Origin of the sequence: Snodgrassella sp. ESL0324 (genome assembly GCF_013344955.1) — a bacterium.
Classification (GTDB): Bacteria; Pseudomonadota; Gammaproteobacteria; order Burkholderiales; family Neisseriaceae; genus Snodgrassella; species Snodgrassella alvi.
This window is the reverse complement of record NZ_JAAEDS010000016.1, coordinates 1-188,733: the sequence shown is the minus strand read 5'-3', so window position 1 is coordinate 188,733 and position 188,733 is coordinate 1. Positions and strand designations below refer to the sequence as shown.

The 188,733-nt window shown below is 41.1% G+C and carries 172 protein-coding genes and 2 pseudogenes; 99 read left to right on the top strand and 75 right to left on the bottom strand.

Annotated elements, in window-relative coordinates; translation table 11 throughout:
- Positions 1-134 precede the first annotated feature (134 nt).
- The 4 genes from GYY70_RS11325 to GYY70_RS11310 all read right to left on the bottom strand — a co-directional run bounded on the left by GYY70_RS11325 (position 135) and on the right by GYY70_RS11310 (position 5,981).
- Positions 135-2,018: a site-specific DNA-methyltransferase gene (locus tag GYY70_RS11325; RefSeq protein ID WP_174832411.1), complete on the bottom strand. Its 1,884-nt coding sequence runs from the start codon at positions 2,016-2,018 to the stop codon at positions 135-137.
- 481 nt (positions 2,019-2,499) lie between these two features.
- Entirely contained in the window at positions 2,500-2,637 is a 138-nt protein-coding gene (locus GYY70_RS11320; protein WP_174832410.1) for a hypothetical protein, read from the bottom strand.
- Positions 2,637-4,550, bottom strand: coding sequence for a site-specific DNA-methyltransferase (locus GYY70_RS11315; RefSeq protein WP_174832409.1), 1,914 nt, complete (start codon positions 4,548-4,550; stop codon positions 2,637-2,639). The genes GYY70_RS11320 and GYY70_RS11315 overlap by 1 nt, the downstream gene beginning before the upstream one ends.
- A 597-nt stretch (positions 4,551-5,147) precedes the next feature.
- Positions 5,148-5,981, bottom strand: a complete 834-nt coding sequence (locus GYY70_RS11310) for a DUF3579 domain-containing protein (RefSeq protein ID WP_174832408.1) — start codon at positions 5,979-5,981, stop codon at positions 5,148-5,150.
- A 536-nt stretch (positions 5,982-6,517) separates the two neighbouring features.
- Here GYY70_RS11310 and GYY70_RS11305 point away from each other — a divergent pair.
- Positions 6,518-6,856 carry a P-II family nitrogen regulator gene (locus tag GYY70_RS11305; RefSeq protein ID WP_025331713.1) on the top strand — a complete coding sequence of 113 codons (339 nt, stop codon included), beginning with the start codon at positions 6,518-6,520 and terminating at the stop codon, positions 6,854-6,856.
- A gap of 30 nt (positions 6,857-6,886) precedes the next feature.
- The gene (locus GYY70_RS11300) at positions 6,887-8,212 is read left to right on the top strand and encodes an ammonium transporter (RefSeq protein WP_174832407.1); all 1,326 of its coding nucleotides are present in this window, start codon (positions 6,887-6,889) and stop codon (positions 8,210-8,212) included.
- A gap of 105 nt (positions 8,213-8,317) precedes the next feature.
- On the opposite strand, the gene GYY70_RS11295 is transcribed toward GYY70_RS11300, so the two are convergent.
- Genes GYY70_RS11295 through orn form a run of 3 tightly spaced genes read right to left on the bottom strand, consistent with a single transcriptional unit; the run spans position 8,318 to position 11,027 of the window.
- Positions 8,318-8,791: a CinA family protein gene (locus tag GYY70_RS11295; protein WP_025331711.1), complete on the bottom strand. Its 474-nt coding sequence runs from the start codon at positions 8,789-8,791 to the stop codon at positions 8,318-8,320.
- Positions 8,772-10,433 (bottom strand): glucose-6-phosphate isomerase, encoded by a 1,662-nt coding sequence (gene pgi / locus GYY70_RS11290; RefSeq protein WP_100116894.1) that lies wholly within the window; start codon positions 10,431-10,433, stop codon positions 8,772-8,774. Before pgi ends, GYY70_RS11295 begins: the two co-directional genes overlap by 20 nt.
- 45 nt (positions 10,434-10,478) lie before the next feature.
- Positions 10,479-11,027 (bottom strand): oligoribonuclease, encoded by a 549-nt coding sequence (gene orn, locus GYY70_RS11285; protein WP_078475446.1) that lies wholly within the window; start codon positions 11,025-11,027, stop codon positions 10,479-10,481.
- 342 nt (positions 11,028-11,369) lie between these two features.
- Here orn and GYY70_RS11280 point away from each other — a divergent pair, with 342 nt between their 5' ends.
- The 43 genes from GYY70_RS11280 (at position 11,370) to GYY70_RS11070 (ending at position 40,267) form a co-directional block, all read left to right on the top strand.
- Positions 11,370-12,656: a M48 family metallopeptidase gene (locus GYY70_RS11280; RefSeq protein ID WP_174832406.1), complete on the top strand. Its 1,287-nt coding sequence runs from the start codon at positions 11,370-11,372 to the stop codon at positions 12,654-12,656.
- A gap of 2 nt (positions 12,657-12,658) precedes the next feature.
- A complete protein-coding gene (rsgA, locus tag GYY70_RS11275; protein ID WP_174832405.1) occupies positions 12,659-13,543 on the top strand; it encodes a ribosome small subunit-dependent GTPase A in 885 nt (294 codons plus the stop codon).
- A gap of 229 nt (positions 13,544-13,772) precedes the next feature.
- A complete protein-coding gene (gene rplC / locus GYY70_RS11270) occupies positions 13,773-14,417 on the top strand; it encodes a 50S ribosomal protein L3 (RefSeq protein ID WP_037394597.1) in 645 nt (214 codons plus the stop codon).
- Positions 14,417-15,037, top strand: coding sequence for a 50S ribosomal protein L4 (rplD, locus tag GYY70_RS11265; protein ID WP_025331819.1), 621 nt, complete (start codon positions 14,417-14,419; stop codon positions 15,035-15,037). The genes rplC and rplD overlap by 1 nt, the downstream gene beginning before the upstream one ends.
- Positions 15,034-15,348 (top strand): 50S ribosomal protein L23, encoded by a 315-nt coding sequence (gene rplW / locus GYY70_RS11260; protein WP_025331706.1) that lies wholly within the window; start codon positions 15,034-15,036, stop codon positions 15,346-15,348. The genes rplD and rplW overlap by 4 nt, the downstream gene beginning before the upstream one ends.
- 5 nt (positions 15,349-15,353) lie before the next feature.
- Positions 15,354-16,190 (top strand): 50S ribosomal protein L2, encoded by an 837-nt coding sequence (gene rplB, locus GYY70_RS11255; RefSeq protein WP_037394606.1) that lies wholly within the window; start codon positions 15,354-15,356, stop codon positions 16,188-16,190.
- 5 nt (positions 16,191-16,195) lie between these two features.
- A complete protein-coding gene (rpsS, locus tag GYY70_RS11250) occupies positions 16,196-16,471 on the top strand; it encodes a 30S ribosomal protein S19 (protein WP_025331704.1) in 276 nt (91 codons plus the stop codon).
- A gap of 10 nt (positions 16,472-16,481) precedes the next feature.
- Positions 16,482-16,811: a 50S ribosomal protein L22 gene (rplV, locus tag GYY70_RS11245; protein ID WP_037394611.1), complete on the top strand. Its 330-nt coding sequence runs from the start codon at positions 16,482-16,484 to the stop codon at positions 16,809-16,811.
- Positions 16,812-16,820: 9 nt separating this feature from the next.
- A complete protein-coding gene (gene rpsC / locus GYY70_RS11240; protein ID WP_037394614.1) occupies positions 16,821-17,525 on the top strand; it encodes a 30S ribosomal protein S3 in 705 nt (234 codons plus the stop codon).
- The gene (gene rplP, locus GYY70_RS11235; RefSeq protein ID WP_037394618.1) at positions 17,509-17,925 is read left to right on the top strand and encodes a 50S ribosomal protein L16; all 417 of its coding nucleotides are present in this window, start codon (positions 17,509-17,511) and stop codon (positions 17,923-17,925) included. Before rpsC ends, rplP begins: the two co-directional genes overlap by 17 nt.
- Positions 17,925-18,116, top strand: a complete 192-nt coding sequence (gene rpmC / locus GYY70_RS11230; protein ID WP_025331702.1) for a 50S ribosomal protein L29 — start codon at positions 17,925-17,927, stop codon at positions 18,114-18,116. Before rplP ends, rpmC begins: the two co-directional genes overlap by 1 nt.
- Positions 18,116-18,379, top strand: a complete 264-nt coding sequence (gene rpsQ, locus GYY70_RS11225) for a 30S ribosomal protein S17 (protein ID WP_025331701.1) — start codon at positions 18,116-18,118, stop codon at positions 18,377-18,379. Before rpmC ends, rpsQ begins: the two co-directional genes overlap by 1 nt.
- Before the next feature lie 232 nt (positions 18,380-18,611).
- Complete coding sequence (gene rplN, locus GYY70_RS11220; RefSeq protein ID WP_025331700.1) at positions 18,612-18,980, top strand: 50S ribosomal protein L14; 369 nt, start codon at positions 18,612-18,614, stop codon at positions 18,978-18,980.
- Between the two features lie 11 nt (positions 18,981-18,991).
- Positions 18,992-19,315: a 50S ribosomal protein L24 gene (rplX, locus tag GYY70_RS11215; protein WP_025331699.1), complete on the top strand. Its 324-nt coding sequence runs from the start codon at positions 18,992-18,994 to the stop codon at positions 19,313-19,315.
- A gap of 10 nt (positions 19,316-19,325) precedes the next feature.
- A complete protein-coding gene (gene rplE / locus GYY70_RS11210; RefSeq protein WP_025331698.1) occupies positions 19,326-19,865 on the top strand; it encodes a 50S ribosomal protein L5 in 540 nt (179 codons plus the stop codon).
- A gap of 2 nt (positions 19,866-19,867) precedes the next feature.
- Entirely contained in the window at positions 19,868-20,173 is a 306-nt protein-coding gene (rpsN, locus tag GYY70_RS11205) for a 30S ribosomal protein S14 (protein WP_025331697.1), read from the top strand.
- Positions 20,174-20,187: 14 nt separating this feature from the next.
- Positions 20,188-20,580, top strand: coding sequence for a 30S ribosomal protein S8 (gene rpsH / locus GYY70_RS11200; protein ID WP_025331696.1), 393 nt, complete (start codon positions 20,188-20,190; stop codon positions 20,578-20,580).
- Between the two features lie 9 nt (positions 20,581-20,589).
- Complete coding sequence (rplF, locus tag GYY70_RS11195) at positions 20,590-21,123, top strand: 50S ribosomal protein L6 (RefSeq protein WP_025331695.1); 534 nt, start codon at positions 20,590-20,592, stop codon at positions 21,121-21,123.
- Positions 21,124-21,136: 13 nt separating this feature from the next.
- Complete coding sequence (gene rplR / locus GYY70_RS11190) at positions 21,137-21,490, top strand: 50S ribosomal protein L18 (protein WP_025331694.1); 354 nt, start codon at positions 21,137-21,139, stop codon at positions 21,488-21,490.
- Positions 21,491-21,509: 19 nt separating this feature from the next.
- Positions 21,510-22,028 (top strand): 30S ribosomal protein S5, encoded by a 519-nt coding sequence (gene rpsE / locus GYY70_RS11185; protein ID WP_025331693.1) that lies wholly within the window; start codon positions 21,510-21,512, stop codon positions 22,026-22,028.
- Positions 22,021-22,206: a 50S ribosomal protein L30 gene (rpmD, locus tag GYY70_RS11180; RefSeq protein ID WP_025331692.1), complete on the top strand. Its 186-nt coding sequence runs from the start codon at positions 22,021-22,023 to the stop codon at positions 22,204-22,206. The genes rpsE and rpmD overlap by 8 nt, the downstream gene beginning before the upstream one ends.
- Position 22,207: 1 nt before the next feature.
- On the top strand, positions 22,208-22,642 hold the full coding sequence (gene rplO / locus GYY70_RS11175) for a 50S ribosomal protein L15 (RefSeq protein ID WP_025331691.1): 435 nt from the start codon (positions 22,208-22,210) through the stop codon (positions 22,640-22,642).
- Between the two features lie 13 nt (positions 22,643-22,655).
- Complete coding sequence (secY, locus tag GYY70_RS11170; protein WP_025331690.1) at positions 22,656-23,972, top strand: preprotein translocase subunit SecY; 1,317 nt, start codon at positions 22,656-22,658, stop codon at positions 23,970-23,972.
- 5 nt (positions 23,973-23,977) lie between these two features.
- On the top strand, positions 23,978-24,196 hold the full coding sequence (gene infA, locus GYY70_RS11165; RefSeq protein WP_003684714.1) for a translation initiation factor IF-1: 219 nt from the start codon (positions 23,978-23,980) through the stop codon (positions 24,194-24,196).
- Between the two features lie 18 nt (positions 24,197-24,214).
- Positions 24,215-24,328, top strand: coding sequence for a 50S ribosomal protein L36 (gene rpmJ, locus GYY70_RS11160; RefSeq protein WP_003697674.1), 114 nt, complete (start codon positions 24,215-24,217; stop codon positions 24,326-24,328).
- A 56-nt stretch (positions 24,329-24,384) separates the two neighbouring features.
- Complete coding sequence (gene rpsM, locus GYY70_RS11155; protein WP_025331689.1) at positions 24,385-24,747, top strand: 30S ribosomal protein S13; 363 nt, start codon at positions 24,385-24,387, stop codon at positions 24,745-24,747.
- A 16-nt stretch (positions 24,748-24,763) separates the two neighbouring features.
- Positions 24,764-25,156: a 30S ribosomal protein S11 gene (rpsK, locus tag GYY70_RS11150; protein ID WP_025331688.1), complete on the top strand. Its 393-nt coding sequence runs from the start codon at positions 24,764-24,766 to the stop codon at positions 25,154-25,156.
- Positions 25,157-25,171: 15 nt separating this feature from the next.
- A complete protein-coding gene (rpsD, locus tag GYY70_RS11145) occupies positions 25,172-25,792 on the top strand; it encodes a 30S ribosomal protein S4 (protein WP_025331687.1) in 621 nt (206 codons plus the stop codon).
- A 24-nt stretch (positions 25,793-25,816) separates the two neighbouring features.
- Positions 25,817-26,803, top strand: a complete 987-nt coding sequence (gene rpoA / locus GYY70_RS11140; RefSeq protein ID WP_025331686.1) for a DNA-directed RNA polymerase subunit alpha — start codon at positions 25,817-25,819, stop codon at positions 26,801-26,803.
- An 18-nt stretch (positions 26,804-26,821) separates the two neighbouring features.
- Complete coding sequence (gene rplQ / locus GYY70_RS11135; protein ID WP_025331685.1) at positions 26,822-27,205, top strand: 50S ribosomal protein L17; 384 nt, start codon at positions 26,822-26,824, stop codon at positions 27,203-27,205.
- Positions 27,206-27,652: 447 nt separating this feature from the next.
- Entirely contained in the window at positions 27,653-28,039 is a 387-nt protein-coding gene (locus tag GYY70_RS11130; RefSeq protein WP_174830746.1) for a hypothetical protein, read from the top strand.
- A gap of 14 nt (positions 28,040-28,053) precedes the next feature.
- Entirely contained in the window at positions 28,054-29,382 is a 1,329-nt protein-coding gene (gene miaB, locus GYY70_RS11125) for a tRNA (N6-isopentenyl adenosine(37)-C2)-methylthiotransferase MiaB (protein WP_174832404.1), read from the top strand.
- Positions 29,383-29,593: 211 nt separating this feature from the next.
- A complete protein-coding gene (locus tag GYY70_RS11120; RefSeq protein ID WP_174832403.1) occupies positions 29,594-30,907 on the top strand; it encodes an NCS2 family permease in 1,314 nt (437 codons plus the stop codon).
- A 125-nt stretch (positions 30,908-31,032) separates the two neighbouring features.
- Positions 31,033-31,596 carry a carbonic anhydrase gene (locus tag GYY70_RS11115; RefSeq protein WP_025331681.1) on the top strand — a complete coding sequence of 188 codons (564 nt, stop codon included), beginning with the start codon at positions 31,033-31,035 and terminating at the stop codon, positions 31,594-31,596.
- Positions 31,593-32,228: a nicotinate (nicotinamide) nucleotide adenylyltransferase gene (gene nadD / locus GYY70_RS11110; protein ID WP_174832402.1), complete on the top strand. Its 636-nt coding sequence runs from the start codon at positions 31,593-31,595 to the stop codon at positions 32,226-32,228. Before GYY70_RS11115 ends, nadD begins: the two co-directional genes overlap by 4 nt.
- Positions 32,229-32,290: 62 nt before the next feature.
- Positions 32,291-32,680 carry a ribosome silencing factor gene (gene rsfS, locus GYY70_RS11105; protein ID WP_025331679.1) on the top strand — a complete coding sequence of 130 codons (390 nt, stop codon included), beginning with the start codon at positions 32,291-32,293 and terminating at the stop codon, positions 32,678-32,680.
- 32 nt (positions 32,681-32,712) lie between these two features.
- Positions 32,713-33,183 carry a 23S rRNA (pseudouridine(1915)-N(3))-methyltransferase RlmH gene (gene rlmH, locus GYY70_RS11100; protein ID WP_174832401.1) on the top strand — a complete coding sequence of 157 codons (471 nt, stop codon included), beginning with the start codon at positions 32,713-32,715 and terminating at the stop codon, positions 33,181-33,183.
- A gap of 206 nt (positions 33,184-33,389) precedes the next feature.
- Positions 33,390-35,267 (top strand): 1-deoxy-D-xylulose-5-phosphate synthase, encoded by a 1,878-nt coding sequence (dxs, locus tag GYY70_RS11095; protein WP_174832400.1) that lies wholly within the window; start codon positions 33,390-33,392, stop codon positions 35,265-35,267.
- Positions 35,268-35,874: 607 nt separating this feature from the next.
- Positions 35,875-36,879, top strand: coding sequence for a tRNA dihydrouridine synthase DusB (gene dusB / locus GYY70_RS11090; protein WP_174832399.1), 1,005 nt, complete (start codon positions 35,875-35,877; stop codon positions 36,877-36,879).
- A 43-nt stretch (positions 36,880-36,922) separates the two neighbouring features.
- Positions 36,923-37,159, top strand: a complete 237-nt coding sequence (locus GYY70_RS11085; protein WP_037394816.1) for a Fis family transcriptional regulator — start codon at positions 36,923-36,925, stop codon at positions 37,157-37,159.
- A 32-nt stretch (positions 37,160-37,191) separates the two neighbouring features.
- Entirely contained in the window at positions 37,192-38,766 is a 1,575-nt protein-coding gene (gene purH, locus GYY70_RS11080; RefSeq protein ID WP_174832398.1) for a bifunctional phosphoribosylaminoimidazolecarboxamide formyltransferase/IMP cyclohydrolase, read from the top strand.
- 33 nt (positions 38,767-38,799) lie between these two features.
- Positions 38,800-39,606, top strand: coding sequence for a sulfite exporter TauE/SafE family protein (locus GYY70_RS11075; RefSeq protein WP_174832397.1), 807 nt, complete (start codon positions 38,800-38,802; stop codon positions 39,604-39,606).
- Between the two features lie 25 nt (positions 39,607-39,631).
- On the top strand, positions 39,632-40,267 hold the full coding sequence (locus tag GYY70_RS11070; protein WP_174832396.1) for an MBL fold metallo-hydrolase: 636 nt from the start codon (positions 39,632-39,634) through the stop codon (positions 40,265-40,267).
- A 193-nt stretch (positions 40,268-40,460) separates the two neighbouring features.
- Here GYY70_RS11070 and GYY70_RS11065 read toward each other — a convergent pair whose 3' ends face one another.
- Both GYY70_RS11065 and rmuC read right to left on the bottom strand, forming a co-directional pair.
- The gene (locus GYY70_RS11065; RefSeq protein ID WP_078475459.1) at positions 40,461-41,747 is read right to left on the bottom strand and encodes an AmpG family muropeptide MFS transporter; all 1,287 of its coding nucleotides are present in this window, start codon (positions 41,745-41,747) and stop codon (positions 40,461-40,463) included.
- A 198-nt stretch (positions 41,748-41,945) separates the two neighbouring features.
- Positions 41,946-43,535: a DNA recombination protein RmuC gene (gene rmuC, locus GYY70_RS11060; protein WP_174832395.1), complete on the bottom strand. Its 1,590-nt coding sequence runs from the start codon at positions 43,533-43,535 to the stop codon at positions 41,946-41,948.
- Positions 43,536-44,160: 625 nt separating this feature from the next.
- Between rmuC and GYY70_RS11055 the strand changes: the two genes are divergently transcribed.
- Positions 44,161-46,986: an HAD-IA family hydrolase gene (locus GYY70_RS11055; protein WP_174832394.1), complete on the top strand. Its 2,826-nt coding sequence runs from the start codon at positions 44,161-44,163 to the stop codon at positions 46,984-46,986.
- A 60-nt stretch (positions 46,987-47,046) separates the two neighbouring features.
- Here the strand turns inward: GYY70_RS11055 and rfbC are convergent, their stop codons facing one another.
- The 3 genes from rfbC to rfbB form a co-directional block, all read right to left on the bottom strand.
- On the bottom strand, positions 47,047-47,625 hold the full coding sequence (gene rfbC, locus GYY70_RS11050; RefSeq protein WP_174832393.1) for a dTDP-4-dehydrorhamnose 3,5-epimerase: 579 nt from the start codon (positions 47,623-47,625) through the stop codon (positions 47,047-47,049).
- 2 nt (positions 47,626-47,627) lie between these two features.
- Complete coding sequence (rfbA, locus tag GYY70_RS11045) at positions 47,628-48,518, bottom strand: glucose-1-phosphate thymidylyltransferase RfbA (RefSeq protein ID WP_174832392.1); 891 nt, start codon at positions 48,516-48,518, stop codon at positions 47,628-47,630.
- A gap of 66 nt (positions 48,519-48,584) precedes the next feature.
- Positions 48,585-49,658: a dTDP-glucose 4,6-dehydratase gene (gene rfbB, locus GYY70_RS11040; RefSeq protein WP_174832391.1), complete on the bottom strand. Its 1,074-nt coding sequence runs from the start codon at positions 49,656-49,658 to the stop codon at positions 48,585-48,587.
- 207 nt (positions 49,659-49,865) lie between these two features.
- Here rfbB and GYY70_RS11035 point away from each other — a divergent pair, with 207 nt between their 5' ends.
- Positions 49,866-50,912: a hypothetical protein gene (locus tag GYY70_RS11035; RefSeq protein WP_174832390.1), complete on the top strand. Its 1,047-nt coding sequence runs from the start codon at positions 49,866-49,868 to the stop codon at positions 50,910-50,912.
- Positions 50,913-50,965: 53 nt separating this feature from the next.
- On the opposite strand, the gene GYY70_RS11030 is transcribed toward GYY70_RS11035, so the two are convergent.
- From GYY70_RS11030 to GYY70_RS11020, 3 genes are all read right to left on the bottom strand, one after another.
- The gene (locus GYY70_RS11030; RefSeq protein WP_174832389.1) at positions 50,966-51,961 is read right to left on the bottom strand and encodes a glycosyltransferase family 2 protein; all 996 of its coding nucleotides are present in this window, start codon (positions 51,959-51,961) and stop codon (positions 50,966-50,968) included.
- Position 51,962: 1 nt separating this feature from the next.
- A complete protein-coding gene (locus tag GYY70_RS11025; RefSeq protein WP_174832388.1) occupies positions 51,963-54,092 on the bottom strand; it encodes an HAD-IA family hydrolase in 2,130 nt (709 codons plus the stop codon).
- 298 nt (positions 54,093-54,390) lie between these two features.
- Entirely contained in the window at positions 54,391-55,395 is a 1,005-nt protein-coding gene (locus GYY70_RS11020) for a hypothetical protein (protein WP_174832387.1), read from the bottom strand.
- Between the two features lie 492 nt (positions 55,396-55,887).
- Here GYY70_RS11020 and msbA point away from each other — a divergent pair, with 492 nt between their 5' ends.
- Complete coding sequence (msbA, locus tag GYY70_RS11015; RefSeq protein WP_174832386.1) at positions 55,888-57,675, top strand: lipid A export permease/ATP-binding protein MsbA; 1,788 nt, start codon at positions 55,888-55,890, stop codon at positions 57,673-57,675.
- A 397-nt stretch (positions 57,676-58,072) separates the two neighbouring features.
- Here the strand turns inward: msbA and GYY70_RS11010 are convergent, their stop codons facing one another.
- Positions 58,073-58,909: a hypothetical protein gene (locus GYY70_RS11010; RefSeq protein ID WP_202984477.1), complete on the bottom strand. Its 837-nt coding sequence runs from the start codon at positions 58,907-58,909 to the stop codon at positions 58,073-58,075.
- 436 nt (positions 58,910-59,345) lie between these two features.
- On the opposite strand from GYY70_RS11010, the gene GYY70_RS11005 reads away from it, so the two are divergent.
- Genes GYY70_RS11005 through GYY70_RS10990 form a run of 4 tightly spaced genes read left to right on the top strand, consistent with a single transcriptional unit; the run spans position 59,346 to position 62,876 of the window.
- Complete coding sequence (locus tag GYY70_RS11005) at positions 59,346-60,197, top strand: glycosyltransferase family 25 protein (RefSeq protein ID WP_174832384.1); 852 nt, start codon at positions 59,346-59,348, stop codon at positions 60,195-60,197.
- A 32-nt stretch (positions 60,198-60,229) separates the two neighbouring features.
- The gene (locus GYY70_RS11000) at positions 60,230-61,018 is read left to right on the top strand and encodes a putative nucleotide-diphospho-sugar transferase (protein ID WP_202984476.1); all 789 of its coding nucleotides are present in this window, start codon (positions 60,230-60,232) and stop codon (positions 61,016-61,018) included.
- Positions 61,019-61,045: 27 nt separating this feature from the next.
- The gene (locus GYY70_RS10995) at positions 61,046-61,849 is read left to right on the top strand and encodes a glycosyltransferase family 25 protein (RefSeq protein WP_174832383.1); all 804 of its coding nucleotides are present in this window, start codon (positions 61,046-61,048) and stop codon (positions 61,847-61,849) included.
- 4 nt (positions 61,850-61,853) lie between these two features.
- Positions 61,854-62,876, top strand: coding sequence for a glycosyltransferase family 2 protein (locus GYY70_RS10990; RefSeq protein WP_174832382.1), 1,023 nt, complete (start codon positions 61,854-61,856; stop codon positions 62,874-62,876).
- Between the two features lie 11 nt (positions 62,877-62,887).
- Here the strand turns inward: GYY70_RS10990 and GYY70_RS10985 are convergent, their stop codons facing one another.
- Together GYY70_RS10985 and GYY70_RS10980 are read right to left on the bottom strand one after the other, a co-directional pair.
- On the bottom strand, positions 62,888-63,460 hold the full coding sequence (locus GYY70_RS10985) for a hypothetical protein (protein ID WP_174832381.1): 573 nt from the start codon (positions 63,458-63,460) through the stop codon (positions 62,888-62,890).
- Positions 63,461-63,470: 10 nt separating this feature from the next.
- Positions 63,471-64,217 (bottom strand): glycosyltransferase, encoded by a 747-nt coding sequence (locus tag GYY70_RS10980; RefSeq protein ID WP_174832380.1) that lies wholly within the window; start codon positions 64,215-64,217, stop codon positions 63,471-63,473.
- A 343-nt stretch (positions 64,218-64,560) separates the two neighbouring features.
- On the opposite strand from GYY70_RS10980, the gene sstT reads away from it, so the two are divergent.
- The 3 genes from sstT (at position 64,561) to GYY70_RS10965 (ending at position 68,010) form a co-directional block, all read left to right on the top strand.
- Complete coding sequence (gene sstT, locus GYY70_RS10975; RefSeq protein ID WP_174832379.1) at positions 64,561-65,796, top strand: serine/threonine transporter SstT; 1,236 nt, start codon at positions 64,561-64,563, stop codon at positions 65,794-65,796.
- A gap of 131 nt (positions 65,797-65,927) precedes the next feature.
- Positions 65,928-66,923 (top strand): LLM class flavin-dependent oxidoreductase, encoded by a 996-nt coding sequence (locus tag GYY70_RS10970; protein WP_174832378.1) that lies wholly within the window; start codon positions 65,928-65,930, stop codon positions 66,921-66,923.
- Between the two features lie 190 nt (positions 66,924-67,113).
- Positions 67,114-68,010 (top strand): glycosyl transferase, encoded by an 897-nt coding sequence (locus GYY70_RS10965; protein ID WP_037394709.1) that lies wholly within the window; start codon positions 67,114-67,116, stop codon positions 68,008-68,010.
- A 115-nt stretch (positions 68,011-68,125) separates the two neighbouring features.
- Here the strand turns inward: GYY70_RS10965 and GYY70_RS10960 are convergent, their stop codons facing one another.
- Positions 68,126-70,306, bottom strand: coding sequence for a primosomal protein N' (locus GYY70_RS10960; protein ID WP_174832420.1), 2,181 nt, complete (start codon positions 70,304-70,306; stop codon positions 68,126-68,128).
- Between the two features lie 252 nt (positions 70,307-70,558).
- Here GYY70_RS10960 and pyrB point away from each other — a divergent pair, with 252 nt between their 5' ends.
- Positions 70,559-71,500 (top strand): aspartate carbamoyltransferase, encoded by a 942-nt coding sequence (pyrB, locus tag GYY70_RS10955; protein WP_025331649.1) that lies wholly within the window; start codon positions 70,559-70,561, stop codon positions 71,498-71,500.
- A 6-nt stretch (positions 71,501-71,506) separates the two neighbouring features.
- Positions 71,507-71,965, top strand: a complete 459-nt coding sequence (gene pyrI / locus GYY70_RS10950) for an aspartate carbamoyltransferase regulatory subunit (RefSeq protein WP_025331648.1) — start codon at positions 71,507-71,509, stop codon at positions 71,963-71,965.
- 24 nt (positions 71,966-71,989) lie between these two features.
- On the opposite strand, the gene fghA is transcribed toward pyrI, so the two are convergent.
- From fghA to GYY70_RS10920, 6 genes are all read right to left on the bottom strand, one after another.
- Positions 71,990-72,823, bottom strand: a complete 834-nt coding sequence (fghA, locus tag GYY70_RS10945) for an S-formylglutathione hydrolase (RefSeq protein WP_174832419.1) — start codon at positions 72,821-72,823, stop codon at positions 71,990-71,992.
- Positions 72,824-72,913: 90 nt separating this feature from the next.
- Complete coding sequence (locus tag GYY70_RS10940) at positions 72,914-74,023, bottom strand: S-(hydroxymethyl)glutathione dehydrogenase/class III alcohol dehydrogenase (RefSeq protein WP_078475477.1); 1,110 nt, start codon at positions 74,021-74,023, stop codon at positions 72,914-72,916.
- Positions 74,024-74,458: 435 nt separating this feature from the next.
- Positions 74,459-75,706, bottom strand: a complete 1,248-nt coding sequence (locus GYY70_RS10935) for a condensation domain-containing protein (RefSeq protein ID WP_174832377.1) — start codon at positions 75,704-75,706, stop codon at positions 74,459-74,461.
- A 662-nt stretch (positions 75,707-76,368) separates the two neighbouring features.
- A complete protein-coding gene (locus GYY70_RS10930) occupies positions 76,369-77,205 on the bottom strand; it encodes a PHP domain-containing protein (RefSeq protein WP_174832376.1) in 837 nt (278 codons plus the stop codon).
- Positions 77,202-77,375 carry an oxidoreductase-like domain-containing protein gene (locus tag GYY70_RS10925; protein ID WP_174832375.1) on the bottom strand — a complete coding sequence of 58 codons (174 nt, stop codon included), beginning with the start codon at positions 77,373-77,375 and terminating at the stop codon, positions 77,202-77,204. Before GYY70_RS10925 ends, GYY70_RS10930 begins: the two co-directional genes overlap by 4 nt.
- Positions 77,372-77,596, bottom strand: coding sequence for an RNA-binding S4 domain-containing protein (locus tag GYY70_RS10920; RefSeq protein ID WP_078475481.1), 225 nt, complete (start codon positions 77,594-77,596; stop codon positions 77,372-77,374). Before GYY70_RS10920 ends, GYY70_RS10925 begins: the two co-directional genes overlap by 4 nt.
- A 129-nt stretch (positions 77,597-77,725) precedes the next feature.
- Here GYY70_RS10920 and argE point away from each other — a divergent pair, with 129 nt between their 5' ends.
- Both argE and GYY70_RS10910 read left to right on the top strand, forming a co-directional pair.
- Positions 77,726-78,892 (top strand): acetylornithine deacetylase, encoded by a 1,167-nt coding sequence (gene argE / locus GYY70_RS10915; RefSeq protein ID WP_174832374.1) that lies wholly within the window; start codon positions 77,726-77,728, stop codon positions 78,890-78,892.
- Positions 78,893-78,964: 72 nt separating this feature from the next.
- Positions 78,965-79,363: a cytochrome b562 gene (locus tag GYY70_RS10910; RefSeq protein WP_174832373.1), complete on the top strand. Its 399-nt coding sequence runs from the start codon at positions 78,965-78,967 to the stop codon at positions 79,361-79,363.
- Positions 79,364-79,660: 297 nt separating this feature from the next.
- Here GYY70_RS10910 and GYY70_RS10905 read toward each other — a convergent pair whose 3' ends face one another.
- The 7 genes from GYY70_RS10905 to recQ form a co-directional block, all read right to left on the bottom strand.
- Positions 79,661-79,891: a hypothetical protein gene (locus tag GYY70_RS10905; RefSeq protein WP_041880840.1), complete on the bottom strand. Its 231-nt coding sequence runs from the start codon at positions 79,889-79,891 to the stop codon at positions 79,661-79,663.
- 89 nt (positions 79,892-79,980) lie between these two features.
- On the bottom strand, positions 79,981-80,181 hold the full coding sequence (locus GYY70_RS10900) for a hypothetical protein (protein WP_174832372.1): 201 nt from the start codon (positions 80,179-80,181) through the stop codon (positions 79,981-79,983).
- Between the two features lie 490 nt (positions 80,182-80,671).
- Positions 80,672-81,229: a hypoxanthine-guanine phosphoribosyltransferase gene (locus GYY70_RS10895; protein ID WP_025331639.1), complete on the bottom strand. Its 558-nt coding sequence runs from the start codon at positions 81,227-81,229 to the stop codon at positions 80,672-80,674.
- 381 nt (positions 81,230-81,610) lie between these two features.
- On the bottom strand, positions 81,611-82,081 hold the full coding sequence (gene nrdG, locus GYY70_RS10890; RefSeq protein ID WP_096765836.1) for an anaerobic ribonucleoside-triphosphate reductase-activating protein: 471 nt from the start codon (positions 82,079-82,081) through the stop codon (positions 81,611-81,613).
- A 2-nt stretch (positions 82,082-82,083) separates the two neighbouring features.
- A complete protein-coding gene (gene nrdD, locus GYY70_RS10885; protein ID WP_174832371.1) occupies positions 82,084-84,225 on the bottom strand; it encodes an anaerobic ribonucleoside-triphosphate reductase in 2,142 nt (713 codons plus the stop codon).
- Between the two features lie 608 nt (positions 84,226-84,833).
- Positions 84,834-85,502 carry a LexA family transcriptional regulator gene (locus GYY70_RS10880; RefSeq protein WP_174832370.1) on the bottom strand — a complete coding sequence of 223 codons (669 nt, stop codon included), beginning with the start codon at positions 85,500-85,502 and terminating at the stop codon, positions 84,834-84,836.
- 462 nt (positions 85,503-85,964) lie between these two features.
- The gene (gene recQ / locus GYY70_RS10875) at positions 85,965-87,755 is read right to left on the bottom strand and encodes a DNA helicase RecQ (protein ID WP_174832369.1); all 1,791 of its coding nucleotides are present in this window, start codon (positions 87,753-87,755) and stop codon (positions 85,965-85,967) included.
- Between the two features lie 93 nt (positions 87,756-87,848).
- Between recQ and GYY70_RS10870 the strand changes: the two genes are divergently transcribed.
- The 15 genes from GYY70_RS10870 to GYY70_RS10800 all read left to right on the top strand — a co-directional run bounded on the left by GYY70_RS10870 (position 87,849) and on the right by GYY70_RS10800 (position 100,105).
- Complete coding sequence (locus GYY70_RS10870; RefSeq protein ID WP_037394744.1) at positions 87,849-88,286, top strand: surface-adhesin E family protein; 438 nt, start codon at positions 87,849-87,851, stop codon at positions 88,284-88,286.
- Positions 88,287-88,326: 40 nt separating this feature from the next.
- Positions 88,327-88,650, top strand: a complete 324-nt coding sequence (locus GYY70_RS10865; protein ID WP_025331633.1) for a hypothetical protein — start codon at positions 88,327-88,329, stop codon at positions 88,648-88,650.
- 148 nt (positions 88,651-88,798) lie between these two features.
- On the top strand, positions 88,799-90,691 hold the full coding sequence (gene mnmG, locus GYY70_RS10860; RefSeq protein WP_174832368.1) for a tRNA uridine-5-carboxymethylaminomethyl(34) synthesis enzyme MnmG: 1,893 nt from the start codon (positions 88,799-88,801) through the stop codon (positions 90,689-90,691).
- Complete coding sequence (gene rsmG, locus GYY70_RS10855) at positions 90,684-91,319, top strand: 16S rRNA (guanine(527)-N(7))-methyltransferase RsmG (protein ID WP_025331631.1); 636 nt, start codon at positions 90,684-90,686, stop codon at positions 91,317-91,319. The genes mnmG and rsmG overlap by 8 nt, the downstream gene beginning before the upstream one ends.
- Positions 91,316-92,086, top strand: coding sequence for a ParA family protein (locus GYY70_RS10850; protein ID WP_174832367.1), 771 nt, complete (start codon positions 91,316-91,318; stop codon positions 92,084-92,086). Before rsmG ends, GYY70_RS10850 begins: the two co-directional genes overlap by 4 nt.
- An 87-nt stretch (positions 92,087-92,173) precedes the next feature.
- Complete coding sequence (locus tag GYY70_RS10845; RefSeq protein ID WP_084548191.1) at positions 92,174-93,028, top strand: ParB/RepB/Spo0J family partition protein; 855 nt, start codon at positions 92,174-92,176, stop codon at positions 93,026-93,028.
- Positions 93,029-93,221: 193 nt separating this feature from the next.
- A complete protein-coding gene (locus tag GYY70_RS10840; protein WP_174832366.1) occupies positions 93,222-93,566 on the top strand; it encodes an ATP synthase subunit I in 345 nt (114 codons plus the stop codon).
- Positions 93,563-94,423 carry a F0F1 ATP synthase subunit A gene (gene atpB, locus GYY70_RS10835; protein WP_025331628.1) on the top strand — a complete coding sequence of 287 codons (861 nt, stop codon included), beginning with the start codon at positions 93,563-93,565 and terminating at the stop codon, positions 94,421-94,423. Before GYY70_RS10840 ends, atpB begins: the two co-directional genes overlap by 4 nt.
- 56 nt (positions 94,424-94,479) lie before the next feature.
- A complete protein-coding gene (gene atpE / locus GYY70_RS10830; RefSeq protein ID WP_084562761.1) occupies positions 94,480-94,710 on the top strand; it encodes a F0F1 ATP synthase subunit C in 231 nt (76 codons plus the stop codon).
- 64 nt (positions 94,711-94,774) lie between these two features.
- Positions 94,775-95,245, top strand: a complete 471-nt coding sequence (locus GYY70_RS10825) for a F0F1 ATP synthase subunit B (RefSeq protein ID WP_084562763.1) — start codon at positions 94,775-94,777, stop codon at positions 95,243-95,245.
- A 4-nt stretch (positions 95,246-95,249) separates the two neighbouring features.
- Positions 95,250-95,786, top strand: coding sequence for a F0F1 ATP synthase subunit delta (locus tag GYY70_RS10820; protein WP_078475494.1), 537 nt, complete (start codon positions 95,250-95,252; stop codon positions 95,784-95,786).
- A gap of 10 nt (positions 95,787-95,796) precedes the next feature.
- The gene (gene atpA, locus GYY70_RS10815; protein ID WP_025331624.1) at positions 95,797-97,341 is read left to right on the top strand and encodes a F0F1 ATP synthase subunit alpha; all 1,545 of its coding nucleotides are present in this window, start codon (positions 95,797-95,799) and stop codon (positions 97,339-97,341) included.
- A 24-nt stretch (positions 97,342-97,365) separates the two neighbouring features.
- Positions 97,366-98,241, top strand: coding sequence for a F0F1 ATP synthase subunit gamma (atpG, locus tag GYY70_RS10810; protein ID WP_025331623.1), 876 nt, complete (start codon positions 97,366-97,368; stop codon positions 98,239-98,241).
- Between the two features lie 33 nt (positions 98,242-98,274).
- Complete coding sequence (gene atpD, locus GYY70_RS10805; protein WP_084548194.1) at positions 98,275-99,672, top strand: F0F1 ATP synthase subunit beta; 1,398 nt, start codon at positions 98,275-98,277, stop codon at positions 99,670-99,672.
- 10 nt (positions 99,673-99,682) lie between these two features.
- On the top strand, positions 99,683-100,105 hold the full coding sequence (locus GYY70_RS10800) for a F0F1 ATP synthase subunit epsilon (RefSeq protein ID WP_041881260.1): 423 nt from the start codon (positions 99,683-99,685) through the stop codon (positions 100,103-100,105).
- Positions 100,106-100,427: 322 nt separating this feature from the next.
- Here the strand turns inward: GYY70_RS10800 and GYY70_RS10795 are convergent, their stop codons facing one another.
- The 5 genes and pseudogenes from GYY70_RS10795 to GYY70_RS10775 form a co-directional block, all read right to left on the bottom strand.
- Positions 100,428-101,171 carry an SDR family oxidoreductase gene (locus GYY70_RS10795; RefSeq protein ID WP_174832365.1) on the bottom strand — a complete coding sequence of 248 codons (744 nt, stop codon included), beginning with the start codon at positions 101,169-101,171 and terminating at the stop codon, positions 100,428-100,430.
- A gap of 149 nt (positions 101,172-101,320) precedes the next feature.
- Positions 101,321-101,647 (bottom strand): carboxymuconolactone decarboxylase family protein, encoded by a 327-nt coding sequence (locus GYY70_RS10790; protein ID WP_174832364.1) that lies wholly within the window; start codon positions 101,645-101,647, stop codon positions 101,321-101,323.
- 30 nt (positions 101,648-101,677) lie between these two features.
- Positions 101,678-102,076 carry a cupin domain-containing protein gene (locus GYY70_RS10785; protein ID WP_174832363.1) on the bottom strand — a complete coding sequence of 133 codons (399 nt, stop codon included), beginning with the start codon at positions 102,074-102,076 and terminating at the stop codon, positions 101,678-101,680.
- Positions 102,077-102,443: 367 nt separating this feature from the next.
- Positions 102,444-102,572, bottom strand: a pseudogene (locus GYY70_RS12280) (DNA polymerase beta superfamily protein); the annotation flags it as partial.
- A 172-nt stretch (positions 102,573-102,744) separates the two neighbouring features.
- Entirely contained in the window at positions 102,745-104,313 is a 1,569-nt protein-coding gene (locus GYY70_RS10775; protein WP_174832362.1) for a hypothetical protein, read from the bottom strand.
- 362 nt (positions 104,314-104,675) lie between these two features.
- On the opposite strand from GYY70_RS10775, the gene GYY70_RS10770 reads away from it, so the two are divergent.
- The 3 genes from GYY70_RS10770 (at position 104,676) to GYY70_RS10760 (ending at position 106,273) form a co-directional block, all read left to right on the top strand.
- Complete coding sequence (locus GYY70_RS10770) at positions 104,676-105,104, top strand: MerR family transcriptional regulator (RefSeq protein ID WP_202984475.1); 429 nt, start codon at positions 104,676-104,678, stop codon at positions 105,102-105,104.
- A 124-nt stretch (positions 105,105-105,228) separates the two neighbouring features.
- Complete coding sequence (locus tag GYY70_RS10765) at positions 105,229-105,753, top strand: NAD(P)H-dependent oxidoreductase (protein WP_174832416.1); 525 nt, start codon at positions 105,229-105,231, stop codon at positions 105,751-105,753.
- A 112-nt stretch (positions 105,754-105,865) separates the two neighbouring features.
- Positions 105,866-106,273, top strand: a complete 408-nt coding sequence (locus GYY70_RS10760; RefSeq protein WP_084551381.1) for a GNAT family N-acetyltransferase — start codon at positions 105,866-105,868, stop codon at positions 106,271-106,273.
- 269 nt (positions 106,274-106,542) lie between these two features.
- On the opposite strand, the gene GYY70_RS10755 is transcribed toward GYY70_RS10760, so the two are convergent.
- The 3 genes from GYY70_RS10755 to gyrA all read right to left on the bottom strand — a co-directional run bounded on the left by GYY70_RS10755 (position 106,543) and on the right by gyrA (position 110,396).
- On the bottom strand, positions 106,543-107,184 hold the full coding sequence (locus GYY70_RS10755; protein ID WP_084548202.1) for a rhodanese-like domain-containing protein: 642 nt from the start codon (positions 107,182-107,184) through the stop codon (positions 106,543-106,545).
- Positions 107,185-107,426: 242 nt separating this feature from the next.
- Positions 107,427-107,624 carry a (2Fe-2S)-binding protein gene (locus GYY70_RS10750; protein ID WP_078475503.1) on the bottom strand — a complete coding sequence of 66 codons (198 nt, stop codon included), beginning with the start codon at positions 107,622-107,624 and terminating at the stop codon, positions 107,427-107,429.
- 168 nt (positions 107,625-107,792) lie between these two features.
- Positions 107,793-110,396, bottom strand: coding sequence for a DNA gyrase subunit A (gyrA, locus tag GYY70_RS10745; RefSeq protein WP_174832361.1), 2,604 nt, complete (start codon positions 110,394-110,396; stop codon positions 107,793-107,795).
- A 420-nt stretch (positions 110,397-110,816) separates the two neighbouring features.
- On the opposite strand from gyrA, the gene earP reads away from it, so the two are divergent.
- The 5 genes from earP to GYY70_RS10720 all read left to right on the top strand — a co-directional run bounded on the left by earP (position 110,817) and on the right by GYY70_RS10720 (position 115,892).
- Positions 110,817-112,013: an elongation factor P maturation arginine rhamnosyltransferase EarP gene (gene earP / locus GYY70_RS10740; protein ID WP_238791949.1), complete on the top strand. Its 1,197-nt coding sequence runs from the start codon at positions 110,817-110,819 to the stop codon at positions 112,011-112,013.
- 43 nt (positions 112,014-112,056) lie between these two features.
- Positions 112,057-112,617 (top strand): elongation factor P, encoded by a 561-nt coding sequence (efp, locus tag GYY70_RS10735; protein ID WP_025331610.1) that lies wholly within the window; start codon positions 112,057-112,059, stop codon positions 112,615-112,617.
- Between the two features lie 139 nt (positions 112,618-112,756).
- Positions 112,757-114,142 (top strand): MATE family efflux transporter, encoded by a 1,386-nt coding sequence (locus GYY70_RS10730; protein WP_037394777.1) that lies wholly within the window; start codon positions 112,757-112,759, stop codon positions 114,140-114,142.
- Entirely contained in the window at positions 114,139-115,188 is a 1,050-nt protein-coding gene (murB, locus tag GYY70_RS10725) for a UDP-N-acetylmuramate dehydrogenase (protein ID WP_174832360.1), read from the top strand. Before GYY70_RS10730 ends, murB begins: the two co-directional genes overlap by 4 nt.
- Before the next feature lie 50 nt (positions 115,189-115,238).
- Positions 115,239-115,892 (top strand): TetR/AcrR family transcriptional regulator, encoded by a 654-nt coding sequence (locus GYY70_RS10720; RefSeq protein ID WP_096765862.1) that lies wholly within the window; start codon positions 115,239-115,241, stop codon positions 115,890-115,892.
- A 274-nt stretch (positions 115,893-116,166) separates the two neighbouring features.
- Here GYY70_RS10720 and GYY70_RS10715 read toward each other — a convergent pair whose 3' ends face one another.
- On the bottom strand, positions 116,167-117,171 hold the full coding sequence (locus GYY70_RS10715; protein ID WP_078475508.1) for an MBL fold metallo-hydrolase: 1,005 nt from the start codon (positions 117,169-117,171) through the stop codon (positions 116,167-116,169).
- Positions 117,172-117,428: 257 nt separating this feature from the next.
- Between GYY70_RS10715 and GYY70_RS10710 the strand changes: the two genes are divergently transcribed.
- A complete protein-coding gene (locus tag GYY70_RS10710) occupies positions 117,429-118,844 on the top strand; it encodes a hypothetical protein (protein WP_174832359.1) in 1,416 nt (471 codons plus the stop codon).
- 199 nt (positions 118,845-119,043) lie between these two features.
- Here GYY70_RS10710 and GYY70_RS10705 read toward each other — a convergent pair whose 3' ends face one another.
- Complete coding sequence (locus GYY70_RS10705) at positions 119,044-119,904, bottom strand: serine/threonine protein kinase (RefSeq protein WP_143555298.1); 861 nt, start codon at positions 119,902-119,904, stop codon at positions 119,044-119,046.
- A 507-nt stretch (positions 119,905-120,411) separates the two neighbouring features.
- Here GYY70_RS10705 and pta point away from each other — a divergent pair.
- On the top strand, positions 120,412-122,109 hold the full coding sequence (gene pta / locus GYY70_RS10700) for a phosphate acetyltransferase (protein ID WP_174832358.1): 1,698 nt from the start codon (positions 120,412-120,414) through the stop codon (positions 122,107-122,109).
- 817 nt (positions 122,110-122,926) lie between these two features.
- On the opposite strand, the gene GYY70_RS10695 is transcribed toward pta, so the two are convergent.
- Positions 122,927-123,199, bottom strand: coding sequence for a DUF3079 domain-containing protein (locus tag GYY70_RS10695; protein ID WP_025331601.1), 273 nt, complete (start codon positions 123,197-123,199; stop codon positions 122,927-122,929).
- Between the two features lie 169 nt (positions 123,200-123,368).
- Here GYY70_RS10695 and GYY70_RS10690 point away from each other — a divergent pair, with 169 nt between their 5' ends.
- From GYY70_RS10690 to GYY70_RS10680, 3 genes are all read left to right on the top strand, one after another.
- The gene (locus GYY70_RS10690; protein WP_174832357.1) at positions 123,369-124,484 is read left to right on the top strand and encodes an FAD-dependent oxidoreductase; all 1,116 of its coding nucleotides are present in this window, start codon (positions 123,369-123,371) and stop codon (positions 124,482-124,484) included.
- The gene (gene thiS, locus GYY70_RS10685; protein ID WP_037394784.1) at positions 124,484-124,678 is read left to right on the top strand and encodes a sulfur carrier protein ThiS; all 195 of its coding nucleotides are present in this window, start codon (positions 124,484-124,486) and stop codon (positions 124,676-124,678) included. The genes GYY70_RS10690 and thiS overlap by 1 nt, the downstream gene beginning before the upstream one ends.
- Positions 124,679-125,044: 366 nt before the next feature.
- Positions 125,045-125,572 carry a DUF1440 domain-containing protein gene (locus tag GYY70_RS10680; protein WP_172397117.1) on the top strand — a complete coding sequence of 176 codons (528 nt, stop codon included), beginning with the start codon at positions 125,045-125,047 and terminating at the stop codon, positions 125,570-125,572.
- Between the two features lie 198 nt (positions 125,573-125,770).
- Here GYY70_RS10680 and GYY70_RS10675 read toward each other — a convergent pair whose 3' ends face one another.
- The 3 genes from GYY70_RS10675 to GYY70_RS10665 form a co-directional block, all read right to left on the bottom strand.
- Entirely contained in the window at positions 125,771-126,418 is a 648-nt protein-coding gene (locus GYY70_RS10675; protein WP_174832356.1) for a peroxiredoxin-like family protein, read from the bottom strand.
- Positions 126,405-126,911 carry a MarR family winged helix-turn-helix transcriptional regulator gene (locus tag GYY70_RS10670; protein ID WP_174832355.1) on the bottom strand — a complete coding sequence of 169 codons (507 nt, stop codon included), beginning with the start codon at positions 126,909-126,911 and terminating at the stop codon, positions 126,405-126,407. Before GYY70_RS10670 ends, GYY70_RS10675 begins: the two co-directional genes overlap by 14 nt.
- 94 nt (positions 126,912-127,005) lie before the next feature.
- A complete protein-coding gene (locus GYY70_RS10665) occupies positions 127,006-127,173 on the bottom strand; it encodes a hypothetical protein (protein ID WP_174832354.1) in 168 nt (55 codons plus the stop codon).
- A gap of 277 nt (positions 127,174-127,450) precedes the next feature.
- On the opposite strand from GYY70_RS10665, the gene GYY70_RS10660 reads away from it, so the two are divergent.
- Complete coding sequence (locus GYY70_RS10660) at positions 127,451-128,236, top strand: thiazole synthase (RefSeq protein WP_084548216.1); 786 nt, start codon at positions 127,451-127,453, stop codon at positions 128,234-128,236.
- A gap of 237 nt (positions 128,237-128,473) precedes the next feature.
- Here GYY70_RS10660 and GYY70_RS10655 read toward each other — a convergent pair whose 3' ends face one another.
- Complete coding sequence (locus GYY70_RS10655; protein ID WP_174832353.1) at positions 128,474-129,874, bottom strand: amino acid permease; 1,401 nt, start codon at positions 129,872-129,874, stop codon at positions 128,474-128,476.
- A gap of 341 nt (positions 129,875-130,215) precedes the next feature.
- Between GYY70_RS10655 and GYY70_RS10650 the strand changes: the two genes are divergently transcribed.
- Both GYY70_RS10650 and pepN read left to right on the top strand, forming a co-directional pair.
- Positions 130,216-131,508 (top strand): MFS transporter, encoded by a 1,293-nt coding sequence (locus tag GYY70_RS10650; RefSeq protein ID WP_174832352.1) that lies wholly within the window; start codon positions 130,216-130,218, stop codon positions 131,506-131,508.
- Positions 131,509-131,668: 160 nt separating this feature from the next.
- On the top strand, positions 131,669-134,314 hold the full coding sequence (gene pepN, locus GYY70_RS10645; protein WP_174832351.1) for an aminopeptidase N: 2,646 nt from the start codon (positions 131,669-131,671) through the stop codon (positions 134,312-134,314).
- Between the two features lie 415 nt (positions 134,315-134,729).
- Here the strand turns inward: pepN and GYY70_RS12180 are convergent, their stop codons facing one another.
- Positions 134,730-134,897 (bottom strand): transcriptional regulator, encoded by a 168-nt coding sequence (locus tag GYY70_RS12180; RefSeq protein ID WP_370521254.1) that lies wholly within the window; start codon positions 134,895-134,897, stop codon positions 134,730-134,732.
- Positions 134,898-135,177: 280 nt separating this feature from the next.
- Here GYY70_RS12180 and GYY70_RS10635 point away from each other — a divergent pair, with 280 nt between their 5' ends.
- Positions 135,178-135,909, top strand: a complete 732-nt coding sequence (locus tag GYY70_RS10635; protein ID WP_174832350.1) for a S24 family peptidase — start codon at positions 135,178-135,180, stop codon at positions 135,907-135,909.
- 329 nt (positions 135,910-136,238) lie between these two features.
- On the opposite strand, the gene efeB is transcribed toward GYY70_RS10635, so the two are convergent.
- The 9 genes from efeB to GYY70_RS10590 form a co-directional block, all read right to left on the bottom strand.
- Complete coding sequence (gene efeB, locus GYY70_RS10630; protein WP_174832349.1) at positions 136,239-137,528, bottom strand: iron uptake transporter deferrochelatase/peroxidase subunit; 1,290 nt, start codon at positions 137,526-137,528, stop codon at positions 136,239-136,241.
- A gap of 10 nt (positions 137,529-137,538) precedes the next feature.
- The gene (locus tag GYY70_RS10625) at positions 137,539-138,432 is read right to left on the bottom strand and encodes an EfeM/EfeO family lipoprotein (protein ID WP_174832348.1); all 894 of its coding nucleotides are present in this window, start codon (positions 138,430-138,432) and stop codon (positions 137,539-137,541) included.
- Entirely contained in the window at positions 138,419-139,237 is an 819-nt protein-coding gene (locus GYY70_RS10620; RefSeq protein ID WP_174832347.1) for an FTR1 family protein, read from the bottom strand. Before GYY70_RS10620 ends, GYY70_RS10625 begins: the two co-directional genes overlap by 14 nt.
- A gap of 378 nt (positions 139,238-139,615) precedes the next feature.
- On the bottom strand, positions 139,616-140,446 hold the full coding sequence (locus tag GYY70_RS10615) for an FTR1 family protein (RefSeq protein ID WP_174832346.1): 831 nt from the start codon (positions 140,444-140,446) through the stop codon (positions 139,616-139,618).
- Between the two features lie 14 nt (positions 140,447-140,460).
- Positions 140,461-140,796 (bottom strand): cupredoxin domain-containing protein, encoded by a 336-nt coding sequence (locus tag GYY70_RS10610; RefSeq protein ID WP_025331587.1) that lies wholly within the window; start codon positions 140,794-140,796, stop codon positions 140,461-140,463.
- Positions 140,797-140,903: 107 nt separating this feature from the next.
- Complete coding sequence (locus GYY70_RS10605; RefSeq protein WP_025331586.1) at positions 140,904-141,449, bottom strand: iron transporter; 546 nt, start codon at positions 141,447-141,449, stop codon at positions 140,904-140,906.
- 586 nt (positions 141,450-142,035) lie between these two features.
- Positions 142,036-142,392 (bottom strand): hypothetical protein, encoded by a 357-nt coding sequence (locus GYY70_RS10600; protein WP_174832345.1) that lies wholly within the window; start codon positions 142,390-142,392, stop codon positions 142,036-142,038.
- Between the two features lie 978 nt (positions 142,393-143,370).
- Positions 143,371-153,741, bottom strand: coding sequence for an ESPR-type extended signal peptide-containing protein (locus tag GYY70_RS10595; protein ID WP_174832344.1), 10,371 nt, complete (start codon positions 153,739-153,741; stop codon positions 143,371-143,373).
- A 1,522-nt stretch (positions 153,742-155,263) separates the two neighbouring features.
- Entirely contained in the window at positions 155,264-156,181 is a 918-nt protein-coding gene (locus GYY70_RS10590; protein ID WP_174832343.1) for a DMT family transporter, read from the bottom strand.
- A 603-nt stretch (positions 156,182-156,784) separates the two neighbouring features.
- On the opposite strand from GYY70_RS10590, the gene GYY70_RS10585 reads away from it, so the two are divergent.
- Entirely contained in the window at positions 156,785-157,378 is a 594-nt protein-coding gene (locus tag GYY70_RS10585) for a DUF2975 domain-containing protein (protein WP_157784911.1), read from the top strand.
- A 39-nt stretch (positions 157,379-157,417) separates the two neighbouring features.
- On the top strand, positions 157,418-157,618 hold the full coding sequence (locus GYY70_RS10580; RefSeq protein ID WP_180214759.1) for a helix-turn-helix transcriptional regulator: 201 nt from the start codon (positions 157,418-157,420) through the stop codon (positions 157,616-157,618).
- Between the two features lie 95 nt (positions 157,619-157,713).
- Here GYY70_RS10580 and GYY70_RS10575 read toward each other — a convergent pair whose 3' ends face one another.
- The 7 genes from GYY70_RS10575 to GYY70_RS10545 all read right to left on the bottom strand — a co-directional run bounded on the left by GYY70_RS10575 (position 157,714) and on the right by GYY70_RS10545 (position 166,447).
- A complete protein-coding gene (locus tag GYY70_RS10575; RefSeq protein WP_084548229.1) occupies positions 157,714-158,481 on the bottom strand; it encodes an SDR family oxidoreductase in 768 nt (255 codons plus the stop codon).
- 20 nt (positions 158,482-158,501) lie between these two features.
- Positions 158,502-159,665, bottom strand: a complete 1,164-nt coding sequence (locus GYY70_RS10570; RefSeq protein WP_174832342.1) for an isochorismate synthase MenF — start codon at positions 159,663-159,665, stop codon at positions 158,502-158,504.
- 163 nt (positions 159,666-159,828) lie between these two features.
- Complete coding sequence (locus GYY70_RS10565; RefSeq protein WP_174832341.1) at positions 159,829-160,617, bottom strand: 4'-phosphopantetheinyl transferase; 789 nt, start codon at positions 160,615-160,617, stop codon at positions 159,829-159,831.
- 63 nt (positions 160,618-160,680) lie between these two features.
- Positions 160,681-162,273, bottom strand: a complete 1,593-nt coding sequence (locus GYY70_RS10560) for an ABC transporter ATP-binding protein (RefSeq protein WP_174832340.1) — start codon at positions 162,271-162,273, stop codon at positions 160,681-160,683.
- Complete coding sequence (locus GYY70_RS10555) at positions 162,270-163,871, bottom strand: ABC transporter ATP-binding protein (protein WP_174832339.1); 1,602 nt, start codon at positions 163,869-163,871, stop codon at positions 162,270-162,272. Before GYY70_RS10555 ends, GYY70_RS10560 begins: the two co-directional genes overlap by 4 nt.
- A 54-nt stretch (positions 163,872-163,925) precedes the next feature.
- The gene (locus GYY70_RS10550; protein ID WP_100116382.1) at positions 163,926-164,801 is read right to left on the bottom strand and encodes an isochorismatase family protein; all 876 of its coding nucleotides are present in this window, start codon (positions 164,799-164,801) and stop codon (positions 163,926-163,928) included.
- Positions 164,802-164,833: 32 nt separating this feature from the next.
- The gene (locus GYY70_RS10545) at positions 164,834-166,447 is read right to left on the bottom strand and encodes a (2,3-dihydroxybenzoyl)adenylate synthase (RefSeq protein WP_174832338.1); all 1,614 of its coding nucleotides are present in this window, start codon (positions 166,445-166,447) and stop codon (positions 164,834-164,836) included.
- A 222-nt stretch (positions 166,448-166,669) separates the two neighbouring features.
- Here GYY70_RS10545 and GYY70_RS10540 point away from each other — a divergent pair, with 222 nt between their 5' ends.
- Both GYY70_RS10540 and basC read left to right on the top strand, forming a co-directional pair.
- A complete protein-coding gene (locus tag GYY70_RS10540) occupies positions 166,670-169,534 on the top strand; it encodes a condensation domain-containing protein (protein WP_174832337.1) in 2,865 nt (954 codons plus the stop codon).
- A gap of 53 nt (positions 169,535-169,587) precedes the next feature.
- On the top strand, positions 169,588-170,904 hold the full coding sequence (gene basC, locus GYY70_RS10535) for a putative histamine N-monooxygenase (RefSeq protein ID WP_174832336.1): 1,317 nt from the start codon (positions 169,588-169,590) through the stop codon (positions 170,902-170,904).
- 57 nt (positions 170,905-170,961) lie between these two features.
- Here basC and GYY70_RS10530 read toward each other — a convergent pair whose 3' ends face one another.
- The 5 genes from GYY70_RS10530 to GYY70_RS10510 all read right to left on the bottom strand — a co-directional run bounded on the left by GYY70_RS10530 (position 170,962) and on the right by GYY70_RS10510 (position 176,980).
- Positions 170,962-173,226 carry a TonB-dependent siderophore receptor gene (locus GYY70_RS10530; RefSeq protein ID WP_174832335.1) on the bottom strand — a complete coding sequence of 755 codons (2,265 nt, stop codon included), beginning with the start codon at positions 173,224-173,226 and terminating at the stop codon, positions 170,962-170,964.
- A 112-nt stretch (positions 173,227-173,338) separates the two neighbouring features.
- Complete coding sequence (locus GYY70_RS10525) at positions 173,339-174,325, bottom strand: siderophore ABC transporter substrate-binding protein (protein ID WP_174832334.1); 987 nt, start codon at positions 174,323-174,325, stop codon at positions 173,339-173,341.
- Positions 174,322-175,098, bottom strand: a complete 777-nt coding sequence (locus GYY70_RS10520) for an ABC transporter ATP-binding protein (protein ID WP_174832333.1) — start codon at positions 175,096-175,098, stop codon at positions 174,322-174,324. Before GYY70_RS10520 ends, GYY70_RS10525 begins: the two co-directional genes overlap by 4 nt.
- Entirely contained in the window at positions 175,095-176,042 is a 948-nt protein-coding gene (locus GYY70_RS10515; protein WP_202984474.1) for an iron chelate uptake ABC transporter family permease subunit, read from the bottom strand. The genes GYY70_RS10520 and GYY70_RS10515 overlap by 4 nt, the downstream gene beginning before the upstream one ends.
- The gene (locus tag GYY70_RS10510; RefSeq protein WP_174832332.1) at positions 176,039-176,980 is read right to left on the bottom strand and encodes an ABC transporter permease; all 942 of its coding nucleotides are present in this window, start codon (positions 176,978-176,980) and stop codon (positions 176,039-176,041) included. Before GYY70_RS10510 ends, GYY70_RS10515 begins: the two co-directional genes overlap by 4 nt.
- A gap of 430 nt (positions 176,981-177,410) precedes the next feature.
- On the opposite strand from GYY70_RS10510, the gene GYY70_RS10505 reads away from it, so the two are divergent.
- Positions 177,411-179,510, top strand: a complete 2,100-nt coding sequence (locus GYY70_RS10505) for a condensation domain-containing protein (RefSeq protein WP_202984473.1) — start codon at positions 177,411-177,413, stop codon at positions 179,508-179,510.
- Positions 179,511-179,573: 63 nt separating this feature from the next.
- Here GYY70_RS10505 and GYY70_RS10500 read toward each other — a convergent pair whose 3' ends face one another.
- On the bottom strand, positions 179,574-181,451 hold the full coding sequence (locus GYY70_RS10500; protein WP_174832331.1) for an AMP-binding protein: 1,878 nt from the start codon (positions 181,449-181,451) through the stop codon (positions 179,574-179,576).
- A gap of 532 nt (positions 181,452-181,983) precedes the next feature.
- On the opposite strand from GYY70_RS10500, the gene GYY70_RS10495 reads away from it, so the two are divergent.
- From GYY70_RS10495 to GYY70_RS10485, 3 genes are all read left to right on the top strand, one after another.
- Positions 181,984-182,811, top strand: coding sequence for a hypothetical protein (locus GYY70_RS10495; protein ID WP_174832330.1), 828 nt, complete (start codon positions 181,984-181,986; stop codon positions 182,809-182,811).
- Positions 182,812-183,159: 348 nt separating this feature from the next.
- Positions 183,160-183,786, top strand: a complete 627-nt coding sequence (locus GYY70_RS10490; protein ID WP_174832329.1) for a hypothetical protein — start codon at positions 183,160-183,162, stop codon at positions 183,784-183,786.
- A 3-nt stretch (positions 183,787-183,789) separates the two neighbouring features.
- Positions 183,790-184,758, top strand: a complete 969-nt coding sequence (locus tag GYY70_RS10485) for a hypothetical protein (protein WP_174832328.1) — start codon at positions 183,790-183,792, stop codon at positions 184,756-184,758.
- A 1,139-nt stretch (positions 184,759-185,897) separates the two neighbouring features.
- On the opposite strand, the gene GYY70_RS11950 is transcribed toward GYY70_RS10485, so the two are convergent.
- The 5 genes and pseudogenes from GYY70_RS11950 to GYY70_RS10460 form a co-directional block, all read right to left on the bottom strand.
- Positions 185,898-186,173 carry a hypothetical protein gene (locus tag GYY70_RS11950; protein ID WP_180214756.1) on the bottom strand — a complete coding sequence of 92 codons (276 nt, stop codon included), beginning with the start codon at positions 186,171-186,173 and terminating at the stop codon, positions 185,898-185,900.
- Between the two features lie 437 nt (positions 186,174-186,610).
- Positions 186,611-187,180 carry a hypothetical protein gene (locus tag GYY70_RS10475; protein ID WP_174832327.1) on the bottom strand — a complete coding sequence of 190 codons (570 nt, stop codon included), beginning with the start codon at positions 187,178-187,180 and terminating at the stop codon, positions 186,611-186,613.
- Positions 187,177-187,638 (bottom strand): annotated as a pseudogene (locus tag GYY70_RS12025) (RHS repeat-associated core domain-containing protein); the annotation flags it as partial. The gene GYY70_RS10475 and the pseudogene GYY70_RS12025, both read right to left, overlap by 4 nt.
- Before the next feature lie 181 nt (positions 187,639-187,819).
- The gene (locus GYY70_RS10465) at positions 187,820-188,389 is read right to left on the bottom strand and encodes a hypothetical protein (RefSeq protein WP_174832327.1); all 570 of its coding nucleotides are present in this window, start codon (positions 188,387-188,389) and stop codon (positions 187,820-187,822) included.
- A partial coding sequence (locus tag GYY70_RS10460; RefSeq protein ID WP_202984472.1) for a hypothetical protein occupies positions 188,386-188,733 on the bottom strand: 348 nt, incomplete at its 5' end. The genes GYY70_RS10460 and GYY70_RS10465, both read right to left, overlap by 4 nt.

Sequence of the window (188,733 nt, the reverse complement as noted above, 5' to 3'; positions counted from 1 at the left end):
TTTTGTCTGAATAGGTCCGTTACCTAAATCACGCATATAACTTAGCTTATTTTGATAACCTTGCCCATTAAATACCTGAATCACTGCATTTACAGCATCGGTTTGATATTGCTGAATTTTAAAATTTAATTTCATTACAACACCTTTCTCTTGGTTTCAGGGCTATAGGTATTGAAAATTTGTTGAAAATTTGTGGCAACACTGTCATTTGCCATAGAGCTGTCACGCATAACAAAATAATAAGGTTTTTGTTTAGCGATAACAGTGATGATTTCTTCATTAATGTCTGTATCGAAACAAGCCATTAAAAAGCTATCTGCAACATTAAATACGGTTTTGCCGGCAATAGTGGTTTGTTTGATATCACTGGAGAGTAAAACACCTAAATCCAGCATAACCTGAAACAGCAAATCCTCTGGCGTTCTGTCAGCTTTAATATTATCAATCAGTACGTCAAGAAGATCAGCATTGTACTCAGCAGGGTTGTAATAAACCTCTTTCATATTAGTGCTATCACATTTTAAAACGCGAAAGCCTTTATCGAATTTAGCCTGAGGGTTTTCTTTGGCAATTTTGTTACCCGCACGACGAATACGCTCTTTGCCAATTTCGCAGATATTTTTATAACCGGCTTTATAAGCTTCGCTTTTTTCATCGGTTGGTTCCGGGAGCTGCACCATGATAAATTTGCGGTTGCCGCCGTCTTCTGCGTTGAGTTGCATAACAGCATGGGCACTGGTTGCTGAGCCCGAGAAAAAATCTAAGACGATATCATCACACGTTATATTAGCTAATATACACAAATCATGAATAAGTTCCACAGGCTTTGAATAATCAAATATTGCTAGGTTTGTTTCAAATAGTTTTTTTAAGATTTCCGTTCCTCGAGAATTTACATATTTTTCAATAAATAAAGTTGTTAACTGTTTTATGCCATTTTCATTATTTCTTATTTTTTCATAAACAATATATGTGCTATCGTTCCGTTTTTCAAAAATTACATCCCCATTAGCAACCTTTTTCAGCATATTTGCTTTTCCTAAGCGCCAGCGTCCTTCTGAACCATCATTTCGAATAGGATAAACTAGTGAATCATCAGGCCCAGGTATCGGAAACCACATACCAGGAGCATCTTCTCTTCTAGAACCCGCTCCCCATTTATTTAATTCCCTACCTTTCGCATACTTACCTTTTTCATCTTCAAGATTTAATACAATTTTTTCTTTTTCAAATCCTGAAAAAGTTGCACTATTATAGTTTTTTGTGAAGCAAACTATATAATCATTTACATGCCGTATATCTGCAGACTGACTACCTCCACGAATCGCTTCTCTTGCTATTATTGCTACAAAATTACTTGAACCAAAAACTTCATCGCAAATTTTTTTTAAATTATCAACTTCATTATCATCAATACTAATAAAAATCACACCATCATCAGTTAATAGATCTCTGGCGAGTTTTAAACGTGGATAAATCATATTGAGCCAATCGGTATGAAAGCGACCATTGGTTTCCATATTTTTTATTAGTCGATTGCCTTCATCATCAAATTGCCCACTGTTTTCAAGGTATTCTGATGAGCTTTGCGCAAAATCATCTTCATAAACAAAATCATTACCGGTATTATAAGGCGGGTCGATATAGATCATTTTGACTTTGCCAAGGTAAGTTTCCTGCAATAGTTTTAATACCTCAAGATTATCACCTTCAATATATAAATTTTCGGTATCATCAAAATCAACACTTTCCTCACGGCAAGGCCGTAAGGTTTTAGCAATTGGGGCATTAGCCAGTAGAATCGATTCTTTTTTATCTGGCCAGGTAAACTGATAACGTTCTTCTCTACCTGCAACGATTACGGAAGAAAGCTCCTGTTTGAGCATATCAAAATCAATAGCGTACTCCACTTCACCTAGTTGGTTTAAGCGTTCAGTAATACAGTTCGGGAATTGAGTACCGATTTTTTTGATATTTTCATTAACCTTATTGAGTGAGTGCATTTTTAATTTATCCATTTATCAATTCTCTAGCTATTTTTAATACAACGATTTTTTACTAATGCAAATTTTTTTAAATGTTTAATATCGAACTGACTAATTAACAGGATAAAAATTTGCCATACACTGTCAAAATGACATCACTTTAGTTTAATAATTAAATGAAGGAACGAGCTGCTCACCCATTTGTATTAAAATATGTTAATTAAACGTTAATTTTATTTCAATAGCACATTTTTTATTAATTATATTGTTGGGTTGAAAATATCTATCTGATTCAAATGGTATTTTTAGTTGCACTAATACTACAAAGTCTTTGGTTATTTTCTCCATATAAGATTTATTATTACAAGCAAATGCCGTTAACTATCGATATTTGAGCTATATCACACATCGATTTCTTTATGGATTCATTTAGTTGAATTTTTATATAGATCAATTTTAAAACCGATATCAATTCCGTTGTTATCTGTCGTATTACCGGAATCAGTTTCATAAGTTATTTTGTCTGAATAGGTGCGTTACCTAAATCACGCATATAACTTAGCTTATTTTGATAACCTTGCCCATTAAATACCTGAATCACTGCATTTATAGCATCGGTTTGATATTGCTGAATTTTAAAATTAAATTTCATTACAACACCTTTTTCTTGGTTTCAGGGCTATAGGTATTGAAGATTTGTTGAAAATTTGTGGCAACACTGTCATTTGCCATAGAGCTGTCACGCATAACAAAATAATAAGGTTTTTGTTTAGCGATAACAGTGATGATTTCTTCATTAATGTCTGTATCGAAACAAGCCATTAAAAAGCTATCTGCAACATTAAATACGGTTTTGCCGGCAATAGTGGTTTGTTTGATATCACTGGAGAGTAAAACACCTAAATCCAGCATAACCTGGAACAGTAAATCTTCTGGCGTTCTGTCGGCTTTAATATTATCAATCAGTACGTCAAGAAGATCAGCATTGTACTCAGCAGGGTTGTAATAAACCTCTTTCATATTAGTGCTATCACATTTTAAAACGCGAAAGCCTTTATCGAATTTAGCCTGAGGGTTTTCCTTGGCAATTTTGTTACCCGCACGACGAATACGCTCTTTGCCAATTTCGCAGATATTTTTATAACCGGCTTTATAAGCTTCGCTTTTTTCATCGGTTGGTTCCGGGAGCTGCACCATGATAAATTTACGATTGCCTCCATCCTCTGCATTGAGTTGCATCATGGCGTGAGCTGTACTGGCAGAGCCTGAAAAAAAGTCTAAAATGATATCGTTATCTTCAAGAAAGCCAAGTATCATTAACTTTGTCAAAAAGCTTATCGGTTTAGGAGTGTCAAAAGGTATTTTTTTAAATAGCATCTGCAGCTCTTTTGTTGCCGTTGTAGATGTACCTATTTTTTCACCAGAAAACCAACTATTATCTATAGAACCGAAATCTTTTTTTTCATCATAAAATGATTTCATTTGAGGACGTCCAGTTCCAAGCTTTCCAAAAATTATTCTTCCATCAGCTAAAGCACTAGAAAATTTTTCTGGAGAAATTCTCCAATGTCTACCTGCCGGAGGTAGGTGTTGTTCGCCCGTATTTGGGTTAATTATTGGATAAGTAAGATTAGGACGTACATTTGGTGCATCAAAGGGATCAGCTTTCCATGGTCCTCGTGCGTCATTATCAGGATTATCAAATTTGCTTTTATCTAAGGGGAGAGGGCGGAAAACAAAAGAATTTTTTTGATACCAGATTGTTTCATTATTTTTTTTTAATCTTCTGTTTTCAAAACGACGATTTTTAGCATAAACTAGAACATATTCATGGTTTATACTAAAATCAGTATCATTTTGAATAGATAAACGAGATTGCCAAGGAATACAAGCTGCAAAATTTTGAGCTCCAAAAATTTCATCGCAAATTTTCTTTAAATTTTCATGTTCATTGTCATCAATACTTATGAAAATCACCCCATCATCAGTTAACAGGTCTCTGGCAAGTTTTAAACGCGGATAAATCATATTGAGCCAATCAGTATGAAATCGACCGTTGGTGTCCAGATTTTTTACCAGTCGATTGCCTTCATCATCAAATTGTCCGCTATTTTCAAGGTATTCTGAGGTGTTTTGTGCAAAGTCATCTTCATAGACAAAATCATGACCAGTATTATATGGAGGATCGATATAGATCATTTTGACTTTGCCAAGGTAAGTCTCTTGTAAAAGTTTTAGTACTTCTAAATTATCACCTTCAATATATAAATTTTGGGTATCATCAAAATCAACACTTTCTTCACGGCAAGGCCGTAAGGTTTTAGCAATTGGGGCATTAGCCAGTAGAATCGATTCTTTTTTATCTGGCCAGGTAAACTGATAACGTTCATCTCTACCTGTAACAATAACGGAAGAAAGCTCCTGTTTGAGGATATCAAAATCAATAGCGTATTCGACTTCACCCTGTTGGTTTAAGCGTTCAGTAATACAGTTCGGGAATTGTGTACCGATTTTTTTTATATTTTCATTAACCTTATTGAGTGAGTGCATTTTTAATTTATCCATTTATCAATTCTCTAACTCTTTTTAATACAACAATTCTTTACCAACCCAAGTTTTTTTGGTTTTTGATCTTTTGTGAGCTGTTTTTTTTAGATGTTCAATGGAACTAATCAACTAACAGGATAAAAATTTAATATATGCTGTCAAAATGTAATCCCCTTAATTTAATAATGAAAGAGTGATCAAACTATTCTTCATTATTATTAATTTATGTTAATAAAAGGAGCATTTTGCCTTATTAGCATATTCTATGGTATTAATTTTGATAATCTAATTATATTTAGTTTATTAAAATTACTTTTTAGTTGTACTAATGCTACATTAATACTTATCTTACATCTTTAAAAAATACTTAATTTTATTCTAGAATAAATGTAAACGATATTTAGTCATGTACACTTTTATTTTTATTTCTTAAGTGAAGATAAGACTTCATAATTTTGAGCTAGATAGTGTTTGCATAAAAGATAATTTTATCGAATAAGTTAATTTATTCTTTTTATAAATAGTTTTGATTAAAGCCGCTTTGTAAATTAAAAAAGACAAAACCAATTTAGGAGTTGTCTTTTTTAATTTAGAGTGTATTTGAGATTTTGATGTTCAAGTTAATTGATAAGTAAATTGGTGGCTATCTAATGTGAAACCGTGTTTTAGATATAAATGATGTTTATTGTTGTTGTCTGTTGTTACGCTGGAAACCGCATGAATACTAGTACAATGCTCTTGATGAGCAATTATTTTCAGTTCGTTTAATATCATATGAATATGATTGTCAGCGTTAAGTTGATGGTAACTGCTCAGGTCTTCAATATTCAAATGTTTTCCAGCTATCAGAGTTGTTTGTATGCGGAAGCCACAAATAGTAACGGCATTTTGTTTGCCTTCTTCAAATATACCTAATAGACGATAGCCTTCTGCTCGTTGTGTCTGTATCCGTTCTAAAAATTGTTCAATACCACGAATATAAGAATGAAGGTGGTGTAGTGCTGGGAATGCTACCGTATCTTCTTCTGGTGTAAGTTCTCGTAATGATGTAATGATATTTTTTGATGTGTTTGCTATTGTCTGGTTGGTATTAACTGTTTGCTGTGTAGAATTTTCCTGTTTTATTGCATTTTTTAATGGAATTTGGGAATGCTCCTGTTCTTCTAATAAGGCTTTGCAATCCAGAATACGTAAATCGTTGTCACGGGCAAAATCCATCAGGAAATTAAAAGCAGTAGCGCTGATCTGCTCTAATTTTCGATCTACTGCAACACAGCGGATATTGTCTACCAGAATCGGACGAACCCATTGATGATAAGACAGACGATGTCCCTGATCAAAAGAGGACAATATCCCGCATAAACGCTCAGCCCAGTCACTGGGACGAAAACGTTTATTATTATTAGTCATACCCTGGATAACGATTTCATACGGATTGCAAATTAGCATGTTGACCTCTTGATAGAAACATGAAGTTTCAATAATGCATATATTTATTTTTACTGTCGTGATTAATTATACCTGATACGGCATATTTAATGTATGTCACATGTGTGTGTTTTCTATTGAAATTATTTATGCAAAAAGAATAATAAATGTAATTTTATTTCATCTGCTACTTTTATTCTGTCAGATATAATTTCTGATAAAGATATCATCTGGAGTTGATATGTATTTATATCTATTGAACTGATTAGTTTATATGCAGAATTGAAATATAAATGGTTTATATAACTATTTTATTTGTTCTATAGGCGATATCAACCAGATTGATTATGTCATTTGTCTGAGGGATTCATTAGCAAAAAATAAGATAAATACCTCAGTAATTTTGATACATCTTTGCAGATTTAAAATAAAGATGTATGGTGTTATTAAAATTTTTGCTTGCTGCAAATTGCAGAATTAACAATTTGGATTTGATGAATGTCATTAAGACTGTCTTGATGAGTAACATTCAAAAATTCTGAAAAGAGGAGAGTTATATGAAAAAAATCACAGCGATGATTAAACCATTCAAGCTGGATGATGTACGTGAAGCACTGGCTGAAATAGGTGTGCAAGGAATGACTGTCAGTGAGGTAAAAGGTTTTGGCAGGCAAAAAGGACATACTGAAATCTATCGGGGTGCAGAATATGAAGTCGATTTCTTACCTAAAATTAAAATAGAAATTGTACTCGTGGATGATCTGGTAGAGCGGGCTGTTGAAGCGATAATGACATGTGCCAGTACAGGTAAAGTGGGTGACGGCAAAATTTTTGTTTCAGCGGTTGAGCAGGTGGTGCGAATACGTACAGGTGAGTCCGGATCGGATGCTGTATAAATAATCTGAATAATTATTAAGGGAAATACAATGAAGTTGATTGATAAATGTGTAGTAACGACAGCTCTGTTATTACCATTGCCGCTACTGGCTGCTGATTTGTCCGGATGGTGGCGACCGCTGTCAGAGATAAATGCAGGTAATACAGCATGGGTAATGACTTCTGCTGTACTGGTTTTGCTGATGACTGTTCCGGGTCTGGCATTGTTTTATGGCGGAATGGTACGAAAAAAAAATGTATTGGGTACCATGATGCACAGCTTTGCCGTTGCCGCTCTGGTGAGTGTGCTGTGGATGATAATAGGCTATTCGTTAGCTTTTACCCCGGGTAATTCATTTATTGGTGGTTTGGATCGATTTATGCTTGGTGGTATGGGGCTGGATAAAACCAGAGAAATGACTACTATTGTTAATGGAGATGGTACTGTTCCTGAATCAGTATTCATGTTTTTTCAAATGACCTTCGCCATTATATCTACGGCTATTGTGACAGGTGCTTTTGCCGAACGTCTGAAATTTTCAGCCTTATTGTTATTTTCCGGTTTTTGGGTTACTTGTGTTTATGCGCCGATATGTCACTGGGTCTGGGGCGGGGGCTTTATGAGTGATACACAAACTCCGGTTCTGGATTTTGCCGGCGGAACGGTTGTGCATATTAATGCCGGTGTTGCCGGACTGGTAGCTGCACTGGTGATTGGTAAACGTCTGGGATACGGTAAGGATGTAATGGCACCACATAATATGGTACTTACTCTAACCGGTGCTGCGATGCTATGGGTTGGCTGGTTTGGCTTTAATGCCGGTTCAGCTGGTGCTGCGGATGCTTCTGCCGGTATGGCTATGGCTGTGACTCAGATAGCAGCAGCTTCAGCAGCATTAACGTGGATGTTATGTGAAAAACTGGCAGGACATAAACCTTCTGCATTGGGTATGGCTTCTGGTGCGGTGTCCGGTCTGGTAGGCATTACACCTGCTGCCGGGTTTGTCGGTCCGCAGGCTGCATTGGTAATCGGAGTATTGACGGCTGTTGCTGCCTATTTTGCCGCAGTGTATTTAAAACGCAGATTTGGTTATGATGATTCGCTTGATGCTTTTGGTATTCATGGCTTTGGCGGTATCGTTGGTTCAATTTTAACTGGTTTGCTATTCAGTAACGCCATTTTTGGCGGTGAGGCGACTATAGGTAGTCAACTGCTGGCTCAGATTAAAGATGTGGCTATTACAATTGTATACAGCGTAATTATGACTTATCTGATTCTTAAAATTGTGGCAATTGTATGTCGCGGTTTACGTATTGATCATGATTCAGAACGCGAAGGAATGGATGTGAGTATCCATGGTGAACGTATTGAATAAGTATGGTTGATTCTCAATTCTGTTTGAAATGAAAAACTGACCGGCTGTGAAAAACCGGTCAGTTTTATTTTATCTGCTGGATTCTGATAACGTATACAGTCTGGTTTAACGGTATAAATATTGACGTAAAAAACGCAAAGCATATTCCACAGCCTGAGTGCGGATTGTATCTCTATTACCGTTAAACTGATAATTTTTAGCCCAGATACGCTGTTTGGTTGCCAGCCCGAACCATACTGTACCAACTGGTTTTTCGGCACTTCCTCCAGTTGGTCCGGCAATACCGGAAATCGAAATAGCATAATTTGCTTTCGAATTAATCAGAGCACCCAGTGCCATTTCGCGTACACATTCCTCACTAACAGCTCCATAATGGCGCAAAGTTGTTTCGTTAACATTAAGTAACTGTTTTTTTGCCTGATTGCTATAAGTGACATAGCCCATATTAAACCAATTTGAACTACCCGGCAGGCGAGTTAGTTCTGCTGCCAACAAGCCCCCAGTACATGATTCGGCACAGGTTACCGTATGTCCCAGTTCATCCAGTTTGGTGGTAATGTCAATTAAGGTTTGTGTCATGATGATGTTTTCTGAAATAGTCAATGAGGCCGTTAGTTGAAGCATCATGGTGTAGCGAATCATTAGTACTTAATTCCGGTTCAATATTTTTAGCCAGAACTTTTCCGTACTCTACACCCCACTGATCGAATGAATTAATTCCCCAGATTACACCCTGTACAAATACTTTATGTTCATACATGGCCAGCAGCATACCCAGATTAAACGGGTTAATTTCATCTATTAAGAGAGTATTAGATGGCTGATTACCCGGAAATACTTTTTGCGGAGCCATAATATCGCGTGATTTGTTATCCAGATCAATTAATTCGGCATAAGCTTCCGCCAGCGTTTTGCCACGCATCAGTGCTTCAGTTTGAGCAAAGGCATTAGCAACAAGAACTTTATGCTGGGTACTGACATGATAAAAACTGTTAACTGGAACAATAAAATCGGAAGAAATCAGTCGTGGTCCCTGATGCAGTAATTGAAAAAAAGCATGCTGGCAGTTAACACCTTCCTCACCCCAGATTATCGGACCAGTATCAAAGTCCAGCCGTTCTCCATAACGGCTTACCTGTTTTCCATTACTTTCCATGTCCAGCTGCTGCAAGTGCGCAGCCAGACGGCGCAGTCCGTGGTCATAAGGAATGATTGCATGGCTGGTTGTGGTATAAAAGGTGTGATACCACAATCCGATCAGTCCGAGTAAAACCGGAATATTATGTCTTAGCGGTGCATGAAAAAAATGTTCATCCATCGCTCTGCCGCCAGCAAGAAAATCCTGAAAGTTTTCTTTACCAATGGCGCAAATAACTGATAATCCAATAGTTGACCAAACAGAGTAGCGGCCGCCTACCCAGTCAAACATGGAGAATGTATGATCCGAAGTGATACCAAAAGCCTGTGCTTTATCAACAGCACTGGTTATAGCTATAAAATGGCGGCTGATATCAGCTTCACTCATTCCCTGTTGTAAAAACCAGTTACGTGCAGTTTGTGCATTCAGCAAAGTTTCAGGTGTAGTGAAAGATTTGCTGGCAATGATAAAAATGGTTGTGGCTGGATTAACTTTATTTAACACCTGAATCAGGTTGGCACCGTCAACATTGGCAACATAATGAATATTCAGACCAGTTTGCTGAAACGGACGTAAGGCCAGTGTCACCATTTCCGGACCAAGATGAGATCCGCCAATACCTATATTAATAATATCCGTAATACGCTCATTACCAGCTCCGGTATATTCACCATTGCGCACTGATTCGGCAAAGTGGTAGGCTCGTTCCAGTTCCCGATGGATATCCGGTACGATATTATGATCATCAACATACACTTCAGCATGCGGCGGTAGCCTGAGTGCTGTATGTAATACGGCACGATTTTCGCTAACATTAATTTTATCACCGCGGCGCATTTTGTCAGTCCAGCCACGTACATCTGCAATATTGGCCAGCTCAATCAGTAATGCAAGCGTATCTTCAGTAATACGGTTTTTGCTGTAATCCAGTAACAGACCATTTAATTGTTCATGCATTTGTGCAAAACGATCCGGCTGCTGACGGAATAAGTCGCGCATATGCAAGAAACGGGTGCTGCGCTGATGCTGATGCAATTGTGCCCAAATGGCTGTCTGATTAATGGGGCAGGACGGATTGATCATAACCGGAATTAATTTCAGCAAAGATAAATAGGGCAGTATACAAAATCAGCTAGGTATTGTTAAGAAGTGTTCGCGATAATAAGCCATTTCCTCAATGCTTTCCTTAATGTCATCCAGAGCCTGATGTGCACCTTTTTTACTTATACCTTTGACAATGGCAGGATTCCAGCGTCTGGCTAATTCTTTAAGAGTAGAAACATCCAGATTGCGGTAATGGAAGTAAGCTTCCAGTCGCGGCATGTAGCGCACCATAAAGCGGCGATCCTGATGAATGGAATTGCCACACATTGGTGAGGCTTTTTCCGGTATCCACTCACTGATAAAAGCCAGCAATTTTTCTTCAGCCTCAGCTTCTGTTAGCGTTGAAGCTTTTACTTTATCTACCAGACCAGTACGGGTATGCGTAGTGGTATTCCATTTATCCATATGATCGATAATGCTGTCTGGCTGATGAATTACCAGTACTTCAGACTGTGCGAGTATATTCAGGTCACTATCGGTAATGATCATGGCAACCTCTATAATACGGTCTGTATCCGGATTTAATCCGGTCATTTCCATATCCAGCCACGCAAGATTTTTAGCGTTTTGCATATCTTAATCTTGATTAATAATAAAATATGATTTTAGCTTCTTTCTGGTAAGGCTGATAGGTTAAGCTGATTTTTTTACCTATATATAGAGCTAAAATCAGGCAAAAGTAATTGTTTTAGGAGAACACAGAACAGACTGAATTTCAATTATTCTAATTGAATATAATTTGTGTAATGCTGTAAGTAGTTTCGGATATTATCACAAGACAACATACAGTAATAATATATTATTCAGTCAAATAATCATGTTAATTTTAAATAGAAGGATGTTTATTCAGTCACTTTTTAGCCAGTAACAGATAAACTCCGTTAAAATGATTATTTTCAGGTACAAAGTATTTTTATGGTGTTTTATCTTTCTGCCCAAACGATTTATATATTGTTTTTATTATTTTTCATCTGCAGCATATGTGGTCAGTTATATCTTTCTGTTCGCCAAAGTAAGGCTGTACTGGCACATCGTAGCCATGTTCCAGCGGCTTTTGTGCAAAGTGTGTCTCTGGCAGAGCATCAAAAAGCAGCGGATTATACTTTGGCCAAGCAGCGTCTGGCTCGTTATGAAATTCTGTTTCAGGCATTCTTATTGCTAATATTCACACTTGGTGGCGGTCTTGATCTATTAGCGCATTTAAGTCAGAAATGGGTGCAGCACGATATTGCACAGGGAATTGTGCTTATTGGTCTGTTTGCTTTGGTTAATATGATTCTTGGCTGGCCGATCGCCTGGTACCGCAGTTTTTGTCTGGAGGCAAAATTTGGCTTTAACAAAATGACCATGGCTACTTTTATTGCTGATCAGTTTAAAGGTAGTCTTTTAGCCATTATTGTTGGCTTGCCCTTAGTGTATATTATTCTGTGGCTTATGCGGATTCTGATTGCCGCACACTGGTTTGGTGGCGCATGGTGGCTGGCTGTATGGCTGGTATGGGTCAGTTTTTCCTTGTTGCTGATGTGGGCTTTTCCAAAGTGGATTGCGCCGTTTTTCAATAAATTTGAACTATTGAAAGATGATGCATTGCGAACCCGGATTGAAAACTTGTTGCAGCGTACTGGTTTTCAGAGTGATGGTATTTTTGTAATGGATGGCTCCAGACGCAGCGGGCACGGTAATGCTTATTTTACCGGTCTGGGGAAACATAAGCGCATTGTATTTTTTGATACCTTGTTGAAAGATATGCAGATAAGTGAGGTTGAGGCTGTGCTGGCTCATGAGTTAGGTCATTTTGCTCATAAACATGTATTCAAACAAATGATTGTTACTTTTATACTGGCTCTGATTATTTTTGCTATTTTGGGCTGGCTATTACCTCAGACTGGTTTTTATACTGGTCTGGGTGTGCATGAAGTCAGTCATGCTATGGCTTTATTATTATTTATGCTGGTGCTACCCGTATTTACTTTTCCGTTTTCACCATTGTCGAGTGTTTTGTCCCGTAAAAATGAATTTGAAGCAGACCGTTTTGCGGCAAAATATGCAAATGCCGATGATCTGATTCATGCTTTAACTAAACTTTATCGTACTAATGCCTCCAGTCTGGTTAGCGATATCTGGTATTCGCGGTTTTATGATTCGCATCCGGGAGCACGGGAACGTATTGCGGCATTACAAACAGCCGTAAAGGCAGACTGAGAATGGCACAGCCTGCGAATGAATTATTAACAGCACAGATTATTACCAGTTTCGGGCGCCGCTTCATGGTGCGCACACATGCGGGTAAAACTTATGAAGCCACTACGCGAAAGAAAAGAGTTGATTTTGCCTGTGGTGATGAAGTCCATATTAATCATGTCAATCAGCAGCAGGCTGTAATTGAGGATTATTTACCCCGGCGCAGCCTTCTTTACCGGCAGGATGCTACGCGCAGTAAACTCATTGCGGCCAATGTTACCCTTATGCTAATCGTACTGGCTGCTGTACCGACTCCCAGTGAATTATTATTGCAGCGTGCATTACTGGCTGCAGAGGCTGCGGATATACCGCCACTGATTGTATTAAATAAGGCAGATTTACCACAAAATAAGCTTTGGCTCGAAAAATTGACGTTTTATCAGAGTCTGGGTTATCAGGTAATCAATATTAGTGCCTTATATAATGCAGCTGAGTTGCGTCAGTATTTACAGGGAGAGCGGGCAATCCTGTTAGGTCAGTCAGGTATGGGTAAATCAACTTTAACCAATGCATTGCTGGGTAATGAACAGGCACGGGTAGGTGATATCTCAGCGGCACTGGATTCGGGTCGTCACACCACGACTCATGCGCAATTATATGATCTGGATGCACACAGTCAGCTTATTGATTCGCCCGGATTGCAGGCATTTGGCTTACATCATTTGTCAGTTAGTAATCTGCTGCATTATTTCCCTGATATGCGTCAGTATATCGGGGAGTGCCGTTTTCATAATTGTACTCATCGTCAGGAACCGGGCTGTGCACTGAAACAGGCTGCGGCTGACGGGAAACTGAAGCCTGAACGACTTCAGTTTCTGCAAAGTATTACTGATGAATTAACCAGATAATATTTATATTCAGGCAGAGTAAAAATACCCGAAATCCAGACTAATAGTCATGTATAAGGCATAAACGTTGTTTTTTTATCTAAAAATCCGTGCTTTACTTGCATAAAAAATTGATTCATGCAGAGTAAACATGATACTATCGCCATCTTGCCGATTTTACGTCGGCAAGATTCTTTATTTGTGCGAGGCCAATCAATCGTAATTGGTCCCTTTATAAAAGGAAATAACTATGACTTTAGGTCTGGTTGGGCGCAAAGTAGGCATGACGCGCGTGTTCGATGAGAACGGCGCATCAGTTCCGGTAACTGTACTGGATATGTCTGCTAATCGCGTCACTCAACTCAAATCCGAAGCTACTGACGGCTACACTGCCGTACAGGTAACTTTTGGTCAGAAAAAAGCCAATCGCGTAAGCAAGGCACAGGCAGGTCATTTTGCCAAGGCAGGTGTTGAAGCCGGTCGTGGCTTGGTTGAATTTGCTGTTTCTGAAGAAAAACTGGCTGAATTGTCTGCCGGTGCTGAAATCAATGTCGGCATTTTTGCAGCAGGTCAGTTAATTGATGTTACAGGTACCAGTAAAGGTAAAGGTTTTTCTGGCACCATCAAACGTCACAATTTTGGTTCTCAGCGTGCTTCTCACGGTAACTCACGCTCTCATCGTGTGCCTGGTTCAACCGGTATGGCACAGGATCCGGGTCGCGTATTCCGTGGTAAACGTATGGCCGGACAGTACGGTAACGTTAAGTCCACCATTCAGAATCTGGAAATCGTACGCGTAGACACCGAACGTCAGTTATTGCTGGTAAAAGGTGCGGTGCCCGGTGCGGTTAACAGCGACGTTGTCGTGCGTCCGAGCGTGAAGGTAGGTGCGTAATGGAACTGAAATTAATTGATGCTCAGGGTCAGGTTGCAGGTGCAGTTGCTGCGTCTGACGCATTGTTTGCACGTGAATACAATGAAGATCTGGTTCACCAGCTGGTTACAGCTTTTCTGGCTAATGCCCGTTCCGGTAACCGTTCACAGTTAACCCGTGCCGAAGTAAAACACTCCACTAAAAAACCATGGCGTCAGAAAGGAACCGGCCGTGCCCGTTCCGGTATGACATCTTCTCCGCTGTGGCGCAGTGGTGGTCGTGCGTTCCCGAATAAACCAGATGAAAACTTTACCCAGAAAGTAAATCGTAAGATGTACCGTGCGGGTATGGCAGCCATTCTGTCTCAGCTGGTACGCGATGAACGCCTGTTTGTAATTGATGAATTATCTGCTGCTACTCCTAAAACCAAAGCATTTGCTGAACAGGTTAAAAATCTGGGTATGGAGCAGGTATTGTTCATTACCAAACAGCTGGATGAAAACGTTTACTTGTCTAGCCGCAACCTGCCGAATGTACTGGTTCTGGAAGCACAGCAAACTGATCCGTACAATCTGTTACGCTTTAAGAAAGTGGTGCTTACCAAAGCAGCAGTTGCACAACTTGAGGAGCAATGGGTATGAATCAACAACGTTTAATGCAAGTGCTCTTGGCTCCTGTTGTTTCCGAAAAAAGCAACATGCTGGCTGAAAAACGCAACCAGATGACGTTTAGAGTATTGCCGAATGCCACTAAACCTGAAATTAAGGCAGCAGTGGAACTATTATTTAATGTGAAAGTGGATTCTGTAGCCACAACCATCATTAAAGGCAAAAACAAACGTTTTGGCCGTACCATCGGTAAGCGCAGCGATGTTAAGAAAGCTTATGTCAGCCTGGCGGCTGGACAGGAGCTGGATATTGAATCTGCTGCCGCTTCTGCAGATAAGGAATAAGCACTATGGCTATTGTTAAAATGAAGCCGACTTCTGCTGGCCGTCGCGGCATGGTACGCGTGGTTGCGGAAGGCTTGCATAAAGGTGCACCCTATGCACCATTATTAGAAAAACAGTCTTCAACTGCCGGTCGTAATCACGGCGGACGCATTACAACCCGTCATAAAGGTGGTGGTCACAAACACCATTACCGTATTGTTGACTTTAAACGTAATGATAAAGACGGTATCGCTGCTAAAGTAGAACGTATTGAGTACGATCCGAACCGTACCGCTCATATTGCGTTATTGTGTTTTGCAGATGGTGAACGCCGTTACATTATTGCGCCGCGTAATGTTCAGGTAGGTGCCGTATTGGTTTCCGGTTCTGAAGCTGCAATTAAAGCTGGTAATAATCTGCCAATCCGCAATATTCCGGTAGGTACAACTCTTCATTGTATCGAAATGAAACCGGGTAAAGGCGCACAGATTGCCCGTTCAGCCGGTGCATCTGCTGTATTGCTGGCAAAAGAAGGCGTATATGCACAGCTGCGTCTGCGTTCAGGTGAAGTACGTAAAATTCATGTTGACTGCCGTGCCACCATTGGTGAAGTAGGCAATGAAGAACAAAGCCTGCAAAAACTGGGTAAAGCCGGTGCTAAACGCTGGCGTGGCATTCGTCCGACCGTACGCGGTGTTGTGATGAACCCGGTTGACCACCCGCATGGTGGTGGTGAAGGTCGTACAGGTGAAGCTCGTGAACCGGTTAGCCCATGGGGTACACCGACTAAAGGCTATCGTACTCGTCGTAATAAACGCACGAACAATATGATTGTTCGCCGCCGTTACTCAAATAAAGGTTAACTGATATGGCTCGTTCATTAAAAAAAGGCCCATATGTCGACCTGCATTTACTGAAAAAGGTCGATGCGGCTCGTGCTAATAACGACAAACGCCCGATTAAAACCTGGTCACGTCGTTCCACTATTCTGCCTGATTTTATCGGTCTGACCATTGCTGTACACAACGGCCGTACCCACGTGCCTGTATTTATCAGCGATAATATGGTTGGTCATAAGTTGGGTGAGTTCTCATTGACCCGTACCTTCAAGGGCCATTTGGCTGATAAGAAGGCTAAAAAATAAGGGATAAAACATGAGAGTTAGTGCACAACACAAAAATGCCCGTATTTCAGCACAAAAAGCCCGTCTGGTAGCTGATTTGGTACGTGGTAAAGATATTGCCCAAGCGTTGAATATTTTGACATTCAGCCCGAAAAAAGGTGCTGAACTGATTAAAAAGGTACTGGAATCTGCAGTAGCCAATGCCGAACACAACGAAGGTGCTGATATCGATGAACTGAAAGTGGTTACTATTTATATCGATAAAGGTCCGAGTCTGAAACGTTTTCAGGCACGTGCTAAAGGTCGTGGTAACCGCATCGAAAAACAAACTTGTCACATCAACGTGATTGTAGGCAACTAAGGAAAAGCGATGGGACAAAAAATTAACCCTACAGGCTTTCGCCTGGCAGTGAATAAAGATTGGTCTTCCAAGTGGTTTGCCAAAAGCGGCGACTTTTCCAAAGTGCTGAAAGAAGATATCGACGTACGTCATTTTTTACGCAAACGTCTTGCAAATGCTTCTGTTGGTCGCGTGGTAATTGAACGTCCGGCAAAATCTGCACGTATTACCATTTACAGTGCCCGTCCTGGTATTGTAATCGGTAAAAAAGGTGAAGACATTGAAGTATTAAAACGTGATTTGCAGAAAATCATGGGCGTGCCGGTGCATGTAAACATCGAAGAAATCCGTAAACCGGAAATCGATGCGCAAATTATTGCGGACAATATTGCCGGACAACTGGAAAAACGCGTTATGTTCCGTCGTGCCATGAAACGTGCTATGCAGAATGCTATGCGCGTTGGCGCCAAAGGCATCAAAATTATGTCTTCAGGTCGTCTGAACGGTATCGAAATTGCGCGTACCGAATGGTATCGTGAAGGTCGTGTGCCTTTGCATACCCTGCGTGCCAATGTTGACTACGCTACCAGCGAAGCCAAAACTACATATGGCATTATCGGTATCAAAGTCTGGGTTTACAAAGGTGAACTGACACCGGGTGAAATTCAGGCTAAGCCGGAACAGGACAAGAAACACAGCAGAAAGGCAGGTGGTCGAAATGCTGCAGCCAACTAGAATGAAATACCGCAAACAGCAAAAAGGCCGCAACACCGGTATTGCTACTCGTGGCAATAAAGTTAGCTTTGGTGATTTTGGTCTGAAAGCTGTGGGTCGCGGTCGTTTGACTGCACGCCAGATTGAGGCAGCACGTCGTGCAATGACCCGTCATATTAAACGTGGCGGTCGTATCTGGATCCGCGTATTCCCGGATAAACCTATTACTGAAAAACCAATTCAGGTTCGTATGGGTGGCGGTAAAGGTAATGTGGAATATTACATTGCTGAAATCCAGCCGGGCAAAATGCTCTACGAAATGGACGGTGTTGATGAAACATTGGCTCGTCAGGCTTTTGAACTGGCTGCAGCCAAATTGCCGATTCAGACTGTATTTGTTAAACGCCAGGTAGGTCAATAATGAAAACCAGTGAATTGAAAGACAAATCTGTTGAGCAGTTAAACGAAGAACTGGTTGGTCTGTTGAAAGCGCAGTTTGGTTTGCGTATGCAGCACGCCACCGGCCAGCTGGGTAAAAACAGTGAGCTGAAAAAAGTGCGTCGTAATATTGCTCGTGTAAAAACCATTTTGCATCAGAAGGATGGTGAATAATGACTGAAGCTAAAAACGTACGTACTTTGCAGGGCAAAGTCGTGAGCGACAAAATGGATAAAACTGTAACAGTATTGGTGGAACGTAAAGTGAAACACCCGCTGTATGGTAAAGTAATCCGTCGTTCTACTAAAATCCATGCGCACGATGAGCAAAACCAATACGGTATTGGTGACGTTGTTGTCATTTCCGAGGGTCGCCCGTTGTCAAAAACCAAAAGCTGGGTTGTAACTGAGCTGATTGAGAAAGCACGTAATGTGTAATTAACACAACAATGTGCTGCAATTAGGGAACGAAGTCTTGCGACAATCAGATATTGTCTGTAAACTTCGTTCCTTAACTTTCAGTTTCTTGAAAGTCTCCGGCAGTCGCCGGAACTCTCCCTTCGGGACCCAAGACTGGTTTACTAGAACCGTTAATGGTTTCAGACAGCTATTAAGTGGTAACAGGCTGACTGAAAGCGGTAAATTAAGTTGGATTTTTAAAGGTAATAACATGATTCAAATGCAGACCATCTTAGATGTGGCTGACAACTCTGGTGCGCGTCGCGTAATGTGCATCAAAGTATTAGGTGGATCTAAGCGTCGCTACGCATCTGTAGGCGACATTATTAAAGTGGCCGTAAAAGACGCAGCTCCCCGTGGTCGCGTTAAAAAGGGCGATGTATATAACGCTGTGGTAGTGCGTACAGCTAAAGGTGTGCGTCGTAATGACGGAGCACTGATCAAATTTGATAACAATGCAGCCGTGCTGTTGAATACCAAACTGGAACCAATTGGTACCCGTATTTTTGGCCCGGTAACCCGTGAGCTACGTACTGAGCGATTCATGAAAATCGTTTCATTGGCTCCTGAAGTACTGTAAGTGAGGTTGCAATGAAAAAGATTAAAACTGGTGATCAGGTGATCATTATTGCCGGTAAAGATAAGGGCAAACAGGGTAAAGTAGTGCGTGTTTTGGGTGATAAAGTGATTGTTGACGGCGTAAATCGTGTTAAACGTCACCAGAAACCTAACCCCATGCGTGGGATTGAAGGTGGTGTAATCACCAAAGATGCGCCATTGGCTATTTCCAATGTAGCGATTTTCAATCCGGAAACCCAAAAAGCTGACCGCGTAGGTATCAAAGTAGAAACTGTAGACGGCAAAGTAGTGCGTACCCGTGTATATAAATCTACCGGTGCCGCCGTGGGAGCTTAAGGAGTAATCAATGGCTCGTTTAAAAGACTTTTATAACACTACTGTTGTTCCTGAGTTGACCAAACAGTTCGGTTACAAATCTATCATGGAAGTACCGCGTATTGAAAAAATTACCCTCAACATGGGTGTTGGTGAAGCGGTTGCCGATAAAAAAGTAATGGAACATGCAGTTGGTGATCTGGAAAAGATTGCTGGTCAGAAACCAGTAGTAACTGTAGCACGCAAGTCAATTGCAGGCTTTAAAATCCGTGATAATTACCCGATTGGCTGCAAAGTAACTTTGCGCCGTGATCGTATGTATGAATTTCTGGATCGTCTGATTGCAATCGCTTTGCCGCGTGTACGTGACTTCCGCGGTGTAAATGGTAAATCATTCGACGGTCGTGGTAATTACAACATGGGCGTGCGTGAACAAATTATTTTCCCGGAAATTGAATACGATAAAATTGATGCTTTGCGTGGTTTAAATATTACTATTACCACTACTGCCAAAACTGACGCAGAAGCCAAAGCACTGCTGTCTCTGTTCAAATTTCCGTTTAAGGGTTAATTATGGCTAAGAAAGCACTTATTAATCGTGAGCTGAAGCGTGAAGCTTTGGCAAAAAAATATGCTGCAAAGCGTGAAGCCATTTTCGCCATCATCAATGATGCTAACGCGACTGATGAAGAACATTTTCAGGCACGTCTGAAACTGCAGGCTATTCCGCGTAATGCTGCTCCGATTCGTCAACGTCGTCGCTGCGCTTTGACCGGTCGTCCGCGTGGTAATTTCCGTAAATTCGGCTTGGCCCGTACCAAAATCCGTGAAATCGCCATGCGTGGTGAAATTCCGGGTGTCATCAAAGCCAGCTGGTAATAGGAGTATAAAATATGAGTATGCATGATCCTATTTCCGATATGTTGACCCGTATTCGCAACGCTCAGCGTGCGAATAAAGTCTCTGTAAGTATGCCTTCTTCAAAACTGAAAGTAGCAATTGCCAAAGTTTTGAAAGAAGAAGGCTACGTAGAAGATTTCGCCGTATCTGCTGAAACCAAGGCGACATTGGAAATACAATTGAAATACTATGCTGGTCAGCCGGTAATTGAGCGCATTCAGCGCGTATCACGTCCTGGTCTGCGTGTGTATAAAGGTTCCAACGACATTCCTTCTGTAATGAATGGTTTGGGCGTTGTGATTGTGAGCACTTCTAAAGGCGTAATGACTGACCGTAAAGCCCGTGCCAATGGTATTGGCGGTGAGTTATTGTGCGTAGTTGCCTAAGGAGAAAACATGTCTCGAATTGCAAAACATCCGGTAGTGGTTCCGGCTGGCGTTGACGTTAAGTTTTCTCCAGAGGCTATCATTGTTAAAGGTAAAAACGGCGAATTGTCTCTGCATCAGCACGCTGAAGTGAATGTAGCATTGAATGATGGTCAGCTGGTTGTTACCGCCAATGATAACAGTACAAAAGCAAATGCTTTATCCGGTACAGTTCGTGCTTTATTGCACAATATGGTTGTGGGCGTGAGCAATGGTTTTGAGAAAAAGCTGCAACTGATTGGTGTGGGTTATCGCGCTCAGGCTCAGGGTAAAGTATTGAATCTTTCTTTAGGTTACTCTCATCCGATTAATTACGAATTGCCTGAAGGTATTACTGCTACTACTCCTTCTGCTACCGAGGTAATCATTGCCGGTGCAGATAAACAGGTAGTAGGGCAGGTGGCCGCTGAAATTCGTGGATTCCGTCCGCCGGAACCTTATAAAGGTAAAGGTGTACGTTATGCTGATGAGCGTGTCGTTATTAAAGAAACCAAGAAAAAATAATTGAGGCTCACTGATGGATAAAAATGTAGCAAGACTGCGTCGAGCACGTAAAACCCGTGCCAAAATTGCAGCCCTGAACAAAGTGAGATTGTGCGTTTTCCGTACCAATAATCACATTTATGCCCAGGTTATTAGCGCTGAAGGTGACCGAGTACTGGCTCAGGCCTCTACTCTTGAGGCTGATGTTCGTGCCAGCATTAAATATGGTAGCAATGTAGATGCTGCTGTTGTAGTTGGCAAACGCATTGCTGAAAAAGCCAAAGCGGCCGGCATTGATGCAGTGGCTTTTGACCGTTCTGGTTTTCAATACCATGGTCGCGTTAAAGCCTTGGCTGAGGCAGCCCGTGAAAACGGTTTGAGCTTCTAATAAACTGGAGACCAGAAATATGGCAAAACACGAAACTGAAGAACGCGGTGACGGCCTGATTGAAAAAATGGTTGCCGTAAACCGTGTGACCAAAGTGGTTAAGGGTGGCCGCATTATGGCCTTCTCGGCTTTAACCGTAGTAGGTGATGGCGATGGTCGCATTGGTATGGGCAAAGGTAAATCTAAAGAAGTACCTGTGGCTGTACAGAAAGCTATGGATCAAGCCCGCCGCAATATGATCAAAGTGCCTTTAAATGGACGTACCATTCATCACGAAGTAATTGGTCGCCATGGTGCAACACGTGTATTCATGCAACCGGCCAAAGAAGGTAATGGTGTGAAAGCTGGTGGTCCAATGCGTTTGGTATTTGATGCAATGGGTATTCATAATATCTCTGCTAAAGTACATGGTTCAACCAATCCATACAACATTGTTCGCGCAACTCTGGACGGATTGTCTAAGCTGTATACGCCGGCTGAGATTGCTGCTAAACGTGGCCTGACCGTAGAAGAAATTTTAGGAGCAGATCATGAGTGAGCAAAAAACCATACGCATTACACTGGTTAAAAGCCTGATTGGCACTATTGCTGCTCATCGTGCCTGTGCACGCGGTTTAGGCTTACGTCACCGCGAGCATACTGTTGAAGTGCTTGATACCCCCGAAAATCGTGGCATGATCAATAAAATCAGCTACCTTTTGAAAGTGGAGAAGTAACATGCTTTTGAATACCATTCAACCTGCTGAAGGTGCTAAACACGCGGCTCGCCGTGTAGGTCGTGGCATTGGCAGCGGTTTAGGCAAAACTTGTGGCCGAGGCCATAAGGGTCAGAAAAGCCGTAAAGGTGGTTATCATAAAGTCGGTTTCGAAGGCGGTCAGATGCCTTTGCAACGCCGGCTGCCGAAACGCGGTTTTAAATCTCTGACTGCTAATCTGAATGCAGAAGTGCGTTTAGATGAACTGGCTAAAATTGCAGTTGATGAAATTGATGTTTTAGTTCTGAAACAGGCAGGACTGGTGCCTGCTACTGCTCTGAATGTTAAAATTATTGCATCAGGCAGTATTGATAAGGCGGTAACTTTAAATGGTATTAAGGCCACCAAAGGTGCGCAACAGGCCATTGAAGCTGCCGGTGGTAAAGTAGCAGAATAAGGCAAGGACTCAAGTGGCTAATCCGCAATCCGCAACAGGACTTTCAAAGTTCGGTGATTTAAAAAATCGTCTGTTATTTTTACTTGGTGCGTTGGTTGTATTCCGCATCGGTTCACATATTCCAGTGCCCGGTGTGGATGGTGCTGCTTTGACCAAATTGTATGAAAGTGCCGGCGGGGGCATATTAAGTATGCTTAATATGTTTTCCGGCGGTTCTCTGCAACGGTTCAGTATTTTTGCAATAGGTGTGATGCCCTATATTTCAGCCTCAATTATTATTCAGCTTGCTTCTGAAATTATTCCTTCATTGAAGGCTCTAAAAAAAGAAGGTGAGGCGGGGCGCCGTACTTTGACCAAATATACCCGTTACGGTACTGTTTTGCTGGCCACTTTGCAAAGCTTTGGTGCTGCTGCATTTGTTTACCAGCAAAATGTAGTAGTTTCCGGTCAGATTGAGTTTTATTTCTCAACTATGGTTTGTCTGGTTACAGGAACCATGTTTCTGATGTGGCTGGGTGAACAAATTACTGAACGTGGTATAGGTAATGGTATTTCGCTGATTATTACCGCCGGTATTGCAGCCAGTCTGCCTGCCGGTATTGGTCGTTTGCTGACATTAACCAGTCAGGGATCAATTAGTTATCTGATGGCTGTTGCACTGATTGTTGGTGCGCTGGCATTGATATATGCTGTTGTATATATTGAAAGTGCACAACGTAAAGTACCCGTGCAATATGCCAAACGTCAGGTAGGTAATCGTATTATGCAGGCGCAAAACTCTCATCTGCCGTTCAAACTGAATATGGCCGGGGTTATTCCGCCAATTTTTGCATCCAGTATTATTTTGTTTCCTTCTACTCTGTTAAGCTGGTTTGGTTCGGCAAATCCGGATAGTTGGTTACAGAAACTGGCTACATTATTGCAGCATGGTCAGCCTGTTTATATTTTGTTATTTGCAGCTACTATTATCTTCTTTTGTTATTTCTATACGGCTTTGGTGTTCAGTCCAAGGGAAATGGCAGAAAATCTGAAGAAAAGTGGTGCTTTCGTTCCGGGTATCCGGCCTGGTGAGCAAACCAGTCGTTATCTGGAGAAAGTTGTATTGCGTTTGACCTTTTGGGGCGCAATTTATATTGCTATCGTGTGCCTGATTCCGGAAGTGCTGACTTCTGCGATGAATGTACCTTTCTACCTAGGTGGCACCTCACTACTTATTCTGGTGGTGGTGACCATGGATTTTAAAACGCAAATCGCTTCTTACGTAATGAGCAGTCAGTATGAACATCTGATGAAGCGTTCTGCGATGAAATCATTATCATCACGTCGTTAAGTATTATGGCTAAAGAAGATACCATACAAATGCAGGGTGAAATTCTTGAAACCCTGCCCAACGCAACTTTTAAAGTTAAACTTGAAAACGATCACGTCGTTTTAGGTCATATCTCCGGAAAAATGCGCATGCATTACATTCGTATTTCACCCGGTGATAAAGTGACTGTGGAATTGACTCCGTACGATTTGACTCGTGCCCGCATCGTTTTCCGCGCCCGCTAAGAGTAGAAAGGAAATAATATGCGCGTTCAGCCATCGGTAAAGAAAATTTGCCGTAATTGTAAAATCATTCGTCGTAATCGTGTCGTACGCGTGATTTGTACTGACCCTCGTCATAAACAACGCCAAGGCTAATGGATAACCATAAGTCTTTGTGTTATAGTGACAGACTTTTGCCCTAAGGAAAAAATATGGCTCGTATTGCAGGGGTAAATATCCCTAACAATGCCCATATCGTAATTGGCCTTCAGGCTATTTATGGTATTGGTTCGTCTCGCGCTAAACTGGTTTGCGAAGCTGCCGGCGTTGTGCCGAGCACTAAAGTAAAAGATTTAGACGAGACTCAGCTTGATGCTTTGCGTGAACAGATTGCCAAATACCATGTGGAAGGTGATCTGCGCCGTGAAGTAACCATGAACATCAAACGTCTGATGGACATGGGCTGTTATCGTGGTCTGCGTCATCGTCGTGGTTTACCGTGCCGTGGTCAGCGTACCCGTACCAATGCGCGTACGCGTAAAGGTCCGCGTAAAGCGATCGCAGGCAAGAAATAATTGATAAGGAATAATAATGGCTAAAGCAAACACAGCTCGTGTGCGCAAGAAAGTACGTAAATCCGTAAGTGAAGGTATTGTGCATGTACATGCATCTTTCAATAATACCATCATTACTATCACTGACCGTCAGGGCAATGCATTATCTTGGGCTACCTCTGGCGGTGCTGGTTTTAAAGGTTCACGTAAGAGCACACCATTTGCCGCTCAGGTTGCGGCAGAAGCAGCTGGTAAAGTTGCCCAAGAGTATGGCGTAAAAAATCTGGAAGTTCGCATTAAAGGGCCGGGTCCTGGTCGCGAATCTTCTGTGCGTGCGCTCAACGCTCTTGGTTTCAAGATTACCAGTATTACAGACGTTACTCCATTGCCACACAATGGTTGTCGGCCACCTAAAAAACGTCGTATCTAACAGGAGTATTTGAGTATGGCACGTTATACCGGCCCGAAATGTAAATTAGCCCGTCGTGAGGGCACAGATCTGTTTCTGAAGAGTGCACGTCGCTCTCTGGATTCAAAATGTAAACTAGACTCTGCTCCCGGCCAGCATGGCGCAAAAAAACCGCGTTTGTCCGGCTATGGTCTGCAATTACGTGAAAAACAGAAAATCCGCCGTATTTACGGTGTGTTAGAACGTCAGTTCCGCCGTTATTTTGCTGAAGCAGCCCGTCGTAAAGGTTCGACTGGTGAATTGCTGCTTCAGTTGTTGGAATCTCGTTTAGACAACGTGGTATACCGTATGGGGTTTGGCTCTACTCGTGCCGAAGCCCGTCAGTTGGTATCTCACAAAGCCATTACCGTGAACGGTCAGGTTGTAAACATCCCTTCTTTTCAGGTGAAAGCTGGTGATGTGGTTGCTGTTCGCGAAAAAGCCAAAAAACAGGTGCGAATTCAGGAAGCATTCAGTCTTGCCAGTCAGATTGGTTTACCAAGCTGGGTTTCTGTTGAAGAAGGCAAGCTGGAAGGTGTTTTCAAAAACATGCCAGATCGCACTGAATTGAGTGGCGATATTAATGAACAGCTGGTGGTAGAGTTTTACTCTAAATAAAGCTGGTTAAGTGAGGACAGTTAAATGCAAAACACATCCGAATTCTTGAAGCCACGTCAAATTGACGTTGACACCTTGTCTGCTACCCGTGCCAAAGTGTCTATGGAGCCTTTTGAACGTGGTTTCGGCCATACCTTGGGTAATGCTTTGCGTCGTATCTTACTGTCATCAATGAATGGTTATGCGTCGACAGAAGTAACGATTGAAGGCGTATTGCATGAATATTCTACACTTGACAGCGTTCAGGAGGATGTTGTTGATATTCTGCTGAACCTGAAAGGTGTAGTATTTAAAGTGCATGGCCGCACAGAAGTAACTTTAAGTTTGAAAAAATCAGGTGCCGGTGTTGTTACCGCAGCTGATATTGAGTTACCTCATGATGTCGAAATTGTTAACCCTGATCATGTTATCTGCCACCTGTCTGAAGGTGGTAGTATCAATATGGAAATTAAGGTTGAACAAGGCAGAGGCTATGAGTCTGTGTCAGGCCGTCGTAATAAAGACGACCACAAACGTATCGGCGCTATTCAACTAGATGCAAGCTTTTCGCCTATCAGTCGTGTCAGCTTTGAAGTAGAACCTGCTCGTGTTGAGCAGCGTACTGATTTAGATCGTCTGGTTCTGGATATTGAAACTAACGGTGCTATTGACCCTGAAGAAGCAGTTCGCAATGCGGCCTGTATTTTAATTGATCAAATGTCAATTTTTGCAGATTTACAGGGAACTCCAGTTACCGTGGTAGAAGAGAAAGAACCACCGATTGACCCGATTCTGCTTCGTCCAGTTGATGATCTGGAGTTGACCGTTCGTTCAGCAAACTGCTTGAAAGCTGAAGATATTTACTATATTGGCGATTTGATTCAACGCACAGAGACTGAATTGTTGAAAACCCCGAATCTGGGTAGAAAATCTCTGAACGAAATCAAGGAAGTCCTGGCTTCCAAAGGATTGACGTTGGGTTCAAAACTGGAAGCCTGGCCGCCGGCCAGTCTGGAAAAGCCACAAGTTTGATGATTAAAGGATAATGACATGCGTCATCGTAATGGTAACCGCAAATTAAATCGCACCAGCAGTCATCGCGCTGCTATGTTGCGTAATATGGCCAATTCTTTATTGACTCACGAAACAATTGTAACTACTTTGCCGAAAGCAAAAGAGTTGCGTCGTGTAGCTGAACCATTGATTACTTTAGGTAAAAAGCCTTCACTGGCTAATCATCGTTTAGCTTTTAATCGTACACGTGATCGTGATGTTGTTGTTAAATTATTTAATGAGTTAGGCCCGCGCTTTGCTAATCGGAATGGTGGCTATCTGCGCATATTGAAGTATGGCTTCCGTAAAGGCGATAATGCTCCGCTGGCTCTGGTTGAGTTGGTTGAGAAAGCACCTGAATCTGAAGCTGTAGCTGAGTAATCAGACTTCATGAACAAGCCAGCCATTAGGCTGGCTTGTTTCATTTTGATTTTTTGCTTTATGGTTTTGTGAATAGTTTGAAAATGTGTATTTATTTAGTAGTTGTGATGTATTAATTCAGTATATAACTATAAATTTTATTAGGTACGATTCACTACTTTTTTCATCATTGAATAAGTGTAGTTTTTTGTTATGATGCTGAAAATATAGTTATTCTAGGAATTAATCAATACACAAATAAAAAGCTGATTTTTGAACCGAATTTAAATTACTTGTTTAGTGTAAGTTTATTACCCTAATTCTATTTAAATATATTTGTTTGATTTAATAAGTTTGTATTTGTGGTTTTAGCTTTTCAGAATTCGTTTTCTTAAAAAGCTGTTGTTTATCTCTCTTCTGCGTATAATTATTGACTCTTAGCTGACTATTGTTATTTAAGGAGAAATCATGAAATATTTACGTTTAGTATTGTTGAGCCTGATTTTTTTATCCTCTTCATTAGTATGGGCAGGTCGTGTTTTACCTAATGATATTCATATAGTTGTATTGAAACAAGCAGAAGGACAGCAGGTTGTATTAGGGACGGCAAAAAAGGCATGGTTACGTACGTTAAGTCTGGGCTTAGTTAAAGGTAATAAAACATTTCAATTAAGCAGGGGAGTACGTATACATGATACAAATAATCGTTTTGTTACGTATAACAATTTATACAAATTTAAGAATGCAACGATAGCAGTGCGGGTTGACAGAGCAAGTCAGATTCAGGAAATCTGGGTACTGACTGATGAAGAGCAGGACGCATTAGTAAGACCTAATAATCCTCAGGTTGAATAATTATTGTAGGTGTTATGAAAAAAGTATTTATACGAACCTTTGGTTGTCAGATGAATGAATACGACAGTGAAAAAATGCTGTCTGTTCTGGCAGAAGGGCAACCATTAGAACGAACTGACAGGGCTGAAGATGCAGATATTATTCTTTTTAATACCTGCTCGGTTCGGGAAAAGGCTCAGGAAAAAGTATTTTCAGATTTGGGTCGTATCCGACCTTTGAAAGTTAAAAATCCGGATTTAATTATCGGTGTCGGTGGTTGTGTGGCTTCACAAGAAGGTGAGGCGATTATTCAGCGCGCACCTTATGTGGATGTGGTTTTCGGTCCTCAGACTTTGCATCGTTTACCACAAATGATTCTCGATAAAGAAACCAGTGGTCTGTCACAGGTAGATATTTCTTTTCCGGAAATAGAAAAATTTGATCATTTACCGCCTGCACGTGTTGAAGGTGGAGCAGCGTTCGTATCTATTATGGAAGGCTGTTCCAAATATTGCAGTTTTTGTGTTGTACCCTATACGCGCGGAGAGGAATTTTCACGTCCACTTGACGATGTGCTTACTGAAATTGCCGGTCTGGCACAACAGGGTGTCAAGGAAATTAATCTGCTGGGACAAAACGTAAACGCCTATCGCGGCGATATGGGTGATGGTGAAATCTGTGATTTCGCGACGTTGCTGCGCATAGTGCATGAGATACCCGGTATTGAACGCATGCGCTTTACGACCAGCCACCCGCGAGAATTTTCTGATGCAATCATTGAGTGTTATCGTGATTTACCTAAGCTGGTATCACATTTGCATCTTCCGGTACAGTCTGGTTCCGACCGTGTTTTAATGGCAATGAAACGTGGCTATACAGCCTTAGAGTATAAACATATTATCCGTAAGTTGCGGGCTATCCGGCCGGATTTATGTTTAAGTTCAGACTTTATTGTTGGCTTTCCGGGAGAAACTGAGCGTGAGTTTGAGCAAACTCTGAAGTTAGTACAAGACCTGGCTTTTGATTTAAGCTTTGTATTTATCTATAGTCCGCGTCCGGGAACACCGGCAGCAAATTTACCGGATGATACTCCTCATGCTGAAAAAGTACGTCGTCTGGAAGCATTAAATACAGTGATTGAAGCTGAGACAGCGCGTATTAATCAATCTATGCTTGGTAGTATACAGCGCTGTCTTGTAGAAGGTGTGTCTAAAAAAGATCCTGATCAGTTACAGGCGCGTACAGCAAATAACCGAGTAGTTAATTTTACGGGCCATCCTCGTCTGATTAATCAGATGGTAGAGCTGGAAATCACTGAAGCACATACTTTTTCTTTACGCGGAAAAATGGTTTTATCCGATTAAGTGATTAATCTTTCTAATCTTAATAAGGGGAAACGCTGCATTAATCCATTTATCTGGATACCGGAACATGTACATCAATACAGTATAAAGGCTGTGCTTGTTGTCGGAATGTGATGCTATATTTATTTGTTTTTTCGTCTGGTTATCAGTAAACATTTATTAATGATAACCGGTTTTGTCTGGCCTTTGTTCGGTATTAAAAGGAATTGGCATGAGCCCAGCGGGTACTTCTTTTCTGGATCGTTTTTTTAAAATTAAAGAAAGTGGCAGCAGTGTGCGCACTGAGGTGTTAGCCGGTCTGACTACTTTTCTGGCAATGAGCTATATTCTGGTAGTTAATCCTTCCATTCTTAAGGATGCCGGAATGGATTTTGGTGCGGTATTTGTGGCTACCTGTATTTCTTCAGCTTTTGCCTGCATGATGATGGGATTGGTAGCCAATTATCCGATCGCACTCGCGCCCGGTATGGGACTGAATGCTTATTTTACTTATGCTGTTGTAAAAGGTATGGGTATATCATGGCAGGTAGCACTGGGTGCAGTTTTTGTTTCCGGTATTGTTTTTATTATCTTAAGCCTGTTTAAGGTGCGCGAAGCGATTGTTAATTCACTACCGAATTCTCTCAAGTATTCTATTGGCGGCGGTATTGGTTTATTTCTGGCTCTGGTAGCGCTCAAAAGTGCCGGAGTGGTGGTATCTAATCCGGCCACTCTGGTCAGCCTGGGTGATATTCATTCTCCTCAGGTGTTGCTGACGATCGTGGGCTTTTGTTTTATTGTTACTTTGGAGCATTTCTGCATACGTGGCGGAATTATTATCGGTATTTTGGCAATTACGGCTATTGCTTCAGTAGCAGGTCTTAATGAATTTAAGGGAGTATTTGCGCCGGTACCCTCTCTGGCTCCTACCTTTTTACAGCTGGATTTTCATGATTTATTTACCATGAGTCTGGTTAGCGTTATTTTTGTGTTTTTCTTTGTGGATTTATTTGACAGTACCGGTGTTCTGATTGGTGTTGCCGGACGTGCCGGTTTGTTAGTGGATGGCAAATTACCACGGGTAAAAAAAGCGTTGCTGGCCGATTCAACGGCCATTGTAGTCGGTGCCGGGCTGGGTACTTCTTCTACTACTGCTTATGTAGAGTCGGCAGCCGGAGCAGCTGCAGGCGGCCGTACAGGTCTGACAGCAGTGGTGGTTGGTCTTCTGATGCTGGCCAGTTTGTGGTTTTCCAAGCTTGCGGCCAGTGTACCGGCATATGCAACTGCGCCTGCTTTGTTATATGTGGGTGTACTGATGATGCGCAGTATGACGGAAATTGACTGGAAAGATGTATCTGAAGCTGCACCTGCATTTTTTACACTGATTTTTATGCCTTTCGCTTATTCAATTGCAGATGGTATTGCAATGGGTTTTATTAGTTATGCACTAATTAAACTGTTCTGTGGCAGAGTTAAAGAAGTTTCTTATATGGTGTGGATTATTGCTGTACTATGGGCTTTTAAATTGCTCTGGTTAGGTGCATAGACAGTTCGGTTTGTTAACAGGCAGCCGTTGGGCTGCCTGAATATTTTATGGTTTTTGTTCTTCGGGCTGATGTATCAATGTAATAAGATTCATGTAACGATTAAATAAATGCAGAGGGAGAAATTATGTCTTTAATCGATGAAATTATGGACTTTAATCAAAGATTTGTTGATGCAGAAGAGTATGAGCAATTTTTTACAGATAAATATCCGGAAAAAAATCTGGCGATTGTTTCCTGTATGGACGCACGGATTCTGGATTTATTACCCCGTGCTCTGGGATTGAAGAATGGAGATGCTAAGGTAATTCGTAATGCCGGTGCTTTAGTCACCCATCCCTGGGGTTCCGTAATGCGTTCATTACTAGTGGCTGTATTTGAAATGAATGTAACTGAAATTATGGTGATCGGGCATTATGATTGTGGCATGCAGGAATTACATGTGCCTGATATGCTTGACCGGATGCGTGCCCGGGGGATCAGCGATGAGCGCCTTGAAATTCTGGAAAATGCCGGCGTAGATTTCCATAAATGGTTAACTGATTTTGATTGTGTGGAAGATGCTATTATGCATTCGGTGAATATGATACGTAAGCATCCTCTGATGCCCAGTGAGATTAGGGTACATGGTCTGGTTATTCATCCGATTACCGGTAAGCTGAATATTGTGGTTAACGGAAATAAAGTATGAAGCGTATCGGTTTGTTCGGAGGTACTTTTGATCCCCCGCATAATGGGCATATTCATATTGCACAGGGTTTTGCGGATGAGTTAATGCTGGATAATGTTATTTTTATTCCGGCTGGTGGTCCGTATCATAAACCGACGGTTGCCTGTACGCCGGCACTACAACGTCTTGCTATGGTGGAAAAGGCAATTAGTACAGACAAACGTTTTAGTGTATCTGATTGCGATGTACTACGTAATGGGCCTACATATACTATTGATACGGTATCTCTGTTTCATCAGGTATTTCCGCAGACTCAGTTATGGTGGTTGCTGGGAATGGATTCATTGTTGCAATTACCTCACTGGCATCGCTATCAGGCTCTGCTACAAAGTGTGAATCTGGCAATTGCTCAGCGCGGTCAACAGGGATTAACCGATTTGCCGGAATCATTGCAGCAATGGTTGCCAGATGCACTGGCTAAAAATATGACTGTACCGGATGGTAGTGATGGCGGACGTGCTGTTTTATTACAAACGTCATTTTTACCAGTCAGCTCAACTGATATTCGTGCAAAATGGTCATCAGGTCATCATGATGATGTTCCGGAGACTGTGGCTGAATATATCGACCATGAAGGTCTTTATCAGGCATAATTTATATTTATAGAGTATTTCTAAGCTGGAAATGCTTTTAACATAATAGGGTATTTTACTATATGGATGAAAATCTTATCGCTCAATGGGAAAATATGGTAGCCGTTAGCGTTAATGCACTTGAAGATATTAAAGGAAAAGATATTATTGTGCTGGATACTTCAGCACAAACTTCGCTGTTTTCACGCATGATTATTGCCAGTGGTGACAGTACACGTCAGGTAAAGGCTCTGGCCAATAATGTGGCTGTCGATTTGAAGGAGGCTGGTTATGAAATTATCAGCACTGAAGGTCTTGATAGCGGTGAATGGGCATTAGTTGATGCCGGTGATCTGGTTGTGCATGTTATGCAGCCGGCAGTACGCGATTATTATGATATTGAAGCTTTGTGGGGTGGTGAAAAACCTTCCTTTCATGCTGGGGCAGCTAAGCCATGGCAGGCTGCAGATTGATTTGTGCCGGATACTAATTTTACTGAAATTGAATGAATATTACTGTGCTGGCGGTAGGAACGAAAATGCCGCAATGGGTAGATTATGCTGTGACCGATTACAGTAAAAGATTTGGTCGTGAAATTCAGTTTCAGCTTAAAGAAATCAAGCCGGAAAAACGTGGTCCCGGAACTAGTACAGCGCAGGCAATGGCTGCAGAAGAGGCGCGTATTGTTGCAGCCATTCCTGCGCATAGTTACCTGATAGTTCTGGATGAGCGCGGAAAAGCACCGACTTCGATGGAACTCGCTGACTGGTTAAAAAAATGGCAGCATCAGGGTGATAATCTGTGTTTTGTTATTGGTGGTGCCGATGGTATGACTGATGGTTTAAAACAGCGGGCGAATTTGTTATTGCGGCTCTCCAGTCTTACTTTACCTCATGGTATGGTGCGGGTATTGCTGACAGAGCAGCTTTATCGTGCACAGTCGATTCTGAATAATCATCCATATCATCGTGAGTAATTCAATAGTGTGGATTGGTAATTTAAGATTGAATTGTTTTGATTGACTGAAATTATTTGGATGAATCCGGATAAAAATAATTTTTCGTCATATAATGAAATACCCCCGTGCAGGGGGTATGCTGGTATATAATTACTCTGCATTTATTTGACAGGTATTTGATCTGTCACCCGGATTAATAAATTAATAATAAGCAAAGTCTGATCATGAATCCTACACCACTGCTTGATACCATTGATTTACCGCAGGATGTTCGTCGTTTACAAAAAACACAGTTACCTGAGCTGGCCGATGAATTACGTGCCTATTTACTGGAATCAGTAAGTAAAACAGGTGGACACTTTGCCAGTAATCTCGGGGCAGTTGAGTTAACTGTTGCTTTGCATTATGTATATCAGACGCCATATGACCATCTGATTTGGGATGTAGGGCATCAGAGTTATCCGCATAAAATTCTGACCGGACGTAAGCAACGCATGAGTACAATGCGTCAATGCGGAGGTCTGGCCGGTTTTCCTAAACGAAGCGAGTCTGAATACGACGTGTTTGGCGTCGGTCATTCCTCTACTTCGATTGGTGCTGCTCTGGGTATGGCTGTTGCTGATAAATTACAGCATAAAACCAATCGTAGTGTGGCTATTATTGGTGACGGGGCAATGACGGCTGGGCAGGCATTTGAAGCGTTGAATAATGCCGGAGATATGGACATAGATTTGCTGGTTATTCTCAACGATAACGAAATGTCTATTTCACCCAATGTGGGAGCTTTACCCAAATATTTAGCGAAAAATCCTTTGCATGATGTAAAAGACTTAGTGAAATCTATCAAGCACAAATCAGAAAAAGTGCTGAGTCTGGTTCCGGGTGCTCTGGATGTGGCTCAGCGGGTAGAAAATAAAATTAAGGGGCTGATTGAAGAAAGCACCAGCTCTGAAACTTTATCATTATTTGATAATTTTGGATTTACCTACTCCGGTCCGGTTGACGGGCATGATGTGCTTCAGCTGGTAGATGTATTGCAGGAAATGCGCAGCCGTAAAGGGCCGCAATTGTTGCATATTATTACTAAAAAAGGGCATGGCTATAAACTGGCAGAAAATGATCCGGTTGCATTCCATGCTGTCAGTGCATTTGATCCTCAGCAGGGTTTGTATTCATCTGCCGGGGCTGCTAAACCCACTTATACACAGATTTTTAGTCAGTGGATAATCGATCAGGCCGCAGCAGACAATAAATTACTGGCCATTACTCCGGCAATGCGTGAAGGCAGTGGTCTGGTAGAGTTTGAGAAGCTTTACCCTGAACGTTATTTTGATGTAGGTATTGCAGAACAGCATGCGGTTACTTTTGCTGCCGGACTTGCCTGTGAGCAGATGAAGCCGGTTGTAGCAATTTATTCAACTTTTCTGCAACGTGCTTACGATCAGCTGATTCATGATGTGGCATTACAGAATTTGCCGGTTTTGTTTGCTATTGATCGCGGCGGAATTGTCGGTGCAGATGGTCCGACACATGCGGGTGTCTATGATTTAAGCTATTTGCGCTGTGTACCCAATCTGGTAATTGCTGTTCCTAGTGATGAACGCGAATGCCGTTTACTATTATCAAGCTGCTATCAGCTTAATCAGCCGGCGGCTGTGCGTTATCCGCGTGGTACGGGTACCGGTATCGAAGCGGGATCAGATTTGTCCACAGTAGCAATTGGTAAGGGAGTAGTACGCCGCAAAGGAAGTAAAATTGCTTTGGTAGCGTTTGGTAGTATGGTACAACCGGCACTGACTGTAGCTAATGCTATTGATGCTACAGTAGCAGATATGCGTTTTGTCAAACCACTGGATACAGAGTTATTAGTACAGCTGGCAGCAGAACATGATTATATAGTTACGCTTGAAGAAAACAGTAAAATTGGCGGTGCAGGAAGTGCTGTGCTTGAAGCGCTGGTACAGCATAATCTGACTAAACCTGTTTTGACACTCGGAATTCCTGATATTGTTACTGAACATGGTGATACAGCACGATTGTTAGCGCAAATGGGATTAAGTGCAGAAAAAATTCAGCAACAAATTCTTCAATGGATAGAATAATTGTTATCTGAATAGTATCCGGCAGCTTAATAGAGTTTTTTATCTTAATAAAACTTTATTAAGCTGCTCTTTTAGTATGATGGACTGTATTTGTAGCTTTCAATATCTTCCTGCCAGCTAACTGTACCTAAGATCATTTAACTTCACACAAAATAAAATAAATATTGCCAGCAAGCTTTAAAATCACTTTAAATATCACCTGTAATCTGCTTGTGGTTATTTGACCAACAAGTCGACAGGCTGTTTTATATCTTCTTATTTAAGTACTGACATTTTGAAATAGTCGCTTTATTGCAGCAGAGATAAATATAAGCAAATTGCATAAAATTTATTATATTCTGGCCTGTTAGCTAGTATTTTACTCGTAATTGATTAATCAGTATTTAACCGATACAGCAAATATCTATTTCGGACATCTGAAAGCAAATTGCAGAAAACAAACTGGGCTAAAGTATTAGCGGGCTAAAACTATTTTATATTTAATAAATAATTTTTTTAAATTAATCAATGAACTATTTTAATAATATTATTTATATTTGGAGTGAGTGCCTAAAAAATGTACAATATTTAGATATTTATTCTTCTTTCTCCGTTTGATTTAGCAATTATGCAAATTGGTTGTTATCAGCTTGCTACTCCGTTTGCCTTAGCTCCGATGGCAGGTATAACTGATAAACCTTTCCGTCAGTTATGCCGTGAATTTGGTGCAGGCTGGGCTGTAAGTGAAATGATTACCAGTGATCCTTATTTACAGAAAACTCGTAAGACTTTGCAGCGGGCAGACTACGACGGTGAAAGCGGGGTCAGGGTAGTACAGATTGCGGGTAGTGATCCGCAGCAGCTGGCCGAGGCTGCCTGCTATAATGTAGCCCGTGGTGCTGAAGTAATTGATATTAATATGGGCTGCCCGGCAAAAAAAGTATGTAATGTATTGGCTGGCAGTGCTCTATTACAAAATGAATCGCTGGTTAAGGCTATTTTGCAAACCGTTGTCGGCGCAGTTGATGTTCCGGTAACGCTGAAAACCCGTCTGGGATGGGATGACGATCATCGTAATATTTTAACCATTGCGCAAATAGCTGAACAGGCAGGAATTGCTGCTCTTGCTATCCACGGCCGAACACGAACGCAAATGTACCGGGGAACGGCAAGTTATGATCTGATTACACAAGTACGACAGAAGATAAACCTGCCATTATGGGTTAACGGTGATATTACCAGCCCGCAAAAAGCGATTGATATAAAACAACAAACCGCCGCCGATGGTGTGATGATCGGGCGCGCTGCACAGGGACAGCCATGGTTGTTCCGTGATTTGGTACATTACTATAAGCATGGTTGTTTACCGCAGGCACTGACCGTAGCGGAGCATGCACAGATTATAGTTAATCATGTTTCTGCTATACATGATTTTTACGGGATATTTACGGGGGTGCGCATTGCCCGTAAACATATTGGCTGGTATGTGTCTGGTTTACCGGAAGGTGAAATTTTTCGCAGACAGGTGAATACGACAGATGATGCGCAAATACAGTTGCAGCTGGTTAATGATTTTCTGGACAGGCAAGTAGCACAATTAACAGAGTGGCCATGTGATTACCGTGAGCAATAAGCAGTTTGCCCTGAGTTATATAAGGAAAATGTAAATGAGTGAAATGCCTAAAGTTAGTATCGCTCAATGTATAGAGGCAAATGTACGTCAATATTTTGCTGATCTTGATGGTGAAACACCTTGTGCAGTATATGATATGGTATTACAGCAGATGGAATTACCGCTATTACGTTGTGTAATGGACGTATGTGATAACAATCAGACACGTGCAGCACAAATTCTTGGTTTGAACCGCAATACTTTACGTAAAAAATTAATCCAGCATCATCTGCTGGATTAAATCAGTAATATTCGCATATTAAGGGAGAAATCATGGCTGTAATCAAACGGGCACTGCTGAGTGTATCAGACAAAACTGGTGTAATTGAATTTGCGCATCAGCTGGCACAATTAGGGGTCGAATTGCTATCAACCGGCGGCACAGCCAGTTTACTGGCTGATGCCGGTATTGCTGTCACTGAAGTGGCAGACTATACCGGTTTTCCGGAAATGCTGGACGGACGGGTTAAAACATTACATCCGAAAATTCATGGCGGTATTCTGGGACGGCGTGACTGTCCTGAGCATGTAGCACAAATGGCAGAGCATGATATTGGAACCATTGATCTGGTTTGTGTAAATTTGTATCCATTTGCGGCAACAGTAGCTAAACCTGACTGCACACTGGAAGATGCTATTGAAAACATTGATATTGGTGGTCCGACAATGGTGCGTTCTGCGGCCAAAAACTGGCGGGATGTTGCCATTGTTACAGATTATCATGATTATGAAGCCGTTATTGCCGAAATACAGCAGCTTGGCAGTTTATCTATGCAAACGCGTTTTAATCTGGCACGAAAAGCTTTTGCCCATACAGCTCAATATGACGGCATGATCACTAATTACCTGACTTGTATTGACGATCAAAATCTGTCCGGAAAGCCGCAATTACACATTTTTCCTCAGCAATATAACCAGAACTGGTTGAAAGTGCAGGATTTACGCTATGGAGAAAATCCTCATCAGCAGGCAGCATTTTATCGTGATGTGAAACCGGCTGCCGGTAGTCTGGCTAATTATCAGCAATTGCAAGGCAAAGAATTATCGTATAACAATATTGCTGATGCCGATGCAGCGTGGGAGGCTGTTAAATCTTTTACTCAGCCAGCCTGTGTTATCGTTAAGCATGCTAACCCTTGCGGAGTAGCAGTTGCAGCGGATACGTTAACCGCTTACCGTCTGGCATTTGCTACCGATACAACCAGTGCATTTGGCGGTATTATCGCGTTTAACCGTGAGGTAGATGCAGCAACAGTAGAAGCAGTTACCGGTCAGTTTCTTGAGGTATTGATGGCACCCGGATTCAGTGCAGAGGCAAAAGCCATTATTGCTGCTAAAAAAAATGTACGTGTGCTTGAAATTCCCTTGTCAGCCGGAGCCAATCAGTTTGAATTAAAGCGTGTTGGCGGTGGTCTGCTGGTACAGACACCGGATAATCATCAGATCGAAAAAGCACAATTGCAGGTAGTCACATTACGTTCACCGACTGAACAGGAAATGCATGATTTACTGTTTGTATGGAAAGTGGCGAAATACGTAAAATCGAATGCAATTGTTTTTGGTAAAGGCGGTCAAACCTATGGTATCGGGGCAGGTCAGATGAGCAGGGTCGATTCAACCAGAATCGCTGCCCGTAAGGCACAGGATGCAGGTTTTGAGCTGGCAGGTGCCTGTGCTGCCTCAGATGCATTTTTTCCTTTCAGAGATGGCGTAGATGTAATTGCTGCGCAGGGTATTAAAGCCATTATTCAGCCTGGCGGTTCTGTACGGGATGAAGAGGTGATTAATGCAGCCAATGAGCATGGTATAGCAATGGTCGTAACCGGAGTACGCCACTTTCGCCATTAATATACAGTATTAGTGCAGCAAAAAAAATAATCTATGGAACTGCTTGCTTATTTAATAATCGGTGCGGTAGCCGGCTTTGCTGCCGGTCTGTTCGGAGTAGGTGGCGGTTTAATCGTTGTTCCTATACTCTATATAGTCTTTATGCATGCGGGCTATGGTGAGGCTGTCACCATGCATCTTGCGCTTGGCACATCCCTGGCCACTATTATGGTTACGTCAGTCAGTTCCATGCTGGCTCATAATAAAAATCATGCAGTGCTCTGGCCGGTGGTAGGACGGTTAACTCCTGGACTTGTATTTGGCTCATTCGCAGGTGCGGCTATTGCCGATGCTTTATCCGGTCAGAAATTGCAACTGGTTATCGGTATTTTTACTTTGTTCGTTGGCATCAATATGCTTCGCAGTGCCCGGGTAAAATCCAGCAGACAGAACAGGCCGTTAATTAATCCACGCTGGCACTGGTGTGCAGGTGTTGTTATTGGCCTGGCATCTGCTTTATTTGGTATCGGAGGCGGAAGTTTAACAGTACCTTATCTGAATCGAAGCGGAATAGCAATGCAGCAGGCAATAGGATCCTCCGCTGCATGTGGTTTGCCGATTGCGATTGCCGGAGCTTTAGGCTTTATATTCTTTGGAACGCATGAACACATTGATATAGCTCATACCATTGGTTATGTTCATATTTACGCATTTATTGGTATAAGTATTATGAGCTTTATCACTGCCAGACAGGGTGCTAAAGTAGCTCATCGGCTTTCACCGACAATGCTGAAGCAATGTTTTGCCTGTTTATTATTGTTCATGAGTATATATTTTTTAAGCAAAGCACTATTCTTATAAATTAGTAGCAAAATAAGAGAAAATAATGGCTTTACAAATTCAAGTGATACCAGTAACACCATTTCAACAAAATGCAGCATTGCTTTGGGATGATGCCAGCAGGGAAGCAGTACTAACTGATGTTGGTGGAGAGTCTGAACGTTTATTATCTGCAGTCAGCCAGCACCAGCTTAAACTGCAGGCTATCTGGTTAACACATGGACATCTTGATCATGCCAGTGGTGTAGCCGATTTAACTGAGCAGCAAAATGTCCCCGTGCTGGGGCCGCATCAGTCTGATGATTATTGGTTGCAGGCATTACCTGAAATTACCGCTAATTACGGTTTTCCGGTTAGTAAACCACTTACTCCCACACGCTGGTTGGAAGATGGCGATGAATTATCCGTTGGTGAACATAAATTTATTGTTTATCACATACCCGGTCATACGCCCGGTCATGTTGTGTTTTACAGTCAGGCAAATAACTTATTGATTGCTGGTGATGTTTTATTCCGTGAATCTATCGGCCGTACTGATTTTCCAGGCGGAAATCATGCTGATTTAATTCATGGAATTCAAAGTAAACTACTAACTTTGCCAGATAGTACTCGTGTTTTGCCGGGGCATGGTCCTATGACTACTATCGGTCATGAGAAACTGCATAATCCATATTTACGTTAATCAGGCTTACATTGAACTGACAAAGAGTTCAAATTTATCCTGCAAAGCCTGATTATTGAAGCTTTAAGGCAAATATGCAGAATTATGTATTCTGAATTAAACCAGATCATTCTGTTTGCCAATTGGCTTTTGAATTAGGCACAAACTAAGTTCTGATAATCTCTTTTTAGTTTAATTATATGTATAAGCAGTACTAAGTATCTGTTACGTTTTGATTCCATGGCGCAACTTTTATTAATAATAGCATACCGGGTAATGCCAGAAAGAAGCATAACCAGAAAAAATTGACAAAGTCCAGCCAGTTAATCAGATAACCGGTTGTTGCATTAATCAAAGTTCTTGGTACTGCTGCCAGACTGGTAAACAATGCCAGTTGTGTGGCAGTAAAAGCAGGATTGGTTTCACGTGCCATATAAGCCACAAAAGCAACCGTACCCAGACCCACACCAATTGCTTCAACGCCAATAACGGTTGCCAGCATTAACTGCTGCTTTAAACCGATTACGGCAAAAGGTCCCTGACTTGCCAGCCAGACAAATCCCAATATAGAAAAAACCTGTACCAGCCCGAATAGCCATAAAGCACGATTAATACCTAATTTAATCATCCAGATCCCGCCCAGAATGCCAGCAATAATTGTTGGCCACAAACCGGCATTTTTAGCAATCAGACCGATATCTTTATTACTGAAGCCCATAGCTTTATAAAAAGGTGTAGCCAGTGCAGTAGCCATACTGTCACCCAGTTTATACAAAAAAATAAAAAACAGTATCAGCAAAGCACTTTTAACACCTTTACGATTAAAAAATTCATTAAAAGGCTCAGTAACTGTTTGTTTAAAAGATTTATGAGTAATTACCGGAAGTTTGGGTTCTTGTGCCAGAAAGAGCGTCATAAATAGACCAGGAAGCATAAATAATGCGGTAATGGCGAATACTGTCGACCATGGATATGTGTCAGCCAGAATCAATGATAAGGAACCCGGTACAAGTGCGGCAATACGATAGGCATAAACATGAATCGTATTACCTAATCCTAACTCATTATCCTGCAATATTTCACGCCGGAAAGCATCCAGAACAATATCCTGACTGGCCGCAAAAAAGGCTACGAACACAGACAGGATTTTTATAGTTGTCATATTCTGATTAGGATTAAGCCCGATGTAACCGAGTAAAGTCAGCAATAATGCAACTTGTGTGATAAGCATCCAGCCACGCCGTCTCCCCAGCCATGGTAATTTAACTGAATCCATTAATGGTGACCATAAAAATTTCCAGGTAAAAGGCAGGCCGGCAATGGAAAATGAAGCAATAGTTGCCAAATCTATATGTTCACTACTTAACCATGCCGGAATCAGATTAATCAGAAAATATAACGGCAAACCGGAGCTGAAACCTGTAAATATACATATCAGCATATGTCGGCTAAAAATTCTGCGTAATAATGGAACAGATGATTGAGAATCAGTTTGAGTCATTCGGATACAATCCAGCATCAAATGATATATGCCTGAAAGACTACATAAATATTAATTATTTATGTAATTGGCAAGATGGTTAAAAATACTGTCTGTCAACAGCTCTTGTAAGTTGGTTTATAATTTAAGTTACTGATATATACTTAAACAAAATCATATTTAAATCATCAATACATTAAAATAAATGGCGAACTTTTTTCAAAGTGAATCAGGAATAGACAGAGTTAGTTCTTCCTCGTCGTCTTCTGAGATTTGATAATGTTCTGGTAAAATTTTACCGCTTTGTACACCTAATTGACGTAATTTATTGGCTTTACTTACCAGATTACCACGTCCGTTTACTAATTGCCCCATTGCTTTCTGAAATTGTCCCTGAGCCTGATCCAGATTTTTACCTACACCTTCAAGCGTATTCACAAAACCAACAAATTTGTCATATAGTTTGCCGCCTTCTTTGGCTATAGCCAAAGCATTCTGGTTTTGCTGTTCATTACGCCAGATATGCGCAATTGTACGTAATGTCGCCAGTAAGGTGCTGGGTCCGACCAGCATAATCCGTTTCTGAAAACAATCATCAAAAAGCTGATTATCCTGTTGCAAGGCAAGTAGGTATGCCGGTTCAACCGGAATAAACATGAACACAAAATCCAGTGTATTTAACCCGTCAATTTCATCATAGCTTTTAGCTGAAAGATCCTTAATATGCTGGCGTACCGACTGAATATGGGCTGCCAGTGCTTTGGTCGCAGAACCGGGATCTGTTGCCTGAGTATAGCGTACATAAGCAGTTAACGAAGTTTTTGCATCAATAACGATCTGTTTATTCTCCGGTAAATTCACCAGAACATCCGGTTGCAGCCGGCGCTGCCGGCCATCCTCATCAATAACAGTAGAGGATGCCTGTAAAACATATTCACGCCCCTTATGTAAACCTGAATTTTCCAGCACCTTTTCCAGAATCATTTCGCCCCAGTTACCCTGATTTTTATTCTGGGTACCAGTTAATGCATCCGTAAGTGCTTTAGCATCATTGTGCAGCTGCGCATTTAACTGCTGTAAATGTTTCAGTTCAGTTTCAAGAGTAGTGCGCTCTTTAGCTTCTTTTTCATAAGTATTTTGTACAAGCTGACTAAATCCCTGCATACGTTCATGTAAGGGAGTTAATAACTGATTAAGACTGGTTTGATTCTGTTCACTGAAACGTTTACTTTTTTCTTCAAGTATATCATTGGCCAGTGCTTTAAACTGATCAGTCAGACTAACACGGGCTTCATTAAGCAAAGTCAGCTTTTCATCATAAGTTTCACGTTCATGTTTTAATTGTGTGGCCAGACGACTATTTTCCACGCGCACATGATTTAATTCTTCCTGTACCTTTAGAAACTCTTCTTCACGCAAATGCCACTCCTCACTACGTAACTGCCAGTCTTGTAGTTGCTGTTCTGCTGCTGCCAGTTGGGTAGAAACAGACCGGCACTGTTGCTGTTCCCGCTCTAAAGTACCCTGAATATCGATTAATTGAGCATTAACAGCTTCGGCTGCACTTAAACGTTTATGTACAATCTGTAACTCTTGGCGGCAATTACAAAGCTCAGCATTATAATTCTGATTGATTTGGTGTAGATTATTTACTTCTGCTTGGATTCGACTTAGCTCATTTTGTGCCTCAGATAAGAGAATATCCCCGGCCTGGCGTTCCTGTAACAACTTTTGGCGTGAAAATAGATATAATATACAAATGATTAAGATAAATAAAAATATCAAAATTAGCCAAGTCATAATGGTCATGATTTATTAAAATTTATAGCAAACAACAGTGTTAAATAATAGCATTTATTTAACACTGACATCGAATAATTCAGTGTTGTAATGTGAAGATTAGACTAAACCTATTGATGAGCTACTGAAAAATAGTTATGTGAATATTGAATTCGTATATTATATTTATATTAAGTATATTTAAAATGTTAAAAGCATATAAAATAATAAAATTTATAAGTAGTATCAAAATAATCGATATTTATTAGTGAATTCTGTATTTGGTTTTATTTTTTGCAGATATCTGTATTTAATATGCTGAAATAATAAAAAGATATCATAAAACACAAATTTATTTCCAATAATCATAAATATATGTATACCCTTATTTCAACGTATTAGGTTGTTAATATGTTGCAGATAATAAATTTTTTATTTATTGTCTTGTAAATAAAAAATTTTTCACATAAAATTTTCTTATATAAAAATAAATTGAAATTAATAGTATTGTTTTTGTTAATGTTTGAATTAATTATAAAAATTAGGGGATGTGTTAACCCCATAAACTGAGATAGTCATAGAAAAGTGAGAGAAATATTTAATTTTATACACTTATCAGACTATTTCAGTTATATCAAACATACAAAGGTCGAAAGTGAAAAAAAAAATTAAGAAAGCAATACGAAATTATTTTAGAAAACTTTATTACATATTCCCCGAACGGTGGCGACCGAATTTATTAGCTTGGGCAATCAAAATTCATCCAAGCTGGTTTAAAAACCATCCAAAAGTATTAAATAAAAAAATTTATTATGGAAATGGGATATTACTGTTAAATATTGATATATATAAATATAAACCAGTACTAAAATCATATAAACTTGCAATTCATTGTCATATTTTTTATATAGATTTAATATCTGAATTTATAGACCATTTATCAAAAATACCGTTTAGATTTGATTTATTTGTTTCTGTACCGGATAAGGATTCTCAGCAACGATGTCAAATATATATGAGTAAATTAAAAAATGCATATGAAATTAAAATAAAAATAGTTCCAAATCGTGGTCGTGACCTCGCGCCAATGTTTGCAGAGTTTGGTCAGCAATTAAAGCAGTATGATTATCTGGTACATTTACACAGTAAGAAATCGATATATAACAAAGGGGTTACAGATGGTTGGCGTTCATATCTTTTTAATTCGCTGTTTGGTTCTGCGGCAAACATACAGAAAATTTATTCATTATTAATAGAAAATAATAATTTAGGTATAATTTATCCGCAAATTTATCATCGGCTACCTTATTTTGCCTGTACTTGGTTAGCAAATAAAAGCCAAGGGCAAAAGTTATTAACTCGTATGCAATTACCAATGATAAATGGTTATTTTAATTATCCGGTTGGCTCAATGTTCTGGGCTAAAACGAATGCATTAATGCCCTTATTTGATCTCAATTTGAAATGGGAAGATTTTCCAGAAGAACGAGGACAAACAGATGGAACATCGGCACATGCACTTGAAAGATTGCTAGGCATTGTACCCTCTTTAACCGGTTACAACTCAGTAATTATTCAGGATTTAAAGTATCCTTCCTGGTCATCCTTCCGGATTGATACCCAATACCTGACACGAGACATACAATTTTATAAATCAAAAATTAACAAAGAGAAAGTAAAAGTAGTTGCTTTTGATATATTTGATACCTTATTGGTAAGGCCACTTTTAAATCCTGATCACACAAAAAAAATAATATCCCAGTATCTTGATGATGAATGCAGAATGATTTTTAAAAAATATCGGGTAGTTGCAGAAACCCAGGCCAGAAGTAGTAAAGGTAAGGATGTTTCATTAGATGAAATATATGTCCAGTTTAAAAATTTATCACAACTTACGGATAATCAGGTTGAGCAAATACAAAAAATTGAGGAAAGGGTTGAACTGGCTTTAGTCAGTCCTCGTTATGACGTAATTGAATTAATGCAATTTGCTAAAAATATAGGGAAAAAAGTTATTTTAATTAGCGATATGTTTTTATCAAGAGAAATAGTTGAGAAGATGTTATCCCAGCATGTAATTACTGAATGGCATAATTTATACTTATCTTCAGAAACCGGAGTCCGAAAGGATACTGGAGAGCTATATAAGTATATGTTAAACAAAGAGGATATCACTGGTCGCGAAGTAGTGATGATTGGTGACAATGAACGTTCGGATATACAATTGCCTACGGATGAATTTGGAATAAAATGTATTCATATTCTGAGGGCTGCGGATTTGGCATGTGCACTGCCTGACTATTTTAAAATTATAAAAAGCGATTTAAATCAAGATAATATTAATAATGAATTAACAATAGGCTTATTGGTCAGAAAAAATTTAAACAATATATATGGGTATAATAACTCATCAGAAAAATTCAAATTATTTAGCTCAAATCCTTATCAGTTAGGTTATAACGTATTAGGGCCTGTAGTGAGTGCCTTTTGTCAATGGCTGATTGAGCAAGCTCAGACAGATCATATTAATGAATTATATTTTTTAGCCAGAGAAGGTAAGCTTGTTAAACAAATTTATGATTTGTGGAGTTCACCGCAAAAAAATACTCCTCAAAGCCATTATCTGCAAGTTTCTCGTAGATGTGTAACAGTACCGGCTATTAATTCTTTTGAGGATATTATTGATATTGCAGAGAAAAACTACTGTGAAAATAGTATTCAAAATTATTTGATTGAGCGATTTGGTTTAATTCTGAATGCTGAACGTTGGAAAAATATATATCAAAAAAATTTATGGGATAAGGATAAAAAATTAATTATAAAACAAAAACAAATTGATCATATAAAGCCTTTATTAGAATATTTGCAAGCAGATATTTTAAGTCTGGCACAAACTGAAAAACTGCCTTTAATGACATATCTGAAAAAATCCGGTCTCTTTTCAAGTAAAAGTTCTGCAGTTGTAGATGTTGGGTATTCCGGGACAATTCAACAAGCATTAAATAAACTATTGATGTTGCCTATTCATGGTTATTACTTTGCAACAATCATTCCGAGCATAGAAGGATTAACAAAAGATATTAAGATAAAAGGCTGTTATGTGAATAATTTAGCAAATCTGTATCCTGGTTCTCAAATTTTTGCCCGAAGTTTTGAGCTAGAAAAATTATTAAGTGCTGATGATACTCAAATTATAAAATATTGCATTAATGATGATATGCTAAAAAGAGAGTTTAAAAATTTGTCCGATAGAGAACTGGCAACCCGGCCAATACGAAATGCTTTACAACAAGGTGCTATAGATTTTGTAAAGGATGCCGTCAATCTTCGTAAAAATCTTTACTTTGATTTTAAACCTTCTTTGTTTATCGCCGACTCTTTATATAAAGACTTTTGTTTAACTTTAAGAATTAAAAAAAATAAAGTTTTAGAAAATTTAATTCTGGATGACGATTATTGTGGCAGAGGTTTGGTTAGTTGATACGATTAGTATTGAATTAAGAAAAAATAAAAGGATTAATGACTTAATCCTTTTATTTGCTTAAAATAAATCGATTTTGTTATCTATCAGTTTCTTAAAATTTGGAGCATTATTGTCTTTATCTGTTTGATTTATTGACATATCATTTTCAATCGGCCAATTAATAGCTAGATCTGTATCATTCCATAACAGGTTGCGTTCGCATTCTTTAGAATAATAATTGGTGGTTTTATATAAGAATTGAGTATTATCTTCTAAGGCAATAAAACCATGTGCAAATCCAGCGGGTATCCAGAATTGCCGAAGATTCTTTTCAGATAGCTCAACTCCCACCCATTGACCAAAAGTTGGAGATGATGTCCGTATATCCACAGCGACATCCCATGCTTTTCCACTGACTACTCTTACAAGTTTTCCTTGAGCATGTGGATTTATCTGATAATGCAATCCACGAATTACGCCTCTATGTGAAATTGAGTGATTATCTTGTACAAAGTTTACAATTGATTGATTATATGACGATAGAATGAAATTAAAGGTTGTCTGGTTAAAACTTTCCATAAACCAGCCACGATTGTCTGCAAAAACTCTGGGTTCTAAAATCAGCAGATCTTTAATCTTAGTCTCAATCACATTCATATTCAGGCTTTCCTCGAAAATTCACTATATAGTTTTAATAGATATTGACCATAATCTGTCTTTTGAAAAAGTTTGCCGCGTTTAAACAATTGATCTAAATCTATCCAGCTATTATTAAAAGCAATTTCTTCAAGACATGCTATTTTTAAACCCTGTCTTTTTTCAATTGTCTGAACAAAGCAGCTGGCTTCAATCAGTGAATCATGTGTACCAGTATCCAGCCATGCAAAGCCACGCCCGAGTATTTCAACATTTAATAATTTCTTATTTAAATAAGCATTGTTAATATCGGTTATTTCGAGTTCACCTCTGGGTGAAGGGCGAATACTCTTGGCTATCTCAATAACGTCATTATCATAAAAATACAACCCTGTAATCGCATAATTTGATTTTGCTTCATTCGGTTTTTCCTCTATGGAAAGTGCTTTTCCAGTGGTGTCAAATTCGACTACACCGAATCTCTCAGGGTCATTAACATAATAACCGAATACGGTAGCACCTTTTTCCTGTTGTGCTGCCTTTTGCAATTGTGCACCGAAACTTTGCCCGTAAAAAATGTTATCACCCAGAATAAGTGTGACATTATCTTGACCAATAAATTCTGCTCCGAGAATGAAAGCTTGTGCCAAACCGTCAGGAGATGGTTGTACTTTATAAGATAAATCAATTCCTAAATCTCTGCCGTCACCTAACATTTTTTTAAAATTAGGTAAATCTGCAGGAGTTGAAATAATCATGATTTCTCGTATCCCTGCCAGCATAAGTACAGAAAGGGGATAGTAAATCATCGGTTTATCATAAATGGGTAATAACTGTTTTGATACGCCTAAAGTAATAGGATAAAGTCTGGTTCCGGATCCGCCAGCCAGTATAATACCCTTTCGTTTAACCATTTTTTGTTCCTTGATTATTAATTCAATTAGAATTTAATTTTAAATAAATATTTGGTTTATTATGTCTTATTGCGGGTGGTATTGTTGTTGTATCCATTTCTGATATTCTCCGGTCAGAATATGATTTACCCAATCCTGATTGTTTAAATACCATAATACGGTTTTGCGTAAACCTGATTGAAAATTTTCTTCTGGTTCCCAGCCAAGTTCTTGTTTAATCTTACTCGCATCAATAGCATAACGTACATCATGTCCGGGACGATCCGGAACAAATGTGATTAAATCTTTGTAGGATTTTATCCCAAGTGTTTTATTGGGTGCCAGTTCATCTAGAAGAGTACATATATTTTTTACGACATCAATATTTTTCTGTTCATTATGCCCACCAATATTATAGGTACTGCCTGCTTTGGCTTTTGTGACAACCTGATATAAAGCTCTGGCGTGATCTTCAACATACAGCCAGTCCCGGATTTGTTCGCCATTTCCATATACAGGCAGTTTTTTACCTTGTAAAGCATTAAGAATAGTTAAGGGGATTAATTTCTCCGGGAAATGATAAGGTCCATAATTATTCGAACAATTTGTAATAATAACAGGCAGTCCATAAGTACGGTGCCAGGCACGAACCAGATGATCTGAACTTGCCTTACTGGCTGAATATGGTGAACTTGGAGCGTATGGAGTAGATTCTGTAAATAATTCTGAACTTAAATCACTAAGATCACCATATACTTCATCAGTTGAAATGTGATGGAAGCGAAATAAATGTTGTTTTTCTTCAGGCAAATTATCCCAGTAATGACGACTTATTTCCAAAAGTTGAAATGTGCCTACAATATTAGTCTGAATAAATTCTGCTGAGCTGGATATTGAACGATCAACATGTGATTCTGCTGCCAGATGCATTACTGTATCTGGTTGAAATTGCTTAAATAATTTTGTTATATGTGCTTGATCACTAATATCGGCCTGACAAAAATGATAACGTGAATTATTTGCAATGGTGGCTAATGATTCTAAGTTACCGGCATAGGTTAATTTGTCAACATTCAAAATTTTATGGTCAGTTTCATTAATCAGATATCTGATAACTGCTGAACCAATAAATCCTGCTCCTCCAGTGATAAGGATATTCATAAAATTACATTCAAAATTGGTAAAAATGTAATATTTTATAATATAAATTATATCAGGATATAAAAAATTTAAAGTAAGATGGAAAAAATTTATTTAATTAAATTTGAGTCATTTTTGTCTAACGAGCAATATAGTTGGTCTGATATTGTTTAAATTTATATTGTATAATGGTTTCACAAATTTTGTATGGGAGACAAGGTATATTTTATGACAAAAACAATTATTCTGGGTATGCCTAAAAGTCGTAATATTTACTTACAAATCAAAAAGAATCTGGAATTTTACGGGTTTGAGGTATTGTACATAGATAACTATCCGGAATATATCAAGCATTTTCAGTATCAGAGTTTTAAAGATCATTTGTATAACCTGGTGCAAAAGTTTTTTTTTAGAAATTATTCATATAAAACAAAATTAAAAGAAAAATTACTTTTATCAAATGCTGAGCGAGTGCTAAGTAAAAGGAGTTATGAATATGCTATTATTATACGTCCTGATTTGTATCCGGTAAGCTTATTACACCTGATGAAAGTACATACCAAAAACGAATTTATTGCTTATCAATGGGATGGACTGAGACGCATGCCTTGTACAAAAGAAACAATAAATTTATTTGATAGATTTTATGTATTTGATAGTCATGATTTAGTTGATAATAATTATCAGAACTATAAATTGGAGGGTATAACCAATTTTTATTTTGATATGAACAAACCGCAACCGGTGAAGCACAATGGAACAATAGCATATTATGTAGGAACACATGTTTCCGAACGTGTTGCTGACATTGAATATTGTGCAGCAGAGCTAATTAAAAACAATATTCAGCTCAAGTTTATTATCCCTACGAGTAATCAGAATAAGATTAATCAATACCATTGCTCTGATTATTTTATTTTTGGTGCCGAGAATGAAGTTGATTTTTCTAAAAATATAGAAATGTTAAACGAAATTGATATTATTGTCGATTTCGTTAATCCTCTTCATAATGGTTTATCTTTCCGAGTTTTTGAGGCTTTGTATTACCAGAAAAAGTTAATTACCAATAATGTTAATGTATCTAATTACGATTTTTATCATCCTGATAATATCCTTATCTGGCATAAAGATGATCTTTCACAAAAAATTAAAGAGTTTTTATCTAAACCTTTCAGACCGATAGATCCTGAAATAGTAAAAAAATATGGGTTTAATAACTGGATCAGGAATATTTTAAATTTACCGCCCTATATAAAAATTAATTTATCAGATTAATTAAAACAAAAGTTAATTATATAAAAGGTTCGCAGTTCTGAAATGCTATATTTTTATGGTCTTATTTTTTTGATAAAGTGCCTTACTCTTGCTGCAAACCTTTTTAATGGAAAGGATTTTCTTTTTAAATACCATATATTATCCAGAATTTCTGCCAATTGATATTCAAGGAGACCGATTTTTTGATTTATTTGTTCATGTCTTATTCTGCTATCGCTCAATATTGTATGTAATATGCCATAGTTTCCTTGATTTTCCTGTAAAGATTGTCTAACTAATGAGTCTCTATATTCTTGATAATAATTATTAAAGAGATTCGATGTGACTCTCTCGGAAGTATTATTTATTCTATGATAATGGAATGCCAGATTTTTATTAATTGTTTTAATTTCTCCTGCTCTGAATAGCCTTAACATATAATCCCAATTACCAAGTATAGGCATTTTTTCATTGAATTCACCAATTTCTTTAGCAATTTCCATTCTGATGATTAAACAAATTTGTGGTAGTACATTAAATTGAAGTAATGCAAAAATATCAATTTGTTTATAGCAATATAGCCAATTTTCCGTATTAATTTGTATGGCTTGATTTTTCTGAATTTCTTCATTTACAACTGTATAATTAGTAGCTACTGCTATTGAATTTTTATTTTGATTTAAAAATGTAACTGTTTCTTTAAGAAAATCTCGATGCCATGCATCATCATCATCATGTATAACCAAAAATTCTTCTGTTGCAATTTTTAATCCACAGTTGGATGCAGTCTCTCTGCCATATGATTTAGAGTTATTTATAAAAGTTATTTTATTCTCTAAATCTATTGAATTTAGCTCAATTAATTCATTAATAGGTTTTGGATCTCCCCCATCATTTATCAAATAAAGATGCCATTCATGATGAGTTTGTTGTATTACGCTTTCAAATGCTCTGGCTAGTAAAACTGGGCGATTTTTAGTACGCATAATTATTGCTACTGAGTTATCATGCTTTATTTGATTGTATTTTTTATCTGACCAGCTACTAATGGGATATAGATTTGTATTCATACTAAACCACCAAATATTGTTTAATTAATTCAGGATATTGATCAAAAAATCGGATGACTTTATTATATATTTCCGGTTTTATTTGTTTTTTATTTTCGTTCCAATATCTTATTACGCCACATGGCCAGCCCCCCTGAAGCAATAAACGTGTAACATCTTTACTCTCTGTTGGTATTTCAGTAGTAATTAATGGATAATATTTTTTATGATCATTTAAAGTACTATGTTGTATTTTTCCTAAATATTTTCTTTCACTGTGATTGGGTGTGATGCAAACTTGTAGAATGGCTGCTTTTGCTACAGATGTATTTACCCATTCAGAGCTAATACCATATATTGATTCTTTTTTTGCCCAGTGGAGGATTGATTGTAATGCACTTTGCTGAAATAAATTAATAGTTCTATTAAAGTTATTAATATATGAGCTATCTGTATCTGGTTTTAAAATAGGTATATATTTATCCGTTGCAGAATTTTTAGAGAAAGATTTTGTAGTTTGATGATCTGCAGAATGTAAATTTTCAAGAATATTCAATGTATTTTCTAATAAACATTCTTCTTCTCGTTGTTGAAATAATTTAAAAAAAGCAGACTTCATTATGCCATTATTAAACAGACAACCTGGTACGCTTCGATTAAAGAAACCATAATAAAAGCCATATAATTTTTTCTTTACTCCTTGATAAAGACGAAATTTTGTTAGTGCTGTTTGTACTGTTCCATTCCATCCCAAATCTATAATAGCAATTCTTTTTTCTGAATTAAATAACCCTTCCTGTTTGCAATAAGATATTGTTTTATCATATTGATCGTAATAAATTTTTAATAAATAGTGAGATAATTTATTTTGTATGAAATCTTTTATTTCATTAATTTTATTAAAATCAAATTTTTGGTTTAAGCTACCAAATTTCTTTTTGAAATTTGTTTTTGCTAATATATTTGTGTCTATACCAATACGCTGAAAATAAGTTTCGTAAGTATCCCCTTTAGTTACAGAACCGTTAACGATAAGGTCTAAGGATGATGCTGATAACCGGTTATCTGTTGCAAGTTCTATATAAAAGGTAGGATACCAAAGCGTGTGACGCGATAAGTAGAGATAACTTGATGTTGTTTGATGTTTGTTATCCATTTCAAGTAAATCCCATACTTTTTGGATAACCTGTGCATCTCTGGCACAAAAAAATATGTGTTCAATTTTATATTTGTTTATTTGTTGGCTTAACCACGAAATAAAGCTTTGTAGTATAACTGCGCCAAATGTACTACCCAGATTAATCCAGAAATTGGATTCCTCATCTTTTATATCGGAGTTAATCTTTTGAGACAGAATATTTAATTTTTGAAGTAAAGAAAACGGGACTAATGACGGTGTTAATTGAGCCCCTAATCTCCTTTCTCCAAATAAGCGTGAATAGTGATATGTTTGAATATTATATTTTTTAGGTTGAATTACATCAGCATGGAGATTATCACCAATATGAAAAATTTTTTTATTTCCACTATGTTTTAGTACTTCTTCCCAGATTCTGCCACTATGCTTTGTCTTCATTATTTCAGAGGAAACAAATAATTTTCCATAATCAGATATTCCGGCTTGCAGGAGTAATTCTTCGATAAATTGTTTTGAGAAATATGTATCAGATACAAAATAAATTATTTTATTTTGTTCCTGCAGTTTCTTAATGAGGGAAAGATTGTCTATTACCGGGATTATGCTGGATTTTTCTGTATTTAGTTCTATATTTTTGGCTAAGTTTAATTCATTTTCTTGGCCTGCATAAAATAGTAATAATTCGGAATAGATATTATCTAATGTTACTTCTTCCTGAAACTCTTTGGCTGCATAATATTTTCTGCTGGTTTCTTCTGCTATAAGACGATTTTTTGCGAAATCAGGCAAAGAAATATTTTTTTCAATTAGTATTCCTTCAACACAGGCAAACAGATCAATAGGACATTCAAACAGGCGGGTTAATACAGTGTCGAAAATATCAAAAGATATAATCGGGAAATCTTCTGTATCTTTTAATAGTTGCTCTATGTATTTAATATCTATTTCTGCATTATTTTGGGCGTAATAATGATTAACTGAATTTAATAAAGAATTTAGATTTGTTGTATCCATAATAAACGCTATTTTAATTCCTTGGGCAATTAATATTTTTTTGTTGTTAATTGAATAAATTATTGTTCTTTATATTGTTAACATAAGTTATTTTTTTATAAATTTAAATCTGGATTTATATATATTTTGTAAATTAAATACCGGTTAAATAATTGATTTTAATAAAAATTAAAATGAATATTTATTTCAAATATTATTGTATTTAATTTCAGTTCGGAATTTTAAAGACTGTCACTTGCAAAATTTATCTGGTGTTACAAATTTCAGACTAAATTCTGAATGAGTCTATATATTTTAATTATGAATTTATACCTAAAATATTTTCTATCCAGTTTTTAAAACTGTATTTCGCAACTATATCCGGATTTATAGGGCTATATGGTTTCATAAGAAAGTTATTTATCTCTCCCAAATTTTTATCATCCCAAATGAATATATTATTCGGATGATAAAAATCATAATATTGAATGTGTTTGTTGGTGGTGATTAATTTTTTTTTGTAGTAAAGTGCTTCAAAATGGCGGAACGATAAACCGTTATGATCTGCAATAACAAAATCTACCAGGATATCCGCTTTAGAGACGTTTTTTAAGTTATCTTGATAAGATAACCGATTTTTTTTACCAAAAATAAGATGTTTTGATTTATAAAATTTAATATCGCTTTTTTTGCTCGTAGGTATAATAAATTTAATACTGACCCCATTTTCCGCAAGTTTTTCGGCACACTGCTCTATCATGGCAACGCGACTTTTCTGATGGTCACCAATATAGTAAGCCTCTAATTTATCATTTTTGACATGATCCGGCTTTATAACATCAAAATAGAAATTAGTAGTACTGTACAGTTGATGATTTTGGTAGTCAGCGTTATTTAAATCGGTATGATCAAAAATAAAAAACCGATCAAATAAATGAATAATATTTTTTACTGGAAAGCGTTTAAGTCCATCCCATTGATAGCCAATAAATCTTTTTTTAGTATGCTTTTTTAATAAAGCTAATACCTTTGGCGGATAGATATCTGGCCGGATAACTAAGGTATAGTCATAAAGATTATCTGCCAGAAGTTGTTTTGCTTTATGAAAAATTTGTTTTTCTCGTAATGTTTTTTTATATGAGCTACTCTGAGTAATATTCTTATGCAGGAAGTGATATATACGTTCCCAAATACTGTTATATTTGAATTTCAGTACACTATCTAATCGTAAAACTTGATATCCGTGAAATTGAAGATTTTTTTCAATTAATTCAACTATGCCATTGCTTGGTGGCATAGCTAATATGATGGTTTTACGAGTCATGAATAAAAACTGATTTAGATGTTGATAACAATTAAAACTGCTGAATGTAAAGAATTGGGTTTATCCAATCAATATATAGAATAAGTTTATATTTTAATTCAAATTTAAATATCATATGTGTTTTAATTATTCTTTTAGAGTAAAAATATATACAATATCTATCAACAAATTGTTTTAAATAAACTGTATTTGTTAGCAATATGTAAATTGAATTCGGTAAGATTAGTGCTTAGTTTGTCTCAACTGATTTAAATTTCATTGATTTGGTAGTGGATTTTTGTACTGGAGAGAATTTTTATCAGGTATTTTATTCAGATTGTTTTCGATTTGATAGAATACAAGTTGTATATGATTTTAGAAGTTGATAATTGGTATAGGTTTAGATTGGCAGTTTGCTGAATTTAATGGATTTATGCCGTTTATGATGAGATACCGACTGGTAATTTCATCAACACTGTGTTTTGTTTTGTATTTGATTGTTCTGGGAAGCGAATGAAAAAAAGTAAAAAGGCTGATGCTTTTTCACCGCATAATCTTTATAAGAGATTATTTCCGTATATGCGCGGGCTGGTAAAGTATTTTTTTATTTCTGTATTGGCAATGGTTGTCGTAGGTGTGACAGGTCCCCTTTTTGCTTATTTGTTAAAGCCGATCATTGATAATGGTTTCGTTGACAAAAATATCGAAGCTATGAAATGGGTACCATTTGAAATCATCGGTTTGTTCATTTTTCGTGGGGTTGCCAACTATATAAATGAATATACCAGTGCTTATATTTCTAATCAGATGGTCCAGGTAATTCAGCGTGATCTGTTTGCAAAAATGATGATGTTACCTGTGAGTTATTATCAGGAAAACAGCCGCGGGCGCATGATGTCGCGCATTACCAATGACGCTAAAGGAATAACGGCTGCCGGTTTTGATGTGATCACTGTCTTTGCCAAAGATGGTGTGACTGTTTTGGGACTTCTGATTTGGTTGTTTTATCTTGACTGGCAATTAACACTGATCACTTTTGTTACCATTCCATTAATTGCCTGGTGTGTGAGGGTTATTAATAAGCGTATTCGCCGATTAGTTACTAAAAGTCAGAATGATCTTGGCCAGGTCATGCAAATTTTGTCTGAATCAATTGATGGTACAAGGGTTGTACGCATTTATGGTGGTGAACAGTATGAACAGAGTCGTCTGGAAAAAACCAATAAGGCTCTGCGTAGTCTTGCTGTCAGACGTCAGTCGTATACATCTATTGGTAGTGCAGTAACACAGCTGTTAATTGCCACATCGTTATCAATTATTTTATATGTTGCTGCTAAAAGAGCCAGTCATGCAGGCTTTACTGCCGGTGATTTTATGTCTTTTCTGTCAGCTATGCTGATGATGTTTGATCCTTTAAAACGGATTACCAATATGTCCAGTGTTTTGCAGGCCGGACTGATGGCTGCAGCCAGTGTATTTCAGTTTCTGGATGAACCGGAAGAAAAAAATCAGGGGGAAAAACAGCTGACTGCTCCTATTGGAGATATTGTTTTTCAGAATGTAACATTGCGTTATCAGCATGCGGATAAAAATGCGATAGATCATTTAAACCTGACAATTAAACAGGGTAGTGTGGTTGCGTTAGTAGGAGAGTCTGGCTGCGGTAAAACTTCTACTGTAAATCTTATCCCGCGATTTTACGATACGACCAGCGGGCATGTAAGTATAGGTGGTATAAATGTTGATGATTTTGAATTGAAAAATCTTCGTTCAAAAATGGCATTAGTTAGTCAGGATGTTGTTTTATTTAATGATACTATTGCAAATAATATTGCTTATGGATCTCCGCATGCTACAGAAGCAGATATTATTCAGGCTGCGAAAGCTGCTAATGCCTGGTCATTTATCAGTAATATGCCTGAAGGCTTAAAAACTGAAGTGGGTGATCAGGGGATGAAGCTGTCCGGAGGTCAGCGTCAGCGTTTGGCAATTGCACGGGCATTGCTAAAAGATGCGCCTATTTTAATTCTTGATGAAGCAACTAGTGCTTTGGATACTGAATCTGAACGATTAGTGCAATCTGCCTTGGAGACACTAATGAAAAACCGGACCACAATTGTGATCGCGCATCGCCTGTCGACTATTGAAAATGCCGATAATATTGTGGTGATGCATCAGGGGAAAATTGTTGAGCAGGGTAAGCATGCAGAGTTACTGGCAAAAAATGGACGTTATGCATTCTTACATCGGATGCAGTTTGGTGAAAACCGCAATTCAGCTGAAGATAAATCATTAAATTAACAGATTTAAGAGTGTTTAAAATTTGCCTGTATTGTTTTTATTTATTGGTTTATATGTTGAAAAGTAGCAGAAATATTGGATTTTCAGTACTTTATTCATAATAAATCTATAAATAGATTGCTAACCGGATACTATGATTGTAGAAATAATGGTATCCGGTATTAAATTTAAATGCATTAATTTCATTTAATTCGATTAATATCTAAAGCAAAAAGATTTACTCATATTCAGTATGATATAAAATTGTTGTACGATAATTCTCTTAATATTCAATTTTGCAGAGTAAGTTCCGTTGGTTTATCTTTTGCTGAAGCAGATGTGGTGTAATTGAATGTGCTGTAGTTAGTATTTTTTAAATACAAATTTGAGCCTACAGCATTTTTTTAGAATATTTCAATTATATAACGGATATTTTCTGGAATGGCTGTCTGTTTAAAATATTGTTTATCCAGTTTGCAAAACTGTATTTTTTTATAATATCCGGATTGATGCTGACAAATGGTCTGGCCAGAAAGCTCTCTATTTTCTGTAAATCATCCGCATTCTTCCATATAAAAATGTTATCTGGATGATAAAAATCAAGATTTTTGATTTGTGAGTTATTGGTAATTAATTTCTTTTGGTAATATAAAGCTTCAAATGTACGAAATGATAAACCATGATGAACTGGATTAACGATATCAATGAGTATATCTGCATTGTTGATATGCTTTAAATTGTCATCGAAGGTAATATTTTCAGGGATAAAATGAATTTCTTTACAAGAATATAGTCCTGCTTTGCTAGCTTCAGACGGGCGAAATTTTATATTAAAATCTAGATTTATCCCGTATTTAATTAATGCATTTGCACAGGCTTCTATAGCAGTAATGCGACTATCTACATGTAGTCCGACGAAATAGGCAATGGTTCCGGTATGTGATACAGGTTGTGGCTGATACATATCAAAATAGAAATTACTGATTCCATTTAGCCGGTACTGCTGGTATTCCTCATTATGCAGATCTTCAGAATCGAATACATAAAAACGATCAAATAAGTTTATTGTCGGCTTTGTTTTAGGAAATCGGCTGATTCCATTCCACTGATAAGCAACAAAATCGTTTTTTGTATGAATTTTCAGCAGTTGTAAGGCCTCTATAGGAAATAAGTCTGGGCGTATAACCAAAGTATAGTCGTAATGATTGTTGCCTAATAGCTTTTTAATATTTGCCAGTAATTTCTGATTGTACATTTGTTCTTTCAGATATGCTTTGTATGAACAATCTGAAAGAAAAATTTTTCGGGCTGTATGAATCAGGTGCGATTTCAGGCTAGGATAATAAAAACTGGAATCAACTTGCTTCTTCAATTCCTCTGCAGTGCTGTTTATAAAGATAACTTTAAAATTATGGTATTCTAAATGCTTTTGAATGGCAGCAGCGAAGTCACTATAGCTTGACATTGCCAGAATAATAGTTGGTTGCGACATTGTTAACTTAATTTTATGAAATCTGGTATTCTTGATAACTGTATAGTTGAAATAGTGTAACTATTATCAGATCAGGTAGCTATTTTAGCAGTTTATACTGGTGAGTGTATCAGGATACTGGTTTTATCTATGAATGGCAGACATATTTTAGCTATAATTTATAGATAATTTATGACTAAAGTATGTGCAGGGCTAATCAATGCTCAAAACTTTTTTAATTAATCTTGAACGCCGTCCGGATAGATTAATGTTTGTTAAACAACAACTGGAAAATCTGAATATTGCTTTTGAAAGGGTAAATGCAGTTGATGGCAATTGTTTAACTGATGAGCAAAAAGCCTTTTTTAACCAGAAAAGATTTGCACTGGAATGTAAACGTAAGGCCGTTAATGGAGAAATTGGTTGTGCCTTATCCCATCAGACGGTATGGCAGAGAATGGTAGATGAAAATATACCCTATGCTCTGATTCTGGAAGATGATGTACAGCTTAAACCTGAACTGCTTTCTTTGCTGGCTGATGAAAAAAATTTTCAGTCTTTTGATTTTTTAAATCTGACTTTAAAAAGACCTTTTTACGATATTGATGTTGCGGCAGTTAATTCTTGTATTGCGCAGAAACAGTTTGTTCGACCGCGATTCTGGCAATTGGTAAGGCGCAGATTATGGCGCTTTATGGAAAGTAAAGCTATTGTCCGGTGGAAAATTTTTCGTTTACATATGCTCTGTAATCATATGATTGCCTGTGAGTGTGATATCGCTCCGTCATTGGCATGTTGTTATATTGTATCTTTGGAGGGAGCTAAAAATATGCTGCAGGCAAGTAAAAATCTCTTTTATCCTATTGATAAGGTCTGGCATTATAGTGGTGGCCGGTTAAAAGAGGCTTTTTTGGTTGAGCCGCTGGCATTTCAGAATCTGGATTCAGATATTCCTCATCGTGTGCGTTTTAAACTTACTTTGGGACAAAAAATTAAAAGATTTTTTCTTAAGGGGCGGCATTGGCGGCGTCATTTTGATGTTGTGAAAATGTATGGATGGACACGTTTATAATAAATGTATGTTAATCACTGAGAATAATACTAATGGTTAAACTGGGCAGAGAATATGCATGGCGGGCCAAGAATCGTAAAGTTGTGGTTCCGCTGGCACGGGTTGTTACTGATGAGATGAAAGCATCAGCAGATGATGCGGTAACAGTTGTAGCCTATCATACAGATGATGAATTTTATACGCATGAAGCCAGACGAATGTGTGCTTCTGCTGAACGTTTGGGTATCAGGGTTAAGACAACTGCTATTTCCAGTCAGGGTGGGTGGGAAGCCAATACGTCGTTTAAAGCAGCTTATTTGCTTCGTGAACGTGATATAGTCAGCGGACCAATGCTGTATGTGGATGTTGATGCGGTTTTTCATGTTTCTCCGTTAAAATATCTTGCCAGTCTGGATTGTGATATTGCAGTGTATTATGATTTAGGAGATGGTCATTTAGTATCTGCAACTCTTTTTTTCCAGGACACTGAGGCTGCAAGACACTTGCTAGCCGAATGGAACCGGCAGTGTATAGCACATCCGGAAATCTGGGATCAGGAGGTTTTACAATCTGTCATTGCTGCTGATCAGGCATCTGACAATCCTCGTTATAAAGTTTTTCATTTGCCTGTTGGCTTTTGCTGGATATTTGATCGTGAAGACAATCTGCGTGCACCTAAACAGCAGGTTTATATCGAACAGTTACAGGCTGCCCGTGTGGTTCATGAAAATCTGAGAACCAGCGGGAAGCTGTTTTCAATACGGAAAAGTAAAGTACAGCGCCGCATGGATCGGATACGAGAAATTGAGGATGTTCTGTTTCAGCAAAAATCTGATGATTAATTATAATATCTGTGGTGATACAAACAGATGATTTCTGCTCTAGTAATTAATCTGGATCATTCATTTGAGCGATTGGAATTTCAGCGCAAACAACTGATTCATTTGCAAATACCTATGCAGCGCCTGTCTGCTGTTAATAGTTCGGATATTCTTGGTGAACAATATGAACAATTAGCAAATGGCTGGGAGCGTAAATTGCGTCCGGCTGAGGTAGCCTGTTTTTTAAGCCATAAAGCTGCATGGCGATATGTACTTAATACCGATAAACCTTGGTTGATTCTTGAAGATGATGCTCTATTATCGCGTAAAACAGCAGATATTCTTGCTGCGTTAATTCCTCTGGCAAATGAAGTTGATTATGTAAATCTGGAAACGCGCCATCGACGTAAATGGATAAGTAAAAAGGCTTTTAATTTAATCGATGGTTATGAGTTACGCCGGTTATATCAGGATCGGACAGGTGCCGCCGCATATGTTTTATTCCCTTCCGGGGCACAGAAGCTGTTAAACAGAGCTGAATATTCGGCACCGGCGCTTGCCGATGCTTTTTTGTGTCGTTCATATGATTTGAATGCCAGACAAGTGTATCCGGCCGCTGCAATTCAACTGGATCAGTGTATTAATTATGGTCTGGAGCATACAGAATCTTTTGTTTCTACTATCACTCCTGAGAATAATCTGAAACCTCATGCAAACGATATTTATAGTAACGTATGCTTTAAATATCGTCGTCTGGCAGCACAAGTTCGTATGGGATGGAGACAATTGTCTGTGCTGCGGTGTGCGCAACGTATGCTGGTGCCAATAATAAAAAGTGATTTTGAGGAATAGTTGTGTGAATGGGGTAAAAAATAATTATGCAGGTACAGATAAAGTAGATTTAAGTATTCTGATTCCTGTATTTAATGTTGAATCATATCTTTCCGGATTGCTGGATGCTTTATTTCCGGATTTGACTGCTTTAACTGAAGTTATATTTTATGATGATTGTTCACCTGATAATTCACTTAGTGTGATTCGCAAATATCAGCAGAGTTATCCGCATGTGAATATTCGTATATTGTGCGGAAAGAAAAATCTGGGTATTACTCAGGTTCGCCAGTGTCTGTTACAGGCCAGTCATGCTGAATATGTCTGGTTTATTGATTCAGATGATTTGATTGAACCGCAAGCGGTACGGCAGATAAGGAATATTCTGGGTGAGTATCATCCGGATGTAGTACTGTTTGATTATGATGTATTTTTTGATGGTAGCGGTAAAGTTAAATACCATGAACATTTATCTGTTACTCCTGCAAATACATTATTGCATCAGAATAACGGTGAGTTATACCGCCTCGCAATTATGGATGGTAAACATTATTTCTGGAATAAAGTTTTCCGGCGTACTTTGGTAACAGATTCGTGTGATTTCACTATACCTGCTTATGAAGATATTGCGAACACTCCGATTATTCTGAATCAGTGTCAGACCTACTTTTATTATCCGCAAACTTTAGTACATTATCGTATCTGGCCGGATTCGATTGTGCAGAAAATGAGTCTGAAACAGGTATATGGTATCAGGGCTTATCTGAAACAGGCTGAATATGCTGATAAGGTGGTTAATGATAAAAAGTGCTGTGCTTATTTATTATATAAAGCTCATCTTTATTATTTCAGGTTGTGTCGTAAACTCAGAAAAATGAATCTTCCGGAAATGGAAAAAGCTGATATTTTGCTTTTGGCTAAAGAGCTATATGCACAAAAACAGTTATCGACTTGCGCAACTGTTTCGTTATTAGTATGTACGGGTATGTGGGACAAGGCGGCTAAACTGATAGTGAAATCAGGTTTAGCCCGATTCTCATGCAGGTAAATATTTTCTGTTCAGATTGCAGTTATTTTACCTTCGGTAATCCACTTATAAATTAGTTTTTTTTCATCATCCCAGTTATGCCCCGTCCAGCCTTCACTGGTGAAATTATGTATATAAATTTGTTTTTCCGGATAATGCTGACAAATGTAATCAATGGCCAGTAAACCAGTGCTTGGTTGGCGAAAACCCAGTGTATTGGCACAGTGCTGATAAGTATCTGTAGGTATCGTGTTTATTTGATATTGATCCAGATGAGAGTGTTTAATCCATTTAGGAAAACGCCATATATATTTTATCCGTTTATGTAAAGGAATATTCTGATATCGTCCCAGACAAATATCTTTTGTGGTATATCGGAAAAATATTTGTGTGTCAGGTTTAAAAAACTGATGGTCAATATTCAGATGTCTGATTTGTGTGTAGCCATTGGCAATAAATACCCAGTCGGCCATAAGTGAACAGTTTGGATTGGGATTGTTAAAGCGGACTACGATATCGTCTTCATGAATTAATCCGACAATAGAATTTTGTTCGTCAGCATTGCCAATGATGAAGAATTTACTGTGTGGTTGTACGATTTTCATAATAATAATTTTATTGCCAATAATTTTTTAACCATGGAGCCGGTAAAATTTTACGGTACCATTTTCCTCCGCCTCCCATTATGGCATCCGGAGGATTAACTTCGCCGTGAAAGATGATAATTTTGCCGTAATCCGGCTTTTCCGGTGGCTGCCATAGCGCATAAGGCATTTTTTTTAATACGTCATATTTATAGCTCAGACACCAGTTTTCAGGCCAGTAACTTAGTTTATGATTTTCGCGCACATACCATGATAAAAATGCCTGTTCATGACGAAATTGCTGACGGATAGTCTGGAAATGCTCGCGAAAATAATTCATTAACTCTGGTAATGCCCCAATCTGAAATCGGTATACTGAGCTATTGCCGACTTTTCGCCACGGTTTTTTCCAGTCACGAATAATCCATACTTCGTCCTGACGGCTGGAAGGATGTGTGAAGAAGCAGTCTATGTTATCGATTATGACTATGTCTATGTCAAGAAATAAAGCTGTACCGTGTAAACCATATAAATCTGCGCTGAATGTTGTCAGTTTGTTCCAGCCACGTTCAGGCAGACCTTGAGGCAGATCCAGTGGTATCAGCGGATAACACTGAACAGCCGGATTGATGCCTTTAGCATCATCTGTCAGGCAAATCATGGTAAATGGTAGCGTTAAGTGGCGTTGCACCATGTTATAGAGGCGGTTGATGTATTCAGCATCATATTTTTGCCCCCATTTCATGCATAGTATGTAGTTTTGTGAAGCTGTGTCCATGGCATATTTTGTCTGGGCGGTTACTGGTGTGGGAGTATAGCATTTTAGATTTTTGTGTAGTTTGATTCCATTGATTAAGAATAATAAATTGCTGATTGATTTTAACTGTTTTTCGCGGTTTTAGTGATTATTCGCTGTTTGTGTTCGTTTTAATGCTAAACTTATTATCTGCTAGGTAAACTGAAATGGTTTTCTGTTAAGGTTTAATGGTGTTGAAAAGACGGATTAAAACAGATTTTCTGATGAGAGATAATTTGCTGCTCACGGATTTATTGTCAGTTCCGATGATATTTTGTATCTGTTTTTAAATGTGTTTGAATCCGGCGATAACCAAGGATTGTGAATGAAGAAGCTTTTATGGGTATTATTTAAGAGTAATCTGATTGTACGCATGCTGATATGTATGATTATTGGCGCGTTTATTGCGGCGTTTTTACCGCAGTACGGGGTGAAACTGGAATTTCTGGGTAAGGTATTTATTCAGGCTTTACGTGCAGCTGCTCCGATACTGGTTTTTGTATTAGTCATATCTTCTATTGTTAATAATAAATTTGATAATGTTTCCAGTATTAAGTCTGTAGCCTGGTTATATGCTGTTACTGTTCTGATTTCTGCAGTACTGGCTTCTACGGTAAGTTTTTTATATCCGCTACAGCTGGTAATGGATGTACCGCCGATATCTGAAAAACCGCCGGAAGGTGTGGCAGAAATTCTTATGAATATTGTGCTCAAGTTTGTAGATAATCCGATTGATGCACTGGCAACCGGTAATTTTCTGAGTATTCTGGCATGGTCAACAGCATTGGGTATTGCATTACGCCAGAGTAGTGAGGCAACGAAATCGGTGATTAAAAACTGGTCGGATGCCACTATCTGGGTGGTTCGCCTTGTTGTGGCAATTGCTCCTTATGGTGTACTTGGTCTGGTTGCTTCCCACTTTACGAGTGATGGTTTGGCTAAGCTGAAGAATTATCTTGAGCTGATTGGTGTATTACTGGGTCTGATGGTGTTTGTGGCACTAGTGATTAATCCGCTGATTGTATTTTTGAATTTTCGTAAAAATCCATATCCGCTGGTGTTTACCTGTTTGCGTTATAGTGGAATTACAGCGTTTTTTACCCGTAGTTCAGCAGCAAATATTCCGGTAAATATCCGTCTAGCTCAGCGTATGCAATTGCCGGAAGAAATTTATTCGCTGTCTATTCCTCTGGGTGTGACAATGAGTATGAATGGAGCGGCTATCACGATTACGACGATGACGATGGCTACTGTGCATACTTTAGGTCTGGATGTGAGCTTTATTCAGACATTGTTGCTAAGTATTCTGGCAACGGTATGTGCTCTTGGTGCTTCCGGTGTGCCCGGCGGTTCGCTGCTACTGATTCCGGTAGCATGCAGTATGTTTGGTATTGATCCGGCTATATCCGCTCAGGTGGTAGCAATCGGGTTTGTTATCAGTGAAATTCAGGACTCAGCTGAAACAGTTTTGAATTCTTCCAGCGATATGCTGTTTACCTCTGTGGTGTCACTCAAGCAGCAGGGAAGAGATCCGAGTAAAATTGAGTTACTGCCGGAATAAGCCTGTATCATGATTGTGTATAGGCCGCTGTATAATTTATGCAGCGGTTTTTTATACGCGGGCAGAGTATTCGTTTTCTGCGCATAGGACGAATTTAATTTATATCTGTTTTTCTTCAATGTGAGGAATTTATGGCTATTCCTGTTTCTATACTGAATCTGGTACCACGTCGGGATAAAGGTACTGCTGCAGCGGCTATACAGGATATGTTGCGTCTGGCACAGGCTGCTGAACAGTCAGGTTTTGTGCGTTACTGGATCGCAGAACATCATAATATGCCGATGGTAGTCAGCTCTGCCACTCAGGTATTGATTGGTCATACACTGGCACATACCCACAAGATAAGGGTAGGCAGCGGAGGAGTAATGCTGCCTAATCACAGTCCGTTAATGGTTGCAGAACAGTATGGCACTTTAGCAACCATTTATCCGCACCGGCTTGATTTGGGACTGGGGCGTGCACCCGGTACTGATAGGGTAACAGCTGCAGCTTTGCGTCGGCAGTTAAATGATGTTTCATTACAGTTTGCTGATGATGTGGTGCAGTTGCAACGTTATCTGGGCGATGAGAATTGTCAGGGAATAGTAAAGGCCTATCCGGGTATTGGTACACATATTCCGCTCTATATACTGGGCTCCAGTACGGATAGTGCTTATCTGGCGGCCAAAATGGGGCTGCCATACGTTTTTGCTGCACATTTTGCACCGCGTTTTCTGGAAGAGGCCGCAGTGATTTACCGGGAACGTTTTCAGCCTTCTGCTCAGCTGAGTAAGCCATTTTTTATGCTGTGTTTAAATGTTGTTGCTGCGGCAACGGATGAAGAGGCTCGTTACCTGCAAACTACGCAGTTTCAATCGGTATTGGGACTGGTTCGCAATAGCCGGGCGCCGTTACAGCCACCAGTACCTCATATGCACGGTTTATGGACTGCTGAGGAGGAAACTTATGTGCGTAACTTTACTGCCTGCACATTACTGGGTGCTCCTGATACTATTCGTCAGCAGCTGGAGGAATATCGCCTGCGCTTACAGCCGGATGAGGTAATGGCTGTGAGTTATATTTATGATATGGATAAATTACTTGAGTCTTATTATATTTTTAAGAGTGTGGCAGATATTGTCGGCTAATCAGTTAACTTGCCATATTAAAACGAATTAATACCTGATAACAGGTATCTACCGGTCTGATATTTATAAATTTGATTGGAATTATTTGTTTCATATCAAATATTACTTGATTAATATTATCATTTTTACTGGTATTTTTGCGGTAAGATTACAATTATCTTTATAACGTAAGCAAATCGGGAGTATATGCATGAGCAACGATGTAATTAAGGTCTTTGTGGGTTGTGACCCGAATAACTGTGATCTGGAACAGATGATGGTGGTGGATTACAGCATCCATAAACATACATCGCGGCCAGTGGAAATTGTCTGGATGCAGTTAAGTCATGACCCGGAAAGCCCCTGGTACTCTGATCCGCAATCTGGTGCCGGCTGGCATACTGAAAAATGGGCAACACCGTTTTCAGGTTTCCGCTGGGGTATTCCTGCTGCCTGCAATTATGAAGGCCGGGCTATTTATATGGATGCAGACATGATTATTCTGGCTGATTTAGCCGAACTCTGGGAGCATCCTATTGAAGGTGAAGCAATTGTTGCTGCCAAGGAAGTGCATGATCATGCCAAGGGCAAACGTTTTACCCGCTTGTGTACTTGTGTCTGGGATTGTGCGAAAGCTAAAGCTAAATTGCCGGAACAGGCTACGCTGCGTGCTGACCCTGATTCGCATAAAAAAATGATGGCTAAGTTTAAAGAGCATCCTGAATGGGTACAGGCTTATACTGCTGCATGGAATTGTGTCGATGGTGAAGGTATGCCGATCGAGCAGATGAAAATTTTGCATTATTCGGATATGGGTACCCAATTTAGCCATAAGTATTCAATCCCGCGTTTGTCTGCAGCTGGTCAGAAACATTGGTTTGATAGTGATATTCTGCCTCATCCGCGTAAAGACTTGGTTGAACTGTTTGACCAGTACTATCAGGAAGCTCTGGATGCCGGCTATAAGCTGGAAAATTATGCTGTGGAACCTTTTGGTGCTTTCCCTAAGGAATCTCAAGTAGGTTATGATGGCAATGAAGTTACCCGCCAGAAAAAACAAAAACCATTACTTTCACGTGTTTGGCATAGTCTGCGCGGGCGCGAATAAGTTATCGGTTATATCTGATTACTGGTCATCTGCCAATCTGGCTGATGACCAGTTTTTGTTACTGACAGGGGTAAAAATGAAAGAATGTATGCTTATAATTCAAATAGCATCATAATTACATTTCCAGCGGATCTACATCAATCAGCCAGCGTGTGTGCGGGCTGGTTTTTTCCAGATGCAGTAGCCAGCTTTGCCATATTGTAATGCTGTGATGTAATTCGCGCCGGTTATGGCTTTCCAGAAAGACCTGTGCCCGTTCATAACCGGCCAGCCGTGCCATTAACATTGGTACTGGTCCGAAAATACTGACACTGGGCGGTAAAGACTGTTGCTGTCCGATACCCTGTAATGCCTGTCGCAGGAGTTCCTGTGCTTCACGCATGGTTCTGGCGTCAGCACGAATAGCTGCCATATAGCTGAAAGGTGGCATGCCCAGTTCCTGTCTTTCCGTCAGTTCTGCTGTTGCAAAAGTAATATAATTTTGTGCAGCCAGCGCCTGATAAACTTTATGTTCGGGTTGTCTGGTTTGTACCCAGACTTCGCCGCTGCATTCTGCTCTGCCGGCACGGCCGCTTACTTGCATCAATTCGGCAAACAAGCGTTCTGGTGCGCGAAAGTCCGCACTGTAAAGACTGTTATCTGCATTTAAAACAACAACCAGATTTAATTGCGGAAAATCATGACCTTTGGCCAGCATCTGGGTGCCAATCAGAATATCTACCTGCCGGTTAATGATTTTACTGTAAATATCTGACCAATCCTGCCGGTGGGCGGTACTGTCGCGGTCTACCCGCAGAATACGTGCCTTAGGTAACAGATATTGCAGGTTTTCTTCTATGCGTTGTGTTCCTTGCCCGACAGCCGTTAAATCCTGATTACCGCATTCCGGGCAACAATGTGGAATACGCTGGTGAAAATCACAGTGATGGCAGCGCAGCTGACCGGCATGCTGATGTAAAACCATCTTGGCCGAGCAGTTAGGGCAGCCGAAAGTATGCCCGCAGGCGGCGCAGAATAAAGCCGGAGCAAAGCCGCGACGGTTCAGATAGACCATACTTAAGCCACCATTGGCAAAATTGGTCTGTAATTTTTGTTTGATAATATCGCTCAAACCATTATCCAGTGGTAACCGGCGAATATCTACCAGATGAATTTGCGGTAATTGAGCACTGATATGGGCGCGTTCGCTTAATTGCAGTAGTTGATAATCTTTTTGCTGGGCTTTATACCAGCTTTCCAGAGACGGAGTGGCACTGCCCAGTACAATAGGACATCCTGCCTGCTGCGCACGCCACACAGCCAGATCCCGTGCCTGATAACGCAGTTCGCTTTCCTGCTTGAATGAGTAATCATGTTCTTCATCAACTACAATTAATCCCAGATTATGCATGGGAGTGAAAACAGCCAGTCGGGTGCCAATGATCAGTGCCGCCTGTCCGAGTGCTGCCTGAAGATAATTGGTTGTCCGTTGTCCGGCAGCGGTCTGACTGTGCAGCAGAGCAGTAATAGTATGTGGAAATCGCTGGCGCACACGCTGCAACAATTGCGGGGTCAGATTGATTTCCGGCAGTAGAAATAAAACCTGTTTGCCCTGCTGCAATATTTTGGCCATGATGTCGAAATAAACTTCTGTTTTGCCGCTGCCTGTAATGCCATATAACAGAAATGGAGCAAACTGGCCGAATTTATTCTGTACTGTTGTACTGGCAAGCAATTGTTGCTGATTAAGCTGATGCCGGCTTTCCGGAATGCTGCCGCAGGCCGGAACTGAAGTAGTCTGTATCCAGCCTTGTAGTTGCCACTGATTAAGATAATGTGCAGCCTGTGAATGTATGGTCTTAAGTTGTTGTAATGTAGCAGATGTTGTTTGCAGATATTGCCATAATGCATTTTGTTTGTGAAAACGTGCCGGTGGAGGAGGCTGTTCATGCCCCAGAGCATTTAACGTGTAAATCACTTCCGGTCGGGGTAATTGTACGACTTCAGGCTGACGCAGTCCCTTCGGCAACGCCGCCATTACTGCCTGTCCGAGAGGATAGTGATAATAGCGGGCAGTAAAACTGAGTAATGTGCGCCAGTCTTCAGGCAATTGCCAGTCATCAGAAAGCACTGATTCTATTGGTCGTATTTTGCTGATATCAATTTCCGGTTCTACATTACTTTCCCATACTATGGCGGCCATCAGACGTTTGCGAAAGCGTACTGCTACCCGTGTACCGGCGGGCAGGGCTGTGGTATGGGCATAAGTAAGCAGAGAATACAGGGGCACATTCAGTGCCAGTTGATGGTAAATCAATGTAAGCAGAAATAAAAAAGCAATGAAATGCTGATTGTAACTCAATTTGGCCAGCTTTTATCATTGCGCTGTTTATGCGATAATTTGTATTAATTTATTATTACGGGAATGATAGCGTGATGCAGATACTGGCAGCAGATGTTCAAGATTGTCTGGAACAAGTATTACATCAGTACAGCTAATTTCCGTAAAATATTACCCGTTTGAAGACGGGTTTTTTTGTGCCTATTGATAAATGCTGAAGGTTAAATTATGGCTAATCCGCTGTATCGGCAACATTTCATTTCTATTAATGATTTATCTACTGCGCAGCTGGAATTTTTGCTGGCGCTCGCTTTACAGTTAAAACAGCAGCCTCAGGCTGATTTATTAGACGGACGTTTAATTGGTTCGTGTTTTTTTGAACCGTCTACACGAACCCGTTTGTCATTTGAAACTGCTATCCAGCGGCTGGGCGGTAAGGTTATTGGTTTTGCTGATGGTGCCAATACCAGTGCCAAGAAGGGAGAAACGCTTGCTGATACCGCTAGAATTATCAGTAATTATGCAGATGCAATTGTAATGCGTCATCCGAAAGATGGTGCAGCCCGGGTAGTCAGTGAATTTGCCCGGGTGCCAGTTATTAATGCAGGAGACGGTACGAATCAGCATCCGTCGCAGACATTGCTGGATTTAGTCACCATTTATGAAACGCAGGGGCATTTACAGAATCTTAAAATTGCTTTAGTTGGTGATTTGAAATATGGCCGTACTGTACATTCACTGGCGCAGGCTCTCAGTCGCTGGGGGTGTGAATTTATTTTTGTGTCTCCGCCAACTCTGGCAATGCCTGCTTATATTTGTGAGCAACTGGATGATAATGGCGTACATTACCGGACTTCCGGCAGTCTCGAAGAAGCGTTGGCCTGGGCTGATATTTTGTATATGACCCGTATTCAGCGTGAGCGGTTCGATGAACAGGAGTTTGCCAGAATCAGTGGTCATTTTAATTTGTGTGCGGCTATGCTCGGACAGGCTAAACCGAATATGCGTATTTTGCATCCTTTACCGCGTGTGGATGAAATCCATGCAGATGTTGATGACAGTATTCATGCTTATTATTTTCAGCAGGCCAATAATGGTATGTATGCGCGGCAGGCTATTCTGGCGGCGATTCTGAATGAACATATTGATATAGTTGGAGCAAAAGGATAAACAATGATGAATCAGACCAGACTGAGTGTTGAGGCAATAAAAGATGGTACTGTGATTGATCACATCCCGGTAGGGCAGGGGCTGACTATTTTGCGCCAGTTTAAATTGCTGCATTCCGGTGATGCGGTTACGGTAGGGTTTAATCTGAGCAGTAAATCCACCGGCAGCAAGGATATTATTAAAATTTCCGGTCAGTATCTTGATGATGCTGCGGCTAACCGTTTGGCTTTGTTCGCGCCGCAGGCTACAGTTAATGATATTGAAAATTTTCGGGTAGTACGCAAACGTACACTGACTTTGCCGGAAAGTATCAGTGAAGTGTTTCGTTGTCCGAACAGCAATTGTGCCAGCCATGGAGAACCGGTAAAGAGCCATTTTTCTGTTCGGGTGAGCCATGGCGAAACCCGTTTATGCTGTCATTACTGCGAAAAAACGTTTGCGCGCGAATCCGTGATTGAAGCTTAGCTGTTAATTAACTGGTCTGGTGATTTATAGTCCGAATGCTTCGGCATGAAAGCTGATGTGGCTTTCTATAAATGTACTGACAAAATAATAGCTGTGATCATAGTTTTCACGCAGATGATACCGAATGTTAATGCCTTTGGCTTTGGCTGCCTGAACGAAATCCTGTGGATTTAATTGCTCAGGATAGTATTCATCCCCGCTTCCCTGATCGATAAGAACTGGTAATGAAAACGGATACCGGCTGATCAGTTCGGTACTGTCATATGCAGCCCAGTCTTGCTGATTGGTTCCCAGATAGGTTGAGAATGCTGCCTGACTCCATGATCCGGCTACCGGATGGGCGATAGGAGCAAATGCCGATACAGCAACGTAGCGCTGAGGGTTTTTCAGGGCAATCATCAGCGCACCATGACCACCCATACTGTGGCCGCATAAACTACGCTGTTCGTTGACCGAAAAATGTTTTTCGATAAGTTCGGGCAGTTCTGTGACCACATAATCATACATCTGGTAATGCTGAGCCCATGGCTGCAGGGTAGCATTAAGATAAAAACCGGCTCCCTGTCCCAGATAGTGAACATCTGCATCAGCTACATCAGTACCGCGCGGACTGGTATCCGGCATAACCAGAACAATACCCCATTCAGCAGCAAAACGCTGTGCACCACTTTTCATCGAAAAATTTTCATCAGTACAGGTGAGCCCGCTCAGACAATACAGTACAGGCAGCCGGTAGCCTTGTAAGGCACGTGACGGAAGATAGACAGAAAATGTCATGTCACATTGATTGGAGTGACTGTAATGCCGGTAACGTCGTTGTTCGCCGTTAAACAGTTTATGGGTGGTCAGGAGAGTAATTTCAGCCATTTTAAAGGATCCGTATTGAGTTTATAACATGATGAAATACAGGCAATTACATTAATAATGTGTATGCACATACGCATATCATTAATAATAAATGACTGTACGAATTGATTCGCCGGTATGCATCAGCTCGAATGCCTGGTTAATATCAGTCAGCGGCAATGTATGAGTAATAAATGGTGTCAACTCGATTTTACCCTGCATGGCTTCTTCCACCATCTGCGGCAGTTGTGAGCGTCCTTTAACCCCACCGAAAGCAGATCCTTTCCATACCCGTCCGGTAACCAGCTGAAAAGGGCGTGTGGCTATTTCCTGACCGGCACCGGCGACACCGATAATAATGCTTTGTCCCCAGCCCCGATGAGCGCATTCCAAAGCAGCACGCATCACTTCTACATTACCGATACACTCAAAACTATGATCTACGCCCCATTCAGTCAGACCAATAATTACCTGTTGTATAGGTTCCTGATAATCGTTCGGATTAATACATTCTGTGGCACCAAAATGTCTGGCAAGGGCAAATTTAGCCGGATTGGTATCAACAGCAATAATTCGTCCGGCTCCGGCCTGTCGTGCCCCCTGTACTACAGCCAGCCCGATACCACCCAGCCCGAATACGGCAACAGTATCACCTGCCTGTACTTTAGCAGTATTGTGTACTGCACCAATACCGGTAGTGACTCCGCAGCCTAGCAGACAAACCTGATCATGTCTGGCTTCAGGATTGATTTTAGCCAGAGAGACCTCTGCCACGACAGTATATTCGCTGAAAGTTGAACAACCCATATAATGGTAAATTGGTTTTCCCTGATAGGAAAAACGTGTTGTGCCGTCAGGCATCAGCCCCTTACCCTGTGTTGCTCTTACTGCGGTACACAGGTTGGTTTTACCCGAACGGCAAAACAAACACTTTCCGCATTCGGCGGTATACAAGGGAATAACATGATCACCGGGTTTGACAGAAGTGACGCCTTCACCGACTTCTACCACAATACCGGCACCTTCGTGCCCCAGAATAACCGGAAATACACCTTCAGGATCATTGCCCGACAGAGTAAATGCATCAGTATGGCAAACACCGGTATGGGTAATCTTTACCAGTACTTCACCAGCCTTGGGCGGTGCAACGTCTACTTCAACAATTTGTAGTGCTTCTCCCGGAGCAAAGGCAACTGCGGCACGAGATTTCATACTCTATCCTCTGAATTAATAAGCACATGTATTCGGCTAACATAACTGGATTGCAGCAATAAATCAATTGTCAGATTCTTAATTGCCAGTCTGGTAGTCTGAATATGAGACCAAAAAAGCTGTGCAGAATAAATATTATGAGTATAAAAATCTGATTTATATTGATATTTTAATGAATTTTATTTGTATGCCAGTATGGATAGTATATTTGTATGTATAACTAAAATTATTAACCGGAAAGCGCCACTATCAAACTTAATATATCGATAGTGGCGCTGACTGATGTGCAAGCATAAAAATCAGCCCGAAATGCCTGGTTTCCTCATTAGCAAATGCTAATAGCGTATTCATTATCTTTAAAACAAGGATTTTCCAAGCCAAATGCAGCAATTGCAGCTATATTTTGAGCATTTAATTTATTGATTTTTAAAATGCTCAATACTCTTTTATGGCGAAATTTGTTAGCTGTCTGGCAATTCTTTCCATCAACTGGCTGATAATTTTACGTTGTAATATTTTGGTGTAATAAGAAAGGCAAAGTATCAGGCAGCCATTAAGAAAAGCCAGATGAAAGGTGGCAGTCAGAGTGCCGCTGTTCATATTGGCTCCGGTACGAAAGTTATGCAGCTTGAAGTTTGGCGGTACGGTTATTTTGTTAATCCGGCCATTATTGGTATATATAAAAACCAAATCTTTTTGCAGATTTTGTAACGTTATCGGTGACAGCATTTTATTTGCTGCAACTGTTGCTTTGGCATCCAGAATATCTTGTTTAATTTGCTGTGCACTGGTGTAAATATCTCCGGAAATGGTGGTTATTGCCTGCTGAATTAAGCAGGTAAAGCTGTCTTCTATGTTGAGTATAGGATGACAGTTAATCGCAGTTAATATGGGAAACGAATCCAGCTTAAAAAAATCTGTATTGGTCTGCTGAATCAGGGCAGTCAATAATGAATTCATGGTCAGATTATGTCTGCTTGCTATAGAGCTTAATTTTTCAACAGTTTCTGCTTCAATTATGGCCGTATAGCTTGCTGTTTGGATTTCCCTGGCAGGATTACTCCACATTTTTACAGCTTGTTGATAATCAGAATAACTGTGTCCTGTTTTATTTGCAAAACTAAAACCTGCATTTTCCGGGGATATATTTCGGTCAATAGTTTTATCAGAAAAATTTTGTGCAGACAGACGTAATATTTCAGAAAAAATCTTCAGACCGGCTGTGGCGTCTGCAATGACGTGAGCCAGTGTCAGTATCAGTAAATGGCGATTAAAATTATCCTGATTCAGCATGGTCAATCTGCATAATTGCTGATGGATATCTAACGGATCATTTACCTCTCTTTCCAGCAATTCATCAAAACAGCGGGTATCATTCGAGGGTAATTCCGGTACGGTAATGACGGTGAATATTATGGGAAAAGATAAAGAGGATTTAACCAGATGCCATTGACTTTCCTGTAGAAGAATTTTGGATGCCAGTGCCTCATATTGCTTTTGGATGATTTGTAAAGCCTGTTCTACTCTGCTCGGTTCCAGTTTACCTTCAACCTCCAGAATTAAAGTAAATTGTGTTGTTCCTGAAAAATTAGTATGCAAATTTGCCATACCACTTTCCAGTCTGTTCAGGGGGCGGATAAAATTTAACGCCTCTGATTGAATATCAGAGATCTGAGTGCTCATTTTTTATTTCCTTTATATTGACTTGAATAAGTTCAGAAAAGCGATTAATAATTTTTTGTTAAAAAAGAAATCGATAGAAAAACACAAATTTAAAATAAGGTAGGTCTAATACGGTTACTTTATTTATTTTTTAAATCTTATTTTATTTTGTAGATAATTTGCTATTAAGGTATTGTATATGTAGATATATTTTACATTTTATAAGATGATAATGCCTATTAAACAACACTATTAATAATATATAAATAAAATAAATTTATCTGTAATAGACCAATTATTCATTAACATTAAAAACGACGTAAGCATGCATATCTGGTAAGTAATAAGACTGTACGGTTTTTCAGCAGAATTGATAGACATTTAATATTATTTTTTATAGCGGATTTCCGAATATATCTTACTCTCCCGGTCATACTGGCTATTACAGTAAAGGCAATAAAAATTTGATTTACTGTTTGATTCTTATTATCTGAATTTATTTATATGATTTTGACATATTTAAATGTAAAAATATTCTGTATAAGCACAGAATATACAAAAAACAATAACTAAGCCTTTTATAATAAATTGGCATATTGTAATCAAACATTTTGTGATTGGTTTATGACTGAAACAAACTTGAAATACCTGGTTTGATTTAAAATCTATCAGAGATAATGCGGTTAATCAGTTAAATGATCCCATACCGGCTTGCAGATAGGTGGTAGTTCAGGACAGCAGCCAAGCAGGCCACCACCAAAATCACCATCACGATGAAAATCACTGCCACAACTGGCTAAAAAATCGAACTGTTGCGCCAGTAAGGCATAGTTCAGTCTATCGTTCAGATTAGAACGCCCACTATGCACTTCAATCGCTTCGCCACCACAAGCCTTAAAATCACTGAACAGATTGCGGCGTGCAGTAGCAGACAGCTCATAGCGCATTGGATGTGCAATAACCGCAATCCCGCCAGCATGCCGGATAGCAGTAACAACCTCAGCCAGTTCTGCCCACTGATGTTTAACACTGCAGGATTTACCGTCACCCAGATATTTGCGAAATGCATCAGCTTTTTTATTCACATGGCCGGACTGGACTAAAAAATCAGCAATATGCGTACGTGTCACCATATCTATATTCGTAGCAAGTGCCAGTGTGCCTTCATAAGCATCACTAATTCCTTTTTTAGCCAGCTTATCGGCAATGGCCTGTAAACGTTGTAAACGGCCGCTGCGAAGACGTCCGAGTAAAGTTTGTAATACTTCATCTTCCCGAGATATATTCAGACCGACAATATGTATAGTGCGTCCGCGCCAGCTTACTGAGATTTCCACCCCATTAATCAAAGTGATTCCTGACTGCTTGGCCTGTGCATGCGCAGCAGCCAGACCACCGGTATGGTCATGGTCTGTTAATGCCAGCAATGTGCAACCATTAGCAGAAGCACGCAGGACAACTTCGGCCGGCGTCAGTGCGCCATCAGAAACCGTGGAATGACAATGTAAATCAATACTCATGAGCTTTTTTCGTTATTACAAGATAATGTGGACAACTGTGCCTGCATCGCTTCATATGCAGCTTTTTCGCGGTAATAAATTTGCCAGACACAAGCATCGCCACAGTCACTATTGCAGCATTCCCAGTCTTCCGGTGGTATTGGCGGAGTTAATAATTCCGGTGCGCTCATAACTCACTATTAATGACATTGATTTCACTGTCACCCAGCCGGATATTGTCTCCGGCAACGATTTTCGCGGTTTTACGGGTTTCGGGCTGCTGATTGCGCAGTACTTTACCTTCGGCAATCAATTGTTTAGCTCTGCCGCCACTTTCTGCCAGTCCGGCCAGTTTAAGCAGATCACATAATGCAACATGCGGATGTCCGGCTAAGTCAAATTGCTGTTTCATCTGTTATACCTTTCCATAAATAGCTATTGTAGCTATTATCAGCGTCGAAGAGGATTTTGTTTTATGTATTGGTTACGCTAAAGGCATAAAATATGCTATGGTTTAACCAGAGTTAACCGGAGATTTGCCGTGGATACACTTAGCTGGTTATGTCAGCTGATTGCTTTTGATACCACCAGCCGTCAGAGTAATCTGGCCTTGATTAATTATGTGGCCGATTATCTGGAGAGCCGTAAACTGTCGCCATGGCTGGCACATAATGAAAAGGGGGATAAAGCCAATCTGTTTGTCACTATCCCGGCTGCTGATGGCAGTACTTCTGGCGGGATAGTACTTTCCGGTCATACTGATGTTGTGCCGGTAGACGGGCAAAAATGGTTATCAGATCCGTTTGCAGCAAATATACGCGATGGTCGCGTATATGGTCGTGGCAGTAGTGACATGAAAGGTTTTATTGCCAGTGTACTGGCTGCGGTTCCGGACATGCAGAAGGCAAAGCTGAAAGTCCCATTACATATTGCTTTGTCTTTTGATGAAGAAATCGGCTGTCTCGGTGCACCGGTGATGCTGGCTGAGCTGGAAAAAAGAGGTTTGCAGCCGCAATCCTGTATTGTTGGTGAACCTACATCCATGCAAATGGTAGTAGCCCACAAAGGGATTCATACTTTCTGTTGTGAAGTACATGGTAAAAATGCTCACTCTTCGCTCACGCCTGATGGTGTGAATGCAATTGAATATGCAGCCCGTCTGATTGTGTTTATCAACCAGCTGGCTCAGCAATTACAACAGCGGGCTGATTTGGATCATGCTTTTGATGTCCCGTTTGCTACTGTTTCAACCGGCCTGATTCGTGGCGGTACTGCTATTAATATTGTGCCGGATTCTTGTACCTTTGAATTTGATTATCGTAATTTGCCGCATATGACGGTAGAAGAGCTGACTGAACCGATTCGGCAATATATTGCAACGACCCTTTTACCCGCTATGCAGGCAGTGGTACCGGAAGCATCAATTAAGCTAACTCATAATGTACAGGTACCTGCTTTAAATGACGCAAATAATCAGCAGCTGCATGCATTGATTACTCAACTAGTGGATAATAAACAGCAGGCCAAAGTGGCCTATGCGACTGAAGGCGGCCAGTTTCAGAATAGTGGTATCAATACTGTTGTATGCGGTCCCGGTAGCATTACAGTGGCTCATAAGGCTGATGAATATATAGAACTGGAGCAGCTTGAACGCTGTGATCACTTTTTACGTAAGCTGATTCAGGTGCAAAGCTTGTCATTTACTTGATACGGTATTATCAAACTCTGCGCTGTTTTATATATAAAATGTTTAGGATTAACTGAAGAACAGGAAAGACAGATGGTAACCAAAAAATTTCTCTCTGCAGGGATATTGTTATTATCACTGATATTATCAGTGATGACTGTTCAGGCGAATGGCGTAAACATTTATATGAGTGCTATTAATATGAGTTATGCGCGTTTTAATTCAGCGCAAACAGTCGCAGATGCCAGTAAAGCTCTGGCCAGTATGCGTGCTGCTGCCGTGGCCGCTAAAGCAAAAAAACCTTCCGGTCTGGAAAATGCTGCACCGAATAATCCAAAATTGAGAGCATACTATGCTGAGATGGATAAATTGATTGCAGAAATTGATAAAACCAATAATCTGGTTAAAGCGGGAAAGATGGTACAGGCTAAAGCAGAAGGTAAGAAAATATTGCAATTACGTGATGAGGGACATAAAGCGATGAGGCGATAAGAGATGCTGGCGATATAGCGGTAAAAACGATAGTCCAGAATGTAAAAAGCCTGGTTCTGCCCCTTAAAAAGCTAAAGAACCAGGAAACATAGACAAACAAACTAGCTGATAGATAATGACCGGAATCAATAAGTCTGTGCGGACATTATCTTAAATTTTTAGGCAATCCTTTTTTTGCAACATTTCTTTATCCCCTTTCTACAATCAGATAATTGTAGCTATTAATACAAAAATATACTAAATGCAATAAATATAATATATTATAAGAACTAACTATCTCATTACTGATTATAATACTCAATTAACTTTGCTGTCAGGCTTGGCTGAGTAAATAATTACTTTTTTAGGGCATTTCAGTTTATATCTGATAAATGAGTGTATATCAGAACCAAAGGTGTTGTTTTCACGCAAATTAATATGACAAAACTCTGGTAAAACCTGCTTATTGGTAATTGGGGCCATCGCTGGCGGAAACAGGCGTAACATATACGCTTCCAAATGGCGGCTGTCCGCCACAAAAATAGTCATAAACACTGCCTTTCCTGATTATTCTAATCAAACCGCTATGCGCTTCCAGACGCATCTGGCGGCAGAAGAATGGCAAGGCTGGAAGACCGTTAATCAGAACCGGCAGGCATAAAGCCTCCCTGCCATTGTCTACCATCGAAAAGGTATGCCAATGACTCGGTAAACAGAATATGAAAAAACCATAATAGAAATATTAATGGTTTATCTGTCTGATAAAACAGCCTTCCAGAGCTGACCGTACTATTTAATACGGTATAGGCATCATACTGGTGAGTAATTAAATTTGTCAAGAATGTGTTAATTAAATAATATAATCAGTAGTTAATGTAATATTTTATTTTTTTATTGTAATCATTAAAAAAACTATTTAATAAAATATAACATATTATTTTGTATGTATATTTAGTATATATATACTATGTATGCTGATATATTATGATATTAACATTTTTATTAGTGCTGTATGGCTGTTATTTAAATTTGAACATGAATTAACTTAATGCCGCATTAATTCTTTATTTTTTATAAAAAATATATTTTAAAGCAGATTTAAAACAGTTTGCTGTATTTCAAAAATGATCATTTAATGTAGTAGATATATTAATGATTTAGATACAGTTTTAATGCTATAGCTTTGAGTGTACGTGATTTTATTAATGATAATGATGGAATTAAATTTGATTATGTTATATGTATTTCAAAACCGGAAAATCTAAGAATGAGCAAGTGGCCACGGTGTAGATAACCATGACCTGCATACAATAATACTGTTATTGACGATTACTCAGCCAGAGCGTAAATTTCGTCCAGATTACGCCATTTACCTTCAGCATCCATGCCATACCCGAAAACATAACGATTGGGAACATCCAGTCCGACAAAATCAGCCATAATTGGCTTTTCTTTGCCAATCAGTTTGTTGGCAAAAACAGCTGTAGAACAGCTGGCTGCACCCATTTCCAGTATCTGTTTTTTTACAGCTGCCAGTGTATGTCCTTCATCCAAAATATCATCCAATACCAGAATGTGGCGTCCGACTACCGCATTCTGCGGGGCACGCAGCCACTGATAATTACCACCTTTAAGTTTATCACCGTAGCGGGAAATATGGATGTAATCAAAATCCAGCGGAAAACGCAGTAATGGCAGTAATTTTCCGGTGAAAACAACTGCACCACCCATCACTGGTAATACCAGCGGGTATTTATCACTTAATGCTGCAGTGATGTCCGCAGCCATTTGCTCCAACCTGGTTTCACAGGTTCTGCGGTCAAACAATAGATCTGCTTTATCCAGCATTGCCTGAGTTTCGGCGCGTCTGTCAGTTACATCAATTATGCTCATTGGTATTGTCCATGTGTATCCGGGTAAATAAAACCGTATGTCACTATTAATTGACCACCAATATGCTCAGAATAGATGCAGGTAGTGTTGTCTACGGTTTAATTGAGTAAATTTGTGCTGCTCTGGTGATTTGGCAGCACTAAGACGAATGTGTTTTGATTGTTTAAACCAGAATATTAAAGGTAAATTATCCCAGAATTTTACTTGCAATATGCGAATTTTATGCCATTCCGGCCATTTCGGGCAGTCTGAGAACAAGCGAGTAAAATAACTGACTGGTTTATTAGAAAAATTTTCTGGCAGCAAGGGGTAAAGAAGCACCATTGCTGTTATGCAGAATTAATCTGTTAACTACAATGGTGCTAAATGGTTGAATTATACCGGATGCAGATAATGAATCTGCTGGTTACTGCTGCCGCGCCAGACTAACGCCGGATCTTTCAGTTCCTGTATGAATTTACCGTCGATAAGGGTGTTGATTTCATTTACAACCTGCATTTGCGCCGGTGATAACTCTGCCAGTGTGTAGCCTGTCCATAACCAGATGTCTTTATGTTCGGTTTCCTGCCGTACCCGTCTGACAAGTTTCAGGATGGCATTCAGGTTATGCGGGTGCAGCGGATCCCCGCCGGTGAGCGACAGACCCTGACGCACAATACGTTTGTCGTTAAGGTCGCTGATAATCAGGTCTTCCATCTGCTGGTCAAATGGCTTACCGGAATCTGTCCGCCATGTGGTGGCGTTATAGCAGCCCCGGCATTTGTGCTCACAGCCGGCTACGAACAACGTACAGCGGGTTCCGGGACCGTTGACAACATCAACCGGATAATACTGATGATAATTCATACTTACAGTGCACCACATTGCTGACCAAGGTGTTTGACCCGTCGTTTAACCTCTTCCTGTTTGCCGGCATTAAACGGGCGGGAATCCGGACTGCCCAGATAACCGCATACACGTCTGGTAACGGATACCCGTGCAGGATCATGATTGCCGCATTTCGGGCAGACAAAACCTTTGCTGGTACAGGAAAATTCACCGCTGAATCCACAGTCGTAGCATTCATCGATCGGAGTATTGGTTCCGTAATAGGGAACGTATCGGTAGCTGTAGTCCCACACGTCCTCTAATGCTTTAAGATTGTGCTGTAAATTCGGATATTCCCCGTAGCAGATAAAACCGCCACTGGCCATTTTCGGATAGGGTGCTTCAAAATCGATTTTATCGTAAGGATTAACCTTTTTCTCAACATCCAGATGGAAGCTGTTGGTATAGTAACCTTTATCGGTCACACCATCGATAACCCCGAATTCGGCAGTATCAAGCCGGCAGAAGCGATCACACAGGTTTTCACTGGGTGTGCTGTACAGGCTGAAACCATAACCAGTTTCGGCTTTCCAGCGGTCGGCAGTGTCACGCAGTTTTTGTACGATAGCAATGGCTTTCTCGCGCAGGGTTTCGCTATCAAAAACATGTTTTTCAGTACCATACAGGGCATTAATGGTTTCGTGCAGACCGATATAGCCCAGTGAAATTGAGGCGCGGCCGTTTTTGAATATTTGAGCTACTGAATCATCAGCATTCAGACGTACCCCGCAGGCACCCTCCATATACAGAATCGGAGCCACTCTGGCTTTGACATTTTCAAAACGGGCAATGCGTGTCATCAGTGCTTTGCGGCACAGTTGCAGACGTTCATCCAGTAACTGCCAGAAGCGTGTTTCATCATATCTGGCTTCTATGGCGATACGGGGAAGATTCAGGCTGATAACCCCCAGATTGTTTCGTCCTTCATGGATTTGCTCCCCGTTTTCTTCATAGACACCAAGGAAGCTGCGGCAGCCCATCGGAGTTTTGAAGGAACCGGTAACAGCGACAACCTGATCATAGTTAAGAATATCCGGATACATACGTTTGGAAGCACATTCCAGAGCCAGCTGTTTAATGTCGTAGTTAATATCACCGGCTTTGTGATTAATACCATCTTTTATGCTGAATACCAGTTTGGGAAAAACGGCTGTTTTGCCATTTTTACCAAGGCCTGCGAGGCGATTGCGTAAAATAGCGGTTTGTATCAGCCGGCTTTCCCAGCTTGTGCCCAGACCAAAGCCAAAGGTTACAAAAGGAGTCTGACCATTGGCCGTATGCAGCGTATTGACTTCATATTCCAGTGACTGAAAGGCGTCATAACACTCTTTTTCAGTACGTGCACGCGCATACTCGTTTGCATTGGCAATCTGCCATTCAGTTGCTACTGCCAGATGTTTGTTGTAGCTGGCACGAACAAAGGGAGCCAGTACTTCATCAATACGGTTGATGGTGCTGCCGCCATAAATATGGCTGGCTACCTGAGCAATGATCTGTGCGGTTACCGCAGTGGCAGTGGCAATTGATTTCGGCTGCTCGATTTCGGCATTACCCATTTTAAAACCGTTAGTCAGCATGCCTTTCAGATCAATCAGCATGCAGTTAAACATCGGGAAAAAAGGCGCATAATCCAGATCGTGGTAATGGATTTCACCCCGTTCATGTGCCAGTACCACATCGCGTGGAAGCAGGTGCTGTTGAGCGTAGTGTTTGGCGACAATGCCGGCCAGTAAATCGCGCTGTGTCGGAATAACTTTACTGTCTTTGTTGGCGTTTTCATTGAGCAGACTAAAGTTGGTTTGTTCAACCAGACCCTGAATTTCACGATTTAGACGACTGCGTGATTCACGTGCCACATCGCGGGAATGGCGATATTCAATATATGCACGGGCCAGCTCTTTGTACTGTCCGGCCATTAACTGGTCTTCAACAGCCTGCTGGATATCATGAATATCAATATACTCACGCTCGGCAAGATGACCGGCCACACTTTCTGCCACCTGATGGCAATAATTGATATCGTTAATCTGTACTGCTTTGGCTGCTTGTTGTATGGCTTCTTTGATGCGGGCTGTATCAAAAGGTACGTGACAACCATCTCTTTTAATTACAATGGGTTTCATGCTGATTATCCTTCTGCTGCCTGTAATAACCGGCAGCAGTTACTGCATTGTTATTAAATAATAACAATTTGTCTGATCACAGTGCTTATATGTAAAAATACTATATTTAGTGTTTAAATGCTGTTGTTGCGCTTTTTTTTACTATATATGGGATTTGTATGATGAATAAAGCAGCATTTTTCACATTTATTTGATATAGCGCATCATTCATGGTTGACATGGCTATTTATTATAGATAAATCATTGGGTTATATTATTGAAAACAAAGTGTAAAAAATGGTCATTTCTTGCCTGCAACTGAAATGCTGATATCTGTAACCAGCACGTCTGAAATCTCTGTTAGAAGGTAACAGGTCTGAATTAGATAATTTTATTTTCAGTAATATGCTTATTGTCATTATCAGATGATTGCTATGCAAGTAGCCTAAGTTAAATCAGATGGGGATACTTATAATTGACAATCGGGTAAACAATACAGTTTGCCATCGGTAATGATAGCGAATCTATATAACAGATAAATTTGAGCATGGTAGGTGTCTGATAATTAGAGATAAAAGAAAAAACAAAAGTCCAAATTATATGAACTTCTATTTTTATTGATTATTTCTTTATAACCTATTAATAGTCCAATATGCGACGACTTTGCCACAAATATGAATTTTATCCAAATCACCACGAGTAATTGTTTCCGAGGGATATCTTGATTGATTATCATTCATTACGCGATATTGACCATCAAATAATAATTGCAATCGTTTAATACTAAAACCATTATCAACGTAAAAAACATATATACCATCAGACATATAAAATTGAATTGTAGTATCAATAAATAGTAGGTCACCGTTCTTTAATGTGGGATTCATAGAATCACCTTTTGCTTTTATTATCGCAATTGATGTTAGGTTATTCCCTATATTTTCTTTCGCCCAAGCTTCAGGTATCTCAATTATCTGTTCTGCTTCCAGCGGCTCAATTTCAGTATTTTCAACATTTCTTTCTTCAATATCATTACAGATATTTAGATAATTTATTCTGATGTATCCATTTTTTGATTTACGGATCATTTTAGTATTGTCTGGTTCAATATATGGAAGTGGATATCCACATAAATTTGAGATTTTTACCATTACATCAAATGACACACCATTTTTATTAGTTTCCCATGCAGATACTGATGCCTTTCCCGATAAATTAAGTGCTAAAGCTAATTCTTCCTGACTTAAATCCGCATTCAAACGAGCTGATTTTACCCAATTACCAATATCAAACTTCATAAAAATACTCTAAAAAATCAGAGTATAGCTTTAATGTACTATTGTTGTGTCTTAAATATTGACTGATCTAATCCAATCTACAAAGAATGGACTAAAAAATAATGAGGACATAGGATTGAATAAAAATATTTTAGTTGTTGTAAGCACAGCAGGTGGACAAACTAATCAGATAGATGGATAAATGAATCTCGGAATAGATGCGATAAATTACCAAAAAACAGATAAAAAATAACAATCAGATAATAGCAGGATACCGGCAGCAGAATGCCCGTATTACCGGATATTCTCATGCACATAAAGTAGGCAAAATCAGGTGTTATTCTGCCGATAATCACCTGTTATGAAAAACCATTTGCTGTACCGGTATAAAGGCAGAATCATGACCGGATAAGCAAAGATAAAAGTTATAAAAACTGAGAAAATAAATGATTTATGAGCAGAATAGCGGAGACGTTCTGACTATTATTGCGCCCATTTGCGACACAGAGCCAGAATATCTGCACCGAAATTTCTGATTTTACTTTCACCTAATCCATAAATATGGTTTAAATCAGCCAGTGTGGCCGGTGGATGCCGGACTAAATCCTGTAATGTCCGGTCGGCAAAAATGGTATAGGCTGGTACATTGTTTTTGCTGGCGCGTTCTTTACGCCAGTTGCGCAGCGTTTGCCACAGACGTTCTTCGCGTTCAGTACGCAGCCAGGTATCAGTATTGCGATTGTTGCGGGTTTTATCATGCTTCAATGGTCGCAGCCAGACCTGTTGCTGGTTTTTTAATACTGCCCGTGCCTGCTCAGTAAGCTGTAATGCCTGATTGGCTATATCAACATTCAGATATCCTGATGCAACACATTGCCGTACCACTGTACGCCACTCTTTAACTGTTAATTCACTGCCTATACCGAAAGTAGATAAATGCTGGTGTCCGCAGCGTATTACCAGGTCTGATTCGCGACCGCGTAAAACATCAATCACATGTCCGGTAGCAAAACGCTGTTTTACCCGATACACGCACGAAAGTAATTTTTGTGCCAGTACAGTGCCGTCAAATCTGCTGGGTGGATCAGTGCAGTTGTCGCAATGTCCGCAGGACTCACCTTCCTCTCCGAAATAGCGCAGCAATAGCCGGCGGCGGCAGTCTGCAGTCTCACAAAAAGCCAGCATGGCATCGAGTTTTTGTAAATCAATGCGTTTTTGTGCTTCATCGCGCTCAGCAAGCTCAATCCGTTCGCGCAATAGTACCCAGTCATTCAGACCATAACACAGCCAGCTGGTGGCAGGCAGGCCGTCACGGCCGGCACGCCCTGATTCCTGATAAAAATGTTCAATGCTGGCAGGCATATCAAGATGGGCAACAAAACGTACATCCGGTTTATCTATACCCATACCAAATGCTACTGTTGCTACGATAATAATGCCATCTTCCTGTGTGAAGCGGCGCTGATTCCGGCTGCGTATTTCCCAGTCCAGTCCGGCATGATAGGGTAGGGCGGTCAGACCGTTTTCGCTTAGAAAAGCAGCAATATCTTCCACACGCTTGCGTGACAGACAGTAAACAATACCATTCTCTCCGGACATCTGGCTGCGGATGAATTGTAATAACTGTTTCTTACCGTTGTTTTTTTCAATAACCTGATAGTCAATATTCGGGCGGTTAAAGCTGGAAACAAATAATCGTGCGTCTGTTAAATCCAGATAGTGCTGAATATCTGCTCTGGTGGCATTATCTGCTGTGGCAGTAAGGGCAATACGCGGAATATCGGCAAATTCGTCTGCCAGAATGCTCAGTTGCTGATATTCAGGACGAAAATCATGTCCCCACTGGCTGACACAATGAGCCTCATCAATCGCAAACAGGCTAATACGGGTATTGTGTAAAAACTGTAAAAAACGCGGCATAACCAGACGTTCCGGTGCTACATATAATAGCTTCAGATGCTCAGCCGCGATTTCATCAGCAATACGCTGTATCTCTTCACTACTGGTGCCTCCGTGTACACAGGCAGCAGAAATACCATTAACATTCAGAGCTGTAACCTGATCCTGCATCAGTGCGATCAGTGGTGAAATCACAATAGCGACACCATCGCGCATTAATGCCGGAATTTGATAACATAAAGACTTGCCCGCGCCGGTAGGCATCAGTACCAGTGCATTATGACCGCTGGCTACTGTGTCGATAATTTCTGCCTGTTGTCCTCGAAATTCCGGATAGCCGAAAACATCGTGTAAAATTTGCTCGGCATGGGTCACAAAACACCTGTTACATTTAATCTGAAACGGGTATTGTACTGCAATTTACCTTTATTTCCGACAGTTACCTGATGGCTGTTGCAAGGAATTAGCATGAAAATCATTTATTTCCGTCACCTGATAACCAGTTTGGCTGTTTGTGCTATTCTGGCTGCATGTACTACCACCAATGTTCCGAAAGCCAGCGGCAGCTGGGTTGAGCTTGGTGTATCCGCCAGTGGTAATATCCAGTATGCGCTTGATAGCGGCAGTATTAAACGCCAGGGTAATCTGGTTACTTTCCGCGATCGCAAAACCGTTATCGACCCTAAACAGCAGTATTACAGTAACACACCGGCTTATAAAACCGCACTGAGTACAACACAGATTGACTGTAGTCGTAAAATATTCCGGGTACTTGATGTAGAGTTGCTGGATGCGCATGGCGAACTGATTCGTCAGGATCATTTTGGTGAAACAGATTTGCGCCCGATGGGTATTACCAGTGGTTCAGCTTCCGAACAGCAATATCAGCATGTATGTGCACATTAATTCTAATTAAGATTAATTCTGATTAAGAAAGTTAGCAGGCATGAAAGTAAAATATAGCTTGTGGTTGATTTTAGGTCTGGCGGTTACGGCATGGGCTGAATCTCCTGCCGATGTTGAATTACTCAGTGCTCAGAAAGCTTATCAGGCAGCACTGTCAGCACAAAGTGCCAGCCAGAGTAAAGCATTGCAATTGCAAACTCAGTTGCAATCGGCGCAGTTACAGCTGAAAAATGCACAGGATAATGTTACTCGTCTGCAAAATGATTTTAATCAGGCTGATGTTCAGCGCCAGCAGGCTGATGCTGCATTACAGGCAGCCGGTACCAGACTAGATGCCGCATGGCAGGGTGTGCACGGCCGTTAAAACAGACAGACTGCAATAACTGCCGGGGTGAAAAATCACTTTGCATTTTTACATGCCTGACAAATGGCAACAGCTCGCGTAAAATAGCACTATTTTGCTCAGGCATTGTTTCTTGAAAAAACAATGCTATGGAATCAACTGTTGTCAAATGAATTATCCGATTGAATACGATGTAATTGTGGTGGGCGGCGGACATGCCGGTACAGAGGCGGCTTTGGCCGCTGCGCGTATGGGTGCGCAAACATTATTACTTACCCACAATATCGAAACTCTGGGACAAATGTCGTGTAATCCGTCTATTGGCGGCATCGGCAAAGGTCATCTGGTGCGCGAACTGGATGCACTGGGCGGGGCAATGGCACTGGCTGCTGATTACGGAGGTATTCAATTTCGTCGCCTGAATGCATCAAAAGGACCCGCAGTACGTGCAACACGGGCACAGGCCGACCGTATTCTGTATAAAGCAGCTATCCGTTCCATGCTGGAGAATCAGCCGAACCTGCAATTATTTCAGCAGCAGGTAGAAGATATTGTTGTGGAACATGGCCGTGCTGTCGGAGTAATGACGGCAATGGGTGTTATATTCCGTAGTCGTGCGGTGGTGCTGACGGCTGGTACCTTTCTGGCTGGTAAAATTCATATTGGTCTGGAAAACTATGCCGGTGGCCGTGCCGGAGATCCGGCAGCCCAGCGTTTATCAGGTTGTCTGAAAGAGCTGAATTTACCGCAGGGACGTCTGAAAACCGGTACTCCGCCAAGAATTGATGGACGCAGTATTGATTTCAGCCAGCTTAAAGAACAGCCGGGCGACAATCCGGCACCAGTATTTTCAGTACGTGGCAGCCGGGAGATACATCCGCAGCAGATTTCCTGCTGGATTACTCATACTAATAGTCACACCCACGATATTATCCGTAGCGGTTTCGACCGCAGCCCGATGTTTACCGGTAAAATTGAGGGAGTCGGTCCACGTTACTGTCCTTCTATAGAAGATAAAATCAATCGTTTTGCCGATAAAGAAAGCCATCAGATTTTTCTGGAACCTGAAGGGCTGAAAACACACGAATATTATCCGAACGGTATTTCTACCAGTCTGCCGTTTGATATTCAGTTAAAGCTGGTGCATTCAATGCCCGGATTGCAGAACGCACATATCCTGCGCCCCGGTTATGCCATTGAATATGATTACTTTGATCCGCGTAATCTCAAAGCCAGTCTCGAAACCAAAAATATAGCCGGACTGTTTTTTGCCGGACAGATTAACGGTACTACCGGTTATGAAGAAGCCGCCGCTCAGGGCTTACTAGCCGGAGCCAATGCTGTATTATATCTTCGTGAAGCAGAACCACTGGTATTGCAACGTGATCAGGCTTATTTAGGTGTACTGGTGGATGATCTGATTACTAAAGGTGTTACTGAGCCGTACCGCATGTTTACCAGTCGTGCCGAATACCGTCTGCAATTGCGTGAAGACAATGCTGATATGCGTCTGACTGGTCTGGGGCGAGCTGTTGGTCTGGTCAATGATGCGCAATGGCAAATATTTCAGCGAAAACAGGAAGCAGTTGAGCGCGAACTGCAACGCATGAGCCACACATGGTATACACCATTGAATCTGCCACTGAGTGATCAGCAGCGAGTGCTGGGTCAGCCTCTGAGTAAAGAATCCAGTTTGCTGGATATGCTGCGCCGGCCTAATGTTAGCTATGTTGACTTAATGACTTTACCTAATGCACAGCAAGAAGTACTTGAAGCCGATGCGGCTGAGCAGGTAGAAATTCAGGCCAAATATCAGGGTTATATTGAGCGGCAAAATGAAGAAATCAGCCACCGTCAGAATCTGGAAAAACTAAAATTACCGGCCAGCATTGATTACACACTGGTAAAAGGCCTTTCCGCAGAGGTACAACAAAAACTGAATCAATTTCGTCCCGAAACAGTTGGACAGGCTTCACGTATATCCGGTATCACACCGGCGGCAGTCGCATTACTGATGGTGCATCTGAAACGGGGTTTTGAGGGAGCAAAAAAATATGAATGACATGAAAACCATGTTGCAACAAGGTTTGCAGCAGATGAATATCGAACTGACTGTTCCGCAGCAATTACAATTACTGGCCTTTGTAGAGCTGTTGAAAAAATGGAATAGTACCTACAATCTGACTGCACTGCGCAATGATCAGGATGTTATCAGTCATCATATTCTCGACAGCCTCACTCTTTTGCCTTATGTAGAGCATGCCAGAGGCCTGATTGACGTAGGCAGCGGCGGTGGTATGCCGGGCATACCCGTAGCTATAGCACGTCCTGATTTGGCTGTCGCCCTGCTTGATGCTAACAGCAAAAAAACATCATTCCTGCAACAGGCAGTAATCGAGCTGGGCTTAAGTAATGTGCAGGTTATAACGGCACGGGTAGAAGCCATGGTTGGTGAGCAGTTCGATGTCATTACCAGCAGGGCTTTTGCTGAATTGAATGATTTTGTTACCATCACTAAACAACTGATGGCAAAAGGCGGTTACTGGGCGGCTATGAAGGGAGTTTATCCCTATGAAGAAATTGAACGGTTACCTGAAAATACAGAACTGATCCGGGTAGATAAACTCAGCGTACCGCATCTGGATGCAGAGCGGCATATGGTTCTGGTACGCAAGAAAGAAAGTGCATGAGTGCGCATATTATTGCAGTAGCCAACCAGAAAGGCGGGGTAGGTAAAACTACAACCGTAGTTAATCTGGCCGCTTCGCTGGTGGAAAAAAAGTCCAGAGTTCTGATAGTTGATCTCGACCCTCAGGGTAATGCCACGACTGGTAGTGGCATTAATAAAGCCAATGTAACCAGCGGAGTTTATGCTGTGTTGCTTGGTAATGAAACTATTCAGCAGGCTATTACCTCTGCTCAGCATGGCGGCTTTGATGTTTTGTCTGCTAATCGTGCTCTGGCAGGTGCTGAGGTGGAGCTGGTGCAGGAATTGGCGCGGGAAATGCGCCTGAAAAATGCACTGGCACAGGTGGCAGACCAGTACGATTACATTATCATTGACTGCCCGCCGACACTGACTTTATTAACCATTAACGGTCTGGTTGCAGCACAGCACATTATTGTACCCATGTTGTGTGAGTATTATGCACTAGAAGGTATTTCTGATCTGATTGCCACAGTTCGTAAAATCCGCCAGGCCATCAATCCGCAACTGGATATTTTAGGTATTGTCCGTACCCTGTACGACCCGCGCAGTTTGCTGGCAAAACAGGTGGACGAACAGCTGGGTACCCACTTTCCCGATAAGCTGTTCAGTACACCGATTCCGCGTAATATACGTCTGGCTGAAGCACCAAGCCATGGCATGCCGGCCTTGCAATATGATCCTCGTGCCACTGGTACCAGAGCCTATCTGGCACTTGCTGATGAGGTATTGCTGCGTACCAGCAAATAAGCAGTTAATAAGCATAAATTAAATGTATTTATGTAATAACAGCCTTTGCCACAATGTGGTGTTAATCCGGAAATTAAAGAGCGATACATGGTAAAAGCAAAAGGTTTGGGTGCAGGACTGGATGCCCTGCTTGGTTCCGGTAGCGATATTACCGGAGGGGATCGTTTAACAACAGTAGCAGTTACAGATATTATTCCCGGGCGTTATCAGCCTCGAACCCAGATTGATGATGAAGGTTTACAGGAACTGGCTGATTCAATTCGTGCTCAGGGTGTTATTCAGCCAGTAATCGTACGTGAAATGGGGCTGCATCAGTACGAACTTATCGCTGGTGAGCGTCGCTGGCGTGCTGCTCAGCTTGCCGGGTTGCAGGAAATACCTGTAGTCATCAAAAGCATTACCGATGAAGCTGCGCTGGCCATGGGGCTGATTGAAAATATCCAGCGGCAGAACCTGAATCCTATCGAAGAAGCCCAGGGGTTGAAACGTCTGGTAGATGAATTCGGACTTACACATGATACAGTAGCCAAAGCAGTCGGTCGCAGCCGCAGCAGTATTTCTAACAGTCTCCGTTTACTTAATCTTCCTCAACCGGTTCAGGACCTGATGTATGGCCGTCAGCTGGAAATGGGACATGCCAGAGCTTTATTAACTTTGCCGGTTATCCAGCAGATTGACCTGGCACAGAAAGCGGTACAAAATGGCTGGTCAGTGCGGGAAGTTGAGCGTCGCTGTCAGCAAATTCAGGCTAAACCGGAGACTGCTAAACGTCATCCGGCAGAAAAAAGCAGTGAAGTTCAGCAAATAGAAGCGGCGCTTGAGCAGCGTTTTTCTGTACCTGTACAGGTACAAAGTAAAAATCAGCGCAGCGGCCGGATTATTCTGCAGTTTGATAATCCGGAAACTTTAAGTCATTTATTACAGAAACTAGGACTAGAATAATTCCTGCAAACAGAAATTAACTGTGGCAAAATTGTTCAGTTGGGTTATCAGTTCAAGCAATATTATAGAAATATATAGAAAAATTAATTAATTAGGTGTAGTTAATTTAACAAAATTTCACAAAATTACTTGACGATATTGTATTAGTTGATTATATTATCGCAGCTTACCGAAGTGTTTTCAGGGTAACAGAATGAAGTGGATCATGTTTTGGCAAACAGTCATGTTGTTTGCCGCAGTTTGCGTGTCCGCATGGTTGTGGAATTATTCTGCTATCTGGTCAGCAGTATTAGGTGGGCTGTGTTACCTGATACCTACATTACTGGCGATATTAACTATTATTGCTGCAAAAAAATTACCGGCGCTATTACCTGCAACACTGTTGATGGCCGAGATTAGCAAAATTCTGATGATATGCCTGATGATGTTACTGGTGTATATATGCTATTCCGCTGTTAACTGGTTTGCTTTCCTGACAGGACTAATACTGGTCAGTCAGGCCGGATTGTTCACATTTAGAAAAAGATTGTTATTATGAGCGGCACAGAGATGACTCCGGGCGAATATATTAGCCATCACTTAATTAATTACACCCAGAAATCACCAGATTATCAGACAAATATGGTTGATTTCTCATTTCTCAATCTGGATACACTATTCTTTTCCATTCTGACCGGTGTAATCGCTTCTGCTATTTTGTTTATAGCAGCCAGACGTATGAAAGCAGACGTGCCAACCCGTTTTCAGGCTGCAATTGAATTGCTGATTGAATTCGTTAGCGGTATCTGCAAAGATATGATTCATAACGAGAAATCTCGTAAGATTATTGCTCCCCTGGGGCTGACTGTATTCATGTGGATTCTCTTCATGAATATTATGGATTTATTGCCGGTGGATTTACTGCCATGGGCATGGCAGCATGCTACCGGTGATCATCATGCCTATCTGCGTGTGGTACCTACCGCCGATCTGAATACGACCATGGCCATGGCTATTTCAGTCTTGTTTTTATGTATTGTTTATAATATTAAAATCAAGGGACTGGGTGGCTGGATTCATGAATTATTCAGCGCGCCGTTCGGCAACAAAGTTTGGTTGTTTATCCCAAACTTTCTGATGAATATTATTGAGTTTTTCTCCAAAACCCTTTCACATGGTATGCGACTGTTCGGTAATATGTATGCCGGTGAAATTCTGTTTATGGTTATTGCCTTAATGGGTGGTGCATGGGGTATGTCCGGTGCCGCCGGTGTCAGTGATGTTGTGCTGTTTATTCTGCAGATAATTGCAGGTCTGGCATGGGCTATATTCCATATTCTGGTAATCGCCCTGCAGGCCTATCTCTTTATGGTACTGACTTTTGTTTATCTGGGTCAGGCTCACGATTCCCATTAAGGGTCAGTTTATTTGTTGTAGTATTCTCTTTTCTTTATATTTAAGGAGTTAAGTAAATGGGTGGTTTAATCGCTATCGCTTGTGGTCTGATGATTGGTATTTCTGCAATGGGTGCCTCTATCGGTATTGGCATGCTGGGTGCAAAATACATGGAATCTTCTGCCCGTCAGCCTGAATTAATGGGCTCATTACTGGGTAAATTCTTCATTATCATGGGTATGATTGATGCTGCGTTCATTATCTCCCTGGGCGTATCATTCTTATACTTTGCCAAAATTGGCGGCTGATAAACTTGGATTTGCTGGTTGTTAACTGTTTTAATTAATAAACACAAATTCTAAAGGTTTAATCGTGAATATCAATGCAACCCTAATTGCACAAGTAGTCGTTTTTGTCATGTTTGTGCTATTTACGATGAAATTCGTATGGCCGCCCATTGTCAAAGTACTTGATGCCCGTGCCGACAAAATTGCCGAAGGTTTGGCTGCTGCCGAACGCGGGAAAAACGATTTTGCTCAGGCGGAAAAACGCGTTGCTGATATCTTAGCCGAGGGTCGCAGTCAGGTCTCCGAAATGGTGGCCAATGCAGAAAAGCGTGCCGCGCAGATTGTTGAAGATGCCAAAACGCAGGCATCAGAAGAAGCTGCCCGTATCATGGCTCAGGCAAAAGCTGATGTTGAGCAGGAAGCCAACAGAGCCCGTGAAGCATTGCGTCAGCAGGTAGCTGATTTGGTTGTTAAAGGTGCCGAATCTATCCTGCGCAGCGAAGTTAATCCTTCACGTCACGCTGATTTACTGGCGAACCTGAAACAGGAGCTGTAATCCCATGGCTGAGTTCGCAACCATAGCCAGACCATATGCAAAGGCATTATTCAGTCTGGCACAAGAACAGAATCAAATTGAGTCTTGGTTGGACGAACTGAAAACACTGGCTGAAATTATTCTGCAACCTAAAGTGCAGTTACTGATTGACGAGCCGGAATGCGAATACACAGAAAAGGCAAAACAAATCCTGTCATTAGTGGATTTTACGCCGGCTGATGAATTAAAAAATTTCATCTTTCTGTTAGCGCAGAACAAACGCTTAACAGTTTTGCCAGAAATTTATACGTTATTCCAAGACTATGCTTTGTCCCTAAACGACATAAAAGAGGCCACTGTATATACGGCTTATCCCATTGACGAACAACAATTTACACAAGTCGTTTTAGATATGGAAGCCCATTTCAAAAGCCGGTTGAAAGCGCGTCAGGTGGTTGCCCCGGAATTGATTGGTGGCGTAAAAGTAGAAGTTGGTGACCAAGTATTGGATTTGTCGGTGCAAGGCAGATTAAACAGCCTGCATACGGCATTGATGAATTAGGAGAGTTTTCATGCAGCTTAATCCTGCTGAAATTAGCGATTTGATTAAAGCTAAAATCGCAAACCTGAACGTTGATTCAGAATTACGTACCCGCGGTACTGTAATGTCTGTAACTGACGGGATTGTGCGCGTTCACGGCTTATCAGACGTGATGCAAGGTGAAATGCTCGAGTTTCCCGGCAATACATTTGGTCTCGCCATGAACCTGGAGCGCGATTCTGTAGGTGCCGTGATTCTGGGTGAATCAGAACATATTAAGGAAGGTGACGAAGTTACCTGTACCGGCCGAATTCTGGAAGTACCGGTTGGCCGTGAACTGATTGGTCGCGTAGTTGATGCACTTGGCCGCCCGATCGATGGCAAAGGTCCGATTAATACTACACATACTGCTCCGGTAGAAAAAATTGCTCCCGGGGTGATTGCGCGTCAGTCCGTAGATCAGCCAATGCAAACCGGTTTGAAAGCCATTGACTCAATGGTACCGATTGGTCGTGGTCAGCGTGAGCTGATTATTGGTGACCGTCAGACTGGTAAAACAGCCGTGGCACTTGATGCCATTGTTAACCAGAAAGATACCGGTGTTATCTGTATTTATGTTGCTATCGGTCAGAAAGCTTCTTCCATTGCCAGTGTAGTACGTAAACTGGAAGAACATGGTGCCATGGATCACACCATCATTATTGCTGCCACTGCATCAGAAGCAGCTGCACTGCAATATATTGCGCCATATGCCGGTTGCAGTATGGGTGAATATTTCCGTGATAACGGCGAAGATGCGCTGATTGTATACGATGACCTGTCTAAACAGGCTGTGGCGTATCGTCAGATTTCCCTGCTTTTGCGTCGTCCGCCAGGCCGTGAGGCTTATCCGGGTGATGTATTCTATCTGCATTCACGCTTGCTGGAACGCGCTTCCCGCATTAATGCACATGAGGTAGAAGAACTGACCAAAGGTGCCGTTAAAGGTAAAACCGGTTCTCTGACTGCTTTGCCAATTATTGAAACTCAGGCCGGTGACGTATCTGCATTCGTACCTACTAATGTAATTTCGATTACAGACGGTCAGATATTCCTGGAAACAGACCTGTTTAACTCTGGTATTCGTCCTGCTATCAATGCCGGTATTTCAGTATCCCGTGTAGGTGGTGCAGCACAGACTAAAGTCATTAAAAAGCTGGGCGGCGGTATTCGTCTGGCACTGGCACAGTACCGTGAACTGGCTGCATTCTCGCAGTTTGCTTCTGATCTGGATGAAGCTACCCGTAAACAGCTGCGTCATGGTGAAGTTGTGACGGAACTGATGAAACAGAAGCAGTTCAGTACACTGAGCACAGGTGAAATGGCGCTGACACTGTGGGCGATTAATAACGGCTCTTATGATGATGTGCCGGTATCAAAAGCATTGGCCTTTGAAGCAGAATTTTTAAGCTATGTGCGTACCCAGTGTCCGAATGTGTTACAGGACATTGATACTACCGGCGCTTTGAGCGATGATAATGCCAAAGCATTGGACAACGCCATGAAGACCTTCAAATCGTCTTACAGCTTTGCGTAAGCGTGTTATTGAAAGGAGTCTGAAATGGCAGTAGGAAAAGAGATTCTCACCAGAATTCGCAGTGTTCAGAATACTCAAAAGATCACTAAAGCGATGCAGATGGTGTCAACCTCTAAAATGCGGAAGACTCAGGAACGGATGCGTCAGGCGCGTCCGTATGCCGATAAAATTCGTCTGGTGATGAGCCATCTGGCACAAACCCACTCTACTCATAACGTACCTTTATTGCGCAGTAATAATGACAGCAAGCGTGTTGGCTTTATTGTCATTACCACAGATAAAGGCTTGTGCGGCGGATTGAATGCAAATATTTTAAAAGCGTTCTTTCATAAGGTGCAGGAATGTGAGCAGAATGGTCTGGATGCAGAGATTGTGTGTCTGGGCGGTAAAGGGCTGGCAGCCTGTAACCGTGTAGGTTTGAATGTCATTGCCAGTGCTGTGGGTTTGGGTGATACACCTAAAGTAGCTACATTATTAGGTCCGTTAACGGAAATTTTCCAGCGCTATGCCGAAGGTAAACTGGATGCTATTTATCTGGTTTATGCCGGTTTTATCAATACTATGCGTCAGGAAGCACGTCTGGAAACCCTGTTGCCGATTGGTCAGAATGTTCTGGATGAAGTATCTGAAAGCAAAGAGTTCGGCTGGGAATATGTATACGAACCATCACCACAGCAGGTGCTGGAATTTTTAGTCCGCCGTTATTTAGAGTCTGTGGTTTATCAGGCCTTATCTGAAAATATGGCTGCCGAACAGGCTGCACGTATGGTAGCGATGAAAGCTGCTACTGATAATGCAAGCAATGCCATTAAAGAATTGCGTCTGATATATAACAAATCGCGTCAGGCAGCGATTACCACAGAGTTGTCAGAAATTGTGGCCGGTGCTGCTGCTGTTTAAGCAGCACAGGTCAAATAAACTTAGGATGCGATAATGAGCCAAGGCAAAATCGTACAAATCATTGGTGCGGTAGTGGACGTTGAATTTCCGCATGATTCTATCCCCAATGTGTATGACGCTCTTAAACTGGTTGATACTGATTTAACTCTGGAAGTTGAACAGTTACTGGGTGATGGTATTGTACGTACCATTCCGATGGGTACTTCCGATGGTCTGAAACGCGGTATGGCCGTAATCAATACCGGTGCTCCGATTACCGTACCGGTAGGTACAGCGACTCTGGGCCGGATTATGGACGTTTTGGGTCACCCGGTAGATGAAGCAGGTGAAATCAAAACCGATACTACCCGTTCTATTCATCAGCAGGCACCGAAATTTGATGAACTTTCCAGCTCTACTGAATTGCTGGAAACCGGCATCAAGGTGATTGATTTGCTTTGCCCGTTTGCTAAAGGCGGTAAAGTTGGTCTGTTCGGTGGTGCCGGTGTGGGTAAAACCGTAAACATGATGGAACTGATTAATAATATTGCTAAAGCACACAGTGGTTTGTCTGTGTTTGCCGGCGTTGGTGAACGTACCCGTGAAGGTAACGACTTTTATCACGAGATGAAAGATTCCAACGTACTGGATAAAGTAGCGATGGTGTATGGTCAGATGAATGAGCCACCAGGTAACCGTCTGCGTGTGGCATTAACCGGGCTGACCATGGCGGAATATTTCCGTGATGAAAAAGATGAAAATGGTAAAGGTCGCGATGTATTGCTGTTCATCGATAACATTTACCGTTACACACTGGCCGGTACTGAAGTATCTGCATTATTAGGACGTATGCCGTCTGCTGTGGGTTATCAGCCGACACTGGCTGAAGAGATGGGACGCTTACAGGAGCGTATTGCTTCCACTAAAACTGGTTCTATCACGTCTATTCAGGCCGTATATGTACCTGCGGATGACTTGACTGACCCGTCTCCGGCTACTACTTTTGCCCACTTGGATGCTACAGTCGTGCTGAGCCGTGATATTGCCTCTTTAGGTATTTATCCTGCTGTAGATCCGCTGGATTCCACTTCCCGTCAGCTTGATCCTGCTGTAATCGGTCAGGAACATTATGATGTTGCACGCGGTGTACAGACTACTCTGCAAAAATACAAAGAATTGAACGATATTATTGCAATTCTGGGTATGGATGAATTGTCTGATGAAGACAAGCTGACTGTAAACCGTGCGCGTAAAATTCAGCGCTTTTTGTCACAGCCTTTCCACGTAGCGGAAGTATTTACCGGTGCGCCGGGTAAATATGTATCTCTGCGTGATACTATTGCCGGCTTTAAGGCTATTCTGAGCGGTGAATATGATCACTTGCCGGAGCAGGCTTTCTACATGGTAGGCAATATCGAAGAAGCTGCTGAAAAAGCGAAAACCCTAAACTAAGGAGCACTTGATGAGTACCATGCAAGTGGAAGTGGTGAGTAATGAAGAAAGCATCTACTCCGGAGAAGCAAGTTTTGTAGTCGTGCCTACTCTGGAAGGTGAGCTTGGTATTTATCCTCGCCATGAACCCATTATGAGCCTGGTGCGTCCTGGTGCCTTGCGTTTGACAGTGCCTGGCCAGAAAGAAGAAATTCTGGTAGCTGTATCAGGTGGTGTCCTGGAAGTACAGCCGGATAAGCTTACGCTGTTGGCGGACGTGGCCGTTCGCAGTGAAGAAATGGATCAGCAGCGTGCCGAAGAGGCTAAAAAAGCAGCAGAATCAGGTATACATGAAGCCAAAGATGATGTTTCTCTGGTAAAAGCACATGTGGCTTTAGCTGCGGCAATTGCCCAACTGAAAACGCTGGACTACTTGCGCACGCATCGAAAATAAACAACTTTGATGGCAATCAATCTATAACTATCTGATTGCCTGACTGAGATGTTGAAAAGCCCGGACAATTTGTCCGGGCTTTTTATATCTGCACAGATTCAATGGAATGTTATCAATAATGAATTCATTAGATATAGATCATTTAGTTGTTTAATGGTATTTGAATATGCTGAACATTTTATTGTATACAGGCAACTATGTTATATATGAAAAAAGCATATAAATGATCGTGATTCACTCCGTATCAGCAAACGTAATAAGAGTGTAATATCGGCTCAAACAGATGGATATTACACTCTTGTTGGTAAATCACATTCAACTTCTATGCTTGTTTAGTCGGATAAATAGTTAATTCACTAATATTGGTATCTTCAGGTTGTTCAATAGCAAAATTTACTACGCGTGCAATGGCGTCAGGGCTGATGCCTACCTGTTTATAGAGTTCAGTCATACTTTGTAAAACAGCAGTATCGGTAATGCCTTGTAAAAGCTCGGTATTGATTGCAGCCGGATATAGGGTAGTGGTGCGAATATTGGTTTGTTCGGTTGCACTTTCCTGCCGGATAACTTCCATCAGATTGCGTACAGCAAATTTGGTGGCTCCATAAACACCACAACTCATAAAGCTTTTGATACCGGCTATAGAAGAGGTGGTAATAATATGTCCCGATTTTTGTTTAGTAAAAATCGGCATCACTGCAGCTATACCGTTTAGCACACCTTTCAGATTAATATCAATCATGTCATTCCACTGCTGAGTTTGAACGGCACTGATTGGTGAGTTAGGCATGATTCCGGCGTTATTGAATATCACATCAACGCCCTGAAAATGTTTTTGTGCCAGTTCGACCAGTGTCTGCAGTTGTTCCGGTTGGCGCACATCTGTAACCTGATAAACTGCCTGACCGCCAGATTGAGTAATTTCCTGTTTCAATAATTGCAGTTGCTGTTCACGGCGTGCTGCCAGAACAACTTTAGCTCCGTTCCGAGCCAGTAAGCGGGCTGTTGCCGCACCAATACCGGATGATGCACCGGTAATAATAACAACCTTATTCTGAACACTCATATTTATTCCTTTGCATATTGTAAAATTGACCATCACCGGCAGAAAATTTAATAAACCGGCATTTACTGTCTTCAAACAAATCAGAATAGTTTGCAAATAAGTCTTTAATCTGACAATTAATTTGTTTGATATGATGATTATTGCACAGATTACTTTTTAGTATCATGATATATTTCTTTAGCCAGATTAAATGCTGACCATGCTTTGGGCCAGCCAACATAAAAAGCCAGATGAGTGATAATCTCAACAATTTCAGTTTCAGTAATACCGTTTTGTCGTCCGATGTTTAAATGCGCGCGTAACTGCTCAAAGTTACCGGCACTGATCAGTGCAGCAATAGTAATCATGCTGCGCTGATGCGCTGGTAATTGCTGTTCGCGAGACCACACCTCTCCAAATAGTACATCATCATTAAAATATGCAAACTGGGGGGCAAAATCACCTAATAAATCATGGCCTGCTGTCTGTTTTTTCATGGTTTTCTCCTATAGGTTAAAAAAGATAAGCTAAAGATTGTTGTAATCACTGCTGTCTACCGGTTCCAGCCATTCACTTTGACCTTTAGTAATGGCTATATGGCTGAACCAGCTGTCTTTAGTGGCACCATGCCAGTGTTTGACTCCGGCATGAATGACTACTGAATCCCCGGGGTTCAGTAATCGCGCTGGTTTATCTGCTTCCTGATACCAGCCTTGTCCTGCTGTAACAAGCAGAATCTGATAGCCATGCAGATGTTTGTGCCAGTGATTATGGCAGCCCGGCTCAAAAGTAACATTGCTAACATCGACATCTATTTGTTCATCGATAGCGGCTAAGTTACATAAATAGCTTTGGCCGATAAAATATTGTGCATAATTAATATTAATCTTGCCTTGCTGAAAGATCTGTTTGAATGCTGTAGACATGGCTTACTCCTGTTGTTATCAGTATTTGAGTATAAAACTTAAAGTTAACTTTAACTCAAGAGTTATTTTGTATTGAACCAGAACCATCAACTTTAGATATAGTTTTAATTATGCAAAGATTAAAGTTATAAGATTGTAGATTCAGTTTTAGGAGTTTAGCAGTTGTTTGAAGAATATCTGTCTTCATCATAGATATAACGAAAGTATGCTTTTTAAATATATTTAGTGCCTCGAATTTCTTATTCTTTGAGATTTTGTCTACTATCTTTTTTGACCATTCGGACTGATTTATTATATTGATAGGTTTGCTCAATCTTTTACTCAAAAGGCGTAGTATTCGATTTTTGAAGCAGTTGTAAGATTTTTTTTAATCCAAACCATGTAAATCCCATTTATTATTAAATGGAAGAGTTAAATGAGATGCCGGATTATCAATTAATAAGTATTTAGCAAACGGATGAACATATATAAAACTTACATCATAATCACTACTTGGTGAAGGAAATCCCTAAGTGCGGCTGCCAGATTCGCAGCAAAATAATTTTGATATATTATTTTACTACTCTAATGCAGTCAGTTCTGTTTAATACGTTTTTGTCTATGTAATAACATCTCTGTTAATTAATTTTATAAAGACTGTTTTAATAATAAGGCTATTAATCATTGTTTTAGGTTAATAACGTGATGATTCTGTGTTTAATTTTTTCATCAGGTTCAATAATTGCCAGTTCTTGGATTGCGGTTTTAATTCTTTCTGACCAAAATGACTGATCCCAAGCTTCTATAGTATTTAATGCTATATTACGGTTTTGTATAACCGGGCTATTCAAGCCGATTAATATTAAGTCTTCTCCAACACCGGGAAAGTGATTGAGTTCTTGTAAAATCAAATCTAATAAATTATATGTGTCAATTTCTGTTTCATATTCATGGATCAATTCTGGGCTTGTTGCGATTTTAGCAAAATCATATTGTTGATTAGCTAATTGAATAACTTGCTTTATTCTCGGTAATGAATCACTTAGTAGTAAATAAGGCCACTGATCGCTATGATAATTTTTTTGATGTTCAAAACGTGCTTTCCATGCATCAAAGCCATATTGTGTATAAAGGTTTGCAGCCAGCTGAAATTGTTGCGTATCATTAGTTGTCAGCGTATTTTTAATTAAGTCTAACCATTTATCTTGCTTAATAACTTCATTTGCTTTGTTGATTATTTGATTTTTGATTTGCGTATCCCAGTTAGGATAATAATCGTTTACTTTATTAACCACAAAATCGTGTAATAACCAAACGGTTCGTAATATTTTCAGATCCGTTAAATTTGGTAGATTGAGTAAATGAGTTAAATAATTTAGACAGACTTTAGCACCAGCAGCATAGTTATGCATATCCTGAGTGGGTCCGCCGTTTATCAGCGCTTCAATAATTTCACTTGTGGAGCTGATTAATTCACTATCAATGGTTTCATGCGCTAAAGCTTTATCTAATTCACCTGACATTGCACAGGTGTAAGCAAGATATTCATTCATCAAACTATTTCGATAGCCGGATCTTAGCAACCAGTCTTTTGTTGATGATGATAACGGATATGTTACTAACCAATAAATGATATGAATACGTCCCCAACCATCAATTTTTTTTGCTAATGTCAGCAAGGCATTTTCAATATCGGTTTCAGATGATAGTGTATTTTGTAATGCGCCAGCAGAATATAATGAAAATTCTTCATGCATACCAAATAACAAAAATAATTTTGTTTGTTCGGTAGTAAAACATCCTAATATGGCAATACTGAATTTAATGATTTCACGATCCGGACTATTAAGTGCTAGCCAATAAATAAATTCGTATAATTTATCAAAATCAATAATGAGTTTAGGTATTTCCTCAGTTAAATCTTCAATATAACTTAAGGTTCGTCCTGTTTGGACTAGGGTGTAAAGTGTTTCGATATCTGATTGATTAGGTTGCGCAGTTATTTTGGTGAGTAATGCCAAAATTTTTTCTACACAACTTTGTTCTGCAGAGGCACTATGATAATTTGTAATTTCATCCCTCATTCTTGCTGCCTGTTTTATTTTTCTACTATCTAAGGAGTGATCAGGCAGAATTTTGGCCGTTTCGGGAAGTTTATCCGCGTTTTGATAAGGGAGTAAAAACTGATAAATACTGGTTTTATGGTTATCCCATACCAATGGAAAGTGTTGGCAATTAATATTATTCAGGTATTCCATTATTTTTCAGATTTTTAATATTTTAGAGTTTTATGTATGGTGTTAATCTCTGGTAAAAATTAAGTACGGTTACCAGTACTGTCTGATTTTGCTGTGGTGGTTTGATTATACCTTAGCAATATATTAAGCATATGCTTTCCTGTATTATTATCTGAATATCTATTTTAAATTATATTTTTATTCATTATCAAAGTTTTATTACTATTTTTATACAGATTGATTCTTTATTTTACGCATTAAAAGGGTTAGGCAAGCAAGTTATTGCTCAGTCTGTTTGTTTTGCCTGATTTGCTATTACTTAGTTTTTAATATGAAATGATATTTTAAGTTGTTTGAGCTTTATTTTAGTGATGGGAATAAGAATGACAGGGTCACAACAATACAGTATCCGTGCTTTTGCGGATATATTTGGATTAACGCCGGCAACTGTCCGGTATTATGAAAGTCTTGGGCTGATTTCTCCGCAGCGCTCTGTCAATCAGCGTCGTTTCTATACCGAAAAGGACGTTGATTGGATGCGTTTTATTTTGCATCTGAAAAATACCGGTATGAGTATGGAACAGCTTCAGCAGTATGTGTTGCTGCGCAGTCAGGGGGATATAACTATTGCTGAGCGGCTGGAGTTGTTGTTACAGACTCGTGATAATTTTTTGCAACAGCAGGCAAAACTGCAAAAACATCTGCAGATTTTGAATGACAAGATTGAATGGTATCAGCGACGGCAGCAGGGTCTTTTATCTGAACAGGTGAGTTTTGCTGAATATTTAATCAGCAACGGCCATAGTCTGTAATGCTGTGCTCTGTCGTCTGGTTTAAGTGCAGGCTGTACTGTAAACTGAAATTCGGATGTGTTCGGATAAGCTAATTTTTATTTATATTTAGTAATCAAATAACCAAGGGGAATAAAATGAAAAAATACTGATTATTGTAGCGCATCCTGATATTGAACATTCTTTAGTCAATAAACGCTGGATTGAAGAAGTAAAAAAATTTCCGGAAAAATTTACGGTGCATGAGCTGTATCAGTCTTATCCGGACGGTAAGATTGATGTGGAGAAAGAGCAGGCTTTGGTAGAGGTACATGGTAGTCTGATCTGGCAATTTCCGGTTTACTGGTTTAACTGCCCGCCACTAATGAAACAGTGGTTTGATGATGTTTTAACCTACGGATGGGCATATGGTTCCCGCGGGACTCAGCTTAAAGATCGAAAAATCGGTTTGGCTGTTTCTATGGGAAGTTCGGAACAGGATTATCGGGCACATTATGATTTAACAGCAGTTCTGCGTCCGTATGGAATGACTTTACATTATGTTAAAGCAAATTATCAGGGTGCATTTTCTTTGTTTGGCGCTAATACAGATGCTTTATTAGTAACAATTACTCCGCAGGCAATCAATCAAAGTGCTGCTGATTATATTGAGTTTCTAAACAAATTTTAAAATATGCTGAACCATGAACAGGGTTATTAGTTGGTTTCATCTGTACAAATTAGTTTTTCACTGTATCTGTATGTGAAGTTAATACTTTGTTCGTTTACTGGAGGTATTATGTATGAATAATATTGCTTACCGTTGTAATATCAAACCCGAACTCGAAGAAACGCTGAATCTTTACCGAAATTGCAGTCTGGGGGAGCGGCGTCCGATTACGGATAAATCCCGTTTTCAGTCTATGCTGAATAATGCAAATTTAATTATTACAGCATGGGACGGACAGAAGTTGGTAGGTATTGCGCGCTGTTTAACTGATTTTGTTTATATTACTTATCTGGCTGATTTGGCTGTTGATGAGCGCTATCAAAAGCAGGGTATTGGTAAGCAGTTGATTCGGGAAATTCAGAAAAATACTGGAGAGAATGCCGGAATTGTTTTAATTGCTGCCCCACAGGCTGTCGACTATTATGGTCATATCGGTTTTACTGCTCATACATCTGCATGGGTTTTAAAGAAACCGTTATGATAGTAAATACAGTTCGTTGCTATTGATTATTCTTTTGTCGTGCCGGGTGCCGGACAAGCAGGTTTGGCCGATAATCACAAAATAAGTGCAGGGCTATGATGGCGGATTCCTGTTTTGCTCCTGAAGGTAATATTGGTATTTGCCTGCAAGTTAATAACTTAGTATGGTTTCAATCAACAGAGAGAAAAAAGTAAGTACGGTCATCTATTCTGACTATTTATGTGAATAGTCAGAATAGATGGGTTTAATGATTTGTGCGGGTAAATGATTTATTTAACTTCGCTACCTTCAAATTTTAATCTTTTGTCGTTAACAGAAACGAGATCTCCTAATTCGTAAACATTACGATAACCATATCCGTATAGATTGATAAAGGTAGGTATATTAAGGGCTAAACTGATCTTATCACGATAAGATGGCAGTCCGTTCAGGTCTGTTGGTGTTACTGCCATTTTACTGGCAAAGTTTTCCTGGTCATCTATAAAATTATTATTGCAATAAATGAGAATGGTTGTATTTTTATCTGGAATTAATCTGTATAGGCTAATCTGGTTATAATCGGAGAAATTCAGATGAATGGCTCCTTTCAAATGCTTTCTGTCATACATTTCTTTGGATCTGGAGTCCAAAATAATGGTTTTTGAATTTTTGGATTTGGCCAAAAATTGGTTTAAAGGAAGAAGTCTTTTAGCTCTGTATCGTTTTACTTCTTCGGCTAATTTCATGTAACCATCAAAATCTATTTTGCTGCTGACTGATTTATCCTGAGCTATAAAATAATTCGATAAACGATTAACTTCAGCCTTATTAACTTTGGTAGTGGTTTTTGCAGTAGCAGGTAATGCTAATGTAATTAATATCGCTAAGCTTGATGTAAGAAAATAGTGTTTTATCAGATTATTCTTTTTCATTTATTGCTCCCTTTAAGTAAAAAACAAAACATTGAACATAATAAACAAACCAAAAGGCTTATGTGTTCTTATATGCCTATTTGTTGATTTATGTAAAATATATGGTTTTGTTGATTTGGGTAGCGCAACTAATTATAAATAAGTTATCTATATTTAGTTAAAAGATAAAAATATGAAATGGTTGATAAATAAGAATGCAGTAAAGAAAATAACGGTTAATTATTCGTATGAGTATTAAATTTTTATGTGTTATCCGCTTTGGTGCAATTAATCTGACGATCCTGATGGCAGGACAGGAATGAGCTGGCTAAATCAGCACAGCAGCCACAACAAGTGGCTACACCAAGCTGAGCCTGTAAATCAGTGAGACTTGAGGCGCCGGCAGCAACAGTTTCTTTTATCTGGCGATCAGTAATGGCATTGCACAGACAAACGTACATGTTTTGTCCTTTGTGTGTGTTTGGTTTCTTTTGTGGGTAAAGATGATAGTGGATTTCATTATTATTATCAAGTAGTGGATTTTATGCTGTCTGAAAGCTGATTATGTTTATACCGGTAAAAAATAAAGCCGACTGGGAAAGTCGGCTTTATGCTTTTAAATGTCGGAATTAAGCTTCTGGTGTATCCAGTATATCTACTTCGTTATCGCTGTTTTCTTCTGCTTCAGCAATACGTTCCAGACTGACCAGTTTTTCACCTTCATCCAGATTAATCAGTTTAACACCGGCAGCGGCACGACCGGTAGAACGGATCTGATCGACTTTGGTACGAATCAGTACACCGCCACTGGTAATCAGCATCAGGTCGTCGCTATCGGCTACGAGTGTAGCGGCTACCAGGTCACCATTACGTTCACCGGTATCGATGGCAATTACGCCCTGAGTACCACGGCCGGAACGCCGGTAGTCATCAACAGCAGTGCGTTTACCAAAGCCGTTGGCTGTGGCGGTCAGTACCAGTTTGTCGCTATCTTCTTCAGCATCATAGGCCAGCAGGCTGATTACCTGGTTATTTTCAGCCAGTTTCATGCCGCGTACACCGCGGGCACTGCGTCCCATCGGACGAACATTGTCTTCACTGAAACGGACTGCTTTACCACCATTGGAAAACAGCATGATGTCGTGTTTACCGGCAGTTTTAACCGCACCAATCAGATGGTCACCTTCATCCAGTCCGAGGGCGATAATGCCGGCTGAGCGTGGACGTGAAAAATCGATTAGTGAGGTTTTCTTAACGATACCCTGTTCAGTACACATAAAGACGTATTCATTTTCGCTGAATTCACGTACTGGCAGAATGGTGTTAATTTTTTCACCTTCTTCAAGCTGAATCAGGTTGTTAACCGGCCGCCCACGGCTGTTGCGGCCGCCTTCAGGCAGTTTGTATACTTTAATCCAGTGGCATTTACCCAGGCTGGTGAAACACAGCAGGTAGTCGTGTGTATTGGCGATAAACAGAGTTTCAATAAAGTCTTCATCTTTGGTGGCCGTTGCTTGTTTACCACGACCGCCACGCCGTTGTGCCTGATAGTCATCTGCCTGCTGGGTTTTGATATAGCCGCCGTGAGTCAGTGTAACCACCATGTCACGTTTCGGTATCAGGTCTTCATCGGCAATGTCGCCACCAAAAGTGTTGATTTCGCTGCGACGTTCATCTCCGAATTGTTGCTGGATGGCGGTCAGCTCATCATGAATAATCTGGTTGATACGAGCCGGTTTGGCAAGAATATCAAGTAAGTCGACAATATTATCAAGGATAGTTTTGTATTCATCGACAATTTTATCCTGTTCCAAACCGGTAAGACGTTGCAGACGCATTTCGAGAATGGCCTGTGCCTGCGCGTCGGAAAGGAAATAGCCCTCAGCACTCAGACCGGTATTTTCCGGTAAATTCTGAGGCTTGATCAATTTTGCATCAATATCGCTGCGTACGAGCATGTTTTTAACCAGATCAGGACGCCATGCCCGTGAGGTTAAAGCGATTTTGGCTTCTGAAGGGGTAGGAGATGATTTAATCAGGGCAATGATTTCATCGACATTAGACAGAGCTACTGCCAGACCTTCGAGCAAGTGACCGCGTTCACGTGCTTTACGCAGATTAAACATGGTACGTCGGGTAACAACTTCGCGACGGTGACGCAGAAATTCATTCAGAATCTGTTTCAGGTTCAGCAGGCGCGGCTGACCGTCTACCAGAGCCACCATATTGATGCCGAAACTGTCCTGAAGCTGAGTTAATTTATACAGCTGATTAAGAACAACTTCGCTATTTTCATTGCGTTTGAGCTCGATAACCACACGCATGCCGGATCTGTCCGACTCGTCGCGCAGGTCTGAAATACCTTCGAGAATTTTATTGCGTACCAGTTCGCCGATTTTTTCAACTAGTCTGGCTTTGTTTACCTGATACGGAATTTCATCAATGATGATTGCTTCGCGTTCATCATGATGTCCGATAGGTTCGATATGGGTTTTACCACGAATAATGACGCGACCGCGACCGGTACGATAACCCTCACGTACGCCTGAAAGTCCGTAAATAATACCGCCAGTCGGAAAATCCGGGGCAGGAATCAGATCGATAAGCTCGTCAATACTGAGGTTTTCATTAGCCAGCAGAGCTTTGGCACCGCCTATTACTTCGTTAATATTGTGCGGCGGAATGTTGGTAGCCATACCGACGGCAATACCGGAAGAACCATTAATCAGTAATGTCGGAATACGTGTTGGCAATACCGCCGGCTCTTGTTCTTTGCCGTCATAATTCGGGACAAAATCAACAGTTTCCTGTTCGATATCAGCCATTAGCTCATGCGCAATTCTTGTCATGCGGATTTCGGTATACCGCATAGCAGCTGCACTGTCACCATCAACGGAACCGAAATTACCTTGTCCGTCGACCAGCAGATAACGCATGGAGAAATCCTGCGCCAGACGTACGATAGTATCGTAAACCGCTGTATCGCCGTGCGGATGGTATTTACCAATAACATCGCCGACAATGCGCGCAGATTTTTTGTAAGGCCGGTTCCAGTCGTTATTCGCTTCGTTCATTGCATACAGCACACGACGATGAACCGGTTTCAGCCCATCGCGTACATCAGGAAGAGCACGTCCTACAATCACGCTCATGGCGTAATCCAGATAGGAACTGCGCATTTCATCTTCAAGTGATACTGCTATGGTTTCTTTGGCAAAAAGTGCATCAGACATAATGGCTTTACTACTTTAGAGAGCATGGTTTATTTTACCATAATGGTAATTAGTTTCTGATTATTTTTCATGGCGCAGATGATCTGGCATAAAAAACCTTGTTGTTAAAGGGGTTAAAGATATGCTCACAATATTTGTGGATAAATCTGTGGAAAATGAAAGATGAGCGTGCATAATTGCCTATAAATCAAGACTTGGATGTGCTTGCTTAAAAAATAAGCCTTAAAATAAAATTGTTTAAAAACAAATATATATAAAAATAAGATGCATGTGCGCAGCTATTTTTGCTTTTTATAGGGTTCAGTATGTGTTGCTTAATTCATGTGGATAAAATCAGTTTGTCAAGTCTGTTTTATGGTTGACAAAAGGATAAATGGTGAGAATGTGTGAGTAAGTTGTGCTGTCTGTAAGGAAATTTTAATGCATGTTTTAAATTTACCTGAAACTATGCTGTCGGATGAGTCTATGGCAGAGGCATGGGTATTTGTACGGGTAATTGATAATTATGGTGATGCGGGCGTAGGCTGGCGGCTAAGCTGTCTGCTGGCTGAATATCTGCACATGCATGTGCGTTTGTGGATTGATGATACTGATGCACTTAATAAGCTAGTGCCGGCACCGGAAAAACAGGCACGGATTACTATCGAAGCATGGCAGGGCGATGTCATGATGCAGCAACAGCTGTCTGCTGCTGCCGATCCGGTATTGGTAATAGAAACGTTTGGTTGTGAGCTCCCGCCTCAGGTATTGGAAAGAATGAGGCAGTGCCGGCCATTGTGGCTGAACTGGGAGTATCTTACTGCCGAAGACTGGGCGGTTGGTTTACATGCTATGTCATCGTTGCAGCCTAATGGTCTGGAAAAGTATTTCTGGTTTATGGGTATTGATGCGGACAGTGGCGGTTTGTTACGGGAACCGGATTATCTGGCTGAGCGGGAAAAATTCAGACAACAGCCGAAGCTTCAGCAGGCATTCAGGCAGGAATATGGTTTGCCGTTACAGCATACAGGGCAGTTATGGCTGGTATTTGCTTATACTTCCGGTCAGTGGGCACAATGGATGGCTATGTGGCAGGAGGCGGATACGCCGGTAACGTTGTGGCTCGCCGGCGGACAGGTCATTGAAAGTTTACGTGTGGCAAAATTAATTGCACCGGAGGAGCTACAGCAGGAAGGGGATATCTGTGAGCTGGGGAACGTGACGCTGGTACGTATTCCGTTTGTGCCACAGGCAGCCTTTGACCGTTTGCTGTGGCTGGCAGAAGCGGCTATTGTGCGCGGTGAAGACAGCTTTGTCCGGGCATTATGGGCAGGATTACCGTTTTTCTGGCATATTTACCGTCAGGATGATGATGTCCATCTGCAAAAGCTGCATTCATTCTGGTTTAAGGCGATGCAAGGCTGGCCGACAGAGCTCAGACAGGCGTTTACTGTTTTGTCGGATGATCTGAACGGAGCAGGGGCTGTGAGTTCGTTAAAACGTGAACAGGCATGGCAGTATTTGTGCGCGCATTGGCAAAGTTGGGTAAAATCAGCCGCTGCGTGGTCAGAAATGCTGCATGGGCAGGACAATGCGCTGGAAAAACTAGCCAGATTCAGCCATCTTCCGCTAAAATAATATACTTATTATTTGCTGAACATTTTTGGAAGTTAGATTAAAGATGAAAACCGCACAAGAATTGCGCCCGGGTAATGTATTTATGGTGGGCAATGATCCGATGGTGGTGCAGAAGTCCGAATACAATAAATCCGGTCGTAATGCTGCCGTGGTAAAAATGAAATTGAAAAACCTGTTGACTGGTGCTGCTACAGAAACGGTTTATAAAGCCGATGAGAAATTTGATGTGGTAGTGCTGGATCGCAAACAGTGCACTTACAGCTATTTTGCTGATCCGATGTATGTTTTCATGGATGATGAATTCAATCAGTATGAAGTGGAAGCAGAAAACATCGGCGATGCCATCAAGTTTATTGTAGACGGCATGGAAGAAAAATGCGAAGTAACGTTCTATGACGGTCGCGCTATTTCTGTAGAACTGCCTACTATTATCGTGCGTGAAGTGGAATATACTGAACCGGCAGTAAAAGGTGACACTTCTGGCAAAGTAATGAAAAATGCACGTTTGGTAGGTGGTGCCGAGATTCAGGTAGCTGCTTATATTGAAAATGGCGATAAAGTGGAAATTGATTCACGTACTTTTGAATTCCGTAAACGCGCTTAATTGATTTTCTTGCTGGCAGGCTGTCTGAATGATTTCAGGCAGCCTGTTTTATTGTTGGCATCGCAGCAGTAAACTGCCTGATGAATGTGATGATTTACGGTATTTTGTTGTTTGTATTGTTTAATTTTGTAGGTGAAACATGTTGTTTGAACTGAATCAGCACGGCCGGGGCGAGTTGCTGGCTGAATGTCGCAGATTGCTGCGGCTGGCGTTGCCGATTCTTATTGCACAGGTAGCGCAGGTAGGTGTAGGCGTAGTCGATACTGTAATGGCCGGTCATGCCAGTGCCAACGACCTGGCTGGCGTGGCTCTGGGTTCGAATGTATTTATTACGCTGTATATTACTTTTCTGGGAGTGATGACGGCATTACAGCCGATACTGGCACAGTTATACGGTGCCGGTAAAACAACGGAAATCGGAGAACAGGGACGGCAGGGGATATGGTTCGGACTGTTTCTCGGTGTTCTGGGTATGCTGTTACTGTGGGCAATGATTATACCAATGCAGCACTGGCTGAATATGGGTGCATATGTGGATGCAGTATTTGGTCAGTTTGTGTTCTATATTGCACTGGGTATGCCGGCAGCGATGATTCACCGGGCATTTTATGCTTTTGCCTCTTCTTTAAACCGCCCCAAACCTATTATGGTGGTGAGTCTGATTGCACTATTGCTGAATATTCCGCTTAATTATATTTTTGTCTACGGAAAATTCGGGATGCCGCAGATGGGAGGAGCCGGCTGTGGTCTGGCCTCAGCTATCTGTTTCTGGCTGAATGCCATTGCATTAGGCATATATATTATACGGCAGCGGTATTTTGCACCTTTTGCTTTGTTCGCGCGCTTTGAGTGGCCGCGCTGGCGTACACAGGCTTCTTTGTTGCGTCTGGGTATTCCGATCGGAATGTCGTTTTTTCTGGAAGTGAGTCTGTTTACTTTTATTAGTTTGCTGATTGCCCGTTTCGGGGTCACTCAGGTGGCAGCGCAACAGGTGGTAATCAGTATTACTTCTTTAATTTATATGTTGCCGCAAAGTGTGGGCATTGCGCTGGCTGTATGTGTGGGTCAGGCAGTCGGAGCACGTAACTGGCAGCGTGCCCGCTTTGTTTCCGGAGTGGGGTTGTGTATGGGTCTGCTTGGTGCCTGCTTTACCGGGGTAATGCTGCTGCTGTTCCGGCATTTCTGGGTAGGCTTATATACAGCTGATCAGGAAGTGATTTTACTCGGCGGTACGCTGTTGATTTTTGCAGCAGTTTTCCAGTTGTCTGATGCAACACAGACAATTGCTTCTTATGCCTTGCGCGGCTATAAGCTGACTAAGATTCCGATGGTGATTCATGCATTCAGTTTCTGGGGGCTGGGTCTGGGTTTCGGCTGTCTGTTTGGTTTGTATTTCGGTATGGCGCTTTATGGTTTCTGGCTGGCTCTGGTGCTGGCATTGACAGGTGCGGCTGTGGCACTGGTGTGGTATCTGCACCGGAAAAGTGAAAAATTTATGCTGACAGATGCAGAAGGCAAATCATGATAAGTGTGATTGAACATGCAGATTTACAGCCGCTAAATACTTTTGCTCTGCCAGTACGGGCACGCTGGCTGGTCACATTAACGAATACTGAACAGTTGCCGGATATTCTGGCACTGCCTCAGTTTGAACGGCAAAGTGTGCTGTGGCTGGGTGGTGGGAGTAATATTCTGTTTTGTGCGGATTATCCGGCACTGGTGGTGCGTATGGCCAATCGTGGTATCAGGCTGGTGGCGGATGATGGTGAACAGGTTATCGTCGAAGCTGCGGCCGGTGAAAACTGGCATGAATTTGTTCAGTACACGCTGGAGCAGGGCTGGTGCGGCCTGGAAAATCTGAGTCTGATTCCGGGTACAGTAGGGGCGGCACCTGTACAGAATATCGGCGCTTATGGTGTTGAAGTACAATCCTGTATTGAGGCTGTACAATGTTTTGATCTTGAAAGTCAGCAACTGTGCTGGCTTAGCCGGAATGAATGCAGCTTTGCTTACCGGGACAGTGTATTTAAGCATGAACGGCAAGGGCGTTATGTCATTGTGGCGGTACGGGTTGTATTATTCCGCAGTTTTACACCACAACTGCATTATGGTGATTTAGCTCAGGTGGCCACAGAGCTGGCACAGGGGCAGCCTTTAACCGCCAGTATCGTTGCACAGGCAGTGTGCCGTATCCGCCGGCAGAAGCTGCCTGATCCGCGAGTGCTTGGCAGTGCCGGTAGTTTTTTTAAAAATCCTGTTGTGGCGGCTGAACTGGCAGAAAGCCTATTAAAACAATATCCGACTTTGCCGCATTATCCACAGCCTGACGGGCAGGTAAAGCTGGCAGCAGGCTGGATGATAGACCAGTGCGGCCTGAAAGGCTATCAGCTTGGCGGTGCGGCAGTTCATGAGAAGCAGGCTTTGGTACTGGTTAATAAAAAACAGGCCAGCGCGGCCGATGTAGTTGCTCTGGCTAAGTATGTTCGTAACTGTGTAGCACAGCATTTTCAGGTATTGCTCGAACCGGAACCGGTCTGGCTGCCGGAAATTTTGCCGCATGCGGCTGGTTAAGAGAATATCTGTATGCTTTGCTCGGTGATAAACTGCATAATCAGAAAGAAATTAATATGGTGAAAGAATCACGCCCCAATACGTATAACCGCATTATTGATGCCAGTCTGAAACTGTTTAATGAAGAGGGTGAACGCAACATCAGTACTAATCATATTGCTTCTTTTCTGGGCATCAGTCCGGGCAATCTTTATTATCATTTTCGTAATAAAGATGAAATTATTATGCAGTTATTCAAGCGCTACAGTGAGAAATTGCTGTGTTATCTGCAGCAGGTCAGTCCGCCACAGGACACAGAAGCGATTAAGAACTATATGCTTGGTGTTTATGATGTAATGTGGCAATACCGTTTTTTATTCAGTGATTTAAATGCAATGCTTTCACGCAGTGCCGAATTATTGGGTGAACACAATAATTTCACCCGGGTTCGTGTATCACCGCTACTGCAAAATCTCTTGCAGCAACTGACTGATATTGGTTTTATACAAACAGACGAAGTTGCCCGCAAGGAAATGGCGGTGAATATTTGGCTGATAACCAAATACTGGTGTGATTATGACAGTGCTTTGTATGAACGCAAACTGACTGAAGCTTCTAAATTTCGTGGTACTCACCAGACTCTGACTTTGTTACGACCTTATGTTGCCCCTGCCTACCGGGAAGAGTTTAGTCGCATGATGAATGATTTGCGTAATCAGGTGTGAAAATAAAAATAAATAAAAGTGGTTTAGCTTAAATAGAATTTTTAATGCGATAGTTTTTATCAGTATTCATTTGTTCAAATTAAGAAAGCATACTATTTTTGCATGTATATTTATAAAGTTGCACTGATTACTACGGCAATCAATTGGTCAGTCAGTATTTCAGGTGTAGCAGACTGAAATTTAAATAAAATTAAAGATAATATTTTTTATTTTGCAATCTGTGAGTTCTGTTCGGAACGATTGCTGGGTATGAAATTTCTTATTATTGTTTAATTTAATCAGGAATGGGACGGCTGGCTCCCATTTTGATACTTTCAAAACGGCTGTTGTCCAGCTGCTGTTGTGCACAGGCCTGAGCTAATAGCTGTGGTGGTTCATCTATGGGTTCATCTGCCAGTTCAAATGCACCCCAGTGCATGCCAACTGCCTGACGGCATTGTAGTATTTGAAAAATTGTTACTGCCTGATAAGGATCTATGTGCTGATTATGCATAAACCAGCGGGGTGCATAAGCTCCTGTCTGGATTGCAGCCATGTCTATTGGGGCAAATCGCTCGGCAATCTGCCGGAACATAATCTCGCTGAAACCGGTATCTCCGCTGAAATAGGTAGTACTTCCCGCGGCTGTCTGCATTATCCAGCCACACCACAGAGTATGATTACGGTCGAAAATGCCGCGCTGGCTCCAGTGATGTGCCGGTACAGCATGAAATCGGATATCTTTAATCGTCACCTGTTCCCACCAGTCCAGTTCAATGACATTACGTACGCCCATACGTTCCAGTTTATTTTTCAAACCTAGGGGAACAACGGCAGTGATGGACGGAAAACGTTCGGCTAACTGGCGGATACTTGCCTTATCCAGATGATCGTAATGGTTGTGTGACAGTGCGATAACATCCACTGAAGGCAGTTGGGCAATACTGGCTGCAGGCTGAGTACGGCGTTTGGGGCCGGCAAATGTTACTGGTGATACCCGCTGTGAAAATACCGGATCGGTAATAATGGTACATTGCTGTAAACGTATGAGCAGTGTGGCATGGCTGATCCACCACAGCCGGTTGCCGCTCAGTGTAAAGTCCGGTTTCTGATACCAGTCGCGTGCAAAATGCTCATATCCGTTTTGCGGTGGTTTAGGCAGATGATGGATATGCCTTTCCCAGTTCCAGCGATAGACTTCCAGGGGTTTGATGACTGTAGGTTCCAGATTGCAGAAACCATAAGGTGTATGATGACTTTTAGCCGGATTGTAATATGGGTTTCTTTTCTTAAATAGCATTATCTGTTGTCTTTAGCTGATACAGCTACGGCAATATATTATCAGTTTAAATGTTTTAATGCTGTTTGCAGTTTCTATTTTAACTTAATTATAAATCATTCAGGTAGATATACCGAAATTGCGACGGTGGGATGATGTTATGCACAGAATGAAATCAGGATAAAAGTAAAGGCATTTGTCCGTTTTGTTAACGGGTGTTAATATGCGCCTTTTGTATTTAATCATGCGCCTGTTTTCGCGCCTCTGGAGATCGATAAATGAAAAAAATTCTACTGGTTTTTTTATGTCTGTTGCTGGCAAGCTGTACATTACCGGTTAAACCAGAGGACAAGTTCAAAACCGGCGATTATGTAGGCGGAGTGAAAGTTCTGGCTAATAATTTCAACGCTAAGGCTAAGAAGCTTGAGCAAAAAAATAAGCCATGGAAGGACAAGGATATTCTGTATTTGCAGGTTACTGTTAGCGGTTTAGTGGAAATGGCGCAAAAAAATATTAAACAGGCTGCCGTTTCTGATTATGACTTACGGATTAAAAGCTATCAGCTGTTACTGGCGATGAAAACTGAGCTGGCAGATAAAAGTTACAGCACTTATATTGAAAAATATTTAAGTCTGTATACAGTAGATGGTCTGAAAGAATCTCTAGCTATACAGTTTTATCAGCAGGCTAATGAAATTGTAGCTTCAAACAGTGCAGATTATTTGCGCAAGGCTAAATTATACCGTCAGGGCTATGAGTATTTTAATTATAAGGATATTAAAAAACGCGCTGATGATAATCAGAACATGTATTATAAAACTGCTGCTCAGGAATATTACACTGAAGCACAGGCTAATGTTAGAGACAAAAATTATAAAGAGGCAGCGAATAATTTTCGCAAAGCTCATGATGTTTATCTGCCTTTGGGCAATTATAAGGACAGTGCCAAATTAGCTGCTATTTATGAAAAAAAATGGCGTACTGCTGAAGCGGAAAGTCACTATCAGGAAGCGCAGGGTATTGTGCGCAAAGCAAGACTACTGAGTGAATACCGGCAGGCAGCGGCTTTGTTCCGTGCGGCCAGTGATGTGTATAGTCCTTATGGTAACACCTATAAAGATTCTACCAGACAGGCAGGTGTATATGAACAAAAAGGACAGGTACAGATATTTATCCGTGGAAATGACTATCTGGCCTACCAGATACGTTCCATACTCCAGGCAAGCTATGTCAGCTTTGTAAACAGCCCTGGATCGGCTAATCTGGTGATTGATGTAAATATGACCCGCGGTCATTTTCAGCAGTATAAGGATAATATTGAGACCAATGATAAATATGAAAATCTGAAAGTGGGTACAAAAAAGGTAGCTGATGAAAATGGTAATATGGTTGAGCAATCTGTTTATGAAGATTTTTATTTCAAACAATATAGTGTGAAGACGATTAATGAAGCGGTGATGAATGCTGAAGTGCATACTAGCGGACTATATGAATTAAACCGCAGCTATAGAGGAAAAAGTACTTCATCGCAAACTTATTACTGGTTTGACGGACATGTTCCCAGAAAATACACAGCATTTACAGAAGGTACATTGCTTAGTCGTGAAGAGCAGTTTAGTGAGGCACGTAGTAATCTGTGGTATCAGATGCGCGGAGACTTTACTGAAATGAGCAGAGCATTGGCAAATCTATAGTTGTTTAAAAACTATTTTTAATTATCAGACAACTGGAAATACATACGTAACAATTTTGTGATCAGGAAATTTCCGGATCGGTATCTGATGATTAAAAGATACTTATGTAAGAACAAAACCTGAATGGCTAATAAAGCCATTCAGGTTTTGTTTTAGAAACTGGTTTGAACAGTTTATTGAAACTAATGTCTAGTTTGAACTATTTAGGATTAAAAGCATAAACAGTACCATCCTGCCATGTACCTATGTAGTAGCGATTATGATGTAAAGCCAACGCTACTGCCCCCGGTAAAGAGGTAACTAATTTACGTACTGTGCGGGTTTTAATATCAACTGTGCGAACCATATCAGCGCCATTATCAATCACGGCAACCATATTCGGCGAAACGGTGACAATACCTACTCCCGGCCGGGTGAAATCTTTACCCAGCTCTGTTTGCTGACCATCCGGGCTGATTAGGGTCAGGCGGCCGCTATACTGGGAAACTACCAGACTGTTATCGGGTAACTGTGTTACTCCAACGGGTGTGGATAGGCCGCGTGCAATAATTTCTTTGCGACCGTTATTTAAATCAAGAGCCACAATTTCTCCGGTGGAACGGTTGGTAATCAGTAATTTTCCCGAATTGGAAAAAGCAATACCTGTCGGGGTATGGTAGCCATCAGAAATTTTTTCAGCTTTGCCGTCAGCAGTTATTTTGAGAATATAATCATCGCTGTATGATGATACGTAAATATTATCTTTTGCATCAATTACAATACCGGCAGGAGAGGAAATATTGGAATAAATAGTTTTACGCTCACCGTTGGCGGTTATTTTAGTGATTGAATTGCCAGACCAGTTGGTAACATACATGGCATCTGAGCTATCAAAAGCAATGCCTGTGGGCGCATCAAAAGAAGCTGCTACGGTGGTTAATCCGGCAGTATTATCTGCTGATGTTTTAGATGCAGTTGCTCCGGTTGTTGAGCTGACCATATTACTCCTTCCGTATAAATATAAAGTACATAAAGCAAGACAAGCAAAAACAATGGTATATAAGGAGAGTTTTTTCATCATGAGTATCCTGCTAAAAGTTAAATCAGAAATAAATGATTAATAGTTTGTCATAATCATGCTCTGAAAGTGATGTACATAAATGATGCATGGATAGAACCTATCAAAAGCGTACACAAAAAACAGAAAGTACAGAAATACGAAATCAGCGATATAAAATAAATATCAGCGAAGGAACTCAGCGATAGCAACAATAGGCATCTATGCAGTGTTATTGATAAATTTTTATTAGCTGAAAATCCATTTTACAGATATGGATGATTCTCTTTAGTTTAAGCTAATGTTTAATATGACATTTTAATAATAGAAATTAACGGTACTATGCTGGTAATGATTATGCTGCTCATTGCTTAAAAATTGGTAACAGGCTGTGATATCCGGCTGGCTTATGTTTTTTCATGCAAAAGTTGATGTAACTTATAATATAGCGCAGCGAAGTAAATTATAATCGTTAGCGATAAGATAAGTGCAGTATTTGCTGCTAGTGTAATTTAAATGAAAGGGATGTTTATGTCACAATTTTTGCTGGTGCCGACAGGAACTCAGACAAATATAACTGCTGTAGGTTTGGGCGTGGCGCAGGTATTTGTACAAACAGGCCATGTGCCTTTGTACTTTAAACCAATTGCTGAAGATGTGGCTAAGGATAATACATCTGAACTTGTACAGGCTGTCTTGAATCAGAAATTACCGGTACCGCAGTCGCTGAGCAACCTGGATGAACGTGTATATCAGGGACAGGCAGATGATGTAGTAGAAGAATTTGTTGCTGCTTTCCACGAGATGGACGAAATTAAACACGATGTGGTTGTTATTGAAGGTGCAATACCTGAAGCAGGCCGTACATATCTGCCGGCACAGAATGTGAAAATTGCGGCTGCACTGAATGCCCGGGTAATTCTGGTAGCAGCAGTGGCCGGTCAGACAGCAGCGGCGGTGGCTGCGCAATTAAAACTGACTTTGCATGATTATGCACACGGACATACTGAAATCAGTGGATTTATTTTAACTGCGGATGCACAGAATGTACCGTCTGCCGGTTTTGCGGCGGATGTTCAGGCTGAACTGGCTAAACATGGTAAGCAGCTGGAATGTATCGGTCTGGTTACTGTACCGGCAGATGTACAGGTTGCACAGGCACTGGAAGCTGCTAAAGCGGTAGCGGCACAATTAAATGCAGACGTGCTGGGTAGCGAACTGGCGAAACCTGTAGCAACACATCTGGCACCAGCAGCGTTTCGCTATCAGATGATGGCACGTGCCCGTGCGGCGAATAAACGCATTGTTCTGCCTGAAGGCAATGAACCTCGTACTATTGCTGCGGCTGCAATTTGTGAAAATAAAGGTATCGCCCGTTGTGTGCTGCTGGCCAAAAAAGCAGAAGTGGAAGCAGTGGCTCAGGCTAAAGGCATCACTTTGCCTGCATCTCTGGAAATTATTGATCCTGACAGTATCCGTGAACGTTATATTGCTCCAATGGTAGAACTGAGAAAGAGCAAGGGTCTGACATCGGAACAGGCTGCTGAACAGTTACAGGATACGGTAGTTCTGGGCACAATGATGCTGGCTACCGGTGATGTAGACGGTCTGGTATCCGGTGCTGTACATACAACAGCCAATACTATTCGTCCGGCTTTGCAGCTGATTAAAACTGCGCCGGGGGCCAGTCTGGTATCCAGTGTATTCTTTATGCTGATGCCGGATCAGGTTCTGGTATATGGTGACTGTGCTGTTAATCCGAATCCTACAGCCGAACAGCTGGCTGATATTGCTATTCAGTCTGCCGATTCTGCTAAAGCATTCGGTATTGAACCCAAAGTAGCAATGATTTCATATTCTACTGGCTCATCCGGCAGTGGTCCTGATGTTGAAACTGTTACCGCAGCGACCAAACTGGCACAGCAAAAACGTCCTGATTTACATATTGACGGTCCTTTACAATATGATGCTGCCAGCGTACCAAGTGTGGGCAAACAGAAAGCACCGGACAGCAAAGTAGCCGGTCAGGCAACTGTATTTGTATTCCCTGATCTGAATACGGGTAACACTACATACAAAGCAGTACAGCGCAGTGCACATGTACTGAGTGTCGGTCCGATGTTGCAGGGTCTGAATAAACCGGTAAATGATTTGTCACGTGGTGCCTTGATTGAAGATATTGTGTATACCATTGCACTGACGGCAATTCAGGCAGTACAGATGAACTAGGCAAGATATTACAAGCCCGCAGGCATTGTAATTTTGTTATACAACAGGCAGATGATAGTAATATCATTTGTCTGTTTTTCATTTTTGGTAATAACTTTTAATAAATCTATTCTTTTGAGAAATATTATTTCTAATTTTAGTTATAAAAAGGTAGATTGTTGTCTTTTGGTGCTATATATTTACAAACTATTGTCAAAATTGAATTCATAAATTACAGTCTATTACACAGACGATGATCTGAAAAAAGCCAAGAATACAGAGGCATAATTTAAAGATAGAGGAAATATTACGGTATTAAATACTCGCCTGCAGATATTTGCAGGCGTTTTATTTTTATCTGCTGTTATTTTGAACTAAGAACCATTTCTGTGCGCACCTGCCGGCTTGGTTGCTGCCTGCTGCTAGTCACTATTTGCAATATTGTTTCAGGTATTGGTTTATCTGAAAGAATCAACCATTTTAAATAAATATAATATATACAGGTTTGGAATTTTACCAGAATACAGTTTTTATACTGTAATATCGTCATTCGGAATCATTCTATTGTGTATTGCACAGCCACTATTTTCTGTAATATAGATAGCGATGGTAATTTTTCCGGTCTGTTTTCAATCTTTTATCTAGTTTTCAAATATATCAATATGATTTTTAATCATAAATTTAGTTTAATGGTCAGTTCGGTTCATGCTGAATTAACTTAGCATGATGTGCACCACATGCTGCTGTGTTTCAAATTTATGAGCTGGATTAAAGAAATTGTTTTTTTGCGACATGGGTTCTGACAGGGAAGTGTATTTGCTGTTACATTAGGGACAGCTTACTTTTTTAACGCCAGTTTGATATGCGGTTTATGTGGTTTTTCTTCCGGTAAAGAGGGTTTACCGGCGGCGGCGATCTGTGCGCGCTGTGCTTCTGAAAGCAAACCAGACCAGTCTCCGTCCAGATACCATTGCTCGCCGAAATCTTCGCAGGGATGCGGAATACGGATACAGCCATTACCACATTGCAAATCATCAGCACGACAATATTTATCACAACCCCAGCAGATTCGTTCGGGATGTTTCGGATGTAACGGAAAAACCTTGGCCATGATGATGCATACTTGTGACGATTAATATGAAGTTATACCTGCTAAGATAGTTTTATTCAAGGAACGGTTAAATGAAAACCGTGTAATATTTTGTCTGGATGAGGTGCTGATGGTACCGGATGCAGACTGAAATTGAATACAGATTCTAGTCAACAAAAATGGGTGCACGATGAAACAATATGATGTTGCAGTGCTGGGAGGCGGTTTATTGGGACGTCTGACTGCCTGGTTATTGGCAGAGCAGGGTTGTAAAGTAATATTATTTAATGCCGGTAAACGTAATGGTGAAGGCGCTGCTGCTTTTGCTGCGGCAGCTATGCTGGCACCTACAGCTGAGGCAGTAGAAGCAACGCCTCTTGTGGTACAACTGGGTTATACCAGTCTGCCCATCTGGCGCCAGTGGGTGGATTCGTTTCCGACACCGGTATTTATGCAGCAAAATGGTTCATTGATTGTATGGCATCCGCAGGATCGAGCCTTAGCAAAGCAATTTACTAATCACTTGCAGCGTGCCCATCAGGATAACAGCGTCTGGCAGATATGGGATAAACAGGCAATCAGTGAGCATGAACCACAGCTGGCCGGTCGTTTTAAGCAGGGATTGTTTTTACCGACCGAGGGGCAGCTGGATAATCGCCAGACATTACTGGCTCTGGCCGATGTGCTCGAGCAAAAGCAGGTTAGCTGTCACTGGGAGCAGAGCAGTGATCTGGCTGAATGTGCCGGTCTGGCTCACTGGACGCTGGATTGCCGCGGCTATGGCGGCAAAAGTAACTGGAATAGCCATGGTCATAGCCGTCTGCGCGGGGTACGGGGAGAGGTGCTGCGGGTTTATGCGCCTGATATTGAGCTTAATCGTCCGGTACGGATATTGCATCCGCGCTATCCTATTTATATTGCACCCAAACAGAATAAGTTGTTTGTTATCGGTGCTACACAGATTGAAAGTGAAGATGACAGTAATCTGAGTGTGCGCAGCGGTCTGGAACTGATGTCTGCTTTGCATACTGTTCATTCGGCATTCGGTGAGGCGAGGATTCTGGAAAGTATGGCTGAACTGCGCCCGACACTTAATCACGAAAGCCCGGAAATACGTTATGATAAGCAAAATCATGTAGTGGCTGTAAATGGTCTGTTCCGGCACGGTTTTATGATTTCGCCGGCAGTAAGTATTGCGACAGTACGGGTATTACAGGCCTTAATGCAGCAGCAATCCATTCCGGATGCTCCGGCACGCTATCATATTGATGTTTTACCGGAAAATGACAATGGAGAAATAGATTAATGGATATTAGTGTTAATGATGATGTAATTGATTTTAATGGTAATACTGTGGCTGATCTATTGGAGCAGCTGATGCCGGAATCACCATTTGCGGTTTCGGTAAATACTTGTTTTGTATCTAAAAAACAATATTCTGTTTATCAGTTGCAGCCGCAGGATAAAGTGGATATTGTCAGACCGGTAGTGGGCGGGTAATACCCGCTGGTAGTTATGTTTTATTTTGAAAACCCTGTTTGATACAGGGTTTTTGCTTATCTGGCAACAGCCGGTTTATACCTGCCGGGAAGAATAATTTACTTTGTTTATCTATAAATGAATTGGTGATTTGAGCAGTGAAAATTCGATGAGGGGTATATGGATTTTCTGGTATACAAAATCAGTATATTGCTGATTAAACAGCTATTCAGATTTTTAAACAGTTATTTATGCTCTGCTGGAGAGATATTCGGAGGGTAAATTTACTTGATTTAGCATTAAATATGCATTTACACTTGCGACCCCAATTTTGGGTTAATTAATAGAAAAAAACAGTAATCATTATTACATTAAGAGGAAATAATTATGTCTAATCTGTTTACTCGTACACAACCATCCAGTCGCAATTACGGTGTAGCCTTTTTTGCCGGAATTATGGGCGGTCTGGTTTCTGCTTTTGTGAAATCAGGTACGGAAGGAATAATGCCGCCACGAACCCCGGATCGTATAGCACCGCCTATTCAGATGATTCAGGATATGGGTATTGATATTCACAGCATGGTTTACACCTATTCAGATCAGGTAGTGAACTGGGGTGGTAGTACCATACATATTCTGTTTTCAATTGTATGGGCTATTATTTACTGTATGGCTGCTGAAATTTTTCCTAAAGTTAAATTATGGCAAGGTCTGGCTTTTGGTATTGGTGTAACTATTCTGTTTCACGGTATTATGCTGCCGGTGCTGAATTTATCTCCGGCACCATGGAATTTGCCGTTTGATGAATTGCTTTCCGAACTTGTTGGTACGCTATTGTGGATGTGGACAATTGAAATCTTCCGCCGCGATCTGCGTAATCGCCTGACCGAAAAACCGGATCCGGAGTTTCAGTAAAACTCATCTGATTTATGCATGATGTACCGGCTTATATGCTTAAGACCGGATACGATGCCCGTGTATATCTGTAACAATCGGGAAAATATTATTTAGCCGCTATTCCTGATGATACAGACATGCACGGGCATTATGTTAAGCACTTCAGCCTGCTGGCTTTGGCGCTTTGTGATGGATGAAATCATGATGATGGCAGGCTTAGTCTTTTTTCAGTACTTTGATTAGTTCCGAAGTGTCAGCTCTTTCCATGTAATTGACATTGATATAGGAAAAGATAACTTTTTTATCCTGACCGATAATATAAGTGGCTGGTATGGGCAGCTGATAACTGTCATCGCCATTAAAATCCGGCAGATTTGCACCTAAATTTTTGTATAAATTTCTGACATCCTCTGGTAGGGTAAATACCAGACCGTACTGTTTAGCTATCTGATTACCCGTATCAGATAAAATAGTCAGATTAATATTGTATTCCTGTATTAATTGAGCGCTGATATCAGGTTTTTGCGGAGAAATAGCGATAAAGTGAACATCTTGAGTATTGAGAATTAATTTCAGATTTTTGTTAAAGTGTTCTAATTCTTTAACACAGAACGGGCACCAGCTGCCCCGGAAAAAACTGAGAATGACTGGTTTTGTCTCCAGCAATTTATAGAGTTCGATTTTTTGATTATTTGTCGCTACCAGAGAAAAATCTGGTGCGGTATCTCCGCTTTTTATGGCATGGCAATCTAAATTCTGCGTAAGCATTTCTGATAATGAATTTCCCATCACATTCAATACTTCTGCAGGTAACTGGGTAAACATATCTTGCTGTATTGATTTTAGCTCTTCAATTATTTTCATTATGACTTTCCTGTTGTGAAACGTTTTGATGAATTTGTTGCAGAATTTTTTTAAATATCGTTAATTCTTCAGCAGATAAATTTTGGGTTATTTTTTCTATCCACTGGCTGTGCTGATGCAGAATTTCTTTAACCAGTTTAGTGCCGGTATCAGTTAATGAGACGAGGGAAATTCTTTTATCCTGACTGGCAGTTCTTTTTGAAATCAGTTTTTCATTAACTAATGAGCTGATTAGTGTTGTTGTTGATGCTTTGGTTATGCCTAATAATTTAGCAATTTCTTGTAATGACAGCTCCGGGTATTCTTTTAACAATACTAAAATAATCAGCCTGCTTTCGGATAAATGAAATTGCTGCAGACGTTTGGCGCATTCAATATCAATAGTGTTTGCAACGGATAATAGAGTAAAGCATGTCTTAATTTTATCCAGATCTACAATTTTTTCTTTTTCCAGAACGTTACAAAAGGATAAATAACGGTTTTCAAGTTGCATACGGTTAATTCTATAAATTAGTTAGCGACCTTACTATTTATTAATTATAGTATAGACTAGGAAAATTATTGTCAATAATTTCAGAATTGTATTGTTATGGTAAATTGATATGAATGGCTGTAGTTGCTGTTTTCCGGCTGTTTGTGGCAATTAAGAATTTATTTGTTTTCTTAGATATTTCTGAAATTTTTTGCTTGATGGCTAGGATAAATTGAATTGTCGTAACCATGCCGGCAGAAAGAGAAGCTGCAAACGTTTTCATTTATTAGGACTGATATTTACCATGACATTTATTACACAGGGTTTTTGTTTCCTATCATGATAAAAGCTATGTGTGCGGTGCTTTGATATTTAAAATAAAAATGTTAATTATGATAATTAGATGTATATGCACCGGGTAATAATAACAAATGTCGTTTTAAGTGAAAATAAGTGAAAAGTTATTGTTTTTGTTATAAAGTATAAATACTTTGTGCAGTTTGCCTTTATAGCTTGTAGTTGGAAGATTTTTATTTTTTATGTTAACGGGGGAAGTGAATATGGCTTTACAACTTTATGATGAAGAGTTTAATAGTCGTTTGTTGTTAGGCACTGCTGCTTATCCCACACTCGAAGTACTGCGTACGGCAGTAAGGAAAGCGCAGCCGGCTATGATTACGGTTGCTTTACGCCGTCAGAGCGCAACTTCGGCAGAGCATGGGCAGGGTTTATGGGGATTGTTGCAGGAGCTGGCTGTACCGATTCTTCCTAATACTGCCGGTTGTCTGAGTGTAGATGAGGCGGTAACAACTGCGCAGATGGCTCGCGAGGTATTTGAGACAGACTGGATCAAGCTTGAACTGATTGGTGATGATGATACCTTGCAGCCGGATGTATTTCAGCTGGTGCGTGCAGCCGAAATCCTGATCAAAGAGGGTTTCAAGGTACTTCCATATTGTACTGAAGATTTGATTGCCTGCCGTCGCTTGCTGGATGCCGGTTGTCAGGCACTGATGCCATGGGCTGCACCGATTGGTACCGGTCTGGGACCGGTACATGAATATGCTTTGCATGTCCTGCGTGAACGCTTACCGGATATTCCTTTGCTTGTTGATGCAGGGCTAGGCTTACCTTCGCATGCGGCAAAAGTAATGGAGTGGGGTTTTGACGGGGTATTGCTGAATACCGCGGTTTCACGTAGTGGCTCGCCGGTGAAGATGGCAGAAGCCTTTGCACTGGCTATTAATGCGGGAAGAATGGCTTATGAAGCGGAGCCGGTAGTACCGCGAGACAATGCACAGGCCTCTACACCTCAGGTCGGACAGCCGTTCTGGCACTATGCTTAACTATGTTTTCATTTGTTATTGAATACTAAGCATGTGTGAAATGGCTTAGCGGTTATTACATAACAGCTGCTGGATAAGGAAAATTCTTCCAATAGCATTTAAAATTGAAGAGCAGCAAGCGGATTAAGATTAGTATTCAATAAAAGACCTAAAGCGTATATACGCTTTAGGTCTTTTATTGATTCTGTCCTGTTTAATTGATGCAGATAGTAATTAAACAGGACAGATTTTTGGGTATTAATGATTCAGATGGTCTGTATCGGTATAGGTAATGCGTTTTTTCAGTTGCTGACGATACAAAGGCAGGAACATGGTCAGCAGAATAAACCACACTGGTGTGGCGATCAGACCGGTAAGCGTATCTTTATCCTGACTGAACAGGTATAGGACAAAAACAAAAAATATCAGGCAGGCATAACACATGGGTATACCCAGAGGCATTTTGTAAACTGAGCGCGCATGCGCTTCAGGATAAAGCCGGCGATAGCGCAGATAGGCAATCAGAATGACTGCCCATACAAAAATAAAGCAAATACTGGATACGGTGGTGACAATCGTGAATACTTTCATCACGTCGCCTTCTGCATAAAGCAGACCAACACCAATCAGCAGCAGAGCACAGGAATATAACAGACCGTTTTGCGGTACCCCGCTGGCGGACAGCCGTGCAAAAGCTTTCGGGCCAACGCCGTTTTTCGACAGGCCGTACAGCATACGGCCGGTAGAATACATACCGCTGTTGGCGGAGGACAGTGCAGAGGTGAGTACAACAAAATTAATAATAGTGGCCGCAGCACTGATGCCAATCAGGGTAAACATATTGACAAACGGGCTGCGGTCGGGGGCGACCATATTCCACGGGGTAACCGTCATAATAATGGTTAGTGCCAGTACGTAGAAAATAATGACACGCACCGGTATTTTATTAATGGCAGCCGGCAGGGTAGTATTTGGATCATCTGTTTCGGCTGAAGCTGTACCAACCAGCTCAATGCCGACAAAAGCAAAGATGGCAATCTGAAACGCGGCAAAAAAACCTGACCAGCCATGAGGCATCCAACCGCCGTAAGACCATAAGTTGCTGATTTTAGCCTGAATGCCGCTGGGGCTGGTAAAGCCGGTTAGTAATAAATAGCCGCCACAGCCGATAAGCGCGAGAATCGCCAGAATTTTAATCAGGGCAAACCAGAATTCCAGTTCGCCGAAGAGTTTGACCGATAACAGATTCAGCGCCAGCAGGATGGCAATGCAGATAATGCCGGGCAGCCATAATGGCACTTTTGGCCACCAGAATTGAGTATAGCCGGTAATCGCTACGATATCTGCCATACCAATCACTACCCAGCAAAACCAGTATGACCAGCCGACATAATAGCCTACAGTCGGATTCAGGATATCAGTAGTGAAATCAACAAAAGATTTGTAATGCAGATTATGCAGCAATAATTCACCCATGGCACGCATTACAAAAAACAGAAATGCGCCGATGATGACATAGGTAAACAACACAGATGGTCCGGCCAGGCTGATCGTACGACCTGAACCCATAAACAGACCGGTACCGATTGCGCCACCAATAGCAATCAATTGTAAATGTCGGTTTTTCAGTGTGCGTTTTAACTCAGGTGGTCGGCTCATGGTGTATCCTTTACAGACTGGAAAACAAAACAAAAATAGAAAACATGGTTTTATTTTTAGAAGTGTATACGTTGATATAAAGTTAATTATGATAAATATATATGCTGCTAACCACAGACTGGTTCATCACTATACTTATATACATTTATTGATATAAGCATTTTACCGGTACATGCCGGTTCGAATTTATAATACTTTATCACAGTTTATTGTTGTTGCCGGCAATATCTGAATATAGTTGTTGAGAATGAGAGGCTGTTGTATTAAGGTGGTGGTGTTACCGGTTTTAGACCGGTATAAAAAGACATAATAACAGATAAATAAGGAAGGAGAGCTTGTCCATGCGCGCAATCCAGACCGGATTAGTGGTGGGCTATGGTTTTATTGTGATGTTTATCAGCACAGCAATAAAAGGGGTTTATCAGGTTTATTTTACCAGTCTGGTAGATCATTATGCTGTGAGTATTGAAACAATGGCTCTGGTTGGTGGTTTTTTTGGCCTTGCGCAAGGTATTTACTCAACATTAGTCGGTAAGCTGTGTGACCGTTGCGGTGCTGGTCATGTTCTGTTATCGGGAATGCTGGCAGCTGCCTGCGCCTTTTTGCTGTTTTCCTCTATTAACAGTTTCATGACTTTTGTGCTGGGGTTTCTGTTGCTGGCTGCATATGCGGTTGCTGCACTGACTTTTGTACCGGTCAGTATTCTGATTGACAGATATGTGATACCTAAGCAGCGCCAGTTTGCGTATGTGCTGGCCACTAACGGTATCGCTGCCGGTCTGATGATACTGTCTCCTCTGTGGATTTATCTGGACGGGTTTATCTCATGGCCAATGCTGTGTGCTATTCTGGCCGGTGTATTTGCCTGTCTGGCTATTATTCCGGCATTGCTGAACTGGATGGAAGGTATCCGGGTGCCTGAAAAAGTAATAGTGCAGCCTGCAAATATATCATCTAAATCTAAGCCTAAATCTAAGCCGGTCAGCCAGAATATTACCGCACCTTTACCCCGTTACTGGTATCTGGACCGTCGGTTTGTACTGTCTGCCTTAGCTTTTTCCGGCTGCGGTACTTCAATGATTTTTATTGATGTACATTATGTTCCGGCAATACAGGAAATATTAAGTCATAATGAAACCGCCAATCTGTTTACCGGTACTTCACTCAGTTTGCTGGGGCTGGCAGAAACCGTGGGCAGTGTACTGATTGGTTATCTGGTGGCTAAAAAAGTATCTCTGCCTTTATTGCTGTGTCTGCTGTATATCGTGCGCTGTATAACCCTGTTGGCACTGGTTTTGTGGCCGGAGCCGGTGATGGTACCGCTGTTCGGGATTTTTTTCGGAATAACTTATATGGGAACCGTCATTATTATATCCCGTCTGGCCGGTTCTATTTTTGGTTATCGGTATAAAGGCTTTATTTTTGGTGCATTTTTTCTGATTCATCAGATTAGCGGTTTATTAACCGCCTGGCTTGGCGGTTTGCTGCGGGTATATTGCGGTAGTTATTTTCCGGTTATTTGTTTTGTTGCCATATGGATGGCATTATCAGCAGCTGCCTCTTTATTGTTATCTATGCTGAAAAAAAATGGTAGTTCTGGTAACGGTGGTCGTTATCAGGTTAAATATGAATAATAATTGCCAATTCTGCTATTAATAGCCGGCAGGAATTGAGAACGGCGAACATGGCCGTATTTAAAGATAATTATGTTGCCGGACAGGGCAGTGATGAGGTTGATTGTATTGATGGCAGTCGTACAATTACCGAAACAGATTTGAATAAAGAGTGTTAATGATGAGTGAAGAAAAAGTGGTTCATTATCTTAAAGATTATCAGGCACCGGATTTTGCGGTGGCAGATATTAATCTGACTTTTACTCTGGAGGAAGCTTATACCACAGTAATCAATCGTATGACTGTTGTACCAAAGCAGACGCAAAAACCTTGTGTGCTTGATGGCAGTGCGGAACTGTTGCAGATTGTTTTAGATGGTAAATCCTTATATCCGCATGAGTATGCTGTGGAAGATGAAAAGCTGATTATTCATACGGTACCGGACAGACAGTTTGTGCTGGAAATCACGACCAGACTATATCCGGCACAGAATAAAACGCTGATGGGTTTATATGAATCCGGTGATAATCTGTATACCCAGAATGAGCCGGAGGGCTTCCGTAAAATTACTTTTTACTTTGACCGTCCGGATGTGATGAGCCAGTTTACCACCACCATTATTGGTGACAAAGAGCAGTATCCGGTTATGCTGTCTAACGGTAATCTGATTGATAGTGGTGAGCTGGATAATGGCCGTCACTGGGTATGCTGGCGTGACCCGTTTGCCAAGCCAAGCTATCTGTTTGCTCTGGTAGCAGGCAAGCTGGCGGTGCTCGAAGGCAGTTTTACTACCTGTAGCGGTAAAGAAGTGGCGCTGAAATTTTATACCCGTCCGGAAGACCGTGCTAAGGCAGGTTTTGCTCTGGAGTCGCTGAAGCATGCCATGCAGTGGGATGAGGAGCGCTTTAATCTGGAATATGATTTAAATATTTTTATGGTGGTGGCTGTTGGTGATTTTAATATGGGCGCTATGGAAAATAAGGGCCTGAATATTTTCAACACCAAATATGTGCTTGCCAGCAGTGATACAGCTACAGATGCTGATTTTGAGGCAATAGAGGGTGTGATCGGGCATGAGTATTTCCACAACTGGACAGGTAACCGGGTCACTTGCCGGGACTGGTTTCAGTTGTCGCTGAAAGAGGGGCTGACCGTTTTTCGTGATCAGGAATTTTCAGCCGACCGGGCCAGCAGAGCTGTACGCCGTATTCATAATGTCAGGGTATTGCGCAGTATGCAGTTTGCGGAAGATGCCGGTCCGATGGCACATCCGGTACGACCGGCTTCATACGAAGAAATGAATAATTTCTATACGTTGACTGTGTATGAAAAAGGTGCCGAAGTGGTACGTATGTACCATACTCTTCTCGGTGAAGCCGGTTTTCAGAAAGGAATGCAGCTTTATTTCCAGCGGCATGACGGACAGGCTGTTACCTGTGATGATTTTCGTGCGGCTATGGCTGATGCCAATGGTGTTAATCTGGAACAGTTTGCGTTGTGGTACAGCCAGGCCGGTACACCGCAGGTTAAAGCACGTGGTGAATATGATGCGGAAAAACGTACATTTAGTCTGCATTTGCAGCAATCTATTCCACCCACACCGGATATGAATGAAAAACAGCCAATGGTGATTCCGGTAAAAGCCGGTTTAATCGGTAAAGATGGCTCACCAGTTCCGTTCCGGCTGGATAACAGTGAATCTGTGGTTGAGGAAACAGTACTGGTATTTAATCAGGCTGAGCAGACTTTTGTCTTTAATGATGTAATACAAGAAGTCATACCGTCATTATTGCGCGGATTCAGTGCTCCGGTGAGACTGGAGTATCCCTATAGTGATGCTGATTTAATGCTGTTACTGGCGCATGATAGTGATTCTTTTGCCCGCTGGGAAGCAGCACAAACTCTGTACCGGCGTGCCATTACGGCAAATCTGGCTGCGCTTGAAGCCGGTCAGCCTGTACCACATCATGCTGCGCTGGCTCAGGCCATTACGGCGGCACTGAATGCTGATATTGATCCGGCGTATAAGGCAGTATTGTTGCAAGTGCCGGCTGAAGCAGAATTATGGGAAGATGCTCAGAGCATTAATCCCGAGCTGTATGTTCGTGCACGTCAGGCACTGTTGCAGGATCTGGCTTGCAGTATGGAGGATACGCTGACACACTGGCGTCAGTGGGCTGATGAGCAGGAGCAGAACAGCAAACATGCTGCCCCGCAGGAGTACCATCCTGATCTGGCCGGTATTCGCAGCCTGCGCAATACTTTACTGCAATGGGGCGTACAGGCCAGAGCAGAATTATTGCAAAGCATTGCTGCCGAGTATCCGCAGCGTGCTACCAATATGACTCATGAATTCGGAATGCTTCTGGCCATTAATCATTTGGCTGATACAAAGCGTAATGAGTTATTAGACCAGTTTGCTCAGCGCCATGCTCATGATGATTTGGTGATGGATAAGTATTTTACTCTGATAGGCAGCAGCCAGCGTACGGATACTCTGCAACAGGTGCAGGCAGCATTACAGAACCACGCTTTCAGCTTAGAAAATCCGAATAAGGTACGTTCTTTACTGGGTAGCTTTAGCCGTAATATTCAGCACTTTCATGCAGCCGATGGCAGTGGTTACCGTTTTATTGCTGAGCATATATTGCACATTGACGGGTTTAATCCGCAGGTGGCTTCTCGTCTGGTACAGGCATTTAATCTGTACGGCAGGCTGGAACCGCAACGCAAAGCCTTGATGGCTGAGCAGTTACAGCGGATTCAAAAACATGACGGGCTGTCCAAAGATAGTCGTGAAATTGTAGATAAAATATTAGGTGGCTGAGGAATTGCTGATTTATTTAGTGATAAGCCAGATAAATGAAAGCACTACAGTTGATGCTGTAGTGCTTTTTTATTTCATTATGTAACTTTTTACTAATTTTAGTATACTTTTGTATATGTCTAACTGGTATTACATTGTTTTCGTTATTTAGAATTTCATGTGCTTGCTTCTCCTTAATGGCTATTTAAATTTCCATATGCAAATTGGAGATTACAAAAATTTTTTGTTTACCGCTTCTGCCTTTATCATCAATATAACGACATACTCAGTTATCACGTTTGGCTATGTACTTCAATGTCTTGCTTTTGGGTAATATTGATAACTGTAAATTAACTAATTCCTCAGAAGATAAGCATATTGAATTTAATTAATTAACCGTTTTAACCTAGTTATCTACCATTTACTTTTAAATCTGTTAAAATCGGTTGGAAGTTGCACCGTGCGTATCTTGTGTCGGCCAAATTTGCTCAGGAGAAACACCGATAATATTAGCAATAATTTTTTCACCTTTTAAATAAGGCATTTCCAATGCTGTTTTTAAGGTGTTTGACTTTAAACCAGCAGCTCGAGATAGCGTCGATATAGACCACCCCTTTTTTTAATACGGCAACCAATATCAGCACGATGCCAGTCTGCTGAATTTTTTTGCATATTTACTTACTCCATTAGGTAACGCGTTTTAATTAACTTATAGATATATTGCTAAACAAAAGAATATATATCAAATCTTTTGTTTGGTAGTTTTGGTGAAATTTTAACTAAAATTGTTAATTTATTGTTTTGGTTTATAACATAACAAAATAACTAAACTTTTGTTTCGTTTTTTTTAGTTTGCTTGTACTAAACAAGAGGACTATATACATATGGATATAACGTTTAAGGATAGGCTATCTACACTATTTCCTAAAGACACCATAAGCTCTATTGCTTCTAAAATAGGAATGACCCAAGCTGGGTTATTTAAAATTTTTAATAGGAACTCACTACCTAAAGCAGAAACAATTCTAAAAATCAACGAATTAACTGGCTGTGATATAAAATGGCTGATGACAGGGATTGGTAATCCTTATCAACAATTAAATGCTGCAAATCCTACAGATAAATTATTGCAATCCGATATAAATGTGCCTTTAGCTTTTGATGTTATAGGGCGGCCTGTTGATATTGATGAATTTGTTTTTATACCGCACTTCAATATTCAGGTTTTCGCAGGACATGATAGTATGCTTCATAGTGAAGAATCTAATCTAGTACTGGCATTTAGACGAAACTGGATAAAATACTATTTAAATGCTAATCCAAAAGATCTTAGTTTTATTAGGATAAAAGGTGATAGCATGCAAGGCGTATTAAATAATGGCGATAATGTTCTAATAAACCATACAAAAAATATTCCTCAAGATGGTTTATATGTTCTTCGTATTGATGGAAATTTATTTGCTAAAAGATTGCAGATGATGCCTGATAATAAACTATTAATTCAATCAGCAAATAAAGAATATAAATCATTTACTATTGACCTCAAAGCAACTCCGAATAACTTCGAAATAATTGGTGCTGTTGAGTGGTTTGGAAGACAACTAAATAGTTTTTAATATTATTTAACACAATAGCTAAGCAGATAATTTGCTTGCTATTGTGTTATTTTAGGCTTATTTTAAAATAAGGTTTATAAATCCAGTTTAAGTATTGTTTAAACCATGTTTATAATCAGCTCAAAAGGTTTAAAAAAATGCGCAATTTTTTATGAATTGGTACAAAAGCCAAAATTGATATTTTAACCACTTTTTTGTGCAAAGTTCGGTATTTATTACGTTTTGGCTTTTTTGTGCGCATTGCTTAAGGTCTAAAAGCTAACACTCCTCCCCACAAGTATTTTATTTTTTAAGCCTTATAAACTTAAAAATATCTGTTTTGGTACTGTTTATCCTTCAAGCAGCAGTCTGCCCAGATAGTCATTTTCTTTGGCCATTCCCGGTAAAACAAAGAAAAATCCGCCGCCGAATGGTTTGATATAACGTTCCATCGGTTCGCCATTCAGGCGATTCTGGGTATCAATAAAACCTTTTTTCAGGTCGTTCTGATAGGCAACAAAAATCAGACCCATATCAAGTTGCCCGTTGGGTAGTACACCCAGCGAGTAACTGAAACTGCGCCGGCGCAGTTTGGCTACATGCCGTTCAGGAATACGTGGTTCTGCACGGCGCATGTGTGAATCAAACAGAATACGGTCGCCATGAGGGTCACTGTTCATTTTCGGGTCATCCATTTCATGTTGCATACCAATGGGTGCTCCGCTGGTTTTGTAACGGCCAAAATCATTTTCCTGATCTTCCAGCGGGGTTCTGTCCCAGAATTCGAGATTGAAGCGAATCAGACGGATTGCCTGATAACTGCCGCCCAGACACCATGCCGGTTCCTGGTTGTTCTTGGTTACCCATACCAGTTCATCCATCAGTTTGCTATCGCTAATGGAGCCATTACCAGTACCGTCTTTAAAACCAAACAGATTAATAGCGGTAGTGTGATTGTCGATATCTCTGGCTGGCAGAAATCCGTCCATTTTCCATACCGGCACCATATACTGATTACAATGACTAATCAGATCGCGCAGGGCATAAATGACACTTTCGCGGCTGTTGGCGCAGAACTGGATTGATAAATCTCCGCCGCACCATGCTTTTTCCAGCCGGTCGTTGGGAAAGCGGGGCATAGGAATCAGTTTTTTGGGTTTGAGCTGAGACAGGCCAAAACGCTGGTCAAACAGGCTGGCACCCACGGCCAGGGTAATTGTCAGTGAGTCGGGAGACAGATTTTGGCCCAGCAGCCCGGATTCTGCCGGAGGAAGCTGGTCATTTTTTCCTGCTGTGAGTGTTTGTGGTCTGGTGAGATAGGCAATACGTTGTGAAATCCGCTGGAATAACTGTTGCAGCTCTTTTTTGTTTTTTACAGTAACGTTGAAGACAACAAAGATAGCTTCTTTGGTGTCGGGGGTGATTACGCCGGCCTGATGGCTACCCCAGTAATCAACGGCCTGATTGTAATCATGAGTACAGTTGCCGGCCGCATTGGCTGCTTTGACGGCGCCAAGACTGGCGATACCCAGCCCTCCGGCCAGCAGCATTTTCATGCTATTGCGTCGCGTAGTGCTGGCCGGATTGTCTTCAGGCGAGGCAATTGAGACAGGCTGATGTCTGAAGGTGTTTTTAGACATAACTTAAACCTTAATGAGGATATTTATAATAAACACGTATATTTAGTTGCGCCCTAAGCTGGGCCAGCCGTGCTGTCTGCATACTTAGTAAGGAGTACAGGATATCGTGATCTGTCTGACTGAGCCGGCTGAAACTTTGGAATTGGTTCTGGGGCAGTTGATAATGCTGCAGAATGGCAAAAATCTGCTGGTAACCATGATTCAGTGCTTTACGCTGCTCTGCTGGAATAAAGCTCTGCAGATGCTGCATGATTTGTGCTGAACCGGTTACATTGGCATGGATATCGGCCAGATCACTATGGCTATACTGATTTTCTTTGCCGGCAAGTTTGGTTTGCAGAATCATTTCCAGAAAGTCGGATGCTGACTGAACTACTTTGGCAATATCCAGATCATCGGCAGCTACACGTTTTTGTAAATCAATAATTTCATATTGCAGATTGCTGTTTTCTGCCTGTGCTTGCTGTAGGTCTTTGAGTTTAAATAAATCATATTCTAAACGGTGAAAACCGCTGAAATTCGGATCATCGGTACCTTGCAGATAATAATCAGCGCGCGAGTTAATATTCTGGTCGGCATTACCAAACAGTTTGACGATAACCCGTACTTGTTCGTAACTCTGATGGGCACGGATATAATTTTGTTGCGCCTGTTGCAGCTGTCCGTTTTTGCAGGCGTTCTCAATCGCATTAAGATATTGCTGAGTGGTTTTTAGTTGCAGTACAACTTCCTGCTGATAATTACGAATTGCTGACTGGTATTTTTCCGGCGTGGGAATATCCCCTTTTGCGACTACAGCATTAGAATCATTGATAATTGGTGCCCGCAAACCATGTGCTGCAGCAATGGCAGGCACCAGTAAAGAGCAAATAATAAATAGTGTACAGAACTTATTCTGTGTCATTTAAAATTTTCCTTAAGAAGAGCTGTATGGGGATTAATAGCAGGATACTAATAAATGAAATGATGCTAAACCATACAGGCGGCGAATTATAGGCAGAAATTAAGTCAGGAAAGCTATCGGACAGAAAGCTATTGTCAATAAAATGTGAGATTTTCACTGCCGGCCACATCATAATATCAGGAAGGGGTTCATTGTGTGCCGACAGATATACACCTGCTTTGACATATGGGGGGAAATTCAGAACTAACATTATAATACTGGTTATGATAAGGTATTTTTTCAACTGCATGCGGCGGCTGATTACAACAAATGGATAAAATGTCAGGGCAGATACTGCAATGCCGAGAATGACCGCAAGGCATAAATTAGTATAATTAGAATTATTCAGCTGCTTCATTTGGTCGGACAACAATAAGATAATTTCATTGCCTGCACAGGCAATGGTAAGCGCTGCTATGAACATGGCTGCTGTCCATGAATGTGCCATCTGCTGAGCTTTTATCTGTTCCTGTGCTGATCCCATGCTCAGGATATAGTCAAACATCAAAAACACTACTAAAAATGTCAGTAAAGTAGTCAATAGCAATATGCTCATCATAAGCATTTTTTGATTTTTATCGGGAATATATCTGAACACGCCACTGATAATTGCTGCCAGGAACAGTACACCGATTATCAAGCCGCTAAACAGATGGCGCATCCCGCTTTTGCTGTCCGGATTATGCTTAATCCATGAGTAAATAATGCCGACAACAATCAGTGTTACAAAGCATTCACGCCAGACAATAAAAAAGGTTTGTTCCATTCTATATCTCGTTTTATTTTAAAATTAATTGATTAAAGACCTGTTCCGATTGAAATTTATACAGGGTTTTTCAGTGCAATGGTAGCAACTGATGAAGCATTGCGCCGATTACTTTTTATTGTGACAGAAGGGGGACAAACGTGACATATCTTTCGTTCATATTCACCATATTGCAACATGTAACAGATATAGTTGATAAGGGCGTTAAGTGTCCGGGGCATGATTTTCAGGCTGAGCTAGTTATCAGTAATGCTAGAGAAGCATAAGGCTGTATAAAAACAATCAAATCATGATTGAATGGTGCCGGTAAATCATATGCTGAAGAAATAACCGGCACATGCCCAAAGTAAGTAAATTAGATATGTAGCAGGTTTTGCCTTATTTGGATTTTTTCCTTAAAAACAATATAGCCATTAATAACCAGAATACACCAAAAGTAATGACGCTAATCCACATTGGCTGGGAGCGGTAGGCAAACAGTGAGGAAGCAAAACTGCCGATCAGACCGCTATCGTCAATAAAATGTGATGTATCCCATGCCGGGCTAATGAGGAAATCAGGAATTGATACGTCATGCTCCAGCAGCATATTGGTACCGTCTTCAACAGCTCTCAGGAATAATGAAATGGCCAGAAATAACAGGACAATACCGGTTATGGTAAAAAATTTTTTCCATTGGATGAAGCGGCTGGTTAGAATAAATGCATAAAATGTCAGAGCAGATACTGCTATGCCGATAAGTACGGCAAGACAGAAACCGGAGTAATTTTGACTGTTCAGCTGCATAATCTGGCCGGACAGAAATACGACAATTTCACTGCCTTCACGGGCAATGGCAATGGCTATAATAAACAGAGCTCCCCACCAAGAATTGCGGGCTACCTGTTGTGCCATTTCCTGTTCCAGGGATGATTTCATATTTCGGGCGTGTTTGTTCATCCAGTACACCATTTGCACAATCAGTATGCAGGCAACAGCAGACATGCCCATCATAAACATGGTTTGATGGTCATCGGTAAGCGCTTTGAATACGCCGTTGATGATTAATGCCAGTATGACAGAAATCAGTACGCCAAGCCCGACACCGCCAAACAAATAACGCATACCATGACTACTGTCAGGATTACGTTTAATCCATGCATATATAATGCCAACAACCAGTAATGCTTCGAAACATTCACGCCAGACGACAAAAATTGTTTGTCCCATTGTATTTCCTGCTTTTATTTTACTATTAACTGCCCTTTGGGCTTATTTAGATGAAAGTCATCGAAAAAGATATAGGTACCGGGTTTTTTCGGGGCGATGACGACTACTGATGAAGCACCCGGGGCGAGTACTTTTTCTTTGACCAGCTGGGTACTTTCAAACTCGACGGGACCTTTGCCAATATTGGTAACCTTAATGCGAATAATTTTGTTGGCCGGTGCATTGAGGGTCAGGGGAATCAGATCACCATCTTTCATTTTCAGTTCAAGGGTGACTTTATCGTCAGCAATGGCTGAAAATGAAAACATAAGACTGCATAAACCCAATAAGATAAGAAGAAATTTTTTCATAACAGATATTCTTACAGTGAAAGGTGTTGTGGCAGTAATAATGTAATAAGGGATTATTCAGCCAGTTGAAGCTAGAATAATCCCTGATCACAGCCAGCTAAATGCGATTAATAGCTGCCTTTGCGGCCTACACCGGCATAATCAAAATCCCAGCTGACTTCAAATGGTTTGAACCATGGAGCTACGCCAGTTTCTTTGTCAATATGGCGAGCCATCTGGTTGGCTGTTGGTGGGGAGATACGGTAGGTAACACGATATTTGCCCAGACCATTCAGTTTAATGTTGTCACCATAGTGGGGACCGTCATTGGCAACCATAGACATGAATTTACCTGAATGTTCGAATTTGCCTTTAGTCAGTTTGGTAATGGAGTATTCAATATTCAGATTAGGAATCCAGTCTCCTTCAGCAAAGCCATTAGGATTACCTTCTGTTGCATGGATATCGGCTTCCATGTGCACGTCGGATTTGCTGGCCGGCAAATGCATATTACTGTGATCCATGCCATCAGTGTCCATGGTAATAGGCGGCAGATATACACCGGAAATTTCCATTCCGTTTTTAATAATAGGTTTACCCATGGGGTATTCCTGAGCAAAGGCTGCCATTGATACAAGAGCGGCACTGGCAATAGCAATTTTTTGTAACAGCATCTTTAATTTCCCTATTTTATTCATATTGAAACAAATTGAATCAGATATGACTGCATATCAATTGATAAGGATTATCAATATACTCCTTTTACCAATGTTAGAAAATAATTAAATTATGTTTTTTACTGGTGTTTAATGTTATTTATTGTGGTGCAAATAACAGTAATTTTTTGAGGTTGTCCGTAAAAGTGTCTTATAAATAACAAATTTAAATTGACAATTGAATATATTCTTTATTAATAAATATATAGATTAAAAAATCTGAAAACGCCGGTTGGAAATGGTTTCAGCCATTATCAATTTTAATCTGGTCGTTACCAACCGGAAAATTAATAGAGAAATTTCTAAATTATTTGCTGTTGTGGTGCAGGCAAACTATTGATATATAAGTTAAGTAATGTTAAATTAAGTCTGTGGTTGTGATAGCGCTGGTTATGGAAATGATCAGCCGGAACAGATTCCGGATAGTACTTTAATTGGTATGTGTTAGTTTGAAGTAAAAAACTGTTCGGGCTGGTTTGGTGGTATGAATAAACAGTTATCGAAAATAGTTGCCTATGGTGAAATTACTATAAGCAGAAAATGATTAGGTTCTGTGTACTGCCTGCCATATTTGTTGTGCTATGGGTTCTATCCCTTGCCAGAGCAGGGGTTCCCAGTTACGCTGTTTGCAGAATGAAAATACCAGGGTTTCGGCACTGATGATGCTGTTACAGGGCTTGAAAACCAGCAACCCGCTATCCTGCCAGTCTGAGTCAGTTTTGATGATATAGGGTGACAGGATATAAGCTGTATATTCGGTAATTTCCTCTGGTTCGTTATGCCATTGGCTGCCGAGTGATGTAGTTTGTTGTATATAATAAAGTGCAAAGGGGTATTGCAGTTGTAGATTGTCGTGCAATGCTGTGGATAGCGCATTCTTGTCAGGCGCAAGAAGTTTCATTGTTTATTCTCCCTTTGTGTTTTATGCTGAATGAGTAATTGTATGAAGTATGTAGTATATCTGTGTGTCAGGACGACACCTGATTGTCACTAGTTTTTGTGCAAACAGGTTAGATTGTAGTTTCTGAAAGGGGAGATTTGCTTTGTAGATGTTCATATCATTGCCCTTCTCTTTAATCATGAGACCGCAAGTGTGCTGTTAAACACAGATGGCGGCAGACAAATGGCAGGGTTGACAGACCGACAAAGAGTACCGGTAGGCGTAAAGCCTCCCTGCCACTGTCCACCATGAAAAAAAGCGGTGGCAATGGGTTTTTACAGACAAACGCTACTTTTTTAGGTAAGTAGCAAAAAGTCTGCCTCTTTGTTCAGCCTGTCAAAGCTGGTTACGCTATTGAACGTAACGTCTTTATCTTGCCGCTAAAGCAAGGAACTGTCAATTATTGACTCATAGATATGTATGAGTTATCCGATATGCATTTTCATTCTGGGTAAAAATGGTTTGTTTATCCGGATTATTAAGTCTGTTTTATGGCTGAAAAGCCAGTTTTTACTTGTTTGGCATGTATTGCCGGATATTATATATTTTGCATATTTTTATGATAAATGCGAGATTAATCAGACGATTGTGAAATTAATTATTGTATACAGGACAGAATATCTTTAGCTGTAGCCATATTCGCTGAACTGGCTTTGATGACTATTGAATAATATAAATGGATAATAAACAGAAACCGACTGCATATTCTTCGATTTAGTGTATTTGCAATATTTTTTGTTAATGGTTAAGAGTTTTATTTTTAAAGTGTTGTTTTATTGGTATTAGAAGCGAATTGATAAAACTAAAAAAATTGATATTTCATAATTTAGTCTTCAGTATTAGGATAATGCCATCTCTCAGTGCTTTTATTTGTTATTTTCAGCAAAAAAAATCGGGCATACCTGTGTATGCCCGATTTTGAAGCTATTTATCTGATAATTACCACTTATAGCCTATACCTGCATTAAAGCCGGTTTCACGTCCGGTAGTGGAGACACCTGCACCCCATGAGAATTTACCGGTATTGTTTGTGGCTTTGTAGTTAATACCAACTGCAGCATAACCATGATATGAACCCATGCCTACACCTACTGTCTGTTCACCGGCATTTAACTGCGGCAGATAAGCACCAGACAGTGCCATGGCCAGAGCAGTACCGGAATAGGCACGCCGTTCTACACGATGTACGCGGTCGTTAACATCATTGACGTAGCGGTTGATATTTTCCATGCGGGCATTAACACCTTTCAGCTGCGCCACATTGACTGCATCGGTGTCGGCAGTACCGGCAGCGACACCTGTAATCTGACGGTAAACACCATTGGCAGCGTCCCCAACAGACACAGCGGCCTGAGTGCTGGTGGTTGCCTGAATGGCTCTTGCCTGTTGTGCCGTAGCACTAACCGGAATGTAGCCATTAATACCTGCTGCCGTATTGGCCACAGAGTTGGCTCCGAGCGCAATTCCGCCATTCTGAGTAACGCTGGCATGATTACCAATAGCAACGCCGTTTTCTGCACTGGCTGTTGCTTGTGAACCAATAGCTACAGCAGCCTTACCACTGGCAGCTGCTGCACCGCCTACAGCAATAGCATCACTTCCGCTTGCTGAAGCCACAGCCTGAGTGGAATTAACTTTTGCATATTTGCTGCCACCGTTATACAGATTGTTAATGGCATCACCTACGTTATTGGCTGTTACCGCAGTACCATCAGCATTGCTGGTTGTATAGCTTGGTGCAGTGAAACCACCTGTGCCGGCTCTGGTGAGTGGGTTGTAGCTGGCATTACCGCCCAGGCTGGCTGCTACTGCAGACAGGGCATCAGCTGTTGAAGCAGACAGTCTCTGGGTATCCGAAATAGCCTGATTGGCTTTTTCAGTTGCTTCATTGATCGCAGAAGCATTACCGCCACCACTGTTTTGTGCCAGCTTGCTATCCACTGAGCTGGAAAGACTTTGTAAATCCTGTTTCCATTCATTTTTCAGTTGCCACAGCTGGCTGCCATTTACTGCCTCTGTTGAATTCTGGCCTGTATCACCAGAAGCAACATTGGTAATTTTCTGGGCAGTGCCGGAGCCATGACTGGCATCGTAAGCTGACCCGTTCCATTGCAGGGCATTAAGCTGTAATGAGCTCAATGTTGTGGATATTCCTGCCGGTATGGTGCCGGAAGCAAGGTGAAGCTGATCCTGCAGACTGGACAGACTGGTTGAGGTGGAAGTGGACAGTGAATAGAGCTGACGACCATTTACTGCCTGATTAGATGTTGCGTCTACTCGTCCGTCTGCAACTCCACTAATGGTTCTTTCGTTGCTTGCGTCACGAGTCAGCTGATTTGAGAAGGCTGTTGTACCATCATCAAAATGCACTGAGTTCTTCTGCAATTCGTCAATCAAACGTTTTGAGGTCTTAATATCATCCTGAGCAGTTTTAATATCATCCTGAGCAGCTTTGATATCTTTGTTCATCGTTTCTATCGTTGTCCTGCTCTCAGTAACTACCTGATCAACTGAGCTTGATACAGTGCTAATGATGGAAGACGAAATACTATATAGCTGTCCGGCATTCACTGCATCAGTAGAACCGTCTGCCAGCTGACCGGCAGCCACGTTAGTAATCTTCTGGGCAGCGCCGGAACCATGGCTGGCATCATAAGCATTACCATTCCATTGCAGTGCGTCGCGTTGCAGATTACTGATGTTATTCACCGCAGAACTCAGACTACTAGACAAAGTAGAAATATTACTGTTGGTAGTAGAGAGTCCGGTATTATTACCGGCAGTCACAGTGGAAAGACTACTGCTCAGTGAGGTGGACAGATTATACAGCTGGTCACCGTTAACGGCATCGGTAGAGCCACTGCTAAGTGTACCGTTGGCCACGTTAGTAATCTTCTGGGCAGCGCCGGAGCCATGGCTGGCATCATAAGCATTACCATTCCATTGCAGTGCGTCGCGTTGCAGGGTACTGATGTTATTCACCGCAGAACTCAGACTACTAGACAAAGTAGAGACATTACTGTTGGTAGTAGAGAGTCCGGTGTTGTTACCGGCAGTCACAGTGGAAAGACTGCTGCTCAGTGAGGTAGACAGATTATACAGCTGGTCACCGTTAACGGCATCGGTAGAGCCACTGCTAAGTGTACCGTTGGCCACGTTAGTAATCTTCTGGGCAGCGCCAGAGCCATGGCTGGCATCATAAGCATTACCATTCCATTGCAGTGCGTCGCGTTGCAGATTACTGATGTTATTCACCGCAGAACTCAGACTACTAGACAAAGTAGAAATATTACTGTTGGTAGTAGAGAGTCCGGTATTGTTACCGGCAGTCACAATGGAAAGACTGCTGCTCAGTGAGGTGGACAGATTATACAGCTGGCTGCCATTGACGGCATCGGTAGAACTATTGCTCACTGTACCGTTTGCTACATTGGTAATCTTCTGGGCAGCACCGGAACCATGGCTGGCATCATAAGCATTACCATTCCAACTCAGTGCATCGCGTCGCAGGGTACTGATGCTGGTATTAACCTCTGCTAAGCTGGTCGACAGCGTAGCTGTTGCGCCGGAAACTGTATCTAGACGGTCAATAGCACCATTCAGTCTGCCAGTCAGATTACCTACAGAAGAGGAAACGGTGTTCAGTTTCTCATTGGTGGTAAACAGCTGACCGCCTGTTACTGCCTCATTTGAACCTTGTTCAATTTTTCCGCCTGTAATATTGGTGATTTTTTTATAGTTTGCATCATAATTTTCACCATTTATTTGCAGGGCATTCTGATCCAGATCATTGATTTTATCTGTAGCAGAAGACAAATTATCGGAAATTCTGGAGGTGGATTCAGCAATACTGTTAATCCGCGTATTGGTCTTATTCAGGCTATCATTCAGACTTGCCACAGTAGAGCTTAAGCTGCCTACCCTCGAATTAGTCTGATTTAGCTGACTGCCATTGACAGCATCGGTGGAATCCGGGGCTAAATCAGCTTCGGCTACGCGGGTGATTTTCTGCGCCATAGTAGAACCATGGCCGGCATCGTAGGCAGATCCATTCCATTGCAGAGTATTGTCCTGCAGTCTGGTTACAGCAGCAGTTACTGAATTTACCGAAGTGGATACAGCATTAATACTAGAATTTGTAGTATATAGCTGGCTGCCATTCACTACATCAGATGAATCAGGTGCCAGTAAACCGTTTGCAACATTGGTAATTCGATACCGGGCATTGGTAACACCATGGCTGGCATCATAATAACTGTTGCCATTCTCTTCCTGTACCCATTGCAAGCTGTCTTTTTCCAATCTGTTTACTGTATCGTTCACTTTGTGTACTGAGCTGGAAACGATACTCAGACTGGAATTAGTAGTAGATAACTGGCTGCCATTTACAGCATCGGTAGAGTTATACGTCAGATCACCGTTAGCTACATTGGTAATCTTCTGAGCCAGATTAGTACCATGGCTGGCATCATAGGCACCAGAGCCATCGGTATTGGTTTTCCATTGCAGCGCATCAGACTGTAAAGCAGCAATATTGCTGTTTGCTGTACTGATATTACCATTGATATTGGTCAGATCACCGGCACGGCTTACAACAGTAGACAGTGAGCTGAAGCTGGTAGCAGAAGAGGTGGATAACTGATAGAGCTGACCGGCATTAACCGCATCAGTAGAACCGTCTGCCAGCTGACCGGCAGCCACATTGGTAATTTTCTGCGCCTGACTGGTGCCATGGCTGGCATCGTAAAAGCCGCCGTTACCATTGACATTCTTTTTCCATTGCAGCGCATCAGACTGTAAAGCAGCAATATTGCTGTTTGCTGTACTGATATTACCATTGATATTGGTCAGATCACCGGCACGGCTTACAACAGTAGACAGTGAGCTGAAGCTGGTAGAAGAAGAGGTGGATAACTGATAGAGCTGACCGGCATTAACTGCATCAGTAGAACCGTCTGCCAGCTGACCGGCAGCTACATTAGTAATCTTCTGCGCCAGATTAGTACCATGGCTGGCATCATAAGCACCAGAGCCATCGGTGTTCTTTTTCCATTGCAGCGCATCAGACTGTAAAGCAGAAACATTGCTGCTTACCGTATTCAGTTTACCGGTGGTGTTTAGAGCAGCGGTAGATAAAGAAGTGATACCGGAAGCAGAAGAGGTGGATACCTGATAAAGCTGGCTGGCATTGACTGCATCAGTAGAACCGTTTTCTAGCTGACCGGCAGCCACATTAGTAATCTTCTGCGCCTGAGTGGTACCATGGCTGGCATCATAGGCACCAGTACCATCGGTGTTCTTTTTCCATTGCAGCGCATCAGACTGTAAAGCAGCGATATTGCTGTTTGCTGTACTGATATTACCATTGATATTGGTCAGATCACCGGCACGGCTTACAACAGTAGACAGTGAGCTGAAGCTGGTAGCAGAAGAGGTGGATAACTGATAAAGCTGACTGGCATTAACCGCATCAGTAGAGCCGTCTTCCAGCTGACCGGCAGCCACATTAGTAATCTTCTGCGCCTGAGTGGTGCCATGGCTGGCATCATAAACACCTGAGCCATCGGTATTTTTTTTCCATTGCAGGGCATCAGCCATTAGCTGAGTAACATTATTAGTGATGTTGGTAACATTACCTGTATTGGCCACCGCTGCGTTCAGATTACTCAGACTGGTTGAAGTGGTCGTAGACAAGCTGTAGAGCTGGGCGGCATTAACCGCATCAGTAGAATGCTCATCCAGTACACCGGCCGCTAAATTACTGATTTTCTGAGGACTGGATGTTCCATGGCTGGCATCGTAAAAACCAGAACCATCAGCATTTCCATGCCATTGCAACGCATTACTAAGCAGAGAGCTAACTTGAGTATTCATAACATAAACATTGCTGGCAACAGTAGAAATATTACCAGTAGTAGCTACCGCTTCATTCAGATTACTCAGACTGGTCGATGTGATTGTAGACAAGCTGTAGAGCTGAGCGGCATTGACTGCATCAGTAGAATGCTCATCCAGTACACCGGCTGCTACATTGCTGATTTTCTGCGGACTACTTGTTGCGTGGCTGGCATCATAAAAGCCTGAGCCATCAGCATTACTTTTCCATTGCAGCGCGCCACCGAGCAGAGTGCTTACCTGGTCATTTAAAACATTGACATTATGAGAGATATTGGCAATATTACCAGTAGTGGCTACTGCCTCATTCAAATTACTCAGACTGGTTGAAGTCGTTGTGGATAAGCTGTAGAGCTGGGCAGCATTGACCGCATCAGTAGAATGTTCATTAACCTGACCGGCGGCAATATTGGTGATTCTCTGCGCACGGTTTGTTCCGTGACTGGCATCGTAAAAACCGGAACCATCTGCATTTCCATGCCATTGCAGAGCATCAATAACCAAATCATTCACTTTAGTAGTTAATGTACTGATATTACTGTTAACATTCGTGAGATCACCAGCACGATTTAAAGTGGATGATAATGTACTCAGTCCGGTAGATGAAGAAGTAGATAGCTGATAAAACTGAGCAGCATTGACTGCCTCAGTAGAGTATTCATCTATATGACCGGCAGCAATATTGGTGATTTTCTGCGCACGATTAGTTCCGTGACTGGCATCATAAGCTCCGCTACCGTCTACATTACTTTTCCACTGCAATGCATCAGATTTTAAAGCAGAGACATCGTTGCTTACCGTATTCAGTTTACCGGTAGTGCTTAGAGCAACAGTGGATAAAGAAGTGATACCACTAGCAGAAGAAGTAGATACCTGATAAAGCTGACCGGCATTAATCGCATCAGTAGAATTTTCATTTATCAGACCAGCAGCCACATTGGTAATCTTCTGCGCCTGATTGGTACCATGGCTGGCATCATAGGCACCAGAGCCGTTGGTATTCTTTTTCCATTGCAGCGCATCAGACTGTAATTCAGCAACAGAACTGCTCAGTGTACTGATATTACCATTTACATTGGCTATATCACTGACACGGCTCACAGCGGTAGACAATGAGTTAAAGCTGGTAGAAGAAGAGGTGGATAAATGGTAGAGCTGACTGGCATTAACTGCATCAGTAGAATTGTCTGCCAGCTGGCCGGCAGCTACATTGGTAATTTTCTGTGCCTGATTAGTGCCATGACTGGCATCATAAAAGCCGCCGATACCATTAACATTATTTTTCCATTGCAGCGCATCAGACTGCAAAGCAGAAACATTGTTGCTTACCGTATTCAGTTTACCGGTGGTGTTTAGAGCAGCGGTAGATAAAGAAGTGATACCGGAAGCAGAAGAGGTGGATACCTGATAAAGCTGGCTGGCATTAACTGCATCAGTAGAACTGTCTTCCAGCTGACCGGCAGCCACATTAGTAATCTTCTGAGCCTGATTAGTACCATGGCTGGCATCATAGGCACCGGAACCATCGGCATTGTTTTTCCATTGCAGTGCATCAGACTGCAAAGCAGAAACATTGCTGCTTACCGTATTTAGTTTGCCGGTAGTGCTAAGAGCAGCGGTAGATAAAGAAGTGATACCGGAAGCAGAAGAAGTAGATACCTGATAAAGCTGACCGGCATTAACCGCATCAGTAGAACCATTTATCAGCTGACCGTCTGCAACGTTGGTAATCTTCTGAGCCTGATTGGTACCATGGCTGGCATCATAGGCACCGGAACCATCGGTATTCTTTTTCCATTGCAGTGCATCAGATTTTAAATCAGCAACAGAGCTGCTCAGTGTACTGATATTACCATTTACATTGGCCATATCACTGACACGGCTCACAGCAGTAGATAAAGAAGTGATACCGGAAGCAGAAGAGGTGGATACCTGATAAAGCTGACCGGCATTGACCGCATCAGTAGAATTGTCTGCCAGCTGACCGGCAGCTACATTGGTAATTTTCTGTGCCTGATTAGTACCATGGCTGGCATCATAAAAGCCGCCGATACCATTAACATTATTTTTCCATTGCAGTGCATCAGACTGCAAAGCAGAAACATTGTTGCTTACCGTATTCAGTTTACCGGTGGTGTTTAGAGCAGCGGTAGATAAAGAAGTGATACCGGAAGCAGAAGAGGTGGATACCTGATAAAGCTGGCTGGCATTAACTGCATCAGTAGAACCGTCTGCCAGCTGACCGGCAGCCACATTAGTAATCTTCTGCGCCTGATTAGTACCATGGCTGGCATCATAGGCACCGGAACCATCTGTGTTCTTTTTCCATTGCAGCGCATCAGACTGTAAAGCAGAAACATTACTGCTTACCGTATTCAGTTTACCGGTGGTGTTTAGAGCAGCGGTAGATAAAGAAGTGATACCGGAAGCAGAAGAAGTAGATACCTGATAAAGCTGGCTGGCATTGACAGCATCAGTAGAATCGTCTGCCAGCTGACCGGCAGCCACATTAGTAATCTTCTGAGCCTGATTAGTACCATGGCTGGCATCATAGGCACCGGAACCATCGGTGTTCTTTTTCCATTGCAGCGCATCAGACTGCAAAGCAGAAACATTGCTGCTTACCGTATTCAGTTTGCCGGTAGTGCTAAGAGCAGCGGTAGATAAAGAAGTGATACCGGAAGCAGAAGAGGTGGATACCTGATAAAGCTGACCGGCATTGACCGCATCAGTAGAATTGTCTGCCAGCTGACCATCTGCCACATTGGTAATCTTCTGCGCCTGATTGGTACCATGGCTGGCATCATAGGCACCGGAACCATCGGCATTCTTTTTCCATTGCAGTGCATCAGATTTTAAATCAGCAACAGAGCTGCTCAGTGTACTGATATTACCATTTACATTGGCCATATCACTGACACGGCTCACAGCGGTAGATAAAGAAGTGATACCGGAAGCAGAAGAGGTGGATACCTGATAAAGCTGACCGGCATTGACCGCATCAGTAGAATTGTCTGCCAGCTGACCGGCAGCTACATTGGTAATTTTCTGTGCCTGATTAGTACCATGACTGGCATCATAAAATCCGCCAATACCATTAACATTATTTTTCCATTGCAGCGCATCAGACTGCAAAGCAGAAACATTGTTGCTTACCGTATTCAGTTTACCGGTGGTGTTTAGAGCAGCGGTAGATAAAGAAGTGATACCGGAAGCAGAAGAGGTGGATACCTGATAAAGCTGGCTGGCATTAACTGCATCAGTAGAACCGTCTGCCAGTTGACCCGCAGCCACATTAGTAATCTTCTGCGCCTGATTAGTACCATGGCTGGCATCATAGGCACCGGAACCATCTGTGTTCTTTTTCCATTGCAGCGCATCAGACTGCAAAGCAGAAACATTACTGCTTACCGTATTCAGTTTACCGGTGGTGTTTAGAGCAGCGGTAGATAAAGAAGTGATACCACTAGCAGAAGAAGTAGATACCTGATAAAGCTGGCTGGCATTGACAGCATCAGTAGAATCGTCTGCCAACTGACCGGCAGCCACATTAGTAATCTTCTGCGCCTGAGTGGTACCATGGCTGGCATCATAGGCACCGGAACCATCGGCATTGTTTTTCCATTGCAGCGCATCAGACTGTAAAGCTAAAACATTGCTGTTCAGTGTGCTGATATTACTATTAACATTGCTCATATCACCGACTTTGCTTACAGCAGTAGACAACGAGCTTAAACCGGTGGTTGTAACACTGGCCAGATTTTTCATCTGTGCCACATTCACCGCATCGGTATCGTTTGTACCTGCTGCCAGACCGGTTAACTGACGGGTTATTCCGCTGCCTGTATTACCAATAGCAACAGCACCTGCGGTGCTGGTCCAGGTCGGATTATTCGCAGCAGAATTTGTACCAGTAGGGTCAAAGCCGGTTTTTCCTTTCTCAATATTGGCAACTGATCCGCTGCCCAGAGCGACACCTGTGTCTACAATAGTCGTAGCATTGGTACCTATTGCAATACCACTGGCATTGCTAACGCTGACAGAATTACCAATAGCAATTGCATCAGTAGCATTGGCACCTGTACTTGTGTTATTACCAATAATTAAGCCACGATCGGCATTAACCGTGTTATCATTGCCCAGAATCAGGCCACGAGTGGCCGTGACGGTATTATCATTACCAAAAACCAAATCTTTGGCTGAACTAACAGTATTATCATTACCAAAAACCAAATCTTTGGCTGAACTAACAGTATTGTTATTACCAACAATACGGATATTATTTACGCCTTCAGTTGTACCGCTAATGGTATTTTTATTACCGAAAACACCAGAATCATCAACAGCAATTGTGCCGTTTTCGTTACCAAGAGAATAAGTGTTGTTACCGGTAATATTGGTATTGGTTGGGTTGCTCGGGGCTGCACTTATTTCACCATCCTTGAAAGTGGCATTGCTTTGTACACCGCCGATTGCCCCGGATTTACGCCCGCTGACCTGATTACCCGCGCCAATACTGATACTCTGATCGCCAGCTGCCTGTGCTGCATTACCGACTGCCACACTGCTGTTACCGGATGCAGTTGCACTGGTACCCAAAGCAACCGCTGCATCTTTATTTGCAGCACTGCTTAAACCAACTGCTACGCTGCCGGTACCATTTGAAGAAGCCATAGAGCCCAGAGCCACACTGGAAATACCAGTTGCCTGAGAGCTTATACCAAAGGCAATTGATGCAGCGCCGGAAGCCAGAGATGCTACGCCGAAAGCCATTGCTCCGCCCGCAGTTGCAGTTGCGTTAGCTCCGAATGCAGTGGAATAATTCCCGGTAGCGTAAGAACCGCAGCCATAGGCAAAAGAATAAATACCATAAGCTACAGGCATTGCATTGTTATCACCGCCGGTAGGGGCGGCCTGATAACCGGTTCCGCCATCGGTCTTACCTTCATCACTCCATGCTTCTGCTTTGTTAGAAGTTACGCTTCCGTACGGACGACCGTTCGCAAACGCAGTATTTCTAATGAAACGTAAGTATTCATCTTTTGCTGTAATGCCGTCTGAAACGGTTCTGCGACCATTAACTCTGTCTGCACCACAATGGTCGTCATCACCCGAGAATACCATGCTACCATGGCCGCCATATTGATAGCCGCCACCCGGCCAAACTGTACCGCTGTTATTGCCGCCGACAATTGCCGCATTAGCTGCATATACTGGAGCAATAGCCTGCCATTCTAAAATCAGCGCTGTTATTGTTACGCTAACAATTTTTTTCAGTCCTAGCTTATTAATAATTTTTTTAACTATTGATTGTTCACAAACAGTATTTGATTTGGTTTTACTATTCGCCAGCTCTGATGCGGCTACCCATGTTTGGGTATTTTCATTCCAGACATTCCGATAAACCTTGTTCATAGGTTTTCTCCTGATTGATTAAAGTTACAAAACCAACAATCCAACCCCCTGTACTACAATTTGAATCTGCTTACTCGGCTGTAAAATATCTGCTTATCTTGACGGTTGTATCAGCAGATAACCGACTCAGGAAATAATCTTCCGGAATAAACAATGACAAAGGTTTACCCAGCGTTAAATCCAATTAATGAAAAAGATACGCTTGAAAAATAAAAGCTTATAAATTCTTAATTATTAATTATCAATATTTTCAGAATAGATAAACGATTAACTTAATCTTGTAACTTTTTAATACAAAGGTATGAGCAAATTGAATAATTAATATTAAATATATAGAATTAACATGAAAAAATATAAATGTACTTATTTATAATTAATTTAAAACGTAAGAATTTAATGTAAAAATTAAAATAAAGAATAAAAATGAGAGAGAAACAGTTAACAGTGCCATTTTATGGCTGTGAATAATAGAAAAAGAAATATTTGATATTTACAAATTATTTAAAACGGATATTCAAGATAAAAAATAATTTGGATTTAAGAAAATTTAAATTCAACTCAGCAGAGATAAGAAAGCAAGACGAACAAATTAGCCGGTTAAATCATAAATTTTCATATCTCATGTCTTATCTTGCTCTAAAAAATAGTAAACAAATTGATCATCAATTTTATAACCTGACTTTTCATGCAGAACTCTGGCTTTGAAGTTATCGATTGATGTGCATAATGGAATGCCGTTATAGGCAGAATTATTAGCGAAGTTTCTTAGTTTTCCATTAATTGGGTGACAACACCGCATCTTCTGTGGCTTTTTATAATATATAAATCATTTAAAATGATAGTGAGTGATATAGCTAAAAAAGAATATGAAAAATAAAACTGTATAAAACCATATGCTGTTTAATTATCGTAGGCTAGAAAAATGATTGAATCATTGTTTATCAATCTTTCTTTAATGAGTTCTTTTGATTCAGATTGACAATCCTTAATACCATAAAATTCTCGACATTCAGAGAAAAGTAATGATATATCATCAAGTTTGATTAATGTTCTTTGTAGTATATTAAATAAGGCATCCATACGTTTATCAATAACATAATGCTATTTAGATAATCAGCATTATGATATTAAACCGCTCTGTTTGGTTCAATATCTTATTTGTAATAGCATAGATTAATATTATAAGAGTGTAACTTTTCAGTTTTCTTCAGAACGAATTTTAATTCTTGCGGGAGAAATCTATTAAATCTGTACATTGCAAATCAAAATTAATTTATATATTAGAATGAATCAACTAGTTTATTTTTTTGACTGAATTAATACTATTATAGATTGTTTTTTTATCTTTAAAGAAAATTGGTTTTCAGGGTGATAAATAAAAGTGAATGGTATAAAACATCAATAAAAAATATATTAAAGGTGGAATTATGAATAGTGTATTTTCTGCCAAGGTATCAGCATTGCAGATTTTTTGATTAAAGATATGATAACTAACAAAAGAGTGATTACCTTTTGCTAACTTTTATTTTTTTAAAAAATAAGTTTTTAATAAACCCAATACATCATTAATCAGCATAATACCGATAATAATTAACAGAGCACCGAGGAAAAAAGCATAGTCAGGTAATTCAGACAGAATCAGCCAGCCCATCAGCATGGCAAATATTGGCTCAGCTAATTCAGTTACCTGAACCTGAGCAGCGGATAAATAACCAAGTGCTTTGGTAGTACAGTAAAATCCCAGAATAGTAGGTAAAATGGCCAAAGCTATCAGCCCTGTGACGGTTTGCCAGTGAAAATCAAAAGGGTTTTGCCGGAAGGTTGCTAAATAGGGTATAGCCAGATAGATCAGACCAAACAATAATAAAAATCTGGTCAGATAAATACCACCATGTAAACCGAATTTCTTAACCAATACACTAAACAACCCGTAACCGGCTCCTGCGGCACTGGCAAATATCAATAACAATAATGAGGCCTGCCCAGACCATGAAATAACGCTAATGCCGGCGATTGCAATAGCAACACCGGAAACGGCTGATATTTTAATTTTTTCATTTAATAATAAGCAGCCGAAAACTAATGCAGCTATCGTAGCTGAAGCCATGAGTATTACGACTACATTCGCCGCACTGCCATGCCCGTAAGCGATTGTTTCAAAGAAAAACAAAGTAAATATTCCAAACAGAGCACACAGACCAATATGCATCCAGATTTTTATATTATTATCTGATACAGGGGCAACTATCTGAATTTGCCGGGCAAATGGAGTACGTATCAAGAGTAGCGAAACAAAAACCAAAGCCAGAAACGTTTTATAAAACGCTATTTCATAAGGATTCAGTCCACTGGCCATCAGTAATTTACTAATAATACCTATAGAACCATTTAGTGCGGCTGCTGATAGTGCAAATAAAATTCCGGCTAAAGCTTTAGGCATTATGGACTTTCTCCGATAAATCTTTCCACATGGCAGATTTCGAATATGCTGACTAAACTCAGAATCAGATTTCGATCATTCATTCAAACATGTAGCTATCTGACACGATAATTAAATAATCATATGCTAAAGCCAGTATTCTATACTGTTTAACAAGTCTGTTTTTATAGTTTTAAGAATTCTTGATTGCCCGTCCCCTCTCTCGGTTTCTGAATTTGTATTTACTGAATAGAAGTCTGAGCAAAAATATTTTTACTGGCTTTAATCTGGTTTTTATTTCGATTATGTTAAATCAATATATTTATCATCGCCGGTGCTGATTATTTTTATAACATTTGATAATGCAACCGACCACTTAAATGATTGTTTTATTCTGTAACGGTTTAATGGTTATTTGAAGATTAATTCTGTATCAGCAGGGAACAGGCTTGGTTCATTTTAGATATAAAAGCCGGCTGTTGTTTTATCTGGTTGATGAATAATTATAATAATTAATTTTATATAATAAATTATTATCGTTTTATTTTAATTTTTTATTGTTAAATTTAAATTTACATGATATTGTATGCCTGGTTTTTATATTTTTATAAAAAGGTACTAAACATGAACACTGTAAGGCTTGAAACACATTCCCGATTGAACCGTTATTGCAAATTAATGTCTCAGTTAACCCTGATTCCTATATTCTGTATAGGTATCGGAATGATATCTCCTTTATTATTTTATTTTTTTGATATTCATAATATCGGACTGAATTCCGGAGGATATTCATTTTTTATTACTCATAGTATGGGTGATGGTAATGCTGATATTGATATATCCAGACTTTCTCTATGGCAGGCAGTTTCTGCTACCTTAATTGATACCATAATCATTGCGATTCTGGCTTATGGTTTCGTTCAGCTCAGATTGCTGTTTTTAAGCTACAGTAAAGCAGATTATTTTTCTGTGAAATCAGCAAATTACTGTTATGCATTTGGTAAAGCTTTGGTGATTTGGGAAGTTTTACAATTGCTCTCAGAGCCTCTGCTATCGTTTATCTTAACGCTTAATAATCATTTTCCGGATCGGTATATTTCGATATCATTTGAAAGTAGTGATTTAATTCTGTTATTCCCTTCTATCAGTATTATGATTATCGGTCAGATACTAAAAAAAGCATGCCAGATTGCAGAAGAAAATAAGCAGTTTATTTAACAGGAGTTTAATGTGCCGATTAGAATAAATTTAGATGTTATGCTTGCTAAACGGAAAGTGAAATCAAAAGAGCTGGCTGCTGCTATTGGTATTACCGAGCAAAACTTATCTTTGCTTAAACAGGGAAAAGTAAAAGGTATCAGGCTGGCTACGCTGGAGGCAATCTGTCAGTATCTGGATTGCCAGCCGGCTGATATATTGGAATATATTAAAGATAATCACTCGGAAACGACATTATAACCTTTATCATGTCGTTTCATTAGCGCATTGTCATATTTTACCCATAAGAAAAACTAAAATAAAAATCGTATTTTATCTGTTTTCTTTAAAGCGAATCAGACGCCCAGTGTTGCCCCGCCATCTACAACAATTTCCTGCATAGTGATCTGTGCGGCTTCTTCAGAGAGCAGGAAAGAAACGGTATTGGCGATATCTGCCGGCTGAGCCAGTTTTCTGAGAGGAATGCCAAGACGATATTGTGTTAAGTCACCATCCAGTATTCCGGCCGGTGGTTCATTGTCGGTCCATAATTGTTGTTGCATCGCTGTGAGGGTAGAGCCCGGTGAAACGATATTAACCCGGACATACGGGGCAACTTCCAGAGCAAGATTGCGGCAGAAATGGCTGAGTGCTGCTTTGGTGGTGGCATATAAACCCATCTCAGTGCGCGCCATGCGTGCACTGTTAGAGCTGACGGTAACAATACAGCCTTGTCGCTGCTGCCGGAAATGTGCGGCTAAATGCTGGCTGATGAATATGGGCGCCAGCAGATTAACATTCAGGCTGGTTTGCCATTGTGCCTCAGTGGCACTCAGCAATGGTGTAAGAATTAATACTCCGGCCACATTAACCAGACCGGTTATATTGTATTGATTAATCAGGGTATTGAGTAATATGCGGGTTTCTTCGAAAGCAGTGATATCCTGACTAATGCTTGTCCAGTAAGTCTGATACTGGGCTTCAATCATCTGTTGTACCGGCCAGCTCGGCGAATAGGGCTGTTTATCGATTCCGATAACATGATAGTGCTGTTTGAGCAGTTTGGTAACAATCGCAGCCCCTATACCTTGGGCTGCACCGGTAACGATAATGGCTTGCTGCATGGTTGTTTCTCCAGATAATGTTACTGTTGCTGAAATACATTGAGCATAGTTTGCATTTTGGCTTCGGTTTCAAACCATTCTGCTGCTGCGTCTGAGCCTTCAACGATGCCTGCTCCGGCATACAGGCGGATAATATTGTGATTCAGTAAGCCGTTGCGGATAGTAACGACCCATTCTCCGTTACCGCTGGCATCCATCCAGCCATTCAGTCCGCTGTAGTAATGACGGTTATAGCCTTCATGATTGAGAATAAAGTCTCTGGCGATATCCGTTGGTGTGCCGCAAACGGCCGGTGTGGGGTGCAGATGAAGTGCCAGATTAAGTGCATCGGGCGCATCGGCTTTCAGTTGCCCCTGAAAGACTGATGACAGATGAAACATGGTTGATGTAGTTAAAATTTCGGGTATTTCTGATGCCTGATATGCTGAGCAATAGCTGCTGAGCTTATGCCGGATATTATCGATAACCAGCTGATGTTCATGCCTGTCTTTAGCCGACTGATAAAGTTCTGTCTGCGTCTGGCTGTTGTGTTCCGGAATGGCCGGGCGCTGTCGGGAGCCGGCCAGCGGGTTACTGCGTACCTGTTGCTGCTGGCGCGATAACAGTAATTCCGGGCTGGCACCAAAAATATACTGGTCTTCTTCCACAGGAATCATAAATTTATAGGCATCAGGATTTTGCCGGATAAGGATATTCAGTAAATCCTCCGGGCTGTATTGCCGGGCAAATTCAAATTCTGTTGCCTGCGACAGCACAATTTTTTGCATCTGTTTATCCGCCATAGCGCTTAAAGCTGTTTGAACACTGTGTTCGAATGCCTGACGCTCTACCAATGATTTTTTGCGGATAAGGGAGTTTGCTGTTTTGCCTGCTGAAGCAGTATTGTGCTCAAAGTGAGCTGGTGAAGTTTGATTAAATTCACTGTAAAAGTTTAAGGTGCCGTTTTTTCTGGTATCAAATGGAATAGCAGCAATAAGAATGGGATTGGCATATCCCTGTGCTTTGATGTGATTAAAACAGTCGGCAATCTGCTGATTGCAGGATTCGGACTGATTAACCGGCATATGTATTTTGTGGATAAGATGTCTGGCACTGATGTGATGCTGTCTGGTTGCAAAACAGGCAAACTGATCCTGAGATTGAATAGGAGAGCGGGAAACAGCGCTTGATTCTGTAATCGTCATTTTATTACCTGTAGACAGATGCGGGTTGTATGTAATGAAAAGTCTAGATAAATCAGGCTATGTAAGTTTGTTTATATTAATGCAAATAGTAATCATTATCAATAATTATAATAAAAATACAGAAAAATTTTCTGTTCTGGGCAAAATTCAGCCACAAACTGTTTCAGATATATGCAATGGTTATTATTTTTTCTTTTGTGCAATGGAAATAAACTTCTGCTGTTTGCGGATTTGCATGGGTAAGCGGTGAATCAATCAGGAAATTCAGGTATGAATGACGATACGACTGGAAAGCTATATCAGTAAAATTAATCAGTTTCTGATATTGATGAAACCATGCTTTGATAATGCTTTCTTTAGCTGAAAAAAGCAGCAGCGCCATCAGCGGCAGGTCAGTACTGTGTTCGGTTATATAGCGTAATTCGGCCGCCCGGAGAAACAGGGTCAGAGTGGATTTATGCTCATTCATAATACTCTGGTGCTGCCGGTATTCAATATCGATACCCAGAAAGCGGTGTGTCGGCTGTTTTTTCTGTACGCAGGCAATAGCCAGACATTGGCGCTGATTGCTGGTGTGGCTCAGACTTCCCTGTAAGGATTCAGGAAAAAGCGGCTGTCCCTGTGAGCCTGTTTTCAGATTAAAGTTGCTGTAATCATACTGTAATAATGCATATTTTGCCGCCAGCCGGCCGGCTACAAATTCTGTCTGGCGTTTGTGCCGGCTTTGTCTGATGTTGTCCGGCAGAAAGATGTTATGTATCTGACCAATTTTATGCAAAACCGTTGTGTCGGCTAATGGCATGCATATCTGGTGAATGGTGTTATTGCCGATGCTGATTGTGTGATGACTGAATAATGCAGGCGAATCATTCACCGGCAATAGCAATTTTCTGCTGCCGGCAGAAGTGTTTTGCCGGCAGTCTGTTCTGCCCGGGTCTGATATAAATGACATGCATAGCCTGTATTTTAAGATATGGCTCTAATCAGTAGTATTTGTCTGAATCATATCTGGTGTTTATGTCATATCCGGCGATAAATCCAGAGTCAGGGTAGGCTGCCACGGAGCCGCACTGCGATGCGACACAAAAATCAGGGTGCGGGACTGGCTGAGTATAGTATCAATCAGTTGTTGTTCCGTGCTTTCATCCAGTGCTGATGTGGCTTCATCCAGAATCAGTATCGGCGCATGCTTGATAAGAGCACGGGCAATGGCTACGCGCTGCTGTTCGCCGCCGGATAGGGCAGAGCCCTGCTGGCCGACATGTTGGTGAATGCCTTCATCCGTCCGGTCGATAACTGTTCCCAGCATACATTGTCTGGCAATAGCTTCGATTTCGGCGTCACTGGCATCAAAACGGCCGATGCGGATATTGTCTGCCAGAGTGCCGGTAAAAATAATCGGGTTCTGAGCCACATAAGCCATATTGTCTGTCAGTGTCTGATAAGACAGTTGAGGCAGTGGAATGCCGTCTAATCTGATTTCACCCATAGCCGGATCATCAAAGCGCAGGCATAGTTGCAGCAAGGTACTTTTGCCACTGCCGCTAACGCCAGCGACGTGTAAGCGTGCACCTTCGGGAATCTCCTGATTAATGGTTGTCGAGCCGGTGATACAGTTCAGATTATGCAAAGATAACTGTGCATGCTTCGGAGTGCACGTTTCTTCTGTTTCAGGCAGTACCGGCGGATGGGTAAGTTGCTGAAAGTGGCGCAGTGAGCTGATTAAGTCATTGATGCTCAGACCGGCAGTAGCCAGTGCGCTTAATGGTGCGCCGGCGCGCCCCATCAGTAATAATACAGCCAGTATCAGGTATTCATCGTTCTGAGCGGACAAAATACAATAAACCGCCATACCTGCCATGGGCAGCACATTAGCTAAAGTAGCTATCAGCGTTGCACTGGCTGCACTACAGTTAATTTTGCTTAGCAGGTTTTCCTGAGTGCTCCAGCGCTGCTGGATAGTATCCAGCGCATGAGCTGAACCTGCGGCTGTACGCAGCAGAGTAAGGTGTTCAACCAGTTCAATGGTTGCCGTGGTGCTGTCCAGTTCGGTCTGATGGCGTTGTGCATCAGTTTTATTTAAAGCATATTGTGCCCATACTTGTAATAGTAAGGACAGCAATATCATCGCCAGTGCAGCTAACATGATGCCTGTACCGGCAACAAAAGCCAGCCCGAGACAGATAAATAGGGGCAGACAGGGCGCATGTAAAAACGTCTGCAACTGATGCGCCGGAATGCTCATGAAATTCGGAATTTCCTGTCCGGCAGTTTTACTGATAACCGCACGGCGCTGGTCATTAAACCAGGACAATTTAGCGCTGGACAGAGAACGCCCCAGTGCGGCAAATAAATCTCCGGCCAGACGTACGCCGGTAAGAAAGCCGTTACGGGTAACCAGTACTGTAATCACTATGGCAATAGCAGCACTAATCACTACCCACAGTGGCGACTGCTGATTTACTATAGCCAGAGCCAGTATGGTGTAAGCACATGCTTCCAGTACGGCAACCAGTATCCAGCCGATACTGACAGCAATCAGGCGGGGTCTGGTGGCGGTCGGTATGGTTTCAAAAAGGGAGTGTTTGTTGCCGGCTGCTGTATTCATGCCTCGCTCCTTAATGCTTCCAGTACCAGTTTTGCATCGGCTTTATCGGCCAGAGCCGGCTGGTGAGTAACAATGATAATGGTTTTATACGCAGTATGAGCCAGTTCCTGCAAAGCCTGAAATATTTCCCGGGTATTCTGATCATCCAGCGCACTGGTAGGCTCATCCATTAAGATAATTTCTGCCTGAGTGAGAAAAGCCCGTGCAATGCAGATACGCTGTTTTTCTCCGCCGGACAGGGTACGGGCAGGTGTTGATAAATCCAGATTCAGATTGGCTCTGGCCAGAGCCTGTTGCATGACTTCATCGCTGGCATCTGGAGCAGTTAAGGCCAGATTGGCACGAATCGTATTGTCTAAAACATCATATCCTTGCGGAATAAACAGAATCAGCCGGTGGCGGGTGTCGTCATGTAATGCAGACAGATCGGTCTTACTCAGTTGAACAGTTCCGGATGTCAATGGTATGTATCCGGCTAATGCATTGAGTAAAGTGGTTTTACCTGCTCCGCTGGGGCCGGTAATAGCGGTAATGGCACCGGCGGGAAATGTGAAGCTGAGTTTGCGTAAAACCGGCTGTTCTTCCTGAGAAAAAACTGCATCATGCATAGATAATACTGCCGGCTCCGGCAGATGATTTATGGTTCCGGCCGGTAATAAGGGCTGATGTAAAAATTCGGTCAGACGACCGGCAGCAGCGCGTCCGGCTCTGATGTAATCAATGCCATGCCCGAGACGTAATGCGGGTGTCACAATGGCCAGACTGAATAACAGAGTGGCAGCCAGAGTAGTGGTGTCCTGTGTATAACTGACCCAGTAGCCAATGGCAAATGTCGCTACTGCCTGTAGCATAGCAGTGGCTATGGCTGCCGGCGTGGCCGCCTTGGCTACCCAGTGCACCATATTGCGGGTAAATTTTTCAGTTGCTTCTGTATAGGCAGTTAATGCGCTGGAATGCTGCCCGTAAATACGATAAACCGGAATCCCGCGTACATATTCATCGGCCTTGTTAATAATATCCAGCATTACCTGCATACGTGCGGTACCGTCACGCCGGGTCATGCGCGGTATGATAATGAGATAATAAACCGAAGCAATCAGTCCGGGTAATAATACCCATATTGCCGATATGCCGATAAAATAAATAAGGATACCGATGGATAAAAGCGGAATAACCGTGAATACGGCAATCTCACCGGGTAAATGAGCCAGCATATGATGCAAACTGGCAACATCATCGGTTAGCAGCTGTTTAAGTGTCTGCTCATTCTGTTTAGCCAGTATATTGGACGGCAGGCGGATTAAATGCTGTGCCACTGTCCGGCGTAAAGCCGCCGCAAAGCGGCTTTCTGCCTGATGTGCCAGCCATGAGGACAAGGCCGTAAACAATGCGGCCAGCAGCCAGCTGACCAGTGCATAATTCAGCCAGCACCAGCTCATGTTATCGATAAATTTAATGATAAACCATAGCCCTGCCAGCATGGCGATACCGGCAATTACAGCGGCAAGTGTACCGCTTATCAGCCCGGGCAGGGCTACCCGCCACTGATGAGCCAGACCGGGCGGTATGCTCTTGCCGGATAGATTTAAGTCAGTCATGTTTTATGTTCCTAAAGCTGTATGCAGCGTCCGGCTAATTATTTGCAGCCAATGCTAGGCTGAAACAGTTTTATTTTGTTTTTCGATGAGCTGCCACCAGTTGTTTAGTGAAGGCTGCTGACCCAGTACATCATAGCCAATATTGATGTCATACTGTTTCAGTTCTGCGGCAAATTGCATAATGCGTAAAGAATCCAGACCGTAGAGAATCAGGTTCTCTTCAGGGTTAATGGTTTCTTCCGGTATTTCCAGTAAAGTCTGAATTTTTTGTGTCAGCCATGCACGAGTAAGACTATTTGTTGCCGGTAACAATGCCTCTGTAGTGGTCACTTGCCCGCAACAGCCGGCAACATAATTCAGTGCTTGCTGGTGTTGCTCCGCTGAGAAGTCAGCCAGTGCATCAGCTACAAAAAATACCTGAATATCCTGCATAAATGCTTCTGCAGCGGTAAGCATACAGCCGATATGCGCATAAACACCACCGATAATCAGCTGATCACGCTGCCAGTTATGCATGTGTGTCAGTAAATCTGAACGTTGAAAAGCGCTATAACGCCATTTGGTCAGTACAGTATCTTCCGGACGTGGTGTCAGGGCGTCAACTATTTTCTGCTCTTCAACAGGTGCAGTAGTAATACCCGCACCCCACATATCATTCAGCAGCGCCCGTTGCTGAGGATGCTGCTGATGCGGCTGGGCGGTATACACCACGGGAATCTGTTGCTGGGCCGCCCAGCTGCGCAAACTTTGCAGATTCTTTATCATTGTCCGGATGAGTGTGCTGTCCTGCTGATAAAAATTCAGAAAATAATTCTGCATGTCATGAATTAATAATACAGAGCGCGCAGTATCAGCTTCCCAGTTGGTTTTGTTTTGCGGAATTTGTGCCAGAGCAGGCATCGGATAATCATCGATTTGTTTGATAGTCATGCTGTTTCTCGTTTCTCATTCTGATAATTATTTCAGGCAGGATTTTGCTGAAAGGTTTCACGTAAGCGTTTTTTGTCGGTTTTGCCGACGGCAGTAAGCGGCAGGCTATCAACAATGCATACCTGATCAGGCAGTTTGTAATGAGCAATACCCAGATTGAGCAGATGGCGTTTCAGGCTCAGAGCAGTTAAGTGCTGATTCTGTGACACAATAAATGCACAGCTCTTTTCACCAAAACGTTCATCCGTAATAGCCACCAGTGCGGCTTCGGTAACATCAGGATGGGTAATCATCAGTTTTTCAATTTCTTCAGCAGCAATTTTTTCGCCACCGCGGTTAATCTGATCTTTAACCCGTCCCACCACTTTCAGGTATCCGTTGCTGTTACGCTGTACCAAATCACCTGAATAATAAAAGCCTTCTGTATCGAAAGCCTGTGTATTGTGTTCAGGGCTCTGGTAGTAACCGCGAAAAGTATAGGGACCGCGTGTTTTCAGCATACCTGTTTCTCCGGCAGGCACTTCGTCACCGTTTTCATCCACCACTTTTACTTCATCATCCGGGCTGATAGGACGCCCCTGAGTGGTGACAATAAGCTCTTCGCTGTCATCCAGCCGCGTATAGTTCACCAGCCCTTCCGCCATCCCGAATACTTGCTGCAACTGACAGCCGAAAACATTTAATACCTGTCGTGCCACTGATTCCGGAAAACTGGCACCGCCTACCTGAATTAATTGTAGTGAGTGCAGCTTTTCCAGTTGCTCAGGTGCATGCTGTAACCACATAGATACGGCACTGGGTACAAGCGAAGCCATGGTCACCTGATGCTGTTCAATCAGGCTGAAACAGCTCAGAGGTTCGGGGCTTGCCGCCATTACCACACATCCGCCGGCATGAAATACACCCAGAGCGCCGGGTGAGCTCAGCATATAATTATGTGCTGCCGGCATGGCACAAAGTAATCGGGTATGCTGATTCAGAGCGCAGATTTCGGCGCTGGCACGCACGCTGTAATCATAATCATTGTGCGTACGCGGAATGAGTTTCGGCGTACCGGTACTGCCGCCGGAAAGCTGGAAAAAAGCCACTTCATCTGCCGGCGTAGCAGCATAATGGCAGATATCAGATTGCGCAGTGGTATACCAGTCTGGCAGGCTTTCATCATCAGCAAAGGCATTGAGCATTAAAGTTAAAGCCGGTGCCAGCTGTAAAGCAGTCAGTTCAGTCAGAAAATCATTTCCGCTGAATACTTCATGATGACGTGAAGCCACCAGCAGCCGGGGTTTAATCTGGCTGAAAAAACTCTTTAATTCATGCTGACGATGATTAAACAGTGCATTCAAAGGCACAATACCGGCTTTCAGCAGAGCAAAAAAGACAATATAAAATTCGGCAATATTAGGTAGCTGCACCAGTGCAGTATCACCTATGCCAAAGCCCTGTGCACTCAGTCGTGCTGCCAGATTATCGGAAAGCTGATTTAACTGCGCATAACTGAAATGCCGTTCACCACAGATAATGGCAGTTGACTGCGGAAACTGTCTGGCAGTTTGTGTCAGCACGCGGGTTAACGGCTGATCCAGCCAGTAACCTTTCTGGCGGTATTTCCGGGCTAAATCTTCAGGCCAGTGTGTATAGCTAATCATCTTATCAGCCTTTTTTTCTATCTGTTAAACCAGCTGAATCAGACAAAAATATTGATTAATCAAAATAAATTGAATCATCCAACATTTTTCTGATGGTCTGTTCAGGGTTGCTAATTACGGTTTGCTGTAGTGATAAATTTTAGTTAAATGAAACTAGTAATCATTTTCATTTACCTGTATCATCGTCAAAAATCGTAAATTTGTCAACAGAGTAAAGAAATAATGTGTGAACTTACTTCAATGCAGTCTGCATGCTGGTTTGGGCGTGTACATGAGGCCATGCTCGGTGGTGTAGCTGCGCATCTGTATACCGAATTCAATGGCACTCAGCTGGATTCAGACAGGCTCAGGCAGGCAATTGAATGTCTGTACCGGCGGCATGAACTGTTACGTTTGCAACTGAATGCTGAAGGTGAAGTAAGAATCAGAGATACACCACCGCAAAATGTATTGGAAATAGATAATTTTTTACATTTATCTGAGGCGCAGCAGCAACAGAAACTTGAAGACAAACGCCGGCAATGGACACATCAGCAACTCAGTCTGGATGAAGGACAGACAGTGCGTTTTTCTGTCAGCCTTCTGGGTAATCAGGTTTTCCGCCTGCATATAGATGCCGATATGATTGCCGTTGATCCTTCCAGCTTCCGGATTCTGATGGAGGATCTGGCTCAGTTTTACGCAGACAGTACCGTCTGTCTGCCTTCACCGCCATCTTTTTATGACTGGCGCAACAGGATTCAGCAGGATCTGTACCAACGCCAACAGCAACAGCGTGCTCGCCAGTGGTGGCTGTCACGCATGGAAACTATCGCACCTGCGCCTGCTTTACCTTTAAAGCAACCAACCCCGGCCGGAGCACAGAGCACACGCTTAAGTGCAATTATCGGTGCAGAGCAGGCATTACTGTTACGCCGGTTTGCCCGTCAGCAGCGGTTAACCTTTTCTGCTCTGATACTGGGGTTGTTTGCCTATACATTGGGCAAAGTCACCCATGATCGTGCTTACCGGCTTAATGTGCCGTTTTTCTGGCGGGAACCGCTTTTGCCTCATATTGACCGAACCATTGGTGATTTTGCTGATTTGGTGCTGTTAAATGTTGATATGACTGAAAAGCCTGATCTGGAAACTTTTTGCCGGCGTCTGGCGACTGAATGGCGGCAATGTCTGGATCACCGGCAATTCAGTGGTGTCAATGTAATGCGGCGTTTGTCACGTCATCATGCTACGCCGCAAATCGCACCGGTAGTATTTACTGCCGCAGTTGATTTACCTGAAAAAAATCTGTTCTCATCCAAGGTACATGAATATTTTGGCAGTATGGACTGGTGTATTTCACAGGGGCCGCAGGTGGCACTGGATGCACAGTTTGTGCAGCTAAATAATGATTTACTCATTAATTGGGATATTCGTCTGGATGCATTAGCCGATACATGGGTAAACGGACTATTTGAACGTTTTCTGACTCTGCTGAATACATTGATCGCGCAGCCGGAATATTTTTCACGCCCGCTGACTGAATTGAATCAGTACCTGAATATTACCGAGCCTGATGAAAAAGCCACCCCTTTAAACTCTCTGCAAAAATCTTATTTGTCCGGCCGAAGTACCGCTTTTGCGCTTGGCGGTGTGGCGATGCAGGAATTTCGCGAATATACCGGAACCCTGGATTTACCCGCATTCAGGCAGCGTCTGGCTGATATGGTACAGCATCATGCCAGCTTAAGAACCTATATTGATGTCAGGCGTTGTGTACAGTGGGTAAATCCGCAGGTAATTATTAATTTAACTGAAATCAATCTGTGTGGAGAAGAGCCGGCAGCAGCTACCGAAAAAATTGACAGTTTTCGCCGGCGTTATCAGCAGGAAATATTTGATTTACAGGAATCGCCGTGGGATATCACACTTTTTCAGTTATCCGCACAACAGTTTATTGTCTTTGCGCGCTTTGATGCGCTGATTCTTGACGGACGGTCTATTGCAGCGCTGATGTGTGAGTTATTCACAGATACGGAGCTGAAAGAGGCGCCACTGCTGTCTGAAAACAGGCAGCAACCGGATAGTCAGACTTATAACACAGCACTTGCCTACTGGCAGGCACAGTTGCAGCCTGTTACAAGCATCCCGCAATTACCCTGGAAACAACCTTTAGCAACACTGGAAACTTCACCCTATCAGCGACAAAGTGCCGTATTGCCTGCACAGACATTCGATAAATTATGTCAGTCAGGTTTACGGCAGGGACTCTTTAAAAATTCCTTATTGATGGCGTTGATTCTGGCGGTATTAAATCGCTGGCAGCAGACATCCGGCCTGCTGTCGGCAGCGGTACCGGTTTTGCCGCTGTATGAGGGTGAATTCTCCAATCAATCCACTTTTGTTGTGGTCTGCTGGTCATCTGCAACCGGATTTATCGAACAGGCGGCTAAATTACAAAAGGATATGCTGGACGGTTTGCAGCATCTGGCCTTTTCCGGTGTGGACTTGGCAAGATTACTATTTGAGCAGCATGGTGAAGCACCGGTTTTACCAATCGTTATTACTAATGGATTATCGTGGCCGGTGTTACCGGCGGGTAGCGCAGTTCATTATGTTAACGGGTTAACTCAGACACCACAGGTAGCGATAGATATTCGCTTTATGCTCAGTGATGATGGCGCATTGCTGTTTAATATTGATTTTGCACAGGCTGCCATTGATGCAGCCATCATTCACGATTTTCTCGCAGTTCTGGTCAGCGTCTGTCAGCAACTGGCTGATCAGGGTTTGGAAAATATTGATTCCATATTAAATCAGACATTATCCGGTATCACAATCAATCCGAATGGGCAGTGTGCTGATGCAGTTATCCGCCAAAGAGAACAATTAGAACATATTTACCGCGATACGCTGAATATCGAACAGACAATAGTTATTGAACATACCCGGCCATTCAGCCAGCTCGGATTACGCCCTGCGCATGTAAAAGAGATTACCAGCCGGATAAATCACAGTTTCAGACTGACTCTGAATCCGCGCCAGTTAATCGGCTGCCGCAATATGAAGGAAGTGGAACAACTGATCCGGGCAGAAATGGATTCAGTATAAAAGCATTACATGTTGTAAATATTTAACTTTTTGTACATAGGGACGGAATAAACATGGATATAAAGCAAACGGATTTGGCAGGTATTGGAATTGGTCCTTTTAATCTGGGGCTGGCGGCATTATTATCAGGTCATTCAGAAGTCAATGCTGTATTTCTGGATAAAACGCCTACTTTTCACTGGCATGCTGGCCTATTATTGCCTGGTACCACATTGCAGGTACCCTTTCTGGCAGATCTGGTTACCATGGCTGATCCGTGTCATCCCTTAAGTTATCTTAATTACCTGTGTCAGCAGGGGCGTCTGTATCAGTTTTACTACTATGACCGTTTTCTGATTCCGCGTCAGGAATATGATGATTATTGCCGCTGGGCAGTACGCCAGTTGCCATCCTGTCATTTCGATGCCTGTGTCAAGGCAGTAAGTTATGATTATCGTCAGGAAAGATTTATTCTCGAAAGTGAATCTGCAGCCGGAGACAGACAGATTTTTTCCAGTAAAGATATTGCTGTCGGCGTGGGTACCAAACCTTACCATCCTGAGTGGCTGAAAAACACCAGCCACCCGCTGATACAGCATTCAGCGCAATTTACCTATATGCAGAAACAATTGCAGGAATGTAAACAGGTTACCGTGGTTGGGGCAGGGCAAAGTGCTGCTGAATGTGTGCTGGCTCTTTATCGCGCATTGCAGCCGGAACAAATCCGGGCTGGCGCGTCAATCCGCTGGATTACTCGTTCTGCCGGTTTTCATCCGATGGAGTTTTCCAAACTGGGGCAGGAGTGCTTTACTCCGGTATATATGCGTTATTTCCAGACACTGACACCGCAGAAACGGCGTGAAGTCAGTGCTGGTCAGGGGCAGCTTTATAAAGGAATCAGCTTTGCCACCATTGGCGATATTTATGATTTATTGTACGAACGAACCATTGCCGGTGCACCGGCAGGGCTGACACTGTTTTCTAATTGTGACGTGCAGTCAGTAGAAATACTGCCTTCCGGCGTAATTAATATGACCTGTCTGCATACCCAGCTTAATCAGCAACAAACCATTCAGACAGATGCAATTGTGGCAGCCACCGGCTACCATCATCAGTGGCCGCAATGGTTTGAAGAGCTGAAAGGCAGTGTTCTGCAAACAGATGAGCACAATGACTATCTGGTTAATGAAGACTTTACCGCTGTACGCTGTGATAGTGGTAAAGGGCGGATTTTTATTCAGAATGCCGAAATCGCCAAGCAGGGGGTTGGTTCCCCTGATCTGGGTATGGGCGCAACCAGAAATGGTGTGATTATTAATCAGCTTCTGGGCAGGCAATATTACCGGGTACCGGAATACTCGGCCTTTCAGCAATACGGATTACCACAATAAACTGCCGTTTATAAAAAATCGCCCGAAAGGGCGATTTTTTTACAGGCCGGAAATTTTTTAAAAATCATATGAACCGGATAAAAGGAAAGTTCTTGGTGCACCTAAAGACAGATTGGACAGGCGCGGCATGCCCCAATATGCTTTATTGGTTACGTTCTTCACTTCTGCGCGCAACGTAAACGGATGGCCGGATACTTTGGCATTGTAGCGGGCACCAATATCAAATACAGTATGGCCGGGTACCGATAAACTGTTTTCCTGATTCAGATATTGTTTGGATACAGCTGTTGCATTGGCAGAAAGAGTAACAATGCCGGCTGCGGCTTTAACATCCCACTCCGCACCCAGCTTACCCTGTACTTTAGCCACACCCGTAGCGATATTACCTTCATTGGCATGATTTGCCAGTTTGGTCAGCTCCGGTTTAATGTAGCTGGCACCGCCTATCAGACGTACTGTCTCAATCGGCGAGGCTATAAACGTCCATTCAATACCGCGGTTGCGCTGCTGACCGCCGGATGTAAACTCATTGGTTCTCAGATCAGTATAACTATTGGGTTTTTTGATGTTAAATATACTCAGAGAATTAACCAGATTGCCGTAATCCCATTTTATCCCCAGCTCAGTTTGCTTGGTTTTATATGGAGCAAACACCTTGGGATAATTAGCTGCTGTAATGGGGGCTGAATCACCCTTGGTTAAACCCTCAATATAATTGCCGTAAAGTGATACATGATCTGTGGCTTTAAACAGAAGAGCCACGCCCGGAGTCAATGCATGTTTTTTGTATTCAGTTAAAACAGGTTTACCCATCAGGCTCAGATTATCACTTTTGACTTCCTGATAGCGCAGACCTAAAGTCAGCTGCAGTTTATCATCCATGAACGACATAATATCGGCCATCCCATAGCTTCTGAGTTGCAGTGAGCTTCTGGAAATTGGCGGAACATCAAATGGTACAGACTTACCCCATGTCGGATCATACATATTGGTTACCCATGTAGCCCATGGAATACTTCTGACACCAAAATCATGCTGATTATGCTTGTAGTAAGTAGTATTAACAACCCATTGATGATTTACCGGACCAGTATCGAACTGACCTTTAAAACCCACATCTGCTGATTTCTTGTCCAGATCAAATGCCAGCTGCGCTATTATGGTCTGAATGGTGCCTTTGTTATCCAGTAGATTGGCTGAAGTAGCACCATTGTATTTATAATTGGTTTTACTGCGCCCGAAAGCCGCATAAGCAGTAATATTGTCTGTAATATCAAATTCACCGCGCACCATAGCTCCGCGGTCTTTATTGCTGACATAAGACCAGTCGGGGTTAATCAGCGTTTTCGGATTTGGCGGTGAGGGTACTTTCATATTTTTACCCAGATTGATACCGCGTACTACCCCGTCCACATGATCATTGGCCATGTATACATCAGCAGAAACCCGTGCACGGTAGCCGCGCCAGTCCATTCCTATTGAACCGAGCTGAGTTTTCAAATCCTGTTTTCTTACAGGGCCGGAACCATCCTGATAAACCCCGTTAACCCGAATCCCGAACTGTTTGTTCTGCCCGAACCGACGGCTCGCATCAACTGTTCCGCCCCATTGTGAATCAGACATATAGGTAGGCGTTATCCGCAGCAGAGGCTCATCACCTGCACGCTTGGATACCAGGTTAACTGTACCGGCAACAGAACCGGCAGGCGGCATACCGTTTAACAGTGCGGACGGTCCTTTCAATACCTCAATGCGTGAAAACATGGCCGGCGGTGTACGGTAATAGGGGGCAATACCAAATAAACCGTTCATCGACATATCGTTGGTGTCGGACTGAAAGCCGCGGATATAGTAATTTTCACTCCAGCCGCCGATAGCGCCATTGGTAAATACCGAAGGGTCAGTAGCAGCAATGACATCAGTGACATTTCTTGCCTGAGAATCCTCAACGAATTTATTGGTATAGCTAACGGTATTAAATGGCGTTTCCATCGCAGTTTTATTGCCAAGAAAACCAAGACGGCTGTCTTTAGCCACAAAACCGCCGGAGTAAGTTGTTTTTCCGCCTGCTTCCACCACCACATCAGCCAGAACAGCTTCACCAGTGGATTGAGTATTCTCGGTAGCTGTTTTTTTCACTGCAGGTTTGGCTTTATCATCAGCCGGTTTCGCATATATAACCGGAGTGTAAAGCAGCATGGCGCTGGCAATACTCAATATCAGCGCTTTGGGTGAGGAAGTGAACGGATGCAGAAAATTTTTGCTTCGGTGTCTGACCGCAGGCAAAGCCTCTTGCCTGCGGTGATGTGCGTGTTTACCCATAGATTTCTCCTTGTTAACTAAACTCACGCAATACATTTAACGGATGGATTTATTGGTAGGGTCTGGTTTTCTTATTTATACAGCTTATTATTCTGCTGTAATTGAAACAAAGTTATTGATAGCCTTTCACCACATCCTGCATAAGCAGTCGCATCGAAGTAGGGCTGGCTCCGGTGGTATACCATGCATCGGCATCCACAAAGACTACCCGGTTGTTTTTCCATGCTTTGGTAGCGCGTAATAACGGATTAGTTACCTGTGCAGCGCTAATCACCGGCTGATGCTCCATAACTGAGGTACGGTCAATAATGTACAGAATGTCCGGATCAGCCCGTTTAATAAATTCACTGGAAATCGGCTGTCCGTGCAGGCTGGTGCTGAGGTCATTACTGGCCGGTTTAACCCCCAGATCACTGAAAACGAAGCCGTAGCGTGAATCCACCCCGTAATTACTGAAAGAGCCATTGTTATAGAGTACTACCAGCGCTTTTTCCGGCCGGTCTTTAGTCATGGCACGAACTTTACTGACTTCCGTATCCAGCTCAGCAACCTTGGTGCGGGCTAAATCTTCACGATTAAAAATCTTACCCAGAGTCAGCAGATGATTTTTAATGGTGTCCAGATGCCCGTGTTCGCTGTTATTGAAATTGATTTCATAATAGAGCGTAGGTGCAATCTGCGTCAGTTCCTGATAATGGTCTTTCTGAATCGGAGTCATTAAAATCAAATCAGGTTTCAGAGTATGGATACGTTCCATATTCGGCTGCACAATACCGCCTAAATCGGCAATATCATCATGATTCTGTTTGTATTTATCCAGAAAATGCGGAATAAAATCCTTGGGCATTCCGGCTACAGGCACATTTAACTGATCCAGAAAGTCCACTTCATTCATATCCATTGCGGCCACACGCTGCGGAATGTGATCAATTGTAGTCGTACCAAGCTGATGCTTGATAATAAGCGGCTCACTACGCTTCTGTACCGCAGACGAAGACGCAGAAACCGGCTTTTTATCACAGCCGGATATGGTCACCATTGTTGCTACTGCAATCAGCCCCAGCAGACTGACAGCACATTTTTTGAGTTTCCCGTTCATATTTTACCTTTCGACTTTTGAAAATACTGACAGACATAACCATGTTTATTGTGACTAATTTCAAAATCCAGCTCATACAGTTCACTCAGGCGTTCTTCAGTAATGACTTCCTGAGCAGGACCGCTGAAACTTAACTGTCCCTGTTTTAATGCGACAATATAATCTGAATAATTTGCAGTAAAATTAATATCATGCACCACCATAATGACAGTTTTCCGCTGCTCTTCACTCAAACGCCGGATTGCTGCCATGATTTGTACTGCATGATTCATATCCAGATTGTTTAAAGGTTCATCCAGCAGCAAAATCTTGGTTTCCTGAGCAATAGTCATCGCCAGAAAAGCCATTTGCCGCAGCCCGCCGCTTAGTTCATCTATATACACATCACGCAGGGCTCTGAGCCCCAGAAAATCAATTGCCTCGTCCATAACCTGATGGTCTCTGGCTGAGAGTATCCCGTGCCCGTAGGGAAAACGGCCGAACGACACCAGCTCCTTAACCGTCAGCCGCAAACCGAAATAAGGAGATTGCCGTAGCGTCGCGACCAGACGGGCATAATCAGCAATGCGAATGCCGGCAATATCCTGCTTATCAAACAGAATATTGCCTTTAGTCGGCGAAAGCAGCCGTGCCAGAATCATCAGCAGAGTGGATTTCCCTGCACCATTGGGGCCAATCAATGCAATTACCTGCTGCATCGGCAGCTCCAGATTAATATTGTTCAGCACCGGCCGATGACCATATACTTTGGAAATATTCTGAATAGAAATCATGCCATTCCTCGATGACGGACAATAAGCAGCAGAAAATACACCCCGCAAATCAGATTAATTAAGATACTGACTGTTGTTTTATAATTAAACACATGTTCCACCAGAATCTGAGCAATCAGAAACACCGCAATAGCTACCGCACTGGCAAATAACAGAATCCGTTTGTGCTGATAATGGCCGGCGAAGGCATAAGCCATATTGGCAATAAATACCCCCATAAAGGCAGTCGGACCAACCAGACTGGTCGAAACAGCGACCAGTACAGCAATCAGACCGAATCCCCAGCGCACATAACGGGCATAATCAACACCAAGCGAAACAGACTGTTCCTCTCCCAGAGCCATCACATCCAGAGTAGTCAGATACGGATATCCCACCAGTCCTACAGCCAGCATGACGACAAAAGCATATAAAAGCGTCTGCGTTTCGGAATGATTAAAAGATGCATAATTAATTCCCTGAAAAACAGAAAATTCGCCCGGGCTGATTTTGAGCACAATAAACTGCGTTAATGTGGTGATAACCATGGTCAGCACCATACCGAATAAAAGCAATAACCACAGACTGTGGCGTGCACGCGGCAGCAGATAATGATGAATAAGCCACGAATAAAACAGCATTAATCCGACTGAAGCAAAAAAATTTCCGTTCAGACCCAGCAGCCCCAGACTGCTTTGTCCCAGAAAGAACAGCAGCAAGACCTGCCAGAACAGATATACTGCCTCATAACCCATAATTGCCGGAGTCAGAATCCGGTTAGTTACCAGCGTCTGAAACACTACAGACGAAACCGCAATACAAATACCAGCCAGCAAAATAGTAGCCAGACGCAGTAATCGCTTGGGCAGCACATATTCAAAATCAAGACCGGAATCAAACAGCATAAAAAATACCGCCAGTCCGGCAATACAGGCGCAAAGCAGCCAGAATTTGCGATTCATCATCGTAGCCCCCGTAAAATCAGCAGCAAAAAGACAATGCCGCCAACCGCACCGGCAGTAAGGCCAATAGGTATTTCAAAGGGGTAGATCAGCAAACGGCCGGTAATATCACATCCCAGCAGCAGGCATGCCCCGCCAAGCGCGACAACGGGTAAAGTTCTGGCTAAATGTTCACCATATTTAATCGCCACCAGATTCGGAATCACCAGACCAATAAAAGGAATAGAACCAACCGTAATCACCGTAGCCGCAACAGTAACTGATACCAGCATCAATCCAATAGCCACAGTTGTTTTATAGCTTACGCCCAGACTGGCAGCCATCTGCTGCCCCATACCCACTACAGTAAACCGGTTGGCAAATACATAACTCAGAATAATTACCGGCATAAGCACATACAGCAATTCATAATGCCCCTGCACCACACGGGAAAAATCTCCCAGCAGCCAGCCCTGAACATTTTGTAAAAGATTATTTTTATAGGCATAAAACTCAGCTGCAGCACTTAAAACACAGCCATACATCAGCCCGATTACCGGAATCAGCACAATCTGCTGATAGCGGATTCTGGCAATAATCCAGATGTAAATCAGTCCGGCAACAAAGCAGAACAGCAGAGCTGCCAGCATCTTACTCAGCACACCGGCAGAGGGAAGCATTACCAGTGATACCAGAATGCCGAGTTTGGCTGCATCCAGTCCGCCGGCTGTTTCCGGTTCCACAAATTTATTGCGGACAATATGTTGCAGAATCACACCACCGATAGAAAGCCCCATACCTGTGAGCACAATCGCAATCAGACGGGGAAAGCGGCTGGCTTTGACAGTTAACCAGTCAGCATCAGAACCGGACAGCAGACCTGTCCATGAAACCGGATCAGTGCCTACCAGCAAAGACACAATACATAAAACAATAAATACACTGATCAGAATACGGTACATCAGTGATATATCCTGCTACAGCGATGACTGATTACAGCCGTTGTCACAAAGTCATCACCATATAAAACCGTAAGCCGGTAAGCTAAATTTTGCTCCGGCATCGGCTGATACAGACTTAGCATTGATTCTCCTCAGGAAGTGCTTTTTATGTCGATCCGCAGCTTATGCTGCTGTTTTACAGCATAAATCAAAATATTAAATAAAATTAAAAACAATTAAAGTTGATGAAAATGAAAATCAATTGTATTATGCTTTTAAATGTATTGTAAAGTATTATTAATAAAAATAAAAATTCTGACTCTGATAAACAGAGCAGGCAGATAGCACAAATCTCTTCCGACGTTAATTTAAGTTAACTGGTTAAATAATTATGACCAGAATGAGTACAGACAGTCATGAATAACTGATACGGCAAGAGAGGATTAATAATATGTTAACATTAAATACAGATTCTGCTCCTTCTATCGCAAATGAGCACGAAGAATTTATCTGGATGCAACAATTGCAGGAACCGGAGCAGGTGAAATATCAACTGGCAGTGTGGCAGGTAAACCCATATCCGGATTTAACCATACTGCATAAAAGCATTGAGCATTTACTGGAAATCCATTCAGACTTAAATGTTCGCTATCAATTTACCGATGACGGAGATTTATATAAATATCCCGATACTGATTTCTCAGCTTGTATCCAAACAGAGAAAATACAGGAAAAACAGCTTGTTACCCTTCTGGCGCAACTAATGCAGCAGTCATGGCAGCCGGAAACAACACCCCCCTTTCTGGTTACAGTAATCAGCACAGAAAACAAAGTTTTTCTGGCTTTGCGTTTACATCCGATACTGGCTCAGCAATTTACTCTGGATGATTTAATTCAGGAAATTCAAGCCACTTACACCAGCAATACCGGAGCACCGCATCAGCTCGAATTATTGCCTTTAGATTTAACTGTACTGAATATACCGGCAACACCGGCTCAGCCTGCAAATACAGAATCGCTGCCAGACATCATACTGGCAGAATTCAGAAATACACTGGCAGAACCCGATATGACTGCTGACGATGATTTTTTTGATTTTGGCGGACATTCACTACTGGCAACACGGGTGATTGGTAATTTACAAAAAAATCATGGTATTAAATTGAATTTTAATGATTTTTTTAAATCGCCTACGGCAGGCGCACTGGCAAAAATTGCCCGCCAGCAGCAGCCGGCAGTATCCGCAGCCGAAGTACAGCAGGATCAGAGTGCGCCATTAACACTGGCACAGGATTTTCTATGGCAGGCATACAGTGCTTTTGATTTCAGCCCTATTTACAATTTACCGTTTGCCATCGAATTTCAGCAGCCGGTCAATGAAGAAATCCTGCATCAGGCATTTAATGATTTAATAATACGCCATATCGGCTTGCGTACCCTGTTTAAAACCGATAAACAGCAAACCAGACAATATACAGTTCCCGTAGCCGAACTTAACCAATATAAATGGTTCTGGCCGGTCAGCGACAGCCATGGAGTAACACTGTCCGGTGAAGCGGCGTATAAATTTGATCTTACTCGTGAGCTCCCTCTCAGAATCCGGCTGTTAACAGCAGATAACGGCAACACAGTTTTATCGTTTCTGGTACATCACATGGTAATAGATGAATGGTCTTTAAATACCATCATGACTGATCTGAGCCATGCTTATGCCGCACGGCTGCAAGGACAGGCACCGGTATGGGCAAATACCGTACCCGCTATTCATGAATTTGCACGCAGACAGCAGCAAAACGGTATTAACCGTCAGCATCTTGACTACTGGCGCAGCCGCTTACAAGGAGCAAAAAAAGGCTTAACCCTGAACACAGATACCATCACCTTGCCGGAAAATACTACTCCGCAGGTGAAATGGCTGGAAATCAGATTTGATTCTGCTTTTCATCAGCATATTTCCGCATTTGCCAAACTTCATCATGCTTCAATATTCAGCGTGTTTTATACCGCTATTGCCACCATACTGCAAAAAGAGGGTAATTTAGACGAAATCGTCATCGGCACCTCAGCATCCGGCCGTACTGATCCCAATTATTTTGATACCGTTGGCTACTTCACAACCATGGTTGCCCATCGTACCCGTTTTACCCCACAGCAATCATTTACCGCATTGCTGGCAGACACCAGTGAACAAATCAACGAATCCATGGATTATGCCGATATTCCGATTAACTATATTCAGCAAGCTTTAGGTATTCCTGATAACGAAGGATTAATGTTTGATGTTTATATTCACATTCATTCAAACAATGCCTTAAATGGTCAGCTAAGCACAGCCCGGGGTGCCATACCTTACCGGCAGATATTACCGGAGCGCAATGAATCCATGTTCGGGCTGCACTTTGAAATTATGGAAAATCAGATTAACAATCAGTACAGCCTGAGCATGATTATTACCTATCAGGCACATCGTTATCCGACTGTACTGGTCGAAAGAATAGCTACCGAAGTGCAACAACTGTTAAATGATCTGGCTAAACAGGCATCGGCATAAAGATTCAGATAAACAAAGTACTTAAAAAATTTAAGTACTTTGTTTAATAATTTCCGGCAGATATTATTCAGGCATTCTCCTGTTTATCTCATTCACCACATCCTGTATTGTTTTACAGCGTAGCAAAATAGCCGTATCCAGCCGAATATCAAACTGTTGTGTAAGCTTGTCTGAGAGCATAATTAACTGTTTCAGACGCATACCAGTATTCAGAATTTCAGTTTGTGCAGAAATATTTACAGCATTTTCTGCTGTCTGGGGCAGGCATTCACGAAAAATAGTCAGAATATCATCAGTTACAGCCTGTTCTTGTGTCGCTGTTACTTTGGTCTGTGGCGGCGTAGCCTGATACAGGCGTTCCTGTGCCATCTGCTGTATCAGCTTACGGTCTACTTTAACATTACGGGTTAGCGGAATTTCTTCAATCATCAGCCATCTGGTCGGAATATGTGATTTCGGTAAATCAGCCATCAAGCATGTTTTCAAAGCATTAATATCCGCATCGGACTGATTAGCCGGCAACGTATACACCACCACCAGTTCATGCATTTGTGTTACCGGGTGAGTACAGCACACCACCAGACTGTCCTGAAAATAACCGGATTTAGCCAGTGCAGCCTCAACCTCGGCCGCAGAAATTCTCACACCTTTTATTTTCAGATAACCTTCAGTACGTCCTGCAAAAATAATATTGCCATCATCTCGCATATACCCCAAATCACTCATGCGAAAAGCAATTTTTTCTTCATCACATCCCAAAGACACAAAATCCCCGGTTTGCAACTGACCATTGAGCAAATAACCGTTAGACAGATTCACGCCCGACATATACATTCGCCCCACCTCACCAATAGCACATGGTTGTAACTGCTCATCCAGAATATAATATCGGTTATGTGCCAGTGCTTTACCATAAGGAATCACATCAATATCTTCAGCAGTGATTTCATGCCATATACTCCAGATAGTTGTTTCCGTCGGACCGCCTAACGAAAACAAACGCGCCTGTGGCAGTTGCCGGCGCAAAAACTGAATCAGACCCGGCTTAATATAATCACCCCCTTGTGCAATCAGGCGCAAAGACTGCAATTGTTCTTTACTGGCAACGCTGCACAGCATATCCACAATAGCCGGAACACTTACCCAGATACTAATATTATGAGCTGTCAGTAATTCCGCCCATGACATTGCATCCTTAGCCTGTGCCGCAGTAGGAATAACCAGAGAAGCACCAAGAGCCATTGCCCCAAAAACATCAAAAACCGACATATCATGATGAAAGGGCGTTACAGCCATCAATACATCATCCTGATTAGCCTGCCACCGGCTGATGGTTTGTCCGAGTACATTGGCAGTAGCCAGATTATTCAGTACCACACATTTCGGCGTTCCCGTACTGCCGGAAGTATACAAATAATAGGCTGCTTCAGTATTCAGCTGATAGCAGCATTTTGGATGATTGAAACCTTGTGCAGTCAGAGCCTCATCAATAAGTACATATTGCCGACCGGTTACCGGCGTTTTGCTAATCACCAGATCCGTCAGGCTATTAGACAGTAAATAATCTCGTCTGGCTTCTGGTGCATCCATATCAACCGGTAACCAGATAATACCCATCAGAGCACATGCCAGAACCGCATAAACATGCTCAGCACTTTTGGGAAGACAAACTGCCACTACCGCACCGGCACATAATTTTTTTTGTTGCAGCGCAGCCATTACCTGAGCCACATTTTTACCCAGCTGAACGTAACTGATTGCTTTACCATCATAGAACAAAGCAGTTTTATCTGGCGGATAATCAAACAGATTATGCCGGATAGAATCAAGAAAGCAGAATGCATCTGCCACTATCTCATCGTATTTCCCGCGATACTGAAAACTATCCCGATTAGATTCAAAGTTATCCTGTTGCTGTAATTCAGAGCTGTCAGATTGCATATAAACTTTCTCCCGTTTATTGTTGTCGGCTGCTACTCAAATGAGTAATGACAAAAATAGAATTTCAAATAAATTACCGCACCGCAGAACATTTTATACAGAGTTAACCTTTTTTAAAAGATAATAATAATTATTTTCATTTATAAGAAAAATTATAATTTCAATTGTTTATTCAGATTATCGATAGTAATTTCGGGCAAATAATCATTCATCAAACTCAGTAGCGCAGCAATTGAACCGGGCACAGCCGGTAATGTTTATATAAAAAGTAATGCCATACAAAAAATAGCACCGGCAGGCACACATTCATCGATTAAATTAAATCATAATAAGAAAGATTTATTAATTAAATTGAATGACAAAATCTGGTTCAGGTATAATGATTTATCGTATTTTTCATAATAGGAAAATCGAAAAACATACCTAAAGTTATATAAAGAGTTATGAGAAGAAATATAAATATGTTTATCATAAAGCAAAGGATAATAAACATATAATTTATACAATGATATTGTTAAGAAAAAATTTCAATATGAAAAAATTTATTTTAAAAATTTCACTAATAATTTTATTATCTGTTAGTACTAATTATGCATATAGTTTTAATAATAGTTATTATAGGTTAATAGAAGACAGATTAACAGAACAGACAACTGAAAAGGAACATATAGTAAGAGTTTTCAGTGATTCAAATTTAATAATGAGTGAAGAAGAAAAAATCTATTTTTTAGGATGTGATTTCGAACATTCAGAAGAAAATAAACAAGAGATCAATAATCGATTAAATAAAAGTGATTTTTTTAGGAACTATAAAAATGAATTAAAAAAATATCATTTGACAGCAAATAACTTTAGTAAACTTTATTATAGAAATAATAATGACTCATTAGAAAATAATAGTGATTCATCAGACCTATGTAACGAATACAGTAATATTAATATTATACTGCTTGATAATAATGAATTGATGATACCTTATAAAAATCAATTGGTTTTCTTGCATCGTTTATCTAATGAGGATGAAAAAAAACTCAATGATTTTTATAACAATGAGAAATGCCTAGACATGCAAGAGAAAGAAGGAATGGTATTTATTAATGTTTGCTATTATCAAAACATGTCAATTTTAGATGTATATAATGCAATGAGTAAAGATCCAGCATATATTTTTAGGGAGAAAATTGGAATAGGAGAAAATCGCTCGGTAACTTATGAAGATAAGGCAGTTGATGTTGAGTATAAATGGAAAGGAAAGAATAAGTTAGAAATAATACAGCATTTTGAAGGCGGAGAGGCGTCTTACATTTTTAAACACAAAAAAAATGGGACAAAATTGACAACTATTGATTGTCCTGATTAATAAATAGATCATATCCGAGTCGTAACTATCTCCTGAAATAGTACAGTATAAAAGTAGAAAATTCTCTATGATATTTTTAAGAAAAATTTCAATATAAAAAAATTATCAACATATTGAGTTTTATTAAGTTTAAAAATCAGAAACGGGAACTTAGGTTAAAAGACTTAGCAGTAGTAAAAAAGTATGGAAAAGTATATTTTTTATAAATGACTGGAAAATTATGCTGGGTTAGATCTATGCGATTAAATAGATAGTATATTCAAACCATATTTCAAAGGATACTAACTATTATGCACATCGCTCATATTTTCAATATCATGCTATAAAGAAAGTTGAGAAAATTAACGCATGAAATACTTAATTTATCCGATTATTATCTGTTTTATTGTATTTGGGAATGTTAGCAATGCAATTGCAAATACTAAAGAAAATGAACTCAGGCATTATACAAAAATAAACTTACCTTATTCTTCTGATGAATTAGAAAAATACTATTATTGGGGAGAACATGGATTGCAATTGTCTCCTGATATGCCGTTTCCCCTCAGGTTCACTAACAAGGAATTTTCATATAAACCTAAATTATTTGATTATCTCGGTAAAACGCCATTCTATTTTCCTCATTGTTATTTTTATTATAAAAATATTTTATATAAAGGCGTTATACAGATGGCGTTGGGTGATAATGATCAAGCAGTTTTTACTTTTCAATTATATAGTTATGATGATCAAGGAGGGGTTATTGATGCAATATTACTTTATAAGGTTCAAGGTGGTGAAATATCATACTGGAATGACTTTATAATAAATCCAAATGGAAAAATTTTGATAACCCAATATCAGCAAGACAACCTTATTGAATCCGATGAAAATCCAAATGAACTTATAATAAATCCAGAAAATAATCAAATCGATACCAAAACTGTAGAATTTCAAATGACGCCTTCTGGTATTTTTAACTCAGTAGAGAAGTAGATCATGAAAAAATCAATATATATAGCTGTAATAATAAATTTGTTTATTTATAATAGTTACGCAGAGCAATTTAATGTGGCTGAAAATTATAAAGGTAAATCTGATATTCAATCTATAGATATAATTCAACTAGAAAAAGATTGCCGTAAACCAATTGATTTTGGGGAATTGACCAATTCTGAACGTGAAAAGATAATGAAAAATTGTCCTATTAATCAAATTGCTTTCTACTTTCAGAATTTATATGAAGCCATTAACAATAAAAAAAATATTTATAGTTCTGAGAAGCTAGATCTTATTATTGAAAAAAATACCTCTGCCAGAATAATTAATAATACTAAATACCCAGTAAAAGTGCTCAATTTATCCATTTTTAATAAAACAAATTTTACGGATAAAATTACTTTAGCAAAGAATTATTATGATGTGAATGCTTATCATTGGTATATCAATCAATATTATTATATTAGTGATAGCGGGGATATTTATACATTATCAGTCAAGGATATAGATGGTAATGTGGAACCTGTATTCTGGAAACATTATCAAATAGACAAAAAAAATTATCATTTTAATCTTATAGATCTGCTGATCGATGATGGATATAAATATGAAATTATTTATCCAGATCATTTCAGAATTCTTGAGGGCTCATTAAAAGAAACACCTTATGAAATTGATAAAGTAAAAACATGCTATCAAAAAGAATATTCGACAAGATGTAGTATTGATTCGTATCGTTTTTATCATAATATTTTATCTGAAAAAATTAAGATGTTGAAAGAAAAAGATACAAATAATAAAGAATCAATAGAAATAATCGATAAGCAAATTAATAAAAAGTGTTTATCAATATCAGAACCAAATGATCATTTTGAAGCAGAAAAATTTACTTATAACTTAACAAAATGTTTAACCAGGCAATTAAAGAAAAAAATCAAAAAAATCGATCAAAGATTAGAGGTTTTATGATCTGAATTTTATGCATACTTCTATTTCCTGTACACAAGTAGAATCTGTTATATATTTATTAAATATAAAAATAATGCTTTGTTAAATGTTATCAATAATATAGCTTTACAGATGCAGGCTCTGCCGTTTGTCTGCGCTGCTTCCCTGAATCATCTGCAGCCCGTCCCACTGGAAGGTAATGCGGTTGCATGGCTACCGTCCCGGTCCGGCCGGTGTTTTTCAATCCGCCGGTCAAGCGCATCCTGTACACTGTGTTTTTGATGTTACCAACAGCACTTCTTATGCTTCTTATTGTAATTACAATTTAACTTTTCATTCAAAAATACCGTCTGGCAAAAGTCCTGCTTTTTTAAGCTTGCAAATTTTTCTATATATATATCGGTATAAATAGTTCTGACACATTAAAAATCCTTTTAGGATTTTCTTCCCAAAGCTCTAATGCCTCTGCCGGAAAAGTAATATCCGGAAGATTAAATTCATTTTCATTCTGATCATAATTAGCTTTATTTTTTGTTCTAGTAGTAATCATGGATAAAAATTGACCAAATGAATCTTACTATTTTTAAATATGTATTTTGTCGTAAATATCCATATTTTACTTTCATGCCAAAGTATAACTAATTAATTTTAATATCATAATTATAAATTATGCCAAAAAAATGCAAACAAAGTAAATTTCTATGATTTATTCTTGCTATAGCGAAGCAGCCCTAGGTACTCTGTTTAAACACTTTTCATTAAAAGCAATTAAATCTTCACCTGCTTTTTCCGAGAATCCAAGAATCAATTCCAAGGGCAATTTTTTCCCTTCATAGTCAATATAATAACTATAATCTAAAACATAAAAATCAATTACGTTATATTGTTTAAAAAATTAACGTAAGATTCCTATTTTTCATAAATCAGAAATACAGGTCTGATTTTTATTCTGTCTGTGTTTACTGAATTAGTTTTTAAAACATACTGAGCAGGAACAATTGCAGAATTGATATTCTTGCTCAGTTGATGGTTTAATCAGCCTATCAGATTGGAGCTGCAGTCGTCATCAATCAGCCCTTCATCTGTGTACAATATTTGGCTTCCTAGGGGTAACAGTGTTACCACCAATTTTCTTTATTTATAATGTCTCTGACCAATATTTATTTTTTATTTTTTGCCTCTTTTAAATAAAAATCTAAATATTTTTTAGGTCTTTCTTTAAATGCACGTGCTTGGCCACCTTGATATGCTATGTCAAAATATTCATATGCTTTATCATACTGGCCTAATTCATAATTCACTACACCAAGATCTGTATATGGACCTGTATCTATATCAGAACTTACTGCTTTAAGCCGGTTATGTGCCCAGAATTCAGCCTTTTTATAATCTTTTAAAGATAAATAAGCATCATAAAATGAATATGATAACCACATACTATCTGGTTCCCATTCTAATTTTGGTTCGGGTAAAAGCTCCCATGCTTTCTTATAGTTTCCTATGGCTGCAGTATAATCTTTGTTTCTAGCAAATCTGTTACCTTCTTCTCCGATGGAAACAATTTTTTTTCCTAATTCAGGATTTACATCTGATAAATCTTTTAAATTTTTATATCGTATACTGGTCTCACTTTTTAAAAATATTTACTCTTCCGTTAACTTTTCAAACTCATCAGGATGTTTATAGGTTTCCCTTAATTTCGCTCCTTGGGAACGATTATTCCTGAAATACTCTAATTCATAATTATTGGTTTACTCCACAGATAATATGAGTATTCCCGGTCAGTTTCGCCCTTTTCATTAGCCGTTTCCTCCAGCTGAACTTTTACATCAGCTTGAAAGTGTAGCTGAATCAATAAATAATGCTGTTGGAATTATTTATTTTTCACGCCTACTTCTCTTGGTGAAATATCTGCCCCTCTAAATTTAAATTTTTTAACCGCTTCACCGATAACCCTGGCTGTTTCTGTTCCTAGTATAATAATTGGCCATTTTTCTATTCCACTACCAAAAGCTGTTGATGTAAAAAATATTCCATTTTGTAATACTTTTCCGGTTTCATAATAGAAATCTGGTCCTGGTACTACTTGATGTTGATATTGATGGCATTTTTCACAGTACTTTTCTAATTGATAAGCTGAGTATTTAATTATTTGTACCGGCTTAATCAAAAATAAAGTTTTATTCTGATTGACAGGAAGAAAATCGACTTTATAATCTAGCGTTTCAATAAATTCTTTAAATCTTTGCGACACAATACATCGGTGATCATAGGTATAACTTATATCAGCTCTATTCGGTAATTTAAGTTCTTTAGGTAAGTAGTCGCCATCAATACAGCATCCACATTGATCGCAAAAGACATTATCTGGAGCGTCATCAAAAAAATATGCGTGATTACATATAGCAGATAAGGTATATCCCACAGTTATTAAATTATTCATTCTTCTAATCTCGGATGTAGTTTAAAGAAATCTTCCGCCACTTTTTCATATTTAGCTCCCGGTCCCTTATAGAACTCCGCTAAAGCTTGCAATCTTTCTTCTCGAGTAAAATTGCCCTGAATATCAGAACCACTGTTTCCACGCTGTGGCCGCATATGAACGTCTTTACCTTTGACATCTTTAGTTTTTTTCACTAAAAAATCATTCATATCTTTATGCAGCTCTCTGTGAGCTTGTTCATCTAATGTAGTTAATTTTTGTTTTTTGTCCCCTCCCATAAATTTCGGATCAGAATGATGTTTATGACATGCCCAGCCCCACGGATCAATCCACATCAGCGCATTGGGTGCATACTGATAAAGATTGTATCCGCCGGCCAATCCAATCGGGTCAGGCTGGGTAAAGCGGCCTGTATCCGGATCATAGTACCTGAAAGTATTGTAGTGCAGTCCGGTTTCTCTGTCTGAATATGATTACTAATATCTCTGGTTCTGTGTGTGCAATCTCCTGTATTGGTTTGCTCCACAGATAATATGAGTATTCCCGGTCAGTTTCGCCCTTTTCATTAGCCGTTTCCTCCAGCTGAACTTTTACATCAGCTTGAAAGTGTAGCTGAATCAATAAATAATGCTGTTGGAATTATTTATTTTTCACGCCTACTTCTCTTGGTGAAATATCTGCCCCTCTAAATTTAAATTTTTTAACCGCTTCACCGATAACCCTGGCTGTTTCTGTTCCTAGTATAATAATTGGCCATTTTTCTATTCCACTACCAAAAGCTGTTGATGTAAAAAATATTCCATTTTGTAATACTTTTCCGGTTTCATAATAGAAATCTGGTCCTGGTACTACTTGATGTTGATATTGATGGCATTTTTCACAGTACTTTTCTAATTGATAAGCTGAGTATTTAATTATTTGTACCGGCTTAATCAAAAATAAAGTTTTATTCTGATTGACAGGAAGAAAATCGACTTTATAATCTAGCGTTTCAATAAATTCTTTAAATCTTTGCGACACAATACATCGGTGATCATAGGTATAACTTATATCAGCTCTATTCGGTAATTTAAGTTCTTTAGGTAAGTAGTCGCCATCAATACAGCATCCACATTGATCGCAAAAGACATTATCTGGAGCGTCATCAAAAAAATATGCGTGATTACATATAGCAGATAAGGTATATCCCACAGTTATTAAATTATTCATTCTTCTAATCTCGGATGTAGTTTAAAGAAATCTTCCGCCACTTTTTCATATTTAGCTCCCGGTCCCTTATAGAACTCCGCTAAAGCTTGCAATCTTTCTTCTCGAGTAAAATTGCCCTGAATATCAGAACCACTGTTTCCACGCTGTGGCCGCATATGAACGTCTTTACCTTTGACATCTTTAGTTTTTTTCACTAAAAAATCATTCATATCTTTATGCAGCTCTCTGTGAGCTTGTTCATCTAATGTAGTTAATTTTTGTTTTTTGTCCCCTCCCATAAATTTCGGATCAGAATGATGTTTATGACATGCCCAGCCCCACGGATCAATCCACATCAGCGCATT

Bases quoted from the DNA above. Each gene is read 5' to 3' on its own strand.
- GYY70_RS11325 (WP_174832411.1), bottom strand. From the start codon at position 2,018: ATGGATAAATTAAAAATGCACTCACTCAATAAGGTTAATGAAAATATC.
- GYY70_RS11320 (WP_174832410.1), bottom strand. From the start codon at position 2,637: ATGAAATTTAATTTTAAAATTCAGCAATATCAAACCGATGCTATAAAT.
- GYY70_RS11315 (WP_174832409.1), bottom strand. From the start codon at position 4,550: ATGGATAAATTAAAAATGCACTCACTCAATAAGGTTAATGAAAATATA.
- GYY70_RS11310 (WP_174832408.1), bottom strand. From the start codon at position 5,981: ATGCTAATTTGCAATCCGTATGAAATCGTTATCCAGGGTATGACTAAT.
- GYY70_RS11305 (WP_025331713.1), top strand. From the start codon at position 6,518: ATGAAAAAAATCACAGCGATGATTAAACCATTCAAGCTGGATGATGTA.
- GYY70_RS11300 (WP_174832407.1), top strand. From the start codon at position 6,887: ATGAAGTTGATTGATAAATGTGTAGTAACGACAGCTCTGTTATTACCA.
- GYY70_RS11295 (WP_025331711.1), bottom strand. From the start codon at position 8,791: ATGACACAAACCTTAATTGACATTACCACCAAACTGGATGAACTGGGA.
- pgi (WP_100116894.1), bottom strand. From the start codon at position 10,433: ATGATCAATCCGTCCTGCCCCATTAATCAGACAGCCATTTGGGCACAA.
- orn (WP_078475446.1), bottom strand. From the start codon at position 11,027: ATGCAAAACGCTAAAAATCTTGCGTGGCTGGATATGGAAATGACCGGA.
- GYY70_RS11280 (WP_174832406.1), top strand. From the start codon at position 11,370: ATGGTGTTTTATCTTTCTGCCCAAACGATTTATATATTGTTTTTATTA.
- rsgA (WP_174832405.1), top strand. From the start codon at position 12,659: ATGGCACAGCCTGCGAATGAATTATTAACAGCACAGATTATTACCAGT.
- rplC (WP_037394597.1), top strand. From the start codon at position 13,773: ATGACTTTAGGTCTGGTTGGGCGCAAAGTAGGCATGACGCGCGTGTTC.
- rplD (WP_025331819.1), top strand. From the start codon at position 14,417: ATGGAACTGAAATTAATTGATGCTCAGGGTCAGGTTGCAGGTGCAGTT.
- rplW (WP_025331706.1), top strand. From the start codon at position 15,034: ATGAATCAACAACGTTTAATGCAAGTGCTCTTGGCTCCTGTTGTTTCC.
- rplB (WP_037394606.1), top strand. From the start codon at position 15,354: ATGGCTATTGTTAAAATGAAGCCGACTTCTGCTGGCCGTCGCGGCATG.
- rpsS (WP_025331704.1), top strand. From the start codon at position 16,196: ATGGCTCGTTCATTAAAAAAAGGCCCATATGTCGACCTGCATTTACTG.
- rplV (WP_037394611.1), top strand. From the start codon at position 16,482: ATGAGAGTTAGTGCACAACACAAAAATGCCCGTATTTCAGCACAAAAA.
- rpsC (WP_037394614.1), top strand. From the start codon at position 16,821: ATGGGACAAAAAATTAACCCTACAGGCTTTCGCCTGGCAGTGAATAAA.
- rplP (WP_037394618.1), top strand. From the start codon at position 17,509: ATGCTGCAGCCAACTAGAATGAAATACCGCAAACAGCAAAAAGGCCGC.
- rpmC (WP_025331702.1), top strand. From the start codon at position 17,925: ATGAAAACCAGTGAATTGAAAGACAAATCTGTTGAGCAGTTAAACGAA.
- rpsQ (WP_025331701.1), top strand. From the start codon at position 18,116: ATGACTGAAGCTAAAAACGTACGTACTTTGCAGGGCAAAGTCGTGAGC.
- rplN (WP_025331700.1), top strand. From the start codon at position 18,612: ATGATTCAAATGCAGACCATCTTAGATGTGGCTGACAACTCTGGTGCG.
- rplX (WP_025331699.1), top strand. From the start codon at position 18,992: ATGAAAAAGATTAAAACTGGTGATCAGGTGATCATTATTGCCGGTAAA.
- rplE (WP_025331698.1), top strand. From the start codon at position 19,326: ATGGCTCGTTTAAAAGACTTTTATAACACTACTGTTGTTCCTGAGTTG.
- rpsN (WP_025331697.1), top strand. From the start codon at position 19,868: ATGGCTAAGAAAGCACTTATTAATCGTGAGCTGAAGCGTGAAGCTTTG.
- rpsH (WP_025331696.1), top strand. From the start codon at position 20,188: ATGAGTATGCATGATCCTATTTCCGATATGTTGACCCGTATTCGCAAC.
- rplF (WP_025331695.1), top strand. From the start codon at position 20,590: ATGTCTCGAATTGCAAAACATCCGGTAGTGGTTCCGGCTGGCGTTGAC.
- rplR (WP_025331694.1), top strand. From the start codon at position 21,137: ATGGATAAAAATGTAGCAAGACTGCGTCGAGCACGTAAAACCCGTGCC.
- rpsE (WP_025331693.1), top strand. From the start codon at position 21,510: ATGGCAAAACACGAAACTGAAGAACGCGGTGACGGCCTGATTGAAAAA.
- rpmD (WP_025331692.1), top strand. From the start codon at position 22,021: ATGAGTGAGCAAAAAACCATACGCATTACACTGGTTAAAAGCCTGATT.
- rplO (WP_025331691.1), top strand. From the start codon at position 22,208: ATGCTTTTGAATACCATTCAACCTGCTGAAGGTGCTAAACACGCGGCT.
- infA (WP_003684714.1), top strand. From the start codon at position 23,978: ATGGCTAAAGAAGATACCATACAAATGCAGGGTGAAATTCTTGAAACC.
- rpmJ (WP_003697674.1), top strand. From the start codon at position 24,215: ATGCGCGTTCAGCCATCGGTAAAGAAAATTTGCCGTAATTGTAAAATC.
- rpsM (WP_025331689.1), top strand. From the start codon at position 24,385: ATGGCTCGTATTGCAGGGGTAAATATCCCTAACAATGCCCATATCGTA.
- rpsK (WP_025331688.1), top strand. From the start codon at position 24,764: ATGGCTAAAGCAAACACAGCTCGTGTGCGCAAGAAAGTACGTAAATCC.
- rpsD (WP_025331687.1), top strand. From the start codon at position 25,172: ATGGCACGTTATACCGGCCCGAAATGTAAATTAGCCCGTCGTGAGGGC.
- rpoA (WP_025331686.1), top strand. From the start codon at position 25,817: ATGCAAAACACATCCGAATTCTTGAAGCCACGTCAAATTGACGTTGAC.
- rplQ (WP_025331685.1), top strand. From the start codon at position 26,822: ATGCGTCATCGTAATGGTAACCGCAAATTAAATCGCACCAGCAGTCAT.
- GYY70_RS11130 (WP_174830746.1), top strand. From the start codon at position 27,653: ATGAAATATTTACGTTTAGTATTGTTGAGCCTGATTTTTTTATCCTCT.
- miaB (WP_174832404.1), top strand. From the start codon at position 28,054: ATGAAAAAAGTATTTATACGAACCTTTGGTTGTCAGATGAATGAATAC.
- GYY70_RS11120 (WP_174832403.1), top strand. From the start codon at position 29,594: ATGAGCCCAGCGGGTACTTCTTTTCTGGATCGTTTTTTTAAAATTAAA.
- GYY70_RS11115 (WP_025331681.1), top strand. From the start codon at position 31,033: ATGTCTTTAATCGATGAAATTATGGACTTTAATCAAAGATTTGTTGAT.
- nadD (WP_174832402.1), top strand. From the start codon at position 31,593: ATGAAGCGTATCGGTTTGTTCGGAGGTACTTTTGATCCCCCGCATAAT.
- rsfS (WP_025331679.1), top strand. From the start codon at position 32,291: ATGGATGAAAATCTTATCGCTCAATGGGAAAATATGGTAGCCGTTAGC.
- rlmH (WP_174832401.1), top strand. From the start codon at position 32,713: ATGAATATTACTGTGCTGGCGGTAGGAACGAAAATGCCGCAATGGGTA.
- dxs (WP_174832400.1), top strand. From the start codon at position 33,390: ATGAATCCTACACCACTGCTTGATACCATTGATTTACCGCAGGATGTT.
- dusB (WP_174832399.1), top strand. From the start codon at position 35,875: ATGCAAATTGGTTGTTATCAGCTTGCTACTCCGTTTGCCTTAGCTCCG.
- GYY70_RS11085 (WP_037394816.1), top strand. From the start codon at position 36,923: ATGCCTAAAGTTAGTATCGCTCAATGTATAGAGGCAAATGTACGTCAA.
- purH (WP_174832398.1), top strand. From the start codon at position 37,192: ATGGCTGTAATCAAACGGGCACTGCTGAGTGTATCAGACAAAACTGGT.
- GYY70_RS11075 (WP_174832397.1), top strand. From the start codon at position 38,800: ATGGAACTGCTTGCTTATTTAATAATCGGTGCGGTAGCCGGCTTTGCT.
- GYY70_RS11070 (WP_174832396.1), top strand. From the start codon at position 39,632: ATGGCTTTACAAATTCAAGTGATACCAGTAACACCATTTCAACAAAAT.
- GYY70_RS11065 (WP_078475459.1), bottom strand. From the start codon at position 41,747: ATGACTCAAACTGATTCTCAATCATCTGTTCCATTATTACGCAGAATT.
- rmuC (WP_174832395.1), bottom strand. From the start codon at position 43,535: ATGACCATTATGACTTGGCTAATTTTGATATTTTTATTTATCTTAATC.
- rfbC (WP_174832393.1), bottom strand. From the start codon at position 47,625: ATGAATGTGATTGAGACTAAGATTAAAGATCTGCTGATTTTAGAACCC.
- rfbA (WP_174832392.1), bottom strand. From the start codon at position 48,518: ATGGTTAAACGAAAGGGTATTATACTGGCTGGCGGATCCGGAACCAGA.
- rfbB (WP_174832391.1), bottom strand. From the start codon at position 49,658: ATGAATATCCTTATCACTGGAGGAGCAGGATTTATTGGTTCAGCAGTT.
- GYY70_RS11035 (WP_174832390.1), top strand. From the start codon at position 49,866: ATGACAAAAACAATTATTCTGGGTATGCCTAAAAGTCGTAATATTTAC.
- GYY70_RS11030 (WP_174832389.1), bottom strand. From the start codon at position 51,961: ATGAATACAAATCTATATCCCATTAGTAGCTGGTCAGATAAAAAATAC.
- GYY70_RS11025 (WP_174832388.1), bottom strand. From the start codon at position 54,092: ATGGATACAACAAATCTAAATTCTTTATTAAATTCAGTTAATCATTAT.
- GYY70_RS11020 (WP_174832387.1), bottom strand. From the start codon at position 55,395: ATGACTCGTAAAACCATCATATTAGCTATGCCACCAAGCAATGGCATA.
- msbA (WP_174832386.1), top strand. From the start codon at position 55,888: ATGAAAAAAAGTAAAAAGGCTGATGCTTTTTCACCGCATAATCTTTAT.
- GYY70_RS11010 (WP_202984477.1), bottom strand. From the start codon at position 58,909: ATGTACAATCAGAAATTACTGGCAAATATTAAAAAGCTATTAGGCAAC.
- GYY70_RS11005 (WP_174832384.1), top strand. From the start codon at position 59,346: ATGCTCAAAACTTTTTTAATTAATCTTGAACGCCGTCCGGATAGATTA.
- GYY70_RS11000 (WP_202984476.1), top strand. From the start codon at position 60,230: ATGGTTAAACTGGGCAGAGAATATGCATGGCGGGCCAAGAATCGTAAA.
- GYY70_RS10995 (WP_174832383.1), top strand. From the start codon at position 61,046: ATGATTTCTGCTCTAGTAATTAATCTGGATCATTCATTTGAGCGATTG.
- GYY70_RS10985 (WP_174832381.1), bottom strand. From the start codon at position 63,460: ATGAAAATCGTACAACCACACAGTAAATTCTTCATCATTGGCAATGCT.
- GYY70_RS10980 (WP_174832380.1), bottom strand. From the start codon at position 64,217: ATGGACACAGCTTCACAAAACTACATACTATGCATGAAATGGGGGCAA.
- sstT (WP_174832379.1), top strand. From the start codon at position 64,561: ATGAAGAAGCTTTTATGGGTATTATTTAAGAGTAATCTGATTGTACGC.
- GYY70_RS10970 (WP_174832378.1), top strand. From the start codon at position 65,928: ATGGCTATTCCTGTTTCTATACTGAATCTGGTACCACGTCGGGATAAA.
- GYY70_RS10965 (WP_037394709.1), top strand. From the start codon at position 67,114: ATGAGCAACGATGTAATTAAGGTCTTTGTGGGTTGTGACCCGAATAAC.
- pyrB (WP_025331649.1), top strand. From the start codon at position 70,559: ATGGCTAATCCGCTGTATCGGCAACATTTCATTTCTATTAATGATTTA.
- pyrI (WP_025331648.1), top strand. From the start codon at position 71,507: ATGAATCAGACCAGACTGAGTGTTGAGGCAATAAAAGATGGTACTGTG.
- GYY70_RS10940 (WP_078475477.1), bottom strand. From the start codon at position 74,023: ATGAAATCTCGTGCCGCAGTTGCCTTTGCTCCGGGAGAAGCACTACAA.
- GYY70_RS10935 (WP_174832377.1), bottom strand. From the start codon at position 75,706: ATGAGCACTCAGATCTCTGATATTCAATCAGAGGCGTTAAATTTTATC.
- GYY70_RS10930 (WP_174832376.1), bottom strand. From the start codon at position 77,205: ATGAGTATTGATTTACATTGTCATTCCACGGTTTCTGATGGCGCACTG.
- GYY70_RS10925 (WP_174832375.1), bottom strand. From the start codon at position 77,375: ATGAGCGCACCGGAATTATTAACTCCGCCAATACCACCGGAAGACTGG.
- GYY70_RS10920 (WP_078475481.1), bottom strand. From the start codon at position 77,596: ATGAAACAGCAATTTGACTTAGCCGGACATCCGCATGTTGCATTATGT.
- GYY70_RS10910 (WP_174832373.1), top strand. From the start codon at position 78,965: ATGGTAACCAAAAAATTTCTCTCTGCAGGGATATTGTTATTATCACTG.
- GYY70_RS10905 (WP_041880840.1), bottom strand. From the start codon at position 79,891: ATGACTATTTTTGTGGCGGACAGCCGCCATTTGGAAGCGTATATGTTA.
- nrdG (WP_096765836.1), bottom strand. From the start codon at position 82,081: ATGAATTATCATCAGTATTATCCGGTTGATGTTGTCAACGGTCCCGGA.
- nrdD (WP_174832371.1), bottom strand. From the start codon at position 84,225: ATGAAACCCATTGTAATTAAAAGAGATGGTTGTCACGTACCTTTTGAT.
- GYY70_RS10880 (WP_174832370.1), bottom strand. From the start codon at position 85,502: ATGAAGTTTGATATTGGTAATTGGGTAAAATCAGCTCGTTTGAATGCG.
- GYY70_RS10870 (WP_037394744.1), top strand. From the start codon at position 87,849: ATGAAAATCATTTATTTCCGTCACCTGATAACCAGTTTGGCTGTTTGT.
- GYY70_RS10865 (WP_025331633.1), top strand. From the start codon at position 88,327: ATGAAAGTAAAATATAGCTTGTGGTTGATTTTAGGTCTGGCGGTTACG.
- mnmG (WP_174832368.1), top strand. From the start codon at position 88,799: ATGAATTATCCGATTGAATACGATGTAATTGTGGTGGGCGGCGGACAT.
- rsmG (WP_025331631.1), top strand. From the start codon at position 90,684: ATGAATGACATGAAAACCATGTTGCAACAAGGTTTGCAGCAGATGAAT.
- GYY70_RS10850 (WP_174832367.1), top strand. From the start codon at position 91,316: ATGAGTGCGCATATTATTGCAGTAGCCAACCAGAAAGGCGGGGTAGGT.
- GYY70_RS10845 (WP_084548191.1), top strand. From the start codon at position 92,174: ATGGTAAAAGCAAAAGGTTTGGGTGCAGGACTGGATGCCCTGCTTGGT.
- GYY70_RS10840 (WP_174832366.1), top strand. From the start codon at position 93,222: ATGAAGTGGATCATGTTTTGGCAAACAGTCATGTTGTTTGCCGCAGTT.
- atpB (WP_025331628.1), top strand. From the start codon at position 93,563: ATGAGCGGCACAGAGATGACTCCGGGCGAATATATTAGCCATCACTTA.
- atpE (WP_084562761.1), top strand. From the start codon at position 94,480: ATGGGTGGTTTAATCGCTATCGCTTGTGGTCTGATGATTGGTATTTCT.
- GYY70_RS10820 (WP_078475494.1), top strand. From the start codon at position 95,250: ATGGCTGAGTTCGCAACCATAGCCAGACCATATGCAAAGGCATTATTC.
- atpA (WP_025331624.1), top strand. From the start codon at position 95,797: ATGCAGCTTAATCCTGCTGAAATTAGCGATTTGATTAAAGCTAAAATC.
- atpG (WP_025331623.1), top strand. From the start codon at position 97,366: ATGGCAGTAGGAAAAGAGATTCTCACCAGAATTCGCAGTGTTCAGAAT.
- atpD (WP_084548194.1), top strand. From the start codon at position 98,275: ATGAGCCAAGGCAAAATCGTACAAATCATTGGTGCGGTAGTGGACGTT.
- GYY70_RS10800 (WP_041881260.1), top strand. From the start codon at position 99,683: ATGAGTACCATGCAAGTGGAAGTGGTGAGTAATGAAGAAAGCATCTAC.
- GYY70_RS10795 (WP_174832365.1), bottom strand. From the start codon at position 101,171: ATGAGTGTTCAGAATAAGGTTGTTATTATTACCGGTGCATCATCCGGT.
- GYY70_RS10790 (WP_174832364.1), bottom strand. From the start codon at position 101,647: ATGAAAAAACAGACAGCAGGCCATGATTTATTAGGTGATTTTGCCCCC.
- GYY70_RS10785 (WP_174832363.1), bottom strand. From the start codon at position 102,076: ATGTCTACAGCATTCAAACAGATCTTTCAGCAAGGCAAGATTAATATT.
- GYY70_RS10775 (WP_174832362.1), bottom strand. From the start codon at position 104,313: ATGGAATACCTGAATAATATTAATTGCCAACACTTTCCATTGGTATGG.
- GYY70_RS10770 (WP_202984475.1), top strand. From the start codon at position 104,676: ATGACAGGGTCACAACAATACAGTATCCGTGCTTTTGCGGATATATTT.
- GYY70_RS10760 (WP_084551381.1), top strand. From the start codon at position 105,866: ATGAATAATATTGCTTACCGTTGTAATATCAAACCCGAACTCGAAGAA.
- GYY70_RS10755 (WP_084548202.1), bottom strand. From the start codon at position 107,184: ATGAAAAAGAATAATCTGATAAAACACTATTTTCTTACATCAAGCTTA.
- GYY70_RS10750 (WP_078475503.1), bottom strand. From the start codon at position 107,624: ATGTACGTTTGTCTGTGCAATGCCATTACTGATCGCCAGATAAAAGAA.
- gyrA (WP_174832361.1), bottom strand. From the start codon at position 110,396: ATGTCTGATGCACTTTTTGCCAAAGAAACCATAGCAGTATCACTTGAA.
- earP (WP_238791949.1), top strand. From the start codon at position 110,817: ATGCATGTTTTAAATTTACCTGAAACTATGCTGTCGGATGAGTCTATG.
- efp (WP_025331610.1), top strand. From the start codon at position 112,057: ATGAAAACCGCACAAGAATTGCGCCCGGGTAATGTATTTATGGTGGGC.
- GYY70_RS10730 (WP_037394777.1), top strand. From the start codon at position 112,757: ATGTTGTTTGAACTGAATCAGCACGGCCGGGGCGAGTTGCTGGCTGAA.
- murB (WP_174832360.1), top strand. From the start codon at position 114,139: ATGATAAGTGTGATTGAACATGCAGATTTACAGCCGCTAAATACTTTT.
- GYY70_RS10715 (WP_078475508.1), bottom strand. From the start codon at position 117,171: ATGCTATTTAAGAAAAGAAACCCATATTACAATCCGGCTAAAAGTCAT.
- GYY70_RS10710 (WP_174832359.1), top strand. From the start codon at position 117,429: ATGAAAAAAATTCTACTGGTTTTTTTATGTCTGTTGCTGGCAAGCTGT.
- GYY70_RS10705 (WP_143555298.1), bottom strand. From the start codon at position 119,904: ATGATGAAAAAACTCTCCTTATATACCATTGTTTTTGCTTGTCTTGCT.
- pta (WP_174832358.1), top strand. From the start codon at position 120,412: ATGTCACAATTTTTGCTGGTGCCGACAGGAACTCAGACAAATATAACT.
- GYY70_RS10695 (WP_025331601.1), bottom strand. From the start codon at position 123,199: ATGGCCAAGGTTTTTCCGTTACATCCGAAACATCCCGAACGAATCTGC.
- GYY70_RS10690 (WP_174832357.1), top strand. From the start codon at position 123,369: ATGAAACAATATGATGTTGCAGTGCTGGGAGGCGGTTTATTGGGACGT.
- thiS (WP_037394784.1), top strand. From the start codon at position 124,484: ATGGATATTAGTGTTAATGATGATGTAATTGATTTTAATGGTAATACT.
- GYY70_RS10680 (WP_172397117.1), top strand. From the start codon at position 125,045: ATGTCTAATCTGTTTACTCGTACACAACCATCCAGTCGCAATTACGGT.
- GYY70_RS10675 (WP_174832356.1), bottom strand. From the start codon at position 126,418: ATGAAAATAATTGAAGAGCTAAAATCAATACAGCAAGATATGTTTACC.
- GYY70_RS10670 (WP_174832355.1), bottom strand. From the start codon at position 126,911: ATGCAACTTGAAAACCGTTATTTATCCTTTTGTAACGTTCTGGAAAAA.
- GYY70_RS10665 (WP_174832354.1), bottom strand. From the start codon at position 127,173: ATGAAAACGTTTGCAGCTTCTCTTTCTGCCGGCATGGTTACGACAATT.
- GYY70_RS10660 (WP_084548216.1), top strand. From the start codon at position 127,451: ATGGCTTTACAACTTTATGATGAAGAGTTTAATAGTCGTTTGTTGTTA.
- GYY70_RS10655 (WP_174832353.1), bottom strand. From the start codon at position 129,874: ATGAGCCGACCACCTGAGTTAAAACGCACACTGAAAAACCGACATTTA.
- GYY70_RS10650 (WP_174832352.1), top strand. From the start codon at position 130,216: ATGCGCGCAATCCAGACCGGATTAGTGGTGGGCTATGGTTTTATTGTG.
- pepN (WP_174832351.1), top strand. From the start codon at position 131,669: ATGAGTGAAGAAAAAGTGGTTCATTATCTTAAAGATTATCAGGCACCG.
- GYY70_RS10635 (WP_174832350.1), top strand. From the start codon at position 135,178: ATGGATATAACGTTTAAGGATAGGCTATCTACACTATTTCCTAAAGAC.
- efeB (WP_174832349.1), bottom strand. From the start codon at position 137,528: ATGTCTAAAAACACCTTCAGACATCAGCCTGTCTCAATTGCCTCGCCT.
- GYY70_RS10625 (WP_174832348.1), bottom strand. From the start codon at position 138,432: ATGACACAGAATAAGTTCTGTACACTATTTATTATTTGCTCTTTACTG.
- GYY70_RS10620 (WP_174832347.1), bottom strand. From the start codon at position 139,237: ATGGAACAAACCTTTTTTATTGTCTGGCGTGAATGCTTTGTAACACTG.
- GYY70_RS10615 (WP_174832346.1), bottom strand. From the start codon at position 140,446: ATGGGACAAACAATTTTTGTCGTCTGGCGTGAATGTTTCGAAGCATTA.
- GYY70_RS10610 (WP_025331587.1), bottom strand. From the start codon at position 140,796: ATGAAAAAATTTCTTCTTATCTTATTGGGTTTATGCAGTCTTATGTTT.
- GYY70_RS10605 (WP_025331586.1), bottom strand. From the start codon at position 141,449: ATGCTGTTACAAAAAATTGCTATTGCCAGTGCCGCTCTTGTATCAATG.
- GYY70_RS10600 (WP_174832345.1), bottom strand. From the start codon at position 142,392: ATGAAACTTCTTGCGCCTGACAAGAATGCGCTATCCACAGCATTGCAC.
- GYY70_RS10595 (WP_174832344.1), bottom strand. From the start codon at position 153,741: ATGAACAAGGTTTATCGGAATGTCTGGAATGAAAATACCCAAACATGG.
- GYY70_RS10590 (WP_174832343.1), bottom strand. From the start codon at position 156,181: ATGCCTAAAGCTTTAGCCGGAATTTTATTTGCACTATCAGCAGCCGCA.
- GYY70_RS10585 (WP_157784911.1), top strand. From the start codon at position 156,785: ATGAACACTGTAAGGCTTGAAACACATTCCCGATTGAACCGTTATTGC.
- GYY70_RS10580 (WP_180214759.1), top strand. From the start codon at position 157,418: ATGCTTGCTAAACGGAAAGTGAAATCAAAAGAGCTGGCTGCTGCTATT.
- GYY70_RS10575 (WP_084548229.1), bottom strand. From the start codon at position 158,481: ATGCAGCAAGCCATTATCGTTACCGGTGCAGCCCAAGGTATAGGGGCT.
- GYY70_RS10570 (WP_174832342.1), bottom strand. From the start codon at position 159,665: ATGACGATTACAGAATCAAGCGCTGTTTCCCGCTCTCCTATTCAATCT.
- GYY70_RS10565 (WP_174832341.1), bottom strand. From the start codon at position 160,617: ATGTCATTTATATCAGACCCGGGCAGAACAGACTGCCGGCAAAACACT.
- GYY70_RS10560 (WP_174832340.1), bottom strand. From the start codon at position 162,273: ATGAATACAGCAGCCGGCAACAAACACTCCCTTTTTGAAACCATACCG.
- GYY70_RS10555 (WP_174832339.1), bottom strand. From the start codon at position 163,871: ATGACTGACTTAAATCTATCCGGCAAGAGCATACCGCCCGGTCTGGCT.
- GYY70_RS10550 (WP_100116382.1), bottom strand. From the start codon at position 164,801: ATGACTATCAAACAAATCGATGATTATCCGATGCCTGCTCTGGCACAA.
- GYY70_RS10545 (WP_174832338.1), bottom strand. From the start codon at position 166,447: ATGATTAGCTATACACACTGGCCTGAAGATTTAGCCCGGAAATACCGC.
- GYY70_RS10540 (WP_174832337.1), top strand. From the start codon at position 166,670: ATGTGTGAACTTACTTCAATGCAGTCTGCATGCTGGTTTGGGCGTGTA.
- basC (WP_174832336.1), top strand. From the start codon at position 169,588: ATGGATATAAAGCAAACGGATTTGGCAGGTATTGGAATTGGTCCTTTT.
- GYY70_RS10530 (WP_174832335.1), bottom strand. From the start codon at position 173,226: ATGGGTAAACACGCACATCACCGCAGGCAAGAGGCTTTGCCTGCGGTC.
- GYY70_RS10525 (WP_174832334.1), bottom strand. From the start codon at position 174,325: ATGAACGGGAAACTCAAAAAATGTGCTGTCAGTCTGCTGGGGCTGATT.
- GYY70_RS10520 (WP_174832333.1), bottom strand. From the start codon at position 175,098: ATGATTTCTATTCAGAATATTTCCAAAGTATATGGTCATCGGCCGGTG.
- GYY70_RS10515 (WP_202984474.1), bottom strand. From the start codon at position 176,042: ATGATGAATCGCAAATTCTGGCTGCTTTGCGCCTGTATTGCCGGACTG.
- GYY70_RS10510 (WP_174832332.1), bottom strand. From the start codon at position 176,980: ATGTACCGTATTCTGATCAGTGTATTTATTGTTTTATGTATTGTGTCT.
- GYY70_RS10505 (WP_202984473.1), top strand. From the start codon at position 177,411: ATGTTAACATTAAATACAGATTCTGCTCCTTCTATCGCAAATGAGCAC.
- GYY70_RS10500 (WP_174832331.1), bottom strand. From the start codon at position 181,451: ATGCAATCTGACAGCTCTGAATTACAGCAACAGGATAACTTTGAATCT.
- GYY70_RS10495 (WP_174832330.1), top strand. From the start codon at position 181,984: ATGAAAAAATTTATTTTAAAAATTTCACTAATAATTTTATTATCTGTT.
- GYY70_RS10490 (WP_174832329.1), top strand. From the start codon at position 183,160: ATGAAATACTTAATTTATCCGATTATTATCTGTTTTATTGTATTTGGG.
- GYY70_RS10485 (WP_174832328.1), top strand. From the start codon at position 183,790: ATGAAAAAATCAATATATATAGCTGTAATAATAAATTTGTTTATTTAT.
- GYY70_RS11950 (WP_180214756.1), bottom strand. From the start codon at position 186,173: ATGTGGTTATCATATTCATTTTATGATGCTTATTTATCTTTAAAAGAT.
- GYY70_RS10475 (WP_174832327.1), bottom strand. From the start codon at position 187,180: ATGAATAATTTAATAACTGTGGGATATACCTTATCTGCTATATGTAAT.
- GYY70_RS10465 (WP_174832327.1), bottom strand. From the start codon at position 188,389: ATGAATAATTTAATAACTGTGGGATATACCTTATCTGCTATATGTAAT.